This is a genomic window from Nocardiopsis deserti (genome assembly GCF_008638355.1).
GTDB lineage: Bacteria > Actinomycetota > Actinomycetes > Streptosporangiales > Streptosporangiaceae > Nocardiopsis > Nocardiopsis alborubida.
On sequence record NZ_VWVS01000004.1, the window covers coordinates 1 to 230686 of the forward strand.

Consider the following 230686-nt stretch of genomic DNA (forward strand, 5'->3'; position numbering starts at 1 on the left):
CCACCACGCCCAGCGTCTCACCGCGGTGCAGGTCGAAGGAGACCCCCTTGACCGCCCAGAAGTCCGTGGCCCTGCCCCACATGCCACCGCGCACCCTGAACCGCTGCGCCACATCCTCCACCCGAAGCAGTGGCTCGCCCCGCTCCTCCTTCGGTTCGGGGGTGAAGGGCCGGAAGACCTCGTCAGGCCCCTTGCGCCCCGCCTCGCCCGCCGCGGCCGACCCCGACCTGCGGCGTTTCTCCTGGTCCTGCCGCTGGCCGCGCTCCGCCCGGTCGCGTGCGCGCCGCTGGGCGCGGGAGACCTCCACGCGCGGCACCGCGTCCAGGAGCCCCCGGGTGTAGGGGTGCCGGGGCGAGGACAGCACCTCGCGCACGTCGCCGCGCTCGACCGCGACGCCGTGGCGCATGACCACGACCTCGTCCACCGACCCGGCCACCACCGCCAGGTCGTGCGAGACCAGGATCAGCGCCATGCCCAGGTCACGGCGCAGCTCGTCCAGCAGGTCCAGGATCTGCGCCTGCACCGTCACGTCCAGGGCCGTCGTCGGCTCGTCGGCCAGCAGCACCTTGGGCTCGCACATCAGCCCCATCGCGATCAGCACGCGCTGGCGCATACCGCCGGAGAACTCGTGCGGGTAGGAGTTGATCCGCCTGGCGGGCTCGGGGATGCCCACCCGCTCCAGCGACTCCACCGCGCGTTCGCGGGCCCGGGACCGCGACACCCCGGACCGGTGCACGCGCAGCGCCTCCACCAGCTGGTTGCCGACGGTGAACTGCGGGTGCAGCGACTGCATGGGGTCCTGGAAGACCATGGCGATGTCGTCGCCGCGCATGCGCCGCAGCCTCTTGTCCGGGGCGCCGACCACGTCGGTGCCCGCCACCTCGACCTCCCCGGTGATCCGCGCCCGGCTGCCCCGGTGCAGGCCCATGAGGGCCAGCGAGGTCACGCTCTTGCCGGAGCCCGACTCGCCCACGATGCCCAGCGCTCCCCCGACGGGCACGGCGAAGGACAGACCGTCCACCGCCCGGACGTCGCCGTCCATGGTCGGGAACACCACCCGCAGGTCCTCCACCCGCACGACCGGTCCCGACACCGCGGACTCGCTCACACGACCCCTCCCTTTCCGTCTCCCGGGCACCGCGGCCCGGATCGTGTTCCGCGCCCGCCCGGCACCGTTATCCGTGGATGCGCACGCGCGGATCGATCAGCGGGTACAGCAGGTCCACCACCAGGTTGCAGAGCACGATGAAGAACGCGCCGAACAACGTCACGCCCAGGATCACCGGCAGGTCGCTCTGCATGATGGCGGTGACCGCGTACCGGCCGATCCCGTTCAGGGAGAAGACCTGCTCGGTCAGGACCGCGCCGCCCAGCACGAGCCCCAGGTCCAGGCCGAAGATGGTCACGATGGGCGTCAGCGTGGGGCGCAGCGCGTGTTTGAGCACCACGCGGCGCTCGCTGAGCCCCTTGGCGCGGGCGGTGCGGATGTAGTCCTCGCCCAGCGTCTCCAGCATGCCCGCGCGCGTCTGGCGCGCGTACATGGCCGCGTGCAGGAAGGCCAGCGTCAGCCACGGCAGCAGCAGTCCCTGCGCCCACCTGGACGGGTCCTCGGTGAGGGGGACGTAGCCCGGCGTGCCGAACAGCCCCCAGGCGTGCACGAGGAAGGCCAGGGACAACAGTCCGGTGAAGAAGATCGGCAGCGACACCCCCGCCAGGGCGACCGCCATCGCCAGCCGGTCGAACAGACTGCCCCTCCACACCGCCGAAACCACGCCGACCAGGATGCCGCCCACCAGCCAGATCACCCCCGCGCCGAGGGCCAGTGATGCCGTGACCGGCAGCCGCGCCACGATCTCGGGGAAGACTTCCTGGTAGGTCTGGAAGGAGTAGCCCAGGCACGGCGCCGCGCACTCGATCGTGTCGTTGCCGAAGCGGTACTCCGCGCCCAGGAAGAGGCCCCGGACGAACTCCCCGAACTGCACGACGACGGGCCGGTCCAGGCCCAGGCGGTCGATGGTGGCCTGGATGGCCTCGGGTGTGGGGGCACGGCCCACGTACATCGTCGCCAGCTGCTCGACGGTGCGCCCCGCCCACCGGGGCACCACGTAGAAGATGGCGAAGGTGACCATGGTGACCACGGCCAGGAGCAGGAGTCCGGCGCCCAGGCGGCGCAGGATGTAGGTCAGCAACGCGCGTGCTCTCTGTCGTCGGGGCCGGGGCGGGGGCGGGACGGGTCCGCGAACGGTACCCGCCCGCAAGCAGACAGTAACTTACTGTGATCACCTGGTCGCGTTCAATCGCCCGGAGGGAGCTGACGCGGTTCTTCACCATCGCCCCGGCCGCCGTCCGGCCCCGGCGATGTTCTCCGGGCGGGGCGAGACGGTCGCTGCCCGCCGAAACCACTGACAGTGACCGTGCGGCGAGCTACTGTCAGTGACAGGACCCCTCACCCCCTGTGGAGGACACCGTGGGACGACACGCCGATCCCGACAAAACCACCGATGGCGGTAGCGGAGGCAGCGCCGCAGGTGACGGCAAGGACCCCAAACGGTGACCACGCCCCCCGGCTCCCGGCTGGCCTGCGCGCTCACCATCGCGGGTCAGGTCATCGACCCCCAGTGGCATCGTGCGATCCTCGCTGTGGACCGTGCCCAGTTCATCCCCGACACCGTGTGGGTCACCTCCACCGACCACCCCGGCTACTACGTACCGATCACACGCGACGACCCCGACCACGCCCGTTGGGCGCATGAGGACTACGCGCTCGCGACCCAGGTAGACGACGGCGACCCCGCCGGGGGCCCGGACGGGGAACCCGACTGGGGCAGGCTGCGTACCTCCAGCATCAGCCAACCCTCGCTCGTGGTCGCGATGCTTCAACAGCTCGGCGCCGTCGATGGGCACCGGGTGTTGGAGATCGGGACGGGCACGGGATACAACACGGCGTTGCTGTGTCACGCGCTCGGGGAGAAGGCGGTGGTGTCCGCGGAGATCGACCGGCAGTTGGCCGGGGTCGCGATCGACAACCTCGCGCGGGCCGGGTACGCGCCGACGGTGTTGGACGCCGATGGGTCAGGCCCCCTGGAAATCGGTGAAGGCACGGGCGTGTTCCACCGGGTGCTCTCCACGGTCGCGGCCCGCGGGCGGATACCCCACGCGTGGGTTCGGCAGGTGTGGCCGGGCGGGGTGATCGTGACCCCGTTCGAGGTGGGGAACCAGCCGGGGGTGCTGGTGCGCCTGGTCGTCCAGGAGGACGGCACCGCGACGGGCCGGATCGTGGACGACGCGCCTTTCATGGTGCTGCGTTCCCAACGCCCCGACCCCCGTCGGATCCGGGAGCTGGTGGACGAGGACGCTCCCGAAGCGCGGAATGGGAGTACCGACGTGAACCCGCGCCTGGTCGCCTACCGCAACCAGGGGTGGCAGTTGGTGTTGGGCCACCTGGCACCGGACCTGCGGTACGCCGTGTACGAGGCCGCCGAGGACCGCCCCGAGTGGGCGGGTGAGGCCAGCGTGTACGTCGCCACCCCGGACGGTTCGTGGGCGCTCGGCGAATACGTCCCAGCGGGTGGCCCCTACATCACGAAGCGGGCCGGGCCCCGGGACCTGTGGGCGGAGATCGGCGCCGCGTGGGAGGAGTGGACGCGGTGGGGGAAGCCGGGCCGGGACCGGCTCGGCGTGACCGTGGACCAGGAGGGAACCCACTTGTGGGCGGACGCCCCGGCAGGGGTCCTTCGGCCTATGGGCGCGGCCGCCGCTGCGGGGTAGCCTCTGCTGGGTGTCAGAACGAAACCGACCCCGCCCAATGCCCCTGAGCGGGGTCGGTTTCGTACGCGGTTACGAGAGGCCACACACCGCCTTGAGCAGGGCACCCCACTCTTGGGCCTGGAACTCAAGGTGCCCGGCGTGCCGGTTCTGCGTGTCCCGAACCAGCGTCTCGACACCCTCACAGACCTCGACACAGTTTTCCGCAGCATTGCTGTATGAGGACTTGTGCCAGTCAGACCTCACAGTTCACCCCTTCGTGACGGCGAGAACAGCTGCCCACTCCAGCGCGGCCACCGTGAGGTGGCCCAACTCCCGGTTCTGAGTGTCACGGATACCGGTGACCGAGCCCTCCGCGACCTCCACGCAGTTCCCACCGTCACCACCGCTGTAGCTGGACTTGTGCCAGTCGTTCATCCCAGTCCTTTCTGAAGTTCTTCGAGGTAGGCCACCGTGTCATCCGGCGACATCGCATCGGCCTGCATCGCGCCGAATCGCACCATCATCTTGGCGACCTCTTCAGGGTTGCTCTCGGTCTGGCCCCCCAGTGCGTGCTCGGCGTACACAACACTCTGCGTGTCAAGCGCCATGACCCGGAAAGGGGGACATATCCCAGGGTGGCGGAGCCGTGTGGGCAACACCTGCACCCGGATCGTACCGTCCTGAGCCAGGCCGATGATCTGGTGGAGTTGGTCGGCCATGATCTTCACGCTACCGACCGCCCGAGTCACCACCACTTCGTCCACGATGAACCAGAGCGCGGGCCGCCTTTCCTTGATGACCGTCAAACGCTGAACGCGCGAATCGACGATCTCACGAACCTCGTCGTCGCTAGCCTGGGGCTGCCATGACCGCACCAGCACTTCGGCATACTCGGCTGTTTGCAGGAGGCCAGGCACAAGGATCGGGTGATACTCCTCGATCCTCCGTGACTTGCGTTCCATCAGCAACACATCTTGAAACCAGTGCGGAACGGTCCTGTTCCTGGTGATCTCAGACCACAAACGGAGTAGCTCGCCATCTGTAGCGAACGCCACTTCCATTTTGTCCACTTGTGCCCTGGTTGCCGACCTAACCGCACGCTCTATGTGGCCGACCATTCCCGCACTGATCTGGAGCTTGACGCCTAGGGCGGCCTGCGAGAAACCCGCCTCATTGCGGAGACGGCGAACCTCATTGCCGAATGGAACCCACTGCTGTTGGACCTTAGGAGGCATGCCTACATTTAACTACTCAGGCACGACTCGTGACTACATCAGATTCCAAAGAACGACGGTAGCTCGGTAGCTATAGGAACGTTGCCGCTGGTCGTGCATAGTCGTGCACAGACCACAAACCGGTGCCCCGGCTCAAAAATTTGGGTTGGGCACATGGCCATGCAGGACTCAGAGCCACACAAACGAACCTGGGTACAAAAAACCTCGGCGACCGAAGTAGAGAGCAGCCGCCGAGGCAGAGTGCTCCACCCCGAGACAGCCGAGGTGAAACATGCAAAAGTCTACCGTTCCGCCCATCCCGCTTCCACGCCGATTGTGCGGAACCGCCACCAAATCAGGCATTCTGCTCGGCCCCGACCTGGGCCATGTGAAGATCGCCCGTCGCTGGGCCGCCCAAGCAACTCGCTCCCGTCCCAGTCTGGCCGAACCCGTCGGCGTCGCCGTGTCGGAGCTGGTCACGAACGGCCTGCGCCATTCCGCGTCCGGCCTGGATGGCGGCACCATCCGCGTGGAAGTGGAACGCACTCCGCGTCACCTCGAACTCCGGGTGACTGACAACGGGCCCAAACCAGGGATGGCCGCGACGTTCCCGCGCGTTCCCGCCCCGGAACCCCTGCGCCCCAGCGGCAACGGGCTGCGCCTGGTCGAGGCGCTGTGCTCCTACTGGGACTGGAAACAGCACTCCTGCGGCGCGATCACCGTCCGCGCCGTCTTCCCCTGGTGATCCGCTTCCCCTGCTGAGCCAGTTCCTCCAGGCTCCGCACCGCCTCCCTCGTGGCGGCGCGGACCGGGGCCGGTCTCCTCCGTACTGGCCCCGGGCCCCGCCCTCTCCTTCCCCGGGAGGGCGGGGCCACCGACCACTCACACAACAGCGGACCCCTGAGACACGGAAAGCCCCTCATGCCCGACTACCGCTACCTCCTCGACGGCCGCCCCGACGTCCTCACCCCCGGCGAAGTCGCGGAGCTGTTCAACATCCGCCCCCGCAGCCTCCACCGAGGCGAATGGGACAACGTCCTCCAACCCTTCCGCACCCCCGGCGGAGCACGCCGCTACCCCAAAGAACACATCGCCGCACTCCTCAACCAGCCGGACCCCCCGACCTCCCCCTGAGCTGGCACGGAGACGAAGGGCACCCACCCCGGCGCGGTCTGCTACTCCCGCGTGGTTCCCAGCGCCATGTAGTCGTACATGGAGTAGCCCGAGTGGTAGTACGCGTTGGTCAGGTTCGGCGGCCGGTAGAGCACCGTGCGCTCGAACACCGCGGGCAGGATCGCCGCCTGCTCCATCGCCCGCCGGTCGATCCGGGTGTAGATCGAGGCGCGCTCCTCGGGGTCCTCCAGCGTGACGACCTCGTCGAACCAGGCGTTGATCTGGTCGTCGTCCAGCTCCGAGATGTTGGCGTTGCCCGCGTCCTGGATGGCGTCGCCGTCCAGGATCTTACTCATGAACCCGTAGCCGCTCGCCCAGTCCGGGGCCCACCCGTACACGGTCAGGCCCAGGTCGTTGTCCTCCACGAAGGACGGCGACCCGGCCTGGGTGTTGGTGTAGGTGTCCGAGGGGTACTGCTTGATCCGCGTCTCGATGCCCACCCGGGCCAGGGCCTGCTGGAGCGCCTCGGCGGTGCTCACCTCGGAGGGCCGGTCGGCCCGGACGCCGATGGAGGTGGAGAACCCGTCGGGCTGGCCGCACTCCTCCAGCTTCTGCCGGGCCGCGTCCAGGTCGCCCTGGTTGCCCTGGGAGGGGTACAGGTCGATGCCGGGATCGGCGCCCGGCAGCGACGCGGGCATGATCTGGGTGGCGATGTCGCCGCCGGTGTCGCCGCCCCAGGCCCGCTGGAGGGCGTCGCGGTCGGCGGCGTACATGATCGCCTGGCGGCAGGCCAGGTCGTCCAGGGGTTCCAGGACGGTGCTGATGTTGACGTAGCGCAGCGTGTTGCTCTGCGGGTTGTCGACGCTGTTCCTGCGCGCCTCGTCGGTGATCAGGGTGCCCCTCATGGCGGGCCCCACCCCGGCCCCGGCCAGGTCCACGTCCAGCTCCCCGGTGGTCAGGCGCTGGTCGATCTCGTTCTGGTCCACCCCCAGCTGCACCTCGATCCGGTCCGGCAGCGCCTCGCGGGTCGGGTCGGTGGCGGGGTCCCACTGGTCGTTGCGCACCAGGTTCAGGGAGACGCCGGGCCGGTACTCGCCGTCGAACTTGTAGGGGCCGGAGGAGACGACGCGGCTCTGGTACTGCTCACCTCGGTCGGCCTCGGGCGGGACCGGCGCGGTCTGCGGCTGGATGAGCAGGTACGGGAACTCGGCGAAGGGGTCCTTGAGGTGGAAGACCAGGGTGTGGTCGTCGGGGGTCTCGATCCCGCCGAACCCGGCCAGCGGGTCGTCCTCGTTGGCGTAGGGGCCCTCGTAGTCCTCGCTGTCGGCCAGCAGGTCCTGGAAGTACTTGGGGCCGTTGGGCAGGGCCTGGGCGCCGAAGTTGCCGCGCGCGATGGCGTACTCGATGTCGGGCGCGGTGATCTCGGAGCCGTCCTCGTAGCGCAGCCCCTGTTTGATGGGCACCGTCCACTCGGTGAGGTCCTCGTTGGGCTCGGGCATCGCCGCAGCCAGGTCGGGCTGGAGTTCGGTGCCCTCCTCGCCGGGCGCCCCGACGTAGGTGAGCAGGGTGCGCGCGTAGTAGCGGCTGAAGTTCCAGCTGAACGCGTAGTAGGTGTTGCCGGGGTCGGGCGAGTCGAAGTCCGAGGAGATGGCGTAGCGCAGGGTGCCGCCGGTCTGGTCGGAGGGGTTGACCACCTCGGTCTCGCCCTGGTTGAACTCGGCGTCGACCGGACCGCCTCCGCCCCCTCCGCCGCCAGCGCCTCCGCAGGCGGCCAGCAGCAGCGCCGCGGCCGTGCCAGCGGCCAGGGACGCGCTCGCCCGGCGGCGTCCGCGTCGCCGCGAGGGCGCCGCGCCTGTGTGGTGGTCGGTGGTCAAACTTGCCTCCTGGTCGGATCGGCTGGCGGGGGCCGGTGCCCGGCCCGGAACACGCGACGGATGCGGCCCGTCAGTCGGAGGAGCGGGGGTCGAAGGCGTCGCGCAGCCCGTCGCCGAAGAGGTTGAAGGCCAGGACGGTGACGAAGATGGCCAGCCCCGGGATCAGCACGAAGTGCGGTGCGATGGTGTAGAAGCGCAGGGCGTTGTCGAGCATGCCGCCCCAGGTGGCCATGGGCGGGTTGATGCCCACGCCCAGGAAGCTCAGGGCCGCCTCGAACAGGATGTTGGTGGGGATGAGCAGCGTGGAGTAGACCAGGATCGGCGTGACGAGGTTGGGCAGGATCTCGCGGAAGACGATGTGGGCGCTGCCCGCACCGAGGCTGCGGGAGGCCTCCACGAACTCGCGCTCCCTGAGGGTCAGGGTCTGCCCGCGCACGATGCGGCCGATGTAGGGCCAGTTGAAGAACCCGATGATGAAGACCAGCACGCCGATGCGCAGGCCGTTGCCGCTCAGGCCGAAGGAGCCGTCGGGGATGACGCCGACCAGGGCGATGGCGAAGAGCAGCAGCGGGAAGGCCAGGAAGATGTCCATGGCCCGGCTGATGACGGTGTCGACCCAGCCGCCGAAGTACCCGGCGACCATGCCGAGGACGGTGCCGATGACCACGCAGACCAGGGTGGCGACCGTGGCGACCAGCAGGGAGGTGCGGGCGCCGTGGACGATGCGGCTGAACAGGTCGCGCCCGTTGACGGGCTCCACGCCGAGCAGGTGGTCGGTGCTGATCCCGCCCCAGGGGTCGAGCCCCAGGGAGGGGTCGGCGGGATCGCGCAGGACGCCGCCGGTGAGCGGGTCGATCAGCTCCTGGTTGAACTGGTTGGGCGGGTAGCCGAACCAGGAGGTGAGCAGGGGCGCGAAGACCGCGACCAGGATGAGCAGGATGACGACGACGCCCCCGGCCATGCCGAGGCGGTCCCTGCGGAAGCGCTGCCAGGCGATCTGGCGCAGGGACCTGTTCGCCGACCCGCGCCCTCCGGAGGCCGCCGCCTCGGGGTCGGCGTGCTGGGAGGACTCGGGCGCGTCCATCGGCACGGACATGTGCACCCCTGCCAGTTGACATGACTTTTCGCAGCTGTGGAAACACGAAGAGTTTGCACGAGCGGCGCGGGGGTTTCCAGCCTCCGCGCCGGTGTCCCCGCACGGTGTCGGGCGCGGCCGTGACTGGAACGGTCGGAGGGGCTGGCGGGGCCCGGTGGTGTCCTCCCCGCCGGCCACGCCCCGGGAGGGCTACCCGGGTCCGGCCGTGTCCTGTCCGGCCACGGCTCCGTCGGCCAGCCGCAGCTCCGACCAGGCCCAGTTGCGGCGCAGCCACCGGTCGTGCGAGGCCACCACCACGGCGCCGGGCGCGGTGCCCAGCGCCTCCTCCAGCTCCTCGGCCAGTGCCAGGGACAGGTGGTTGGTCGGCTCGTCCAGCAGCAGCACGTCCGGGGCGTGTCCCACCAGCATCGCCAGTGCCAGGCGTCGCCGCTGCCCCACGCTGAGCCTGCCCACCGGCCGGTCCAGGTCGCGCGGTGCGACCAGGCCCAGGTCGGTCAGGCGGGGAGCGCCGGGCAGGGCGCCGTTGAGCCCGTCGTAGAGCGAACGCGGGGTCCGCTCGGGGTCGGGGAAGACCACGTCCTGTTCCAGCAGGGCGACCGTGGCCCCGCGCCGCCACAGCACCTGGCCCGACGCCGGGCGCAGCCGGTGCCCCAGGGCGTACAGCAGCGTGGACTTTCCCGCGCCGTTGGGCCCGGTGACCAGCAGGCGCCCGTCCGAGGGCACGTCCAGGCGGTCCAGGCGCAACCGGCCCGGCACGACCAGGTCGCGCACGGCGATCGCGTGGCCGTCGGCCGTGCCCGGGTCGCGGGTCAGCGAGGCGCTGAACTCCAGCGGCCTGGGCGGTTTGCGCACCTGGTCGCGCTCCAGTTCCTCCAGCCTGTTCCGGGCGTTGCGCACCCGGCGCGAGACCTGCTTGTCCACGCGCCCGCCCAGGAAGTCGTAGCCCATCTTGTCGTTGTCCCTCGGGGCGCGGTTGTGCGAGACCTGCCGGGAGGTGGTGCGCACCGACTCGCGCAGGCCCTTGAGGGTGTCCTGCTCGTCGCGGTAGCGCTGCTCCCAGCGTTCGCGTTCCAGTTGCTTCTCCCCCAGGTAGAAGGAGTAGGCGCCTCCGTAGTGGACGGGACCGTCCACGGCCGGGTCCAGGTCGAGCAGGCCGGTGCACACCGCGTCCAGGAACACCCGGTCGTGGCTGGCCAGCACCACCACTCCCGGCAGGCCGCGCAGGTACCCCTCCAGGAACTCCAGCGCCTGGTCGTCGAGGTGGTTGGTGGGCTCGTCCAGCAGCAGGGCGCGCGGGCGGCGGATGAGCAGGGCCGCCAGGCCCAGGCGTCCGCGCTGGCCGCCCGACATCCGACCCACCGGCCGGTCCGGGCCGATGCCGTCCAGGCCCAGTCCCGCGACCACCAGTTCGGCCCGGCGCTCGGCGTCCCACACCTCCAGCAGTTCGGCCTCGGCCAGGGCATCGGAGTACTCCCGCAGGGCTTCGGCGTCCTCGGGTGAGCCGTCCAGCGCGGCCGCGCTCGCGGTCAGTCGCCGCTCCACCCGCCGTGCCGGTTCGAGGGCCTCGGTGACCACCCGTGCCAGGGTCGTGTCCGGGGCGTGGGGCAGTTCCTGGTACAGGAACCCGGTGTCGGCGGGGCGCTCCACCCGCCCGGCGTCGGGTTCCTCCTCCCCGGCCAGCAGCCGCAGGAGGGTGGACTTGCCCGAGCCGTTCTCCCCCACCAGGCCGAGCCGTTGGCCGGGGGCGGCGTCGACGTCCACGCCGTCGAACACCACGTGGGCACCGTAGGACCTGGCGAGGTCGCGGGCGCGCAGCAGGGGCGGGCCGGTCGGGGCCGTGTGCGGTGCGGACGCGGAGGCGGCGCCGGTCGTGTTGCCAAGGGTCATGGGGTGGACCACCCTTCGTTTCGGGGTGGGCCTCGATGCGCGGGACCGGTCTCGCCTGCGCGGCGCGGTCCGGGGACGACACAGGAGTCGTCGACATCGAGACCGCACCAGGGATAGTGGCACTACGCGCCGAGCGGGGATCCGGCTCCAGCCACGGTGGGCGAGCCCCGCGCGCTCGGCGGTCGTCGGTCTCGATGTCACATACGCATGTTGCGCCCAGGCTAACCCGCCGGGGCGGCGGGGGCAACGGAATTACGCGGGTGTCCGGCCGCGTGCGCGCGGACCGGCCCCGCCGCGCGGCACCGTGCGTCCGGAGGGCCCCTCCCCCTTCCCCGTAGCCCCTGTCCACCGGGGGCTTTGGCCGTTGCGCGGACCGGCCCCGCCACCCGCCGGGGGCGCAGGGCCTTCCGGAACGCGGGGCCTCCCGGAACGAAGGAGCGCACCCGGGGGCGGTGTGCCCGGCGTGCCCCGCCGGTCACACCGCCGCTCCCGTGGTCAGTCCCTGCCGCGCATGGAGCGGTAGCGCCGCACCAGGGAGGTGGTGGAGGCGTCCAGGCCGGACACGTCGGCGCCCTCGGTGAGGGCGGGCTCGACCCGCTTGGCCAGCACCTTGCCCAGCTGCACGCCCCACTGGTCGAAGGAGTTGACGTTCCACACCGCGCCCTGGACGAACACCTTGTGCTCGTAGAGGGCGACCAGCTGCCCGAGCACCGACGGGCTGAGCCGGTCGGCGAGGATGGTCGTCGTGGGACGGTTGCCCTCGAAGGTCCGGTGCGGGACCAGGTCGGCGGACACGCCCTCGGCGGCGACCTCCTCCGCACTCCGGCCGAAGGCCAGTGCCTGCCCCTGGGCGAACAGGTTGGCCATGAGCAGGTCGTGCTGGGGCACCAGGTGCTCGGGCAGGTCGGGGGCCGGGTTGGCGAAGCCGAGGAGGTCGGCGGGCACGAACCGGGTGCCCTGGTGCAGCAGCTGGAAGTAGGCGTGCTGGCCGTTGGTGCCCGGCGTGCCCCACACCACCGGGCCGGTCTGCCAGTGGACGGGGCGCCCGTCGCGCTGCACCGACTTGCCGTTGGACTCCATGTCGAGCTGCTGGAGGTAGGCGGTGAACTTGGACATGTGGTGGCTGTAGGGCAGCACCGCGTGGGTCTGGGCGTCGTGGAAGTTGCCGTACCACACGCCGAGCAGGCCCAGCAGGAAGGGCAGGTTGCGCTCGACGGGGGCGGTCGCGAAGTGGGTGTCCATCAGGTGGAACCCGGCGAGCATCTCCCGGAACCGCTCGGGGCCCACCGCCACCATCAGGGACAGGCCGATGGCGGAGTCGTAGGAGTAGCGGCCGCCCACCCAGTCCCAGAAGCCGAACATGTTGCGGGTGTCGATGCCGAACTTCGCCACCTCCTCGCCGTTGGTGGAGACGGCGGCGAAGTGCCTGGCGATGGCGCCGTCGTCGCTGTCACTCCTGAGGCCCAGCCCGTCCAGCAGCCAGGTGCGGGCCTCGGTGGCGTTGGTGATGGTCTCGATCGTGGTGAAGGTCTTGGAGGCGACCACGAACAGCGTCGTGGCCGGATCGGCGTCCACGAGCGCCTCGTGCAGGTCGGTGCCGTCCACGTTGGAGACGAACCGGAACTCCAGCCCCCGGTCGGTGTAGGGGCGCAGCGCCTCGTAGGCCATGGCGGGTCCCAGGTCGGAGCCGCCGATGCCGATGTTGACGATCCGGCGCACCGGTTGGCCGGTGTGGCCGAGCCACTTCCGGGCGCGGACCCGGTCGGCGAACTCCGCCATCCGGTCCAGGACCTCCTGGACCTCGGGGACGACGTCGCGGCCGTCGGTACTGACCACCTGCCCGCGCGGCGCGCGCAGGGCGGTGTGCAGGACGGCCCGGTCCTCGGTGAGGTTGACGTGCTCGCCGCCCAGCATGGCGTCGCGCAGGTCGGCGACCCGGGCGGCCCCGGCCAGGTCGGCGAGCAGGCGCAGGGTCTCGTCGGTGACGAGGTTCTTGGAGTAGTCCACGTGCAGGTCGCCGACGTCGAGCGTGTACCGTTCGGCCCGGCCGGGGTCGTCGGCGAACAGCTCGCGAAGGCCGGTGGAGCCCCACCGCCCGTGGTGCTCGCGCAGCGCGGTCCACTCGTCCCGCTGGTCCAGGGGAACGCCCGGGCGGGCGCGTTCTCCGGTGTCCTCAGCGCGCGGGAGAGGTGTACTGGCAGACATCCGGCGGCTCCTCGTCGGTCGGTGCTCCGGCGGCACGACGCGGGTGCTCGGTCCGCGCGCCGCCCGCGGTGCGCGGCTGTGCTTCCAACCACAAGCCTCCCACGAAAACCGGACCCGCGGCGGTTGTCCACAGGCCCGGGCGCGGACTTTCGCGCGCGGCGCGGCGCGGCACCGGTTCCGGCACGCCGCTCAGCGCAGGCCGCTGCCCTCCTGCTCACGCTCCCGCCGCAGCACGGCCACCTCCGCGCGCAGCGCCCGCAGCTCGGCCAGGATCACGGCTTGTCCCCCGCCGGGGCCGCCGTCGTCGGGGCCCCCGTCCGTCCGGTCCGCGGAGCCGCCTCCCCCGCCACCGCCGCCGCTCCCCTCGTCGTCCTTCTCCAGGGCCTCCACGGCCACGGCGATGAACAGGTTGAGCGCCACCAGCGTGGACACCAGCACGAAGACCACGAAGAACACCCACGCCATCGGCTTGTGCTCCATCACGTCCTTGGCGATGGTGCCCCAGCCGTCCGCGGTGGCGATCTGGAACAGGGTGAACAGCGACGAGGGCAGGTCGCCGAAGTACTGCGGCGAGACGCCGGCGAAGAGCTCGGTGGCCATGACCCCCGACACGTACAGCAGCAGCATCACCAGGAACAGGATGGACATCATGCCGGGCAGGGCCCGGAACAGGCCCGTGACGACGTGGCGCAGGGTCGGTATCACCGACAGCAGGCGCAGGACCCGCAGCACGCGCAGGACACGCAGGACAGAGAAGGGGCCGGAGGCCGGAAGCAGCGCGATCCCGACGATCACCAGGTCGAACCAGCTCCAGGGGTCGCGGAAGAACGCCCGCCGGTGGGCGTACATCCGCATCACCAGTTCCAGGACGAACAGGGCGAGGATGGTCAGGTCGACGGCGCGGAGGAGGTCGCCGTAGGAGCCCGTCACCCGGGGTGAGGTCTCCGCGCCGAGGATGACGGCGTTGACGAGGATGAGGGTGATGACGCAGGCCTGGAACCAGGGGGCGTCGACGATGGCTCGAACGCGCTCGCGCACGACAGAGGGGGCTCCGTTCACATATCGGACAGCGCGGCAGAAGCCTACCGTGCGTTACCTTGTCCGGTTCCGCTCCCGCCGCTCCCCGCGGGAGCCCCTGGCGCCCTCCGGCCGGAGCGGGCATGATCGAGGTGAGGGACCGAGCGTGAGGGGGACGCCGGTGACAGAGTCAACCGAGGGCTTCGACGAGTTCGGGGCGCGATCGCGGGATTCCGGATACGACGACGACGTGGACGCGGACACGGACGTGGGGGCCGCGGACCAGGACTCCGCGGTGGCCGACTTCCTGAGGTACTTCCCGGAGGGCCACCGGATCGAGGAGATCGAGGACCACGACGTCCTGGGCATCGACGCGGAGCTGGGCCAGGAGCTTCCCGAGCAGGCGCCCGAGAGCGGCGGGGAGCGCCCGCCGACCGCCCGGCGCGAGGAGCTGGCGCGCCTGCTGCGGGCCGAGGAGTTCGCCGACAGGGTCCGCGACCGCGGCCGGTGACCCGGCGAAGCGGTGACGCGGTGACGCTCAGTCGGCCAGGTCCGCGCTGAGCCAGCGCTCCACGCGCAGGACGTGCACGGTCGCGGCGGCCCGGGCGGCGTCGGGGTCGCGCGCCACGAGGGCCTCGTGGATGCGCAGGTGGTCCTCGTGCAGCTTGGCGGTGAGCCCGGCCTCCCGGTGCCCCGCCCACACGCGGGCGTGGAAGGTGCGCGAGGACAGGCCGTCGTTGACCGCGGCCAGGGTGGCGTTGCCGGTGCTGGCCACGATGGCCTGGTGGAAGCCCAGGTCGGCGGTGACGGTGTCGGCGCGGAAGGTGTCGTCCCCGCCCTCGATCCGCTCCAGCAGGGTGCCGATGCGGTCGAGGTCCTCGGCGCTGGCGCGAGCGGCGGCCAGGGCGGTGGCGGCGGGTTCGAGCATGCGCCGCACCTGGAGGACCTCCAGGAGGGTGTGCCCCTGGGAGACCTCGGCCAGGACGGAGAAGGTCTCCAGCAGGTCGGCGGGGCGCAGCGCGGTGACGTAGACGCCCGCGCCGTGGCGGGACTCCAGGACGCCGAGCGTGGTCAGGGAGCGGATGGCCTCGCGCATGGAACTGCGGGACACCCCGAGCTGCGCGGACAGGTCGCGTTCGGTGGGCAGGCGCTCCCCCGGTCCGACCTGCCCGTCGGCGATCATCGCCTTGATCCGGTCGGCGGCGCGCCGGGTGACGGTGGTGCGCCCGACGTCGGGGTCGCTCACGGGACTCCTCCAGTCTGTGCGGTGGTCCGATGGTCCGGCTCGTCCGTCGGCCCGACGGAGCGGGGACGGGGCGCTCGCGTGACTCACGCCACCACTGGCCCCCAAGAGATCATACCAATTCGCCACCGCCTCACCCCACATCGCCACTTTCGCCCTCCTTCTTGCCCAGATACTTGCCGTTGTGCGAAAGTGGTCCGACCACCCCAGACTCGTGGCGAGCAGTTCCGCCATGGCAGCGCACCCCGCACGCCGACCCGGCGGGTCCGCACGCGCGCGCCGGTCGGCGGGGCACGAAGGAGGCACATGCGGATCGCGCTGTTCATCACCTGCGTCAACGACACACTCTTCCCCGACACCGGGCGGGCGGTCGTGCGCCTCCTGGAACGGCTGGGGCACGAGGTGGTCTTCCCCGAGGGCCAGACCTGCTGCGGGCAGATGCACTACAACACCGGCTACCGGCGCTCGGCGAGCCGTCTGGCCGTGCGCTTCGTGCGCACCTTCGAGGGCGCCGACGCCGTCGTGGTCCCCTCCGCCTCCTGCGCGGCCATGGTCCGCGACAACTACCCGCGGCTGGGCGCCAGCGGAAGCCGCCTGTCGCGCAAGGTGGCCGACCTCGCCCCGCGCGTGTACGACCTCACCGAGTTCCTGGTGGACGTGCTCGGCGTGACGGACGTGGGCGCCTACTACCCGCACAAGGTGGCCTACCACCCCACCTGCCACGGGCTGCGCATGCTCGGCCTGGGCGACCGCCCCTACCAGCTGCTGCGCGCCGTGCGCGGCCTGGAGCTGGTGGAGCTGCCCGGGGCCACCGAGTGCTGCGGTTTCGGCGGCACGTTCGCGGTCAAGAACGGCGACGTGTCCTCGGCCATGGGCGCGGACAAGGCCCGCCACGCCGTGGAGACCGGCGCCGAGGTGCTGTGCGCGGTCGACAACTCCTGCCTGATGCACATCGGCGGCACCCTGTCCCGGCAGAGGTCGGGGATGAGGGTGGCGCACCTGGCCGAGATCCTGGCCAGTACCGAGAAGGAGGGCGCCCACGGGGTTCTGGAGGGGCCGGAGGCGGGCTCGTGAGGAACGAGCGAACCCGCCGTAGGCACCGAAGGTTCCCGTACTCCGGGCGCCCGAACAAGGAAAACACCGCGCCGCAGACGTCCGTTGAGGGCGGTAGCCCGTCCCGACGCGCAGCGTCCCCAACGGGCGATGGCGGGCGACGGGAGGGCCGAAGCGAAGCGGAGGCCCAAAGAGACAAGGAGGGCGCCCACGGGGTTCTGGAGGGGTCGGAGGCGGGCTCGTGAGGAACGAGCGAACCCGCCGTAGACACCGAAGGTTCCCGTACTCCGGGCGCCCGAACACGGGCCGAAGCGAAGCGGAGGCCCAAAGAGACAAGGAGGGCGCATCCCGATGAGCGCGACGTTCCTGGGCATCCCGCCCTTTCCCGAGGCCGCCGCGGGCGCGGTCAACGACGCCCGGCTGCGGCACAACCTGCGCAGGGCCACCCACACCATCCGCGACAAGCGCGCCGCCGTCGTCGACGAACTGCACGAGGACTGGCAGCGCCTGCGCGCGGAGGGCGCCGCGGTCAAGGAGCACACCCTGCGCCACCTGGACCGCTACCTGGAACAGCTGGAGGAGTCCGTCCAACGGGCGGGCGGACGGGTGCACTGGGCCTCCGACGCCGCCGAGGCCAACGAGATCGTCACCCGGCTGGTCCGGGACACCGGCGAGACCGACGTGGTCAAGGTCAAGTCGATGGCCACCCAGGAGATCGAGCTCAACGAAGCCCTCGCCGCCGCCGGGATCACCGCCTACGAGACCGACCTGGCCGAACTGATCGTGCAGCTGGGCGAGGACCTGCCCTCGCACATCCTGGTGCCCGCCATCCACCTGGGCCGCGCCCAGATCCGCGAGATCTTCCTGGAGCAGATGGCCGAGTGGGGCGTGCCCGCGCCCCGGGGCCTGACCGACGACCCCCGGGCGCTGGCCGAGGCGGCCCGCGTGCACCTGCGCGAACGCTTCCTGCGCACCCGCACGGCCATCTCGGGGGCCAACTTCGCGGTGGCCGACAGCGGCACGCTCGTGGTGCTGGAGTCGGAGGGCAACGGGCGCATGTGCCTGACCCTGCCCCAGACGCTGATCTCCGTGGTCGGCATCGAGAAGATCGTGCCGACCTGGTCGGACCTGGAGGTGTTCCTCCAACTGCTGCCGCGCTCCTCCACCGGCGAGCGGATGAACCCCTACACCTCCACCTGGACCGGGGTGACGCCGGGCGACGGCCCCCAGGAGTTCCACCTGGTGCTGCTGGACAACGGCCGCACCGACGTGCTGGCCGACACCGTGGGCCGCCAGGCGCTGCGCTGCATCCGCTGCTCGGCGTGCCTGAACACCTGCCCGGTCTACGAGCGCACCGGCGGGCACTCCTACGGTTCGGTCTACCCGGGCCCGATCGGCGCGATCCTCACCCCGCAGCTGCGCGGGATGTCCTCGCCGGTGGACGAGGCGCTGCCCTACGCGTCGTCGCTGTGCGGGGCCTGCTACGAGGTGTGCCCGGTGGCCATCGACATCCCCGAGGTGCTGGTGCACCTGCGCGAGGAGGTCGCGGAGCGCTCCGGGCACGCGGGCGAGAGGGCCCTCATGGCGGGCGCCGAGGCGGTGCTGTCCTCCCCGCGGACGCTGGGCGCGGTCCAGCGCGCGGCGGGGCTGGGGCGCCGCGCGGTCCCGCGCCACCTGCCGGGCCTGGCGGGGGCCTGGACCGACACCCGGGACGTGCCCGACGTCCCGGCCGAGTCCTTCCGCCAGTGGTGGGACAGGCGCGGAGGGGAGGGCCGATGAGCAGCCGCGAGCGGATCCTGGCCAGGGTCAGGAGGGCACTGGCCGACGTGCCCGCCGACGAGTCGCCGGTGCGGGAGGCCGGGCGCGGCTACGCCGACAGCCACGGCGTGGGACCCGCGCTGGAGGTGCTGGAGGACCGGCTGCTGGACTACCGCGCGCTGGTGCGCCGGATCGGCGCCGACCGCGTGGCCGCCGAGGTGGCCGCCGCACTGGAGCGCCGCGGGGCGCGGCGGGTGGTCGTCCCGGCGGACGCCCCGCCGGAGTGGTTCGCGCACGCCTCCGCCGAGCGGCTGCCCGACTCCCGTGAGGAACCGCTGGCGGTCGCCGACCTCACCGGTGTGGACGGCGTGGTCACCGGATGCTCGGTGGCCGTCGCCGAGACCGGCACGATCGTCCTGGACGGCGGGCCGGGCCAGGGGCGCCGGGCCGTCACCCTGGTGCCGGACTACCACCTGTGCGTGGTGCGCGCCGACCAGGTGGTGGACGGGGTGCCGCAGGCGGTCCGGCTCCTGGACCCGTCGCGCCCGCTCACCTGGATCAGCGGTCCTTCGGCGACCAGCGACATCGAGCTGAACCGGGTGGAGGGGGTGCACGGCCCGCGCACCCTGGAGGTGCTGCTGGTGGAACCGGCGGTTTGAACCCGTTGACGGTGGCCGCCCCGTGGGCGGAGGCGCGGTCCGGCGGAAGCGGGCCCCGAGCCCGGTGGGCCGCGGCCGGGCAACGGGCGAGGGCGGACAACGGGCGGGTCCGTCGCCCGGCGGGACTGGCGCCCCGAACCCGCTGGTGGAGGCCTTCGGGGTAGGGCTGTCCCCACCCCCCTCCTCCGGGGCATCCCCGGGGAAGGGGGGTGGCCGCCCCGATGGCGCCGCGCGGGCAGCCCTTCCTAGCGTGGGCGGTGACCACGACGGCACCGAACGACGGGACACCATGCCCCCCACACCAGACCCATCACCCGCCACCTCCGTCCGCGCCCTCCGGGCCGGTACCGCCCTCGCCGCGGCCGCCGCGCTGGCGCTGCCGGTCTCCCTGGCCGCCGCCGGAACGGCCGCGGCCGACACCGGACCCTCCGGCACCGCGCCCGCCGACGCCCCCCGGGCCGCCCTGCCCGAGCCCACCGGGGACCACCCGGTGGGCCGGACGACCCTGCACCTGGTGGACGGGGAGCGCGAGGACGTGTGGGTGGGCGGGCCCCGCCAGCTGATGGTCACCCTGTGGTACCCGGCGCGGGCGGACGCGGGCCGACCCGCGCCGTACATGACCGAGGCCGAGTCCGCGGCCATGATCGCGGGGCTGGGACTGGACCTGCCCGCCGACCTCATGCACAGCGGGGTGCGCACCTCCTCCCGCCTGGACGTGCCGCCCGCGCGCACCCGCGACGGGTTCCCGCTGGTGGTGCTGTCCCCCGGTGCGGGGCACAACCGGATCGAGCTGTCCTCGCTGGCCGAGGAGCTGGCCAGCCACGGCTTCGTGGTGGCCGGGGTGGACCACGCCCACGAGGCCGCGCCCGTGGAGTTCCCCGACGGGCTGATCACCGAGTGCACCGGGTGCCAGAGCGGCGAGTGGGCCCTGGGGTCGGTCAACCGGGCCGAGGACGTCTCCTTCCTCCTGGACCGGCTCACCGGCCCCGATCCCGCGTGGCGGTGGTCACGGGTGATCGACGCGTCCCGGGTCGGGATGGCGGGGCACTCCTGGGGCGGCACGGCCACCGCCGAGACGCTGCGCTCGGAGGAGCGGGTGGACGCCGGGATCAACCTGGACGGCCCCTACTACCCGCCCGTGGTGGAGGAGGGGCTGGACAAGCCGCTGGCGCTGATCGAGAACGGCCAGGGCAACTCCTGGGACGGCGTCGAGCAGATGTGGCCGCGCCTGGAGGGGTGGCGGCAGTGGATCCGCATGGAGGGTTCGGGGCACTCCAACGGCATCGACCGGGGCGTGCTGGTGGAGCAGCTCGGTCTGTCCGGGCTCTTCACGCCCGAGCAGTGGCGGAACCTGTACGGCGACATCGGGGTCGGGCACGGCCTGGAGCTGGTGCGCACCTACGGCCTGGCGTTCTTCGACCACCACCTGCGCGGCGGGGAGCAGCCCCTGCTGGAGGACCCCGAGGCCTTCCATCCCGAGCTGGTCGTGGTCGACCCTGACGAGGGGTAGCCGCCGACTCCCGCCCGGGTCCGCCCGGCCGGGAGTCGGCGCGTCGCGTCCTCCGGCGCGCTGGAAACCGGCGTGCCGGAGGACGCGACACCCCAGGTCGGCCGCCGCGTCCCCTGGGGCGAGGGGGGACGCCGGGTGTCGGTCCCAAGGGCCGGGGTAGTCGCCTCCCATGGTTCTCGTGTCGGTTCTCGGTCTACTGCTCGCCGTACTGATCGTCTGCGACGCCGCCGTCACCGTCCTGCACCCTGACTCGGAGGGGTTGCTGGCCGGGTGGATCCGCAAGGCGGTGTGGCGTTCGACGGTGCTGGCGAGCACGCGTCTGCCGCGCACCAGGGGATGGCTGGTCAGCCTGGCCGGACCGCTGATCCTGCTGGCGACCTTCGCCGCCTGGGTCGCGCTGCTCACCCTCGGCCTGGCGCTGGCCGTGTGGCCGATGCTGGAGGAGGGGTTCAGCGCCCAGCCCGGCCTGGCCCCCCTCGGCTTCCTCGACGCGCTGTACTTCGCGGGCGGTACCGTCCCGGTCCTGGGTTACGGAGACATCACTCCGCTGTCGACCGGGGCCAAGCTGGTCTCGCTGTTCGGCGCGGCGGTCGGCTTCGCCCTGTTCACGGGCATGGCCACCTACGCCATCCAGGTCACCAGCGGTGTGTCCAAGCGCAACCAGTTCACGTTGTCGATCCACGACGAGGCACGCGGCCGGGGCGGCGTCACCATGTTTGCCGAGTCCCTGGCCCAGGAGGGCGTCGACGAGGCCCGTACGCGCTGCCGGAGCTGGACGGAGAGCCTGCGCGAGGTCGCCGAGACGGTGCACCGGTACCCGCTGGTGGCGTTCACCTACCGGTCGCGCCACGACGAGTACGATCCCGAACCCGCTCTGCACCACGTCGCCGAGGCGACGGTGGCGGCCCTCGTGGCGAGCGGGCGCGAACCCTCGCTCCGGGCGTCGGCCGAGACACTGCGCCTGGCGCTGACCCGCCTCCAGCAGACGATCGCCGCCACCTACCTGGACGACGACCTCACCCGGCGGCTGGAGGATCCCCGGCCGAACGAGCACGACCGGCAGGCCGTGCACACGGTCGAGCGCCTCCTGCGGGCCCGCCTCCACGGCCACGGATCCGGTACCGAACCCGACCCGGGGCCCGGGGAGGGCAGCCGCGCGGTGGCCGAGACGGTCTACCGCTGCCGGGTCTTCCTCGACGGCCTGCACGCGTGGGCGCGCGTCGAGACTCCCCCGCGCGAGTGGGACGCCCGCTGACCGCGGGCCCGCCGTCAGTCCCACTGCTGCCAAGCGGCGAGCAGCCGCTCCAGGGCGTCGGGCTCGGGCTCGGCGCGCTCGCGCGCGAACGGCGCCTGGTAGCGGGCCCCGGCGCCGCGCGGAACCCGGCGGGGCCGCGGGGCGGGAGCGGTCACGGACCGCTCCTCCCGTGCCCGTTCGCCGTCCTCCCCCGACAGGGGCGCCTGGTAGCGCGCCCCGCGCGGGGCGGGACCCCGTTTCCTGCGCAGACGCCGGAGCACCGGGACCGGGGCGCGCTCGCGCACCGGCTCTTCGGGCCCGACCCGCTCCCCGGTGGCGGTGAACCACACCGGCAGCTCCTCCAGGCCGTGCACGGCCAGGGACGCGCGCCAGCGCAGGGCCTCGGGCTCCACGGCCAGGACCATGCCGCGCAACCGGTCCACGGCGGTGTCGATGGCGGTGCGCGCCAGCTCGCGGGTGAGGCCGGTGGCGGGACAGCGGTGGGCGCCCGCGCCCCACGCCAGGTGGGAGCGGTCGCCCGCCAGGGCCATCGCGTCGTCGCCGCGGGACACCGAAGGGTCGGTGTGCGCGGAGGCGAACCCCAGCAGCAGCGGCTCGCCCCTGCGGACACGGACCCCGGAGAAGCGCAGGTCGGCGACCGGGTAACGCCCGGAGAGCATCCGGATCGGAGAGTCGGTCCACATCACGTAGTCGACGAAGTCCTCGGGGGTGAGGGTGCCGCCCAGGTAGGCGGTCCACACGCCCGGGTCCTCCAGCAGCCGGAGCAGGGCGTTGCCGACGAGGTGGGTGGTGGGCTCGTGCCCGGACTCCCACAACAGCGTGAGCGCCCCGACCGCCTCGTCGTCGGTGAGCCCGGAGGGGTGGGCGAGCAGCCAGCTGGCCATGTCCTGCCCCGGGGCGGCACGCTTGCGCGCGACCAGGCCCGCGAAGTAGGAGCGGACCGCGGTGGCGGCGGGACCGGCCCGGCCGGGTTCGCCGCTCCACAGCCGCGGGGCCAGGTCGGCCAGCAGGCGGCCGTAGGCGTCGGGCAGGCCGAAGAGCTCGTTGAGGACCAGGGCGGGCAGCGGGGCGGCGAACCCGCCGATGAGGTCGGCGGCGCCGTCGGCCGCGACCCGGCCGAGCAGGTGCACGGCGGCGCGTTCGACGACGGGGACCAGCCGGGGCGTGTCCACCCTGGCCAGGGTGTCGACGACGGCCGCGCGCAGCCGCCGGTGCTCCTCGCCGTCGCGGGCCAGGGCGGCGCTGCGGGCGGGCGCGGCGCCCTCGGCGCCCCACGGGCGCGGGTCGGCGGAGAAGAGGGTCTGGTCGCGCAGCGCCTGGAGGTTCTCCCGGTAGCCGAGCAGGAGCCACCCGGGCACACCCGGGCCCACCTCGACCGGGACCAGGCCGCCGTGGCGGTCGCGCAGCGCGTCCCAGGGCGTGTCGGCGCCGGTGCTGCCGTGCAGGGGGAGGGTGACCGGGCAGCGGGCACCGTCCGCCCCGGCTGACGGGGGGTCCTCGCGGCCGTCGGCCCCGGTTCCCTGGCGCATGGAGACTCCTCAGTGGCTGCGGATGCGAGGCGACGGTACGCGTCCCGTGTTTCCGCCGTGCTTCGGACAGGAAAGCTCCGCCTTTCCGGACGGGGCACCCGGTGCCACGGAGGGCCAAGACGGGATTACCCGTCACGGCGCCCAGAGGAGCCGGTGTCGCCGCACCGGTGACGTTCGTGCGCCTTCCTCCCTCCGGCCGGGGGTGTCCCCCGCCACCGCCCTTCCGGGACTCACGCCCGCCCGCCGCGGATCCGCCGGTCGGTAGGATGGCCTGCTGGTCTCGCACCACCACCGAACGGAGGACCACGTGGGGAAGAAGGGTCGCGGCCGACAGCGCGGCGGCGGTCGCCAGGCGGCCGGGCGGGGCGCCGAGTCCTGGGCCGGTCCCGCGCCCGGGGACTCCCCCGAACGGGTGGTCTCGGAGGCGGTCGACGCGCTGGTGCTCGGCCGGGAGGGCGGCGGCGTCGACCTGGCCGCCGCGCGGCTGGCCGACTCCGAGGACCCGGCGTGGGCCGGGGCGGCGGACCGCGCCGTCCGCGACGCCCTGCTGGCGGGGGTGGCCTCGGCGTGGGCGCGCGGGTGGCAGCCCGCCGAGACGGTCCGCCAGGCGGGACGCGCGCTGGACCCGGTGGCGGCCGCGGTGTGCGCCGACGCGGTGGCGGCCGACCTGGACCGCCACTCCCCCGCCGAGGTGGATCCGCGCTGGACCGCGCAGGTGCGCGAACTGGGGGCCTCCCCGTCCTGGGGCGGCACCGGGGCCTACCTGGCGCACGTGGGCGCCGAGCACGGACTGCTGCGCTTCGAGGCGGTGGAGACGGCGCTGCGGCTGCTGGCCGCGCTGCGCGTGCTGCCGCCGGTGCACCGGCTGTGCCCGCCGCCGGGGACGTTCCGTCCGCGGCCGGAGGGGGCCGCACGGACCGCGGAGGCGGTGGACCAGGGCAAGCTCGCCCGCGTGCGCGCGCTGCTGGCCAAGGCCGAGTCCACGGAGTTCCCCAGTGAGGCGGAGGCGCTGAGCGCCCGCGCGCAGGAGCTGATGGCCCGGCACAGCATCGACCGCGCCCTGCTGGCCGAGGAGCCCGGGCAGGCGTCGGAGGCGGCCTCGGGACGGCGGCTGCCGGTGGACGCCCCCTACGACGAGCACAAGGCGGTGCTGCTGCACGAGGTCGCCGAGGCCAACCACTGCCGGGCCGTGTGGGACCGGGAGCTGGGGCTGTGCACGGTGATGGGCTTCCCCGGGGACGTGGAGGCGGTGGACCTGATGTTCACGTCGCTGCTGGTGCAGGCCGAGACGGCGATGCGGGCCAGCGGTTCGGTGCGCGACCGGTCCGGCAGGGCGGCGGACAAGGCCTTCCGCGCCTCGTTCATGTCCGCGTTCGCGGTGCGGGTGGGTGAGCGGCTGGTGGAGTCGGCGCGCGCCGCCGAGGAGGCCGCCGTGGCCGAGACGGGGACGGACCTGGTTCCGGTGTTCGCCGCGCGCGAGCGCGAGGTGGAGGCGGCCGTGGCCGAGGCCTTCGGCGAGCTGACCTACTCGCGGGTGCGCGGACCCGCCAGCGAGGACGGCTGGCACGAGGGACTGGCGGCGGCCGACGCCGCGTCGCTGGGCGCGCACCGCCGCGTCGCGGACCGCTGAGCCCCACCGGGATACTGAGCCCCACCGGGATACTGGGCCCGCCGGGATGCTGAGCCCACCGGGACACCGCCGGAAGACCGCTCTCCCCTCGGGGCGGCCTCGGTGGAGCAGCCGATGCGGCGGAGCGGCGGGTAGGGCGGGGCGGCGGGTAGGGGCGGCCGACGCGGTCGGAGGGCTGACGCGACCGGGCGGTCAGCGCGGCAGGGCGCATGGTGCGGACCGACGCCTGAGACGGCGAAAACCAGTGGCCGCGCGACCGGACGAACCGGTACAACCGTGGCCATGCGCAAGTACCCGCGGACGCGGCACATCCAGGGCTCCCGCCTCCAGACGGGCGACCACGACCTGGCGGCCGTGCCCTTCTCCGCGCTGGCCGGGCGGCACCTGGTGGTGGAGGAGAAGCTGGACGGCGCCAACGCCGGGATCAGCTTCGGCCCCGGCGGTGAGCTGCGCCTCCAGAGCCGGGGCCACTACCTCACCGGCGGGCCCCGCGAGCGGCACTTCGCCCCGTTCAAGGCCTGGGCGGCGACCGTGGCGCCGCTGCTGCGGCCGCGCCTGGGCGCGCGGTACGTGCTGTACGGGGAGTGGCTGTACGCCAAGCACACCGTGTTCTACGACGCGCTGCCGCACCTGTTCTGCGAGTTCGACGTCCTGGACACCCGCGAGGACGCGTTCCTGTCCACGCCGCGCCGCCGGGAACTGCTGGAGGGCGCCCCTGTGGTGTCGGTGCCCGTGCTCCACACCGGCCCTCTGGAGCGGTTGGCGGACCTGACCCGCCTGGTGGGCTCCTCCACCTGCCGTACCCCCGGCTGGCGCGGGGCCCTGACCGAGGCGGCGGTGGCGGCGGGAGCCGACCCCGGCCGCGCCCTGGCCGAGAGCGACGGCTCCGACCTCATGGAGGGGCTCTACGTCAAGGTCGAGGAGGACGACCGCACGGTGGACCGGTACAAGTGGGTGCGCCCGGGGTTCGCCTCCGCCGTCCTGGACTCGGGCACGCACTGGCTGGACCGGCCGCTGATCGCGAACGGGCTGGCCGATCCGGAGGTGCTCTATGCGGGTGTTCGCTGAACTGTGCCCGGCGCCGCCGCGCTGGGAGCTGGACTGGGCGCGGGTGCGGGAGGCCCTCCCGTGGGTGCGCGACCTGGCCGGGGTGGAGCAGGACCCGGTGCACCACGCCGAGGGGGACGTGGAGACGCACACCCGGATGGCGTGCGAGGCACTGGCCGGGTTGCCCGCGTGGCGGTCCCGCCCCGCCGCGGAGCGGGAGCGACTGTTCGCCGCCGTACTGCTGCACGACGTCGCCAAACCGCTGTGCACCCGCCGTGAGGAGGACGGCCGGGTCACCGCGCACGGCCACTCGCGGCGCGGGGACCTCCTGGCGCGGCGGCTGCTGTGGGAGGCCGCGGCCGCGCCCGGGGCCGCCGCCTCGCCGCTGGAGGCGGTGCGGTGGCGCGAGCACGTGGCGGCCCTGGTGCGCCACCACCAGGTGCCGTTCTGGGCGCTGGAGCGCCCGGATCTGCGCCGCATCGCGTTCCGGGTGAGCCTGGTGGCGCGCAACGACGACCTGGTGCTCCTGGCCACCGCCGACATCCTGGGCCGCCGCTGCGGCGACACCGCGGAGGTCCTGGAGAACGTCGGGCTGTACGGCGAGTACTGCCAGGAGCAGCGGTGCCTGGACCGGCCGAGGAAGTTCCCCTCCGACCACGCCCGGTTCTGGTTCTTCCGCAAACCCGACCGCGACCCGGACTACGCCGCCCACGACGACACCCGGATGACGGTGACCGTCATGTCGGGGCTGCCGGGTGCGGGCAAGGACACCTGGATCGCGCGTGAGCGGCCGGGCGTGCCGGTGGTGAGCCTGGACGCGCTGCGCGCCGAGCTGGGCGTGCGCCCGACCGCCGACCAGCGCCCGGTGGCGGCGGCCGCGTACGCGCGCGCACGCGAGCACCTGCGCGCGGGGCGGTCGTTCGTGTGGAACGCCACCAACGTCTCGCGGTCGCTGCGCGACCAGTGCGTGGATCTGGCGGCCGCCTACCGGGCGCGCGTGGAGATCGTCTCCGTCGAGGCCCCGCCCCGGGTGCTGCGGGACCGCCTGGACCGCAGGCGGGCGCCGGTCCCGGCCGCCGCCGTGGAGCGCCTGGTGCGGCGCTGGGAGTGCCCGGACCCGACCGAGGCGCACCGGCTCGTCCGGTGGACCAGCGCCTGAACGCCCGGCTACGCCTCCGCCGGGCCGGATGCCGGGCCCCGCGGATCCGAGAGGCCGCGGGTCCGTGCTTCCGCACGCGGAGACGGTCTCCTCCTGGGACGGGAGCGATTTCGGCGTTTTCCCTCGCGGGCCCGCACGCCGCGGCTAGCCTGATGCCGTTTCAGCGACTCGCGGCACTTTGGGTGGTGTGGCAATGACTGAGCGCGTCTACTCCGCCGTGCGCGCGTGTCTGGACTGGGCCGGGACGGTCGAACCACGTCCCGTCCTGGACACCGACAGCCTGCTCTTCCTGCTGACCGCCCACCTGGACGCCGGCGCGCCCGACCCCGGGGACTGGTCCACCGCCGACGTCCACGACATCGCCCGTACCGTCCGGGGCTGGGACCGGGTGCCCGACAACCTCAGGGACACCTGGCTGACCTGGTGCGACTTCCTGGTCGACCAGGGTCGGCTGCTGTCCGCGGAGAGCCCGCGCCGCCTGCGCGCCGCCATCGCCACGGTCGACCTCGCCCCCGGCGGTCCGCCGACGCCCGAGGACCGGGCCGAGGGGGCCGTCCTGCTGCTCCTGGACCGGCTCGGCGTCGGCGCGGACGGCGGGCCCGAGGCGCTGCCGACGGTCGTCCCGGCGGAACCGGCCGACCTGGACGCGGCGGCGCGCCGGTGCCGCCCCCTGTCCGACGCCGCGCGGCTGGCGGCATGGGCGGGCGGGGGCAGGCCCCTGCGCGCCGGGGGAGGCGACGCCTTCACCCCGGACGACGCCGCCGGGGCGGCCGCCGACCTGGGGGTCGCTCCCGGGAGGATACCCGCGCTGTTCGCCGTGGCCAGGGACGCGGGGCTGCTGCGCACCACCTACACCCGGGTGCTGCCGGGCCGGGCGGCGCGGAACTGGTGGGACGGTGTGCCGGGGACGGCCGCCAACGCCTGGGCCGACGCCCTGCTGACCATGACCGACCTGCGCGGGGTCACGGCGTTCCTGCTGCTCACCGATCTGTTCGCGCACGGGGACTCACGCACGCCCGAGCAGCTGGTGGCCGTGTACGGGCCCGGGATCGCCCTGCGCGGGGAGGACCCCGTGGAACACGTGCGCCAGGTGCTGGAGGCCCTGGACGGCCTCGGCGCGGTCCGCGGGGTCGGCGGCGGCCGGTTCCGCGTCACCGGTCTGGGCGACCACTTCATGGTGCGCCAGCTGCGCCAGTCGGGCGCCGACGTCGCGGTGGCCCCGCCCGTGTCCGGGATGGACGCCGAGCGGGTGCTCGCCCTGGTGGAGCGGGGCCGCCCGGTGGACGCCGAGGGCCTGCTGGAGCGGTGGGTGGCCGCCCGCGGCACCGAGAGCGCGGTGTGCGGCCTGTTGGAGGCCTGCGACGCCCCCGGTTCCTGGCGCCTGCGGGAGCGGGTGGCCCGGGTGCTCGCCGGGCTGGACGAGGACCTGGGTCCGGTGCTGGGGCTGTACGTGCACCACCCCGTCCTGGGCGGGTGGGCCCGGCGGCTGCGCGGCGGGGTCGCCGGGACGGCCACGTCCCACCAGGAGGTCTGGGCGGTGCTGGACGACTACGCGATCCTGCTGGAGGGCGGCGGGCCCCTTCCCCGCCGGGACCGGGACAGGTACGCCGGGTGCGCGGAGGGGTTCGTCCGCGCCGTGTGGCTGACGGGCCACCCGGCCTCGGACACCGTGCTGGACCTGCTGGCGGAGGGGGCGCTGGGCGCGCCCCTGGCCGAGGCCGCGCGGCGGGTGCGCCCCGCCCCGGTCACCCCCTGAGCGGTCTTCCCCGCCCCGCCCCCGCCCCTGCCCGGGGCGGGAGAGCGGGCGTGCGCGGCCTCAGGCCTTGACGACCAGTTGGTAGGCGAGCATCTCGACGCCGGGCACCGGAGCCCAGTCGCGCTCGGGCACCCGCTCGAAACCGCGGGCGCGGTAGACGTACTGGGCCGCGATCATCTCGGGCAGCGTGGACAACAGCAGCCGGGACACCCCCTCCTCGCGGGCTCGGTCGACGAGCGCGTTGACCAGGTCGCGCCCCACGCCGCGCCCCCGCGCCTCGGGAGCGACGGCGAAGGCACGGATCTCGGCCTCGTCGGCGTTGCGGGCGACCTCGCTCTCCGGCGACCAGGGCTCGAACATGGCCGTCCCCAGGAGCCGGTCCTCGTCGGCGGCGACCAGGATCTCGCCGCGGCCGTCCGTCCCCAGGAGCCGGAGCGTCTCGACGTAGGCCGGGTTCACATCCAGGAGGCCATCGGCCGTGTAGGCCGTCACGCGCAGCTCACTGACGGCGTTCATCTCATCGGGAAGTACTCGACGCACGATCATGGACGTCATTCAACATGATGGGAGGGCTCCCCACCGTTGATCGCCGCACCACCCGGAGCGTCGAAAACGTCACCGTGAGTGACTCTTTACGGAGGTTTATCCCCCGCCCGGGACACGCCGAACGTCCTGGACGGAGTTGTCCACAGCCCTCCGGCGGCGCGGCCGCGATCGTGCCACCCTTCTGGTGAGGGGAGGCGCTCATGCCCGACCACACCGCCGGGGAACCCGTTCCGATACCGACCGTCCGCGTCTTCAGCGACTCCGCGGCGCTGGCCGCGGGAGGATGTCCGGCGCACCGCCGGATCAGCGCCGACCTGTCCCTCGGTGCGGATCCGCCGTCGCACGACACACCCGGGGCGCTTCTGGACGCCGTCCTGGACCTGGTCGAGCACGCGGGCATGGCGCTGGAGGAGGCCTGCGCGCGCCTGCCCGCGTTGGGAGGGCCGGGCCGCGTCCTCCCCGGCGGGCGGCTCGCGCCGCCGCACGCGGGGCTGCTGGTCTGGGTCCGGCACGCCGCGCGGTGCTACCTGGAGGCCCTGGCCGGGGACGGCGGACGCGGCGGCCTCCGCCGAGCGCCGGTGTTCGACTTCTGGGTCCGCCAGTACCTGCCCGTACCCGGGTCCCCGAACTCCCGCCCCTACGAGGTGTGCGCCCGGGGCCGCAGGTACACCTACGCGCGGGGACCGGACCGGGTACGGGAGCTGCGCATCCCCGTCACGGGCGCGGCCGGGGAGGGGGCCCGCTCCCGGGCGGAGGTGGCGGTGGCCGCGTACGTGCTCGCCACCGGGACGCCGGTGGACCGCGACGCCTGCGCGGCGCGTCCCGAACGGTACCGGAGCGGTACCCCCTATCCGATGCGCGGGCACCGCGGCGGCGCCGACGCCCGGCCGCCGGACCGGGTGCGCGTGGTGGAGGCCTCCTGCCTGGACTCCTCCACCGCCGTCCTCTACGACGGTCCGGCCGCCGAGGCCGGGGAGGCCTTCGCCTCGGCGGGCCGTGAGGGGCTGCGCTCGGCCCTGGTGGGCGGGGCCCGCTCCCCCGGCGGGGACTGCCTGGCCTGCGCGGGGCGCTGCGGCTGCGGTCGGCTGCCGCGCGCGCCGGGGCTGCTCGGCCCGCACGGCGGTCCGCGGCCCCGGCGGTCCTGGTCGGTCTCCCTGGGGCTGCGCCACCGGAGCTGTCCCGCCCGGGCGCACTTCCACGCCCTGGGCCTGCCCGCGGATCCCGGTGCCGAACCGGCGCCGCTGCGGCGCGACCGCGCCGTGCGCGCCTGGCTGGAGCGGCTGCACCGGCGCCTGCCCCGACGGCCCTGCACGACCGGGGACCTGCCCGGGGACCGCTCGTCCTGGTCCGCCGGAGGGCGGCGGCTGGAGGGTGGGCAGGCCCGTCGGGGAGCCGCCATGATCGCCGCGCACGTCGGGGTCTGCCCGCTGCGCGGGCTGGCCTCGGGCAGCCACGTGCGGGTGGGCCACACACTGGCCGCCGACGACACGCTGGCCGACGTCCTGGTCCTGGCCAGGGCCGAGGTGCTCCACCACCGGGGCCGGTCCTGGGTCTACCGCACCGTCACCACGACCGACGACGCGCCGACCCCGGCAGGGGGCAGGCCCGTTCCGGCGGAGGGCCCGCCCTCCCCAGGCGAGGAACCGCCGTCCCGGGGCGACGGCACGCCCGATCCGGGCGGGGGTGCTGCGCCCGCTTCAGGCCGGGGCGCGCCCTTGCCGGACGGGGGCTGGCCCGCCCCGGGCAGGGACGCGCTCTCCGGAGACGAGGAGGCCCTGCTCGCCGCGGAGCCCCGGCTGGCCCTGGCGGTGGGGCTCTTCGCCTGCGGCGCCCTGCCCGCGGGCCCGGACTCGGCGGTGGAACTGGAGGTCCTCAGCCGCCGGGGCGCGTCTGTACTGTCGCTGGATCCCGGGTCGGCACGGGTTCGGACCGCGGCCAGGCGGGTGGTGCACGAACTCGCCGGACCCTGGTACGGCGACGCCTCCCACCCGCCGACACCGGGCGAGGCCTGCCGGGACTGCCCCTACCGGCGCTGGTGCCCGGCGACCGACGCCCTCGGCGTCCTCCACGACCCGGGCGTACGGTCCCTGGACCGGCACGGCGGCCCCGGGACCGGGCCCGTACGCGACCCTCCCTCAGACCAGGCCGCCGGTTCGCCCTCCTCGGCGAAGCGGTAGGCGCTGGCCTGGAGGTCCCGCGGCTCCCGGTACAGCCCGTCGGCGGCCAGCAGTTCGGCGTGGTCGCCCCGCTCCGCCACCCGGCCCCGGTCGAGCACGACGATGTGGAAGGAGAAGCAGGCGTGCTCGGCGCGCGTCCAGGGCTGTCTACCCCTGCTGAGCATCCGTCCGGGTCAGACGACACCCCTACCTCCGGGCACGTTCGGCACGATGCCGGTCGGTCGGGTAGCCCGAGGAGACCTCAGCCCAGGGCTCCGCGACCGTCAGGTTTGGCCAAAGGCGCGCCGGTAGGCGCCGGGTGTGGTGCCGAGATGTGCCCGGAAGCGGCGGCGCAGGTTGACTGCCGAGGTGAGTCCGACGCGGGTGGCGACAGCTTCAACCGGCAGGTCGGTCTGTTCCAGCAGTGCCCGTGCCGCGTTGATGCGTTGGCCGAGCAGCCACTGTCCCGGGCTGGTCCCGAGTTGGTCGGCGAACCGCCGGGCGAGGGTCCGGCTGGAGAGCCCGGCGCGTTCGGAGAGTCGGTCGAGGGTCAGTCGGGCGTCGAGCCGGGAGGTGGCCCATTCCAGCAGGGGCGCCAACGACTCGTCCGACTTAGGCGGTACGGGTCGTGCGGACTGTGTGGCGTACTGGAGCTGGCTGCCTTCCCGGTGCGGCGGCAGGACCATGTTTCTGGCGATCTGCGCGGCGTATGCCGCACCGTGGTCGGAACGTACCAAGTGCAGGCACAGGTCGATGCCCGCGCCGGTTCCGGCGCTCGTGGCCACGTCGCCGTGGTCCACGAAGAGCACGTCCTGGTCTAGCTGTACCTCGGGGAAGGCAGCAGCGAGTCGGGCGGTGTCGCGCCAGTGGGTGGTGGCGCGGCGTCCGTCGAGCAGTCCGGCCTGGGCGAGGACGAACGCTCCCGTGCAGATGGCGACGATCCTCGCCCCGCGCCGGTGGGCGGCCCGCAACGCCGCGGTGACGGCTGGTGGCGTGGGAGTGCCGGGAGGCTGCCAGCCGGGGACGATCACGGTGTCCGCCTGCTTCAGGGCCTCAAGGCCGGCCTCGACGACCATCGGGTAACCGGCGGTGGTCTGCAGAGGGCCGGGGTGCTCGGCGCAGATCCGGAAGCTGTATCGGGGCGGCTCGCCGTGCGGGGCAGTGCCGAAGACCTCGGTGGCGCAGGAGAGTTCGAAGGGCGATTGGGGCGGATGGAGCAGGGCCACCACCCGGTGAGGACGCATGGCAGGATTGTACCCTCAGGTGTCTTTCTGGACTCTCAGCCGAACGACCCGCACGGGACACGATGGGCTCATGAGCGAAACCACCAGAACGACAGTGCTGAGAACCGCAGTCCAGGTCGACGGCGAACCGGCGAGCTACTTGACCGCGGGACGGCATGACGCCCCGCCCGTGCTGATGCTGCACGGCACGTACTGGAGCCGTGTCTGGCTCCCCGTGCTCGACCACCTCGCCGACGCGGGGCTGCGGCCCCTCGCGGTCGACCTCCCCGGCCTGGGGCGCTCGGGGGGCCGACTCACCCCGGAAACGGCCACGGTTCCGGCCCTCGCCGACTGGGTGACGCGATTCGCCTCCGCGCTGAACCTCTCCGGCCCCGTCGCCCTGGCAGGTCACGACATCGGCGGCGCCGTCGCCCAGCACATCCTTGCCCACAACCGGCTCGACGTGTCCCGGCTGGCCTTGGTCAACTCGGTGCTTTACGACTCCTGGCCCGCGCCCCACGTGGCCCGGTTCCGGGACGGGGACACGGGCGAGGGCGTGCTCGCCGCCCGTCGGCAGGCGGTTACGAGGGTGTTGGCCGGTGCCGCCACCGAGTCGTTGATCGCGGACTACGTGGACCCGTGGACCGGTGAGGGGGTGCGCCGCTCCTGGATGGCCCTGGCGGGCGCGGCCGACAACCGCTACACCCTCGACCTCGTTCCCGCGCTGCAGCGGTCCACGACGCCCAAACTGCTGGTCTGGGGCGAAGACGACCTCCACGAGACGGTGGAATACGCCGAACGGTTCGCCTCGGAGATGCCCCGCACCACGCTCATCCGCATCCCGAACGCGGATCACATCCCCACGGAGAATGCTCCCGACCAGATCGGCCGCGCGCTCACCGATTTCTTCACGGCGTAGAGGTATCACGACCGCTCGCCCTTGGTCGGCCTGGCTGTGACGGTGTGGTTCACACCGTCACAGCCAGGCTGGAGACGACACCGCCACCTCCAGGCGCGTTGGTCACGGTCCTGCTCTACAGGCGCATCGGCTCACGACGCCGGTCGACGCGACGAGTGTCCGTCACCGAGCGGGCGAGGGGATTCACAGTCGTCGGACGCGCAGCACGCTGGTCAGCAGCGGGAGGGTGAACTCGCCGTGGGCGGTCTCCGGCCGGCTCGCGAGGAACGCGCGGATACGGTCCAGCGTGGCCGCTCGTTCCTGTTCCGGCATGACCAGCATCCCCGCGCGCGTCGCGAGGGTCGCGAGGGTCGCGACCAGGGAGTCGGCGGTGCGGCGCTGACCGTGCGGGAACCCGGCCTGCTCCGGTGAGCCGAACCGGGCTGCCCCGCCGGTCTCCGGAAGGTGCATGTCGGCCGTTTCCGCGCGCCAGCTGGTGGGCGTGTCACGCGGGCCGATGGCCGCGCTCCCGCTGATCCGTGCGAGCCCGGCCACCCACTCGACGTGGTCGTCCATGACGTTCCACAGGCCGGCCAGGACGCCGCCGGGTGCGAGGACCCTGGCGATCTCGGGTCCCGCGACGGCCATGTCGAACCAGTGCATGGCGTTGCCGGCCAGCACGGCGTCGACGGAGGCGTCCGGCAGCGGTATCGCCTCGGCGCTACCCGACAGGGCGCGGACGGCCGGCAGCGAGCGGCGCAGCTCGGCCAGCATGGCCGGGTCGGGCTCGACCGCGATGACGTCGGCCCCCAGCGCGACCAGTGTGGCGGTCAGCTTGCCGGTACCGGCGCCGAGGTCGAGTACGCGCGGCCCGGATGCGGGTTCGAGCGCCCAGTCCGCCGCGGCGTGCGCGTAGTCCGGGCGGTGTTCGGCGTATGCGGCGGCCGCGGCGCCGAACGACGAGGAGTGGAGCAGCCGTTCGTCCTGGTCCATCTGTTCCCTATCCGTGTCGATGGCCGAGCCGGTGGAGCTGTCGCTGCACGACCAGGCCAGGGGGCGGATCCACCAGCGCGGAACCTGCCAGAGCAAGGGCAGGGCCGGGACGGAGCCCCGTCCCGGCCCACTGTAGGGCCCAGGGGCACCGGCGGGCTGGTACGTCACCTGCCGCTCGCAGCCCAGGGCGCCAAGGTCGACGATGCGGCGGTCAACCTGCCGCGTGGCGGGAACGCCCGGCACAGTGTGCGGGCGGTCGGCGAAGGACAGCGGCACGGACACGCGCCGACAGCGGTTCCGCCCCGGCCGCGAACACCACGGGGGCCACGACACCGGACGGCCGCGCCGGGGCCCGAGGGCTCCGGCGCGGCCGTCCGCATGGCTGTCGTGGTGGTCGGTGCACGGGCTACCCGGCCGGTCGCGCCTCGACCTCGTCGAGCCAGGCCCGCACAGCGTCGTTGTGCTCGCCCAGGGCGGGCGGCGGCAGGTGGCCCGCCCCCGGGGGCTGCGGCGCCTCCTCTGCCACGGGGTCGAAGCGCAGCGCGGACCCCGGCAGCTCGATCGGACCGAGCACCGGGTGCTCCACCTCCAGCAGCAGCCCCTGGGAGCGCGTCTGCTCCCACTCGTAGACCTGGTCGATGGTGCGCACCGCCCCGCAGGGCACCCCCACCTCACCGATCCGGCGCAGCCACTCGTCGCGCGTGCCCTGGCCCAGCACCGCCTCCACCTCGGCGATCAGCTCCTCGCGGTGCTCCACCCGGGAGGCGTTGTCGCCGAACCTGGGGTCGCGGGGGTCCAGGCCGAGCAGTCCGGCGAAGCGCTCCCACTGCGCCTCGCCGCCCACCGCCACCTGGAGCATGCCGTCCATGCAGGCGAAGGCTCCGTAGGGGGCGATGGAGGGGTGCTGGTTGCCCAGGGCGGCGGGCACCTCGCGCCCGACCGTCCACCGGGTCCCCTGGAAGGCGTGCACGCCCACGATCGAGGACAGCAGCGAGGTGCGCACCACCCGGCCGCGCCCGGTGCGCTCCCGCTCCAGGAGTGCGGCGAGCACGCCCTGGGCGCCGTTCATCCCCGCCAGCAGGTCGCCGATGGCCACGCCCGTCTTGGTCGGTTCCTTGGGCGAGGGACCGGTCAGGCTCATCAGACCGGCCTCGCCCTGGGCGATCTGGTCGTAGCCCGCCCGTCCGCCCTCGGGGCCGTCGTGGCCGAACCCGCTGATGGAGCAGACCACCAGGCGGGGGTTGAGCTCCTCCAGGCGGCTGGCGGGGAACCCGAGCCGGTCCAGGACTCCGGGGCGGAAGTTCTCCACCAGGACGTCGGCGGCGCGCACGAGCCGGGTCAGCTGCTCCACGCCGTCGTCGGACTTCAGGTCCAGTTCGATGGACTCCTTGTTGCGGTTGCAGGACAGGAAGTAGGTGCTGATGCGCTCCTCCTCCGGTCCGACGAACGGCGGGCCCCACCCGCGCGTCTCGTCTCCCCTGCCGGGCTGCTCGACCTTGATCACCCGCGCGCCGAGGTCTCCCAGCAGCATGGCCGCGTGCGGTCCGGCCAGCGCCCGTGACAGATCGATGACCACGATCCCCTTGAGCGGCCCTTGCGAGCGGTCCACGTTCCCTACCTCCTGGTGCTTGGTACTGATCTGGTGTTGGTGATCCGGGTGGTGCGCGCTCAGCCCGCGGCGCACAGGCGGCGGTAGCGCGCGGCGCGTCCGGCGGGCGGTTCGGCGGCCCCGTGCGGCTGTACCGCCGCGAGTTCGCGGGCGATCGCCTCGCCCATGCGCGCGCAGAACGCGTCGTCCTCGTCGGCCGCGTCGCCGAGCTCGGGGACCACACGGTCCACGAGTCCGCGGGCGCGCAGGTCGGCGGAGCCGATGCCCTGGGTCTCGGCCAGCTCCCCGGCGCGATCGGGGGTGCGGTGGACGATCGCGCTGGCCCCCTCGGGCGGCAGCGGGGCGAGCCAGGCGTGTTGGGCGCACAGGACGCGGTCGGCGGGCAGGAGGGCGATCGCGCCTCCGCCGGTGCCCTCCCCCAGCAGGACCGAGACCGTGGGGGCGGCCAGGGAGGTCATCTCGGCCAGGCAGCGGGCGATCTGACCGGCCGTCCCCCGCTCCTCGGCCTCCGCGGAGAGCGCGGCGCCGGGGGTGTCGATGACGGTGACCAGGGGCAGCCGCAGTTCGGCGGCCAGGCGCATGCCCCGGCGGGCCTCGCGCAGCGCGTCCGGCCCCATGGGCTGTTCGGCGCTCTGGCGGGAGCGGTCCTGGCCGACCAGGACGCAGGGCCTGCCGCCGAACCGGGCCAGCGCGGTGACCAGGGCGGGAGAGGCCTCGCCCTCGCCGCTGCCGCGGAGGCGCACCACGTGGCTGGCCGCGTGGCGGAGCAGTTCGCGCACACCCGGGCGCTCCTTGCGGCGGGAGCGGGTCACCGAGTCCCAGACGGGGGTGCGGGAGTCGGGTTCGGCGAACGGCGGCGGGGGCGTGGCGGCGGCCGGGCGGTCGAGCAGGACGTCGAGGGCGAGTCCTGCGGCGTCCCTGACCTGATCGGGGGCCAGGACGGCGTCGACGAGGCCGTGCCGCTGGAGGTTCTCCGCGCGCTGGACGCCCTCGGGGAACGGTGTGCCGTGCAGCGCCTCGTAGACGCGGGGGCCCAGGAAGCCGACGAGCGCTCCGGGCTCGGCGGCGGTGAGGTGGCCGAGCGATCCCCACGAGGCCAGGACGCCCCCGGTGGTGGGGTGGCGCAGGTAGACGAGGTAGGGCAGTCCGGCGGCCTTGTGCGCGGTGACGGCGGCGGTGATCGCCGCCATGGCCACGAAGGCGGGGGTGCCCTCCTGCATGCGGGTGCCGCCCGAGGCCGGGGCGGCGAGCAGGGGGAGCCGCTCGGCGGTGGCGCGTTCGACGGCGGCGACGATGCGCCCGGCTGCGGCGAGCCCCACGGACCCGGCGAGGAAGCCGAACTCGCTGACCACGACGGCGACGCGGTGGCCGTGCAGCCGCCCCTCCCCCGTCAGGACCGCCTCGTCGCACCCGGTGGCGGCCCGCGCCCGGGCGAGCGCGTCGGCGTAGGCGGGGTCGGGGTCCACGTCCAGGGGCGCCTCGTCCCAGGAGACGTGGGATCCCGCGTCGAGTGTGCGGTCCACAAGCTCCCGGGCGGTGTCGCGGATCTCCACAGCAACCTCCAAATGGTTCAGTGGCTAGGCCACTAGGCCTCACGTCAGGGTGGCACGAAACCACACGTTTTGTGAAGTCCCCGTCGCACCCGACCGCGGAGACGTCCACCGAGCCGGCCCCGAGAGCCCGTCGGCCGGATGCTCTAGCCTGGAAGTCCCTCACCGCAGTCAGATCCGAGGATCAGGAGCCAGCGAGCGTGCCTACCAAGCCCCGACCCCGGCCCCCGGCGCGCCCGCGCCTGTACGAGCAGCTCGTGGAGCGCCTCGTGGAACACATGCGGGACGCCGGTCTGGGCGTGGGCGACCGGCTCCCGCCCGAGCGCGAGCTGGCCGTCGCGCTGGAGGTGAGCCGGGCCTCGGTGAGCCAGGCGCTGGTGGCGCTGGAGGTGCAGGGGGTCATCGAGGTGCGGCACGGGGACGGCGCGATCATCCGCCAGACCGTCTCCGAGCAGGGGGTCCTCGCCCTTCTGCGCGACCGGGCCAACCGGCGCGCGGAGATCATCGAGGCCCGGCAGGCGCTGGAGGTCAAGCTGACGGAGCTGGCCGCCGCGCGCCGCACACCCGAGGACCTGGCCGCGATCGACGCCGCCCTGGACCTGATGCGCCAGGAGGTGGCCAACGGCGACCGCGGGGTCACCGGCGACGAGCGCTTCCACGCGGCGATCACCACCGCCGCGCGCTCGCGCCTGCTGGCGCGGATGATGAACGAGATCGCCCCGATGATCCGGGAGACCCGCCTGGAGTCGCTGTCGCAGCCGGACCGTCCCCGGGCCTCGCTCGACGGGCACGAGCGCATCGCCTCGGCCATCCGCTCGGGCGACCCCAAGGCGGCGGCCGACGCGATGCGCGACCACCTCGTGCTGGTCTCCGCCGTCAACGGGGACGCCCCGGTCACTCCCTGAACTGGCCCAGTGGGTCACAGGTCAGGCCTTCGAACCGGCCAAGTGCCCTGCCCCGGCTGTTGGGCCGGGGCAGGGCGACGGGAACGGGTGTCGGTACGCGCGGAGGGGCCCGAAGGCCGGGCCCCTCACACCCGCGGGTTCACGGGCGCCCCCCAGCGGCCCCGACTGTCCCCCGCAAGGCACTGTCGTCCCAAAGGCACTGCCGTCCCAAAGGCACTGCCGTCACAGCAGTCCCGGCACCACCAGCACACCCCAGGCGACCAGTGGTCCCACGACCACCACGATGCCGCTGTAGACGAGCATCTGGCGGTAGAAGCGGGCCGGGTCCACCCCGGTCGCGTTGGCCAGCACCAGGGCGCCGTTGGTGGAGAAGGGGCTGACGTCGACGATGGTGGAGGAGATCGCGAGGGCCACGATCACTCCGGTCGCACTGATGTCGCCCATGAGCAGGAACGGGATGGCCAGCGGGATGGTCGCGCCCAGGATCGCGGTCGAGGAGGCGAAGGCCGAGACGACGGCGCCGATGTAGCACAGCAGCAGCGCCACCAGGAGCGGGGCGCCCAGACTGGCCGCCCCGTCGCCGACGTACTCGATGGTCCCCGCGCTCTCCATGATGCCGACGAAGGTGAGCATGCCGGTGATCAGCAGGACCGTGGACCAGCTGATCTGGGAGAGCACGTCCTTCTGCGACTGCGGCGCGATCAGCGCCAGCGCCACGCTGACGGTCAGGGCGACGAAGCCGACGTCGAGGCCCACGCCCAGGGCCAGGACGCCCAGCGCGACGATGCCCACGAGGGTGGCGATCTGCTCGAACCGGACCGGCGTGCGCTCGAAGGCGGCCTCGCCGCTTGCGCCCGTCCCGCTCCCGGCCGCCCCGCTCCCGGCGGAGGCGTCGGCGGGGCCGCCCGTGGCCAGCGCGACCGATCCGGTTCCCGACCCGCCGGAGGTGCGGGCGGCCTCGGTGGCGGCCTCGGCCTCGTGCGCGCGCACGCCGAAGAGCCGGTTGCCGCCCAGGGAGACGAAGAGGATCAACGCGATGCACAGGTTGAAGACCAGGCTGCCGAGGAACAGCGTGATGGGGGATACGGAGAGCCCGCTGTCGGCGACGATCCCGTTCACCGTCACGCCGTAGACGCTGACCGGGGAGAACCCGCCGCCCTGGGCGCCGTGGACCACCATCATGCCCATCAGCAGCGGGTTGATCCGGTACCGGGCGGCGAAGCTCAGCGCGATCGGCGCGACGATCGCCACGGCCGCCGGGCCGAGCGCGCCCACACCCGTCAGCACGGCGGAGATGCCGAACATGATCCACGGGATGGCGGCCACCCGGCCGCCGACCATGCGGGTGGCGCCGCGGACGAGCAGGTCGATCGTCCCGTTGTTCTTCGCGATGGCGAAGAGGTAGGTGACGCCCACCAGGGTGAGGAACAGGTCGGCGGGGAACCCGCCGAGGACCGCGTCGGCGTCCATCCCGAGGACCAGGAGTCCGACCATGAAGGCCGCGACGAAGGCCAGCGCGCCGATGTTGATCGGCAGGACGGTGGCGATGACGAACATCGCCAAGAGGACGAGGATGGTGAGAAGCTGAGGGGTCATGACATACCGATCAGAGGGACAGTTGGGGCTGTGATCTGGGCCATAAGGCTAGTGGCCTAGCCAATAGGCCTTTAAGCCTTCTGTCAAGTCCTCCGGTCGTACGATCCCCGGTCCCGGTGCTGCGACGGCCTTCCCGTCAGGTCGGCACGTTCCAGGAGGTGAGCACGGGACGGTCGTGCTCACGGCCCAGCGTGCTCACCGTGGCCGTCTCCAGCCGGAACAGCGCGCCCGCGGCGGGCGGCAGGCCCAGCCAGCGCGCGGTGAGCACCCGCAGGACGTGGCTGTGCGCCACCAGCACCACGTCGGCCCCTCCCCCGTCGTCGAGCAGGGGCGCCAACCTCTCCAGGACCCGGTCGACGCGCTCCCCGACCTCCTCCACGCTCTCCCCGGGATGCCCGGGTCCGCCCGGCACGATCCCGTCGTGCCACAGGTACCAGCCGGGACGCCCGACCTGGATGTCGGCGGTGGTGATTCCCTCGTAGCCGCCGTAGTCCCACTCGGTCAGGTCGGAGTCGGTCTCGCTCACGCGCAGCCCGGCCAGTTCGGCGGTGCGCGCGGCCCGTCGCAGCGGGCTGGTCACCACCCGCCCGACGTCGCGCGCGGCCAGCAGCGGACGCAGTGCCCGCGCCTGCCGTTCCCCCTCCTCGGTCAGGGGGATGTCGGTGAGTCCGGTGTGGCGCCGCGTGCGGCTCCACTCGGTCTGTCCGTGCCTGATCAGCACCATGTCGCCCATGGCCCTGTTCCTGCCCCGGGAGGGGGCGCGAAACTCCTCCGCCCCGGCCGGGGCCGCCCCGGGTGCGGCCTCCCGACCAGGCAGAGCACGCAGAGCACGGCGGGTGACCACCTTTGACAGCCCCACCCGTTTCCAGCACGATGTGCGGATGAGGAAGCCCTCCAGGGCGGTCGCCGCCGTCAGCGCCGCCGTGGGCGCGGTGCTCGCCGTCTCGGGCGGCTGCCTGGTGTACGACGCCCACCAGCGCGCGGACCCGGCCGAGGCGCTGCTGCGGGCGGCGGCCGCGGTCGACGCGAGCCCCGGCCTGGTCGTGCGGGTCACGCGGACCCCTACCGACGACCGCGGCGAGGCGGCCGACGGCACCGCGGACGCCGCCCACCAGGTGTGGCCCGAGGGCGAGACCCGCTTCACCGTGCGCTACGCGGCGGGCAGCGGAGCCCTGAGCATCGAGCCGGAGGACGCTGACCTGGGGTACGGCCTCATCGTCAACGGCGACGGCGCCTTCCTCCACGTCGAGCCGGGCGGCTCCGCGGCCGCCGAGGGACTTCTCGCCGACGCCACACCCCTGGAGCGGGCCGCCCTGTTCCCCGCCGAGGACTACGGACCCGCGCTGTTCTCCGGGCTGCTGACCTCCCTGGCCGCGGACCCGGACCTGACTCGGGCCCTTCCTGGGAGCGCTCCCAGAGGGGACGGGGACACCGGCCCGGTACTGGAGGGCGACCTGGCTGCCTGGGACCTGGACCTGGGCCGCGTCCTGCCCCGGGAGGGCGCCGGCCGCGTGGAGCTGACCGGGGACGGCCTGCCCGCACGCGTGGAGCTCACCGTGCCCGGATCCCGTCTGGAGTTGGAGCTGACCCTGCTGGACCGGCCCGCCGACCTTCCCGTCCCCCGAGTCGCGGACGCTTCCGGACAGGAACCGGGCAGCACGGGCCTGTGGTGGCCAGGCCGCACCGAACAGCTGGTCACGCCCGTCTGCGGCCGGGTGGGCGGGAACGGGGCCGGGTGGTGGGTGGTCCCCGTGTCCTGGACCACGGCGTGCGCGCGGGCCGCGCCCATGGCCTCGACGCTGCTGACGGCGCATCCCCGGCTCACCCCCGGGACCGAGGAGTTCTTCTCCGCGCCGGTCGGGATCGGCGGCATGGTGTGCCGGTGGGCGACCGTCGGCGGCTCCTCCTGGCGCCCGCACGGCTGCGCCGGGCCGGGGTCGGCCGCCTTCGAACTGCGCTCCTGGTGAGCCGGGGCGTGAATCCGGCGGACGCCGGACACGGGGGAGCTTTCGTCGCTACGCTCCTGACCATGACGCAGCACACCGCCACCAGTGACGTGCGGGATCCCCTGCCCGAGGAGATCCCCCAGCCCCGTTTCCACCGGCCCAACGAGGACCTGGCCGCGGCCATGGAGTGCGCGCGCTGCAGGGAGCAGGGCATCAGCGTGCCGCCGGGCGGCGCTCCCGCGCGGCTGTCCAACTCCGAGGCCAAGAAGGCCAAGAAGGCGAGGAAGCGCGCCCTGGAGGAGGCCAGGAGCAGGCCCCAGGAGAAGATCCCGGCCGACCGCAGGCGCGTGCCGCGGATGGGCCCCCACCACGCGGAGTTCTTCCGCGAGCTGTGGGAGCGCGTGGCCTCGGAAAACGCGGGCTCGACCCCCGACAGCCGACTGCTCGCCCTCACCTTCACCCTGCGGGGCGCGCTGAAGGGCTGGGCGAACTTCACCGGCCAGGACCTGCGCATCCTGCGTCTGGAGGACGCCCACTCCGCCCTGAGCGACCTGACCTCCTCGGGGTGGCTGGGCACGACACCGGAGACGGTGATCGAGTCCGACGCCGCGAACCCTGCCCGGTGCGGCCTGCCGAGTCTGGACGGCAACACCTGGAAGCTCGGCAACGGCGTGCGGTCTCGGGCCTCGGGCTGGTTCTCGCGCACCCTCGCCCACAAGAAGATGCGCAAGAAGCCCAACCGGCTCCGCCTCGTGGCGGCCTACCTCGCCCTGTGGGCCGATCCCGACGGCCGGATCCGCGTCCCGGCCGCGGACGTCGTGACGGCCTGCGCCCTGTCCGGCACCGACGAGCTGGCGGAGCTGCTCGCGTGGCTGACGGAGATCTCCTGGGTCGAGGACCTGGGCGTCGACGGCGGCGCCGTGGTGGCCTCCCTCACCGAGGTCACCCTGCCGCTGGCCTACGTGCCCCTCCCGGAGCCGACGCCGCCTGGCACCGCGCCGGCGACCACGCCGCTGGACGTGCCCGTGGCCGACCGCGCCCGGGAGCTGGTCTCGGGCCGCGGGGAGCGGGTGGCCCGCTGGGTGGACGCCTACCGGGACGAGCACGGGCACGGGCCCAGCTGGTCGGCGGTGGCCGGGGCCTTCGGGTGGCCGCCGCGCCAGGCGCCCGACCACGACGTCACCCACGAGGTGTTCCGCCTGCTGGCCGAGGACGGCTGGCTGACCGGTTTCGGCGTGCCCTTCGGGCTGCGCTCGGGGACGGGCGGCCCGGAGGCGGACTGATCCGGCGCGCGGGCGGGGCGCCGGGCGGCGCCCCGCCCCTAACCCGCGGCGTCGGACAGCAGGTCGGGGCAGTTCCCGCCCGGCTCGGTGAGCAGTTCGAAGTGCCACATCTCGTTGGCGTAGACCTGGCACAGCCCGTAGGCCGAGCCGCGGCGGACGAGCCAGTCGGCGGCGTCGGTCGGTCCGATGTCGATCGCGTCCCCGGTCACGTGCCTGGACTCCTCCGGGGTGCTGACCAGCCTTCTGGCCTCCTCGCGTGACCCGTGGTTGAGGACGGCCTCGTCGAGCAGGTGCCGCTGGTACCCCTCACTGCGCCAGCCCGACGTGACGTGGAGGACGGTCCCCTCCTCCAGGGCGTCCCGGGCCGCCTCCTGCACGGCCTCCAACAGCGCACCGTCCAGGCGGGCGATCGAGGGGTACCGCGTGTCGAACGGGGTGACCGACAGGTCGTCCGGAAGGGCGCCGTCCTCAGCCGTGAAGACCGCCTCCTCCCGGTCCGGCACCAGCACGTTCACCGACCAGGCCGCCAGCACGATGACCACCGCGGCGCACAGGGCCGCGGCCAGCCGGTACCGGGGCCGCCACCCGCGGCCGAGCGGGCCGCGGGGACGTCCGTCCGCATCCTCGGCGGGGAGGCCCTCCACCGTCTCCCGCTTCGTCACTGCGCTCATCCTTCACCTCTCGGGCATCGCCTGCGCGATGTGTGGGGTCCTTGTCGCCCCCGAGTGAAGTACGAGCGGTGTTGCACGGACGTGTCGTTTTTCGGCACGGCCGCGATGCGCCTTCAGGAGAAGGCCGCCGGGGCCGTGCCGGGACCGCTCAGGCGTCGGCGTCCTCCAGCAGGGTTCCGGCCGAGGACAGCGGGGCGAACCGGCTGGGGGTGACGCCCAGCAGCCGGGCGGCCAGCTCCTCGTTGCCGGAGAACCCGGCGTCGGCGTCGATCGTCTGGGCGCCGTCCCAGAGCATGAGCATCGCCGAGACGGTGTGCGCGCCCTTGTCGTGGTGCATGTCGTAGTGGGCGGCCATGGGCACGGTGTCGTAGTGCACCCACAGGTCGTGCCCGGTCATGAACATGTCCAGGTCGAAGGTGACCGTCAGCCCCATGAGTTCGGGCTTGTAGCGGTCGTCGATCCCCGCGAAGGCCTCGTCCAGGGCCACCATCCGGGGGCAGGTGGGCGCGGCGGAGGTGTACAGGGCGTTGGCCGCGGCGAACAGCGGCAGGTGGATCGCGGCGGACTTCTCGCCGCCCGACATCTGCTCGTGCTTGTTCCTGGTGAGCTTGACCTCCTCCTGGCCCGGCACGGCCAGGCGCAGCTCGAACCGGTACCAGGTGCGGTAGTCCAGCACCGCCGACAGGACCTGCTTGTAGGTGGCGCGCGGGTGGGCGGCGTGGTGCTCGCGGATCATCTCCCGCAGGACCTCGCGCAACCGTGTCAGCCCCGAGGCGCCCAGTCCGTCGGTGTCGCGCCGGACCAGGCGTGCGGCGGTGGCCTGGTGCTCGGTGACGCGGTCCGAACGGCTCCAGCGGATGCCGATCCGGGTGCCCGAGGACATGGGCCGCGAACGGGTGTCGCCGTCCATGCTGACGACCAGGTCGCGGGCCACCCGCACCCGCTCGTGGATCTGCTGGGCGATCCCGGTGAGCAGTTCGTCCTCCAGCACCCCGCGCTCCTCCTCGCGCAGCAGCGCGCCCTGTTCCTCGACGCGTTCGGCGATGACGCGGGCGAAGGCGGAGACGGGGTTGCGGCCGGTCTCGTCGTTGACGAACACCGTGATGACGCCGCTGACGCCGAGGTCGTGGTCGACCCGGTAGCCCTCGGCGTCGCCGCCCAGGGTGTCCTGGAAGACGCGCAGGGCGTTGGAGAGCCGTGTGGAGACGGACTTGAGGTCGCCGTCGGTGACCGCGGCCCCGGAGCCGACGGCGACGGTGAACGCGTCGAGCAGCTCCGCCGCGTGACCGGGCAGGACGGCGCGTACGGCGGCCTCCGGGTCGCCCGGGACCGAGGCCAGGATTTGCTCGGCGGCCTCGCCGGGGGCGGGCCAGGCGCGCCGGTCCGGCCAGGCGTGCGCGGTGTCCACGCCCAGGGTGGCGCGCAGATCGGGATGGGTGAGGGCGGCGAAGGCGTCGGCCTGCTCGAACAGGACGGTGAGGGAGTCGGTGAGGGCCCGCTGCCCGCCCTCCAGCTTCTCGTCGGCCCGGATCATGGCCTCGTGGGCGGCCGCGGCCTCCTTCTGGGCGCTCTGGTGCTCCTCACGAGCCCGGTGCAGCCCCTCCTTGACCTGTTCGAGCTCGGCCATGAGCTCGCGGACCGGGGCGTCGATGCCCTCCTGCTTGGCGGTCAGCTCGGCCACGGCGCGCTCGTGCTCGCGGGTGCGCTCCTCGTGGCGCCCGCGGTCCTCCTCCAGCCGTCCGCGCAGGCGGGCGAGGGTCTCCTTCCGGCCGTCCAGGTCGGCGGCGAGCCGGTCGACCTCGGTACGGGCGGTGTGCAGCCGGCGCGCGGTCTCCAGGAAGTCGTCCACGGCACGGGCGACGGCGTCCACCGCCTCGGGCTGGGCGGGCATGGCGCGTTCGGCGGCCACCGCGCGCACCTGGTGGCGGTGCGCGTCGGCCTCGGCGACCGCGGCGTCCAGGTCGCGGCGGCGCTCCTCGCTCTCGGCCCGCGCCGAGGCCAGGAGGGTGGACTGCTGGTCGACCCGGCGCACGGCCCGGTCGATCGTGGTGGTCTCGGGCAGGGCGGCGCGGGCCCGGGTGAAGGCCTTGAGCAGTTCGCCCGCCCGGTCGAGCTGCTCGGCGAGCCCCGCGCGCCGTTCGTCGAGCTCGGCGATGCGCGCGTCGCACTCGGCCAGGCGCTCCCGGCGGCGGTGTGCGCGGTTGGTGGCGCCGATGAACTCGGGGGCGGTCTTGGGGCTGACGCCCACCAGCATCCCCTGGGCGAACCGTGCGCCGGTGCTGACGGTGTGCGCCGCAGCTCCCCCAGCACCCGCGCCGCCCCCGGTGTCGGCCGACCCCTCGGAACCGACCGGACCGAGGGGCTGGACGACGTCCGTGGGGTCGGCCGGACTTACCCCGCTGTCGTCGGTCAGGCGCACCGACGCCAGGACACGGGCGATGACGTGCTCGGGAACCAGGTCCTGCTGCTCGGGCACCAGCACGTCGGCCAGGGTGGGGCCCTCTCCGACGGCTGCGCCCCCGGCGGGCAGCAGGTAGGCGTCGGCTCCGCCCGCGGCGAGCGCGGCGCGGGCGGCGTCGGCGTCGGGGGGCAGCACCCAGGCGGTGAGCAGGCCCGCGCCGTGCAGGGCGCCCTCGATCGCGGCGGCCTCGTCGTCGCCGACCGCGTCGGCGAAGCGGACCAGCTGCCACAGCGGGGCGCCGGGGCGCCCCTCGCGGGAGGCGGTGCGCAGCGCGTCGGCGGGTGGGGCGTCGTCGCGTTCGGCGGCGATGTCCTCGCGCTCGCGGGTGAGGCGGTCGATCTCGGCGGCGAGCTGGTCCCGGTCGGTCTCCAGGGTGCGCGTGTGCGCGGCGGCGTCCAGGCGCTGCTGGTCGGTGTGCTCGCCGTAGACCTCCGCCACCGTGGGGGTGCCGGGGCGGCCGACGCCCTCCAGCGCCTCGGCCAGGGCCGCGACGCAGGCGGCGTCGGTGACCGGGGCGGAACCCTCGGCCCAGTGCCCGGACCAGGCGGTGAGGGCGTCGGCGGCGGTGGCGCGGGCCGCGGCCAGGTCCTCGGCCGCGCGGGCGCACTCCGCCTCGCTGCGCCCGAGCCGGTCCTCGGCCTGGGTGCTGGCCCGCTCGGCGGCACCGCGCGCGGTCTCGGCCCGGGCGAGTTCGGCGAGGCGCCCGCGGACCGCGGCCACGTCGGCGCGCCGGGCGGTCGCGCGCGCCTGGGCGGTGGCAGTCAGGTCCTCGCCGGTGTCGGCTGGCCCCTCCCCGTCGTGGTCGAGCCCGGCCTGACCGGCGCTCTCGGCCAGCTCCACGGCCAGTTCACCGGTGCGCGCCCGCCCGTGTTCGAGGTCGGCGGCGACCCGGTCGGCCTCCCGCTGGAGGGCGGCGACCTCCCCGGCCTGTTCGTCCAGCCGGGTCTGCTGCTCGGCCAGGGCGCGGGCGTTCTCGGCGCTGTGCGCGCGTTCGATCTCCAGGGCGGCGTGGCTGCGGAAGGCCTCGTGCGCCTCCAGCCCGCCCTTGCGTGCGGCGAGCCGACGGATCCGGGCGTCGTGCTCCTCGGCCCGGTCGGTGGCGGCCGCGTGCGTGAGCGTGGCCCGCTCACGGGTGTCGCGGGCCTCGGCGATGGCGCGGGCCTGCTCGGCGGTCTGCCCGGTCGCGGTGTGCACGCGGGCGAGGCGGTGGCGGGAGTGGGCGGTGAGGTAGGCGGCGTACTCCCCAACGAAGGCCGTGGTCGCGGCGTGCGCCGTGGTGGCCTGGTCGAAGCGGCGCTGGACGGCGGCCAGGTTGGTGAAGTCGCGGGCCGCCTGGTCGACGAGTTCCTCGTCCAGGGGGCTCAGGCCGCTGGTGAGGGTCTCGGAGACCTTCTCGGGGTCCAGGTCCTTGGCCAGCAGCGGGCGGCGCAGCGCCAGCAGCAGGTCGAGCAGCTGGACGTAGCGCTCGCCCAGGCCGAACAGGCGGGCGTCCACGGCGCGGCGGTAGTCGGCGGCGGTGGAGCGGAAGGCGTCCTCGCCGAGCACCCCCTTGAGCTGCCTCTCGGTGAGCGGACGGCCGTCGGAGGCGAGCAGGCCGAAGTCCACGCCCAGGCGCTGGTCGGTGACGAAGAAGGAGGGGGTCACGCCGTCGCGGTGGCGGTGCGCGCGCAGGCCGATGACCAGGGTGACCGTCTCGGTCCCCTCCCGCTCCTGCGGCTCGGTGCGGGCGAACTCCATCCACACGTACCCGTACTCGGAGTCCTGGCCGCGGTAGAGCAGGTTGGACTTCATGGTGCGGTTCTGGCCGCTGAAGGGGTCCAGGCGGCGGGCGTCGGTGTACCCGTCCAGGATGAACGGGAAGAGCACCTCCAGCGCCTTGGTCTTGCCCGAGCCGTTGTGTCCGCGCAGGACGAGGCGCCCGTCGGCGAACACGAACTCCTCGTCGACGTAGTCCCAGACGTTGATCACACCGGCGCGGCTGGGCCGGAATCGGTCGCTCCTGGGGGACATCACTTTCCTTCCGCAGAGGTGGAGGCGGCAGCGGGGGCCGTGTCGGGCGAGGCGTCGGAGGAGGCGTCGTCCGCGGCGCCGGCTGCCCCGGAGCCGTGGTCCGCGAGGCCGGGTCCCGCGGGCGCGGCGGGCTCCCCGCCGCCGGTCGGGCCCCGCTCCCCCGGCGGGGGACCGGTCAGCCCCAGGGGCAGCTGTCCCCCGTCGGCGCGCTCGGGCAGCGCGCCCTGGATGTTGCGGTAGCGGGAGGCGGCGGGGAGCACCAGGGCGCCGCCGGGGACCGGCCGGATGAGGGAGAGCTCGGCGAGCAGGGTCAGGGCGGCGTCCAGCAGGCCGTAGGGGTCCTGCTGCCAGGCTCCGCCGAAGGAGGAGGCGCCGAACTCCGCGTAGAGCTCGTGGATCATGGTCTCCCAGCGGCCGCGCTCGACCAGGGGGACCTCCAGCAGCGCCGCGGCCTCCTCCCGCTCCCCCGCGGGCTCCCCGGTCCAGGCCAGGTCGGCCACGACGCCGTCGCGGGGCAGACCGGCGTCCACGAGCCGGACGAGTTCGGCCTGGTCGTCGGCGTGCGGGGGCACCTGGAGCCGGACCAGCGCGGCCAGGGAGGTCTCCAGCAGGTCGGCCACCTTGGCCAGCAGCAGTCCGGCGGTGCGGTTGACCGCCCCGCCCCGGCCGGGGAAGGGCCGGTCGGTGAAGGTGCCCGCCGGGTCGGCCAGCAGGACGCCCTCGGCGCGGCGCTCGACGCTGAGCCCGGTGGCGCGGGCCAGGTCCTCGGCCACGCCCCGGCCGCGCAGGACGGCGGCCACCGCAGGTTCGACGTCGGCGTAGTACACGACCGGCCGCTCCACCAGGAGCCGCCGCGCCCGCCGGGCCGCCTGCTCGCGCGGCGAGGCCTCGGTGAGCGGGTCGGCGAGCAGGCCGGCGACGCTGCCCAGGTGCTGGACCGGGCGCGCCGGACGGAACAGCAGCTCGCACACCTCGTGGTCGATGTCGAACAGGGCGTCGCCCTGTTCACCGCCCGCCGCCCACGCCTCCAGAGACCCGTCGGACAGGTGGAGCGCCCCGCGGTCCACCAGCCAGTGGGCGACGTCGACCAGCGCGGCCTTGTGGGCGCCGTCGGTGGGGTCGTAGCCCAGCCCGCCGACGGCGTTGGCCGCGGGGGTGAACCGGCCGACCAGGTCGGCGAGGCTGATCTCGGTCTGGGAGCGCTGGAAGGCGGCCAGCACCAGGCACAGGTAGGCGAGTCTGCGCCGGTCGAAGGGCTTGCCCCGGCGCGAGAAGGTCTGGCGCTGGGTGGGGTCCAGGGCGTCGAGCTCGCGGACCAGGCGCACGTGGTCGGTGGTGGCGACCAGGGTGTAGCCGAAGAGCCGCTCCAGGTCGGAGGCGAGTTCGTCGGCCCAGCGCAGCACCTGGTCCAGGACGCCGGGGCGCGGGCGCGCGGCGGTGATGAGGTCGCAGGTGAGGACGCGGCGCATGGCCTGCTGGTAGGAGCCCAGGTCGGCGGGGGCGACCGTGCGGGCGAAGAGTCGGGGCATCAGGTGTTCTTCGTTCGGGGCCGGTGGCCGGTGGCCTCCAGGCGCAGACCCGGCAGGTGGAGCCGGCCCTGGCTGGTGTGGACGGTGCTGCCCGCCGGGTCGGGGACCAGGCGGACCATGGTGCCGTCGCCCTCGCCGCTGGCCGAGGACAGGCGTCCGGCGACGACGCTGCGCGACTCCAGGGCACGGGTGACCAGGCGCAGCAGGACGCGGGTGTCGGTCTCGTCCAGGACCCGGCCGTGGGCGCCCAGGTCGACGAGGCGGGCCGCGGCCTCGCGTTCGGCGGCCCGGCCGGCGGCCTGCTGTCCGCGCAGGCGCGCCTGGGCGCCGGGGTTGCGCCGTACCGGCTTGGGCACGCCCGCGTTGGGGGCGGTGCCGCTGCGGAACAGGGTGACCGACACCTCCACGCCGGGGGCGTCCCACCAGGTCGTGTTGGGCGGGATCTGTTCCTCGTCGTCGTGGGCCGCGCCCAGGTGGCGTGCGGAGCGGACGTTGAAGGCGGCGCCCATCAGGGCGTGCGCGGCGCCGTCGTCGGGGGTGTGGAACACCCACTCGGCGAGGTGGCGCAGCTGGGTGGAGCGGTTGACCCCGCCGCGCTGGGCCTCGGTGATCTGGCGCAGCAGGGTGATGACGCCGGAGACGGCCGACCGGGTGGCCGAGTGGAGTTCGGCGGCCCGCGCGGGGATGGCGTCGTCGGAGGCGAACCAGGCGCGCAGGGCCCGCCAGCGGCGCCGCCAGTCGGCGAGGCGCTCGTCGCGCTCCATGAACAGGCGCTCGTCGGAGTCGGCGGCGCGGGAGAGCAGCGTGGCCAGCCCGGTCTCCTCCACCTCGCGCACGGCGCGGTCCAGGCGGGGCAGGTAGCGGTCGAGTTCGGCCATGAAGTCGCTCATGTGCACCAGCAGGGCGTTCTTGTGGCGCAGGAAGATGTCCGGGGAGGTGTCGGTGGAGCGCAGGATCTCACCGAGGGTGACGTGGAACTGGGCGGAGCGGCGCCCCATGTCCTCCATGACCGCGTCCAGGCGCGAGAGCCTGCGGTAGACCTGTTCGGCCCGGCCGGTGCGGTTGGCCTCGGCCAGGGCGCGCAGGTCCTCCAGGACCTCGGAGAAGACCAGCCGGGACAGGTTGACGTCCTCGATGCGGGCTCCCAGCAGGTTCTCGACCGCCTGGTAGGCCCGGTAGCCGAGCTCGCTGAACTGGTAGACCGACTGGCGGTTGCGGTAGCGCGCCAGGTTGCCGGCGCGCGAGGCGTCGTCGAAGCGGTGCACGACGCGGTCGGCGTGCAGCTCGTCCAGGCGGTCGCGCAGGCTCCGGTCGGGCACGGGCACCCCGTCGTGGGACCGGGCGAGCTCGCGCAGGGCGTCGGCGACGTCGTCGGGGGCCGCCTGGACCTGGTGGACCTCGCGCAGGCGGTCCATGGCCCGCAGGATCCACAGGTAGGTGACGTGGTCGTCGCGCCGGGTGAAGTTGAACAGACGGAAGCGGTCGCTGACCGCGAGCGAGTCCATGTCGAGGGCTCTGCGTTCGACCACGGGCCGCCCCTTCGGTTGGTGTGCGCTGCCGGGGCGGACCTCGGGCCGGTCCCGCCTCCACGACTAACGCTAGGTGACCGAAGGGACGCTACACCCGTTTTCCACAGGCCCGGTTCCGGGAGGACGCTCGGCGCCCCGGCGAGGAGCGGCCCGGGGCCGCGCCCGCGCCGCGGCACCGGAGCACCGGACAGGCCCTGACCGCTGAGCCCCGCGCCCCGCTCCGCCGGGGCCGGGCCAGCGGGCGCCCCGGCGTCAGGACACCGTCTCGGCCTCCTCGGCCTCCCGTTCGGGCACGGCGGCACCGCGCGACCGGCGCCGGAGCACGAACAGGCCCGTGACCAGGCTGGCCGCCAGGACCACGGCCATGATCGCCAGGAAGCCCACCGCCCCCACCTGCGGGCTGATGATCAGCGGGATGGCGGCGGCGGTGACCAGGCCGCCCCCGAAGAACGGCTCGAAGATCAACTGCTTGTAGCCGAACGCCGGATAGGCGGGCGACTTCATCTCCGGGTCGACGACGCGCATCAGCACCAGGCCCGTGGCCGTGACGCCGAGCGACTGGCCGAACTCGCCGATGCCCCGTTCGAACCAGTGACTGGGCATCATCCGCGGCGCCAGGAACAGGAAGCCGCACAGCGACCACAGGACGCCCGCCACGGCGAGGATCACGAAGGCGGCGAGGTTGTCGGCGATGGCCTGGAGCGACAGGGTGGCCATCGCGGCGATGATGAGCACGTCCAGCGACAGGCCCTGGATCCGCTCGACGGTCCCGTGGTCCACCACGTCGTTGCGGTCGAACCGGTCGATGAACACCTGGAGGACGATGCCGCCGATCATGGCCAGCGGGAACAGCGGCACGTAGGCCATGATCTCGATGGTGTCGGCCCACAGCATCCGCTCCAGCCACTGCAACCCCATGAGGATGAGCTGACCGATCAGCACGGCGAGGGCGACCAGCCCGAAGTGGAGCGTCAGCGGGTCCATGGACGAGGGGTGGACGGTCATGGTCGAGCCCGCCGAGCGCTTGCCGGGCTCGACCAGCCCGGCCTGCTCGGTGTCGCTGCCGCGGGTGTCGGCGCTGATCACGTTGGACTTGCCGCGGCGCACGCCCCAGTTGATGAGGACGATGCCGACGATGATCCCGGACAGCAGCCCGACGGTGGCCATGCCCAGGGCGAGGTCCTGCCCCTCGGCCCAGCCCGCCTGGTCGAAGGTGTCGCCCAGGCCAGCCGCGGTCCCGTGTCCGCCGAGGAAGCCGATCTCGATCAGGGCCCCGGAGATGACCGGCACGCCGAACAGGGGGGCGAGCACCAGCAGGGCGAGCACCAGGCCGATCACGTACTGGCCGCTGGCCATGGTGACGCCGAAGGCGAGGTTGGGTCCCGCCAGGGACGCGGCTTCACGGAAGCGGGGCAGGGGCTTGCCGAGGAAGAGGCTGGCGAAGACCGCCGAGATCAGCAGACCGGGCAGGGCGGACCAGACCGCCATCACGTCGGCGCCGAAGAGCCCGCCCTCGGCCGCGCGCTCGGCGAAGCCCCCGCCGACGCCCCGGTCGGCCAACCAGCCCATGAGGCGCCCGAACACGTCGGGGCCCAGGAGCAGCGCGACACCGCCGCCGATGATCGATCCGGGCAGGTAGAGCCTCTGTGTCAGCTTCCACCTGACCCGTACCAGCTTCGCTACCAGCAGCAGCACTCCCAGCAGCAGGAGCGCGAGGCCGACGGTCTCAGGGCTCATCCTCTACCTCTCGTGTGTCGGTTCGGCGAGCGCGTACGCACCCGGACACGAGTGGGTCGGGGGCGGCACGCCTCGGCTCGGCGCCGTGGCGGGGAGGTAGGGGGGAGTGCGCCACGGCTCGGGTGACCGTGTCGTCACGATCACCCGCGGCATCCTACACACGCCCTAGTGGTGTCGAACACGGACTCAGCGTGACCGGAGCGGACGCGACACACGGCCCCGGTCACACTGCGCGACCCGCGACGACCGCGACCGCCAGCGCTCCCACCTGCGCCAAGGCCCGAACACGGCTCCACGGACCGCTTCACGGCGACCGACGGAGCGGGAGCCCGCCACCGGGGGGCCGCGGGCCCTACCCGAGCCGGTCCGCCCGGCCGCCCGTCTGCGGGATGGGAAGTGTCACCCGGAGCGCACGGGCGCCCGGCTCCTGTCCGGGGCCTCCTCCTCCGGCACCCCCCATCTTTCCATTGACAAGTTCTAGCGGCAGGGGGAATATTACCAGTGGAAAGATTGCTGGACAGGAGAGCGAACCGGAAGGAAGCACCATGGAACCCCTCATCGCCCTCGTCGGCGTCACTGTGCTGCTGCTCGTCCTCGGCGCCGCGGGCGTGCGCCCGCTGCGCTCCTGGCCGCTGGCCCTGCGGGGCGGGATCGCGGCCATGTTCACCCTGACCGGGGCGTCGCACTTCGTGGGCATGCGCGAGGAGCTGATCGCGATGGTCCCGCCCGCGCTGCCCGCTCCCGCCCTGCTGGTCACCGTCACCGGCGTCCTCGAACTGGCCGGGGCCGCGGGGATCCTGTGGGCGCGCACCTCGCCCTGGGCCGCGGCCGGGCTCAGCGCCCTGCTGGTGGTCATGTTCCCGGCCAACGTCCACGCGATCACCGCCGGGGCGGTCGCCGGGATGACCGAGAGCCTGCCCGTGCGCACCGCCGTGCAGGCGGTGTTCCTGGCCGCGACGCTCGCCGTACTGGTCCACCACCTGCGCGTCCGGCGGCGCGCGGCGCCGGACTCCCCCGCGCGGACGCCCCGCGCCGGAGCCGCCGCGTGAGCCGCCCGGCGGCGGCACGGCACAGGTCGGCCCTCGCGTGCCCTCCCTGCACCCCGGGGCGCACGCGAGGGCCTTCACGCGTGCCTGTGTAGGGTGGCCGCGGACCGGAGCCGACACGGGGAGACGGTGGGATGGGCCTGTTCGCCATCAGCGACCTGCACGTACGGCACGGTGACAACCGCGCCTTCACCGAGGGGCTGCGACCGGAGTCCGACGACGACTGGCTCCTGGTGGCCGGGGACGTCGCCGAGACCAGCGACGACGTCCTCTGGGCGATGGAGCTGCTGGCCGACCGGTTCGCCACCGTGGTCTGGGTGCCCGGCAACCACGACCTGTGGACCACACCCAAGGACCCCGTCCAGCTACGCGGGGAGGCACGCTACCGGCACCTGGTCGAGGGCCTGCGCGGCCTGGGCGTGCACACCCCCGAGGACCCCTACCCGGTGTGGCCGGGGCCCGGGGGCCCGGTCGCGGTGGCTCCCCTGTTCGTCCTGTACGACCACACCTTCCGGCCCGAGGGCACGCACACCAAGGAGGAGGCGCTGGCGGTCGCCCACGAGGCGGGCGTGGTGTGCACCGACGAGTACCTGCTGCACCCCGACCCCCACCCCGGGCGCGACGCCTGGTGCCGCGCCCGCCTGGAGTACACGCGCGGGCGGCTGGACGCGCTGGACGCGGACCTGCCCACCGTGCTGGTCAACCACTTCCCGCTCGTGCGCGAACCCACCCGGATCCTGCGCTACCCCGAGTTCGCCCAGTGGTGCGGGACGGAGGCCACCGCGGACTGGCACGTGCGCTACCGGGCGCGCGCGGTGGCCTACGGGCACCTGCACATCCCGCGCACGATCGTGGTCGACGGCGTGCCCCACGTGGAGGTCTCTCTGGGCTACCCCCGGGAGTGGAGCGCCCGTCCGCACCCGCCCGAGGGGCCGCGCCGCATCCTGTCCTAGCGGTACTGACCGCGAAGGCCCGCCGCGCCCCGCCCTGTCAGCCGTGATCTTGTACTCATAGCGCGTCTCGACGGTCCAACCTCGCTACAAGTACAAGATCATCGCAGGTCAGAACCCATGCGTCACACCAGCGACGGTTCCGGCCGGTCCATGAGCGGCCGGAGGCGCTACCAGCCCGCGTCGGGGGCCAGCTCGCGCACCGCGGGCAGCGCGGCGTCGAACACGGTCGTGAACCAGGCCGAGAGCGGGTGCTCCCCGCGCAGCCGCGCCAGCCCGGCCGGGTCGACGAACGCGGTCTCGGCGATCTCCCCGGGATCGGGACGCAGCCCGTCGCGCACCAGGCCCACGAAGAGGTGGTTGTACTCCTGCTCCACCAGCCCGGAGACCGGGTCGGGGTGGTTGTAGCGCACGGTTCCGGCCTCCCGCATCAGCGCGGGCGCCACGCCCAGCTCCTCGCCGGTGCGCCGGGCCGCGGCCGCGAAGGGCGGCTCACCTGGGTGGGGGTGGCCACAGCAGGTGTTGGACCACACGCCGGGAGAGTGGTACTTGCCCAGGGCGCGGCGCTGGAGCAGCAGGTGGCCCCGCCCGTCCAGCAGGAAGACCGAGAAGGCCCGGTGCAGCCGTCCGGGGGGCAGGTGGGCGGAGAGCTTCTCCGCGGTGCCGACCGTCGCCCCGTCCTCGTCGACCAGTTCGAGCATGACCGGCTGTGCGGCGCGGTCGTCCGGGGCGGCGGCGGAGCGGTGGTCGGCGTCCGTTCTGGCGGTCATCGGTGTCCTTCGTGTTCGACGGCGGGGTGCGGGTGTTCAGCGGGACGCGGCTGCTCCGCGGGGCGGCGCGGCCGGGGTCCGCGCCGCCCCGGGAGGTTCAGACGCGGTCGGCCGCGATGAGCAGGTAGTGGAAGCTGTTCTCCTTGTAGGCGGTGAGGAAGGGGTCCTCGATGCCGGTGGCCACGGAGGACTGCGCGCGCAGCTCCCAGTACGGGATCGTGGCCTCGGTGAGGTCGACGACCTCGATCGGGACGAGGCCGTTGGCGGCCATCGCCCGGAAGTACTCGCTCCGGGGGTGGATGTTGCAGGTGTAGTGCTCGTCGATGCGGCTGACCGCCTTGGAGCGGCCGCCGGTGACGTCGTTGTAGCAGCCGGTGATGGTGACGTAGCGGCCACCGTACTCCAGCAGGCGGGCGTGCTCGCGGAAGAGCTCGAACAGGTCCACGTACATGGTGGACTCGTTGTTCCAGCTGGCGCGCAGGGAGCCCGTCTCGAAACCGGTGTCGAGCATGTTGCGGAAGTGGAAGCGCACGCGGTCGGCCACGCCCCGCTCCTCGGCCTGGCCGTTGGCGAAGGCGACCTGCTGCTCGGAGATGCTGATCCCGTCCACGTGGCAGCCGAAGCGCTGGTTGGCCATGAAGCTGGTGCCGCCGCGCCCGGAGCCGGTGTCCATGATCCGGTCGTCGGGCCCGACCGCGCCCAGGTGGTCCAGCAGCAGGTGGGCCTGCGCGGTCTCCAGGCGGTGCATCTCCTGGATGATGCGCTCGTCGCGGGTCTGCTCCGGGCCCTCCAGCACGGACGGGTCGTAGTCGCCGATCCCGTAGTGGTGGTGGTAGAGGCCGTCGACCTCGCCGAGGCGGATGTTGACGGGATCCTTCTCGGCGTTCCAGTACGCCGCCACGGACTCCTGGTAGGCGGTGCGCAGGACGTTCGCCGATCGGCTGATGGTCTCGGTCATCGCGAGAGAACTCCTTGTCGTGGTGTGTGTCGGTCGGGAGCGGCCCGGGTTCGGGACCGGGCCGCGGAGGAGGGACGGGCCGCGCCGGGCGCGTCCCGTTCAGTCGGTGCCCGCCCCGTGGTAGCGGGGGCTGCGGGCGTGCCATTCGCGGCTGCCGCCGAGCCAGGCCCACAGGCCCCACAGGAAGCGGCGCAGCTCCGGCGAGCCGCTGAGCGCCAGGGCGGCGGCCTCGGCCTCGAAGGCGTGCATCAGCTCGTCGTGGATGTCGACGGTGCGCCGGACGGCCTCACCCAGCGAGCACCCGTCCTCGGTGGCGATCAGCCGGGGCAGGCTGAGGTCGGTGACGTCCTCCTTGCCCATGGAGTACAGGTCGTTGACGATCACGCTCGCGCTGCCCGCCAGGGTGAACACGCGGCGCACGCTCGGCTCGGAGAACTCCTGGTGCGGCAGCTCGTACCCGGCGACCGCGTCGATGAGCGCCATGCACGGCACGAAGCTGTTCTCGTGCCGGTGCATGAGGAACTCCCAGACCGGCGGCCGGTGTCCGGTCGCCAGCCAGACGCCCTCCTGGTTGTAGGCCACGAACATGATCGCCAGCTCGTGGCGGAGCCTGCGCACCTGCGACGCCGTGGCGTAGGTGCCGAGGTTGTCCAGGCTGGAGCGCAGGGCCCGCATCACGGGGTCCTCGCGCACGACCTCCTCCAGCTGGGGCGCGTAGCGCAGCGGCAGGTGCGCCTGGTCGATGACCGAGTGGGCGATCGCCAGGCGCTGGCCGAGCAGCTCCGGGTGCGCCTCCTCGGCCTCGCCGTCGACGTAGTGGTCGTCCACGGACCACTCGGCCAGGGCGCACTTGGCCGCCGCCAGCAGGCGGTCGGGGTCGTCGGTCTCGGGGTGGGCGAGCATGATCAGGCGTCCGAACCCGGCCGCGCGGACGCGGTCGAGCTGGCCGGGGTAGACCCCCACCTCCTCGGCCCACGCCACCAGCCGGTCGTCGACCTCGTCGCCCAGGGCGGGGTCGTCGCGGACGGCGGGCGGGCAGTACAGCGCCGGGATCCGCTCCCCGTCGACCTCGGGCCCCTCGGGTCCGGAGACGGGAGTCGGCCCCCCAGACCGGGAGGCGCCGGTCCCCGGGCGCTCCCTCGCCGGGGCGGTGACGCCCGAGGCACCCAGGCCCAGCCCGCCGGGGTGGCCGGGGGCGCGGAGTCCGGTGCGCGCGGCGAGGGCGCCGGGACTCTGGTCGGCGACGTGGGAGTCGGGCAGCCGGAGCCGCAGCGCCGACGTGCCGACCTCGCGGGACCCCACGGGCAGCCGGGGTGCGGGAGGCGTCCGCGGGGCGGCCGCGGACACCAGCAGGTCCGGCCTCCCGGGGCGCCGCGGGTCGCGGAGCAGGTCGTCCACCAGGGCCGCCGCCTCCGGGGAGGCGACGGAGGCGGACATCCTGGGCAGCGATGGCACCGTCTAGACCTCCTTCCCTGACGGTGTCGGGTGTTCAGCCACGCGGGTGGACCTCGGCGTTCTCCAGGACCCCGATGGCGTCGGGGACGAGCACCGCGGCGGAGTAGTAGGTGCTGACGAGGTAGGAGATGACGGCCTTGTCGTCGATGCCCATGAAGCGCGCGTTGAGGCCGGGCTCGACCTCGTCGGGCAGGCCGGTCTGGTACAGGCCGATGACGCCCTCGTTGTCCTCGCCGGTGCGGACCGCGATGATCGAGGAGGTCTGGTGCTCGGTGACCGGGATCTTGCCGCAGGGCAGGAGCGGCACGCCCCGCCATGCGGGAAGCTGGTGGCCGTTGACCTCGACCGTGCCGATGTTGAGCCCCCGGCTGTTGCACTCCTTGCCGAAGGCGGCGATGGCGCGGGGATGGGCGAACATGTACTGGGTGTTGCGGCGCATGCTCAGCAGGTCGTCCAGGTCGTCGGGGGTGGGCGGCCCCGAGTGGGTCTGGATGCGCTGCTTGAACTCGGCGTTGTGGAGCAGACCGAACTCGCGGTTGTTGACCAGCTCGTACTCCTGGCGCTCGCGCAGGGCCTGGATGGTCAGCCGCAGCTGCTGCTCGGTCTGGTTCATCGGCTTGTTGTAGAGGTCGGCGACCCGGCTGTGGACCCGCAGCACGGTCTGGGCCACGCTCAGCTCGTACTCGCGCGGCCTGAGCTCGTAGTCGACGAAGGTGCTGGGCAGCTCGGCCTCGCCGATGTGGCCCGAGGACAGGGCGATCTCGGCTTCGCCGTGCTTGTTCTGCCGCTCCCCGGGCAGGGACAGGTACTGCTGGACGTGGGCCTGGAGGGCGGGCGAGTCGTCCAGGATCGCGATGAACTCGCGCCGGGGCAGCTTCAGCAGCGTGCCCGCCGTCGCGGCCTTGACGGTGCACTCCCACACCGGTTCGGCGTCGAGCAGGTGCTGGTCGCCGAACCTGTCGCCGTCGGCCAGCACGCCGAGCCGGACCGCCTCGCCGTAGGGGCCGGTGCCGGTCCTGTGCACGCGGCCGTGCGCCAGCAGGTACAGGTTGTCGACCGGGGTGCCCTCCTCCGCCAGGACCTGGCCGGGCTCGAAGTCGCTCTGGACGAAGCGGTTGGCCAGGGCCGTCAGCACCTCCTCGTCGTCGAAGCCGCGCAGCAGGGCGAGCTCGCCGAGCTCGTGGGGGATGACCCGGACCTGGGCTCCGGACTGCTCGAACTCGATCCTCCCGTCGCCGACGGTGTAGGTCAGCCGCCGGTTGACCCGGTAGGCGCCGCCGTCGGTGTGCACCCACGGGAGCATCCGGGTCAGCCACCGGGAGCTGATCCCCTGCATCTGCGGCGTGGACTTGGTGGTGGTCGCCAGGTTCCGCGCGGCCGCGGTCCCCAGGCTCTGCTGCTTGCTGCTCCGTACCTCAGGAGCCGAGTCGATCGACATCCGCCGTGTCTCTCCTCATGCTGGTCGCGCGCCCGGTCCCGCGGGGCCGGGGGAGGTGGCCCCGCGGGACGGGCGCGGGTAAGGGAAAGGGTTGCGCGTACTCGGATACGTGGCGTGACCTGGGCGGTTGACGCACGGGCCAGCTTTCTCCGTAAACCGCTGATTACCCTAGGAGCGGCCATTCGGGCTCCGCAAGGAAATCAGAATTTTTCTCGGCGACACCGCGGGGATCCCTGTCCCATATCCGCGTCGCTCCCACTGACTCCGAGGGCACACACCCCACCGAAAGGCACTTCATGACCACACCACAAGCCCACGAACAGGGCATATGATCCCAAAATCCCCCGCAGTCCTCATGCGTGAGTACGAACCAAACTACGAACAGAAACTACGAATTCGGGACATTTCATGATGCGAATTTCTCATGAGGAAAGACCGGGTACGCCGCTTCCCGGTCACCGACGAGAGGAATTACGGCCAGCCGATGCCACGCCCGCGCCGCGACTCCGGAACGACCCCGCGAGAGGCCCCTGGACCGCGCGTGGCACGGATCACACCGACCCGGTCGCGCAGCCCCGCGACCAACCCCCGCACCGCCTCCGCGCAGCCTCCGCGGCGCCCCCGCGCCCCGAGTCCGCCGACGCCCCGATGTGAATCCGTGTGCCCGGATCTGACATCATCCCAACTTGTACGTACACTCTGTACGGACAACATGTGTACCGGCCTCCGACCTCCACGGGCCGCCCGCCGGGCCACCCCTGCGAACGGATACTTCATGCGCGACGACCACGGGTCCCTGGTGCCCCTCTACCACTGGATGAACAAGATCCCCGGCGGGGCGATGCTGATCCCCCTGGTCCTGGGATCGGTCATCGGAACCTTCGCCCCCGGGGCGCTGGACATCGGCAGCTTCACCACCGCGCTGTTCAAGGACAGCGCGATGCCCCTGATCGCCCTGCTGATCTTCGCCACCGGAACCCAGGTCACGCTCCGCACGAGCGGACCCGTCCTGGCCACCACCGGTGTCGTGCTCCTGGGCAAGAGCGTCGTGCCCGGCCTGCTGATCATCGCGCTCGCCGTGGCCACCGGCCCCGAAGGCGTCCTGGGCGTGTCGATCCTGGCGATGATCGCCGCCGCCACCAACGCCAACGGCGGGCTGTGGCTGGCCATCACCGGCCAGTACGGACGCGCCCGCGACCGCGGCGCCTACATCGCCGGAGCGGTCAACGACGGCCCCTTCTTCGCCCTGCTGTTCATCGGGGCCTCGGGGCTGGGCCAGATCCCGCTGACGACCCTGCTCGCCGCGATCATCCCGTTCGTGCTCGGCGTGGTCGTGGGCAACGTGGACGCGCAGTGGCGCGAGGTGCTCAGGCCCGTGCCCGCCATCGTCATCCCGTTCTTCGCCTTCGCCCTCGGCACGGGGATCAACCTGGCCGACGTGGCCCGGGGCGGACTGACCGGCGTCCTGATGGGCGTGGTCATCACCCTGGTCACCGGCGGGTTCGTCTACCTCGGCTACAGGTTCCTGCTGCGGCGCGGCGGGGAGTCCGGCGTCGGCTTCGCCGCCGGCACCACCTCCGGCAACGCCGTGGCCACCCCTGCCATCGTCGCCGCGGCCGACCCGTCGTTCGCCGCCTACGTGGGCACCGCGACCTCCCAGGTCGCCGCGAGCGTCCTGGTCACCGCCCTGCTGGCCCCGCTGGTGACCACGTGGGTCCTGCGCCGGGCCGGGGCCTCGCCCGGCGAGGCGGAGAAGGAGGAACAGGACCGCGCCACCGCGTCGGCGGGGTCCGTCGAGGCCGGGGAGGAGAACCCGTGAGCACACCCGCAGAGCCCCGCGTGGCCGTGGTCGCCGACGACCTGACCGGCGCGGGCGACACCGCCGTGCAGTTCCTGCGCGCGGGGTGGAGCACCGAGCTCCAGCTCTCCCCCGCCCCCTCCACCGCCGAGGTGGTCGCGGTCAGCACCGACTCGCGGGCCCTGCCCGCCGAGCAGGCGGCCCGGGCCGCCGCCGAGGCCGTCCGGCGCCTGCGCGGGGCGGGCGCGGCCCGCCTGTACAAGAAGGTCGACTCCACCCTGCGCGGTCCCATCCGCGCGGAGATCGACGCGGCGCTCTCGGCCTGGTCGCCCGACGCGGTCGCCGTGGTCTGCCCGGCCTTCCCGGCCACGGGGCGCACGGTCCGCGACGGGGTGCTCCTGGTCGACGGGGTCGAGGTGCACCGCACCGCGGTCGGCCGTGACCCGGTGACCCCGGTGACCGAGAGCCGGATCGCGGTCCTGCTGGGCGCCGGGCACGTCCGGCTCACCGGCCGGGATCCCCGCTCCGACGCCGAGCTGCTGCGCGCCGGCGGTCCGGTCGTGGTCGTGGACGCCGAGACCGAGGAGGACCTCGACCGCCTGGCGGCGGCCGTCACCGCCCTGGGCCCGGACGCCGTGCCCGTGGGCTCGGCCGGGCTCGCCTCCCGGCTGGCCGGCTCCTGGGCCGCGCGGGAGGCCCCGGCGCCCGCGCTCGTGGTCGTCACCTCGCTGCACCAGACCGCCCGCGGCCAGGTGGAGGAGCTGCTGGCCGACCCGCGCACCCGCATCGAGCGGCCCGCGCCGGGTGACCTCGCCGACGACGAGGCGTGGCGCTCCTGGACCCATGAGGCGCTGGAGCGCTTCGACCCCTCGACGGCCCACACGGCGCTGGTGGCCCCCGAGGACCGCGACGGCGAGCTCGATCCGGCCGCCGTGGCCCGCCGCATGGGCGAGTTCGCCGCCGCCCTGGCCGGACGGCACGAGCTGTCCGGGTTCGTCGTCACCGGCGGAGACGGGGCCCGCGCCCTGACCCGGGCGCTGGAGGCCCGCGCCATCGCCCTGACCGGCGAGGTCGCGCCCGGCATCCCGATCGGCACGCTGTCCGGCGGGCCCCGGCACGGCCGCGCCATCGTCACCAAGGCCGGGGGATTCGGATCCCCCACCGCACTACTGGAGGCCGCCGAGGCGGTCCGCCACCCGAAAGGCAGGAACGCATGAGCCGTCCCACACTGGCAGTCACCCTCGGCGACGTGGCGGGGATCGGCCCCGAGATCACGGCCAAGGCGCTGCTGCACCACCCCGAGGTCCGCGAGTACGCCAGGCCCGTCGTGGTCGGTGACGCCGACGCGCTGCGGGGCGCCGTCACCGCGGTCGGCGGGGACCCGGAGGCGGTCAACACCGTCGCCTCCCCGGCCGAGGCCGCCGACGAGCCCGGCGTGATCGACATCGTGCAGACCGGCCCCTCGCTGGGCCACGTCCCCCCGGGCGAGCTGAGCGCGGAGGCGGGCGACGGGGCGGCACGGTTCGTCATCGCCGCCGTGGACCTGGCCAGGCGCGGCCTGGTGGAGGGCATCGTCACCCCGCCGCTGAACAAGGCCGCGATGCACCTGGGCGGCCACGCCTGGCCCGGGCACACCGAGCTGCTCGCGCACGAGTTCGGCGTGAAGGACTACAGCCTGGTGCTGTCGGCGGACGAGCTGTCCTTCTTCCACCTGACGACGCACGTGTCGCTGCGCCGGGCCATCGAGGGCGTCACCCAGGAGCGGACCCTCCAGGTGCTGCGCCTGATGAGCGCCTTCGCCCGCGCCCAGGGCAGCCCGGACGAGCCCATCGGGATGGCGGGCCTGAACCCGCACGCGGGTGAGAACCGCCTGTTCGGCGACGAGGACGCCGACGTCCTGGCCCCCGCGATCGCCCGCGCCCGCGAGGAGGGCATCAACGCCCACGGCCCGCTCCCGGCCGACGCCCTGATCCCGGCGGCGGTCAAGGGCAAGTGGAAGCTGGTCGCGGTCTGCTACCACGACCAGGGACACGCGCCCTTCAAGGCGGTCTACGGCGACGACGGGGTCAACATCACCGCGGGCCTGCCGGTGGTGCGGGTCTCGGTCGACCACGGCACGGCCTTCGACATCGCGGGCCGGGGCATCGCCCGCGAGGCCAGCCTCGTCCTGGCGATCCGCCGCGCGGCCGAGCTGGCCCCCGGTTGGGGCCACGTCTGGCAGGCCACCCGCACCGAGGGGTAGTCGCACGGGGTGTGCGCGCCCGTGCGCACACCCCGGCCCCCGTGGTACGCGGGAACGCCCGCGCACCACGGGGGCCCCGGGACCGACCGGCCTCCCCCGGGGAACAGGGGCCGCGTCCCGCGCACCACCGCGTTCCCCCGACCGGCCCGCCTGTCGTGGGCGCCCCGCCCGTCCTGCGGGGCGCCCGCCAGAGGCGGGCCCGTCACACCGCACTCCCCGCCCCGGCCAGCGCGTCCGCCTCGCGTTCCGGCGGCCGGACGCGGGCTGTCACACGAGGCTCCCCCGCACCGGGGCGGCCGGCCCGGGAGCAGGGACGACCCTAGAATGTTGCGCATGCCCGTGGACCGCACCGACCCCCGACCGCTGCACGCGCAGATCGCCGGAGTGCTGCGCGCGGAGATCCGCGACCGCTCGATCGCCCCCGGCGACACCCTGCCCAGCGAGGCGTCCCTGCGCGAGCGGTTCGGGGTCTCCCGAAGCGTCGTGCGCCAGGCGCTGGCCACGCTGGAGGACGAGGGAGCGGTCCGCCGCACGCGGGGGCGCGCGGCGGTCGCGGCCGTGCCCACCGAGCACCACCGGTTCGTGCAGCGCGTGACCGGGCTGTTCGACCAGTTCTCCGCCGACGGCCTGCGCCTGTCCACCGCCGTGCTGTCCCTGGAGGCCACCCGTTCGGGCGTGCCCTCCGCGACGCGCCACCTGGGCACGCGCGAGCTGCTGCGCCTGGAGCGGATGCGCTCCCTGGACGGCGACCCCCTGTCCTACGTGCGCACCTGGCTGCCCGCCGAGCGCTTCGCCGCACTGGACTCCGCGATGCTGCGCGACGCCTCCCTGCACCGGTTGATGGAGGAGCGCTTCGCGGCGGTGCCCACGAGCGGGCGCAGGCAGATCCGCGCCGTGCCCGCCGACCCGCGCATCGCCCGGGAGCTGGGAGTGGCCGCCGACGCGCCGCTGCTGCTGCTGGAGGGCGGCACCTTCGACCAGCAGGGCGCGCCCCTGGAGTGGTTCGAGAGCTGGCACCGCTCCGACCGGGTGGTCTTCGACATCGAGGCCGAGGGCGCCGCCGACCAGGTGCGCATCGCCCCGGGCCCGTCGCTGACCACTTCCCGGCCCGAGGCCCCGGTCGGCGCGGCCCGCGAACCTCGGCTGGACCGCGCCGTGGAGCTGGCCGAGGAGCTGCGCGCCGAGCTGGCACGCCTGCGCGACGCGGACTGAGCGCACGCGGGACCCCCCGCACCTACCCGAGCGGGCGAAGCCGTACAAGGGCCGTCCGTCGTGTGTACGCCGCCCTTCGGACATGCGGGCGGTCAGGGCGCAGAACCAGCAGGTGGCGGGGGCGGGCCTGTCCGCAACCGGTCAGCGGGCTTTCAGCCGGACCAGAGCGGGGTATCTCCCCCTCCCGCGCTCCGGGCGGCGGGAGGAACCGGGGACCGGCGGGGCTCCCCCGCCCCGGCGGCCGTGGCCCCTCCCCCGCCGCCTCCGGCGCACCGGCCGCGACCTGACGCGCGGGCACGACAGCCGCCCCTGCCCCCTGCCCCCTGCCCCCTGCCCCCACGGAACGACACCCCCCACAGCGAATCGCGAAGGCCCTCCCCGAGAACTCCAGCGGAGGCCAGGAGAGGAGAACACCATGCCCCACACCCTCAAGCGGGCGGCGGCGACCCTGGTGATAGCCGCCGGGCTCACCGCCGGGACCGCGGGCGTCGCCGCGGCCGCCGTCAGCTACGTCGGCGGCGGGACGTGGTACCACGGGCTCACCTCCTCGGTCGTGTACTCCGACTACTTCCACGGGTCGCGCTGCCACGGCTCCACTGCGGTGGGCAGGTACACCGTCACGTCCGCGGCGTACCTGCCGGGGTACACCTCCCGGGCGTCGGCTCCCCGTGCCCTGTACAACAACGAGAGCTACTGGAGGCACTGCGGGTAGCCGACCGCGACAGACCCGCTGACCTCCTCCGTCGGCGGGTCGCCCCCGTGTCCGCGACCGCGCCAGGAGACCATGCCCAACCGGACCATCGCCTTCGCCCACACCGCGTTCCTGCTGCTCGCCGCGCTCATCGCCGCGCTGCTGCTGGCCACGTGGGAGCTGACGATCCCCACGGCGCAGCACTCGGCGGTGGTGTGGATCGTCGAGGACGACGGCACCTCCGACAGCGGACGGGTCGCGGAGACCGTCGAACGCGTCGCCGCCGAACAGGGCGTCGCCATCGGCTTCACCGCCCCGGACGTGCGCACCCCCGAGTCGCTGTCGCACCTGTACCTGGCCGTGGGCGACCCCGGCTCCCGATACGCCGACTGGCTCACCGAGGGCTACCCGTCCTTCAACCCCGCCACGGAACTGCGCGTCCATCCCATCGACGCGCTCGCCGAACGCAGCCCGCGCGGCTACTACCTGGTCTTCGGTCCGCCCGAGAACGCGCGGGTGCTCACCGACGCGCTCGCCGAGCACGGCCTGAGCCCGGACGTGGGCGGCAGCCAGGCCCGGCTGTGGCAGTCCTTCCTCGGCGGCCCGCTGTTCAACGTCCTGGCGCTGGCGCTGCTGGTGGGTGTCACCGCGATCAGCGCCGGGGTGCTGCTCGGTTCCCGGGACTACGCCGTCCAGCGGCTGCTGGGGCGCTCCTACGGGCGGATCCTGCTGCGCGACCTGGGCCAGGTCCTCCGGCTGTGGGGCGCGGCCCTGCCCGCCGTCGCCCTGGTCACCCTGGTCTGCCTCGGCCTCTACAACGGCTGGAACCAGCTCGGCTTCTTCACCCTGATCGCCCTGGTGTTCGCAGGGGTCCTCGCCGCCGTGGCCCTGACCGTGCACGCCGCGGTGCTCGGGCTGGTGCACACCACCGCGATCCTGCCCGCGCTCAAGGGCCGCATCCCCGTCCGCACCGCCCAGGCGGGCGCCTACCTGGTGCGCGTGCCCGTCCTGCTCCTGGTGCTCACCGTCCTGGCGTCGGTCGTCCACCTGGCGCAGACCACGCGGGAGCAACGGGCCTCGCTGGAGACCTTCGCCCAGACCGGCCGGACCTCGCACATCACCCTCAACGGCAGCGTCGGCATGGAGGGCCCCGAGACCGCCGACTCCCTCCTCGGCCCCTGGCTGCGCCGGGCCGACCGGGAGGGCCAGGTCGTCATCGCCGACCAGCACGCGCCCGAGTCCGTCGTGCCGGTCGGGTCCGGGCGCCCCGACTTCGACGTGCTCGTGGTCAACGACACCTACCTCGCGGAGCAGGAGATCGTTTCCCCCTCGGGCGAGCGCTACGGCCCCGCCGCCTCCGAGGACCGGGTCCGGGTCCTGCTGCCGCAGTCGCACGCCTCCCACCGCGAGGACATCGAAGGGGCGATGCCGGACTGGCTGCGCCTCCAGAACGGCGGCGAGGAGTCCGGGGCCGACGTCGAGGTCCTGCCCGCGGCCGACGGCCAGACGGTGTTCACCTACGGGTCGAGCGCCCCCTTCGCCCAGCGGGAACTCCCCTTCCTGCGCGACCCGGTGGTCATCGCCCTGCCCAACGGCGCCGTGCTCTCCGACAGCGCCTACGTCACCTACATGACCCATGAGGCCGTGCTGTTCCCCGATCCGGGCGTGGTGGAGCGGGCGCGGGAGGCCGACCCGCGGATGGCCGAGTACGTCAACGCGGTCCAGCCGATCCTGAACAAGGCGGCCGGAGCCTACGCCGCCGACCTGGCCCTGCTGCGGATCGAGGCGTTCAACCTGGTCGCCGGTACCGCCCTGCTGCTGCTGACCGGTATCGCCTCGTGCGTCATCCACGCGCGCACCCGGGCCCAGACCGTCTTCGCCCGGCACATCAGCGGGTGGGGCTTCCTCGCCGCGCACCGGCGGTTCCTGGCCGTCGAGGCGGGGATCTCGCTGGGCTTCGCGGGCTGGGCCGCGTGGGACTCGCTCACCACGTTGCGGGCGCTGCGCGACCCCGGCAGGATGCTACCGCCCGAACTGGTGCCGACCACCGGCCTCGAACCCCTCTACGCCGTGGCCATCGCGGCGACCGGCCTCGCCCTGACCCTGGGCGCGCTCGCCTTCTTCCACCGCCGTATCGTCCGCGAAGGCTCCTCGCAGGCCTGAACTCCCGGGAAGCACCATGATCACCGTCGAGAAGCTCACCAAGTCCTTCGGACCGCGCGTGCTGTGGCAGGACCTGGACCTGACCGTGGAGGCCGGGCGGATGCTGGCCCTGGTCGGCGCCAGCGGGTCGGGCAAGACCACCCTGCTCAACTGCATGGGGCTGCTGGAGAGGCCCAGCGCGGGACGGATCCTCTTCGAGGGCACCGACGTCACCCGCCTGGGCCCGGGCGGGCAGCGGCGCTTCCGCGGCGACAAGCTCGGCTACCTGTTCCAGAACTACGCCCTGGTCGAGAGCGCCACCGTCCAGGCCAACCTCGACATCGTCAAGCGGTACGGCACCAGGTCGCGCCACGCCGCGGCGCTGGAGCGGGTGGGACTGGCGGGACGGGAGCGGGAGAAGGTGCACCGGTTGTCCGGCGGCGAGCAGCAGCGCGTGGCCCTGGCCCGCCTGCTGGTCAAGCAGCCCTCCCTGGTGCTGGCCGACGAGCCCACCGGCGCGCTGGACCACGACAACGGCGCGATGGTCGTGGAGGTGCTGCGCCAGATGAGCCGGGAGGGCTGCGCGGTGGTGGTCGCCACGCACAACGACGCCGTCCGGGACGCGTGCGACGACGCCTTCGACGTGGGCGCGGGGCGGGAGGCGGGCGCGACCGACGGCCGGTAGCGGCGGGGCCGGGGGCCGCTGCCGTCGGCCCTCCCCCCCACGCGTCCGGTCTCAGGACGACCTCTGGACCCTGGCGCGCGCCGCGGCGATCCGGTCGCGCAGGCGCCGGAGCCACGCCGCGCTCACCAGCGGCACCACCGCCAGTACCACCGCGTTGTACACGGTCCGCCCGCCCCAGTCGTCCACGACCACGGCGTGCACCAGGACCGCGGCGAGCAGGCCCGCGACCACCGAGGCGATCACGACCGCGAACACCCGGAAGCGGGAGAGCAGCCCCACACAGCCGTGTGCGGCCTCGGACTCGGTGAGGGCGCCCGCGCGCAGGCGCTCTCCGATCCCCCTCATCCTCGCCTCGTTCCGAAAGCCCATGACGAGGGTGGCCACCCCGGCGACCATGCCGACGGCGGAGAAGAGCGCGTGGAACAACGTGGGTCTCCCCGGAGCCCGCGGCTCCCGGTGACGGGGTCCGCCCGCACCGGGGGGACCGTGGACGGTGACGGACCAGGAGCCCTTCCCCCGACCGGGCGAACCATGCCCGTCCTCGCGGCTGTGGGAGTGTTCGCGTCCGGTCCTCCCCCTCGCGCGGACCCTGCCGGGACGGGGTACACGGTGTGGAACGGGCGGGGTGACGGGCTAGAGTGCCGTCCATGCTCCACGACCGAACCTCCTCCTCCGCCTCCGACCGCCACGACCCGCAGGAGGGGCGGTCGGGCCGCGCCGTCCTGGTCACCGGAGCCGCCCGGGGCATCGGCCGGGCCGTGGCCACCGCGTTCGCGGAACTGGGCGACCGGGTCGCCGTGCACTACGCGACCCGCCGCGCCGAGGCCGAGACCACCCTGGCCGGGCTCCCCGGCGAGGGGCACGTCCTCCTCCGGGCCGACATCGCCGACCCCGACGCGGCCGCCGACCTGGTCGAGCGGGCGACCACCCACCTGGGCGGGCTCGACGTGCTGGTCAACAACGCCGCGGTCAACACCGCCCACCCCCTCGCCACGACCTCCTACGAGCAGTGGCAGCGGGCCTGGCGGGCCACCATGGACGTGAACGTGTTCGGCGCCGCCAACACCAGCTACCTGGCCGCCCGGCACATGATCGACCACGGGGTGCGCGGCCGCATCGTCAACGTCGGATCGCGGGGCGCCTACCGGGGCGAGCCCGACCACCCGGCCTACGGCGCGAGCAAGGCCGCCCTGCACTCCCTGGGCCAGTCGCTGGCCGTCGCCCTGGCCCCGCACGGCATCACCGTCGCCTCGGTGGCGCCCGGGTTCGTGGACACCGAGCGCGTGGCCGAACGCCTCACCGACCGGGTGCGCGCCGACAGCCCCTTCGGCCGCGTGGCCGCGCCCGAGGAGGTCGCCGCCGCCGTACGCTACCTCGCCTCGCCCGAGGCCGTGTGGTCCTCCGGCGCCGTCCTGGACGTCAACGGCGCCTCGTACCTGCGCTGACCGGCACGGTCCAGCGTGCCGCGCCTCGTGGGGTCCGCTGGCACGGGCGTCCGTCCGGACGGACGCCCGTGCCAGCGGTCGGGGTCAGAGGCCACCCGGCCGGACGGACCTGTGGTCCGCGCCCAGGAGTTCGCGGTCGGGGGCCGGGGCCGGGGTCGACGCGACAATCGGAATCGGCGGTCGGCGGTCGGCGGTCGGCGGTCGGCCAACGGATTTCGCGAAACCCCTGACCGGGAAGCAGAAAAGGTCTAGTGTGCTGCGTGCCAGCCGCACGACCCGCTTCCGCGGCACGCTTCCCGGACCGCCCCCAGGTGAGGCCATGCCCGAACACACCGAACCCCGCACCTTCGACGCCGTGCTCCAGGAGTTCCAGCGGAGGAACCCCGGCTGGACCCTGCGCTACAACCCCGGCGCCGTCCCCGGCCGCCGCTGGGCGGCGGACAGCATCGAGCTGCTGACCGCCGAGGAGATCAACTGGGGTTTCAGGAACACCGTCCTCGGCCCCGAGATCGCCACGGTGCAAAAGCGCCTCACCCGGGAGCGGGAGGCCCTGAAGCGGTGGGAGCGGGCCCGGCAGGAGGAGTGGAACGACTGGGAGGACTGAGGGGCCGGGGAGGACTGAGGGGCCGGAAAGGCCGCCCCCGCGCCCGGTGACGCGCGTCCCGGGGAGACCTTCCTCGACTCGCCGCCCTCGTCCGGTGAACGCGCCTCCCGAGAGGGCCGTCCTCAGCTCCCCGCCCCGCGCGGCCTGAACGTCAGTCGCAGCAACAGCAGTCGCAACAGTTACAGCAGTTGCAGCACTCACAGGCGTCGCACCACGAGCTCCTCGGCTTGCCCGACCACGGCCCGGGGTGGGGATCGCGGCAGCAGAACTGACAGGTGCCGCACATGAACAGCGCCGCCGCGCAACCCGCCAGAACGCCCCGCTGCTTGGGCGGGTGCCGGAGTTCGGGGGTCTCGCACGAGCAGGAGGCGCAGCAGCCGCTCCTGTCCCGGCTCCCACCGGAACCGGGACCGGGACCCTCCCCACCCGAGCCGGAACCGCCCCCGTGCCCGCCCGCGTGGGGGGTGCCGTGGTGGGCGCCGTGGGCCCCGCTCCCGCTCCCTCCCCACTGGTGGGGCGGCTGCCGGTGATGGGGGTGGTGGTTCTGGTGCTGTCCCTGGTGCGGATACCCGCCGCGGGCGAAGACGCGGTCGACGGCACGGTGTAGTTCCCCCACCAGAAGCGCGCGGACCAGGCGGTCGTCGACGAAATCGGCCTCCTCCAACGCCAGCCGCACGCCCAGGACGGCGTCGTCGCACAGCTCACGGGCCCGGTCGAGCCCGGTGCCGGTGACCGTGAGCGGGTTCCAGGCGCCCTTCTCCCGGTCCTCCTCCCGGTCCTCCACCGCGTCCAGCAGGTGGGCGACGCGGCCGAACAGGCGTCCCGCCTCGCGCAGGGGTTCGGCGTTGGCGGGCCGTCCCGCCAGGACGGCGGTGTGCGCGAACGCCTCGCCGGTGGCCTCCTCGGTCGGCCGGGTCACGGCCAGGACGTCGCTGCCCGGTCCCGCCGAGGACTCGGCCTCCCGCTGGCGGTCGACCACCGCGACCAGTCCGGCGCCGTCGAACCCGAGCCCGGCACCCGCCTCACGCGCGTCGCGCCGCCAGCGCTCGGCCACACGTCCGGCGAGCGCGCGCACGCCGCGGCGGGCGTAGGGACCGTCGCCGTCCTCGATGTGGTCGGCGATCTTGGCCGAGGCCAGCATCAGCGACACCGCCGCCGCCAGGCGCGCGCCGGAGCCGTCGGCGACATCGGCTCCGCGCATGCCGCGCAGGGGGCAGCGGCCCGCCCGGCGCGTACCCGCGCACTCCTCGGACTGCGCAGCGGCCAGGACCGACACCACCAGACCGTCGTAGTTGGTGGCGATCCGGGACGCCTGGCCGTGGTCGTCGCGCAGCGCCAGGCACAGCCCGCACATGTGCGACATCCACTCCTCGGCCAGTCCGTCGGACAACGTGTGCCGACAGGGACGCAGGATTCCGAACACGGGCTGGCACCTCTTCTTCCGACGCCGCAGCGGTGGCGGGCTGTGCTGAACACCGGGGTTCGATGCCCGTGCCGCCCGGGAGGTTCCGACCGTTCGAACTCCTTCCGCCCGGCTTCGGGGACACGGTGGCGTTCACACGGCCGGGCCCGCCCGCCGGGGCTCGTGCCAGTTCAGAGGGGCGATCCGAGAGGAACCGGCGGCACTGTCTCTCACATCGGCCATAAGTGGAGGGTGGCGTCCGTTTACGGCGTAGCGTGCATGGCAAGGACCCCGCACGGACCCGACGTGCGGCGGCTGACGAAGGGGACCACGACAGTGAGTCAGATGCGCGCGGCGCTGTACGACCGGTACGGCGGCCCGGAGGTGCTCTACGAGGGCACGGTCGCCAAGCCCGGCACCGGCCCGGGAGAGGTGCTGGTGCGCGTGCACGCCGCCAGCGTGAACGGCGGCGAGCTGCTGGGCCGTGCGGGCGGGGTGCGCCTGGTGACGGGGCTGGTCGAAAGGGGCTTTCCCAAGCGGACCGGGCTCGACTTCGCGGGCGAGGTGGTCGAGACGGGGGCCGAGGTCTCCGAGTTCGCGCCGGGGGACCGGGTGTGGGGCGGGCTGCCCCGGACGTTCGGCAGCGCGGCCGAGTTCGTGGCCGTCGCGCCCCGGCAGCTGTCCCTCGCACCGGCCGGTACCGACCTGGTCGAGGCCGCGGCCCTGCCCGGAGTCGGCACGACGGCCATCACCGCGCTGCGGGACAAGGCACGCCTCGCCCCGGGCGAGCGGCTGCTGGTGCGGGGTGCGAGCGGCGGGGTGGGCAGCGTCGCCGTCCAGCTCGGCCGGGCCTACGGCGCCCACGTCACCGCGCTGGCCGGGGCCAGGCACCTCGACTTCGTGCGGGAGCTGGGCGCCGACGAGGCCTTCGACTACGCCAGCACCGGCGCCGCCGACCTGCCGCCGTTCGACGTCGTCCTGGACACGGTGGGAACCGGGATGCGCGCCTACCGCGGGCGGCTGACCGGGAACGGGCGCATGGTCACCATCACCTTCGACACGGAGCACATGCTCGCGTCGCTCTCCTACCTCGCCGCCTCGGCCGTCTTCGGTCCGCGCCGCATCCGCGCGTTCAGCGGCAACCCCGGGCACGAGCTGTTCACCGAGCTGACCCGCCTCACCGAGTCCGGAGCCATCCGCCCCGTCGTGGACAGGGTCCTGCCCCTGGCCGAGATCGCCGAGGCCCACCGGGCGCTGGAGGCCGGGGGGATCCGGGGCAAGGTGGTGGTGCGCGTGGTCGAACCGGAGGCCTGAGGCGAACGGCCGCGACCGGTTCCGGCGTCCGGAGCGTGCCGTCCGCACGGGCGGCACGCTCCCCCCCCGTCTGCGCCGGACCACCGCGGCACCGGGCGTCACCGGGGACGGTGTGGCGGTGGCGGTGGCGGTGGCGGTGGCGGTGGCGGTGGCGGTGGCGGTGGGACGGTCAGGCACTCGGGAGGCGCTATCGTCCGGTGGGGCTGGAATCGTCCCGGCACGCCGCGGGAGCCCCGTCGCGCGGCCGCACACAGTGAGGAAGAACCGGCTTGCACACGAGCACCAGACCATCCGGGCCCGCGCGCCCCGACCGCGGCGGCGGCATGCCGCGCTGGCTCCCCCGGGCCATGCTGCTGGCCCTGTGGATGGTCACCGCGTTCGGTCTCACCCTGTGGCTGTTCGTCCGGCTGCAGAGCCTCCTCATGCTGCTGCTGATCTCGCTGTTCCTCGCGCTGGCGCTGGAGCCCGCGGTCAACTGGCTCCACCGGCACCGCTGGCCGCGCGGGCCCGCCACCGGACTGGTGATGCTCCTGGTACTGGCGCTGACCGTGGTGTTCTTCAGCCTGCTCGGGTCGATGCTGGTCGGCCAGATCCTGGCCTTCGCCTCCGAGGTGCCCGCGATGGTCCGCGCCGCGCTGGACTGGGTCAACACCACGTTCGACACCTCCTACTCCCCCACGACGCTGCTCAACGAGATCTCCAGCGTCAGCGGGCTGGTCGAGCAGTACGCCTCCGGCATCGCCAACAACGTCTGGGGCGCCGGGACGACCGTCCTGGCGTTGCTGTTCAACACGCTGACGATCGGGCTCTTCACCTTCTACCTGTGCGCCGACGGCCCGCGCTTCCGCCGCGTGATCTGCTCGGTCCTGCCGCCGCGCACCCAGCGCGAGGTGCTGCGGGCCTGGGAGATCGCGATCACCAAGACGGGCGGTTTCCTCTACTCCCGGGCGCTGCTGGCCCTGGTCTGCGCGGGCGCGCACTACGTGGTGCTGGTGGCGCTGGACATCCCCTTCGCGTTCGCCCTGGCGCTGTGGGTGGGCGTGCTCTCACAGTTCATCCCCACGGTCGGCACCTACATCGGCGGACTCGTCCCCGTACTCGTGGCGCTGGTGGAGGGCCTCTGGCCCGCCGTGTGGGTGCTGGTGTTCATCGTCGTCTACCAGCAGTTCGAGAACTACCTGCTCCAGCCGCGCATCACCGCCAGGACCCTGGACATGCACCCCGCGGTGGCCTTCGGCTCGGTCCTCGCGGGCGTGGCCATCCTGGGGGCGCCCGGCGCGCTGCTCGCGCTGCCGATGGGCGCGAGCATGCAGGCGTTCCTGGGGACCTACATCCGGCGCTACGAGGTCGCCGAGCACCCCCTGCTCTCCGACGCCGAGGAGGGCGGGAAAGCCGAGGAAGGCGGAGAGGAAGAGCAACCGGGCCAGGCACCGGCGGTCTCAGCCCCGGCGTCCGGCGGGGACGGCAGAGCCGGGGCCGAGCAGGAGACCGGGCCCGGCCCGCAAAAGCCCGACGGGCAGCAGGAGCCGTGAGGGGCGGCCCCGCCACGCACCGCACCGTCCCCCGCCCGTGCAGGAGGCCCCGGGCGGACGAAGGCGGCGGACTCACGGGCAGACGTAGGCTCGGTCCGATAAGCCGACGAGTCCGGTCGGCGTCCGTGACGTCATGGCCCCCGTGGATCGGAGACCGCCCGTGGCAACCGCCTCCCCCAGCACCTTCGCGCGGATACGCCGCGCCGGATTCGCCCGCCACTCCAACCCGTGGAGCGCGTGGACCCGGTGGGCCACCACGCCCTTGGTCTTCCTGCCCGTATGGACGCGCGACTGGCGACATGCCGTCGCGGTCGGCGCGTGGATGGCGCTCAACCCCGTGATCTTCCCCAAGCCCGCCGACGACGACAACTGGGCCACCCGGGCCATCCTGGGCGAGGAGCGGTGGATCACCGAACGCCCGCGCGACGCCGCGATGGCGGTGCAGGTCGTGGTCTCCCTGGCCGGGTGCGTGGCCGTCGTGTCCGCCCACCGGCGAAGGGCCGTGCCGACGGCCGCCGCCACGGCGACCATGATGGCGCTGACCATGGTCTACTGGGAGCAGATGGCCCGCTACCACGACCGCGGCCAACAGGCGGACCGAAGGTAGGGGGTCGGTTCCACCCCCCTTCTCACCCGCGAGGCCCCGCCCTGCGGTCCGGCAGGCGACGCGGCCACAGCGTCGCCGTATGGCTCCCCGAACAGCGCCCGCCACCGGGCACACCGCCCCCGACCGCCTTCCTTCCGACCGCACCCGCACCGGCCTCCCCACGGGGACGGAGGGCCCCGGCGGGCGGCTGCGCGCCCTGCACCTGCGGGACGCTCTCCTGCCGCCTGCCCGGTGTCCGGCGCGGAGGGGCTCACACGCCGCACGCCGGGTGGAAGCCGTCCAGGCCGAGCGGCGGTGGGAGGTGGCCCTCCGGCTCTGAGTCCGCTACGTCCACGTAAGAGTGCCCGACCTGGGGGGACAACCCCTCTCCCCGTCCGCCCTGGTGCCCCTGCACCACGTAGCTCCCGTCCCCGTCGTACTGGTAGAACGCCAGGTCGGGACGGTCGTTGCCGTCGTAGTCCACCACGCGCAGAGCCGTCACCCGCTCCTCGGGGAATCCGTGTGCCTCCTGGTCCCTGCCCCGTTCGGAGATGGGGCCCGTCCGCAGTCCGTTCACCGCGGAGGGGACCGGGTCGTCGCCTCCGACCCTTTCGGACGCTGTGATCACCAGGTCGAGCCACCCGTCGCCGTCGAAGTCGGCCACCGCCGCGCGGACGTGGTCCTCATCCCGGTCCATGAAGCCGACCAGGCCGCGGGGGGGGTACGCGGTTCCGTACCGCCTGACGAGACGACGGACACGTCCGTTTCGGCACCAGAAGCGACTCGTGGGATCGAGTACCGTTTTTGTGCGGGCCCGTATGAGGGAAAGAGCGGTCGACATGGACATCCTGCGCAGGAACAACGTCACGGTCACCGGGGCGGCCGACGGGCCGACGGTCGTGCTGGCCCACGGATTCGGCTGTGACCAGAACATGTGGCGTCTGGTCGTCCCGGCCCTGACCGACCGGTACCGGGTGGTGCTGTTCGACTACGTCGGTTCCGGAGGGGCGGACCCGTCCGCCTGGAGCGAGGAGAGGTACTCCTCCCTGGAGGGCTACGCCCAGGACGTGGTGGAGGTCTGCCAGGAGCTGGACCTGGAGCGGGCGGTGTTCGTGGGGCACTCGGTCAGCGCCATGGTCGGCGTCCTGGCCGCGCGGACGGCACCGGAGCGGATCGGCGCGCTGGTGATGGTGGCCCCCTCGCCCCGCTACATCGACGACGAGGGCTACCGCGGCGGCTTCACCGCGGCCGACATCGACGAACTGCTCGCCTCGCTGGAGTCGAACTACCTGGGCTGGTCGTCGGCGATGGCGCCGGTGATCATGGGCACCCCCGAGCGGCCCGAGCTGGAGCAGGAGCTGACCAACAGCTTCTGCGCCACCGACCCCGACATGGCCCGGGTCTTCGCCCGCACCACCTTCCTGTCCGACAGCCGCGAGGACCTGGAAGGGGTGCGGGTCCCCACCCTGGTCCTGGAGTGCTCCCAGGACGCCATCGCCCCGCCCGAGGTGGGCGCCTTCGTCCACGCCGCGATCCCCTCCTCCAGGCTGGTCACCCTGGACGCCACCGGCCACTGCCCGCAGCTGAGCGCACCGCGGGCCACAGCGGCGGCGCTGCTGGAGTTCCTGGAGTCCCTCCGGGACGCCGGATGAGCGGGGAGACCGGGCCACCCGGGACCGGCAACGGCTCCGCCACCGACGCGGCCCTCAGCGCGCTGTTGGAGGACAGCGCCGAGGAACTCTACGAGTCCGCGCCGTGCGGCTACCTGTCCACGCTCATGGACGGCACGGTCGCCAGGATCAACACCACACTGCTGAGGTGGCTCGGTCTGGAGCGCGCCGCCGTGGTGGGCCGCATGCGCTTCACCGACCTGCTCACCGTGGGCGGCAGGCTCTACCACGAAACGCACTTCGCGCCCCTGCTGCACCTGCGGGGCGAGGTCAGCGGCATCGCCCTGGAGATGCGGGCGTCCGACGGCAGCCGCCTTCCCGTGCTGGTCTCCTCCTCCGTCAAACACGACGGCGGGGGGCAGCCGCTGCTGGTCCGCACCACCGTCTTCGACGCCACCGACCGCCGCTCCTACGAGGAGGAGCTGCTGCGCCGCCGCCGTGAGGCGGAGCAGGCCCGCACCGAGGCCGAACGGGCCCGCGAGGAGGCGGAGGAGGCGCACCGGCGGGCCGAGTCGGACCGGGCGCGTCTGGGGGAGGCGCTCGTCATCCTCCAGAAGGCCCTGCTGCCCGACACCCTGCCCGACGTTCCGGGCATGGAGGCCGCCGCCTACTACCACACCGCCTCCCCCTACCGGATGGGCGGCGACTTCTACGACCTCTTCCCGCTCGGTGACGGGCGCTGGGCGCTCTTCCTCGGCGACGTGAGCGGCAAGGGGCCCGAGGCCGCGACCCTGACCTCCCAGGCCCGTTACGTCCTGCGCACCACCGCCCTGCACTCCTCCGAGCCCGCGGACGCCCTGGGCACACTGAACACCGCCCTCCTGGAGCGCTACGCCGACAACGGCGACCCCCGCTACTGCACCGCCGTCTTCGGCGTCCTCGAACCCGACGGCGACGCCGGGCACGTCCGTGTCCGCCTGGCCTTCGGCGGCCACCCCCCGGCCCTGGCCCTGCGCGGGGACGGGCGGGCCGAGTTCCTGTTCGCCTCCGGCGGGATGCTCGTCGGCGTGCTGCCCGACGCCCGCTTCGCCACCGTCGAGACCACCCTCGCCCCCGGCGACGCCTTCGTGCTCTACACCGACGGCCTGACCGAGGCCCGCACCGGGTCCGGGCCGGACACGATGTACGGCGAGGAGGCCCTGCTCTCCTTCGCCGCGCGGCACGCCCCCTCCACGGCCCACGGCGTCGTCAGCGCGCTGACCGAACTGCTGGAGGGTTTCGGCGAGGGCCTGGAGGACGACACCGCCATCCTCGCGCTCGGCGTCCCGTCCGGAACCGGACACCACACCATGAGCGGACCACGATGAGCACCCTGACCGTCACCCGCCGGGACAGCGCGACGGGTCCCGTCCTGGACGTGGCCGGTTCGCTGGACTACGACCACGCCGCGACCCTGCGCCGCGAGGTCGGGCTCCTGTTCCTGGACTCCGGCCAGTGCCTGTCCATCGACCTGTCCGGCCTGGACTTCTGCGACTCCAGCGGTATCAGCGCCCTCCTGGCCGCCCGTCAGCACGCCCTGGCCGCCGGGGCCGACATGGTCCTGCTCTCCGTCCCCGCCAACACCCTGCGCATCATGACCATGGTCGGTCTGAACCGGGTCTTCACCATCCACCCCGGCACCACCTGACCCGCGGCGGGCCCTGCGGCCAGCAGGGTTCTGCTGGTGCCGTCCCGTCGCTTCGGCAGCGACCGAAACGACGCGGCCCTAGCGTCGCCGTATGACTTCCCGAACAGCACCCGGCAGCGGATCCGCCGACCACGACCGCCCGCCTCCGCGCTCCGGCGCCGACCTCCCGAAAGAACCGGAGATCCCCGGCGAGCGGTTCCGTGCCCTGCACCTGCGGGGCGCTCCCCTGCTGCTGCCCAACGCCTGGGACCACGCGTCGGCCGCCGCCCTGGCCGCCGCGGGGTTCCGCGCCGTGGGGACCACCAGCCTGGGTGTGGCCGCGGCGGCCGGGCTGCCCGACGCCCGGGGGCTCGCGCGCGAGGAGACGCTACGGCTCGCCCGCGGCCTGTCCCGGCTGGACGTGCCGGTCAGCGTGGACGTCGAGGGCGGCTTCGGCGCGTCACCGGCACGGGTCGCCGCGCTGGCCGCCGAACTGGAGCGGACGGGGATCGCCGGAATCAACCTGGAGGACGGCCTTGCGGACGGCGGGCTCGCCGACACCGGGCACCAGCGGGCGGTGATCCGCGCGGTCAGGGAGGCGGCTCCGACGCTGTTCCTCAACGCACGCACCGACACCCACTGGCTGCCCGGACACACGGAACAGACCGCTGACCGGACCGCCGCCTACGAGGAGGCCGGTGCCGACGGGGTGTTCGTGCCCGGTCTGCGCGACGAGGAGGAGATCGCCGCCCTGGCCGCCGCCCTGCACGTCCCGCTCAACATCCTCCACTCCCCAGGCGGTCCGCCGCTGCGGGTCCTCGCCGCGCTGGGTGTGCGGCGCGTGAGCTGCGGTTCGCTGCTCTTCCGCGCCGCCCTGCACGGGGCCCTCGCCGCGGCCGAGGCGGTGGCGTCGGGCCTTCCCCTCCCCGAGGGCGTCCCCGACTACGGAGCGGTCCAGGGCCTCGCGCGACGGTTCGCCCGGGGCTCCGCGGACGGATGAGGCGCAGAGGGCCGCGTTCCGCACGGTGGGTCAGGTGGCACGTCCGAAGGCGGATGCTCGAGGACGGGAGCCCCACGGTCAGGGACGTGATGGAGGGCTCAGCTGTCGCCGGTGTCCAGCAACCGCTCGAAGCGGCCCGCGGGGTGCGCGCGCGTGGGCATGGCCTCCACGAACGGCAGCAGCTCCCGCTCGGCCACCCCGTGGATCCGGCGCAGCTCGGCCACCGGGTCGGGGTGCTCGTCCACCCTCAGGTCCAGGTAGGGGTAGGGGTGGCCGGTGTGCATGTACAGCGCGGCGCTCTGCCTGCCGCGCCTGTCGCCACCGGCCGCCTGCCCCGCCTCCAGGGCGCCCAGCAGCCGCCGGTCCATCCGCTCCCCGGCACCGGCCTCGAACCGCTCGGCCATCGCGTCAAGCGTGTCGGCGCCGGTCAGGATGTTTCCCGCCACCGCGTACCCGTCCCCCACCCTGTGGCCGCACCACGGGTGCGCCTGCGCGCCGGTGTGCGCGGCGGCGCGTCCCTCGCGGTCGACCACGGCGACCTGTCGCGAGTCGGCGTCGGGGTCGGTGTCCAGGACCCGGCGCAGCGCCTCCTCTGCGGAGTGGGACCGCAGCAGCTCCAGGGCGTCCGCGCCCAGCAGCGGGTTGATCAGTGCCTGTGTGGCGACCGCCCCCGCCTCCGCGTGCGCGAACACCGACAGCGCGCCGATCGCCGGGAAGCGGCTGCTGACCGCGACACCGCACGTTCCGGTGGCGACGTCGTGGGCGACGATGGAGAAGGTACCTGCGTACAACCGGTCTCACTCTCGGGTGTCCGGGCGCCCGGCCGTCCGTTCGGAACACGCCCGGGTCAGTGCGGTGGAGCGTCCGGGCCGGGGCCGGAGGGCTCGTGCGGGCCACGGGAAGGGTACCGGGCGTGCGGGCGGTGTGTTCGCCTGGGGTCCACGGCCTGGGGTCCACTCCCGAGGAGGTGCTGGCCGTCTTCGAGCGGGCCCGCGCACGGCTGGTGGAGCACCCCCGCTACGACCAGCAGCCGGGCGAGTCGGAACCGTGGGTCTACACGGCGGACTACTTCGACGAGGACGTCGGCTACGCGGCGCGGTTCCAGGACCAGTGGGGCCAGTGGACCACCACCCTCTGGTACATCGTCAACGACCTGCCCCGCCCCGATGTCGAGTGGCCCGAGGAACCCGAGTGGCCCGAGGAGCCCGAGTGGCCCGACCCCGGGATCGAGTACGACAACGTCTCCCTGATGATGGCGGTGCTCTGCGAGGCCGAGTGGCCCACGCGCCTGTCGGACTACCACGCGGGCGTCCGGGACGTCCGTGAGCGCAGCCCGTACGGCGTCGGGGCGATATGGCACGTGCCCCAGCCCTGCACCTTCGCCTCGCGCACACCCGACCCGCTGGTGGAACTGGAGCGCGACGGCTACCCGCGCGGCCTGGTCATCGGGGCCGAGTACGACGCCAACACCGTCTACGAGGGGGCCGAGCTCATGGCCGACAAGCTGGACAACTCCCTTATCACCGTCACCGACGAGGGGAACCACACCTTGTCCTGTCGGCGCTGGAACGCCTGCACGGGCAGGGCGGTGCCGGTTCCCCGACCCCGGCACCGCCTGCCCACGGAAACGGGCCCCTGCTCGCCCTCCTGGGCCGCGGAAGCGCGGGGAGCACCACCGCAGGTGGGAGCCGCACCAGTTGGTCGAGGAACCATTGCCGCGTGCGCGGGGAGCACCGCGTCCCGCACCGATGCGCTCGGCACCGGCGGTGAGGCACCCCGACGGTGCGCACTGTCTCGGACCGGCGCGGTGGCAGGGGGCGCTTCAGGCCGGCTCTCCTCACAGGAGCCGTTGGTGGTGCCGTCTCGGCGCAGGGAAACCGGGAGTGGCACGGCGTGAGCGCTTCGCCTCGCGTACACGCGGGCTCTGACGCGCTACGAAATCCTCGTGTCCCCACGGCTCCAGGCGTCACGGCGTGGGTTCGCCTCTCCGTCGAAGGGCCCGTACTCGGCGTCGTAGGCCCTCCTCAGCCGGTGCGCGTTGCGCTTGTGCTTGCGCGCCCACGGCCAGGCGACAGCGAACACCACAACGACGAACAGCGCCACGAACAGCTGGAAGGTGTCCCCTGTGCCGTTCGCGAACCGGATCCCCGTGAACACCAGGTAGGGCACCCCTCCCATCAGACCGAACAGCGCGAAGGCCCTGTTGGAGTTGGCGCGTTCGGACTGGGGCGCCAGGTACCGGGCGAGCCGGTCCAGCTGGGGGTCACCGCTGAGTTCGCCCCGGCGCAGGTGGCGCTGTGCGGCGCGCAGGGTGTCCGGATCAACGTCGTGGGGAACCTTGGCCTGCTTGGTGGTCCACCGCAGCATCAGCACGCCCATGCCTGCGCCCAGGGCCGCGCAGGCGGCCACGCCCGCCAGAACACCCAGCATCCACGGCCACACCCGGGACAACGGTGCGTCACCGAATAAGGCCATCGGCACGAAGCAGAGGGCGAGCATGGCCGCACCGTACACAGTCACGAGCAGCGTGACTCTCAGCATGTACTTCCAAGGGTGGTTCTGCCCGTAGCGCTGAAGCAGCATGAACTGCCGGATGGGATTGAACCGACCCATGCGGGGAGTATGTGTTTTTTCCGTCATATCCAACCCATTGCCTTAGCGGAGTCGGGTAAACAAACGCGGCCTCCTGCCGCCTCTCCCGCCCTTCGACAAGACCGCACCGACCGCCTCTTCCCGAACTTGGTTTTCCCCCTCGCCAATAGAAGCACAGCACTCACTTCAGCAACATGGTTCACAACAGTGACAGGTGTCCCCGTTTCCGCAAGTGACCACCCACAAGCGGACCACAGGAACAGCAAAAAACCAAAACACGACCACGCCCGCCAAAACAAATCAAGAATGATACGAACCCCCGGTCCAACTCCTTGGGGAGTTTTCCGCGCCTCAAATCCGGCCTTTCCCGAACTCCGGCTTCACAAGCCCTGTGGCACCCACGAACGAACGGCTCCGGCATGCACCAGGGCCGTTCCGACCGGCCCAGATCACCCCCTCCGCCTGGGACCCGCCCAACGGGACCGCCGCAGCCGGTGCGCCCTTCCTCGCGCGCTCGGGAACGGACACCACCCGGCACCCGGCCTGCCCGGACCACCTGCCACACGAGAAGTGCCTCCGCACACGACACGCCGTCGGCCCGCAGAACGCGGCGGCGGCAGACCAGCGCGGGGTCTGCGGTGAACTCGGCGAATGCCGCTTCCCTCTGCTCGGGATCCGCACTGCGGCGCAGTGCGGATCCCGAGCCTTGTCACCGCGCGCGGGGCCTGTTACCTGTGACAACGCTGTGCCACTGCCGCGAAGGCGGCCTTGGATTCCCGTTCCATGTCCGGGCAGGTCCGTCCCCGCCCCCTTCGAGGAGCTTGACGATGCCCGGCCCGGCACGGTCCGGGTCGCCCCTGGGATCGCCGTCCGGGCGGTGCGGGTAGCCAGCCGGGCAGGGCCAGACCGACCAGGCCGGTGCGGTCCTCCGGGGCCGCGGACACCACTCGGCGGCCCGAGCGGGCGGGAGGGGTCTGCACGCTCATCCGCGGCCCCGCCACGGTGACCGTCGCTCCGTCCTCCGACTGGCGCAGGTCTTGGGCCGGGGTCAGATGGCGGTGGGCCGCCAGGCGGGCTGACGGGGTCGCTCCGGCCAGCCCCGCGGGACTTGCCGATTTCAGTCGTAACTACTATTGTTACGATTGAAATCGGGGAGCGAGGGAGGCGGAGTCCGACGTGAGCGCCAACAGCAGACTGACCATCGCGGCGCACGCCCTGACATGGATCGGGCTGTACCAGCGGCGCGGCCACGAGGTCGCCACCTCCGAGCAGATCGCGACGAGCGTCAACACCAACCCGGTGGTGATCCGCCGCCTGCTGGCCGAGCTGCGCAAGGCCGGGCTGGCCGATTCGCGGCGGGGGGCGGGCGCGGGCTGGATGCTCGCGCGGGACCTGGCGGCGATCACCCTGCTCGACGTCTACCAGGCGATCGAGCCGGGGCCGGTCTTCGCCCTGCACCGCGCGGCACCGGACCCCGAGTGCGTCGTGGGCCACGGCATCGGACCGGCGATGACCGCCGTGTACGACGACGTGGAGGCCGCCCTGCGCGGGGAGCTGGCCAAGACCACGCTGGAGGACGTGCTGCGGGACGTCCTGGCAACCGCCTGACCCCGGACCGCCGTCTCCCCCCGGTCGAGGGGGGTCGCATCCCATTCCCAACGATGTAACCAAAAGGGTTACATCAGGGAATCGGAGGGTCTCATGGGACAGCTGGACGACGGGATCGCCCTCGTCACCGGCGCCTCCAGCAGGATCTCCCGTGCCGGGGCCGAGGCCCGACAGGCGCACCTCATACGAACGAGAAGACAAGGACAAGGACGATGGCAACAGACACCCAGACCTCGCGGACCGTGGCCGAGAAGTTCGTGGAGCGCCTCGGCAGGCAGGACCCCGACGGCATCCAGGAACTGTTCGCCGACGAGATCGACTGGTACGTCCCCGGCAGTGACGCGCTCTCCTGGGCCGGGCGCCGTACCCGCCGGGAGGAGGTCGCGCCGTACTTCACCACGATGTGGCCGCACTTCGCGCACGGCAGGAGCAAGGTCGTGCTGGAGCGCGCCGTCGTCGACGGCGGTGACGTCGTACTACTGGCGGTCTGGACGCACACCGTCGTGGCCACCGGGAAGGAGTTCACCACACCGGTGGCCATGCACCTGGGGGTCGAGGACGGCCGGATCGTCCGCATGCACCTGTACGAGGACACGCTGGCCGTCGAGAAGGCGTTCGTCGCCGACTGAGTGGAGAGTGCTCAGGGGCGACCACGGCCACCTCCGAGCATCTGGTGTGGGCCGTCAGAGGAGCCACAGGGTGACCGCGAGCGACCCGAGGAAGACGACACCGGCGAGGACCTGCTTCGTCCAGTGGGCGTCGTACAACTGCGGGGCGGTGCGTGTCGAGAGCAGCAGGTACCCGTCGGAGGAACTCGCGATGAGGGTGTCCTCGTTCCACTCGTACGCGGTCCCGTTGACCAGCAGACGGGTCCGGGGCGCGACGGCCCACTCCCGGTAGGAGCGGCCGGTGCTCGAATGCGCGTGCTCGGGTTCGAGTTCCCGCCTCGTCTCCGTCCTGCCGAAGGCGCCCTCCGACAGGGGGTCGACCACGAAGGAGTCATGGGTGAGGGCGGTCTTGTCCGTGACGGCTCCACGGGGGTAGCACCACGCGCTCCCCGTCCTGTCCTCAAGCAGGAAGGGCGCCTCGCTCTGCTCCACGTGGACCAGGGTCGCACGGAGGCGTTCGTGATTGGTGCCCTCGCCCGGGCGGTGGTCCCACACCTCGGTCCGGTACCACACGCACCTGGTCCCGGAGTAGGGGGCGACCAGTGGCCCCGAGGGCCCCGGTACGGCGTTCCCGTCGACCAGGACCGAGGTACCGGAGCGGGGCAGATCCCTCAGCGGAGGTGTCCGGGCGCTGCGTATCCTCCGGAACCGTGTGCGCGTGCGCAGCACCCGGGAGAGCAGGAGTGCGCTGAGCACGGTGGCCAGCAGAGCCAGGAGCTGGAACGCGGTCCGCGATCCACCGACGAACATGTCATCCATAGTCGCCACCTCTTCGCGCCGGCGGCCGTGGTGCCAGGCCACCGGCACGAAGCATGATCAGCCTTCCTCCGAGCGGTCCGTGTCTGCCTCAGCGAGGGCGTCGTGCCGGGTGGCGGGGGAAAGGGGTGTTCCCGCCAGGTATCCCGCCCGGGCCAGGGCGTTGCCGCCGACCGCCGCGGTGGCCAGTTGCACGAGCAGCGCCAGGCCGATCTTGAGCGCGTTCTCCACCGAGGGAAACCACAGCAACAGACCGAGCAGGAGCAGGGCCGTCCCCAGACCGGCCGAGACCGACACCCCGTGCAGACGTGCGTAGAAGTCGCGCAGACGCACGAGGCCGAGGGCTCCCGTCGCGAACACGAACGCTCCGGCGATCACACAGGCCACGGCAAGCGTCTCGAGCGGGGTCATCGTTTGCCTCCGGAGATCAGTCGGGCCAGGGACAGGGCGGAGAGGAAGCCCACGAGAGCGCACACGAGGACGATGTCGACCACCAGGACGGAGTCGACGCGAAGGCCGAGGACGACCACGAGGCCGACGAAGCCGAAGAGGACCACGTCGGCTCCGGCCGCCCTGTCCCCCCTGGAGGGGCCCGCGAGGATGCGGTAGGCCGCCAGGGCCATGGACGCCCCGAGCAGCAGCAGTGCGATGTCGACGGGGTTCATCAGGTGTCCTCCTCGCGGGGCGCGGCCTTCGCCCGTCCCGTGCGCGTCAGGCTCAGCAGGTAGTCCTCCATCTGGCGGATGTCGTCGAGGAAGGCCTGCTCGTCAGTGGTGTACATGCCGTGCACCCACAGGGCGGGCGGGTTGGTGCGGGTGGCCACGGTCACCGTTCCGGGGGTCAGGGAGACCATGTTGGCGACGGCCGTGATCTCCAGGTCGGTGCGGCAGCGCAACGGGACCTCGATCAGGGCGGGCACGGACGCGCTGCCCGGGGTGAGGACGTCCCAGGCGACCCGAAGCGTGGAGGTCACCACCCGGGAGCCGTAGAAGAACGGGAACCACGCGATCCGCAGGGACCTGCGCAGGAGAGGGGTCATCGGTTCGTCACCGCCTCGACGTAGGTGGAGGTGTCCAGCAGATGGGCTGCGGCCTGGGCGCTCAGGTCGAGCAGGACCTGGGCGCCCAGGCCGACGCACAGGGTGACGCCGGTCAACGCCACCGCGGGCAGCACCAGGCCCGCGCGGATCCTCGTGGCGGCCGGGGCCGCGGTGACCGTCACGCCCCCGGCCGCCGACCGTCCGCCCTCGGGTCCACGGCCGGACCCCGGTTCGGGGCTCCAGAACACCGAGCCCCAGATCTTGAGCATCGACATCAGGGTGATGAGGCTGACGGTGACGGCGATCGCGGCGACCACCCACTGGCCGTCGTCGAAGGCGGCGGCGACCAGGGTGAGCTTGGCGACGAACCCGGAGAAGGGCGGCAGTCCGGCCAGGGACAGGGCCGCGCCCAGGAAGGCCAGCGCCAGCAGCGGTTCCCGGCGGGCCAGGCCCCCCAGCCGGTCGAGTCTGCCGGTGCCGTGGACGTGCTCGATCGCGCCGGTGGACAGGAACAGGGACGCCTTCACCACCATGTGGTGGACGAGGTAGAAGATCCCCGCCATCAGTCCCAGTTCGGTGAACAGGGCCACGCCGAGGAGGATGTAACCGATCTGGCTGACCATGTGGAAGACCAGGATCGAGCGGGTGGTGTCCTCCCCCACCGCGCCCAGGACCCCGATCAGCATGGTCGCGCCGAACAGCACCAGGCCCACCCACAGCAGCGAGGACTCGCCGCCGAAGACCACCGCGTAGAGGCGGTAGATCGCGTAGATGGCGACCTTGGTGTGCAGGCCGGAGAACAGGGCGGTCACCGCTGGGGAGGGCGCGGTGTAGGTGCGCGCCAGCCAGCCGTGCACCGGCACGACGGCGGCCTTGACCGACATCGCCAGCAGCACCACTCCCATGGCGACCGCGACCACGGGCGACTCCTGGGCGGCGCCCGCGAGTTCGCCGAGCTGCACGGTTCCGGCGGCGCCGTAGACCAGGGCGACACCGGCCAGGAACACGGTCGAGGTCAGCAGGTTGACCGCGACGTAGGTCCGTCCGCCCCGCAGGCCCCGCAGGGTCCCGGCGATGGCCATGAGCCCGTAGGAGGGCAGCAGCATCACCTCGACGAACACGAAGAGGTTGAACAGGTCTCCCGTGAGCAGCGCCCCGTACACCCCGGCGGACAGCACCAGCACCAAGGACGGGAAGAAGCGCCGACCGGCCTCGCCGGTGGCCACGGCGAAGGCCGAGCACACCAGCACCAACAGGGCGGTGGTGGTGATCATCAGCGCGCTGAAGGTGTCGGCGGCGAAGGGAATGGCCACCCCGGCGGGCCACAGGCCCACCTGGTGGGCGTGCACCTGTCCCTCCCGGGTGCACCAGACCAGTGCGGCACCGGCGGCGAGCGCGAAGGCGCTGGTTCCCAGGAACAGGGTGCGGGCCACCGGACGCGCGAGGGGAAGGACCAGCAGCGCGGCGCCCAGGAGGGGAACCGCGACCAGCATGGGCAGGAGAACGGGGATCATGAGGCGTCCTCGGTGTCGTCGCTCTCACCGGTCGCGGCGAGGGCGAGCATGTAGATGGTGATGGAGAAGGCGATGACGATCGCCGTGAGCACGAACGCCTGGGGCAGGGGGTCGGCCATGGCGGCTCCGGTGCCCCGCCCCAGCAGGGGTTCGCCTCGGCGGAAGGCGCCGCCCGCCGACATCAGCAGGAGGTTGACCCCGTGGCTGAGCAGGACGAAGCCCAGGACGACGCGGACCATGCCGCGTTGCAGGATCAGGTAGACGGCTCCGGCGACCAGGACGCCGATCGTGATGGCCAGGGTCATCGGTTACCTCCGGTGGCCGGACCGTGCCGGACGGGGTCGGGTGTGTGGTGCGCGTCGGGCTCCGGGGGGCTCTTGCGGCCGGTCCGGGGCAGCCCCAGCTGGTTGAGCGCGGTCAGCAGTACGCCGACCACGGCCAGGTAGACACCCACGTCGAAGACGAGCGCGCTGGTGAAGTGGTAGTAACCGCCCCAGGGCAGGGGGATCTCGGCGTGCAGGGGCCGCAGGAAGGACCCGTCGGCGTAGCCGAGCAGCCCGGTGACCGCGGCGGTGAGGACGCCCGCGGCGATGAAGGCCGGGTAGGCCAGGCGGATGCGGGCCGCCGAGGCGCTGCGCGCGGTGAGGTAGGCCAGGGCGAAGGCCGAACCGCCGACCAGTCCGGCGATGAAGCCCCCGCCCGGGGCGTTGTGGCCCCGCACCAGGAGGTAGAGCGACCACAGCACCAGCAGCGGGATCAGCCAGCGCGACACGGTGCGCATGATCACGGTGTTGTCGTCGGCGTCCCAGAGCGGGTTGGTTCTGGCCACGTGGGAGGGGACCTCGCCGTTCGCGATGAGACCGGACGATCGCAGGACGGCGATGATGATCAGGCCGGCCACTCCCAGGACGGTGAGCTCGCCCAGCGTGTCCAGGGCCCGGTAGTCGACCAGGATCGTGTTGACCACGTTGGTGCCGCCGGTGTCCTCGGGCGCGTGGGAGAGCAGGTAGTCGCTGACCCCCGAGAGCTCCCTGCGGCCGGTGAGCAGGTAGGCGCCCAGGCCCGCCACGGCTCCCGCGGTCAAAGCGACCGCCGCGGTGAGGGCGGTGCGTGAACGGCGGACCCGGTGGAACTCGCGGGGGAGCCGGCGCAGCACCAGCACCGCCACGACCACCGTCAGGGTCTCCACCAGCAACTGGGTCAGCGCCACGTCGATGGCGCCGAGGAAGACGAACCACAGCGCGGTGGTGAACCCGGCGACCCCGACCAGGGCCAGGGCGGCCATCCGCGAGCGGGTCACCACCGCGGTGAGCACCGCGACCGCCACCAACGCCACCAGGAGCCAGTCCAACGCGCGTGAGGTGGGTGCGGGCGGCAGCCCGTAGTCCAGTCCGAGGGCGGAGACCACGGCGGCGAGCGCGATGAGCATGACGAACGGCATGGCCAGGTGGCGGGCGGGGGCGTCGGTACGGGTCAGGTCGCCCACGCGTGTGCCCAGGGTGATGACCGCCGCGTGTGTGCGTTCGAAGACGCCAGTGCCCTGGACGGGGAGGAGCCTGCGCCCGGCGAGCTTCTCCCCACAGCGGGAGGCCCGGGTCAGGAGGGCGCCGAGGAGCAGGGCTGCGGCCGACATCCCCAGGGCGGGGTTGAGTCCGTGCCACAACGCCAGGTGGGAGTCCGCGGGGGCGAGGGCCGCGTCTCCGGCCGCCCAGGAGATGGCCGGGTTGAGCGCCGTGGCTCCCAGCCCCAGGGCCAGGCCCGCGGCCGCGGTGATCACGGGGGCGGACAACAGGAGCGCGCCCGCCTCCCGGGGCGGTTCCCGGTCGGGACGGCGCCTGCTGCTCCCGCCGAAGGCCATGTACACGAAGCGGAAGGCGTAGGCGAAGGTCAACGACGCCGCGGCGACCGCGACGACCCCGGCGACCGGACCGCTCCAGGCGGGCCCCGGTGCCTGCGTCAGCGCCTCGAAGAGGTTCTCCTTGCTGACGAATCCCAGCAGAGGGGGAACCCCGGCCATGGACAGCGCGGCGAGCGCGCTCACCGTCGCGGTGACGGGCATCGTCCGGCGCAGACCACCCAGTTCACGCAGGTCCCGCGTTCCCGTCTGGTGGTCGATCACGCCCACCGACATGAACAGCGCCGACTTGAACAGGGCGTGGGCCACGGTGTGCACGGCGGCGGCGATGAGCGCCTGCGGGGTTCCCACACCGATGACGGCGACGAGGAAGCCGAGCTGGCTGACCGTGGAGTAGGCGGTGAGTTCCTTCAGGTCGTGCCGTTGCAGGGCCAGCACGGCGCCGATCACGGCGGTGGTCAGACCGACGACGATGAGGGTGGTGCCCCACAGCGGCGTGTCGGTGAAGGCCGGGGAGAAGCGCATCGCCAGGTAGACGCCGGCCTTGACCATCGCCGCCGCGTGCAGGTAGGCGCTCACCGGGGTGCTCGCGGCCATGGCGTCGGGCAGCCAGTAGTGGAAGGGGAACTGGGCCGACTTGGTGAACACCGCGATGACGACCAGCACCGCCACGGTGCTGGTGAAGGCGGTGTCCTGGGTCCAGGACAGGTCGCCCAGGATCGCGCTGAGGCGGGTGGTGCCGGTGCGCACCCACAGCAGCACCACCGCGGTCAGCAGTGCCAGGCCGCCCAGGGCGGTGAGCAGGAACGTGCGCACCGCTGGTCGTGAGGCGCCTGGCCCGGAGAGGCCGATCAGGTAGAAGGAGCAGATCGTGGTCAGTTCCCAGAAAACGAAGAGCAGGACCACGTCGTCGGCCAGGACCAGACCGGTCATGGACAGGGCGAAGGCACTCATCAGGACGTAGAAGCCGGTCCTGCGCCCGGGTGGGAAGTAGCGGGTGGAGTAGGCCATGACCAGCGCGCCCACGCCGAGCACGAGTACGCAGAACAGCCAGGCCAGGCCGTCCATGCGCAGGTTCAGCCCCACGCCGAGGGCGGGCATCCAGGGTAGGGACGCCTCCAGGGTCTGGTCGTGCTTCCACAGTGAGGGTCCCTGGACCCCGACCCACAGGGCCGCCAGGGCCAGCACCAGGGCGATGGGCCACCCCGCGGCGCGGCCCATCGGGCGTTCCAGCAGTGGGACGAGCAGGGTGGTGACGGTGAGTACGGCAAGGAGGAGCAGCAGCACGCCGCTGTCCTTTCACGGTTGCGCGCCGGTTCCCGGGCATGCGGACGCACGCCGGGAACGGCCGTGGCGCACAGGGGCGCAGCACGGTCGGCGTTCAGCGAACAAAGAGAGAAAAGGGCACGTGGAAGGTGCCTCACGCAGGACGGAGCCCGGGACGGCCCGCGGGCGCTGATGTCAGATACCGGTGCCTTGGGCAGGTCGGAATCCGGTGCCTTGGGCAGGCCGGAATCCGACGGCGCGCGGACACGGGGCGACCGTCATGCGGAAAGGAGAAGACGCCTCGACCGAGGCGGAAGGGTCAGCTGCGTCCGGGCGGGCAGGAGCTGAGCTCACCGTGGGCGTTGGTACCCCACGAGGTGGAGTAGCCGTTGGTGCCGCGGGGAAGGGGGTTGCGCACGGGCAGCTTGTGCCGCTCGGCGAAACGCAGACGTCCTACACGTTCGTAGACGTGCAGGGTGCGGAAGAACGCGCCCTCCACGAGGGCGGAGGAGCGATGACGTGCTGAGGGGATCGTGGTCACCATCCGGGACATCACGACACCTCCTCATACATCTCGGCACATCGCAGCAGTCCTCACCGTACCAGCCGCCGCTTCACGCACGCCAGCAGGGGGTCGTGTGTCGGGTGTGCCGGAGGCCTCGGCGCGCGCCGGAGTCCTGACCCGGCGCTCCTGGGCTTCGGAAGTCGACGCAGACCGTGTCGGGGCACGTCGGCGGCATGACGCGGTCCGACCGGCTGCGTCGACGCCGACCGTGCCCGTCATCGACCGCCCCCGCACGGGGTTGGACGCCGCCTTCCACCGCTTCCACCACGGGCAGGCCCTGGCCGCCGTGCCCTGGGACGGCTGGACCGCGACGTGCGGGCCCGTTCGCGCCGGCGGTCCACCCGCCGTGGTCGCGGCGGCGCCCCAGCCCTAGACTGCCCGGGCCAACCGTAGGACCGGACAGGAACAGGGCGTGGAACCGGTGGGACGACGTGTCGGGGACGTGCTCGGCTGGAGCGGGGTCGCGGCCTGCCCGGGGAGGGCGAGGGGGCACGACAGGGATGGACACGGGTCCTCCTGGACGATGCCGGGGCCGTGGAGGACACGGACGACCTGATGGACGGTGGCGGGTACGGCACCCTCCCGGTCCCCGGCGCGGTGGTCTCCCGCGCCGGGAACCTGTACGGCCTGGTTCCCTGACACTCGACCGTCGCGGCCAGCGTTCCGTGCCTCAGACGCGGGATGAAGGCGGCCCGGACGACCGGATGGGAGCCGGGAGCCACGTCGGGTCCGTCTCTGTGCGGGACGCACCCACCTCAGGCGGAAGCGCGAACGCCCCGGGCGGTGAACGCCGCCTCCCTGGCACGGGCCCGGGTGACCACACCGCGCAGAGCGGGGTCGGTGAGCAGCACCACGGGAGCGATGCGGTTCGGCGCGGTGGGGTACCACCCGGGCAGCGCCTCCTCGATCACGGCCCAGGCCTCGTCCCGGGCACCCCGCGCCGCCAGTCCCCGGGCGGTCTCCAGCGCCTCCTCGAACTCCGGGGGCTCGGGCACCCGGTGCTCGTCCAGCCACGCGTTCCAGACGGAGCCCTCCGCCTCCTCGGGCAACCCCGGCAGCACCTCACGCAGAGACTCCAGCAGGGGGCCCACGTTACCGATGGAGTCGAGGGAGAGGCCGTACAGCGCGAGCGGGACCGCCTCGGCCCGGATCTGTTCCGCACCGATCTCGTCCACCACCCGGGACGACAGGGCCCTGCGCAGGTCGTGGTGGACCCACCGCGGCTCCAGGAAGGCGGACAGAACGATCTTGAGGTAGACGGCCGCGGCCGACCCCTGGGTCTCGGCCCGGTCGAAGGCCGTGAGCGCGGGGTCCACGTTCCCGGCCATCGCCTCACGGCGTCCCAGCTCCAGCAGTTCCTCGGCGTCGTCGGAGCGCACGGGGTGCCCGTCGCCACCACTGAGTTCCTCGAAGGAGACGCGCTCGGCGTGGACGAGCGAGGCGAAGGAGCGGTGCCGATCGCCCAGGCCGGGGTACCAACTCGCCCAGATGTAGGCCGCCCACTCCCCGTCGGGGGAGGCGTCGCCCGCGTCCAGGATCCAGTACTGGGCGTCGGTGTCGGAGGACACCAGCAGCAGGGGCCCGACGACCCCCTCGTCCTCCATGTCCTCCTCGTCCAGACCGAGCATGTTGGCCAGACCGGACCACTCGAGTTCGGCGATGGAGCTCATCTCGTAGACGAAGGTCCCCATCCTCCCCCAGCCGTCGGACGCGGCGAGGAAGGAGCGGTAGCTCGGCGGCAGCCGACGGCCCAGGCGCTCCTCCAGGGCCGCGATCCGCTCCTCCGGGGCGCCCTCGTTGCCGAGCCAGGACGAGGTCCGCTCCTCCTCGTCGACCTCCTCCCCCTCCGCCTCGGCGACACGCAGCATGTCGGCGCTGTACTCGGTGAGGTAGGCCCGCCACTCCTCGACGGTTGCCGGGAGCGCGGGCACGCCCTCGTCCTCCGGGGCGACCGCCAGGCCCAGGAACGCTTCCGGTCCGCTCCGCGCCGTGTGGCGCAACCCGTGGAAGGCCTCGTAGGCGCGGTCCTCGGCGAAGAACCGCACCCGGTTGAGCTGGGTCTCCCCCGCACCCGCGTTGCGGGTGACCTCCAGGCGCAGGTACCGCCAGGGCGTGTGCGCACCGGGACCGCTGACGGTGAAGTCGCGCGCCAGGTGGCGGGCGGGGAAGAACTCGTCGGACCGGGCGTCGAGGAGGGTCCACTCCCGGCCGTCCGAGGACCCCAGCAGGGACCAGTCCGCGGGGTCGCGGTCGGGGAGGTCGTTGGCGGAGTCCAGCACGTAGCGCCGCACGGTGACGGGCTCGGACATGGTGAAGTCCAGTCGGTCGGTGCGGCGCCGTGACAGCCACTTCCCGGCCGTGGGGTCGAGCAGGTTGAGGGCCACCTCGCCCGCCTCGACGTACTCGTCACCCGCGCGCACCGAGCGCACCATGCGGGTGAGGCCCTCCTCGCTGGGGCCCTCGACCGACTCCAGTTCGACGGCGCGCAGCAGAACCGTCCCCCCTCCGCCCTCGCGGTCGGCCCAGTCGACCCGCGTGAGCGGAGGCCCTCCGTCCTCGACGAGCAGACGCAGCTCCTGGTCGCCGCCCCGGATCCGGAACCGGTGGCCGGGACGTTCGGGGGGTTCGTCCAGGCGGATCCCCCGCCACTCGTACTGGACCCCGTCGGAGGTCACGCGTGTGCCGGTGAACCCGTCCATACGGGGATCGAACACGGCCACGGCCTCGCCGCCCTCGCAGTCGCGCCAGCCGATCCGGGCTGGTCTGACCGGCTCTCCCGGTTCGATGAGGACGTTGAGCCGCGGGGTCTGCGTCCACTCCTGCGCGCCGACGCGTCGGCGCTCGGTGGAGAAGGCGAGGGGGGTCGTGTGCTCTGTCATGGGGTTCCCAGCGGTGAGGGGGTGGGGATCGGTCGGAGGGGAGGCGGGCGTCGCCGCCCACACGTCCGCAAGGAGGGTACGCGTGCGCACCGACGTTCCGGTCCCCGGCCGAACCCCGGGCGTCGTGACGACGCCCGGGGCCGGGGAGCCGACTCACTACTGGCGCTTCGGCGGCATCGTCACCGCCCTGCTCGTCCTGTTCCACCGCGGACACGACCACGCAGGAACCGGTCGTGCACGGCCGCGAAGGGCCGCGCGGAACGGCTCACTCCGTCTGGTGCTGACGGGGCGGCCCGGGAGCAGGCGTCGACGAGGAGCGTCCCGGTACACCGCCCAGGTAGGTCACGACCGGCGCTCCCGTGTGCGGAGAGGTGTCGACGACGGCTTCGACCGCGTAGACGGAACGGATGAGCTCGGGTGTCAGCACGGCGGCGGGCGGCCCCGATGCCGCGACCCGACCGGCGTGCAGGACCGCGACCCGGTCGCAGTAGCGTGCGGCCAGGTTGAGGTCGTGAAGGGCGGTCACCACCGTCATGTCGAGCGAGAGGAGCAGGGTGAGGACGTCGAGCTGGTAGCGGATGTCGAGGTGGTTGGTCGGCTCGTCCAGCACGATCACCTCCGGCCGCTGCGCGAGCGCGCGGGCGAGCTGGGCGCGCTGCTGTTCACCGCCGGAGAGCGTCCGCCACGACCGCGACCGGTACGCGCGCATCCCGGTGAGGGCGAGCGCCTGTTCGATCGCGGCACGATCCTCGCCGTCCAGTCCGGCGAAGGTGCTGCGGTACGGCGTTCTGCCGAGCGCCACGGCCTCGTCGACGGTGATGTCGGTGTGCACCTCGGGCGACTGTTCGACGATCGCCACCCGCCGGGCGACCGCGCGCCGGGGCAACGAGCGAACCGGCTCCCCGCCCAGGAGCACCGTTCCGGCATCCGGCCGCCGAAGCCCCGCCAGAACGCGCAGCAGCGAGGACTTGCCGGCGCCGTTCGGCCCGAGCACGGCGAGCACCTCGTTCGAGCGCGCCTCGATCGAGACCCCGTCGAGGATGCGTGTCCTGTCGACCGACCACGTGATGTCGTTCGCCGTAAGTGCCGTCACTGTCGAGCCGCCTTGCTCAGAACGATCGCGAACACCGGCGCGCCGAGCAGCGCCGTGATCACCCCCACCGGAATCTCATGCGGCGAGAACGCCGAGCGGGCGAAGGTGTCGACCCACACCAGGAAGATCGCGCCCCCGAGCCCCGTGAGGGGGAGCAGCAGGCGGTGCGTGGGCCCGGCCAGCAGGCGCACGATGTGCGGCACGAGCAGCCCGATGAACCCGATCGCTCCGGATGCCGCGACGGCCGCCGCCGTGACGAGCGCGGTGAGGACCATGAGCGCCACCCGTGCCAGGGTCACGTTGATCCCGAGCGAGGAGGCGGTGTCCCAGCCGAAGGTGAACGCGTCCAGAGCCGACGCGAAGAACAGGCAGCCGACGGCTCCGAGCACGATGACGGCGGATGCCACGATCAGCGGCTCCCAGCGCGCGCCTCCGAGTGAGCCGAGCAGCCAGTAGGTGAAGCCCCGGGTGGCGTCCGCGTCGCCGTCGAGCATCAGCACGAGCGAGGTGATCGCCGAGAAGAACTGCGACACGAGTACGCCGGTGAGCACCACGCGAGCGGGGTTCGAGACCCGTCCGCCCCCGATGAGGGACAGCACGATCGCGAAGGCGACCAGCGCGCCGGCGAAGGCGCCCGCCGAGAGGGTCACCGCGCCCGAGCCGAGCCCGAGGATCATGATCGAGACCGCCCCGGTGGACGCCCCGGAGGAGACCCCGAGCAGGTACGGTTCGGCGAGCGGGTTACGGGTGATGGACTGCAGCACCGCACCCGAGACCGAGAGTCCGAGCCCGACCACGGCTGCGAGGAGCACACGCGGCAGACGCGACTCCCAGATGAGGGCGTCGATGAGCGGCGGCGCCGACGGAACCGGGGCGAGGGCGCCCAGCCCGATGTTGCGCAGGATGATCCCGAGCACGTCGAGCGCCCCGATGTTCGCTGTGCCGACGAAGGTCGCGACGATGATCGACACGCACAGCGCGACGACGAACGTGCCGACGATGAGGGACGAGCGCAGCCTGCCCGGTACGCGTGTCGGAGGGACCGCGGCACCACCTGCCGTTGCCTGCGCCGCCAGGGGGTCGGCGCCGGAGAGCGCGTCCGTGTCACGCGGGCCGGCCTGCGAGGAGTCGGTGAGTCTGGTCATCTTCGCGCGAACACCACGACATCGTCGTAGTACCGCCAGATGACACCGGTTTCGGCGAATCCGGCGGTGCTGAGCGCTTGCAGGTGCAGATCGAGCGGTGCGTGCGGTGTGGGCGGGCGGTCGGCGAAGCGGTGCTCGCGCTCGGCGTGGTGCTGTCCGAACGCGTCGTCCGCGACGGCGTCCGCCCACCACTCGTCCCAGGTCCGCACACCCTGCGCGTGCGCGTCATGCTGGGTGCGTTCGTCGTCGGCGGCCGCCGCCTCGGTGAGAAACGGCTGTGAGCGCGGGTCGTAGCGCAGGTGGTCGGCGTTCATGAAGACACCGTCGGCGGGGAGCAGGGCGCCCAGGGTGTCGTAGACGGCGACGAGCTGTGCCGGCTCCAGCCAGTGCAGCGCGGTCGAGGAGACGGCGACGTGCACCGGCCCGTCGGGCAGCTGAGCCCTCCAACCCGGCGTCGCGAGGTCGACGTCGACAGGCGTGAAGCGTGCACCGTGGCGCTGGCCGAGCCAGGAGCCCGCGATCGCGAGCAGCACCGGGTCGTAGTCGACCCCGATCACCCGAGCACCCGGGAAGCGGTCGAGGACGCGCTGCGAGAGGCTGCCGGGGCCGCACGCCAGATCGAGAACGGTCATGCCGGTTCCGTCGGCCTCGAACTCGTCCGAGGAGGCGCACATCCGCGTGATGACGTCGAGCATGATCTCGAACCTCTGCTCGCGGTGGGTGATGTACGCCGCCTGCTGGGCGTCCCAGTCGCGGATGAGCCGTTCGAGGGCGTTCGTGGTCGTCATTACTTCGTCTCCATGTCGATGAGGCCCTGCGCGACGGTCGGGACGGCCTGCACGCTGTGGACCGACGGGTCCATGTGCTGCCCGGGCACGACGATGAAGCGGTCGTTGACGACGGCGTCCATGGTCGAGGTCAGCGGGTCGTTCTTGAGGAACTCGATCTTCTCCTCGGCCGTGTCGCCGGGGTATCCGCGGCTCAGGTCGGCGATCACGAGCACGTCGGGGTTGCGCGCGGCGACCTCGTCCCAGCTGACCTCCGGCCACTTGGTCGAGGCGTCGCTGAAGGCGTTCTCGGCGCCGAGCATCTCGGTCACGGTCTGCGGGAGCCCGCCGGGTCCCGCGACCGACGGGGTGGAGGAGGAGGACGCGGTCGAGTAGAACCAGACCAGACTCGGCGTGCCCTCGATCTGTTCGGCGATCTCGAGTCCCTCGTCGACCACGGCCTGTTGCTCGGCGACGAGCTCCTCACCGGCGTCGGGCACGTCGAAGACCTCGGCGATCGTCTCGATCTCGTCGAAGAGCATCTCGAAGGTCGCGCCGCCCTCGACGGCCTCGTGGTAGGTGCAGTCGAACTCGCTCAGGTAGGTCGGGACGCCGAGCTCGTGCAGTTCGGCGCGCTCACCGGCGTTCTCGGCGGTGAGGAACGAGGCGAAGGACGAGTAGACGAAGTCGGGCTGCGCTTCGAGCAGCGTCTCGTGCTTGAGCAGGCCGTCCGTGAGCAGGGGGATGCTCTCGTAGGCGTCGGCGATGTCGCTCGGGACGGGATCGGTCTCGTACGAGGTGCCCGCCATGCGGTCGGCGAGGCCGAGCCGGATCATGATCTCGGTGGCCGACTGGTTCAGCGAGACCGCGCGCTCGGGAGCCTGCTCGACGGTCACCTCGGCGTCGCAGTTCTGGATGCTGAGGGGGTAGGAACCCGTGCCCTCGCCCGCTGCCGCCGCGGAGTCGGTTTCGGAGGCGGGTGCCGTCGCGCACCCGGCCAGGGCGAGAGTCGATGCGACTCCCACGGTTCTGATAATGATTTTCAATGTCACGCCCGTAGACTACAGCGCCCCTGTCACCAGGCCGTACTCCACTGTGGCCCCTGAGTCCGGGAACACGGCTCCGGGAGACGCGGGACACACCGGCCCCGCCGCCGGAGCGGTGGCGGGGTCGTCAGGCGGAACGGCGGCGGACCACGATCACGTCGTCCGTGACGCGGGCCGTCGTGCCGTCGGGTCCAGCGCGCCGGTCGCTTCCGCCGTTCGTGGTGCCGAGGCCGGGATCGCCGCCCCCTGGGGGGACGCGGGGCGGCCCCGGGACGTCCGACCGGGTCAGCCACCCGTTCCCCGCACGGTGTACGGGATCTCGGCCACGTCGACGACGCGTTCGAGGCGGGCGAGGGTCTCGGCCCGGTGCGACGCCATGAGAACGGTGCCGTCGAACTCGGCGATGACGTCGGAGATCACCCGTTCGGTCGCCGGGTCGAGGCTGGCGGTGACCTCGTCCACGAGGAGGACGCGCGGTCGGCGGGCGAGGGCGCGGGCAAGGCAGAGGCGTGCCCTCTGCCCGCCGGACAGCCGCACACCCGCCTCCCCGAGTTCGTCGTCGAGACCGATCCAGGCTGCGGCTCCGACGCGTTCGAGCAGGGCTGCCAGGTCGCCGTCGGACCGCGGCCCGCCACCGCGCAGCAGGTTGTCGCGGACGGTGCCGTGGAAGAGCATCGCGTCCTGGTCGACCAGGGAGACGGCCTCCCGTAGTGCCGCGTCGTCGAGACCGGCGACGGGTACGCCTCCGCCGTCCGCCGTGACGAGTTCGACGGTGCCCGCCGAAGGGTCCCAGAGGCGTGCCGCGAGGGCTATGACGGTGCTCTTACCCGAGCCGGAGGGGCCGACCAGCCCGACGTGCTCGCCGGGGGCGAGTTCGGTGGACCAGGACGTGAGCGTCGGCTGCCGGCCCTCGTAGGAGAAGGACACGTCCCGGAACCGGAGGCCGAGCGGACCGGCGGGCAGCTGTCGTGGCGCTTCGGGGACGGCGACGACCGGGGGGCGGTTGATTCCGGCGGCGACGCGCTCGGCAGCGGAGGCGAGCGGATGGAGCCGGGTGAGGGTGTCGGTGGCGTCGACGATCGCGGCGATCCCGGCCAGGGCCAGGGCGACCAGCGCGGGCAGCTCCGCGGGGGCCAACCGTACCGGGGCCCCTTCTGAGAGCACGCCCGCGGCGGTGGCGCTGGTGGCGATGACACCGATGATCACGGCGGTGAGGATGAGTTCCCGGATGGCGGTGACCAGGCGCGAGAGCAGTTCGCGCCGTCGCGCGATCGCGGCGGCGCGCGCGGTGGCGGCACTGGTCTCGGCGACGATCCGGGGGGCGAGTCCGTAGGCGAGTACTTCGCGCAGGGCGCCCAGCGCGTCCACGATGTGCTCGGACAGGTCCGAGCGCTCACGCTGTTCCCGCTCGCCCAGCCGCCGGGCGGCACGTGCCCCGTACAGTGCGCTGCTCGCCACGACGGCGGCGCCGAGGAGCATGACGAGCGCGGCTTCGGGCAGCAGGACGAACGCGGTGGCGAAGGAGGCGGCGAACAGGGTGAGCGAGGCGCCGAGCTGGGCGACCGTGTGGGCGTAGAAGAACTCGAGCTTTTCGATGTCGTCCATCGCGACGGCCGCCGCGCGTCCGGAGTGCTCGCGGCGCCGGCCGGGAACGCTGCGCGCGTAGGCGTCGAACAGCGCCATCCTCAGCCGGGCCAGCACGCGGTAGGCCAGGGCGTGGGAGACGTCCATCTCCCGCCAGGTCAAAACCACGCGCAGCAGCACGAGCCCGAGGACCAGGGTCCACCACACGGGTCCGGGCGGTGTCCGCTCCACGACGGCGTGGCCGACCGCCCACGCCGTGAGGACGGCCAGACCGGCCAGGCCGAGCGCGCTCGCGGTGCCGACCAGGTAGGTCCAGAGCATCCCCCGCCATTCGGGCCGCAGGACGGGCAGCAGTTCACGGAAGGCCAGGAACGCGGAGGAGGTGTTCACGGGGCGCTCCTGTACAGGTGTCCGGAGTCGAGGCTGAGCACGTCGGGAACCTCGGTGAGGGTCTCGGAGCGGTGGCTGATCATGATGACGACGCGGTCGCGGGCGACACGGTGCAGGGTCTGGATGACGTCCGCTGAGCGGTCGGCGTCCAACGCGCTCGTCGGCTCGTCCACCAGGAGGACCGGGCGCCGTGCCAGCAGTGCGCGGGCCAGGGCGAGGCGTTGGCGCTGTCCGCCCGACAGGCTGGTACCGGCTTCGGTGACCTCGGTGTCGAGCCCGCGCGGGAAGCGCTGGATCTCGTCGAGGATCCCGGCGTCGCGGCAGGCCGCCACGAGGTCGGCTTCCGCGGTGGCACCGGTGACCGCGAGGTTGTCGCGGATGGTCCCGGCGAAGAGCACCGGCCGCTGGGAGACCACGGCGATGTCGGAGGTGCGGAGCGGCCGACCGTCGAGGTCGATGCTTCCCGCGCGCGGAACGAGGAAACCGAGGAGGAGGTCGAAGAGGGTGGACTTCCCCGCCCCGGAGGCTCCGACGATCGCGGTGAGGGAGCCCCTCCGGGCCGTCAGGTCGAGGTCGTGGACGACGTCGACGGGGGCGTCGGGGTAGCGAAAGCTCAGACCGCTCACACGCAGCGCGTCCGCCGGTCGGTCCTCGACCGTCGGGCCGTCCCCGGGGTCGGACGCGGTGCGGGCGGAGGCGGCGTCGCGCTGTTCGGCGAAGGCCCCGATCCGCCTGAGGCCGGGGATCGCGGTGAGGCCGAGGAATCCGGCGTGCCAGTGCCGTGAGAGGTCCCGGACGGGGCGGAACGCCTCGGAGGAGAGCAGGAGGATCAGGTAGACCTCGACGGCGGGGGCCTGCCCGGTGACCGCGTGGGCGATGGCGACGGCGACGGCGACGACCGTTCCCCCCTGGACGGCCGCGTCGGTGACGGCCGTCTCCCCCAGGGAGCCGCGCATCACCCGTTCGGTGGCCCTGCGCAGCGCCTCGGAGCGGTGGTCGAGGCGCTCGCGGGTGCCGGACACATCGCCGAGCGCGCGCAGGGTGGCCATGCCGCGCAGGGACTCCAGCAGGTCGGCGCTGAGCGCCTCGTAGCTGTCCCAGTGTTCGAGTCCGCGCCGGGCCACCATCCGTTTCCACGCCATGGGACCCGCCAGTGCGAGCACGACCCCGGCGGCCACGCACAGTCCCGCCCACGGTGAGAGCCAGAACAGGGCGGCCACGGCGATCGGACAGGTGAGGAGCAGTTGCACGATGGCGGGCACGTACTTGGAGACGTAGGCGTCGATGCCCTCGACGCCGTCGCCGAGGCTGGCGCGCATCGAACCGTCCCGGGCCGCCGTGTCGTGCAGCCTCTCGGGCACGAGCGCGGCCCGCATCGCGCGGCGGCGGACCGCCTGCCTGACCCGGCCGCCCAGACGTGCGGAGGCCGACGCCTGGGCCAGGGAGAGCACCAGGCGCGCCAGCGCGATCCCGAGGAGCAGCGACAGCGCGACGAGCACGTCCCGGGCCTGCCCGTGCAGCACCGCCGACATCGCCCAGGCGATCGCCACGGCCTGCCCGGCGTAGGTGAGGAAGACGAGGACCAGCAGGGCCGCGCTCCGTGCCAGGAGCGCGGGGAACCGGGCCGCCTCCCGCCACAGCGGGGGGACGATCATCATGCGGCTGACTCCTCGATCTCGGCGATCTCGGCGACGATCCGGTAGTCCACAGGCCATTCCTTCTCAAGGCATGACGCATCGGTCACGTGCGCCGATTCGTGTTCGCGGGGGACGAACGAGGCGCACTTTACTTGAAAACGATTATCGTTTACAATCGCTCTGCCCCATGGGCCCCAGAACCTCCCCGTGGCCGACTGTCGTGCGGGCCGCGCGTACACCGTCGCCGACGGCACGGGGCCCACCGGGCGGACACCGGTTCACCGGTGATCGAGCCCGAGGGGCACATCCCGCGCATGGCTCCCTCCCCGCACGGGCGCACCGTCTGGCGTCCAACGCGCCGAACGCGCGGACGAGAACGCCGCGCTGGGGCTGGTCGACACCGCCACCGGTTCAGCACAGACCGCTCCACCGACGACCTGAGAGAGCCCCCGCGACAGATGCCACGAGCAACCAACGGAAGCCGCCTGTCGACTTCCCCCCGACGCCTTCTGGCCAACGCGCGCCCCGGAGGGACACCTCCCGGAGGCGCTCCGACCCCGGCCGCCCCCGCGGCGCACACCCGGCGACGCGGCGCGCTCGCCTCCCGGACACTCGTTCCGGTCCTGGCTCTGGCGCTGCTGGCGGTGATGCTGGTGTCGACGAGCGTCGGCACGATCGACGTGCCCCCGGCGGACGCCCTGCGCATCGTCATCGGCCATCTGGTGCCCGGGATGCCGTGGATGTCCGACGGGTCGCTGACGACGGTGCAGGACAACGTCGTCTGGCAGTTCCGGTTGCCCCGCGCGCTCCTGGCCGCGACCGCCGGTGCCGCGCTCGCCCTGGCCGGTGCGCTGATGCAGGCCGTGGTCCACAACTCCCTGGCCGAGCCCTACATCCTCGGCGTCTCCGCCGGCGCCGGGGTCGGCGCGGTGTCGTTCATCGTCCTGGGCGTCGGCACCAGCTCCCTCGGGATCGGGGGCTCGGCCTTCCTCGGCGCGCTCCTGGCCACCGCGGCCGTCTACACCCTGGCCCGCAAGAACGGGCGCATCGCACCCCAGCGCCTCATCCTCGCGGGCGTGGCCCTCGGCTCCCTCTTCAGCGCCGTGACCAGCTACCTGACCATCACCACCGACGCCCAGAACGTCTTCGGCATCATGTTCTTCCTGCTGGGTTCGGTCTCCGCCGCCACGATGGGCCACCTCGCCCTGCCGGCGGCGGCGCTGCTCATCGTGACGCTCTACGCCGCGTTCCGCGCGCGGGCACTCAACGCCCTCCTCGTCGGCGACGACGCGGCCGCGTCCCTGGGCGTCAACGTCAACCGGCTGCGCAGCGGCACCCTCATCGCCGCGGCCCTGCTGACCGGATCGGTCGTCGCGGTCTCCGGAGGCATCGGCTTCGTCGGACTGATCATCCCCCACATCGCGCGCATCATCGTCGGTTCCGACCACCGCAGGATGCTCCCCGTCGCCCTGCTCGGCGGAGCGGTGTTCCTCGCCACCTGCGACTTCCTGGCCCGGACCCTGGCCGACCCCTCGGAGATCCCCCTGGGTGTGCTCACCGCGATGGTCGGAGCACCGTTCTTCCTGTGGCTGCTGCGGCGCGACCGCGCCGAAAGCGTGGGGGTGGGCCGATGAGAGTGGACATCGAGAACCTCTCCGCCCACCGCGGCGGGCGGCCCGTCGTCACCGACGTGAGCGTCTCGGTGCCCTCGGGCACCGTGCTCGGGCTGCTCGGACCCAACGGGAGCGGCAAGTCCACACTGCTGCGCGCCGTGTCGGGGCTCGCATCCCCCGCGGCCGGACGCGTGCTCTTCGACGGCGCCGACATCACCGCGCTGAACCGCAAGGAGCTGGCCCGCCAGGTGGCGGTGATGGCACAGGAGCACAGCGAGGAGTTCGAGATCCCCGTCCTCGACATGGTCCTGCTCGGGCGCATCCCGCACGGACGCGGGTACGGACGCGACTCCGACCGCGACATCGCCCTCGCGCAGGAGGCCCTCACCCGCGTCGGCGCCGCGCACCTGGAGGCCCGCTCGTTCTCGGCCCTCTCCGGTGGCGAGCGCCAACGCGTGCTCTTCGCCCGCGCGCTCGCCCAGGACACACCCGTGCTCGTCCTCGACGAGCCCACGAACCACCTCGACATCGCCCATCAGCTCGAACTCCTCGATCTGGTCAGGGCCACCGAGCGCACCGTGATGGTCGCCCTGCACGACCTGAACCTGGCCGCGCGCTCCTGCGACGCGATCGGCGTCCTGGCCGAGGGGCGCCTGCTCTCCCTCGGCGCCCCGGACGAGGTGCTTCACACCGACCTGCTCCGCTCGGTCTTCGGCGTCGAGTCCACGGCCGTCGCCCATCCGCGTTCCGGACGGCGGCACCTGCTCTTCGACGCCCGCAGCCCGCTGAAGCCGAACGACCACGGTGACACGGACCCATCCGCCCCCACCCAGGAAGAAACCACCACCCCATGACAGGCAACACGCCCCGGGCCGGGTTCCGGCGCCGTTCCCTCAACCTCTCGACCGCGTGCGCCGCACTCGCCGTGGTACCGCTGGCGCTGACCGCCTGCGGCACCGGCGTCACCAGCGACCCGGCGGCCACCGAGTCCTCCGGGCCGACCGTGACGGTCACGAACTGCGGACGGGAGCTGTCCTTCGACACCGCTCCCGAAAGCGTCGTCGGGTTGATGCCCTCGCAGACCGAACTGCTCATCCGCCTCGGTGTGCGGGACTCCATCGTCGGCCAGGCCCAGACAGGGGTCTCGGCGCTGCCGGAGGACATCGCCGACCAGGCCGCCGACATCCCGGTGGTCAGCGCGGACGCGCCGCCGACCCGCGAGGACCTGCTCGCTGTCGCCCCCGACTTCGTGGCCTCCCCCACGGAGTACGAGTTCACAGCCGAACAGGGCTTCGCCAGCATCGAGCAGCTGAACGAGAACGGCGCCCAGGCCTACGTCGCGACCGGTGGCTGCGCCGACCGCCGCAACACCGCGGAGGTCACCGACGTGCTGACGGACATCGCCGACCTCGGCGCCATCCTGCGCGTCCCCGACGCGGCCGAGGAGCTCGCGCAGGACACCGAGGAACGGCTGGCCGCCGTGGAGGCCGCGATCAGCGGCTCTCCGCGACCCGCCGTCGCGCAGGTCTACGTCGAGGGCAACTCGCTGTCGGCCATCGGCGCGGGCATCGAGGCGGACATCATCAGGGCCGCCGGCGGCGACAACGTCTTCGACCCCGACGCCCCCGAGTTCGCCGACTTCTTCGCCGCCCAGATCAACCCCGAGGAGATCATCAGCCGCGCCCCCGAAGCCATGGTGTTCGGTGTGAGCGGACCCCAGCACGAAGAGCAGACCCGCGAGTACCTCCGCAGCACGTTCCCCGACGTCCCGGCCGTGGAGGACGACGTCCTCATCGCCGTTCCCGCGAGTGACCTCTACCCCGGCTCGCTGGGGAACATCGACGCCGTGGAGACGATCGCCCGGGAGCTCTACCCGGACGCGTTCTAGCGTGTCGTTCGACCCCGACCCGTGGCCTGGACACCGCTCCGGCCGCGGGTCGGGGCGTTCCCCGGACACCACGCTGAGGTGCCCCGGGGTCGGGGTCGGCGCGAAGCCCACACCACCGTCGCGCGCGTCCAGAACGGCCGGGTCCTCCATGTACGACAGGCCCACCCCGGTCCGGGTGTCCGGGCGGTCCCGGCGCGCCCTTGGACGGGCCGTCCGCCGACGGCTCCCTCTCCTGCAGGCCGGTGAAACCCTCCCAGTGAAACGTTCTTATTACGTCCACGCCTCCTCCCGATCGCGCCGCACACGCCGAAAGCCCTGTCCAACGGAGTCCGGCGGTGGCGGGGCAAGGTTTTTCCCGTACAGCCATTGACCACCGGAGGGATCTGTTGGAGACTTCGCTGAAACGTTTTAAAGCCTGTTCCCCGACCGGTTCCGCGTGTGCGCGCACGACTTCCCCCGTCCCCCTCGGCGCCCTGCTCCGGCGAGCGCAGGAAGGAATCCCCCATGTCCCACACACCACCGCCCACGGAACGCCCGTGCTCCGGTTTCACCCCCACACGCCGCCTGTTCCTGGGGCTGAGCGCCTCCGTGGGCACGGCCGCGGCCCTGTCGACCACCCTCGGCGCACCCGCGGCCGTGGCGGCCCCGCAGTCCTTCACCCGGGGCTTCGAAGCTCCCGCTGCCACGGCCCGGGCCAAGTTCCGCTGGTGGTGGCCGCATGGCCTGGTGGACCCGCAGGAGGTGGCCCGCGAGATCGACCAGGCCGCCGACGCCGGGTTCGGCGGCATGGAGGTGGCCGACGTCCACCACAGCTCCTCGGAGCCGCTCGACCCCGAGGGGCACGGCTGGGGCACCGGACCCTGGCGCGAGGCCGTGGAGGCGGCGCTGTCCCGGGCCGAGGAGCGCGGGATCGTCGTCGACATGACCATCGGCCCGTCCTGGCCCGCCGCGGTGCCCGGCCTGACCCCGCAGGACAGGGCCGCCGTGCGCGAACTCGCCCACGGCGTGCGCTACCTCGCCTCCGGCGAGGAGGTCTCGGGCGCCCTGCCCGAGCCCGTGGCGGAGCCGGGGCACGGGGTGGAGTCGCGCGAGCTCTTCGCGGTGCAGGCGGTGCGCCTGGCCGAGGGCGCCTCGCCCGAGGACGAGCGCACCGCCTTGGAGGCCGACACCCTTCAGGACCTGACCGCGTCGGTACGGGACGAGGAGCTGACCTGGACCGCCCCTGGTGAGGGGGACGGATCCACCTGGGCCCTCATCGCCTACTGGGAGCGCGGTTCGGGCCAGCGCCCCGAGGGCGGACCGCACACCGAGCCGGTCTCCTACGTGGTCGACCACTTCAGCGGCATCGGCGCCCAGGCGGTCATCGACTTCTGGGAGGAGGAGGTCCTCACCTCCGGGATCCGCGCCCTCCTCCGGGGACCCGCGGGCGGTGCGATCTTCGAGGACTCCATCGAGATGGAGACCGAGGCGACCCTGTGGACACACGATCTGCCCTCCGCCTTCGAAGGCCACCACGGCTACGACCCGCTGCCCTACCTGCCGGTGCTCGTGCGCGTGGACGAGGACCAGGTCTTCTCCTTCGACCCCGACACCGACCGCCGGGCACTGGACGACTTCAACGACCTGCTCTCACAGCTCTACATCGACCATCACATCGCCCCCCTCCAGGAGTGGGCGCACGGGCTCGGCATGGGCTACCGGATCCAGCCCTACGGCCTGCAGACCGACGCCGTGGCCAAGGCCGCCATCGTCGACACCGCCGAGGGCGAGTCGCTGGGCTTCAAGAACCTCGACGACTTCCGCTCCCTGGCCGGCGGGCGCGACCTGGGCGGCAAGAAGGTGCTCAGCAGCGAGGCGGGCGCGGTCTACGGCGGCTCCTACAGCACCACGTGGCAGCAGACCGTGCGCACCATCGCGCGCGAGTACTCCGCGGGCGTGAACATGGCGGTCCTGCACGGGTTCTCCTACGCCGACGCGCCGGGAGCGCGGTGGCCGGGGTTCGCCGCCTTCACCCCCTACAGCGGCGGAGTCGGCTACAGCGAGTCCTGGGGGCCGCGCCACCCCACCTGGCAGCACGTGTCCGACGTCTCCGGCTTCTTCGCGCGGGCCCAGCACACCCTCCAGTCGGGCACCTCGACGGTCGACGTGGCCTTCCTGCGCCAGAAGGGCTACGCCGGATCGGGCTTCGGCGCCGCCTACTTCAGCCAGGAGGGGGTGCGCCAGGGCTGGACACACCAGTTCGTCAGCCCCCGCCTGCTCCGCGTCACCGAACCCCGGGTGGAGGGGGGCCGTCTGGCCCCAGAGGGACCCGCCTACAGCCTGCTGGTCTTCGAGGGGGACGCGTTCAACGGACGGCTCCCCACCATGGAGCTGGACACCGCCCGGCGGATGGTGGAGTACGCCCGGTCGGGACTGAGGATCCTCGTCGTCGGGGACTGGAGCGCCCCGCAGGAGCCGGGGACCGACCAGAGTTCGGCCGAGGAGCTGCTCCGGACCATGGAGGAGCTGCTCGCCGAGCCCGGCGTGCACCGGGTCGACTCCCGCGAGGACATCCCCGCCGGGCTCGCGGCACTGGACGCGCGGCCCGCCGTCTCCTACGCCCAGGGGTCCCCCCTGCTGCACGCGCGGCGACGGGACGACGATCTGGAGCTGTACTACTTCACCAACGGCTCCGACAGCGAGACCGTCGACCACCAGGTCACCCTCCCCGCGGACACCGACCACGCCTATCCCTTCGCGCTGGACCTGTGGAGCGGACGGATCACCCCCCTGCCCGAGCACACGCGCGGCGACGGAACGGTCGACGTCGGCGTGCGCCTGGCGCCGGGGGCGTCGACGGTCATCGCCCTGGCCCCGCCCTCGTGGACGGCCAGCCACGGCGATCCGGGACAGAAGATGCCGCCGGGGCAGCTGAAGAAGCTGCGCGTGGACAGCACCGACGCCGACGAGGTACGGGTGGAGGACGGGAAGGCCGTGGTCCGGGCCTCCTCGGCGGGCGCCTACACCACCGCCCTCTCCGACGGGAGCACCGTCTCCACCGCCATCGACTCCGTCGGCGACCCCGTCGACCTGGCCTCCTGGGAACTGGAGGTGGAGGACTGGCGGCCGGGAGGGTCGACCACCGACACCGAGGTGGTCCTGCACGAGCACTCGCTGTCCTCCCTCGTCCCCTGGCGGGAGATCGAAGGGCTGGCCGACACCTCCGGTATCGGTCGCTACACCACCACCGTCGACCTGGGCGAGGGATGGACCGGGGGTCACGGCGCCCGTCTGGACCTGGGCCGGGTGAGCGACACCTTCCGCGTCACGGTCAACGGCACGGACCTGCCGCCCTGCGACCAGCAGGACACCGTGGTCGACATCGGCCCCTGGCTGCGCGGCGGCTCCAACACGATCCAGGTGGAGGTGGCCACCACCCTGATCAACCGCATGCGGGCCTTTCGCCCCGACGTCTACGGCGACGTGTCCCGACAGGACTACGGACTGCTGGGCCCGGTGCGGCTGCTGCCCTACGGCCAGGCCGAACTGTGACCGCCGCCCGTCCGGGCGGCGCCCCGCGCGCCGCCCGGACGGGCACGGCGGCCTGCTGGAGCGGGGACAGGGGCGGATCACCCGTGTGACGGGGCAAGCGCCCCAGGGCCCCGAAGAATGACAGAACGGGCATCACACGCGGCTCTGGGGCCAAGCAAGCAGGGTGAACGCCAAGCTAGCGGAGGGTGGTCAGGGCGAGGTGGGCCGCGGCCGCGTCGACCGGTCTGGTGACGTCGAGCCCGGTGGCCTCGGCGAAGCGGCGCATGCGGTTGATCACCGTGTTGCGGTGGCAGAACATCGCCTGCGCGACCTCGGTCACCGAGCCGGTCCGGTAGTAGGCCTGGACCGTCTCGACCTGCAGGTCGACCTCGCGTTCGGTGAACCCCCCGAGCGCCTCCCGCACATCCCGGGCGAAGGCCTCGGCGGCCGGGCCCAGGCGCGCGCCCGCCAGCCGGGTCCAGTGGTTCTCGACCGTGGCCGCCGCGCCGGGCCGGGCCCACTCCGCCAACTCGCGGGCGAGCCGCCACATCGGGGCGATCTCCCCGATGCCGTGGGCGCTCGGGGATATCCCGACGGGTTCGCTCAGCAGCGCCTCCCGGGCGGCGCCCGCGGCGTCCCCGGCGGGGACGATGGCGAACTCCACCCCGTCCAGGCGGAGCAGGACCGCCCCGGGAAGCGCCTCGCCGACCCAGCCCCGGAAGTCGCGCGCGTGGTTGCCGTTGGCCACCAGGACGAGGTGGACGCCGTCGGCTCGCAGTCCCAGGGCCCGCGCAGCCTGCTCGTTCAGGCGCGTGTCCTCGCCGGAGCCGCTCAGCAGGTGCCGGAGGAGGAAGGCGTGCTCCAGCTCCAGTTCCGCGCGCATCCGCGCGATCTCGTCGGTGTAGCCGGTCTGCACGTGCGTGGTGTGCACCTCCACCGCCTCCCAGATCGAGATGACCTCCTCGGAGAAGTCGCGGAAGTCGGCCTCGGTGACGTGGGCGCGCATCGCCTCCCACAGGAAGCGGAAGTCCATGCGCACGGCCCGCAGCAGCGACTCCAGGGGGATGCCGCGGCGGGCACGTGAGCGTCCGACACCGATCGAGTGGGCGCGCAGCTCGCCGTGGCGGTCCTGCCCCCGCAGGAGTTCCAGGAGGAGTTCGAGCGTGGCCCGGGCCGTGCCGTACAGCTCGGCGTCGTCGATGACGGTCTCGGCGTACCCGGTCAGCTCGCGGACCCTGCGGACGTAGGCCCAGGCGATGGACTCCAGCTCCTCCAGGCACGCCTGCGCGGCGCGGGGGATGACGTCCGACGGCGCTGTTTTGTGCATGTGCACATTCTAGGCGGTGTTCTCGTTGGACTTTGCGCTTGTGGAAGTGCGTTTTTTCCAAGACGATGATCGGCATCACACCTGGTCGTCGACGTCCCGTCCGACCGGTGCACATCTCCCGGAGGATCACATGCCACAGCCCGACCCGGCCCCGGCCGGAGCGAGAGCGCCGAAGGTCAACGCGGCCGACGCCAGGCGCATCGCCTTCGCGGCCTTCGTCGGAACAGCCCTGGAGTGGTACGACTACTTCCTGTTCGGCACGGCCGCCGCGCTGGTCTTCAACCGCCTGTTCTTCACCGAACTCGACCCGGGCGCGGGCCTCATGGCGGCGCTGGCGACCTTCGGCGTGGGCTTCGCCGCCAGGCCCATCGGGTCCCTGATCTTCGGCACCATCGGGGACCGCTACGGACGGCGCCCCGCGCTGCTGGTGACCATCGTCATGATCGGCTGCGCGACCGGGCTCATCGGCGTGATCCCCGACTACATGGCGATCGGGATCGCCGCGCCGCTCCTGCTCGCGGTCCTGCGGCTCCTGCAGGGGCTGGCCGTGGGCGGCGAATGGGGCGGCGCCATCGCCATCGAGCACGCCCCCGAGCGCCAGCGCGCCCGGTACGCCGCCCTGGTCCAGATCGGCTCCCCGGTGGGCACGCTCATCTCCTCGGCCGCCTTCGCCGCGGTGCTGACGCTGCCCGCGGCCGACTTCGACGCCTGGGGGTGGCGCCTGCCCTTCCTCGCCGCGTTCCCGCTGCTGGGCATCGCCCTCTACATCCGCTTCAAGGTGGAGGAGTCCCCCGTCTTCCAGGAGCTGGTGCAGATGGAGGACCGCGCCAAGGTGCCCGCCCTGGCCCTGTTCCGCGAGGCCGGGGGCCGCCTGCTCGTGGCGGTCGCCGCGGCGCTGCTGGGGGTCGGCGGCTTCTACGTGATGACGACCTTCGTGGTCTCCTACGCCTCCACCGTCCTGGATGTCGACCGCCAGGCGGTCGTGAACGCCACGCTCGTCGCCGCCCTCTTCCAGATCGCCACGACCCTGGTCGCCGGGCGCGCGGCCGAGCGCTTCGGCCCCGGCCGGATGACGGTGATCGGCGCCCTGGCCACCGCCGCGGCCGCGTTCCCCCTGTTCTGGCTCATCGACACCGCCGACCCCTGGGCGATCACCGCCGCGGTGACCATCGGCATCTGCCTCATCACCCTGGCCTACGCCGTCACCGGCACCCTGCTGGCCGACCTCTTCCCGCCCCGGCTGCGCTACAGCGGCGTGTCCCTGGGCTACAACCTCGCCGGAACCCTCAGCGGGTTCCTCCCGCTCATCGCCACCGCGCTCCTGGCCGTGGACGACGGCGCGTCCTGGCCGGCGGTGCTGGTCCTCATCGGCATCTGCGCCGTCACCGCGCTCGGCGGCCTGGCCGGCGAGCGGATCAGGGCCGCGGACACCCGCGCCGCCGCCGACACCCGGGCCGCGGCGTGAACCGCCCGCAGCCCCACCACAGGAGAACAACATGAACCTCGCATCCGACGTCGTCGCGCGCATCGAAGCGGCGGTCGACGACGCCTTCGACGCCCAGCTGGCCTTCACCCAGGAGCTCGTGCGCCACCCCTCCCTGCGCACCCGGGAGTCCTCGGCACAGGACCTGATGCACGAGGCCATGGAGCGGCGGGGGCTGGCCGTGGACCGGTGGGAACTGGACCCGGAGGAGATCTCCACCCACCCCGGCGCCGGGAGGATCACGGTCTCCTACGAGGGCGTCGAGAACGTGGTGGGCACCTACACCCCCACCCGGGGCGGAGGCCGCTCGCTGATCCTCAACGGCCACATCGACGTGGTCCCCGAGGGCCCCGCCGGGGAGTGGTCCCGCTCCCCGTGGGACGCCCCCGTCATCGACGGCTGGCTCCACGGCCGGGGCAGCGGCGACATGAAGGCGGGGCTGGCGGCCAACCTGTTCGCCTACGACGCCGTGCGCACGGCCGGGTTCGCCCCCGCCGGACGCATCCACTTCCAGTCCGTGGCGGAGGAGGAGTGCACCGGCAACGGCGCGCTGGCGACGGTCCAGCGCGGGTACACCGCCGACGCCGTCCTGATCCCCGAGCCCGAGGAGGACATGCTGGTCCGCGCCAACGTCGGCGTCGTCTGGTTCACCGTGCGGGTCGCGGGCCACCCCACCCACCCGAGGGAGATGGCGTCGGGGTTCAACGCGATCGACGCGGCGCACCACGTGATGGGGCGGCTGCGCGTCCTCGAACAGCGCTGGAACGACGAGAGGGGCGGCCACCCCCACTTCGAGGACCTGGACCACCCCATCAACTTCAACCTCGGCGGCATCAGCGGCGGCGACTGGCCGTCGAGCGTCCCCGCCTGGTGCGAGCTCCAGGTCCGGGCGGCGGTCTATCCGGGGGTGAGCGCCGACGACGCCTGGGAGCAGATCCAGGAGGTGCTGCGGGAGACCACCACCGACGACGCGGGCAACCCCATCGAGGCCGTGGGAGAGCGGACCGGCTTCTACGCCGAGGGCTACGTCCTGCCCGAGGGCACGGACGCCGAGAACGTGCTGCGCGAGGCGCACCGGACCGTCTTCAAGGACGAGCTGCGGACCTTCACCACCCCCGGCTACCTCGACGGCCGCGTCTACGCCCTGTACCAGGGGATCCCCGCGCTGGTCTACGGGCCGGTCTCGGAGGCCATCCACGGGTACGACGAGCGCGTCGACGTGGAGTCCGTGCGGCGGATCACCAAGTCCATCGCCCTGTTCATCGCGCAGTGGTGCGGCCTGGAGGAGGCCGCCTGACGCCGGGCCCGTCCGGGGACGGGCGCCCGGGGCGCTCCGAGCACCCGTGACGCGCACCAGGCGCGGACCGGGGCGGGGGCGGACCGGGGCGGTGCCGCCCGCGCGCGTGCGCGGGCGGCACCGTCGTCAGATCACCGACAGCTCGCGGAGCTTGGCCTCGACCCGCGCGTTGTCCGGCTCGACGTGGTGGGTCCCGTCCGGGTAGACGACCACCGGGATGTTCGTGCGCCCCGAGATCTCCCGAGCCCGCTCCGTGGCCGCCGGGTCGTGCTCGACATCGACGTACTCGAAGGGCACCGCCAGCTCGGTCAGCTGCCTCTTCGTGCGTCGGCAGTCCCGGCACCAGTCGGCCCCGTAGACGCGGATCGCCGCCTCGTTCATCCGTCCTCCCCTGGGGTGGTCACCAGGCCAGTGTGCCCGACGGTCCCGGAGCCTGGTCGTTGGGAGAGCACTCCGACCAGCCGTCAGCGGCCACGCGGAGGGACCATAACGGCCCAGCCCCGGAAGGTCGCCGGCGAACAGGCGCGCCGAACGCGTTCACCAGGGGTGGATTTCCCGCTTCACTTGAAACGCACACCGGAACGGGTATCCCGCACCAAAGCCGCGGCTTGGCGCATAAAAGGGTTCACATCCCGCTCCACACCAACCGTGCTGTCTCGACCGTGCCCAGTCAGCAGAACTGTCGCATCATCTTTTGTCAGCACTTTTTCCCGGAGGGACCTGAGGGTCTGCTGTCGGCTTCCGCCCGGCATATCGGTGCGGCCGATGCTTCCAGCATACAACACATCCCCCACCAGGCAATAGGAAGCGCCATCCGTGCCCCTGGGCAGATTGAAGATGACAGATCCAGGCGTGTGTCCTGGCGCGTGTTCAACAATCAATTCCAGCCCAGCCAGGTTCAACTCTTCCTCGTCCTTCAGATACAGGACATCGTTCGGTGGCTCCCAGCGCCACTCCGGCCCCAGAATCCTCCTGAACTGCGGAGAGAACTCTGGACCGAGGCCCGCGTGGGGGTCCGCCAACATCTTCGAGTCACCAGGGTGGATGTACGCGGGTATGCCGTAGGTGGCGCACACGGCAGCGGCCGAGCACGTGTGGTCCAGATGTCCGTGGGTAAGCAGGACCGCGCGCGGAGACAGCCCGTACGCCTCCACTTTCTCTTTCAATCCCCCGACGACACCGATGCCCGGATCAACGACGACGCAATCTCCGCCGCGCTGCTTCGCCAGCAGACGGCATTTAGTTCCGAAAGCATCAGAGACCACCTCCTCAAGGAACACGGGTGTCCTCCTTCACTCGTATGCTGATCGCCGACCGCACCCGCACCTCTAGTTCATCGAGTTCCGCCTCGGTATCGGCATCGACAAGGAAGCTCACCGCCCGGTCATCAGACGAGGCCAGATCACCCAGCAGGGTTCCCCGTTCCTTGAAGACCAGCACTCCCCGCAGAGCAGGCGCGTCACCGGGCACGCCCGGACGGAGACGGGGCCACAGGTCGGCCCTCCCCAGCCAGGTGACCCGGGTGCCGGGCCAATCCAGGGTCACGTCCTCCAGGACTCCGTGCGGATGCTCCAGGTACACCTGGCGCGCCACACGCCGGGGGCGCGGATAGGAGGCCGTCTCCCCTAGCGCGATGCGGACGATCGGTGCTTCCATGGGCTTGCCGCAGGCCAGCTCATACAGTGCCGTGATCCCGTCTCCGGGCGTGCGGGCGGCGACCTCCATGAGGCGGGGCTGGCCACTCCCGTCGATACGCCATTCCGAATGGGTCACACCGTTCTCGAAGGACAGATCGTCCAGAAGTGAAGCGTTGGCCTGGAGGATCTTTTTCGACAGGGATGTGTCTGGGGCAGCGCCCGGTACCGTATGTGACAGCTCGACGAACCCGCTCCCGCCGCCCGTGGTCTCCTTCCGGGTCAGCGAGGAGAACACGGTCCGGCCTTCCTGGACCAGGGACTCCACCGAGTACTCCTGCCCGTTCACCCGTTCCTCCACCAGGAGGGTCTCGTGGTCCGGGTAGGAGGTCATCACGGACGCCGCTTCCTCGGGTGTGTCGCAGGAAACCACACCGGAACTGGCGTGTCTGGTGGCCGGTTTGACCACCACCGGGTACTGGAGGACACCGAGGTCGCCGCTTCCCCTACCTCCCGGAGGCACGGTCAGGGTCCGGGGCCCCAGGGCTTCGAGGTAAGCCCGCTGGAGATACTTACTGCGGCAGACCCTGCCCGCACGCAGTCCCACTCCGGGCAGGCCGAGCGCATCGCACACCATGCCCGTGGGCTCGACGAGGGTCTCCTCCATCGCGAAGACGCCCCTGACGCGGTACTGGTCCCGCCATCGCTGGAGGACCGCGAACACGCCAGGGGTGAAGGACGACTCCCGGTCCAGCGATCCGGACACGTAGGCGATCTCCGAGATCCAGAAGGCGGGGTTGTCCGGGTCGGCCATGGCCTTCCCTGCCTGGTCACGGCAGGAGTCAAGGGAAATCACCAACACGGCCAGGCCTCTGTCCGCGAGCTCCTGAAGATAACGGGAGTTGCGACAGATGACACGAAAGGCCCCGGTCAGGATAAAAGCCTCTCGGGAAGCGTGCGGCACAGGCGTGTTCTGTGTCATGTCTTCTCCTCTTCTCTCGGAGAGGAGGATTCCTCCTCCGCCAACTGCTCCGGCATGGTGCGGAGTCGCGCGACAGGGGAGAGCGCGATCCACAGGGCTGACAGGAGGAACCCGGCAGCGGTGACGAACAACGCCTCTCGGATTCCGATAATCGAGCCGAGCGCTCCGCCCAGTAGAGCACCGAGGGGCATACTCCCCCAGGTCACCGTTCGCATCCCTGCGACCACCTTGGCCAGACGTCGCTTGGGAATGAGCATCTGCTGGAACGTCGCGACATTCGTGTTTCCGATAGTCATGAAGAGACCACCGAAGAAGAACATCACCACCATGATTCCCAAGGCCACGGCAGGCGGCCCCATGGCCAGGGGAAGCATGATCTGGAAGAGCGAAGACGCACCGTAGGCGACCGCGATGACCCGACCGGGGCCGAACCAGTCCGCCATCCGCTTGGCGAGGGCGGCTCCGACGAGCGCACCGACCGCTCCCATTCCCAACACCAAACCCAGGGCCGAACTGCTCAGGCCCAGCACCTGAAGCACGAAGAGCGGCAGCACGGTGTTGCGTGCCAGAAAGAACAGGTTGTTGACCCCGGAGCGGAGCGTGAGGAAGCGCAGGTACTTGTCCTGAGCGATGAAGCGGATCGAGGAGCGGATCTCCGCGAAGGTGTTTCCACGCTGTGTGGAGGGCTTGGGCTGCTCTTCGCTGCTGGACACGGACAGCAGGGCCAACACCGACATGAGACTGGCGAAGGCCCCGATCAACAGTGTGAACGGAGCGGTCATCACCTGCACGAGCACGCCGGCGGCCGCTGGGCCCCCTGACTGGGAGACGACGATACTGGCCTGGAGCTTGCTGTTTCCGTCCAGGAGCTGGTCCCTGTCCACCAGGGAGGGCAGGTAGGCGGTTCCTGCGACATCGAACAGCACAGCGAAGGTGCCCAGGGTGAAGGCGATGAGGTACAGGTGGTGGATTTCCAGGAAACCGGCCAGAGCGAGAAGTGGAATCGCCGCCAAGGTCAGGAACCTTCCCAGGTCAGCGGCGATGAGGACCGTACGTTTACGGCGACGGTCGATCCACACACCGGCCAGGAGCGTCACCACGAGGTAGGGGGCGAAAGCAGCGGCGTTGAGGAGGCCGAGCTGTCCCGCTGTCGCCTCGAAGACTTCTATAGCGGCCAGGGGGAGAGCAAGCGTGGCGAGTTGGGCACCGAAGCGGGAAACACTCTGGCCCGCCCAGTACTTAAGGAAGTCGAAATGGCGCCACAGGCTCGCGGCCCCTTCTCGTTCCCGTCCCGTGGTGTTCTCCGGCACGGTACTCATTCGTTTCTCCTGCCCTGAGCGGAGGGGGTATGCCGTCCTGCTTCGGCGGCCGTCCGCACCACCAGGGCGGCCTGGTCCGCGTTCAGCCGGGGATCACAGGCGGATGTGTAACGCTCCAGCCGCGAACACAGGTCGCCTGCCGTGTTCACGCATTCCATTATCGAGTCGGGTGAGGCCTCCAGATGGAGGCCCGCCAGACGCAGTCCATACTCACGGAGCACAGACGCACACTCGCGCGCCTCGTACAAGATGTCCGACATCAGCCTGGTCTTCTGCCCGTAATGGTTGGATCGGGTGTTTCCGTGCATCGGGTCGCACACCCACAGGACCGTGTTAGCGGCTTCTCCCAGCTCCGACAGAAGACGAGGCAGTTCTTCTGTGACACGCTTTCCCATTCTGATGATCAGGCTCAGCCTTCCCGGAGGCCGCCCTTCGGCGAGGAGGCGGATCAGAGCAGTGATATCTGGTCCGTCCGCGTCCGGCCCCACCTTGACTCCGACGGGGTTGCTGATCCGCGAGGCGAAGGCGATGTGCGCACCGTCCGCCGCGCGAGTGCGCTCACCCACCCACAGGAAGTGGGCTGATGAACCGTAGACCTCGTCGCCCCTGTCAGGACGGACCAGGGCCTCCTCGTAATCCAACAGCAGGGCTTCGTGGCTGGTGAAGGTCAAGGAGAAGGAGGCGTCGGCCGTTGCTGGCAGAAGAACGTCCTTCGGTACGAGTCTGCTCAGTGCCAGGGCCGTATGGTCATAAGCGGCGACCAGTCGGCGGGCGTCGTGGAGGCGGGCACGGGCCGTCCGCTCCGGCGAGTTGACGGCGTCTCCTCTGTAGACGGGGATAGGGGGTCCGTCAGCGACTTCCTCCACAGGATTGGACCGGGGTTTGGCGTACTGCCCCGCGAATCGGCCGACACGCACAACAGGGACACCGGTGGTCTCCTCCATCAGGTCGGCGAGGTCGGCCAGGAGCTCCGCCTTCTCCATCACCCGGTCGGGCGAGGAGTCCGCGAAGCGCTCGGCGCAGTCACCGGCCTGGAGCACGAGAGCCTCTCCGGCGGCTACCCGGGACAGCGCGCGCAGAAGGGAACGACAGGCTCCGGGGCTGACCAGCCCGGGTCTCGAAAGGAGCGTGGCGACGACGCCGCCGATGTCTGTGGAGGGCTCCCAGACAGGTTGCTGGGGCGTGCGGGGGCGGGCGGCTGCGAGACTCTGCGGCATCAGTTCTTCCGCTCGTCGGGCAGGGGCGGAGTGACGTGACCGGCCGGGGCCCGAAACAGGGCCTCCGGCTGGGACGCGAGAGACGCCGCTTCTGAGGCCATGGGACGGTCAGCGGGCTGGTCGGCGTCCCCTACCAGGTCATCCCGCGGGGCTCCGCGCACCGCCGGAACGGTGCCAGCGGACACGACGTGGTCGGCGGCCAAGAGCAGGTCCAGACGCACTTTGCCCGTCATGCTCCGGGGAATCCTCCGGACCCGGTGTACACCGCGGGGCTGCGGGGCGTCCGGCAGCGCGGCAGCCACGCCCTTGCGTACCTCTGCCTCTCCGACCGTCGAGCCGACGTAGTAGAGGTCGTAGTGCTCAGCCCGGATGGCGTCACTCCTGGGCACGCACACCACATCGAGACGGGGCATCTTCTTTCGCAGGGCGGTTTCTATCTGGCTCAGGTACAGTCTCCTGCCATTGACCTTGACAAGGCTGGTCGAGCGCCCCACCAGTGAGAAGCCGCCGCCCTCCAAGGGGCGCACGACGTCGTCGAGCGCGATCGCCTCGGGTGCACACGCCTGGCCACGAGGGCGCGCCAGCCGGGGGCTGCTCACAACGAGAGGCTGTTCTCCGCCGGGGACGGGCGCTCCTTTGAGGTCAACGTCGGGAAAGGGCGTCCAGCGCTCCGGGTCGGCCGGACGGGGGGCAAGGGGACGGTAGGCGACGGCGCCTGTCTCCGTGGCCCCCAGGAGTTCCGTGGCCTGGAAACCGCTGCTCTCCAGTACACGTGCGGTCCTGCCGGTCTCCTCTGTCACTGGGCCGGCACCGTGGAACGCGAAGACACCGGGCAGGGAGCGCAGCCGACCGGAGAACCTGCGCACCACCGCCCAACTGGAGGGAAGGCACGCCAACAGCACGCGTTTCCCGCTGGTCAGGTCAGGTGGGGTGAACGGGTCCTCCCACAGGTGTTGGACGGGTACGTCGAGGATCGCCGGCAGGACCTTCCCCATGAGGTAGCCGTACAGGTGCCTGGGCGGGGCGTAGTTGACCACCGTGTCCACGGCTCCGGGCAGGAGGGCGGCGAGCAGCAGCCCTTCCGCGCACAGCTGTTCTCCCGTCCTGGCCCATACGGCGGGCTCTCCGGTGTGACCGGAGGTCGAGAAGAGGACCTCCTCCTCCGGGGCGGGGAGAGCTGCGCTCATCGCCCGTGCTCCAGCAGGGCACGGTCCTCCTGCTCATCGCGGATGAAACGGGCCATCCTCTCCACCGTGGAGAACCAGTACCGAACGTCATGCGCGACGAAGTCGACCTCGATGTCGAAGGCGGCCTCGATGGCGGTGATGCACTCCATCGCGGTCATGCTGTCGTAGCGCTCACCGAGGACCTGAGCCAGGTCCTCCTCCGCTCCGACGGTCATGACCTCTTCGCCCACACGGGCACTGAGCACGCTTCTGATGCGCTCCTGGAGGTCAGTGGGTACGGTGCTCATACTCGTTCATCTCCTTGGCCGTGCAGGGCGGTGCCGTCAGCCCGGCGCAGCTCACCCTGGTGGGACGTGTAGGTGTAGACGTGGCCCGGTGCGGTGGTACGGAACTCGATGTAGAGGAACGGTGTGTCCGGTTCCAGACCGAGGGCTTCGGCGATCTCCTCGGCCAGTCCGTCCCGGAACCCCTCATCCCGGTCAGGGCCCACATGGCACACGACGGAGGCGTGTTGGAGGACGCCCCTGCCCCGGGGCAGCGCTTCCAGGGGAAAGCCGCCACTGAAGACCGTGGAGTCGGGGGCGTCGGCGAAGCGGACGACGGCGTGGGAGGGTGCGACACCGTGTCGGGAGAGCCAGCGGGTAACACGGACAGCCACGGCTCTGCGGGTCGCGGGTCGTGGAAGGGGGGTCGTGATGGTGATGGTCGGCACGAGAACCTCAGGAGAGAGTGAGCGCGGGCAGGCGAAACGAAGGGTCCTCGGCCCGTATGCGCAACAGACCGTGCAGGCATACGGCGAGAGGGTCCTCCGTGGCCGGGGCCAATGGGGACCATGCCGCTCCCGCGGGGGACGCCGTGCGATCGAGGTAGGCGGTCAGGTGCGCGGGCTCCACGTCCAGTCTGTGGAGGTCAGCGGTGACCACCGCTTCGTAGGTGGAGAGCAGGTCGGGCACCCGATTGCCCTCGTTGGCCCATCCGCCTCCGCGGACACGGTGCCGAGCCAGGAGGGCGTCAGCGGTGAAGGGGTCCGCCCGGTCCAGAGCGTTGAGGATCCGGAGGGCGTGCAGACCGGGGCGGAGGGCGGGTCGTGCCCGTGGAACGTTGGCGTAACCGTCACCAGAGGCGCACTGGTCGACGAAAGCGGCCAGTGCGGACGAGGAGAAGGGGGTAGGACCGTCGGCCCCGGCGAGCCGGTGTATCTCCACCGCCGCAGCGGAGGAGACCAGATCAGAGCCGCGCCCATGCCAGTAGCCGAACCCGCCATCGGGGTTCTGGAGTTCCGAAAGCCAGCGCAGTATGCGTGACAGATCCCGTGGGCTGTCTCGAAAGGCTCCCGCGGCCAGGGCCCAAGCCGTGCAGCGGATCTCCGCACCACGCCCGGGCATGTACATCACGCCGCCCTCGTTGGGCAGCAGACAGCCCTCCAGCCAGCGACGCAGTCGGGAGGTCAGGGGGTCCTCGTCTCGTGCCACGAGCGCGGCCGCGGCCGTGGACAAGGCGTCGGCCGCATACCTGGGCTCCCGGTAGGTGAATCCGCCCTCCGGGCACGCCATGGCAGCCAGTCCCTTGTCGACCGCGTCCGCCACGGGTTCGATCGGCGCGTCGAGTGCCTTCAGCGCGCCCACCGCGCAGAAGGAGGCCCACACATCAGCCACCGCGTACCCCGGCCAGCGCAAGAAGGCTCCCGAGGAATCGCGCTGGGCCAGAATCCATTCCGAGCACGGCCGAGCGGGTTCCTCTCCCAAGGCGGCCAAAGCTCCCACAGCACGGTAGGTGGCCCACATACAGGGCACGTCCGCGCCCGGGGAGAACCGGAACCCTCCACTGGTGTCCTGTCGTTCCCTCAGCCAGGCCACCAGGGCCGGCACATCCCAGGGAGGTTCGGTGGAGGCCAGGCGGCACAGGGCACGCCATGCGGCTACCCCGTAGTAGCAGGCGCGCACATCGGCCTCCCCCGCCCGGGCGTGGCCGATGGACCAGGCCAATCCGCCGTCCCTCGTCTGGAGGCGGCCGAGCCATTCGAGCAGCCTTTGACGATCGGGCACGTCGGCGCCACAGATCTCGACGGCGGTCCGGGTGGAGAAGTGGGTCGCCCACACCTCGGCCTCCTGCCCGGGCGTCATCGCGTAGGCGTCGCCCGTCCAAGTGGTGCGCAGCCAGTCGAGCGTACGGTCCGGGTCGGGGAGTCGGTGCCCCAGATCTGTGAGGGCGGAAGCGCTGTAGAAGGTGGCCCACGCGTCGGAGGGCATGCCCCGGCTCCACGCGAAACCCCCGTCGGGGTTGCCGCGGCTCAGAACATAGTCGGCGGTGGCGTCAGCGCCCACGACACCGTCAGCCCTGCCGAGCCAGGTCATGGTGCGTACAGCCGCGTAGGTGCACCACAGGTCCGGCCCGCCCTGGGCGGGGACGTCCGGCAGTAGTCCGAAGTCGCTCACCGCGCCTCCACCACACGGATGTTGGAGCGCTTCCAGCTCTTCTGGGATCCGCCGCTCTTGGTGTTGGTCGGCAGGGAATTGACGAAGGCCACCTGGTCCCACGTGAGACCGCTCCGCTCCCGGGAGAGCGCTTGCACGGCATGCGTGTACCGGAGCTCCTCGGACCGGTCGGCACCGGGAAGGCGTTCGAGCAGCAGCCGTGCCCAGCTCCCCTCCTCGGCGGTCTCCAGCAGATAGCCGGTGACGGGGGCGGCCTCGTAGACGATCTCCTCCACCGCTCGCGGTGACAGCACGGTGCCGTGCACGCTTATGGTGTCGGTGGCCCTGCCGAGGACGCGCAGCACGGGTGTCGCCCTGCCGCAGGAGCATCCCCGCTCGACTTCGACCTGGTCGCCCGTGTCGTAGCGCAGCAGAGGCCTGGCGTACAGGTTGAGGGGTGTGACCACGAGGCGGCCCCTGGAACCGGGAGCAAGCGGTTCCACCGCTCCCTCCGTCGCCACCTCGGCGTAGTTCGCGGCGGTGAGCATGTGCAGTCGGTCCCTGCCGCAGGCAGCGGCCAGGGTGCCGGTCTCGGTACTGCCGTAGCTGGCGTCGTAGGCGGTGGCGCCCCACCAGTCACCGAGGCGGCGGCGCATGGCGGGCACACTGACCTCCCCCAGCAGCATGAGGGAGCGCACCGACGCCCTCAGCTCCTCCAACAAGCCGCGTTGCTTGAGAAGGCGCGTCAGTTGCAGGGCCACCCCGGGGGCGACGAGAAGGACCGTCGGCCGCAGTTCCCTCCACAGACCGATGATGCGGTCCCAGCCGGTGATACCAGTCGTGAAGGGATAGGCCCGGGTGTACGGCAGGTCGAGGTACTCGCAGACCGAGGCGACCAGGTCGCCGACGGGGACGATGTCGGAGGGCAGGAGGTTGAGCACTCGATCACCGTGTTCGAGCACGTCGCCCCAAGCGTGTGCGACTGAGACGGTGTTCCATACGACGTCCTCCGCCGTACGGGGTGTCGGGGTCGCGCCGCCGGTGGTCCCGGTGGTCTCGTGGTACCGGATACAGGCGCCCAGCGGCACCGCGGTGAAGTTCCACGGTTCGGACTTGAGGCGTTCCTTGGGGGTGACGGGCAGGGAGTCGAACGCTTCCGGGGAGTATCCCTCGATCCCCTGGTAGGCGGGTGAGGCCAGAGCACGCCGCCAAGCCGCGGCGATCTTTTCCTCGTAGAAGCCGGTGGTAGGAACGGCGCTCTGGAACTCGCTGAACTCGTTGCGCGCTTCGAGAAGTACTTCCAAGCGTTCTTTGGAATGGATGAACATCAGGTAGAACTTTCATGGAGGGTGGCGAGTGAGGGATCCGCGGCATGAAAGACACAGCCGACCCGGGAGCCGTCTCCCAGGAAGCGGATGTCCTGCTCCTGGTCGAGCAGTCCCTTGACAAACCCCCCGCTGAGGCCGGCCTTCGTGACGAACAGTCCCCAGTGGAGGAAGCACGTGGAGGCGGGCTCCGGTCCGCCCGGCGGAAAGAAGCGCTCGGCGACCGAGGGCGCCCGGCTCTGGACGATGAAGTCACCCCCGAGGGCCTCCCGCACCAGGCCCCGCCACTCCTCGTTCGAACACATCCAACCGGCGCGCACTCCCTGGCCGGCGTGTCCGACGCTGGGTTTGAGCACCAGGTCCCCACGATGGGCGAGGACGTGTTCCAACAGACTCCCCTGCCCCTCCTCACGTGTGCGGGCGTCCCGCAGGGAGCGGGTCCAAGGCAGCAACCGTTCCACCGCGCCCCGTTCGTCCGGGGGGAGGAGTTGACGACCGGCCGGTTCGCTGAGCATCGCCATAGCGGCCTTCGTGCCGTACAAGTCGGCGTTGAGCGGGGAGAAGAGGCCTACAGCGTCGTCTCGGACCGCTGCGATCAGAGGGGCCAGGAGGTCGAGAGCCGCTGGGTCCGCAGCGACGGTCTTGAGCAGGAACGTACGGTAGACGACGTCGACCTTCGTGCCGTGCGCGGTGAGTCCCCCGGCGCCGTATTCCAGGTCGGCGACGGTACAGTTCACCAAGCGGAAACCCAGCTCCGTGAAGAGGTCCGAGAAGAGTGAGGCGTCGACGGCGACTGGAGAGGTCGTCCAGTGCACGAGGGCGACCGTAGGGCGGTCCCCGCGCCCGGCTCCCGCGGTGGCCAGGAGGGTATCGGCCATACAGGCGAGAGGATCGACATAATACAACCCCTCCTCCTCGGCGAATTTCCGGAAGTGGGGGTCGGCCAGGACTGCTCGGCACAGTTCCCCGAACTCGAAGGAACCGAGGGAACTGGAGGTGTTGAACTCGACCATGCGGAATCCGCCGGGGCTGCGTACCAAGTCGGCCCGGCCGAGAGGGATGGTGGGCCCCGACAGGGCTGCCAGGAGCGGGGGTACCGCAGGCTGTATCCAGCCCAGAGCCCGTGTGAACGCCTTCTCGTCCCCGTCGAAGAGCCTGCTGGGCAGAGAGTGCAGAGCGCGTAGGACCAGCGGTAGGTCCCGGTCCAGACTTCGGGTCTGTTCAGCGTCGAGAATGGCCGGACGGGACAGCAGGGTTCGGGGAAACCAGGAACGGAAGCGGTCATGGGCGGGGGTGTCCGGGTCCAAGGCCCGGTGAGAGGACCTCGCGGAGGCCAGGAAGGCACGAGTCGGCCTGTTCTCGTGAACGGGGACAGGGGCGGTCACGTGTTCACCCCTTCCCTCGTGAGGGAGAGCCCGGCCTCGCGGCGCACCAGCGGCAGGACCTTGTCGCTACTGGGGCTGCGCTCGACGTCCTCCACCCGGAGGAACCTCAGGGCTTCGGGCGTGTGCCGGTTCAAGATGCCCATCCCGTCGATCCGCGAGGCCATTTCCGCCCTGACCGCCTCCTCGTCGGCGGGGCCGGTGAAGCGCAGTTCCATCAGGAGGGCCGCGGCAGGCGCTTCCCGCTCGTGGTGCAGTACCACCTGGGCCTCGCCGATGTCCTTGACCTGCTCCGCCTGTCGCAGGACATCGCTCGCGCGCAGCATGCTGCCGTAGAGCTTGAAGCTGTCGTCGGCGCGGCCCAGGACGGTGAAGCCGTCAGGTGATCCGCAAGCGCATGCGGCCGGACCGATCCGGTCCCCCAGGCGGAAACGCACAGCCGGGACCGGCCAGCCCTCACCGACCCGGGTGAGCAGAGCACCGTCGTGGTCGGTTTCGAGGAGCTGTCCCGGCAGAAGGTGCAAGGTGCCCGGTTCGCACAAGGGGTTACTCACACCGATGACGAAAGTCTCGATGGAGCCGTAGTTGCCCCACAGTCCTGCTTGGGGGAAGACCTGCGTGATGGCCGTGTGCCTGGCCGGGGTCATGGGTTCCCCGGTCCAGATCACGGTGCGTACGGGGAGCCGGATTCCCGCGGTGTGCAGGGCCGTGCCGAAGCGGGCCAGGAGGTTGGGGGTCCCGCAGAGCGCGTTGACTCCCATACCGACGATGGTGTCGGCCCACTCCTCAGCGTCTTCGGGCGTGAGCCCCCCGATGGGCGCGACGGTGCTTCGGGAGTGGAGGGCCAGGGCGTTGTAGAAGTACTGCGCTCCCCACATCCGTCCGGTGGAGAACATGTTGAGCAGCACGTCCCCCTCACCGAGGGGACTCCAGTGGGGCAGGATCCGGGGCAGGCCCATGTCAGGTGAGATCACCGTCAATTTCGGCGTACCGGTGGTTCCACCGCTGGAGACGACCAGTCCTCCCTTGGAGGCCGCCAGGGTTCGGGCAGCGGACCGTATCCGCGCATGGGCCCAAGGGGTCAGGTCGTCCAGGCTTTGGAGAGAGAGCGCCTCGTCGGCACCCATACCGAAGGCCCACTTCCTGGCCTCCTCCAGAACCGACTCCGTGTCGATGTGGCCGATACTCACAACCCTTCCCTTCGTCGCAGGTGGGCATCGTGGCGGCGCCCGTAGGCTCGGAAACGTGCACCGACCACTCGTTCGACGGTCGCGGGCTCCTCGAACAGGGCCGAGACCGCACCGTCCAGTTCGATTTCGGAGAACCACATGCGTCCGTCGGCGGTGCGCAACAGATCGACGCACACGTAGGGCAGGTCGAAGCGTTCCTGGACCAGGGCGAGGAGGTCGAGCACGTCGGCATCGACTCGTGTGCGGCCAACGGTGGAGCCACCGCGGCTGACGTTGGCGACATGGGCTCCCTGATCGGGAATGCGGTCATAAGCCGCGACGACCTCCCCCTCCACGGCGACCACACGCGTGTCCGCGACGACCTCTCCCACCGAGGGTTGGACGAGCATGGCGGCGCCGCTGCCCGAGGCAAGCCCCAGAACGGCATCGAGCGTGGGCCTGTCCGGGCAGAGCACGCAGCCCAAGCCTCTGCCCCAGGAAGCGGGTTTGACGAAAAGGGGAAACCAGTCGTCCGGCACCAGGCCCTGGTAACCGAGCCTGTGTACGTCACGGCCCGCTGTCAGGCGCAACGACGGAATGAGTGGTAGGGGCGAGCCCACCAGCGCCTTTGCGGTGGCGTACTTGTCGTTGAAGACGACGGCCGCGGACAAAGGAATAGCAAGCCAGAAACCAGCCGCCTCCAGAGAGGAGACCGCAGTCATGTTCTGCCAGATGTCAACGGCATGAGTCGGACCCGAGCGTATATCGTAGACAATAATATCACGCTCGGGCAGGAGCTGTTCATTCTTCCAACGAACGCAGTCGTCTTCGAAAATTATGTGCTCGGGATCGATCACCCCGAAGTCCATGCCCACAGCCTCGGCAGCCTTGGCGTACTGGGGCCAGAAGACACCGGACTCCCACTCGGAGTCCGTTTTTGAGCCACGATCGGGAAATAAGTAAGTTACCCTCTTCCGCGCATGCGGAATAGGCGATTTCGATTTCACTCAAAAACCCTCAGAGCTACTCGCCTCCGGGCCGCACCAAGATCAGCGGCCCAGGAGGGATCCGCCGTTGACACCGAGCACCTGCCCCGTGATCCACGACGCCTCCGATGAGGCAAGGAAATGGACTATGGAAGCGATGTCACCGGGAACACCCGCTCGCTTGACGAGCGACTCCGCCACCAGACGGTCATGTCGGGCCGAACGGCCCTGCTCGTTGAAGAACTCCGTGTCCTGGACATAGCCCGGGCTGACGGTGTTGACGGTGATCCCGTCAGGTCCGCCTTGGCCAGCGAGTCCGAAACCCCATCCCACCAGCCCGGCCTTGGCCGCGCCGTAGGCGCCTCCTCCCCGGTGAGCGGCGATGGAGCTGATATTGACCACCCGCCCTCCGGGTCGGGAGATGCTCTTCCACAGGGCTTCGGTGATCATCATCGCCGACAGGAGATTGGCGTCGATCGTGCGGCGGTAGGTTTCGAAGACGCCCTCCAGACCGGTCGTCCCGTTCTTCACGATCCCGCCCGCGTTATTGACCAGGACGTCCACGGGATCGTCGGCGATCTCCTCGGCTGCACGCAGTACCTCGTCGGGTCGGGTCAGATCACAGGCCACCGCCCGGATCTGGCGTTCGCGGTTTTCCTCGACCACACGATCCAGGACATCCTTACGGCGCCCCAGGATGAACACCGAACTCCCGTCCTCGGCGAACCTCTCCGCGATCGCCCTGCCAATACCGGTGCCCCCACCGGTCACAACCACCCTGCGCACAGCTCTCCAGACATAAAAAAATGGAACAAAAATAGGAATTACTTCCGAACGCACACCACATGGACATCACAACCCCATGGGCGCCACAGCCGGAACAACCGCAGACATTACTATCAGCCGCACACAGGGCACGCAAGAGCATAGATAATCATTCACTCACGGAAAGTAACCAGGATAGTGCTTCCGAGAGAACCGGCGTTAACACACTTCTGTTCAGATAAGCAGGTTCCAACTGGCCAGGCACGTGGGGCGCGAAGGGCCATCCGAAACACCGGGGGCGCCGGAGGCGCGCACTGCCACAGAGGGTGAAGGCTGGCCACATTAGGCCATTGAGTCAATACATGGGGTCAGAGGACCATTGGATATATGCGAAAGGGCATTAGGCCCGACGCGGGTAAGCCCCTGCCATCGACAGCGTGGGCAGAACCGCGCTCTCAAGTCAGAGGGTGTTGGCGGCGGTTCTGGCCAGCGGCATCCGGAGCGACTTGGCCGCGTTGCCCGCGCACAGGGGTTCACGACGACCGAGGGGCGCGAGCGGGCCAGCATCAGCGCGCCGTCCAGGCCCGTGTCGCGACGGGCGGTATTGCGCGGCGGGCAGCGGGCCGGGCCACCTTCTTGCTCGCTAAGCAAGAAGCTGTGCGTCAGGGGCATGGCGGGTCTACGGTGACACCATGACCACACCGAAGACGCCCGCAGAACACGAAGCCTGGTGCCGGAGCCGGTGGGAGGAGATCGCCGGAGCCGACAGCAAGGCCAAGGTCGTCGTCACCGCCAGGATCACCGGCCCGGGTCCCCACGCGATCCCCGGCCTCCCAGGCCAATGGCGCACCACCGCGGCGGGAGCCCTGACCGTGACGGCCGAGGCCGCCGACGGTGTGCGGGTAGCCGACAGCCCGGTCGACGGGACGAGCCCCGTCCCCTCCGGCAGCTCCCTGCGGTTCCCCGACGACCGGGTCGGCTTCGCCAGCGGATCGGACGGCTCCTACGGCCTGGTCGTCATGGATCAAGGCCGCGTCGAGCGCACCGGACTCACCGGCATCGACGCCTTTCCCCACGACCCCGCCTGGGTCCTCACGGGCCGGTACCGGGCAGCTCCCGAAGGGCGCCGGATCGAGGTGCCCCGATTGACCAGCCCGCGCAGCACCGAAGCCATCCTGGCACCCGTCGACCTGGCCGTGACCATCGACGGCACCGAACACGTCCTGGCCGTCCTCCAGGACTTCCCCGGGCAACGGCTGGTCATCTTCACCGACGAGACCAACGGCGATTCGACGCCGACGATCGGTCGCTGGCTGGTGCTGCCGCTGCTGGAGCCCGGCAGCACCCTGACGGTCGACTTCAACAAGGCGACGCTCTCGTACCACCACCTGAACCCGGACGTGTTCGTCTGTCCGCTCTCACCACCCGGCAACCACCTGCCGATGCGCGTCGAGTCCGGCGAGCGCGCCCTGGTCCACGCCGCCACCGGCCAGAACTGACACGTCCCATCCCCGCCAGGACCCGTCGACCCACTCACACCGAAGGAAGACCCGTATGAGCCAGGACCTGAAGGACAGGGCCATCAGGTACCTCCGCGCGCTGGAGAACCGCGACTGGAAGAGCGCCCGAGCCCTGTGCACCGGGACGGCCACCGTCTGGCACAACGACGGCAAGGGCGAGCAGTCCATCGAGGAGAACATCGCCGGGATGGAGGGACAGATCGCGTCCATCGAGTCGATGCGCTACGACGTCCTGCGCCAACTCTCCCAGCCGGGCGAGGTCCTCCAGCAGCACGTGGTCCACGTCGCCACCACCAGCGGCATGCGCGGCGAGGTCCACGCCGCGGTCTACTTCGGCTTCGACGACGCCGGGAAGATCAGGCGCATCGAGGAGTACGCCAACTTCGTCCCGGTCGGCGGCCAGGACAGCTGACGGCAACGGTCAGCACACGCCCCTCAGCGCCACGGCGCACAGTGCGCGGCGCGGCGTTGAGGGGCGCCGTCATCCACCGTCGTCGCTGAGGGCGGCAACCGGGTGGAACCATCCCCGCGTGCGCGGGGCTCACTCGGGCGGAGTCTCGACCACGCTCAGCTGTGTCGGTCCATCCCCGCGTGCGGGGCTCACTCAGGCCTTCCTCGCCTCGGGAACGCCGGGGGCCGCGGGCTCCTTCCAGCGGCCGGTCGAGAGGAAGTCCTCCAGCACCTTGGTGTACGGCTTCAGGTCCAGCTTGAGCTCCTTCTCGACCCACCTGTCGTCGTAGTAGTTGTGCATGTACCGCTCGCCCTGGTCGCACATGAGCATGACGACACTGCCCTTCTCCCCGTCGGAGAGCATCTCGGCGACGATCCGCAGCGCGCCCCACAGGTTGGTCCCGGTCGAGGGCCCCGCGCGGTGGCGCAACCGGGAGAGGAGCAGGCGCATGGCCGCGATCGACGCGGCGTCGGGCACCGAGACCATCCGGTCCACGACAGCGGGCAGGAACGAGGGCTCCACCGTCGGACGCCCGATCCCCTCGATGTGGGAGGGCCTTCCCTTGATCCAGGTCGAGGGGTCCTTGGGCCACTGGCTCTTGGGACGGCCCTCGTTGGTCGTCCAGTTGGGGAAGAACGCCGAGTTCTGCGGGTCGACGACGCACACCCGGGTGTCGCGGCGGCTGAAGCGGATGTGGCGGCCGATGGTCGCGCCCGTGCCCCCGGTGCCCGCTCCCACCACGATCCACTTGGGGTCGGGGTGGCGCTCCTCGGCGATCTGCCGGAAGATCGTCGCCGCCACGTTGTGGTCGTCGCGGTAGTCGTAGGCGCGCTCGGCGTAGGTGAACTGGTCCATGAAGTGGCCCTTGGGGGACTCCGCGGCCAGGCGGGCGGCCTCCTTCTCGATGTCACCGTCGGGTCCGGGGTTCCTGACCTCCCCGTCGTAGGCCTTGATGAGGTCCACCTTCTCCTGGCTGGTGCTCTTGGGCACCACGGCCGTGAACCTCAGCCCCAGGAGCTTGGCGAAGTAGGCCTCGGAGACCGCCGTGGAACCACTCGACGCCTCGAACACGTGCGTGCCGGGCTCGATCCACCCGGTGCACAGCGCGTGCAGGAACAGCGCGCGTGCCATGCGGTGCTTCAGGCTGCCGGAGGGGTGGACGGACTCGTCCTTGACGTAGAGGTCGATGCCCCACTCCACGGGAAGCGGGAACTGGAAGACGTGCGTGTCCGCCGAGCGCGTGGCGTCGGCGTGCAGCAGCCGGACCGCCTCCTTCACCCAGGCCCGTTTGCGTCCGTCGTAGTGGTCGACGATGCGCGTGGTGACGGCGGCGGTGTCCTGCTGGTTCTGTGTCGTGGTCATGAGCCGGAGCTACCCCCGCCTCGGTCACGGGGACCGGACAGGGGAGAAATCGCTGCTCAGGCTTCCGGTTCCGTCCCGTTTCGAAGCCTTGGTCCGCGTCAACGCGAGCGGTTTCGGCTCTTCCGCTTCGAGCAATCGGGAAGGGCCGCCACCACGGCAGTACAGGCCGTCGCCGCCCTGATCGCGTGAGCGACGATCGTGTTCGCCCACCGTCGGCGGGAGACCAGGCGGGGTATGGCCGGAAAAGGCCACGCCCCGCCCGAGCTGGCGCGATGGATGTACAGAGCGGGCTCGGAACGCGCTGCGGGCCCGTTCGTCACCGGGCCCGTGCATGATCAGGCCATGGAACGCTGTGACTTCTGCGAACTCCCCGTCGGCGGCGGCTGCGCGTGCTCGCTCGTGCGCGAGAGCCGGAACGCATCCGGGCAGGGCGGCGGCCCCTCCCTTGGCGACGCGCACTTCCCGGGTGGCACCATCCTCATCTCGCCTCGCGGCGTGGCCCACCGCCCGGGCTGCCTGCACCAGTCCGACTCCGAGATCAAGGCGCCGCTCTGGGGCTGGATCCCCGAGCCCGACCCGCAGCTGTGGCGCCGCCTCGGCGGAGGCTCCCCGCCCGCGCCACACACGGCAACACCGAGCGGGTCGCCACACGGCGCTGCCAGAGCTGTGACAGCTGAGAAGGAAACGCCCGTGACCGCCCGCCATCAGCGTCCGCCCGTCCTGCCCCGGCCGGTGGACGCGGTCGGGAAGAAGGGGTCAGCAAGGGGTCAGAGGGGCGGCCAGTTGCGCAGGGCGGCGTCGGCCATCCGCTGGAGTTCGTCCCGGTCGGCGCCGCTGGTGGCCTGGACGGCGATGCCGTTCGCCATGGTCATGAGGTAGCGGGCGAGTACTTCCGGATCGGCGTTCGGGGGCAGGTCGCCTTCGTCGACGGCCTGCCGGAACCGGTCGCGCAGGCGTGAGAGGTTCTCGACGCGCCAGGCGCTCAGCGTGTCGCGGGCGGGTTGGCCGAGATGGCTGGCGGCCAGGAAACCCTGGATGCCCAGGCACCCGGCGGGGCAGTCCGACCGGGTGGACACCGCGATCGAGCCGTTGAGGTAGGCCGTGGCCACCTCCCGGGCGGTCGGCTCCTCCAGCGCCTGGGTGCCGTAGGAGGCCGGGCCCTCGGCGTAGCGCTCCAGGGCCCTGCGGAACAGCTCCTCCTTGTTGCCGAAAGCCGCGTACATGCTCGTCTTCGTGATGCCCATGGCGCGGGTGAGGTCGGTGAGGCTGACACCGGCGTAACCGTGCTCCCAGAACATGGCCATGGCCCGTTCCAGGGCCTCTTCGGCGTCGAATCCCCTCGGTCGGCCCACCGGCGCTCTCCTGATGTCCTCCACACGCAGCAGCCTACCACTTCTGTACCGATCGGATCGGAAGTGCTGTAGCCTCATTCTGTCCCGATCGGAACAGAATTTAGCGGAGGCCAGACCATGCAGAGACTGCAAGACAAGACCGCCGTCGTCACCGGCGGAGGCACGCGGGGAATCGGTCGGGCCACCGCCGCGCGGCTGGCGGCCGAGGGCGCGCACGTGTTCATCACCGGGCGGCGCGAGGCCGAACTGGACGAGGCCGCCGAGGTCATCGGTTCCGCGGTCACCGCGGTACCGGGCGACATCACCGATCCGGCCGACCTGGACCGGCTCTACGCCATGGTGCGCGAGCGCGGCCGGGGCCTGGACGTGCTGTTCGCCAACGCGGCCACCGCCTCGTTCGCGACGCTGGAACAGACCACCGAGGAGGAGTACGACCGCATCTTCGACGTCAACGTCAAGGGCACGCTCCGCACCGTGCAGAAAGCGCTGCCGCTGCTCAACGACGGCGCCTCGGTAATCCTCAACGCCTCCACCACCGTCGACCGCGGCACAGCGGCCTTCGGCGCGTACGCGGCCTCCAAGGCCGCGATCCGCTCCTTCGCGCGGACCTGGGCCAACGAGCTGAAGGACCGGGGGATCCGGGTCAACGCGATCTCACCGGGGCCGATCGACACCTCCGGCATCACCGAACTCGCCGGCGAGCAGAACGCCGCGGCCTTCCGGGAGGGCCTGGTCGCCGACGTGCCGATCGGCCGGATGGGCCGCCCCGAGGAGGTCGCCGCCACCGTGGCCTTCCTCGCCTCCGCGGACAGCAGCTTCCTCCTGGGCGCCAACCTGTACGTCGACGGCGGCGAGAACCAGATCTGACACCGCAGTGCGGCGGTGTGACGGCTCGCACCGGCCTGCGGCTCCCCTGGTGCGAGTCGTGGCGAGCTTGACGCAAACACGTGGCCAGAGCCCGGTACCGCTTACGGCGGTTCATCAACCGCTCCACCCTGTTGCGTCGGCGGTGGACCCCCCGATCGAAGTCGGGTGGTCTACCGCCAGCCGATCCCGGGTTGCGACGGTTGGTCTTTTGGCCCTCGCACCCGGAAATGGTGGATGGTGCACCAGGTACGTGCGGTGTGCAGGATCTGTCTGCTGGCCTTGGAGCTGTAGGCCTTGACCAGGGCCAGGCCGTCCGGCGGGTGCGGGGCATCCGGGTCCAGCCCTTCCATCCCGCCGATGCCCAGAACTCCGCCGACTTCCCAGAGGCCTCGTCTGACTGAACCAATCGGTCCGTCAAGGCTGGACGGCCACAAAGTGGGAAACCTCCCGCAGCCATCGCAGGTACCAGTCCGCGAAGCCCAGGGGCGCACTGCCCTTCCCCGTGAGCGGCTGTAGGTCATCGCCGTCGACACGGCCGTCATTCCACATACGTCCAGCTTCAGGACCGGACACGACCAACCGCTGCCGTAGCGCGCGCCAGACGGCACAGGCAGAGCGCCCCAGCTGTCCGGTCCTCGGCCCACAGGATCTCTTCCACCCGCTCGTTCCATGCCCCGTACGCCGTATCGAACTCCTCGATGTCCCTGAAGTCCTCCTCAACGGGCTCCTGGGATCGCAGAGCCGCCAGGGACCCCGGATCGGCTTCAGTGGCCGGCAACGGCTGCACCAACCGCTCCGGCACAGTCAGGCCAGCGCCGTCGCCGTGCCATTCCATGGCCGCATCGCAGGGACCGACGGAGACAGCGCGGAGGCAGGCAGCCCCTGAGAAACCGGAGCAGTCCGTCAGCTCTACCTCGGTCCCTCCTCACTGTGGCGCCTTTCTCAGAGCTACCGCCTTGGCCAGATGTGGACACACGTAAGCACGCCCCTTCCCACCAGGTTCTTCGCCAGCACGGCTCCGCCGACGCCTGTGGGCTCTTAGTTCACAGGCGAACACTGGTGAATACATACTTCACAATGTCGGACATGAAGGCATTTGTCGGCGTCACTGACAAGGCCTGGGCCGACTTCCTCGCCCAGCGCCCCCACTTGGACGAGATCAACTTCTGGCGCCCCTCCGGGAAGAGCTTCCACAAGCTCGCGCCCGGAGACCCGTTCCTGTTCAAGACCAAGAAACCGCACGACCGGATCGTGGGGGGCGCCGCCTTCAGCGGGTTCGCGCTCGTCCCTCTGTCCGAGGCCTGGGCGGCCTTCGAGGAAGGCAACGGAAGGAAGGACCTCACCGAGGTACGCGAGGCGATCAACGGGTACCGCGCGAAGAACAAGATTCCCCGTATCGGTCCCGGAGAGGACCCTCTGATCGGCTGCGTCATGCTGCGCGACCCGGTGTTCCTCCCCGAGGAGGAGACCTTCGGTCCTCCCCCTGGATGGGCCTACAGCCTCGTTCAGGGCAGAAGCTACGAGGACATCACCGACCCCGAGCACGCCGACTACTTCGCGCCCATCGTCAAGCGCGTACTCGGCCAGAAACCCGAGGAGGCCCTCGCCGAGGACGAGCACGCCGTGGCGGCCACCTGGGAACACCACGGCCCGATGTTCGGCGAGGCCCGGCCCACCCGTCGCCGCATGGGGCAGGAGGCTTTCAAGCTCGCGCTCTTGGACGCCTACGAGGGCCGGTGCGCCATCACCGGCCAGCGCGTGCGCCCGGTGCTGGAGGCCGCCCACATCCACCCGGTGGCCTCGGGCGGCCTGCACCGGCTCGACAACGGCCTGCTGCTTCGCGCTGACGTGCACAGGCTCTTCGACCTGGGCTACCTGTCGGTGTCACCGAGCCTGGAGCTCCGGGTCAGCCCCCGCCTGCACGAGGACTTCCCTGACGCCGAGGAGTACACCGCGTTGGAGGGCGAACCGGTGACCGTTCCCCGGCACAAGGCCGACCGTCCGTCCTTGGACGCCCTGGAGTGGCACATGAGCAAGGTCTTCAAGACCGGGTGATCTCCGTTCACAACGGAGCCACCCTCCTCAGGCCTTCCTGACCCGCATGTGCAGGAAACGCAACGCCCTGAGCCCCTAACCGTCCCTACCGGGGTCCACCCCCACATGTGCGGGGAGTATCTCGCGGTGGCCCAGCGGAATCCGAGTTGTCGGGTCCATGCCGACACGGAGCTGGGGCGGGCCCGAAGGCCCGCCCCGATGCTGCACGTCAGCTGGCCGAGATGAGGGTACCGAACGCGGAGAGCGCTCCGAGAAGGGAACCCCCAGCGATAAGGAGGGCCAGAGGCCAGCTCTTCTTGGCTTCGCGGGCGAGTAGAAGGGTGATGCAGAAGGTACCGAAGGAGGCCCCGCACACCAGGGCGATGGTCGTGGACACGCAAGCTCCCATTCCGTCTCTTGGGCAGGATGCACCGGCTGTGCAAATTCCGACAAGAGCCCAAGGACTGACTAGGGAAGGGGCTACGTGAGTCAACTCATATGCTCCACACTTCTCTCTTCGGCATCCACGACCTTTACAGGTTTGCAGAACTTCTACTTCCGTGCAACTGATTTCACCCTCGACCAACCATGCTCGGAGGAACCTCTGCTGGTCACCGAATGAGACGCCTCTCCTTGAAGGCCCACATTCCTGCGACCTCGGTGCCTCCGAGTACCCGTCCCTTTCCAGCCAGCCAGGAACGGTACTCGGTGTGCTGGGAGAAGCTGTCGTTGCTGACCACGACCCCGTCCTTCTTCCTAGCGATGTCCAGGAGGTACACGTCAGCTCCACCAACCGTCCCCGCGGGGACGCGGTGCAGACGCCCTTCGGCGACCTCCCGGTCCACCTGGGTCCTCTCCTCCTCGGGCACCACGTGCCGGAAGTTGGCGTCGACGAAGACGATGAGCTCCGTTCCCGGGTGCTGCTCCCGCAGCTCCTCCAACGCCGAGTGCAACCTGGCCAGAGTGGGTTGTCCGCCCATGCTCCGGTTCTGGGACCCCCAGGCGAGGTTGGAACCGTCAACCACCAAGGTGCGCCGGGCCGAAGCGTCACCCTCCACCACTTGGGCGACCATGACCGGAGAGGGATGGGGCTCCGCTCTCCTCGATGTCTCGGCAGGCATGTCCGTGGGCTCTGCCGGACGGAAGGCGGGACCGGGCAGGCGCGGCCGTGTCTCCAGGAACTCGTGCAGGCTGGCGGCGCTGACTCCGACACCGGTCGTGGCCAGGCCGAAAGCGTTGATCTCCCGGTCGACGAGCACCTCCTGTGTGCGGTCCAAGACAGCCCGGACCTCCAGGAGTCCGTTGATGTCGTAGGTGTAGGTGAGGGTGAAGGAGGCCTCGTCCGGATTCTCGAAGGGAGGCAGGTCGATCTTGAGCTCGGTCAGGCAGATGTTGGAGCCGTTGTCGGCGCCAACGTCCCTGACAACCGGGTCCGCGGGATCCCCCTCCCAGATCTCCACACTGAGCCGCTTCTGGCCCCTGTGGTTGGGCCGGTAGTTCTTCTCCTGTGACCGGGGAAGGGTGGCGTTGCGCGGGATTATCTGGCTGAACGACCGAATCTCGGTGCCATCACCCACCCTGGTGGACGCCGTGCCCAGCGCGTGGGTCGTGCCGACCGCCAGGTCGATGTCCAGATCGCCGTTGTTGATGGCCGCGACGACGGCAGCTCCCTGGGCGACGGCGGTCATGGGGTCGCACAGTTCGGAGGACACCAACCGGTCTCCCATGATGTCGCCGACCATCCGACGCACGAGGGGGATCTGGCTGCTGCCTCCGATCATCAGTACCGAGTCGATGTCCTCGGGGACCAGGTCGAGGTCGGCGAGGCAACGACGGAGGGGGTCGATGGCCCTCTCCACGACGGGGCGGATCACGTTCTCGAACTCCTCCCGTGTGATCTCGACACTGCCCCCTCCACCAGGTGTGGGAACAGGCACGACGGTTTCGGTGGAAAGACGGATCTTGGCCAGTTCGATGTCACGTGTGAACGCAGCCTTCTCAGCTGTCCCTTGTGGCCTGCGCCTGGCCTTGGCCATAACAAGGCGTTCCAGGCTCGCGTCGAGTTCGAGGCCACCCAGTTGGGGCACGCCTCTGGCCGCGCGTTCCTCGAAGAGCCCGTCCTGTGCCTCCATCACAGTGACATCGATGGTTCCGCCACCCCAGTCGAAGGTGACGACGTTTTCCAGTTCGTCACCACCGAGCTGCTGCCTGTAGTACAGGGCGGCGGCAGTGGGCTCGTTGATGAGCGAATCCACCCGGATTCCGGCTTCCCTCGCAGCGGCCCGAGTGCGAAAACGCGCGGCACCGGCGGAGTTGGCGGGAACTGTGACCACGGCACCGTCCACATCCAGGAGCTGCTCGTCGCTTGCCCGGTTCCGGATGGTCCGGAAGATCCCGGCTGCCACGGTCGACGCGGGCCATGACCTGTGTCCGACCAGTATCTCGGTGTCACCGGCGAGCAGGCGTTTGGCCGCGGGAACGATCTGCTCGGAACGAAGCTTGGCCTCCCAGCCGAAGAGAACTCTCTCCCGAACCGAACTCACGCCGCTCATCGACGGGAAGAGCGATGAGAAGCCCGGATAGTTCCAGTCGTCGAGGTTGGTCGTGTCGAGGGCGAGGACCTCGGCGTCCTCACCGTTCCAGTGGGCGAGAACCGAGTTGGTCGTCCCGAAGTCGATGCCGAAGCTCATGCCCACCCGTCCTTCCTCTTACCGCTTTTTCTCGCGCGCGGCACGTCACTGAACCTGATCTCTCCGGCGATGACCAACTGCCCGCTGATCTCGTCCACGAAGGCGGGTTTGAGGACTGTGACGTGTTTCCCCGTCTCAGGGTTTCCTGAGACAACGCGGTACAGGGAGAGGTCCTCCGTATCGGAGATCCTCCTCAGGCCGGTGGTCCGGCAGAAGTCGTCGATCTTCCGGCCCAGGATGGCGTGGTCGCCGCCCTCGTCCACGGCATCCGCGTGCTGAACGAGTTGGGCAAGCTGGGACAGGTGCGTACGCCGGGCTTGCATGTTCTCGACCAGAGCCCGGCGCACGGCCTCCTTCACGTCGGCCTTGGTAAATTCGTGTTGCGTGCTTTCCCTGACCGCCTCGGAGACTCGCTCGGTCAGCGGACCGATGAGCACCTTTGGTTCCATCCCGGTCACAACCAGGCTGAACAATCGCTCCCTCTGCTCCGTGGGCAGGTTGAGAAGGAGCTCTTCCAGCTCCTCGTCCATGTCCCGTTCACGGTCTCCGTAGCCGTTCATGGTGTCCTCTCCGAAGCAGCAAGTTTCATGATCGACACGACGGCCTCCCGGCGTATGTTCGCGGTGTCTTCGGGCGCGGACGGTCGCGTTCGGCGTTCCAGAGGCCGCGCGTCGGGGACGAGCTGTCGGGGGACGCACGAGGACGGGAACAATCTGTCCCGATGCACCGGAAGCACGTACTGGGGGTTGGCGTCCAGCCCTCCGCCAGCCTCGATGTCTCGGAGGAGGTCACGGGCCTGATTGACGTCGGAGAGCTCCTCGGTCCTTCCTCTCAACTCCTTGCGCAGGATCCGCCAGGCCTCCTTCCACTCCTCGACCGGAGCACCGTGGGGGACACCGAGCTCCAGGTAGGGGTTGAAGAGCGGGCCCCGGTTGTTGCGATCCGTTTCCAGGTGGCGGCGCGCCCAGGCGATGTTGTCGCGGATCACGGGGTGATCGGAGTCCAGCGCCGACAGCCTTCGCAGAGCGTCGCGCAGCGACTGGGAGTCACCGGGGTCGGCGAAACGCAGATCGAGGTAGACCTCCGCGGCTGTGGCCTCCTCACGCACCCAGGCGATTTCGGACTCCAGATGCGGCGCCACTGTTCTGTAGGCTGCCGCGCTCACCTTCATCAGACCGTGGTGAGCGGCACGAAGATCCCGCCATGCGGCGAAGTCCCCCAACGGTGCCTTCGCGGCCTCGATCGGAATGTCGAGACAGAGCCTCTCCAGCACCGGCCACAACGCTGGGTCGGCGAGCAGGACCTTGGGCCACCTGACAGGGTAGGAACGATTGGCGAGAAGCTGTTGGACGAGGAGCCGGGGCTTGCCTCTCAAGTACCCGACCAGCTGCTCCAGTGCCTGGGAGTCGCCCGTGGCCACTCCACCGAGGAGACGGGCGAGTTCCGGGGCGTCCTCGGGAACCTCGTGGTGGGGATCGGACTGGAGACGTCGCCGCCACACTTCCTCGTGCCAGTCGAGTTCCTCCAGGTCCTGGCCCGAAAGCGAGGAAGGATCCCTGCGAGCTCGGAGATAGAGGTTCTCAGCCTGGTCGTCCCGTTCCTCTCCTGACAGGGGAACCGCGGGATTCCGGTCCAGGAGGTCGTCGACGAGCGAAAGCGGCGCCTGTTCGAGAAAGCGCTCCAGGCTGCGTACCTTCTCCCCGAGGGCCAGAAGCTCGACGTCACGCCACAGGTTCAGTGCGGGACTGAGGTAGGGGAGCCCGCGGAGCACCCGTGCGTGGGGCTCAGCCTCACCGGCGAGCATGGCGGCAGCCTGACCGAACCTGGCCACCTGAGGAACTCTGAGTGCGTGCAACCGGGCCACGTGCAGGATGCCGGTCTCAGGCGGCAGGTTCCCCAGCAGTTCGAGTAGCGCTCTGGGGGCCTCTGGACAGAGTTTGTCATCGATCAGGGCGGACAGCTTCTCGGCCGCATCCCCGCCAGAGGGTCCCGCCTCCAGGATCACGGCCTCGACCACGTCCCTCAGGCCGGGTATCCGTTCGGACGTCACCCGGAATTCCTGCCAGATGCTGTCCCGGCGCCCCTGTTCCCTCTCCCGCTGGACTCTGGCCAGGCGTTGTCGCTCGGCGGCCAGCGCGGCGGCCTTCCGTTCTCGGGCGTCGCTGATTCCCACGTTGACGAGCTCTATCCACATGCAGTTTTCGAAATGGCCTGGCCCGAGAGGATGACAGTCCATACGGGGTCGGAGTTCCACGAGCCTGCCAGGATCCTACCGACATCGGCTCTCAACTGGGAAGAGGCCCGGCAGAACCAGAACACCTTGACAGTGGACACCCATGTCAACACGTAGGGCCGTTTCTCCTACGGGTGTCCGGACGTCGGACTACTCTGGTCCTTCTCGCAACACCGGAGATTCCACTCTGAGAGCCCGCTGACCAGCGCGCTCCGTTTCCATGAACGGAAAACCCCATGACCACGCCTCGCACCGAGCCCGTGCTTCCAGCCGGATTCCTCTGCGGCATAATCCGTGATCACCCCGCCGACTCCCCACAGGTCCACGTCGCGGCGCAATGGGTGCGCTCTGCACCGAGAACACCGGGGAGTGAGGAGTTGATCGGTCAGCTGTTGACGGGACCATACGCGAAGGAGGCTCCGGTTTGGCTGATCGAGGCCGCGGCCGACTGTGACCCGAACACGATGGTGAGGGTCTCCGAAGACCGTTATTTGATGAGCCTGCCGGTCATCGCCCTTGACCATTCGTCCTGTTCAGAGGGGCTGCGAGCGAAGGTGCTCCGGCGATGCGATGATGGGGAACTGGCTCTCTTCGGTGGCGAGCGTGTCAGCGACCGGCTCGCGCAGGCTACGGCCGACGAGTTGAAGCGTCGCTGCGGCGACGCGCCCGCGATGGTCCCGGAGATGCGAAAGAACCCGAGCCCAGCTCACTCGGTACTCAGAACAGCCCGCCTACACGATGTCGTTTTCTCGTCGGCGCTGGACCTTCTTCCCGTCTGGTTCCCCAGGAAGAGGGACGAAAACGAGGACCGCGAGCAGTGGCGTGACTGGTTCTCCGCAGCGAGTGACGCCTGGGAGCACATGTGGCGGGATGTTCTGAGGGCTCATGAGGACCGCCACCGGCAGATCCTGGAATGGTCGGTCTCATCCGATCCCGCCGAGTCCCAGATCCGCCACCAGCTTCTCAGCAGCATCCCCTGGTCAGTGGACCCGAAACTCCTGCTCGAACTCGCCGAGCATGATCTCCACAGGTTCTCCGAGGCTCTCTCGTGGGCGCGGATCGCCCACCAGGTATCGCTGGGGGTGCCAGCCGATGAGGTGGAGAAACAGTTCCGTGAGGAGCTGCCATACCTGCGTGAACGTAGGCGGTGGCCGCTGGACCGTGTGCTCAGTGGCGAGGAGATCTGGGTGGAGTCCGCACTCGAAGATCCGGTGGACACGGCCAAAACATATGCCTCGGACACCTGGAAGTACATCCTCGAAACGGCTGATCTCCCCGAAGAACGCCACGTCCCGCACTCCTGGAGCGCTCCGCCCGAGACACTGGCGAAGCTGCGCGGGATGTTCGCCGAGGCCGCGGTTCACGTCATCCCCTGGTGGAGAAACGATCCGCATGAGCAGCGCTTCGGCACGAAGGACGTGCGGTGGTTGCGCGTGATCCTGACCCATCTACCTGAGATCACTCCGGGCCTCAAGGAGTCAGTCCGGCCAATCATCCGGGCGGGCGAGAGCTACCTCCGTCGGCACGGCTCCTCGTATCGCAGTCACCAGCTCTACCAGGACATGCAGCGCCTCCATGAGGACCTGAACATCCTCCGGAGACTGGTGGACTCCCCCTTCGTCCCCGCTACCTCGGGAGTACGCGAGTTCGGCTCTCCGGACAAAGTGGAGGTGCGGGAGCTCGCCGATCTGGGAGCCGACGACCTTGAACGCTACCTGGACGCGTACCGGGGCCATGACACCCTCGTCGAGAAAGCCCTACTCTCCCTAGCGTTTAAGCGCTCCCCCGCTGGAAAATCCTTCGCCGAACTCCTGGCCCGTCACTCTCAGCCGGATGCGGCACTCCTGCGGCTGACGAGGGAGCTACGTGCCCGTTTGGGCGGCAATCCTCCGCTCCGGCAGGCCTGGACCGTACTGGTTCTCTCCCTGCCGGAGGTACACCCTGAGGTGGTGCGGGCGCTTCCGTTGTGGTCAGCAGTGCGTTGCCTGCAAGGGCAACCAGCCGTGGTATCGGCTGTCTCCCAGACTCTCGGCGCGGATGAGCGGGCGTGGGAGCGGTTCGCTGCCAACCCCGCGACGAGCACAGGCGAGCATGCCTGGCTCCGGCTCGGCGACGTCCTGGACGCGTCCGCGTCCGGCGAGCCATGGCCAGCGGCGCCGCCAAGGTACTACCCCGGGCAGCGGAACCAGCCCTGAATCCGCTTCTGTACCGGGCACCATGAGAACCGAAAACCCCGAGCAAACGCTCGGCCCCAGAAAGCCAACGCAGACTGGACATGTCTCACCGGCTGGCAAGTAGGACAGACCGATCGGAAATCTCTGAGAATGGCCAAACACTGTTTCGCCGTGTACCGAATCCAGGTGTCCAGGAGGTGGCACCCGGACCAAGTTATGCCCGTGGACGACCTGGACGGAGGAGGACTCGACCTACTGGACCTCTTCGAGGACTCGTTGAAGACCCTGGAGCACACTCCGAGGAGGGATGAACGACGCCAGTATCACCTGTCCGTGCCCCACCATCGGCGCACAGACGACCGGGAGATCGAGGTACGCCTGGACTACGGCAAGTTCGGCAGCCGGGGCATGGTCAAGAACGTCCACAACCACGAGGACAGGTACCGCATCGGGTATGACGAGGCCGCCACGACCTTTCTGCGTAATCTCGTTGTGGTACCTTCCCGCGGTTCCTTCGCGCTACTGCTCACGGAACGCTATCAGCGCAACGGTGCGGGTACTGCCTTCCTGGAGCACCTGAAGGAGACAACCGCACCCGCGTTGAAGCAGAGGGGGCTGGTTCTGAAGCACGAAGCCCTGGCTGACTCGGAGGCCTTTCGGAGGTTCCTGGAGAGAGCCCGATTGACCAAGGTCGAGGTCAGGGAGAACTTCAGAGGGACCGACCTGTTCAACCAGGAAGAACTGCGTCCCAGCGGAACCTTCTGCCACACGTACAAGCCCAAACGGAAGGACCAGGCTTTTCTCTCACTCTTTCGTGATCAGGTGCTCGCACGCAATGCTGACATGGCCGGGCTCTTCCATCTGCGCACCGCTGAACACATCGTCGAAACACGCGTCACCCTGGACGACGACATCCAGGAAAGAACCATCATCCTCGACGAGGAGGAGACAGCGTCTCCCCTGACCTACCTCCTGGCGGAGGACGACGCTTCACGACCGTCTGACCGAGAGGCTTTCACCGTCATGCGCAGAACCTCGACCGAGACATGTCAGCACCTCACGATAGATTCGGACTAAAGTTCGATCACCTCGGCTCGCGGGGCAGGCACGATCAAGGGAGGGACGCCGTGGACGCGAAGTGGTCCGTGCTTGGCGTCATCACCGACCACTTGGGCACCCTGGTAAACCGGCGCACCAGGAGCTGGATGCTACGTGACTATGCGGCGTTCTTCGCCTTTCCCGTTGGTGCAGGAATAGGCGTATTCCTGTTGGAGGTTCAGATCGCTAACGCGCAGAACCTGATCGCGGGTGTCTCGGTCTTCACGGCCCTGCTGTTCGGGCTGTTGGTCCACGTCTTCGGTCTGGGTCTGCGCGTCTCCACGGAGCGTTCAGGGGAAGGCGCGAGCCGGACCACCACGATGGTGGACCAGCTGCACGCCAACGTCGCCTACGCGACGCTGGTCAGCCTGGTTATGACCGCTGGTCTCATGGCGCTGATCGTGGTCTATGACCAGGAGGAGGTGCCTGGGTGGGCCTCAGCCGTGGTGGTCACCGTGCTCGCGCACCTGTTCATGACGCTGTTGATGGTGCTCAAACGCATGCGGTCGATGTACGCGCAGCTACGCAGGTTCGCTCCCTTCACCGACAAAGGTTGAGAACGCGGTGCCTGTGTCTCACACGGCAGAAGTGGGATCGTGCGCCTTGTACAACCGCGCCTGAAGGGTGTAGACGGCCCTGGTGCCGAGGTCGACGCCGTTGCGTTCACACCAGTGGACGATCATCCGGCCGGCGGTGACGGTGCGCCTGCTCACTGCCTCCTCGCTCAGACCGCTTCCGTCACCGGCCGCCGCCCTGACGAGGATGTCGGCCACCTCCTCGAACCTGGACGCGTCCTCCAGAACACAGGAGATCCACGCACCGACCGCCTCCAGAGCCAGATCGTCGTCCCCTCGGCCAAGAACCGCTCCCCACATGTCCGCGACGTGATCCGTGGCCCTGGCGAGGTCCGGGCGGGTCCTCGACCAGAGGAGCCTCTCGGGCACACCTTCCGTGGACGCGGACAGAGCACGGACGAGAAAACGAAACGCGACCTCCCTACGTCTGGGGGAGACTCCTTCATGGCACCACCCGTTCAGGACAGCGCCGACGACATCGAACCACCGCTCTCCGTCCTCGGCCAACTCTTCCAAGGCGTCGAGTGCGGCCTGACGGACCTTTTCCGATTCGGCTTGGGCGAGCCACTTGAGACGGGTCAGTGCGGACGCGGGGTTGGTGCGGCCATAGGTGACACACGCGCTGGCGACCGCCACCGCCTGGTGGTGGTCGGATGAGGGGTTCCTCGCGATGTCGTAGAGGCGTTTACGTATCTCCTTCCCCAGGTCCGGCGAGGAGGCGGCCTCGGCCGCGAAGTCCGCCGCGGCCTGTCTGGTCTTCCCGCTTTTCGCCCAGCTGTCGAAGAAATCAACCGTCAGAGGCTGGTCCTTGCGCGACAGCGCCAGACGCACGCAGGCTTCGCGTACCGGGGTGACGAGTGGCGGGTTCTCCGCCACCAGTTCACTCATCCATGCGATCAGGTACTTCCGTAGTCGCGGGAGCTGTTCCCACACGTACTCCAGCACCGCGTCCGCGTATTCGGGCCTGGTGAAGCACACGCCGTCGCCCGGAACGCGCTTCGCGCCCACGGCCTCCAGGGTGAGGTCCACGCCCGGGCCGAAGATCCCTCCCACGCCCCTGGGTCGCTCTCCCAGCGCCCGTGCCAGATCGTCAGCGGCGTCGAACACCTCCAACGCCTGCCGCCCCTCCAACACCGCGACGGCGATCAGGGCGATCCGGTCCCAGACGGCGGTGTCCCCGCTGTGTTCCGTGAACCAGCCGTTCAGCTCGCCCTTCCAGTCGCCGTACGCGTCAAGCGCTCCACGGATCCACGTCTCGGTACAGGTTCTGTCGTCCGTCGGCCGGGACTGGTAGGCGATCCGGGCCAAGCGCACGGCGTCCGATGGCACGGCGTCCCGAACCTTGTCCTGGACGCCCTGCCAGGTGGTCCACACCTTCTGGGAGTTCTCCCCGATCAGGTACTTCAGGTGTTCGGAGAGCACAGCTACGCCCGGCGGCCGACGGACACGGAACACGGGCATCTCGTGCAGTTCACCGGTGAGCTGTCCGGGCCGGGTGAGGATGGTCAGCGCCGCCTCGTTCTCGGCCACGCGCGCCCGGAGGGCGCGTAGTTCCATGACGGTCGACCCGTCGATCCGCGTCAGAGCGGAGAGGTCGACCAGGTATCCGTTTCCCGGCATGGGAAGGGTCCGGGCCAGGCGCTTCCCTGGTTGCTCGTCCAGGGAGATCGAATGAACGCGCATCCCGCACCAGGTGTGCAGGGCGATGGCCGCGGTTTCCCTTCCGTTGCCGGGCTCTCCTGAGAGGATGGCCCATCTCTGCTGCTCGAACCCTTTTCTGAAATGCCGATAGAGCTCCGGTTCGGCTGGGGAAAAGGTGGCGGCGAGATATCGCTGGTATTCCTCCAGTACCGCTTCGGTCTCCGTGTGCACCATGTCGCCGAGGTGGAACGAGATGTTCCCGTACAAGTTCCCGACCTGTACCAGCTTGAGGATCTGCCCCAGGTTGATGGAGGTGTTGTTCACCGTGCCAGCAGGGTTCTCCGCCATTCCCCTCCCGAACCTCCACGCCGAAGCGAGAACCAGAGCAACCACCAGTTCTACACCAGGAGAAGACGCCGGTGACCGGCTCTGTTTCCTTTTCCGTGGCCGGATTCGGCCACCGCAGTCCTGGCGTGCCCGGTAGTCGTCACCCGCCACCAGGCGGCGGGTGACGCCGCGCAGGTGACAGTCGCCCGCAGAACGCCGCGTGAGAGGGCCCATGAGAGGGCGTCCGTGCTCCCTGCACAGCCACGATGATCTGACAGCCGGACGATTCTGCCGAGGGTGCCCGAAGCGCACGACACACCTCGGTATGACGCCACTCCAGGTTTCAGGACCAGACGAACATCGCTTCTTGCGCGAGCTGGTTTCCCCCGAAGACATGAGCCCTACGCGGGTCGAACCGGAAGACGAAGGAGCGGGACCGGTTCGCGAACTCCTCAGCAGGACCACTGAGACCGTGCTCGGTGAGGACCATGAGCCTCCTGCCCTCGACGGAGGCGTCCGCGTAGAGCTTCTTCAGGTCGGGCAGGCCGAGCGGCCGTGAACGCCGCCACCAGACGATGTGGAACTCCTCCGACACCAGCTCCGCACCGTCCTCGGACGAGCGCACATCACCGAAACCGAACGCGTTCAGTTGGGCCGCCACCACACCACACGGCCGGTCCGGATCGACGGGCACAGTAGCCGCTCCCGGCGGCAGCATCCGGTCCGCCATTCCAGCCGAGGTGTCCTCTCCTGGGTCGAGGACGGCCATCGGCGGTTCGGCGTTCTCCAACTCCTTGAGGATGGTCACCAGGATGTCCGCCAGAACAGCGGTATCCACTCGATCAGCTGGCAGCCCCGGAGCCGTTCCGGGTTCCTGGAGGATGAACTCACCGAGGTCGACGCGCCACACGCGCCGACGCGACTCGTCGTGGACGTCCACCAGCCAACCGAGGCCGGGGCGGAGGAAGACCCACACCCGCTTGCCCGGGGTGCGTACGAGCAGGACTTCTCCCTGTCCCGGGTGGCGGGGAAACTCGTACCCGTTCCTCCCGAACACGACCCTGTAACGGTTCTCGGCCATCGCGTACTCGACAACCACTCCCCGGGCCTCCAGAGCGTCCGCGAGACGGGTGATGGGGGTCTCCTGGGCCTCATCCCAGCGCCAGGGACTCGCTTGGGGGCGTCCTTCGGTCTCGGCCAGGGCTCGCTCGTACATAGCCGTCGCGAGAACCTCCGGTGGTGTCTGGATGTCCCAGAGCCTCCCCAGAGCGTCCTGACCGTACACCGTGAGGAACCAGCACGGCATTGACGTCCCCGACAGATCGACCCGGGTACGGCACAGCCACACCTCGATGTCGCCAACGCTCAGGGTCAGACGGGCGGGAGCCGTCTCCTCACTCATTCCCCTGCGGACCACCTGCCTGGCCAGTTCGGGATACCGTTTCTGAAAAGCAGTCCTGACCCATTCGAAGGCGAAGTATTCGCCCATGGTCACGCGCATGTCCCAATTCGCGAAGATGACTCCACAACCTTTCCATCCCGGTTGGCGTCTCCCGGGCGTCGCATCGCCAGGACAGTCAACCAGAACGGACCGACGAAGGCTCCTTGGTCTCCGGAGGAACATGAGCGGAGCTTCCTCGCCGTTATTCCACCGCCGTCTGGGCAAGGCGCGCGTCGATTTTCTCCGTCAGGTCCCGAAAGTCGCGGTAGCAGGTCTGCACGAACGTCTGGGTACTGCCGAGGGCACCATCGGCGGCCCGCAGGTCGAACATGGGTTTACGGGCGTCATGGGCAAGCGGCATGAGGCTGCGGTAGTTGCGGATGGTGGCGATCTCGTGCTCGGCTTCCGCTGACGGCGTCATCTGATCCAGGACGAAGCGGTCGTAGACGACCGGGATCCGGTCCAACCAGCGCTGGTAGGCATGGACAGGCCGGTCCAGACGTATACCGGGCTGCATGATGACGTAGCCGAGCGGCAACATGCGCCCATTGGGCATCTCCAACCCCTTCGGTGCCCGGGGAAGCACGGTCTCCTGCCAGTCGCTGCGCCAATCCCGCAGCGTCGGACCGAGATTGCGCAGACCTCGGAGTGAGAACAGGTCGGCGGCCAAGGGCATGAGGACGGTGTCGGAGGAGAGCAGGGCCGCCCTGTTGATCGCTCCCAGGTTGGGCCCCACGTCGATCAGCGTGATGTCCGGTTCAATGCGTCTGCGCGCCGCTTGGATGACGCGGTAGAAGGCCGTGGTTGCGCGAAGGGCCTTCTCGCTCCCCTTGAACCCTGGCGCCCAGCTGTTGGACAGGTCATCCTCGAAACGGCTCAGTTCCAGGTCTCCCGGGATGAGCCACAGGTTGTCGGTCACCTCCACCGGATCGACCTCCTGGATGTCCCCCGTCCCTCTGACGATCGGGTCGACCGCCTGTGCGATGGTCCGGATGCGCTCCAGCTCGAAGCGGGAGAAGAGTGCCTCCTGACGCTCGGGGAACGTCGGTTCGGGTTCGTCCCAGAGGAAGGCGAGGTCCTCCTCGTCCAGGAAGGACGAGGTGAGGTTGGACTGCGGGTCCAGGTCGACGGCCAGGACCCGCTTGCCCTGCCGCTGGTACATGTGCGCGAGGTGGTAGACCAGCGTCGTCTTGCCGACTCCGCCCTTGTTGTTGAACAGCGCGACGGACGTCATCAGCCTCTCCTCAGCACGACGGACCAGTGCGATTCTCCGACCTCGAATTCCGGTGGCGGGTTGCCGTTGCGCTTCAGGGCCTCCCGAATCCTGTTGATGCCCCGGCCGAAGCGGTTCACGTAGCCGAGGTTCTTGAGCGCACCGGCCAGCGAGGGGTTTCGGTAGTCGTTGGCCCTGTCGTAGTTGTCCTCCCGAACCGCACCGAAGGGACCGCCCGGGTTACTGACCTCCACCCGGTCGCTGAACCACAGGATGCGGATGGGCGCGTTGGACGACTCGTAGTTGCGGTGCATGACCGCGTTCATGATGGCCTCGCGGAGCGCGGCGAGCGGATAGTCCGGACGGCTCTCCTCCCGGAACCCGCCGGCCTCCACGAGCCGGGTGTGGATGTGCCCGCGCAACAGCGCGTCCAGTCGTTCTGTGGTGTCGACGACGTTGGCTCGCAACTCCTGGTCGTCCACGACCGCACTGTCCATGTGATCGCCCTCGTAGCGGACGAACTGGGTGTAGGCGCCGGGGAGGAAGGCGGACGGATCCAGACCGATCAGGAGAACACCGAGGACGGTCGCCTGCCGCGAGTCGGGATCGAGGAGACGCAGCGATGCCAACTGCTGCTCCTCGGGGCGGTGGTTCTCCTCCAGGACCTCTTCGGAGACCGCGTTGGGCAGGTAGGTGCCCCGAAAGAGCTGTAGGTCCAGATCGGCCGCGGTGCAGCCGGGCCAGGCATGACTGTCGAAGGGCAGGGACTTGTGTCGCCTGCGCTCGGTGAGGATCCGCTCGTCGTCGGAGGTCGCCTTCCTCGTCGTCGGGCCGGGACGCACCCAGGCGATGCCGTCGAGCCGTACAGGAGGCGCCGGTGACGCCTCGACGTGGATGTGGATGACGGGTTCGCCGTTGAAGCGGGCTTGTTCGACCGTGAAGGAGGGGCGGTCCAGGATCTTGCCGTCGTCCCGGAGGTTGGCGAGGTTCAGAAGGGCTTTGTCGGAGGTGTCGAGATCGGGCTCGATCGTGCCGTCGTCGCGGACCCCGATGAGGACGTCGCCGCCACCCTTGCCGGTCAGGTCGTTGGCCATCGCGCAGACGGCCTTGCGGATGACGTCGAGGTTCCTGACCACTCGCTTGAACTCCAGGACGCAGGTCTCCTGGGTACCCAGCTCGGAGGCGAGTTCGCGTTGCATCGTGTCCGTTTCCATGTGTTCCGCGCACCGGTCGCGGTGTGGTGGAGAAGCGTGAGCAGGCAGCCCCGGTATGACCGTACAGCCGAGCATCCTATGCAGGTGCGACGGTGGCCGCCTCGTCTCTGGAGGCAGCCACCGTCAGGGTGTCGTGGGCGATGCTCAGGTGTGGGTGAGGGCGGGCGCCGGGTCCAGGAGGCGGGTGAGGGTTCCGATGTCGGGAACCTCGGTCAGGCCGGTGGGCGAGGCCACCCAGTAGGACATGGTGCTCTCCCCGAACCAGATGACCAGGTGCGGGTTGCGCCGCTGGAGCGCGGCGGCGGAGGTGTGCTCGCGGACGAACTCGGAGCGATGGCCGCCCAGGCGGGGCAGGCGCGCGGCCCGACGCCGACGGCACGAGGGGTGCTCACAGGCCGGGCAGAACGGGCCGACCAGCGGGTGTCGCCGGGGCAGCGGCGGGACAGGGCGGTGCAGCGGGTCGCTGGAGGGCCGGGGTACGGGGATAGGATGCGTCACTGATCCTGCTTTCTTACATCTGCCGGTGTGGATTCAGGGTTGTTGTGGGCCCGGGAAGCGTTGCCGCGCTTTCCTGGGCCCTTCTGCGTGCGTGCAGCGGTGTGGACGGCTACGCGGTGGTGTTCCAGAGGCTGTCGGTCAGGTCGTAGGCCAGGAAGAACCAGACCTGGCGGTAGTTCGGGACTCCGTTGTCGCCCCAGGAGGAGGCGAAAGCGTCGATCATGGCCAGCCCGCGCCCGGATTCGGCGGCCGAGTCCAGCCCGTTGGGGTCGGGAGCCAGGTACGAGCGCTGCCCGAGAATGGTCTTCCTTCCGTCGCGGGAACCCTGGTCGCGGCAGGCGAGGCGCAGGCCGGTGCGGGTGCGCTGGCAGGTCAGGGCGTAGACGCCGAAGGGCTGACCCGAGTGGGAGTGGCGCAGGGCGTTGTTGGCGAGTTCGCTGCCCAGCAGGGTGAACAGGTAGCGGTAGTCGTGGTCGCGTTCGGCGGCGCAGGTACTCAGGAACGCGCGCACCAGCGGCATGTACTGGACCGAGCCGCCGAAGTCGTAGCGGCGCGTCTTGTAGTGGGCGCGGTCGGAACGGCCGGTGAAGTAGTGGCGACACCGGGGCGGAACCAGCTCAGCGAGGGGCACGGTCACCTCGGGCAGCGCGGGCATGGGCGCGGTTGCGGGCATGACGAACAGACTCCTTGCACGTGTGGAGCGACAACAGGGGTTCGGTGTGCCCGCAGGAGTAGAACCTTCGCGTCTCCCAGTACAGGAAAGGGGCACGGCGTAGCCTGACCAGCAGAGACTCTGCGCGAACTCTCGATCACTGACTACACACTCATAGTGACTCGCGCATCCACGGATGTCAACGAGAAAAAGTGGTTTCCACAAAAAATTCCAGCTAGGCTACCCATATGCCAACGCCCTACAGCCCCAGCATCCGACGGCGTCGCCTGTCGTCCGAGCTTCGGCGGCTTCGCACCGAAGCAGGTTTCACCTTGGCCGAAGCCGCCAAGCAGGCTGGCCTGGGACGATCAAACCTCGGCAAGATGGAACAGGCTGAGTCCAAGACCGTCCCTGCAGCGGCTCTGGACAAGCTGCTGGACCTCTACAACGTGCGCGAACCGCAAACGCGAGACGCCATGCACGCGCTCGCCCAAGACGCCAAGCAGCGTGGCTGGTGGTCGAAGTACAAGGGACTGTTCGACGACGACCGTGCGCTTCCTGACTTCGAAGCGGAGGCCTCCACTATCCGGACCTTCGAGGCTCTGTGCATCCCGGGTCTACTACAGACACCCGAGTACGCTCATGCGCTGTTCGAAGGTGGGCGGTACACCTCTCTGCCCGAGATCGAACGGAGAGTCGCCTTCCGGATGGCTCGAAGGGAGATCCTGAACCGAGTACGACCTGCGCACTTCCGTGCCGTACTCGATGAGGCAGCTCTGCGACGGGTCATCGGCGGACCGGATGTCATGCATGCGCAACTCATGCACCTGTTGCACATGGCAGAGATGCCACACGTCGACGTGCAGGTCATTCCGTTCCAAGATGGCTCCCACGCAGGCCTCACGGCCCCATTCGCAATCCTGGACTTCCCAGATCCACGAGACAGCTCCATCGTCTACGTTGGGACGATCGCCGGTTCTGTCTTCTTCGAGCAAGAAGATGAAGTAGAGCGCTATAACGTGACCTACGGGGACCTACAGGGGTCCGCATTGAGCACCAAACAGTCTGCCGCTCTCATCAAAACGGCAGCGGACTCACTGAGAGAGTGACCATTGACTTACCTGAAGTTCCGGAAGAGCAGCTACAGCGGCCACGATCAGAACTGTGTAGAGGTTGCCCACATCCCCACAGGCTTCCGGAAGAGCAGCTACAGCGGTGTCAACGGCAACTGCGTCGAGGTCGCCGACCTACCCTGCGGCGCGGCTGTCCGGGACTCGAAGAACCCCGCCAAGGGCCACCTCCCCTTCCCCGCCGCCGAGTGGGACGCCTTCCTCACCATCGCCCGCAGCTGACGGCTGACCCCGCGAAGACACGTGGGCCCCGGTACCTGGTAAGAATCCAGGTACCGGGGCCCACTCACATCCCGCTCCCCCTACAGCAGCGCGCCCGGGGGTTTGAACAGGCCCCCGTCCTCGAAAGCGTCGCCCTCGGGCTTCTCCGCCCTCTCCGCCTTCTCGGCCTCGGCGGCCAGCTCCGCCGCGTTCGGGGGTAGGAACCGGCTCGGCTCCCCGTGCCAGGACACCACCAACGAGTCCCGGGCCCTTGTAGCCGCCACGAACAGCAGTGAACGCGCCTGCTGCATCTCCTTGCGGTAGCGCGGCCCGTCGCTGTCCCTGTAGCGCTCAAGGTAGGCCCCGGGCACCAACCCCTCGGTGATACCGGCGACGAGCACGTGCTGGTACTCCAGCCCCTTGTACCGGTGCAGGGTGCCCACGTGCACCGACTCCTCCTTGCCGGGCGGCGGCCCCTCCCGTCCCAGGGAGGCGGCGCTGATCCCGGCCCGGACCAGTTCCCGCTCCATCTCACTGACCATCTCCCCTGTGGGCACGGCCACCGCGATGGAGGGCACCTTGCCCTCGGCCTCCGAGCGCTCCCGGATCGCCCGGATTCGGCCCACGAGGGCCCGCATCTCGGCCTCCCAGGTGTCGGCTCCGCGGAAGGCGGGCCGGGGACCGCGCAGCACCGACCGGTAGCCCCGCAGGGTGTCGGTGCCCTCGTCCAGGTCGTCCCAGGTCTCCTCCCCCAACAGCCCCAGCGCCGAGCCCAGGATCTCCCGGGTGGTGCGGTAGCTGAGGGTCAGGCGGGAGGCACGGCCCACGATGTTGATGCCCAGGCTGCCCAGGGACACCTGGTTGCCGTAGATGCGCTGGTGGGTGTCGCCCACCAGAAAGATGTCGTCGTCCTTGTGGTCGACCATCGCACGCAGCAGCGTCCAGTGGGCGGGGTTGAGGTCCTGGGCCTCGTCCACGACCACGTGCTCGTAGCGGAACCGCAGGCTGGCGAAGGACTGGTCCTGGTGGTGCAGCATCGGACCGCCGTGCCTGGCCTCGCGCTCGCGGTTGGCGCGGATCTTGGCGGCCCGGTCCCCCTCCACCCTGGCGGCGGCCTCGGCGACCTGGCGGAAGGTCCACACGCCCCTCTCCTCCAGGCGCATGGTGAAGCGCTCCACGAGCTGCCAGATCTCGGCGCGCTGGGCTCGGCTGACGCGCTGCCCGCGCCCGGCCCGGCGGGCCCGGAAGTACTCGGAACGGCTGCGCACGCTCTGGCCCAGGATCACCTGGCTCCACTCGGCGTTGAGGAAGTCGGCGTCCCAGTTCTGCTCGCCGAGTTCGACGAGCATGTCCTCCCACTCGCGGGCGGCCTGCTGGTCGTTGACGGTGCGGCGGCGCTGCCTGCCCTGACCGCTCTCGCTGACGATCCTGGAGGCGAGCTGGTCGATGTTGACGATGTCGACCCGGTCCAGGAGCTCCTGCCCGCCCAGGTCCAGCATGCGGCGGCGCAGGTCTGCGGCGAGGTTCTTGTTGAAGGTGGTCAACAGTACGGGCTTGGTGAAGCCCTTGGGCAGCCGCTCGACCAGGTACTTGACCCGGTGCAGGGCGACGATGGTCTTGCCCGTGCCGGGGCCGCCGCTCACGCGCGCCGGACCCTTGTACACGCGGTTGACGAGCTTGCGCTGGGTGGGGTGCAGGAACACCTTCCACGCGGCGAAGTCGTCCTCCAGCACCTGCTGGAGCTCGGTGTCGGAGGTGGTGACCCGGGTGGCGGGACGCGCCAGGGCCGCGGCGTAGTCGGTGGTGTCGACGGGCTCGGGGGCGACGACCGGGCGGGTGACCTCCTCCATCACCTCGTCGAAGTCGCGCCCGTCGGCGAGGGCGAGCAGGACCTCCTCGGTGTGCCGGGGAGCGTACTCGACCAGGCCGAGCAGCCTGCTCTCGGAGGTGATCGTCAGCGCGAGGGAGATGAGTCCGTCGGCCACACCCAACTCGCGCAGCTGCTCCTCGCTGTAGTCGGCCAGGAGGGGGCGGGGCCCTGTGTCGGCCGGTTTGGCCGCCTCGCTCAGCTCGACCGGCTCGGCGGGGGCCGCCGGTTCCGGTGCCGGTGGCGCCGGGGCCTCCTGGGCGGGGACGGGAGCCGGTTCCTCCTCCGGGGCGCTCGCCTCGGCCGAGGCGACCACGTCGAAGATCTCCAGGGCGCCGGTCACCGCGTTGATCTCGAAGCGGAACCGGTCCAGGTGCTCGTAGACCTCCCCGCGCGGGCGCAGGGCGACGAGGATGTAGTCCTGGTTGCCGACGTGGAACAGGATCACCCGGTAGTCCTGGATGAGCCTGGCGGAGAAGAGCCGGTCGTGTCCCTTGAGCGCCTTGAAGTGCAGCCCCGGGGCCGTGGGGTTCTCCCGGAACTTGTACTGGAAGTCGTAGAGCGCCCCCTTGACGTTGCGGGGGAGCTTGCGGATCTCCTTGTCGGCCTTGTCCAGCAGCCTCAGCGTGGCCTTGTCCTGCACGCTCATCCCTTCACCGTCGTCGTGTCGTCGTCGCCCCTGCCGGAGCCCGCGCCAGCGTCACCGTCGTCGTCACCGGTCAGTATCCGCGCCAGCTCCGACACATCCCACTGGTTCGCCTCCCGCACGTGCCAGCCCGCCCGGGCGTAGGCCTCCCCGCCGCGGGCGCGGTCCTCGGCGTTGCCGATCAGTTCGGCGGACAGCAGCACGGCCACCTTCTGCTCGGGCCAGGCCAGTTCGGCGGGCCACAGCCCCGGGCCTTCGAGTTCGTAGCCCGCCTCCGGGGCGGGGACGCCCCGCCGGGCCAGTTCTCCCGCGAGGGTGACCAGGCCGGGTTCGTCGGGCTCCATCAGCTCCCTGACCTGGTCCCAGCCGGGGTCGACGGTGATCTCCACGGTGTGGGCACCGTCGGCGGACACCTCCGGCCCGGGTTCGGTGGCGGAGGGGACCGCGGTCGACTCGGCCGTGGTGGCGGCCAGAGTGGCCAGCCCCAGCTCCAGACCGCTCTCCTGGAACCGGGTGCTGACGAGGGTGTCGCCGAACAGCTCCTCGGCCTCGGCCGGGTCCAGGGGCTGGCGGGCGAGGCTGTCGTCAAGCCCGTCGCCACCCACGGCCGAGAGCACGGCGGCGTCGAGGGCGTCCAGGGTGCTGATCGCGAACTGCCCGGCGTCGCCGCCCTCGCGGGTGAGGAACTGCACGAGGTTGCCCCAGTACAGCCAGGCCTTCCAGCGGCGCCGGTGCGCGTCGGGGTCGGCGGTCAACGCCTCGTCGCGGTCGTCGAGGACCGTGAAGGCGCTGATGGTCTCCTTGGCCTTGTTGGCGACCAGGACCACCCGGCATCCGGCGTCGTCGGTGGCCCGGATGAGGACGCAGCCCTGGCCCGGGGTCCGCTTGGGCAGGGGGCCGCCGCGCAGGGCCGGGACCACGTGCGGGGTGAGCTCGACCGCCCCGCCACCGGCGTGCTCCACCCCGGTGGTGCGCATGGTCCCGGTGACGGCGGCCGTGGCCCGCTGGGCCCAGGCCTTGGGGTCGGGGTCGCCGAGGTAGGAGAACAGCATCCGGGCGGGGCTGTCCCAGACCGTCTCGTCGAGGTTCCTGGGGTCGCCTCCCTGCGCGCGGTAGCTCCCTTGGGCCTGCATGCGTGCGTTGGGCCCGTAGGGCTCCCAGGCCGGGTGCGGGACCTTCTTGCCGTCCAGGTGGTCCAGGTCGTCCCAGTTGAGCTGGAAGACCGTGATGCCGTGGGCGCGCAGGCGGGCGCGCTTGTCGGCGTCGTCGGCGATCCGGTTGTGCTCGGGCGAGGCGTGGTAGGTGTAGCCGTCCAGGTAGAGGGCGACCTGGTCGCCACCGGTGTCCAGGCGGCGGAAGACCACGTCGGGGCGGGTGCCCTTGATGGTGTTCTGGAACAGCACCTCCCAGCCGATGACGCCGCCGCCGGGGCCGATCAGGCGCAGGACCGCGCTGCGGCGGCCGTTGACCCTGCCGCCCAGCTCGAAGGAGCGCCCCGCGTCGGGGGCCTTGGCCCAGCGCTGGAGCGCCTGGAGGAAGCGGGCCTCCAACTCGCTCTCGACCTGGTCCCACAGGGAGATGTCGTCGGTGCGGGCGATGCTGTCGGTCTGCCAGTCCTCCAGCAGGTCCTCCAGCATCTCCTGGGCGAGCAGCCGGTCGGCGTGCGGGAACTCGCGGTCGCTGACGTGGGCGAGCAGGCAGCGGTGGCAGGCGGCCCGGCCCTCCTGGTCCTTGCAGGAGCAGTCGGCGACGACCTGGTGGGCCGCGGTGAGGACCTCGCGGATGCCCTCGTCCCCGGAGCGGGGGTTGAGGTAGCCGCTGCCGCCGGGCAGGGTGTCGTGGATGACGAGGTAGCGGCGCCGGTGGCCGGTCTGCTCGTCGGGCATGGTGGCCACGGTCGCGGCCAGGTGGTCCAGGGCTCCGCCGTAGACGCGGGCGAACCCGGCCATGAGCGCGGCCTTGAAGCTGACGATGCGCTCGGCGGTGTGCACGGTGGCCACCGGCAGCAGGATGCGCAGCGCCTCGGTGCGCAGCGTGTGCGCGAGGATGATCCGCTCGTGCTCGACCTCGTCGCCGCGCCGCTGCGGGCACCAGGGGCGGTGGTAGCCGGGCCTGGCGTCGTAGGAGCTGCCGAGCAGGCTGCTGGTGGCGTTCACGGCCTCGTCGGCGGTGGCGCCGCCGCAGGCGCGGCAGACCTGGAACGGGGTCGGGGTGACCTCGCTTCCGGCGAAGGTGACCGTGGCGGGCCGGTTCATGCGCAGCGCGCCGAGGTTGAAGCGGCGGATGACCGCCTCGCGGGTGAACTCCACGCCGAACACCCGCCCGGAGTGGCGCCAGGCCCCGGGCGCGATCGCGTCCTCGGGGATGTCCACGGCCGTGGCGGTCTCGTAGAAGACGCGCTGGCGCTCGTCGTGTTCGTCGCGGATCAGGGCGTCCTCGCGGCGGTCGCGGGCGTAGACCCGGGTGGGCTCCAGAACCCGGTAGAGGCTGCTGCGGTCGGCGATGACGGTGTTGTCGCAGCGGGGACAGGGGGAGGTGTCCGCGGCGGCGTTGTCGGTGCGCACGTACCCGCAGCCCGGGCAGACCCGCCAGTCCCGCCAGGCCGGGCGGGTCATGGAGCCGATGTCGAGCCCGTCCACGGTGTGCCGGTAACCGCGCACGTAGTAGTGGTTGCCGGGGGCGAACTCGGTGAGGGCGCGCGCGGCGGGGCGCTTGTACTCGCGCACCTCGGTGCGGAAGTCGCGGTCGCCCTCGGCGCTGCGCTCCTCCCAGGTGAGGGTGGCCTCCAGTTCGGTCGCGCCGTCCACGAGGGAGTAGTTGGGCAGCACGCCCAGGTCGACCAAGGCGCCGTGGGCGCTGGTGCGGCCGATCTCGCCGATGCGCTTGCGCACGGCGGTGCGCTCGGCCTGGAGGGCTCGCTTGCGGCGCTTCTGCTCCTTGTCGGAGTCGAGCAGGGCGTCGATGGAGCGGGTGACGGTCTCCACGCGTTCGCGCAGGTCGTTCAGGCGCGCGGCCCAGACCTCCTCGGCCCGGGCGACGGTCTCCTTCAGGCCGACGGTGGCGTAGTGGCGCAGCTGGTCGGCGGCGTCGGTGTCCACCTCGGCTCCGGCTCCGTCGAACAGGCCGAGGAAGCCCGTGACGAGTCGGTCCCCGGAGGCCAGGGCGCTCTCGGTGAAGCCGCGCAGCCAGCCCAGGTCGCCGAACAGGTCGGCGGCGCGGCCGGGCAGCGCGGGGACGCCGGTCAGGTCGCCGCGCGCGGCCAGGTCGAGCAGGTGGGCGGCGTACTGGCGGCGCAGGATCTCCACCGCAGAGGGGAAGCTGCCGGGAGGGGCGATCTGCCCGGCGATCATGTCCAGGGGCTCCTCCAGGTAGTACCGCTCGCGGGCGCGGCGGCCGACCAGGGTGAGCAGGAAGGCGTTGCCCGAGCGGCGTCCGGCCCGTCCGGCGCGCTGGACGTAGTTGGCCGGTCCGGTGGGCAGCGAGCCCAGCAGGACGGCGGACAGGGCGCCGATGTCGATGCCCAGTTCCAGGGTGGGGGTGGCCGACAGGACGTTGGGGTCGGTGTAGCGGGTGCCGCGCTTGAAGGAGTCCTCCACGCGCTCGCGCTGGGCGCGGGTGAGCTGGCCGGTGTGCTCGGCGGTGGTGATCCGGAAGGGCTGGGCCTCCCGGTAGAGGCGGCGGTAGTAGTCGTCGCTGAAGCGGCGGTCCTCGTCGACGGTGAGGCGGCCGGTGCACCGGTAGCGGGGGCAGGCCGCGGCCTCCCAGTCGGCGCTGTGGTCGGGGTGGACGGTCTGGCGCCAGTTGCAGACGTGGCAGCGCAGGCCGCCGGTGACGACGGCCTCTCCATCGGTCAGTGCCCGGACCTGGACGTGCCCGGGGGTGAGGCCGTAGATCCGGGTGGAGCCGTCGGCGGCGGCGGTGCGGGTGAGGAGGCCCTCGTCGTGCAGCACGTCCAGGAGCCGGCCCAGGTAGCGGGGCACGGTGTCGGCCTTGACCTGGAGGCAGCGCACGGTCCAGTCCTGGTACCAGGTGCCGCTTCCGGCGACGGAGTCGAACTCGCTGCGCTCCTTGCGCTGGTCGGTGAGGAAGCGCGGAGCGGGCAGTCCGGAGCCGCCCCGGGGCTTGGGGAAGGCGGGCATGCCGTCGGGGCGCTGGCCCCAGATGGTGCCGAAGCGCCTGGTGCCCGCGTTGTGGACCCAGGGGTCGAGCCAGTGGTGTCCGATGCCGCCCCGGGTGCGCACGCGCTCCAGCAGGCCGCGCACGTACCCCCGGAAGACGGACAGGTCGAGGCGCTCGCCGAGCTGGTCGCCGCTGTGCTGGAGGATGTCGCGGGCCAGCGCGGCGATGCGGTCGGGCTCGTCCAGGCGGACCTGGGCGGCCGCGGTGCGGGTCAGCTCCAGGGTGCGGCCCTGCCGGGAGCGCAGCCCGAACTCCAGCACGGCGGTGAAGGCCAGGCGCTCGCCGACCAGGTCCCACTCACGGGTGCCGCCGCCGCTCTCCCCCGCCAACAGCCGGTCGATGCCGGGCAGGTCGTGCATGTCCGGCGGGACCACGCACGCCAGGTAGGAGGGGTCCTCGGCGTGCTCGACGGTGTCGGCGATGAGGTCGTTGAGGTCGATGGGCGAACCGTCGGCGGGCAGGCGCGAGGCCAGCAGGGCGCGCGCGGAGAAGGTGTAGGAGCGGTTGGAGACGAACCCGGCCCGGTGGGCGGCGTCCTGCACCGAGTCGCTGAACATCAGCGTCTTGGGGACCTCGCCGTCGTGGGCGAGCTGCCCGCCGGTGAACAGCTCGGTGACGGCCACCGAGGCGAGCGCGGCCAGGCCCGAACCCAGGAAGCGGGTGCCCTGGTCGGCGTCGCAGGCCGGGCAGCGGTCGTTCTCGGCGGCCCGGAAGGACTCCTTGGTGTGGCCGAGGTCGGCGAGGACGAACACCCCGTCGAGCTGCCCGGTCTCGTGCTTGGTGATGTCGGCGGCGTCCACGGGGCGCAGGTGCGTGCCCGAGGAGTTGAGCACCAGGGTCCCGGCCGGGCGCTCCTTGGCCTCTGCGCGGCTGGCCCGGATGAGGGAGCGCACGTACTTCTTGCTGGAGATCGCGCCCCGGTAGACCTTGTCGGGGTCGGTGACCAGGTCCGAGGGCGAGGATTCCGGGGAAACGGCGGCCCAGCCGGAGCGCCCGCAGTGGCGGCAGTACACGGCGGGCAGGTTGGTGCGGCCGAGGTCGGCGCCGGTGGTCTCCGCGCCCAGGGCTGGCAGGGTCTCACCGTGCCAGGCGAAGGAGGGCCTGTCGGCGACGGCGCGCAGCAGGCGCGAGACCGAGCGGACCCACAGGTGGGTCTCGACGGTGACCAGGGGGCGGTCGGGCCCGTCCTCGGGGGCGTCGGGGTCGCGGGCGGTGGAGAGCAGGGCGACGTAGCGGGCCAGGGCCTCGGCGGCGAGTTCGGGGGCGCTGCTCAGCGCGCGGCCCCAGGCGTAGGCACCGCGGTCGGGGATCTCCTCCAGGACCCTGTCCATGGGCGCGACCGTGCCGTCGAGGATGTGCAGGACGGCCTTGGTGAGGATGTGTGTGCGCAGGACGGCGCCGAGTTCGCGCGGGGTGAGATCGTCGCGACTCGTGAAGGCGGCCATGATGCGGCCCATGGCGGTCTCGTCGCTGTGCGGGTCCTTGATGCGCGCGACCACGACCGGGTCGGGTACCGGCAGCTCGTATTCGAGTTTGGGGATGAACTCGTCGACGGACAGGCGGTCCTCGCCCACCACGGAGTCGGGCCCGAACTCGGTGGCGAAGACGGTCGCGGCGACCTCGCGGATGCGGTCAGCCGGGGTGGGGATGTCGCTGCCGGGGGCGCCGGGGTTGTGGGCTCCCGTGTTGCTGGCGGTGCTGGCGCCGTCCTTGCCGTCCTGGCCGAGGGTGGCGCTGGTGGCGACCGGGCAGATGGCGCCCAGCGGGCGGCCCGGCCGGGCGTTGCCGGTGGCGGCGGACAGGCGGCGCAGCAGCATGGCCACGTCGGTGCCCTGGGCGCCGTCGTAGGTGTGGAACTCGTCCACGACGACGTAGGTGAGGGCGGAGTCCTTCCAGAGGGGAAGGTCCTGCTCGCGCTGGAGGAGCAGGTCGAGCATCTTGTAGTTGGTGATGAGGATGTCGGGGCGCTGGCGGCGGATCTGCGCGCGGGCGGTGGTCACGCGCGGGTAGCCGGTCTCGGGGGTGTCGCCGATGTAGAGGCCTGCGGTGACCTGGGCCAGGGCCGGGTCGGAGAGGTACTCGTTGAGGCGCTGGGCCTGGTCGGTGGCCAGGGCGTTCATCGGGTAGAGCAGAACGGCCTTGATGCCGGTGTTGCCCAAGGCGCGCTCGCGACGGCAGTGGTCCAGGAGGGGGATGAGGAAGGACTCGGTCTTGCCGGAGCCGGTGCCGGTGGTGATGAGGGTGGGCTCGGCGGGGCCGTGGAGGGTGGATAGGCGCTGGAAGGCCTTGGCCTGGTGGAGGAAGGGCCTGAACCCGGCCGGACGCCATTCCAGGTGCTCGTGCCAGGAGTCGTCGGAGTGGCGGAAGGGCGTCCGGACGCGGAGGTAGGGGCCCCGGAAGATGCCCTGGCGGGGATCGTTGAAGAAGGCCTCTAGACCCTCGCGGACGGGTTCGTCAGCGAGCGCGAAGGTCGTGGAGAGGTACTGGGTGATGTTGCGCTTGACCTCGGCGGCGGCGAGCGTGGGCTGCACGGTCAGACCTCCCCGTCCCAGGTGCCGTCGCGCTTGGCACGCTCGACGATTTCCGTGAAGTGGGCGTGTGCCTCGCGGTACTCGCGTTCCCGGTCAGCCTTGTAGAAGGGCGCGGCGTAGCCCTCGGGGACATCAGCAGGATCTCTGGTCTCCAGATAATTCTGCAACTGAAGGAAGTCTTCCTTCGTCTGCCCGTAGCCGTAGGTGTGATAGCTACCTGCAATCTTGCGACCATTGGCATCGAAGTGGATGCCTGCTTCATAGTCATACAGGACCGGGTAACGGGACTTGTAAATAGCAACCAACTCATCAGCACTGATACCAAGCCAGACAGAAACCAGAGCATCGAGTTCAACGAGTGCAGCACGGCGCTCATGCTCGGTTCGCAGTGGTGAGGCATATCCCCAATCAGGACCGACCTCACCAAGGAGGGCGAGGCCTAGCCAGTCCACTGCCCAAGATTCCTGCCTCCAGGAATCGCTATAAAGATCGCTCCAGAGTGACGCGTAAGCGCCGGTAAGGCAATTTAGACGCATGGCGCGAATCAATAGTGCAGCTTCGAGAGGGTGACCAAAAGTAGGCGCAGGCATCTTATGCGCCTCCGCCACTTGGAGATGAGAACGACCAGTGATGCGCAACAGGTAGTCCAAGGGAAGAGAAGCCCAGAACCCAGCATTCAGAACCGTAGTTCGATTATCACGAACCCACATTGAATAAACCGCGTTCACATGCACAGGCCCCGGAGGAATAAGCGCAGCAAAAAGGCTTCGCTCGTTCGGCAAAGGAACCATTGCACGCCACGCCAAGCGGAAATATTCGGTGTAGCGCCTACCATCCCATACGTCTTGGGCAGCCAAATAATCACTCACACCACAAACACGCACATAGTTGGATACTGGAATCGCATTTTCAGGCAAATTATTTAGATCCCAAGCAGACCAATCTTTATTGCTTTTACAAGGAATGTTCGGATTTTTGGTGAACATGTTTCCCTGCGAAAAATGAGGGCCCTGAAGGACGACATCACTGAGGCTTGATGGATGCATTGTGCCCCATTCAATCAGACCATCCCTCTTAGAGTTAGCCTCATTATATCCAGACGAAATAAATGGGCGACCGTCGCCCAAACGGGACTTAATCCTAGACAGGACCTCGATAGCCCCAGCCTCAGCATTACTTACTGGATACAACAAAGGAGTAGCGCTTGAGTCATCCCCAACTGTTAACTTGTCCCAGCGACTCAACATCGCCTCGTCAACACGAATCAGCCGCTCACGGTGCGGACGGGTATCCCAAGACCCTCCATGCTTCACCCCGGGCGACTCCCCTCCCCCGTCATGCACAAGAGATCGCAAGAAAACTTCAGCTTCATAAAGAAAGCTGCAAGCAATGAAATCAACTTCAGAGGAAGAAGTATAGATATTTACAGCAAAGTAGGACTTGTTGTTCACATCAGAGAAAAGATTCTTTTCGTTAGAAAAATGCAGGTGAAACTTAATCCTCTGATAAGCGGCAGACCTCAGAGAAGACTCTCTTGTTCCAGACATATGAGATACAGGATGAACAAGGCCAGCGACGCCAACGGGGTTCATATTTGACCAAGCGGTGCACATAAATGCTCGATAGAGATCCGGGCGAGTTCCCACCAGAAGGCGATAAGTCGACACGTCAGCCAGGAAATCACTCAGGCCAGCCACTGAAGCGAGCTCATCAAGAAAGTACCTTGCATTGTGTTTTGATTTAAGCGCCACGCCTTCCCTGGCTTTCCTAAAGCCAGCAGAAGAATGCTCAAATAGCTTAAACCAGGGGTCAAACTCAGCGAGAACAGAATCTTTATCCCAGTTAGGCCGCACCCACGGGGGATTTCCGACCTGGATGTCGAAACCGCCTCGGCTCTTGAAGAGGTGAGCGAACTGGATTTCCCAGTGGAAGAAGCCATGCCGTTCGGTGAGGTTCTCAACCTCGTGAAGCCAGGGAAAGCTTTCTCCCAGACGGAACTCGTCCTTCATCGCCATGAGCGGAGCAAGAGATTCCTCAGCAGCGTCGAGATCAGCCAAGGTCTCGATCTCACTGAACAGGGTCCCCTCCGGGATGTCCTGGGAGCCCAACAGGGCCTCGGCGAACTTGAGCCACTTCTCCAGGTCCGCCAGGTCCAAGCTTTCCCGGGCTGAACCGAAGAGCGAGTCGTTACCGCCAGCGCTGCTCAACTCCAAGGTGTGCCCGAGCCGCTGGTACACCTCATCGCTGCCGTCCAGCAGCCCGGCCTTCTGCACCGGCCAGAACCACAGCGCGCACCAGGCGTCCATCAGCGTCTTGAGCCGCCAGTACGGGGTGCCCTTCTCCGTGAGGTTCGCGAGCACCTCCTCCCTCGGGATGGCGTGCTCGGGCTGGTCGATCCAGTCCGCCCCGTACACGTCAACCCGCCGACTGATCTCCCGCTCGGACAGCTCCAGCCGCCGGATCACCAGCCCCCACAGGAACTCAGCTCGCCGCGACAGCGCCTGCAAGCGCCGGAACTGCGAGTTCTTCCCCGTCGTCTTGGGTTTGCGGCGCATCGCGCGCCGCCACGCACCCAGCTTCGCGGTGTCCTCCGGAGCGAGAGCCTTGGCCTCCTTCTCGGCGGCCACACTCCCCCACCCCTGCGCGGGCAGCAGGAAGTGGTGGATGTACCCCTCCGAGATGTCCCCGTCCCGGAACGGCTGGTCCACCGGCGCGCTCTTGAGCCACTCGCCCTTCTTCACCGTCTCCGGGTCGTACAGCCGCCGCCCCGCCCCGATCAACGAGTTACCGCGTCGCAGGTGCAGACCGAACCACGGGGCCTGCAACCCCGGGTACATCACGTTCAGCCACAGCGACACCTCCGCCAGCTCCACGGCCGTGCCGTTGAGGTCCACCCCGTACGCCCGGTGCAGGGCGATGTAGGCCTTGACCTTCTGGAGCTCCACCGCGTAGCGCTCGGGGTCCAGCTCCTCGCCGCGCTCGGCCTGCGCGCGCTTGAGGTACTCGGCCGCCACCTGGTTGATGGCCTCGTTCAGGAACGCGCCCGACCCCAGCGCGGGCTCGCAGATGGTCCACTCCAGCAGTTCCCTCGCCGGGGTGGTCGTCCCGTCCTGGTCCAACCTCTCCCTCAGCGTGAGCTGCACGGTCAGCTGGGTCAGCGACTCGGGGGTGTAGTACGACGCGCTGGTCTCCCGGTCCCGCCCGGCCAGGCGGTACACGAACGATCCCGGCTTGTAGACCACCATGGGGCTGTCCTTGGTGGACTTGCCGTTCTCGTCCTTGACGCGCACCCACACGTCGTCGCTGTAGTCATCGACCTTCGAGTGCGGCACCATCCACGACCCGCCGGACGGGTCGCCGTTCTTGGCCGCCTCGTACAGCTCCTCCTTGGCGATGAACCCGGTGTAGGACATCAGCCCCTCGTACACCGCGCCGAGCTGGTTGATGCCGAGCTGGGCGTAGGAGATGAACCCGCCGCGCCCCCTCCTGTTACCGCGGGAGATCATCAGCCTGCGCAGCACCTGGTGCAGGGCCTCGTTGCGCAGCCGGGTGTCCAGCGGCTCCATGGTCGGCTCGTCGGGGTCGTCGTCCGGGTGCGGTAGCCGCCTACCGATCAGCCGCGTGCGCTCGGGGTCGAACAGGTCGGCCCTCAGCGGTTCGAAGCGCAGCCCGTCGCCCTCCGACAGCCCCTCGGCCTCCTCCTGGTCCAGGACGTGCCCGCGCGGGTTGTGGCCCTCGTTGACCATGCGGAACAGCAGGTCCAGCGACTGGTACAGGTGCGTGCTGCCCCGCGCCTCCTCCCCCACCAGGTCGTTGACGACCAGGTCGCCCAGACGCGCCATGCTGTACCCGCGCACGTACGCCTCGTCCTTGGCGGGCACCACGCCCAGCTCGGGGCGGGCCTCGGCGTAGAGCAGGAACAGGATCCGGTAGAGGTAGCGCAGCGACTGGCGGGCCAGTTCGTCGGCGAAGGTGCGGCTGGTACGGGTGTCGATCCGCTCGGGATCCACTTTCTGGTCGCGCAGCCGGGCCAGGACCTCGTTGGCGATGATCTCGACCGAGCGCTGCAGGCCCTCGCGCAGCTCCTTGGACACGCCCACGGCGTGCTGGCGGGAGGCGTCGACGAGGGTGGCGATGGCCTCGGCTCCGCCGTCCTCCGAGGGCAGGAGCGCCTGGGCGCCGAAGAGCGCGGCGATGGTGCCGAGTTCGTCGTTGTCACCCCGGCCCAGGGCGGTGTCCAGGCTGACGGCCAGGTAGCGGCCCTCGCCCCACACCGAGCGGTCGGCGAGGACGACCACGCCGCCCGCGAGGACGAGGACGTAGCGCAGGTTCTCGTCGCGGGCGAAGAGCCAGGACACCAGCTTGGTACCCAGGGTGATCCGCTCGCGGCCGCCGAGGTCCACCGGGTCCAGGAGCCATCCGGCGCCGTCGGGGTCCATGGCGGCGTCGGTGTCGGGGGCCCAGCCGCACTCGACGGCGGCCACGGTGGTCTCGTGCAGGGCCAGGCGGACGGGGACGGGCTGGTCGCCGTGCTCGAAGAGGCTCTCGGCGGGTGCGTCCTTGGGGGTGAAGCCGAGCGCGGTGAGCACGTCGCGGTGCAGGGCGTGCAGGCGTTCGGTCTGGGCGGCGACCGCGGCGGGGCCCGGCGTGCCCTCGCCCTCGCGCAGCCGTTCGGTGAAGTCGGCGAGGGCCTGGCGGTCGGCGAAGTAGCGCCCCTTGAGCTGGCGCAGCCCCTGGCGCGGGGTCACCGGCCCGGGCGAGCGCTCCTCCCTGGGCAGCTTGTTCTCGGCGCTCTCGCGCTCGGCCCACTCCTTGAAGGGGCCGTCCTTGCCCTTGAGGTGCTTGGGCAGCACCTCGGCCAGGTAGTGGGCGGAGAAGTACTCTCCCCGGTTGACCAGCGAGTCGTAGCCCATGCTCAGTTCTCCCCCTTCACCACGGCCAGCACGCGCAGCAGCGGCTCGCCCGACGTGCGCATCCTGCGCATCAGCCGCTCCTGTTCGGCGACGGTGTCGTGCACCCGTCCCCGTTCCTTCTGTCGGCCCTCGCCCAGGCCGTCCAGACTGAGCTGCTGCCATTCCTTCAGCCGCTGCTCGGGTGCGGCCAGGTCCTGCTCGATGCGGGCGTCGTAGGCGGCGCTGCGCTCGGCCAGGTGGGTGCGGGCGGCCCGGACCGCGTCGGGCACCAGTTCCTGGAGGGCGGACAGGTCCTCGGCCCGGCCGGTGTTGACCATGCCCGACCCGACGCCCGTGCGCTGGAGGGCCTCGAACATGTCCTCCACGCGCGGGGCTCCGGGCAGGCCGGTGACGGCCATCCACTCCACGACGGTGGGCTGTCCCAGTTCGTTGGAGTAGGTGCCCTGGACCAGGAAGACGGGTTCGACGGCCCTGGGCGCCCGGATGACCCAGGCCTGGTTGCGCTGGGTGCGCACCTGTACCTTGTCCACCAGCCACTCCACCAGCGGGTGCAGGTCGCTGACATAGCCGGTGTCGGGCCAGGTGGTCTTGGTGGCGCGGGCCTCGTCGAGGCGCTTCAGGGCGTGCTCGCGGTCGAAGGTGACACGCAGGCGCTCCTTCACCCTGAGCTTGCGCAGGTAGTCGGTGGGCAGTGCGCTGAGGCGGTCGGCCAGGTCGCGGGGCGGTTCGAAGGCGAGGATGCGCCCGTCGTCGTCGACGGCCACGTCACTGGCGACGGTGTCCAGAGCGGCGCGGACGAACTGCTCGGTGGAGTCGAAGAGCTGGGGTTCGGGGGCGCGCTCGGGGGCGGCGGCCTCGTCGGGCACGCCCACGTCGCCGAAGAGGATGTCGCCGATCCAGCCGCCGTCGTCGCCGTCCTGCGCGGAGGTCGCGTCGATGGACTCGTCCACGGTGCGCCCCTGGAGCAGGTCCTGGACGAGGCGGTCCTCCTCCTTCTTGGCGTTGTGTAGACCGGTGACCGTCTCGGCGGTGCCCATGGCGCGGTGGGCCTCGGCCTCCCTGTGCAGCAGCTTCTCGGCCACCGAGGTGTCGTCCATCGCGCCCTCGGTCGCCGACTGCAGGATGAGCGCGCGGAACTGGGGTTCGTGCTTCTGGCCGAAGCGGTCGATGCGGCCGTTGCGCTGCTCGATACGGATGAGCGACCAGGGCAGGTCGTAGTGGAGGAGGTGGTGGCACTGGCGGTGCAGGTTGACGCCCTCGGAGGCCACATCACCGGTGACGAAGACCCGGACCCTGCTGTCCTCCAAGGCGAAGTCGCTGATCAGGCGCTGCTGTTCGGTGTCGGACAGGCCGCCGTGCATCAGGGCCACCTGGTCCTCCTTCAGGCCCAGTGCCTCGGGCAGGGCGCCGTGCAGCCACTCCAGGGTGGGCACGGACTCGGAGAAGACCACGGCGCGGGTGTCGCTGCCCCTGCCGACCCCGATCTCCTTGAGCTGCTGGACGAGGGTGGTGAACTTGGCCGAGCCGGAGCCGTCGATCTTTCCGGCCAGGTCGCCCAGGGTGCGCAGGGCCGCGTGCTCGCGCTCGTCCTCGCCGTCCTTGAGGCGGCCGGTGTGCCTGTCGGTGATCGTTTTGAGCCGGTTGGCGACCGTGGCGGACAGGGCCACGTGCGAGGACAGGAAGGCCTTGAGCAGGGTGTAGGGGAACAGGCGGCGTTCCTTTCGCACCACCGGTCCGCCCTCGCGGGCGTCGCCCGCCATCCACACCTGAGCGAGTTCGGCGAAGACGGCCTCCTCGGCGGGGGTGGCGGCGCAGCGCACCGACACCGAGGGGCCGCGCTCGGGCCAGTCGTCGCCCATCTCCGCGCGCACCTCGGGGTGGATCTTGGTGCGGCGGATGTAGAGGTGTTCGATCTCCTCGGCGCCGTAGTCGTCGGGGTCGGCGATGGCGGCCGGGTCGAGCAGGCGGATGAGTTCGGCGAAGGACCTGGAGTCGCCGTTGTGCGGGGTGGCCGAGGCCAACAGCAGGGCGTCGGTCTGGGCGGCGAGCAGCCGGGCGAGCTGGTTGCGCAGGTTGCCCTCGTTGATGAGGTTGTGCGACTCGTCGATGACGACCGCGTCCCAGTGCATGCTGCGCAGGTGCTGGCCGTACTTGCCCTGGTTCTTGAGGGTGTCGACGGAGATGATGGCGCGCTTGAAGTACAGGAAGGGGTTGCGTCCGGCGGGGATGTCGCGCTGGATGCGTTCCAGGCCCACCGAGTCCAGACGCACCAGCGGGATGGCGAAGCGGGTCCACAGCTCCTGCTGGAACTGTTCGAGGACCTGCTGCGGGGTGACGACGAGGATGCGCTCGCCGCGTCCGCGCCGGATGAGCTCGGCCAGGGTCAGGCCGATCTCCAGGGTCTTGCCCAGGCCCACCACGTCGGCGACGAGCACGCGCGGGCGCAGGGCCCGCAGGGCGAGTTCGGCGGGGCGCTGCTGGTAGACGAGGTCCTTGAGCAGGAACTTGCCGGGCATGGCCAGGCGGCGCTCGGACTGGGGCAGCGGGGTGCGGCGCAGCACCGACTCCAGGTACAGGCGGCTCTGCGCGTAGCCGGAGGAGCCATCGTGGACCAGGCGGGTCTGTTCGGGGTCCAGGGGGTCAACGCTTTCGATGCCGGTGAAGAACACCGCGTCCTCGCCCCGGACGAACTCCGAGACACCGACCGCGCGGACCATGTACCCGTCCGCCGGGGAGGCCGCGGGGGTGCAGGTGCGCACCATCCACTCGGCGTCGCGCACCTCCACGCGCGCCCCGGGGGCGAAGGGGCTGGTGCGCGCGGTGTCTGCTTCTGCGGTCAAGGGGAAACCCTCACTGTCCACTGCGGTGTTGTCGTTGCTTCCGGTTACACGCGCCGCCGCCGGTGGCGGTTGGCGTCGTTCTCAGATGGTGACCGGCCCGGCGGCGGTCCGGCGGGCCGCTCAGGCGGCGGGGCGTGCGTAGGCCTTACGCAACCGGGCGGCCGTGCGGGCCGCGAGCCTGGCACCTGTCCCGGTTCCGGTTTCGGTAGGCAGCGGAACCGTGACGGGCCGGGTGACGGCCGCGGGGCGGGTGGCGGCCGGGACGGTGTCGGCGATCCCGGTGCCCTCAACGTGGGTGCGCTCGGCCAGTCGGGCTCGGGCAGCGCCCGGGGAGAGCCCCGCGGCCGCGAGGAACTCGGTCAGCCGGGCGCGCACGTCGGCCAGCGTTGGTCGGCTTGCGGGGTCGATCGCCATCAACTCGGTGACCAGCGGGAGCAGCGCGTCCGGGACCTTCGCCAGGTCGGGGTGGACGTCGGGGCTGACCGCCGCCATGCCCAGGGCCTCGGGGGTGGCTCCGTTGTAGGGATAGCGCCCGGAGGTGGCGTAGGCCAGAATCACGCCCAGGGCGTAGACGTCGGCGGCCGCGGTCACCCCGGTGGGGTCGGTGAACTGCTCGGGCGCCATGAAGCGGGGTGTGCCCAGCCGCATGTTGGTCATCGTCAGGTCGCCGCCCGCCCCGCCGATGGCCACCAGGCCGAAGTCGACGACGCGGGGGCCGTCGGGGCCGAGCATGACGTTGGCGGGTTTGAGGTCGCGGTGCAGCAGGCCGGCGGTGTGGATCTCGGTCAGGGCCGAGGCAAGGACCAGGCCCAGGGCCGCGCCGTCGACCTCGTCCAGGAGGTCGTTGCGCTCCAGGTAGGTGGCCAGGTCCAGACCGGGAACGTACTCCATGGCCAGCCAGGGCGTCTCGTCGCCGCGCTCGGAGACCGCCACGAGCGCGGCGACGCCGGGCCCCTGGACCATGCCCAGGGCGGTGGACTCGCGGTCGAAGCGTTCGCGCAGGTCGTCGCGGTCCAGGTGCGCGGCGTGCAGGGTCTTGACCGCGACCGGGGCGTCCTCGGCGGTGCGGCCGACGTAGACCACGCCCATGCCGCCCTGGCCGAGCCTGCCGAGGAGCTCGATGCCGCCGAGGGCACGGGGGTCTGAGGGGGTCAGGGGTTTCACTGCGGACCTGCCAATGCCACCGGGGGCCGCGCGCGGTGGAGCGGGGGAACGCGCGGTCTGCGGACACAGGCTATCGCCGCTGACCTGCGTGCAGACCCGGGACCAAAGTCCCTTTCGGGACTCTGTCCACATTCGGCCACACCAGCCTCGGAAGCCCTCCCGCCGCGGCTCATGCGAGCCGAGCACGGCCGACCAGATGGCACATGCGTCGATGACATGGGCGGCGGCGGTGGTGGCGCGCGCTCACACACTCTATGCTGGGAACTGTAGCTAGCTTGGCTATCTGAGTTTAGGGGAGTTTTCGACATGCCCGAGATCATGTTCCGCGTAGACATCACGACAACCGTGCCGTCCACCACCCCGTCCACATCCCACCAGAAAAGGGGACCCGGCGTATCGGTTCCGGACCGCGCCAGGGTCGTGTCGGTGTCCTCATCCGTCGTACGGCACACCCCGCCAAAGCCGGAACATCCGCAAGCACTCCGGGGTCAAGCCCTGATAAGGGCCCTGTACGCACACGGGCTCCTCCGCCCTGGAGACGCACTGGTCTGGAACCGGCCCATGGCCGGAACCTCCCACAAGGCCGTGCTGACCTCGGACTGCCGTCTTCGCTTGGAGGGGCATGCCAGGGAGTTCTCGCCTTCCGGCGCCGCACTGGCACTGACGGGCGGATCGCACGACGGGCTGAAGGTGTGGCGCACGGCCGACGGCGGAGTCTCCCTCAAAGAACTACGGGAGCGGCTCTCCCGCTCCACGGCCTGACCCGCTCTCCTCTTGGTTTCACCAGGAGACCTCAGCGTGATCAAGTCAGTTACAGTTCGAGAGCAAACGGAGAGGGGAAACAGCCGATGTCCCAGGTCATCCGCGTCGATGACGAAGTCTACGCCGCCCTCCAGGAGCAGGCACAGCCTTTCGTCGACACCCCGAACGACGTACTGCGCCGTGTTCTGGGCCTGACCTCCACGACCGTGGACGCACTGTCGAGCGACCGTTCCGAGAACGACCGGGGCGCGCTGGCGGGCATGATCGACAGCGGCGCCCTCTCCGCCGGGGAGAAGCTCGTCTGGGAACGTTCACGGATAGGCACCACACACACGGCCACCGTCACGGCGGGGGGACGCGTCCGGCTCGACGAGGGCGACGCACCGCCGTTCAAGACCCCCTCCGGAGCCGCCCGCGCCCTGTGCGGGCACGAGATCAACGGATGGCGGCAGTGGCGACGCGCGAGCGACGGCACCTTGCTTCAAGACCTGCGCTGAGACATCGCCGCACCGCTCGAAGGTCGAAGGGTCGCCCAGCACTCGTACATCGGAGACCTTCTAGGGCCGCTGGCACACACCACGTGCCCAGCGGCTCCCTTCCTTCTCAGCGCCCCTGCACGGGCACGGTCACCGACCTACCCGGCGCGGCTGTCCGGGACTCCAAGAACCCCGCCAAGGCCCCCCTTCCCCGTCGCCGAGTGGGACGTCTTCCTCCACTCCTCACACGAACAGCGCTGATACAACAACTCCTCTGAACCGGGGCCGGGGTACGTGTGCAGACAGGCACCTCCCCCGCCCCAGCAGCACCTCAGGGCGAATCTCTCGATTGTCCTGAAATGACCTTGTGACCTCTGGTTGACTGATCCCATCCCCGAGCCTCTCTCAGAGGCGCACCCCCATGGACAGGGCAGTCCGCCAACCATGCGTTCAACAGAACTATCCCTGCCTGAAGGCAGCCGCCCTCAGGGCCTGCTCCCCACGCAGCTGAAGGCACTCGCCGCACCGATCGCCAAGCACAGCAACTCGGTCATCGAGGACCTGAAACTGCTGGACGTGGCCATGGCGGTCTTCCGCGTCTACACCACCGGATCGCCGAAGAGCGGCGGCTTCACCCGGGGCGAACTTCGGGAGGCCTGCGCCGGGGTAGCCGAGGTTCAGGTCTTCGAGCAGCGCTTCAACACCTTTCTCTCCCTGGGGATGCTGCTCCCCGCCAGTTCGCGGCCCCGCGAGGACCGGTACATCCTCGAACCCACCAGCATGGCCCTGTTGCTGTTCCTGGAGCGCATCAACCGCCACGGCGGGATCGGTGAGCTCCTGGCCCTCCTGGACAGCACACGCTCCGCCATCGAGCGGGACCAGGCCAGCAGGGCAGACGTCCACAATGCCCTGCTACGCACCCGGCAGACGCTGATCGTCTTCACCGATCACCTGCTTTCGATGCTGCGGACACGCCCCCTGAAAGAGCTCATCACCGAGCAACACCGCTACCGCGACCCGGGGCTCGTGAAGCGGGTCGAGGAGCTCCAGAAACTGGTGATCGCACACTTTCGGGACCTGGAGCGCCCGGCACGGGAGGCTCTGGAATGCGCTCAGGCCTATGCCGCTGCCACGTCGGACCTCATCGATCGGCTCATCAAAGCCGGAGCCCTCAACCGGAACTTCAGCCTCTTCCACCCTGAGCAGTACAAGGACGCGGCGAAGACGAGCAGCCTGAAAGAACTGGCGGCCGTCTTCTCCCACGTGGTCGTGGGCCCGCCCGACCTCGGGATCTCTCCCACCGCGCTCATCGAGACGATCGAGGAGCTCAGCCCCAGGCGCCCGGCCCCAGGAGTCCCGCCGCCGCGACCCGACCGGGATGCTCCCCGGGACAATCCGCTCCACGACATCGCCCGCAAGGAGCAGGGACGCCACCGCCACATGCTGGAACAGGCCGAACTACTCCTCGGCGGGCACGACGGTATCGACCTCACCGACCGTGTGCGGGCCCTCGGCTGGCCGGAAGGCATGCGGCTCCTGGTCGACCTGGTCAGGGTGTCCGGGCCGGGCACCCCCTACGAGGTCGAGATGACGGACGGGTTCTTCGTCCACCCGGCGGAGGAGATGACCTACCTGTCCCAAGTGAGGCTGCACCGCAACCCCAAGTGGGATCCCGACACCTTCGAGTACCACCCGCAGCACGAGCCGGACGAGAGGAACGGCACTCCGTGACCGAGACCAGGACCGTCTCCGACCCCGGGCCTCTTGCCCTGGCCCGCATGCGCGCCCTGGGCGCCGCGCCGATCCGTGCCGACCTCCCTGATGCGGTCATCGCCGACGAAGCCCTCAAGGCGGGCCGCTCCATTCTGGATGTCGTCCGATGGGACGAACCCGCGCGGATCCTGGGGTGGGTGGAGGGCCATGAACCCTCCCACGAGGAGAAGACCGGGCTGGACCACCCGCAACACAGCCGCACCGACTTGGAAGTCTTCGCCGCATGCCTCGGTTGCTGCTGGCGTGATCGCCATGCGGAGCCCTGGCCCGGGGTTCCGTGTGAGCAGCAGGAAGTGCTGGACGCCCTGGCCTGGGTGAAGGAGGACGACAGCTCGCGGGCTCTCGGGCGCTCCCGCAGAGCGCTCGCGCGGCTGGACCGTTCCCTGTGGGTCGAGCTCTCGGGCGCCGGGGTCAGGCTGGGGCCGCGCGTCGCGACCTGGTCCCGCAGCCAGACCGTGGACCTGCGTGAGGTGTTCGATCTCCTTCCCCGGCACATCGAGAACTCTCCCCTGGAGTAGCCCCCGTGACCGAATCCGCGATGGGCGAGGGGTGGCCCCAACTGAACGACCTCACCCCCGAACAGCGGACCGAGGTGCTGGACGCCATCGCGGCCCTCGAGTCCTCCCGTTCCCCGGTCCTCGCCGCCCACTTCCAGGCTCTCCTCGATCCTGGTCTGCGCAACTGCGTCAAGAGATGTCTCAGCAAGCTGGGACGGGTCCTGCTCCAGGCCGGACACGGATACACCGCCGGCTACGCCGACCACATCACGGACGCGCTGGTGGCGGAGGGCTCCGGGGTCCTGCCGACCGAGGAACGGGCGGTGCTCGCCCTGGTCCTGCTGCACTGTGTGGCGATCCCCCAGGCCGAGGGCAGAGTTCAGGGGGACACATGGCTGGACGCCGTTCCCGTGCGCCGAGACCTGCTGGAGGAGTCCATGGTCCCGAAGGGGGTCGTGCGTGAGTCCCTGCGGCGCCTGGCGGCGCGAGGGCTGGTCTGCTTCACCGGCCACGGGGGCGGCATGGTCAAACCCGGACCACAGCTCAATCGGCTCACGGAAGCCGCCTCCCAACGTGTGCGAGAGCAGATCGCCCTGGTCACCACCACCGACGAAGGCCTTGCCGAAAAGCTCCGCCAGTCACACCAGCGCGCTCTGGCCTCGATGAACACCACTCCTCGGCCGCTGACCCCGAGTGAAGACGCGGGCTCCCTTGCCGCCACCCGCGGCAGCCACACGGAACCAGAAGAGGGCGCATCATGAGCCTCCTGCCCGAGCAGACGACCGAGCACCTCCAGGACACCGGCAGCACGGGGTTGGTCGAGGCGCGCAAGCTGGTCGCGGTGCAGACCTTCGATATCGGCCGCCTCACCACCCACCCGGTGCCGATCGTCCCGTCGTCCTTCGTCGCCGTCTCCGGGGAAGGGCCGAAAGGCGACTCCAACGGATCCGGCAAGACCACCTTCCTCAGCGCGGTCTCCCTCCTCCTCGCAGACCCGCAGTGGCGCCTCAAACGCGACGGCCAGTTCGCCAAGGGGCTGCTGTTCAGCCCGGAGTCCGCGGGCTCGGGGGAGAGCGGCGGAGCCCGACGCGGCTACATCGTGGGCGTGTTCTCCGACGAGGACGGCACGAACCTCCTGACGGTGTGGCTACGCATCTCCCACCAGCCGCAGTACCTACAGATGCGGTGGGTCAGGGACCTGCACGTGGCTGTGGCCGACACCGACCAGGAGCGCTCTGACCAAGCCGACGCGCTGTGGGAACAACTGCCCGCGAAACTGGGCAGGGGCGCCCAGAACATGGGTGAGTTCCTGTACGGGGACGCCCCTCGCTGTCTGGCCTATCTGGACACCTCGATGAGGCCGATGGTCGCCTCCCTCCTGTCCCAGCAGATGACCTCGATGGCCCCTGACGCCATCGGCGACGCGCTCATCGCCCTGACCGGTCAGTCCCGTTTGCTGACCAAGGAACAGGAAGGCCGTGTCAGGTACGACGAGGCGGCCCAGGAACTGCAGGTCCAGGAAGTCAACGACCGCAACCGGCGCATCCTCGAATCCGCACAGCTGGCAGCCATCGACCGCCGGGAACTGGCGCGGCAGGCACTGAAGACCGCGACCCGATCGTGGGAGCTCCACCTGGCCGTCGGCCTCGTGGAGAGGGAGGAGGAACTCAAGGCGGCGGCAAGGGAACGCGACCAGGCTCAGGAGGATGTGGACCTGGCCAAGGAATGCACGCTCGTAGCCACCAGACACCTGGAGCGCCTGCGCAAGAACACCGGCTTGCGGGAAGCCGCCCAAGAAGCTGGGAACGAGCGCGAACGCGTCAGCCGTGCGAGGACACGACAGACCGAGCGCGTCGGGGAACTCCACACCGGTGTGAAACAGCTGACCGAGGAACGCAGGCAACTGCTCCTCGTGACCGATCGTTTCGACGGGATCGGCGTGGTCCAGCGCCGGGCCGAGGTCGAGCAGACGCAGGAGCAGTTGGACTCCGCCCTGATAGTGCACGGGCGGTCCGTGGACCGGCGCAAGGACGCTGAGCACCGCCTGGAACGGGTCCGTTCCGGCGAGGACGGCACCGCGGGCGGGGCCGTGCGGAGGCTCAATGAACTGGGTGTCCGCGCCAGGGGTGTCCTGGACGCCGTCATGCTCGACCAGAGCGCACGCCCGGAGTGGGAGGCACACCTGTGGCGTTTCCGGAACTCCGTCGCGGTGGCGGCAGAGGACGTGGAGTTCGCACTCGGTTCGCTCCGGGACTTCCCAGGAGTGTCGATCATCCGCGTGAACGGTTCCCCAGACGGGGAAGCCACCGTCCTGCTGGACGGGGTGACCGCTCCCCCGGCTTTCGGCACCTTCCTGGAAGCGGCCCGCTCCCGGTACGGGTTCGCCGGAGAACCGGACCGCTCGCACGACGCCGACCTGGGCGAATGGATGTTGTCCGGGTTCCCCGAACCGGCCACGGGACGCCAAACCCGGATCACCGTCGCCGAGTCGGAGTTGAGGGCCGCGCTACGGATTGAAGAGGAAACCTCACAGACGCTGGAGAACGCGCGACGTGCTCTCCAACGCCAACATGAACTCCTGGAGATCGCGACAGCGGCTGAACGGCTGAAAGCCTGCCGGGAGGAGCTGCGAACCGCCGAAACCGAGCACGCCGAGGCAGTCTCGGCGGCAGACGTGCTCCGGACACGCTGGACGCGAGCGGACCAGCGGTACACGGAGGCGCAGATCGCGTTGAGCAACCACGAGCTTCTCGTCGAATCTGCTCAGCGGGAACTACGGAGCGCGGAGGACAAGCTCGGTCAGCTTCGCCGGGAGCTTCAGAGCGCTCACGAGAAGGTGGAAAGGGCCGAGCACGACAAGTGGCGCCTGGCCTGGGGTCGTGGCTCGGACTCCGCGAAGAGACACATCGCCCAGATCAGGGACCGTACCCAGCGCAAGCACACGGCCCAGGATTGGTGGAACCACGCCTCGAGCTCCTTCCTGGAGTCGCTGGCGGTGGTTCGCCAGGACCGGGACACCTTTCCCAGTGCCCTGGTCGACCTCATCGACACCGCCGCGCAGAGTGTCCCCGAACCCGGCCAGACCAGGGAGGCGTTCGACACCGCCCTACAGCCGATCGCCGAGCTGTTGGATGAGTGCGAGGTACAGGACTCACTCAACCGGACGCTCATCGCCAACGAACAGGAGGAGCGCGGTCGCAACCTCGCTGCCGCCCAGGAGGAGGTGGACCAGCAGATCGGGTCGTTGGAGATCATCCGTGCGGCCGTGGCCAGGTCCATCAAACTGATCCTGGCCAGGATCAGTGGCCAGTTCGACGAGCTGGACAAGGACAGGGACGGCGGTTACGGTGCCCGCCTTGACTACGAGGTACTGGACCCCTCCTCGACCGGCTCCAAGTGGAAGGTCAACGTCGTTCCCCGGTGGCTACGCTCTCCGCAAGGGACCTACGTCTCCTACCAGAAGATCGCGAACGGGGCTCAGGTCAAGGTGTTCGCGATCCAGCTGGTGTTGGCCGCGCTCTTGGCCGACAGCGATGTGCCCGGCCGAGTTCTTGTGCTGGACGAACTCGGCAACAGCCTGGGCGACGAGAATCGGCGTGACGTGTTGCGGGAACTGCAGAAGGTCGCGGTCTCACAACAGGTGACCATCCTCGGCACCTGCCAGGACAGTGTCATCCACGACGCCGTGCGGCAATGCGGTCAGGTCCTGTGGTTCAACCACGTGTCCAACAGTGAGGTCTACAACCGCCCCACCCGGTCGTGGGGATCCGACGAAAACGGTCGGCACGTCGAGCGGCTGGCCTTCTGGCTACGCTCCGGACGGGCCCCGGAGTGAGTCCAGCACCCCGACGAGCAGGTCGGCCAGACCCGGCAACACCTCGCTGTGCTGAGCCTCCTGCTCCACCCCCAGCCCGGCCAACTCCGGGTGGTCGGCGATGAGCGCGGCCACGGGGCGCAGCGCGTCAGGGGCCAGGTCGAGAAGCCCCGCCGCCTTCTTCGTGTCCTGGTCACGACGTTCCGGAGGTTGCGGCCGGTGCGGCCCCCGGAGCCAGGCCTCCTCGGTCATCGCGACCGGGTACACGTCCCGCCCTACCCGGTCGCGCAGGTTGGCGATGATCGCGATGCCGTGCGCGTCGAGGTCTCCCCACACCGCGATCGGCAAGGGAGCCAGCATCTTCAGGAACTCGACGAGTCCGTCACTCGCATACCCTGCTCCCCAGACACAGACCCAGCCCTCGGTAATGGCGGAGATCTGGCAGGAGCGGTAGAAGGTGTCCTGGTTCTCCAGAACGAGAACACCGCGAATCCCCTCGACCCGCTCCAGAGAACCGCTCTCGCGCACACCGTTGGAAGGCAGGCCAGCCCAGGGGGCGGCTGTGACGGCGTCCACTGCCAGGTCGTCGTCCTTGTACCAACGCAGGGGCCCCTTGACCCGAATCTCATGGTCGGGGAAGTCGAACGCTTCGGAGATGTACTTCTTCAGCAGGTTCTCCACCGCGTGGATGCGGGCGTCGGTCCAGCGTGTCTTCGTACCGGCGGTGTGCGCATGCGAGCGGGAGGACACCTCACGCCGGGTGGGGTGCTGCTCGTCCCTGTGTCGGTACCACCGGCACGCGACACGCACCGCGAAATCGTAGGTGTCCCAATGCCCCGCCCTGGTCGCGGAGCCCACGGGGACCGCACCGGGCTCGGACTTCAGCAGCAGACCGTGCTCGGTTTCGAGTTCACCGATGCCTCTCATCAGGTCGAGGAGTTCCGTACGCGCCAGACCCGGATCGACCCGGCCGAGGAGGTTCCATCGTCGCTCGTCGGCCCGTTCCGACCACAACGGGGTCCGGATGATCTGGACCAACCGCTTGATCCGCAGATCCCTCATGTTGACGCGGGCCTTCACCATGACCGCGCCACAGCGAATCAGCTCATCGAGTACGTGGTTCGCCCGGTCTCCCCAGCGATCCTGAAAAGTCTTCACCTTGCGCGAGGTTTTCTCCAGTACCCAGGCCAGGTCCTTGGCCTTAAGACCTTCCGGGGTGAGAAATTCATCCGGAGGGTTCTCGGAGATCAGGAACACCGTGGAAACGTCCAGGACCCCATGTTTCATGGGCGGTTCCCCACCCTCGGGATAGCGGACCACGACACGGACCCCTTCAGGCAGGGGGCTGTTGACGAGGTCCTTCACCTCGACCATGTGCTCTTCGTCAAGCATGCCCGGGATAGCCCTCCAGGTCTTCGATTCCGTGCACCCTGTCGGCAGGAAAAGGGCAGTCGGTATCTTCCCGGAGTTCCTGCAATGCCCTGTCCGGGTCGTTGGTGAAGAGCACCACCGCGAGCGAACGAGTCGCGCGAGAGCAACTGACATAGAAGAGACGGCGTGTGCGTTCCGGCGTATGGTCCTTTTCAGCCCGGATGTTGCTGATGTCAGAAGTACTCAGGTCCTTGAGGCCGAGCAGTTTCTCGTAGGAGTACTGGTTCCAATTGCTGCGGTCGTCCTCCAGCAGCACCAGGACCCGCTCGAACTCGGCGCCCTTGACCCCGTGCTGGGTCTGGTACGGCAACCGTCCCGAAACATAGTCGTGGTAGATCCGTATCTGCGCCGCGGGGCAGGCCAGGTAGGCGGTCATGGCCTTCTGAAGGATCTTCTGCTCTTCCTGGCGTGTTTCCTCGAGCTGCTCTCCTGTGTCTTCCGCGGCCTCGCCTTGCTCCACCGGCAGCCGCTCCACGAAAGAGAAGCCCTCGTGCTTGAGAAGCTGTGCCTTCAAGCGAGGGTCCAGTCGGATGAGTTCCGAGTGGAGAGCGTGTCGCAGCACGTCCGCGACCGAATCCGTGCTGTCCCTGGCGAGGATCCTGGCCAGGTGATCACCATCGGCCTTCAACCGCGGAAGTAGTTCCGCGGTGGCCTGACCATCACGGAAGGAACCGAGCCGTGGGGAGAGCCTGCGCAGCATCCCCAGGGCTGTGATCCCGTCCTTCTGCTCGATCGCCTCCACGAGCGGGATGATGCGGTCGAGAAGGGGCCGCAGACTCCAGTGCGTTCCTGCGATGTACTCCTCCCTCAACTGCCTGGCATATCGGCGCCCAGATTGGTGGAAGGCGCTGTCCACGTCCATGAAGCCCAGGCGTCGGGCCGCCAATCGATGCTCCAGCACCAGGATCTTGAGGTTCTTCCCCTCCACTCCCTGACTCCACAACAGGTCGTTCTGCCGGACCGACAGGTGGTCGCGTACCCGGTCCAACCAGATGTCGCTGTCGTCTTCCGACGAGAGCACGAAGAGGTCCGCGTCACCTGTGTTCGGTTCTTCCTCCCCCTCGCGTTCGCCCCGGACCTGAGTCAGGTCTCCGTCGTGTGGTGACATCCTCCTGATTTTGTTGATGACATCGAGCACCCGCTCAGGGCAACGCCAGTTCTCCTTCTTACGGATGGTTGTCCAACTCGTGTCCGCTTCGATGAGACCGGCTCCGGTCGGGAAGATCCGCTGCATCGGGTCCCCGAAAAATCCCAAACAGAATTCTTCGCGTTCCTGTTCTTCGACAGCCTGTAGTGCTTCGACTACCTTCGGATCCGTGTCCTGGCTCTCGTCCACCATAACGTAGGGAAAACGCTGGGCAATGATAGTGGCAAGGCGCTTTTCCCTCTTTATCAGCTCGGGAACCATACGCAGGACATCGTCGTGACCGAGGAACCCTTTTTGGTAGTTTCGACCGGACTGGTAGTTGAAGCGCAGAGCCGGGTCGTTCAGGCACTCGAGCGCCTCGACGTACTTCGCACCCCTGGTTTCGTCACGCTCCGCGATAAGACGATGAATGTCCGCGCGCACCCATTCACGGATCATGTACTGGAAGGGTTGAACCACACTCCAGAGGAAGCTGTGGATCGTGGAGATATGAAAAAGCGGGTTGGCGGCGAGCCGCTCCTTGATCTCCTCCACCGCGACATTCGTATATGTGATGCAGGCGACCTGGCGCCGCTGGCCCAGCAGGGTCGGGCCCTCGGTTCGACCGATGTGTCGCAGAGCCTTCACCAGCGATGTCGTCTTACCTGACCCCGCCCCGGCGATCACGACAAAACCCTGCTTCTTAGTGGCTTCGAGGACCTCCCGGATCTGCTCGTCCGCCTCGGTCGACTCGCGCACAGACACAGAGCTCACAATTCCACTTCCCGGTCAAGCTCACCGTTAAGCCAGACCAGCCCCTCCTGGATGTAATACGGGGTCTTCCAGGGTTTCTCATCATACAGATCGAAAAGGGTCAGCGCGAGGTTGGTCTTCCCACCCGGCGGCCGGGTAACGAACTCGAAAACCTCCCGCTCGACCTGCTCAGCAGAGATGTCATCACCCAACTGAAACCCGATCTTTTCTCCGCAGTCACGCAGCCATGCTAGGTTGTCGAGGATCATGGCTTCTTCGAATGTACGCCCAGCCGCTTCGTGATGTTGGTTATTCCACTCGATCACCCGTCGGCCCTGGTAAGCAACACGCACCTTTGCTGGATCGACACCGCCCTCGTGATTTCCGATTTTCTCTCCCACCGGAGTGTCCAGCAGCTCCTTGATCCCTACTTTTCTCGGCAGCCAGGTCTTGAGCGTCGAATTAGCGCTTCGTGCATTCGGAGTGGAGGCCGGAACCGCAGCGTCCTTCTTCTTTCCTTCGACCGGACCGACACTGTCAATATCCGCGATGATCAGTGTGGGGAGCCCGAGGAAGCTCACCAGCGGCCTGAATCGATGGGCATGTGATCCACCCACCTCGAGAAGTGAGATGTGCGAGCTAGCCAGCTGGGACAGCCTGCTCGGCTCCTTATCGATCATCAACGGCAACAGGATGCGCTCGGCATCTCCTTCAACGATGATTACCGCGTCCGCGAAGAAGAGGTGACAGTTAGTGATCTTGAGAAACCTACGCAGAAACTTGGAGTCGACTGTCTGGAGCTTGGACAGATCCCTGACCTCACAGACCGGAGCACCGTCCGAGGCAGTCCGGCGCCGGAAGTACCTGATCGGATCGAAAGAGGTGTCATAGATGATGTGGGGAGAGTGCGTGGTCACCATGAGTTGGGTGTGGAAGACCTCGGACTCGTCCTCGTCGACGAACTGACGCACGATCTTCAGGAATGCCTGCTGGAGTTGAGGATGCATGTGGGCCTCGGGCTCCTCGATCACCACGAGATGGATGAGCGGCCGTATTCCCACACCCGAGGCCCACCGGCGGTGCATCTCGTGGATCTCGATGAGCATGAAGAGGAAGTTCTTGTAACCGAGGCCGTTGTAACGTTCGGGAAGCTGCCTCTTCGTGTCCTCCTCCCCCGGAGCGAACTGGTAGTACACCCATGCGCTCTCAGCGAGCAGGGAATCGCCGCTCTGGCGACTCCTGACGCTCAGCCTCGGATTGCGGATCCCTGGTCCGGCGACTTTGTTCAGTCGGGCAAAGGTTTCGGCGAACTTGTCCGACAGATAGGACTGCGCCTGCTTTTCCGAAGCCTTCACAGCCTGATGAGCGGCGTGGTCGATATCATCCGAAGCAGAGTAGTCGAGGAACCTACGGACATGACGGGACAGATCCCGCCCCTTGGATGTCTCATCATCAGAGAGAAATCGCTGAGCATCGACCATGTCCACATGGATGAGACTGTCAACGAACTCCTTGGCGGCAGCCGGAGAGTCAGCCATCCTTCCAGCGACATCTGCCCCTTCGCATCCCGCACCTTCCCGATCGAACGTGTCGGGCCCGAGCACGTAATAGCGGAACCCGTAAGCAGAGTTAAGCTCACGATCCAGGTAGTCGCGCAGGTCCTCCGGCCAGGGGGCGAAGACCCTCCTCTCTTCTTCGGTTTGCTGTTCCTTGGCCTGTCTCGCCTTCTTCCGAGCCGCCATGAAACGCTCGGCGAGATCCTCCCTGGGCGCGAACTCCAGTCGCAGCGCCACCCGTCCGATGTCTTCGGAAAGATCGTGGAAGGACATCAACTCGACGACCCGGTACCAGTCCTCCCTACGGACCTCCAAGAGAAGGTCGAGGCGTATCTTCGGCAGCTTCTCAGCTTCGTCCTGGGTCAGTTCCGTCACCCCCTGAAACTGATCCCAGCAACCGGAGTTGAAGTCGTAGAACGTGAAGTCGCTCTTCCGTCGCTTGAAGAAGAATCGAAAAACGTGGGTCATTGATGTTTTCCCACTGTTGTTCGCCCCGACGAAGACCGTCGAGTTGGGGTCAAGGTCCACCTTGACCGAACGCAGCCTCCGGAAATTTTCTACGCGAACTGACTTGATTCGCATGCACACCTCTTGACAGGAAACACGAAGACACGTACGGCAGGCAGCACAGCCGCGCGAGCGGGAAACGAGGAGAGACGACCGAAGAGCCATCAGCAAGGATGGTACCCCGACCCTCATCATCACACGACCACTTTCAACGACCCCGAACCCAGGATTTCGCAGAACCCCCAGTAAACCAATGGGATACCCAAAGCGTCGACTCGAAGCGAATGCTGGCCCATTATGGAGGCCACCACTCGAGCGACCGGCAGGCTCGGGGAGCAGCAGGTCAGAACTTCCATGCCGATCTGGTCGCTGAAACGCGCTCTTTGGGCCACGGCGGCATCTGTGCTGTGGCTCGCACAGCAGGGGTGAGCGAGGTAGCCGTCTCGGGTTGGTACGTGAACTCGCCGAGCATCCCAGTGACGCACCGTCGGTCCCGATACCGTGGCCTCGCTACTCAAACGGGAAGGTCCAGCCTTCAGGGACTGAACCTTCCCTCGGAGAAGAACTAGAGAAGACACAGCCCCAGGAAGGGCCACACCGTGACCGTCACCACCCAGGTACGCACCTACACCGTCAAAGAGGGCCTACTCGACGAGTGGGTCCGGCGCTGGAGGGAGGAGATCGTCCCCCTGCGCCTGGAGTTCGGCTTCTCCCTCGGCGGAGCCTGGATCGACAGGGAGCACAGCCACTTCATCTGGGAGATCTCCTACAACGGCCCCGAGAGCTTCGCCGAACGCAACCGCCAGTACTGGGACTCCCCCAAACGCGAAGCAATGGCCCTGAACCCCAAGGACTACCTGGCCTCCACCGAAACCCGCGAGGTTACCCGGGTCTACTGACCCAGCCCCTCCTCCTCGCCGACCGCGAGCAGGTGCGCGCGGCGCTCCTCCGGGGTCAGGGCCCGGAAGGTGCGCCGCCGCGCCACGCGCGTCAGCTCCTCCAGGGGCATGTCTGCGTCCCACACCCGCACGGTGCCGTCGGCCGATCCCGAGGCGACCAGCCGGGAACCCCCGCTCCAGGTGACACTCAGGGCGCGGTCGCGGTGGACGCCCACCGTCAGGGGATCGTCCCCGCCCCGCGCATCCCAGACGCGCACGGTGCGATCGTGGGAAGCAGTGGCGATCCTGGCTCCGTCGGGCGACCAGGCCACCGCGGGCACCCGGCCGCCGTGCCCGGTAAGCACCCGTTCGGCCTGCCCCGTGGCCAGGTTCCACACCCGTACCGTCCAGTCGGCGGAGGAGGTGACCAGGTACGTCTCGTCGGGTGACCAGGTGACAGCGTCCACCCAGTTCTCGTGTCCGGTGAGCACGACGCGCTCGCGGCCGGTGGTCAGGTCCCACACCCGGGCGGTGCGGTCGTCGGAGCAGGAGGCGATCATCCGCCCGCTCGGCGACCAGGCCAGGGCCACGACCCAGTCCTGGTGGCCGCGCAGCACGGTCAGCAGGGAGCCGTCGCGGGCGTCCCACACGCGGATGCTCCGGTCCTGGGTACCGGTGGCGACGCGGTCGCCGTCGGGTGACCAGGCCACCGACTCCACGATGGCGCCCTCGTGGTCCAGTTCGGTCAGGGCCTCGCCCGTCTCCAGGTTCCACAGCAGGGCGCGCCGGTCGATCCCGCCCGAGAGGAGGACCTTGCCGTCCGGGGACAGGGCGGCGTCGCGCACCGTACCGGTGTGGCCGCGCAGGTACACGGGCCAGTCGGCGTCCGGTTCCCACACGCGGACGGTCCCGTCCTCTCCCGCCGCCGCGATGGTGCCGTCCCGGGTGGTCACGGCGTTGACCGCCGTGCCCTGCGCGCTGTGGACGGCGTGCTCGACGCTCCTGGGCTCCATCTCCCACAGGCGTGCGGTGGCGTCCTCGGATCCCGTGGCCAGGCGGGTGCCGTCGGGCGACCAGGCCACGCCCCAGACGGCGTCGGTGTGACCGCGCAGGACGACGCGCTCCTCGGCGTCGTCGGCGGTGAAGACGCGGGCGGTGCGGTCGGCCGACGCGGTGGCCAGGAGGCGGCCGTCGGGTGACCACTCCACGTTCCACACGCGGTCGCGATGGCCGCGTAGCAGGAGGACCTGCTCGCCCGTGTCGGCGTTCCAGACGCGGACGGTGTGGTCTCCCGAGGCCGTGGCGATCCGAGTTCCGTCGGGGTGCCAGGACACGCCCTCGACGAAGTCGCGGTGGCCCACGAGGGTGACGGCCTGGCGGGCGTCGGCGACGTCCCAGACGATGATGGTCCGGTCGTGGGAGGCGGTGGCCAGGCGGGTGCCGTCGGGTGACCAGCGGATGCCTAGGACGTTGTCGGTGTGCCCGGTCAGCTGTGCACACAGGCGTCCGGTGTCGGCCTCCCAGATCCGCACGACGCGGTCACGTGAGGCCGCGGCGACATGGCACCCGTCGGGGCTCCAGGACACACCGCGCACCACGTCGGTGGCGTCGGTGAGGCGCATGAGGGTCTGGCCGGTGTCGGCGTCCCACACCCGCACGGTGTTGTCCCGGGATGCGGTGGCCAGGCGCCGGGAGTCCGGTGCCCAGGACGCCATCTCCACCATGCCCATGTGGCCGCGCAGTTCCCGGAGCAGCCCGCCGTGGGTGTCCCACAGGCGTGCGGTGCCGTCGCGGGACGCTGTGGCGATCCGTGTTCCGTCAGGTGACCAGGCCAGATTGCGGACGGTGTCGGTGTGGCCGGTCAGAATGGCGGAGCAGTGGCTGTGGGCAAGCGCGGACAGTAGGGCGCCGCGCACGACGGGAACCGGTTCGCACTCCTCCAGGGCGGCCAGGGTGAGCAGGACGGCCAGCTCGGGATGCTCCTCGACACCGGCCAGGACGTACTCGGCGATCGAGAGCGACACGCGACGCAGGAAGCGGTGGTCGCGGCGCCGGGAGGCGTCAACGAAGGCGGTGAGCGCGGGGGTGTCCTGGCCGTTCTCGCGGAGGGCTTCCAGCCAGCGTTCGGCGGTGGTCAGACGGGCTCCGCTGAGCAGGTAGTCGGGGTGGTGCCCCGAACTCTCCCAGTCGCCCGCCCAGCGCTCCAGTTCGGCGCGCTGGCGCAGGCGTTCGGTGTGCGCCTCCACCTGTTGGCGCAGCGGGGCCCACTGACGAAAGAGCGCCTCATGCGCAACCTGAGCGACGGGGCCGCCGTCGTGGACGTCACTGACCAGCAGGCGTGCGTCGACGAAAGCGTCCACGACGTGGCGGTCTCGCTCGTCGAGTTCGGCCAGGCGCACCCGGCGGCGGGTGGCGTCACCGCTGGTGACGGTGACGAAGTGCAGCAGAACCCTGAGGATGCGATCGAGGTCGGCCTCGGCGCGCAGTTCGGCGGTGACCTGATCAGCGTGGCGGGTCAGCGCACCCTCCACTCCGCCGAGCGCCCGGTAGTCGGCCTCGGTGGCGGTTCCGCGGGCGCCGGCGCGGATGTGGAGTTCCTGGAGGAGATAGGCGAGCAGGGGCAGGGCGTCCCCGCTTCCGGTGTCGGCCGTGATGTGCTCGACCAGGCCGTCCTCGAAGCGGAAACCCGTCGCCTCGGCGGGGCGCTGGATGATCTCGACAAGGTCCTGGCGGCTCAGAGCGCCCAGGGCCAAGGGGTTGGTGAACAGTTCGGCGGCCTCGCCGTTGAGGAGGTCGCTGAGGAACTCCACACGCAGGGTGGTCACCACCCGCAGGTGGCGGTCGCCGTGCAGGGCTTCGCGCAGGGTGCTCAGGAACAGGGCGCGGTCACGATCACCGCTGAGGGTGACCAGCTCCTCCAGCTGGTCGACGACCAGGACGGTGCGGCGGGTTCCTCCGCTCTCGCGGCGGATCTTGCGCACCAGGGTGAGAAGTTCACCGCTGTCCCGCCGGAGGCGACGGGCGTAGGCGTCGGCCTGCGCGTGGTCGGTGGTGGCCGCGGCCAGGGCTTTGGCCAGGGCCCCGACGGGGTCGGCTCCGGGCACCATCACGGGCAGCACGTTCCAGCGCTGCGCCCGCAGGCGGGGCAGGATTCCGGCCTGGACGAGGGAGGACTTGCCGCTGCCGGAGGCGCCGATGACGGCCAGGAAGCGCTCGTGGGGGTCAGCGCCGACCCCGTTGAGGCGGCGCATGGCCTCAGTGGTCTGGGCGGCGCGTCCGAAGAAGACTGCGGCCTCGTCCTCGTGGAAGGCGGCCAGGCCGGGGTAGGGGGAGCGTCCCGGCTCCCAGTCGAACTCGGGAGGGGTCGGGTTCTCCAGGCGGTAGGCCACGAAGTGGCCGACGAGCAGAACCACGAGGATGAGGACAAGACCCGGCACAGCGGCCTGCTCCAGCAACCGGAGGAGGAGAGATGTCTGGCGCCCATCGGTCGCGAAGTTGGTGACCACTCCCAGCAGCCCAGCGGCCAGCACGAGGAGCAGTTGCAGCATCAGGGCGAGTCGTTGGCGTCGCCGCACGTCGTCTCCGAGGGGGTCGCGTATTCCCGAGTCCGTGGGGCGCCCGCGCCCCCGGTGAGCCTACGGTGACGGGTAGTCGGGGTAAACCTGCTGTCCCCTTCCGGCCAACCGGAAACCCCTACAGCGCGGGCCTTGCGCGTCCCCGCGCCACCACCCGGGTTGACCGAGGGGCTTCCACCTACCGGGTTCGGACCCGGTGCCCGGATCCTGGTCGCGTTCGCCCCGCTCGCCGTCCTCGGCCCGGGGCCGCGGTCCGCGGCCCCGGTGCTCTGGGGGTGCGGGGCGCTCATCACAAGACCGCGAAGACGACGCCGACCACCGCGGTCAACGTGGTCATGGTGGCGAGCATCGTGGTGAAGGACGCACGCAGCGCGGCCGACCACGGCTTCTTCTCCTCCCGGGCGATCACGAAGGCACCCAGAGCGCACAGCAGAGCGATGCAGGTGGCGATGACTATGGAAACGAGGACAGCGGAGAGCTTGATGGGCATGTTTCGGTGACCTCTGTTCACGCATGGATTACGGAGAGCGACGAACTGGGGGTGTGGTACGGCGCACCTGGGTGGGCCACAGCACAGGTCGGTTTCTACGGTTACTACGGTAGCAAGCCATTGCAGCACGCACAACTATTTACCGCACTCAACAAGTGGATTATGCTGTACGAGGTCGGACGGATGCCTCCCTCGGCACTCGGAGACCCGATCTGACTAGGCACGGCGCAGGACGAGGAGACGGGACGCATGAACAAGACCTTGCTACTGGGACCACTCCAACGTCTGGTGGGCACCGTCCGGGAAGGTCTTCAACCCGCTCCCACCGCCGTTGGGGCAACGGAGCGGGACGCCGAACACGCTGCCGTCCTGTGGGTGCTCACCACCGCCTTCATCACTTTCTGTGAGGACACCGGGCTCGTGGAGCACACGTCCCTGACTCGGACGGACGTGCCGACCGACCTCCCGGGAACCGATCCACTACAGGTCATCGAGCAGGCCATGAGCGAGGTGGTCGAAGCGCACCCCGTTCTCGGCGAGGTCTTTCACCACAGCGCGGGGGCGTGGCGGGAGCATCGACCAAACGAGTCCGCGGCCCGGCACCTGGTGGACTTCTGGCGCGACGGGAGACGCGCGCCCCTGGGAGTCGCGATCGACCCCTCACTCACCGGCGCGGGACCGGACACCACCCTCTTCGAGGGTCTCTATCAGGACCTTTCCGAGGACTCGCGCAAGGCCTACGCCCTGCTGAGCACCCCCGGCTTCGTCATCGACCTGGTTCTCGACCGTTCCCTTGGGCGGGCGTTCGACGATGTCGGGAAGGTGACCGAGCACGGGTTCCGCTACATCGATCCGGCCTGCGGCTCCGGGGGGTTCCTCCTGGGTGCGTTCCGTCGGGTGCTGCGAAGGATCCACGCGGAAGAGCCGGACCTGCCCGGGGACGAGGCGGTCACCCTGGCCCTGTCCTGTGTCCACGGCTCCGACCTCAGCCCGATCGCCGTCATGGTCAGCCGCTTCCGACTCGCGATCGAAGCGCTCGGACGGACCGGTACCGCCTCCGCCACGACAGAGCGGGAGTGGCGGATCCTCGTCGCCGAGGCGGACTCGCTGTTGGAGGGGACCGGCGCGCCCGTGGTCTGGGGTGCGCCTCCGGCCGGAGGCGGCGACCTCCCCCTCCTGAACATGGTCACGGGCGCGGACGTCCTGCGACGTTCCAGCTACGACGCGGTGGTCACCAATCCTCCCTACATCACTCCGAAGGACAAGGAAGCAGCGAAGGCCTACCGTGAGGGCTACCAGAGCGCGCGATCAGGCGCCTACGCGCTGACGGCGCCCTTCACCGAATGCGCCTTCGCACTGGCCCGCCCAGGAGGCTGCGTGGGCCTGCTGACGGCGAACTCCTTCATGAAGCGGGAGTTCGGCAAACCCCTGGTCGAGTCCTTCCTCCCCACCGTGGAGATCGACGACATCATCGACACCTCCGGTGCCTACATCCCCGGCCACGGAACGCCCACGCTCATCCTCACCGGGCGCAACCGGACGCCGTCCCCGAACGCGCGTGTCACCGTCATCAGCGGTACGCGCGGTGAGCCCTTCACCCCGGACGATCCGGTTGAGGGCAAGGTGTGGACCTCCATCAGGGACCGTCTCGCCGAGGTCCCCAGCAAGGACGGTTGGACGGCTTCCCAGCACCTTCCACTGAGAGACTTCCACACCCATCCCTGGCAGCTCAGCGCCTCGGAGACCGACGCCGTGTTCCGGTCGCTGCGTTCGGATTCCCGGCTGAGCGATCGTGTCCACCGCATCGGCTACATCGCCAGCACCGGAGCCGATGACCTGTTCTCGGCACCCCCCGCGTCGATGCGCCGGTGGGGAGTGGAGACCGAGGCCACCATCGACCTGGTCACCGGTTCGGAGGTGCGTGACTGGCAGGTCCGCAGTGACCTCGAGGCCTTCTTCCCCCGCAGGTGGGAGGACCGCACGAAACTCATCGACCTACGGGGCCTCCCCGGTCACCGCAGACGGCTGTGGCCCTACCAGAGCGTGCTCGCCAACCGCTCCAGGATCAGCCCGGAGAAGTGGTACGACTGGCACCAGCTGACGGCCAACCGGGACGTGTCCTCGTGGTCGATCATCTTCCCCTGGGTGGCGACCCACACCCACTTCGCCATGAACCGGGACGTGAACGCTCCGCTGAACTCCGCCCCGGTCGTCGAACTGCCCTCCTCGGTCACCGAAAACGAGGCCTTTGGCCTGCTCGGGGTACTCAACAGTTCCACCGCCTGCTTCTGGATGAAGCAGGTCAGTGCCGCCAAGGGCAATCCCAGGGGTGACCAGCTCAGGGCGGGGGACAGCTGGGAGACGATCTACGAATTCACCTCAACGCGTATGCGTGACCTGCCCCTGCCCGCTCTCACCGAGACGGAACTACCCCGGGAACTCGACTCCCTGGCGCAGGAGCTCCTCTCTCTGCGCACCGAGGTCGAGAACCCTGAAACACCCCCGACCGGAGAGCGCATCGCGGTGCTGGGCGAGAAGTGGTACGCCACCCTTCGGCGCATGTTCCTGCTCCAGGAGGAACTCGACTGGCGCGTCTACGAGTCCTACGGGCTCGTTCCCACGGGAGGCATTCCCCGCGTTCCCCTCGACTCGCTGCCCGAAGGGATCGCTCTCGGACAACGAGCGTTCGAGATCGCCCTGACCCGGGCGGGAAGCGAGGACTCCGGGTCCGGCGACTGGTTCGAGAGGAACGCCATCGAGCGTTTCACGGACCTGCCGGACCACTGGCCCGCGGACTACCGCCATGCCGTGGACGAACGCATCGACGCACTTCGCCGCAATCCGAACCTGCGTGTGCTGGAACGACCGGACTTCAAACACCGATGGACCACTCCCCCGTGGGACTCCGTGTGGTGCCCCGCCGTCGCCGCCTGGCTCCTGCAGCGGTGCGAGAGGCGGGAGCTCTGGTACACGCGGGGAACGGACGGGGGCGACCGGCCGACCGTGCGCACTCTCTCCGAGTTGATCGGTGCGGTGGAGAACGATCCGGACGTGATCGCCGCCGTCGAGGCGCACAGCCCCGGGTCCACCGTCAGGAGGCTGCTCACCGAGCTTCTTCAGGAGGAACACGTTCCTTTTCTGGCCGCGCTCAGGTTCCGCCCCTCAGGCCTACGTAAACATCGGGAGTGGACACTGCTGTGGGATCTGCGGTGGAAACGGGAGAACCCTCCTCACGAGGACACCGTCAAAGCCGACTCATCGGACGAGCCGTCACCACCCAGGTTCACCGCGGCCGACTTCCTCAGGAAGTCGTACTGGGCCAACAGGGGCAAGTTCGACATGCCCAACGAACGGTTCACCTCCTACTCGCCCGGCCCCTCCCCCGGCCTGTCCGCCACCAGCATGCTCGGGTGGGCCGGATGGGACGCACGTGACCGTGCCTGGGCGTTGGTGGACATCGTCGAACGGAATCTGGCACCACCCCAGGCCCCCACGGAGACCGTGGTTCCGCTGCTCGCGGGCCTGGCCGAGGTACTGCCGTGGGTCGACCGTGTGGGAGCGGGAATCGGCCCGCGCCGTGCGCACGGAGACGGCGTCGAGCTGAGGAGAAGGTTCACGGACTACCTGGACCGGCTGGAGCTCACCGAGGAACAGGTCGCCGAATGGGCTCCGCCTCCCCCGCGCCGCGGGCGTCCGCCCAAGCGGACCGGGAGTTGATCGTCCCTGTGCGCTCGCCGGTCCGGTAGCGGCATACCCGGAAACAGCAGTCCTGGCCGGGCTGGACCGGCTGGGGCTGCCATCCGCCCCTTCCCCGGCCATCCCGGTCCCTATGCAGGCTTGGCTCTGGCACGTGCCAGACGGGGGCAAGCTCTACGATGCCGGAGAACCGGAACCGGCGGGAGGGGACCCGATGCGGGAGACGCGTCTGCTGGGCGAAGACTGGCACGAGGCACGCCTTCAAATGGTCGGGGACACCTTGCTGGTCGTTATGGATGACGATTCCGACCCCGGCCTCCCACACGACAGCTTCCTCTCGGCCGCCTTCGACCTGAGGAGCCGCCGCCCCCTGGGCCCCGCGCTCTCCTTCGGCTCCCCGGTCCACCTGGTCGGCCTTCCCAGGCTCGGGCCCGAACCGGTCCTGGCGTTCACCACGTCCAAGGACCTGGTGATCGCCGACGTGCGTGACGGGTCCGCCCTGGAGACCTTCCCCCTACCTGGGACACGGACGGGGGAACGCCTCTACGACGAATGCGACCTGGCCCTGGGCCACTACGGAGGCCGCGACCTGCTCTTCCTCCATGAAGGCGGCTACGGGACTTACGATCACTGGGTGACGGCGGTGGACCTGGCCACCGGCGAGCCGGTCTCCGGGATGACCTACAGGCACTACCGATACCGGAAGATCAGCGAGCGGCTCACCCTACGGCACGGCTACCTGGCATGGCCCAGCACCGAGGAGGTCGTCGAGGTCCATCCCGACGACCTCAGTGTCACCGATGAGCCCTTCGTCTACGTAAGGCGAGCGGATGACGGCTCCTGGGTGGGAAAGGTCCACCTTCACGGTTGGGTCCCCGAAGGCCGGGGCGTCGAGATCGCTCACGCGGCCGGGCGTACCTACCTCGCCGAGTCCGGGAACATCGTCACCCTGCCCGATCTGGAGCCGGTGTGCCCGGAGGATCCGTGGGTGCTGGTGTCGCGGGTGACAGAGTGGGCCGGCCGTCCGGTCGCCGTCCTCGTCCAGGAGCGGCGCTACCCGCAGGAGCCTCCAGGACGGTTGTGTCATCTGTTCCTGGACACGGACACCCCGGAGAAGGTCGTCCTCCCCTGGTCGGTGCCGCCACAGGTACACGACCTCCTGGCCACCCCCGACGGCGCGATCGTGGTCTCCTCAGCCGAGGGCGTCCACGTGCTCGACGTCGACCCCGCGCCGTGACGGGACCGTACACACCTCGTATGCGCATCCGCCATAGGTTACCCGCAAACAGGGAATTCAGGGACCAAAGTCCCTTGTGCCCCTCTCGCACCATGACCGGATGCGGACAAAACACATTCCACCTCAGCAAAATTTGCGAAACATCCCGACCGCCACACCACAAGACAAAACATCACCCTTGGCACCACACATCCCATGACCTGCCCTTCATGTGACACGACACAATGAGAACGGTTCAACAAAAACACGGGCAACACAGCAAGGAGAGGCGGTCGTGTCTGTGGGCGATACGACCATCACCCGGAAAATATGTTCCTCCGTGTTATTTTGGTTAGGCGCGCCCACCCCCCCGAACGGTGCACGGAAGGACTCGATATGACACACCCCTGGGAGGCGGACCCCAGCACGAACATGCTGCGCAGACTGGGCAGGTCGCCGGAGGAGCTGGACACCACCAACCACGTCAAGGGGTGCCCCGACATCTGGGAACTCTCCAATGGTGACATCGCGGTGATCGGCCGTGACCTGACTCGGAGCTACGCCCATCGGCTCCCCGAAGGAGCGTCGATCGCTGCCAACGAACGGCTCGTCGTTATCCCACGGATCACGCTGATCTCGGCGAAGGCGGACATTCCCGATGCTTGACACCATCGCCGCCCTTCCCGGTGACCGCCTCACTCTCGACGAGTACTCCGAGGACTTCGACATCCGTTTCAGCTCGCTCAGGAACACCGACGTCTGGAAGCTCGAACGGCAGCAGGAGTTCGACCAGCCGGAGGAGGAGAGCTGGTTGGCGTTCGCCAACGGCAGGAGGGGTGAGGCCCTGCGCATGATGGAGGAGGAGCGCGCTTCCCTGCGTGCGGAATTCAACCGTCTCGCTGGGCTGGGGTGCCGAATCCGCAGGGTGCGGGTCGTGGAGAAGCCGATCCCCCTCTACCTGCTCTGGGAACTGCACTCCCTGCGGATACGTGCCCAGTGCGGCGAGGACGTCCGTGTCGTCTCCGCCAAGCCGGTCGCGCCGTTCGAACGGGAGCGGCCGGTTCCGGAGATCGTCACCCTCGGCGACGCCGTGACCTACAGGATCCGCTACGACGACAGGGGGGTCCTCGACGGCGCCGTCAGGTACACCGACCCGGGCGTCACCACACGGTGCCGTTCTGAGATCGCGACCCTGCACGAGAGCGCCGAGGCCATGGAGGAGTTCTTCATCCGCGAGGTGGGTGGGGCGGAAGTCGCCTGTGTCTGACAGCAGACAGCACCGACCGGACGAAACGCCCGGTGACGGAGCGGACGACGATGTCCGGTCACGTATGTCCGACGTCTCCGGCCGTGCGGTGCAGGCGCGGGACGTTCGGGGCGGGGTTCACTTCCACGGGCACGAGCCCGCTCCCTCCCGTGCTCCGGTGCCCCGGCAGCTCCCCGCGGACGTACGCGGGTTCGTCAACCGCGTGGGTGAACTGGAGGTGCTCAGCACACACCTGCACCGCACCGGCGAGGAAGGGCACGGGTATGCGGAGTCCACGCTCCACGTCATCGCCGGTACCGCCGGGGTGGGCAAGACGGCCCTCGCCCTGCACTGGGCGCACCTGGTCCGGGAGCACTTTCCCGACGGACAGCTCTACGTCGACCTGCACGGCTACGGCCCCGGGCTCCCCATAGCCCCGGAACAGGTGCTCGACAGGTTCCTGCGGGCGTTCGGGGTGTCGGCTGACTCGATACCCGCCGACCTCGACAGCCGGGCCGCCCTCTACCGCTCCCTCCTGGCGGACCGACGCGTCCTGGTCCTCCTCGACAACGCGTCGACCACCGCGCAGGTGCGTCCCCTGCTTCCCGGCTCCTCGGGATGCGTGGTCCTGGTCACCAGCAGGGACCGGTTCTCCGGCCTGGTCGCCAGGAACGGGGCGCGGCGCCTGACCGTGCACACCCTTGCCCCCGACGAGGCCGTGGAACTCCTGGAGCACGTCACCGGCCACCACAGGCCCAAGGACGACCCGCGGGAGGTGACCGAGCTGGCCCGGCTGTGCGGACGGCTCCCTCTCGCCCTGCGCATCGCCGCCGAGCGGGCGGCCAGCCGCCCGTACATGCCTCTGGACGACCTCATCCAGGACCTGCGCGACGAGTCGGCCCTCTGGGACGCGCTGGCCACAGACGACGCGGAGGAGGCCGACGCGGTCCGCTCCGTCTTCGCCTGGTCCTACCGGGCTCTGCCCGAGGAGGCCGCACGTCTGTTCCGGCTGCTCGGCCTGCATCCCGGCCAGGACTTCGACGCGGGCGCCGCGGCGGTCCTGGCCGAGCTCCCGGTCCGCCGTGTCCGGCGCACCCTGGACGCCCTCGTGGGCGCCCACCTGCTGGAGCAGACCGGCACCGACCGCTACCGCTTCCACGACCTGCTCCGCTCCTACGCCACCGACCAGGTACGCCACGAGGAGGAGAAGGGCGTCCGAGAGCGTGCCCTGCGACGACTCCTGACCTGGTATCTGCGTGCGGCGGACGCCGCGGCCGGAGCCGTGGGCTCACACCTGAGGCACCTCGGAGCGCCCGAGGAGGAGGCCGAAGAGCTCCGTGAGTTCGCGGACAGCGCGGAGGCGGTCCGGTGGTTCGAGCTGGAGAGCAGGAACCTGACCGCCGCTGTGGAGGCGGCCGTCCCCGCGGGCATGGACGGCGTCGCGTGGCGGCTCGCCTCCGCCCTGAGGCACTTCCACACCTTCCACTCCTTCGACTCCGCATGGCTCACGACCGCCCGCCTCGGGCTGGAGGCGGCACGGCGGGAGGGCTGCGCCTCGGCCGAGGCGGACCTGGAGGAGAGCCTGGGTATGGCCTGTGTGCAGGCCAACCGCCCCGAGGAGGGCCTGGCCCACCACCGGCGTGCGCTCGAACTGAGGCGGGACGCGGACGACGGGTTCGGTGTCGCCATGTCGCTGAACGCCATCGGTCTGGCCCGCCTTCGCGCACACGGGCTCGGTGAGGCCCGTGAGCACTTCGAGCGTTCCCTCGAACTGGTGAGGCGTGCCGGTGAGCGCCTGTGGGAGGGGATCGTCCTCGGCAACCTCGCCCAGTGCGTGCTCGAACTGGGCGAACCGGAGGAGGCCACGGTCCTGGGCGAACGGGCCATCGGCATCCACCGGGAGACCGGTGACCGGATGAGCGAGTTCGCCTGTCTGGCCTCTCTGAGCGCGGCCTGGCGGGAGTTGGGCCGCACCGACCGCGGACTGTCCTGTGTACGGCGGGCACTGGAGGTCGCCCGCGAACTCGACGACGTCGTCCTGGAGGGGTTCGCGTACCTGGAGCTCGGCAGGGACCAGGTGCGGATCGGGGAGCTGGAGGAGGCCCTGTTCTCGTTCCATGAGGCGGCGGGCCTGCACCGCCGGACGGCCGACCACGTGCGCGAGGCCGAGGCCTTCGAGGGGGTGGGCGGGGTGTACACGGCTCTCGACCGCCCCGACGAGGCCGCCAAGTTCTACCGGCAGGCGGTCAGCACGTACCGCAGGTACCAGGATCGGTGGAGGCTGGCGGTGTGCCTGGACCGCCTGGCCTCGGCGCTGGCCGCCTCCGGGGAGGCGGAGACGGCCAGAGGGCACTGGCGCGAGGCGCTGGAGGCCCTGGAGGGGTTCACCGATCCCAGGGCCGCGCGCCTGCGCGAGGAGATCGGCGGCGGGTTGCGGGAGACGGGGTGAGCGACGGCTCTCCCCTGCGTGCGATCACAGGGAGGTCCTTTGGGCTTCCGACCCGCGGCTGCGGACCTGGTGAGGGGTCGCCACCGCCCCGGCGTGTCGTTGTGAGGCTTCCTTGCGCGCACTGCGCACGGGTTCCCTCGAAGTCCTGGGGCTCCCCCGCGACGCCGATCACGGTGACGGTCTTCGTTCACTGCGAGGCGGCTCCCGGGGCCGGAACGCCATCCTCGCCGCGCCACGTGTCCGTCTCCCGCCAGATCACCGACACCCCCAGGGCGCCGAGCAGCGCCGGGACCGACCACGCCTCCTCGGGGGGAGCGGGCAGGACGAGGCACACCCGGTCGGCGTCCGCTCCCCGGGCCCAGCGGGCCTCCAACGCCTCCAGGGCCGCCCGGCGCAGCCTCCCGTAACCGGTGTCCTCCTCGGGCAGGACCCGGTACAGCACCGACAGGCCGGAGAGTTCGCAGAGCACGTCGCCGCTCTCCTGGTCCTCCGGCCGGCTCCCCGCCCGGTACAGGTCGGCGATGAGGCTGTGGCGCAGGAAGCCGTACACGCTCTGGTCCTGGGTCTCCTCCCGCTGTTCGAGCCCGGCCAGGAACAGGCGCAGGTGCTCGGCCGCGGTGGGGTCCTGGGGCCCGGCCTGCGGCGGAACCGGTGGTGTGGGTGCGCTCATCGGCTGTTCCTCGGTCCGCTCGGTCGTGGTGTCACTGTGCCTTGTGGTGGTGTCACGGTGCCCGGTGAAGGCGCGCTGGGAGACCCGGGAGCTGATCCCCGCCCTGTGCTGGGCCCAGCTGCGTTCGGCGTGCACGGTCTGGTAGTCGACCACCGACGCGGCGGGCCGGTCCAGGACCAGCCGGTAGCCGTCGCGCTCCAGGTGCCATCGACCGTCCGTGCGCCGGGCCTGGCGACCCTCGGCCAGGAAATCACCGAGCATGGCGCGGATCTCCGCCTCGGCCTCCCTGGCCGTGGCCCTGTGGCGGACCGCGAAGCGGGCGCGCGCCGCGGCGCTGACCGTGATCGCGGAAGCCCGCACGGAGGGCTCCAGCCGGGCTCCGGTGTCCAACCCGGCGGGCGAACCCAGTACGGTCGGCTGGTCCTGCGGGCGCCGGGCCCGTCTGGTGCGGTAACCGTCGCACCCGGGCTGTCGGCACCAGCCGTCCGGGGAGCTCGTGCGGTTGCGGCACCGCTGACCGTCGGCGTGGTGACGGGTGCAGGCCCTCTCCTGTGCTGGCACGGGGACGGACGGATCGACCAGGGTGTCGGGCAGAGGCTCGGTGTGCAGGACGGTCAGGGTCTGGGTGCACCGGGTCAGCGCGACGTAGAGCCGTCCGTGGCCTCCGGGGCCGGAGTCGCAGATCTGGCGTGGTTCCACCAGGACGACGTGGTCGAACTCCAGTCCGCTGACGTCGGAGGCAGCCAGGGCCCGGACGGCGCCGTTGACGGGCTCGGGGCCTGCCGCCAGGGCGTCCGCGATCGACTTCAGATGCGGGGAGGCGTCGTCGGCGATGACCGCCACGGAGCGCTCACCCCCCTTGGCCAGCAGCTCGGTCACGCGCTCACGGACACCGTCGACCAGTTCTCCAGGGGCGAGACGGGCCATGGTCAGCTCCCCGTCCCGGGGCGCGCGGAGCGTTTCGGGGAAGGTGGTCAGCTCGGAGGCGGCCACGGCGGCGGGGACGGCCGTGTGCATCACCTGGCTGGGGATGCGGTACCCGAGGGTGAGTTCCTGGAGTTCCCAGCCGTCGGGCAGTTCCAGGTGGTCGGTCAGGGCCGCCCAGTCGGTGTGGCTGTGCGCCCCCGTGGACTGGGCGAGGTCACCCAGGATGGTGAGGGAACCGCTCGGGCAGCGGCGGGCCAGGGCGCGCAGCTGCATGGGAGTGAGGTTCTGGGCCTCGTCCACCACGATGTGCCGGTAGCGGTCGGGGACGTCTCCGTTGAGGAGGATCCGCAGTTCCTCCAGACAGAGCAGGTCGGCGCTGGTCCAGGACTCCTGGTTCGCCTGTCCGGCCGCGGGGCGGTGCAGGGCGGACCGTTCCTCGGCGGTGAGGACGCCCTCGGACGCCTGTTCCAGAACCTGGGGGTCGTCGAGAAGTCTGCGGTACAGGCGGTTCTCGGAGATCCTGGGCCAGGTGGCGTTGACGGGACCGGCCAGCGCGGAGGTGATGCGGCGGCGCAGTGCCTGGCCCTGGCGGCGCTGCCGGTAGGAGGTCTGGTTGATCATGTGGTCCACCAGCAGATCGGTGAAGCGCTGGCGGCCGACGTTCAGGGAGACGTCCAGCTCCAGGACCTCGTCGAAGATCCGCTCGATGTCGGCCCCGTCCACCGTCAGGGTCTCCTCGTCGACCCGGATTCTGAGCCGCCCGTGGTTGAGGAACTTCGACCAGGCTCCCCGACGCACCGTGCCACGGACGGCTTCGCGCAGGACCTCGGCCATCCGGGCGTCGGACTTGGTCCTGTGCTGCTCGGCGGTGTCGTGGCCCCTGGCCTGCCCCGGGCACAGGTCGTCGACGCGCAGCGAGGTCACGCCGCGTGTGCCCAGTGAGGGCAGTACCTCGCTGACGTAGTCGAGGAAGTACCGGCTGGGGCCGACGACGAGGATCTGCCCCGGGGTGAAGCGGTCGTTGTCCAGCAGCCAGGTGACACGGTGCAGGCCGATCGCGGTCTTGCCGGTCCCCGGTCCGCCCTGGACCACCAGCGCCCCCGGCCGGTCGTGGCAGACCAGGTCGAGCTGGTCGCGGTGGATCGTCTCGACGATGTCGCGCATGAGCCCGTCGCGGGAGCGGTCCAGTTCCTGGGGGAGGAACGGGTCCTGGGCCGCGCCCGCCTCCTGCTCCTTCCGGGCCCGGACCACGGCCGCCACCCGGGTCGGGGAGACCTGGTCCGGAGAGGGGCCGTCGGCCTTCCGGACGAGTTCGTCGTGGTAGTCCACCACGCGTTCGCCGCGGCAGCGCAGGCGTCGGCGGAGCGTCACCGTGCCCTTCTCGGTTCCCCGCTCACGGCGCCAGCGGACCGCCGCCGGGTTGGTCCACTTGATGACGAAGACGTTCCCGTTCTCGTCCCGGATGCTTCTGCGGCCCACGTAGAAGGTCTCGTCGCCGCTCTCCTCCGCAAGGTCCACGCGTTGGACGACGAGCTGCTGTCCGCCGAGCTCGTACTCCGCGACCCAGCGCGCGTACTCCTCGTGCTGGGCCACGCTGTCCTTGGCACTGGCGGCGGCGTCGGCCGTGGCCAGCCACCGGGTCCGGTCGCGCTGCCGCTCCAGACAGCGGTGGGCCCGGTCCACCGCGGCCTGTTCCTGCTCGATGATCCGTTGGCGGGTGTTGCTCCCCATCTCCTCGCCTCCCTCACGGAGAAAGGTGCGGTGGGCGGCGCCGCGGGGGCGGTGACGTCACCCTGGTCGAACCGGTCACGGAACAGTCAGCACGCGGGGCTGGGGGTTCATGTTCGTGAATCGGTCCGTTTTCTGGCTCTGTGTGCACTCACGGAAGCAGTAAGTTCATGACAGCATAGTTTGCCTTGTGAATATTGCCAACCATAATAACGAAGAAGTTCTTCGCTGCCGGTGACCAGGTGCGGCCACGCCATGGAGGCGCCCTGTCCCAGGCCCTCACACCGACACGGCCTTCCCGGCGGTGACGGCGCAGGACGGCACCAGCAAGGCTGAGGACACCGCTTCGGCCCACACGTGGGTGGACCCACGGGCGCCCGTGTCAGCGCCCGTGGGTCCAACGCGGCCGGAGTCATTCCTGCGGCCATCGCACCCTGAGACGTTCGATCAGGTCGCGGCGCTCGAAAGCCTCAAGGATCTCGGTCAGACGCCGCAGCATCGAGGTTCGCTCGTGGTTCTCCAGGTCGGACAGGAAGGCGTCCAGCACCGGAGCGCCCTCGCCCTCCCGTATCCCCCTGAGGCCCTCGTTCTCCTCCTCCGGTGTGGCCATCAGGTCGAGGGCCGCACCGGCGTGCTCGACCTCGTGGAGGCGATCCGGATTCTGCTCGAACCACCACACGCGTGCCACGAGGGGATCGCTGAGGACGTCGCGACGCAGTTCACGCACCCGGCGCATGCGCACCTGGTGGAGGGCCGCACGGATCTCCTCCTGGGTACCCACGCGCTCACGCTCTCGTTCCAGGGCCATGTCATCCGGGTCCACGGCCAGGACCGCTGTCACCGCCAGGTCGCGCACCTCCTCCTGTTGGAGGAACCGTCCATCCGCCAGCGCGCAGGCGATGTCCGCTTCGGCCGTTCCCCTGTCCCCCAGGTGGAACTGGGCGCTCCGCTCCGAAGCAAGCCGGATGACCTCGCGCTGGATGTGTGCCAGGGCCCTCGCACGGGCGGAGGCGCTGGAACCGTTCCACGCGACCGTCGCCTCGAAATCGGCCTCGAACCACATCCCCTCCGAACGACTGGGCACGCGGGCCTGGAACGCGTGTCTCGTCCGGGGCACGGAAGGCGATGCTCCAGATGGGTACGTCGCCCCGCGCACGGGGCCGCTTGTCGGTCACCGGTCCTCCTCGTCCTTGCTCAGTGCGCGGTGCAGTGCCTCGAGCACCGGCGCCCTCCGTGTGTGGGCATGCCTCCAACGCCTCAGGTTGCGTTTCAGGGCGAGGAGGAATCGCTCGTTGACCATGGCCGCGCGCAGCAGCATTCGGGAGGTTTCGGAGTCGGTCCGTCTCTGGGACAACACGTCGAACCAGGACCACAGGGCGCGACCAGCCTCGGTCCCACCGGCACTCGCCCCGGCCCAGGCAGCGGCCACGACGCCTGCGTCGACCTCCCCCAGCATCTCCCCGCGGGTGCGGAAGGCCAGGGGAACACAGGAGCCGTCGATCCTGACGGAGACCACCTTGGCGCGGCCGTTCAGCATGAGGTGCACCCCTCCGCCGACCTCGCCCTGCCGTAGGAGCGCCTCACCCCGGGCGAACCTCCGTGTCATCGCCGACGCGGTCAACCGCTCCCACTGTTCGTCGGTGACCAGTCCTCCGGATCCGTGCCTGTCCACGCTCGCGACTCTCCTCTTCCCCGGGGCTGTAAACGGCAGGACGATTCTCACCGGTCGTGTCCGCCCGGGCACGGTGGTGGCCGGGTCCGGCCACCACCGGTACGGATGCTGCCGACGGGCCCCCGAGGCGGAACGCGGAGAACGCACGCTCTTTCAGGCGACGGCCACGGCGACGGCGAGCTGGGCGACCGCGGCGATCCCGGACACGATGGTGGCGGCGGAGACGACGGCGGGAAGGGCCCTCTTCCAGCTGGCGAAGACCTTGGCTCGGAGCTCTCCCCAACCGCCCGTGCGCACCATCAGTTTCGCCGTCTGCCACCGGTGCTGCTCGATGTGGCACCCCGGAAGCAGACCCGGGGAGTTGTTGCGGCACCGCGTCTTCTCTCCCCGGTTCCAGGCGCCGCACGGCAGCGGCATCTGGAAGAAGACGTAGAGGACCGAGACCGCGGAGGCGACCGCGATCCACATCGGCCCCACTTCAGGGAGAAACCATCCGAAAAGTGCGAAAATGATGACCGCCACACCCCAGTAGCGCCAGGGGCTACGCGTTTTATTCTTGGCCATACCGACAATCCTTGACTGGCCACACCGATGGCAACAAGAGGCGGATATCCCAGAAAGTGGCCGACACAGGACATGAAACCGACGCATGAAACAAAAAAGGGGAGGGAAAGCCATGGCGACAGATAGACATATTATTTCCCAATATGACAATTCGGAATTTTCGTCTGTTTGGTGGATACGCTAACCCTGTCCCCACCCCTCGACAGCCCCGTTTGAAGAGCGGACCAGCAGTCCCGGCACGGACCTGGGCCGCAACTCCGGTTCCCACCACGCGAACGCCTCACAAAAAACACTGGCCACAGCATGCGCACATTCGGTGGCCTCAACCGGCCATGTGGGATTCGGTGAACGAACTTCGGGCAGAAAGCAGGCGAACGCCGACGCGGAACCACGAGGTGAAGCGGTGCCCCGTTCCCCCAGGCCGTCCCCATCCGTCAGTCACGCCCCACCCGATCCCCTCGCCGCCGTACGCGGCCGGATCCTGCTGCATGTCAAGGGCACGGCCAACGCACCGCTGGACAGGGTTTCCGCCGGATTCGGAGGCGTGGTGTTCTCCGGAGGGCGCGCACAGGAAAAGGCGAAGGAATTCGCCAGAAGAACGGGTCCTGTCTGCCCCGTGGTCCTGGATCCCTCGGCATACGAGGACCTCTACGCGACCCCCGGGGAACCCTTCACGCTCGAACGGCAGCTCCGCATCGACACCCGCCGAACCGGCGTCGGAGCGACCCTGGAACAGTTGGCGTCGAACCCCGTCGACCTGGTCCTGACCCCCACCCGGTACCTGCGGTGTGACGACGCGGGAGGGCGGGCCCTGGACGAGGCCGTCAGACAGGTGAACGAAACGGACATGCGGGGCGCGGTCTTCGCGGTGCCCGTCGACGCGCGGTGGCTCACCGACCGCCGCGAGCACCTGATCACCTCCCTGCGGCGTGTGCGTGCGCCCAAGGCACTGATCCTCGGGGACCGGGGGAACCCGGTGGGCTCGGGAGCAAGGGCGAAGGCACTGCGGGAGGTCCTCCGCACCTGTCCGGAGACCGCACTGCTCAGAACCGATCTGACCGCACTGGACGCGATGGCGCACGGGGCGGCGTTCGCCTCCATCGGCGACACCGCCTCGGTCCGCCACGCGGTTCCCCCGGGGAAGCAGGGCGGCGGACCGGGTCCGAAGTCCAGTCCCGACGTCATCATGCCCGCCCTGATGGGCTACTTCCACGGCTCCACCCTCGCCGAACGGCTGCGGGGATCCCGACCATGTGACTGCCTGCCCTGCGTCGAATGGGGCGAGGCACGCGACAACGGTGAGGTGGGCAGGCCCCTCACCGACTTCCAGGACACCTCCGACACGGAAGGGGCCCACGCCCACAACATGGCGCTCTGGTCCCGGTGGTGGAGGGAACTGCGTTCCGAGCACTCCCCCGAGGGCATGAGGGCGCGGTGGCGGGGAATGTGTCAACGCGCCCATCTCGAATACGAGTGGCACAACAGGGCGATCTCCCCCAGGCAGGACACGTTCACGGCCTCGGACGCGCTGGGCTACTGGGCGGGGAACAGGGACGAGGGGTTTCGCTCCTCCACGGCCCGGTGAACGCGCTCGGCGAGGCGCCAGTGGAGCGCTGCGGCGGACTCGGGAACCTCCGTGCGGGGCTTCACCAGAACCCTCACCCCATCGCCGTCGAGCTCCGCCAGCCCAACCCCGTAGAAGTCCGCCTCCCAGCACGCCCGCTCCCGGTCCTCACCGAGCGGTGGACACACGGCCGTGCGTGGCGCGACGGGGCCGAGCACGCAGGCCCGGTCGAGTGCGTCGAGCCGTCCCTCCCCCCGGGTGACGAGCAGGTCCAGCCGCACGGGGGTGTCCGCGATCCGAAGAACCCGCCCGCTCCTGCGTGATCGCGTCCACGCGGGAAGTGCGGGGAGGATGCGCTGTTCGCGTTCGGTCAAGGCGTCGACCGGAACCCACTCCCCCAGGGGAAGCGCCTGAAGCACCTGGTAGAGCCCCAGACGCGAACCGAGCACCCTGCCGCCCGCACGTAGTCTGCCCTGTTCCGCGACGGGACGGTACACGGCCGTGACCGCACCGCCGCGCACGCACAGCTCCACGGCCCGCGCCTCCGCGGAGCCGACGAGCGCACGAACGTGGTGAGACCGGAGTTCCATCCCACCGATGGTGGCAGAGAACCCGTGCCCTGTCCGTGGTTGTCCACAGGCCTGGTCGGTCGTCAAGCGCGGCGGGAGCGCACACCGGTCGCCGGAGCGGCGAATCCGAGGGGATCCCAGAGACGGCGCGTGCCACTGTGGGCTCCACGTCACCGCCACCGGGGGCTGTCCCCTGTTCCGGGGATCAGTATCGGCGTCGAAGGTGGCGCGGGTCACCGGTTGGATGGTGACCCGCAGCACTTCTTGTACTTGCGCCCCGATCCGCACCAGCAGGGCTCGTTGCGACCGGGCGGCCACGACCGCAGCCTCGGGTCGTCCGCACTGAGCTCCAGCTCCACCCAGTCAAGAGCGGTGTCGCTGCTCACCGGATCCTGGCCGGAGCGTTCGGCGAACTCCGCGACCTCCTCCACACCGTGCAGCACCACGCTCCGCGGCGTTCCGGGGTGTTCTCGGTCCCGCTCCCGCAGGCTCCGTTCGGCGGCGCGGTAGTAGGCGTCGGCGTCGTGCTCGGCGGCCTCCCCCGAGAGCAGTCCCCGGGCACGGGCCGCGTCGAAGGCCTCGCGGGAGTAGAGCGTCTCCACCTCCCGGCCCGGCCCCTCCTCCTCCGGCCAGCCCTCCTCTTCGTAGGGCAGTCCCAGCGCGCCCTCCGCCTGCCGTTGGGCCACGACCAGGGCCACCTCGTCGTGGCCGTCGTGCGGCAGGCCCAGCTTCATCCGCGCCAGCAGGCGGTTGACGAGCGGGGACAGGGAGAGGTCGTCCGCCCCCGCGAGTTCCTCCGGCGGCTCGGCGAGCAGTCGCCGGGCGGCGATGTTGAAGCAGTGCAGCGCCTCCTCCCAGCGTTCCAGCTCCCGTAGGTCCTCACCGAGCAGGTCGGCGGGCCCCTCTCCCAGGTGTCCGGGGCGCAGCAGCTCGGAGGTGATCCGGTCCGCCTCGGCCCTGTCCCGCGGATCCTGGCTCTTTCGCAGGAGGTCGGCCAGTTCGACGGAGGCGTACTGGCCGACCTCCGATGCGGGAGGGTGCTCGCACACGGTCTCCAGCAGGCGGCGGGCCTGGTCGTCGCGCCCCGCACGGCGCAGTTCCACGGCGGAGTCCATGAGGACCTCGCCGGTGTCGTCGGGGTGGGCGGCCAGCTCCTTCAGGACGCGATCGGGCAGGTCCAGTTCCCGGAGCGCGGCCGTCAGGGATCCGTCGTCACCGGCTGGAGAGGTGGAGGAGACGTGCTCGTTCATGTCCACCAGGCTAGAAGCCGCTGGAACAACAGGCGGCCCGTCTCCCGAACCGGTGACCTCCGGCCACCCGGCCAGTGGGGACCTTGGCCCCTGCCGGTTGTCGGTGGGGGAAAGCATCATGTGCCCCATGGACACTCCACCGTTCGGCCCGAACGCCATCCTGGTCTCGCCGACCCGCATGGCCCACCGCCCCGGTTGCGGCCACAACGACGAGCCCCGCATTCGCTCCGGAGAGCACTCCGGCTGGGGGTGGATATCCGAGGCCGCCGCCGAGGAGTGGCTGCGGATCAGTGCGGATCACCCCCTACAGGCCACCGAGGGCGACGTCTCGCTGCTCGCCTCGAAGCGGTGCAGGGACTGCTCTGATCGCTGACTCCCCTGTGGGGGGGCGGTCAGTGGTGCACGTGGCCGCGGGGGTCCAGCAAGGTCACCAGGGTCTGGGCCGTGCCGACGGGGGGGTGACCGCGTGGGGCACGGACGCGGCCACGCGCGCCCTCCCTCCCGGTTCCAGCTCGTGGCTCCGGCCCTCGGCGTCGAACCGGACACGTCCCTCGACGACCCGCACGAGGATCGGTGAGGGGGAGGTGCGCTCCCTGAGCGGGGCGCCCCGCACGGAGTTCCCGCCGGGAGCCGCCAGAGCCGCCCTCACTCCGCCTCGTCGTCCAACTCCTGCCAGCGCACGGACGAGACCTCCGGTTCCAGGCTGAGCCTCCTGACCAGCTGCTCCACGGCCTCGTCCTGGTGTCCGGCCGCGAAGATGTCGGCGTACACGGACACCAGGTCCTCGTCCTCGTCAAGGTGGCGGCAGTCCAGGGAGCGCAGTGTGAACTCGGTCTCGGACAGCGCCTGGAGCAGCAGGGCCCGTACGTGGGGGTCGTGGGCGTCCGTGCACACGACCCGGACCCGGTAGACGGTCTCGCTGTCCTTGGAGTTGACGGGAGAGCTCTTCTGCAACCGCCGGGCCACCGGGCGCAGCAGGACGTTGGCGGCCACCACCGCCACCGCGCCCATCGCCGCGACCAGGTAGACGCCGCTTCCGGCCAGGACGCCCACGGCGGCGGCGCACCAGATCGTCGCGGCCGTGTTGATGCCGCGGATGTTGATGCCGTCGCGCAGGATGACGCCCGCGCCGAGGAAGCCGATGCCCGACACCACCTGGGCCGCGACACGCGTGGGGCTGACCTCGTCGACGGCGTAGGCGGCCAGCAGGACGAACAGCGCCGACCCCACGGCGACGAGCGCGTTGGTGCGCAGGCCCGCCATGCGGGCCCGCCACTGGCGTTCGACGCCGACCAGCGCGCCCAGTCCGAACGCGCAGCCGAGCCGGAGTGCGGCCTCCCACCATTCCAGCATCCGCCCACTTCCCCCACAGGTCGCCCGTCCGGTCCGCTTCGGAGGCTTCGCGGCGCCAGAACGCCGACACGCTCGGGACATCGCGCCCATCCCACCGGATACTGGACACGGCTACCCGCTCCTCCCCCGCGTACACCCCTTCTTCTGTGAAGGCGCCCAACCACCACGGACCACCAGACCAGAAGCCCACGAACAGGGTTTTCACCAGGCGCGTGTGTATAGTCGTGACCGGTCTGCTGTCGTCCCGAACGGGTGGGGAAGCCATGGGCACCGGTGAGGTGGAGGTGAGCTCGGCCGACATCGCCAGGATCGCGGGCGTGAAGCCGACGGCGGTGAGCAACTGGCGGCGCCGCCACGACGACTTCCCCAGGCCGGTGGGGGGCACCGACCGCAGCCCCCGGTTCGACCTGGGGCAGGTGGAGGAGTGGCTGTCCACCCACCGCCAGGTCCCGAGCATCGACCCCGACCAGCGCCTGTGGCAGGCGCTCGACTCCCTGCGCGCCTCCGTCCCCGTCGACGCGGTGCTCGTCCAGGCCGGGGTGCTGCTGTGGCACCTGAGCCGCGACCCCGGTTCCGGGGGACGCGACACCGGGGAGCCCGGTATCGGGGAGCGCGGCTCCGGGGAAGTCGGGGAACAGGTCGGATCCGCGCTGGCGGGGCGCGCGTGGCGGAACTTCGAGGATCTCCTGGAAGGCGCGGGTCTGACCGGTCTGGTCGAGCGGCGCCCCGAACCCGTTCCGGGCGCCCAGCTGGCGCCGCTGGCCGACGCGGCGGTGCGCGCCGCGCGGGAGAGCGATCCGCGAACCGCCTTCGAACACCTGCTCAGCCGCCTGGACCAGCGCTCCCCCTCCGGCTCGCACACGGTCCCGCCCGAGTTGGCCGACCTCATGGTGGGTCTGGCCGGAGTCGGAGTCGGGAACGCCGGAACCGACCCCGAAGACAGCGGGGGCGAGCGAGCCGGGGCTACCGGGGACGCCGGAACCGGTTCCGAGGACACCGCGGCCGCGGAGGGGGACAGTGCCGGGAACGGGGACGGCCTCACCGGCACCGTGGCCGACCCCGCGTGCGGGCGGGGCGGGCTGCTGCTCGCCGCCGCGCGCGGCGGTCGGCGCGCCCTTCTGGGACAGGACCGGGACGCCGCCTCGGTGTGGCTGGCCGCCCTTCGGCTGGCCTTCGCCGGGGCCCTGACCGGAGGCACGGACCTGCGGGCGGCCGACGCGCTGCGCCTCCCCGCGTTCGCCCCGACCGCACCGGACGGCGCGGACGGCGCCGACGCGGTCGTGTGCGCGCCGCCGTTCGGTGAGCGCAACTGGGGCCATGAGGAACTCGGGGAGGACCCCCGGTGGACCCACGGGGTCCCCCCGCGCCTGGAGTCCGACCTGGCCTGGGTCCAGCACTGCCTGTCCCTGGTACGTCCGGGCGGCTCAGCGGTCGTGCTGATGCCCCCGGGCGCCGCCCAGCGACCCTCGGGTCGGCGCATCCGCCGGTCGCTGCTGCGCGCGGGCGCCTTCCGCGCGGTGGTCTCGCTCCCGCCCGGGTTCGCGGCCCACTACGCCGTCCCCCTCCAGCTGTGGGTGCTGCGCCGCCCGGAACGGGACGCGGTCCCCGCTCCCGTGCTGCTCGTGGACACCGCCCCGCACGAGCCCGGGCAGGCCTCCGCGCCGGGCGAGGTCCTCGGTCGGATCGACCGGCTCTGGCGGGAGTACCTGGCCGACCCGGAGGGTTTCGCCGAGCATCCGGGGGTGGCGCGGACGCTGGAGGTGGTCGACCTGCTGGACGAGGACGTGGACCTGACCCCCCGCACGCGCCTTCCGGTTCCGCGCGCCGCGGCGGGGGACCTGGACCTGTTCGCCGAGCGGCGCACGCGCCTGGAGGGCGCGCTGCGCACACTGCGCACGCTCCTGCCCGAGGCGCCTGGGGATGAGCCCGGCGGCGAGGCGGTCGGGGTGGTCACGCTGGGCGAGCTGGCCCGGGCCGGGTCGGTGACGATCCGGCGGCCCCTCCCCCGGCGTTCGGCGGAGGAGGCGGGCCCGCGCACCAGCGCCAGGGTGGTCACCGGTGAGGACGTGGCACGGGGGGCGGGGGCCTCGCGCACCGAGGAGGTGGACGCCGACCCGATGCGCAATCCCCCGATCCAGGAGGGCGACGTCCTCATCCCGGCGTTGGCGCCGAGGCCCGCCGCGCGGGTGGCGACCGGGGACGACGCGGGCGCCTACCCGGGCGGCGGCCTGTACGTGGTGCGCACGAACCCGGGCGCGGTCGACCCGTGGTTCCTGGCGGGGTTCGTCAGCAGCTCCGGGGAGAGCCAGAACATCACCCGGGTGAGCAGCAGCATGCGGGGGCATCTGAGGATCGATCCGTCCCGGATGCGGCTTCCGGTGCTGCCCGTGGAGGAGCAGAGGCGGTACGGGGAGCTCTTCCAGAAGGTGGCGCGGTTCCGGGAGGCCCTGCTGGAGTTCCAGGGGTGGGGCGAGGAGCTGGCCGACCAGGCCGTCGACCTGGTCGCCGGGCGGTGGGAGACCTCCTCCTAGCGGCCGCGGGGAGCACCGGCCCGCTCCTTTGCACAGGGGCATCGCAACAGGTCCTGGAAACCACCCGAGGTCCACCGGTCCGACATGAGCAGGCGGGGCGCGGACGGCCGGGTCCCGCGCCGGGCCGACGGCAAGGTGCTCGAAGGCCCCGGACACCGGCCGCCGGTCCTCGACGACGTCGTCGAATGACCGACTGCCGGGACTCACGTCGTGGACGCGCCACCCGCCGCGCGGCGCAACCTCGTCGCGAGGCGGTCGAACGCCGCCGCGAGCTCGTCTCCGTCGATCACCTCGATGTCGACGTCGAGCTGTGTCATCCACAGCGCGAGCCGGTCCGGGTCGTCGGAACCCAGCTCGACACGGCACGTGGACTCGTCGACCACCTCGATATCGACCGGGACGGGGATCTTCGCGGCGACCTCGGCGGCGGGAGCGTGCACGAACACCCGGGCGCGGTACTTCCAGGTCGCCTTGCTGACGCGTCCGACGACGTACTCGACGGCATCGTCCCCCGGGATCACGCGCGGCTGGAAGCGCGCACCCGTCGGTGCGTGCGAGACCATGCGGTCGACGCGGAAGATCCGCCAGTCGTCACGGTCGAGATCCCACGCGAGCAGGTACCAGAGCGGTCCCCAGCTCACCAGCCGTCGCGGTTCGGTGTGGCGGGTCCCTTCGCTGCCTCCGGGTTTGGTGTATCCGAACCGGAGCCGTTCGTGTCCGCGGATCGCGGCAGCGACCGCGCCGAGAACCGAGAGGTCGAGCGGCGGTTCAGCCCCTGGAACGACGCTCGTCGCCTCGCGTACCGCCTCGACGCGCCGACGCAGGCGCGAGGGCAGCACCTGCTCCAGCTTCGCGAGCGCGGTGAGCGACGTCTCCTCGACGCCGAGCCTCTGGGTAGCGACCGTACCCAGTCCGACCGCGACGGCGACGGCCTCGTCGTCGTCGAGCAGCAGCGGGGGCATCGCCGTCCCGGCGGCCAGCCGGTACCCGCCCGCGACACCGGGGCGCGCGTCCACGGGATAGCCGAGCGACCGCAGTCTGCCGATGTCGGTGCGCACGGTCCTCGTGCTCACACCGAGCCGGCCGGCGAGCTCGGAGCTCGTCCAGTCGCGCCTGAGCTGGAGCAATGACAGCAGTTCGAGCAGGCGGGCCGAGGTCTCCAACATGTTCCCCATCATTTCGGCAATCGCGGAAGCTCATCTGCCGCATTGCCTGAAAACGTCGGTGTCATGGACGAGAACAACGCACTCACACCGTTTCGCATCGACATCCCGCAGGCCGACATCGACGACCTGCGTAACCGGCTGGCACACACGCGCTGGCCGGTCCCCGTGCCTGGCCGGAACGATCGCACCGACTTCAGCCGCGGCATCCCGCTGGTGTACCTGAAGGAGCTCGCCGAGTACTGGCGCGACGGGTTCGACTGGCGTGCGCAGGAGGAGAGGCTCAACGAGTACGAACAGTTCACGACGGTCGTCAACGGCCAGACGTTCCACGTCGTCCACGCGCGATCGACGAACCCGGGGGCCACCCCGCTGGTCCTGAACCACGGCTGGCCGGGCTCGTTCGTCGAGTACCAGAGACTCGTTCCGCTGCTGACCGACGAGTTCCACGTGGTCATCCCGTCGCTGCCCGGCTTCGGGTTCTCCACCCCGCTGTCAGGGACCGGCTGGGAGCTGGCGCGGACGACGGAGGCCTACGCCGAGATCATGACGCGTCTCGGTTACGAGAGGTTCGCGGCCCACGGCACCGACATCGGTGCGGGCACCACCGGCCGCCTCGCGGCGCTCCACCCGGAGCGCGTCATCGGCACGCACATCGGCAGCGATCCCCGGTGGCTCGGGTTGCTCGGCGACAAGTTCCCCTACCCCGACGGTCTGTCCGATGACGAGACGGCCCAGATCGAGGCGGTGCGCACCGAGGCCGCGGCCGAGCGCGGGTACCTGGCGATGCAGGACCACCGCCCCGACACGATCGGCGCGGCGCTCACCGACTCGCCGGTCGGTCAGCTCGCGTGGATCGCCGAGAAGTTCAAGACCAGGACCGACGGCGCCTACCGGACGCCGGACGAGACGGTCGACCGCGACCAGCTCCTCACGAACATCAGCCTGTACTGGTTCACCCGCAGCGGCGCGTCGAGCGCGCAGTTCTACTACGAGTCCGAGCACTCCGGAATCGACCTGGTCATGGCCTCCGGCGTGCCGTCCGGATGGGCCGTGTTCGACACCCACCCGCTCATGCGCCGCGCGGTGGACCCGTGGAAGGCGATCGGCCACTGGAGCGAGTTCACCGAGGGCGGTCACTTCCCCGCGATGGAGGAGGCGGAGCTGCTCGCGGACGACATCCGCACCTTCTTCCGCGGCGTTTCCTGACTCCGTGTCAGGGCCCGCCGGCCAGGTAGGCCGGGCCTGCCCTCGGGTCTCGAACAGGAACGAGCCGCCGGGCCGGAGCGCTCCCCCGACCGCCGCGAGCGCCGCGGCCCCGTAGGCGCGGCGGATCCGGAGCGTCGAACCGCGCTGGCAGCCGTCCGCGGCCCAGCCCCTCTGCTGTTCCCCAGGCCGTAGTCGGGAGACACACCCGCCGTCCAGCAGGCGCGTGCGGTGGGAACGGCGGGTCAGGAGCCGTCGGTGACGCGCCTGCCGTCCCCGTCCTTGACGATGGTGAAGGAGTCCACGACCCGGCCTTCGGCTGTGCGGGACCGGTACTCCAGGGTGTCGCCGTCCACCGAGACCGTCTGGAAGGTCTGGGTGTCGGTGCGCTGCACGCGCACCTCGGCGCCGTTGTCGGTCCAGTTGTCCTCGGCCGCGTCGTAGGTCTTGGGTCCGGTCACCGCGACCACGTGGACCGGGCCGGTGTGCGTGTCGGGGTCGCCGGTCCGGTGCTCGGTCATGTTGCCGCGGGTGTAGGAGTGGTCGTGTCCCTGGAGGACCAGGTCCACGTCGTACTCCTCCAGCACCGGCAGCCACGCCTCGCGCAGCGGCTCGTTGTCGCGGTCGGGGTCGGCGGAGAAGACCGGGTGGTGGAAGGTGACCACGGTCCATTCGTGGGGGTTGTCGGCCAGCACCCGCTCCAGCCACCGCCGCTGCGTGTCCAGCCACCGCCCGGCCTCGTCCCGGGGCACCTCGCGGTAGTTGGAGTTGAGCACCACGAACCGCACGCCCTGGTAGTCGGTGTGGTAGGCCGTCTCGGCCAGGTCGGCGCCCTGGTCGGGACCGTTGCCCGCACCGGGGAACTGCGGGACCCAGTGTTCGCTCAGCCCGTCGTCGTACTCGTGGTTGCCGGGCGTGGCCACGTGGTTCATGCTCCCGGTGGCCGGGCCGAAGGCGGCGAACCACTCGTCCCACTCGGAGCCGCTGTTGGCCGAGTCGACCAGGTCGCCGGAGTGCACGGCCAGCTCGGCGTCGGGTGCGGCCTCCAGTCCGGCCCTGATGACGGGGGCGGCCTCGGCGGTGATGTCGTTCTGGATGTCGCCGAAGTACAGGAAGCCGAAGGGCTCTGCCCCCTCGGCGGCGGTGGTGAAGGTGCGCCAGTCGCTCACCGCTCCTCCTGTGTCGCTGCCCTCACCGCCCTCGCCACCGTCGCCGCCTCCGCTGGCATCGCCGTCTCCGACACCCGCGACGATCCGGTAGCGGTAGGCGGTGTCCGGTTCCAAGACGGTGGCCGTGGCCGCGAAGGTGGAGCCGGGCTCCTCTCCTCCCGTGGCCTGTCCCCGGACCCGGGTGGGTTCCGCGGAGCCGTCCTCGGGACCGATCTCCAGGAAGGCCTCCTCTGCCCCGGCGGCGCGCCAGGTCACGGTCTGGGAGGTGCTGGGATCGGTGGTGGGTGAGAGGAGGACCCGGTCGACGGGCTGCTCGGGCGGGGTCTCGGGGGCCTCGGGGGCGCAGGCGCACAGCCCGACCGCGAGGACCGCGCCGCTGAGGGCCGCGAGCACGCGGGACGGAGCGTCGGGCATGAGGGGACCTGTCCTTTCTGGCGGCGGAGCGACGCCTCGGGCGCGGAGGGGCGTCGGGGGAGCCGCCGACGCGGCGGCTCCCCCGGTCTGCCTGTCCAGCTACCCGGCCAGGGAGTTGAGCATGGGCCCGAACTCCTCGTCGGAGGTCAACAGCGAGACCGACCTGTTCTCGTGGTCGATCCTGGCCCCCACGGGACGCAGGTCGGGCGGCGTGCCCTGCTCGCGCGAGCGCGAACCGGGGTGCCACCAGTAGAGCTGGGCGCTGACGGGCTTGTCGCCGTCGGCGGTGAACCGCTCGGCGATCTGCTGCATGTGGTCCATCGCCGCGATCGGGTGGCCCTGCCCCAGGGGGTGGGCGAGGAGCACCTCGGGGACGGGGAAGGCCACGAGGGCGCCGTGCGGCAGGTCGCCGAGGTAGCGGTCGAGGGCGTGCACGTGCGCCGCCACGTAGGGGTGCTGGCCGCCGATGTGCACGATGTGCGCCCCGTTGACCTCGTGTTCGCTGACCTCGACGGTCTCGGCAACGGAGGCGGCCACGGCCTCGGCGAAGACCTCGCCGTCGGGGCGGCCGGAGCGCTCGTGCACCTGCCGGGGCAGCGGCCGCAGCGAGTCGGGGGCGTCCACGACGACGGTCTGCCACAGCCCGGGGGCGATCTCGCGGGTCAGGAGGGAGTCCAGCACCCCCTCGGGAAACGCGGAGGCGGGGTAGAGGCGCGCCCGCAGCCGGCCGTCGGTGTCGCCGCCGCCCTGCCCGGTGGCCTGGCTCAGCTGTTCGACGGACGTGCGCGCGAACTGGGCGGTGTTGTGCGCGATCTGCTCGGAGGTGGCCCCGTTCAGGGCGTCGCGCAGTCCGCTGATGTCGGCGCTGGCGTGGTTGCCGTCGGGCAGTGTCACGACGAGCGTGTCGGCGCCCTGGAAGGCGGCGCTCACCCCGGCCTCGGCGAAGGCCGCGGCCAGGGAGGAGGCCACCGTGTCGGCGGGGTCCGCCGGGGAGGGGGCGCCGACCGGGTCGGCTGCCGGGGCGCCGTCGGCGGGGCCCGCGTTGGGCGCACCGGCGGCCTGTTCCCGCTCCCGCGCGGCGCGGGCCACGAAGCCCGCGAAGTGGGCGGCCAGGTCGGTCCGCTGCTCGTCCGTGGCGATGGCGGCCTGGTCGAAGGTGTCCCTCATGTCGGCCTCCATGAGGACCGTGCCCCCGGAGCCGAACACGCGCAGGCCGGTCGGCGGCAGGAAGTCGGCGCGCAGCCCCTCCCGCTCGCACGCCCGCACCAGGGCCGCGCCGAACTCCTCGCGTATCCGCTCGGGCTCCAGTTCGCGCGCCTGCTCCAGCCGGGCGCCGAGCCAGTCGGGGATCCGGTCGTGCGAGCGAGGGAAGCGCTCCAACTCCTGGGCGTAGACGAGCGGGCTCGTGCCGGGCGGCAGGTCGGGCTCGGTGTCGTGGTTGTACTCGACGTTGAACTGGTGCGAGTGGTGGACCGAGAGGATCACGGAGAGCCAGGTGCCCCCGCCCTCCTGGAACCCGGAGCGCTTGAGCGCGTCAACCAGGTCGCCGACACCCTCGGGCACCTCCAGCTGCCGGACCTGGCCGTCCGCCTCCTGGACGGCGAGCATGTCGCTGCGGTGGGCGCCGATCACCCTGGCCAGATAGGTGAGCTGCTGCCAGCCCTGCGGGACGACCGCGACCAGTCGCCCGGCGAGGTCCTGGAGGATCTCGCCCTGTTCCAGGGGGCCGGGAGGTTGGGGAGTCATGTGGGGCTCCGTGTCCGTGTGGGTGCGTTCGGTCGGTTGCGCGCTCCCTTCCTATCGTGTCGGGGGGACAGAGTGTGACCTCGCCCGCACCTCACGCTGTTCGCCGTGCACCACACCGTCCGGAGCGCCCTCAGTCCGCGAGCGCGTCGAGGTAGACCCAGGCGCCCTCGTGGCGGACGAAGCGGCTGTTCTCGACGAGCGCCTCCTCACGGGCGCCCTCGCGGTACGACGCGCGGAAGGCGACCGTGCCCTCGTTGTGGAACGGGGTGCCCCCGGTGGTGGACAGGATCTCCAGGCGCACCCACTCGGTGCCGGGGTCCAGGTCCAGGCGCCGCGGCCTGGTGCTCGGGTGCCAGGTCCGCAGGAGGTGGTCGCGGTCGCCGACGGCGAAGGCGCTGTAGCGCGAGCGCATGAGCTGTTCTGCGGTGGACGCCGCGGCCCGGCCGCTGTGCAGGCGGCCGCAGCAGTCCCGGTAGGCCGCGGGGCCGCCGCAGGGGCAGGGCGCCTCGGGGTCGGTCGCGGGGCCTGGCGGGGACGTGCGGTGGCGGGTTCTGCGCTGCGACATGCCTTCCATTGTGGCCTCCGGCGTCCCCATGCGGTGACGTGCCCGGATTCCGTCCGGAGGAGGCTCCGGACATCGCCCTGCGAGCCGCCCGAACTCCCGAGCCGCCCGAGCCGGACACGCGCACCGTGCCCCTCCCCTGGGGGGGAACGGGCTCCGGGCTCAGGCGCGGCCCGAACCGTCGGAGCCGTCGGAGCCGTGGGAGAGGGACCGCGTCAGCCCGGTCGGCGGCACCCCTGCCCGGACGTCCTGGCCGGTGAGGGCGGAGTGCACCTCGGCCGCCACGGACTCGACGGTGTCCACCCCGTAGCGCATTCCGTCGTTGTCGTCGGTCAGGACCACGACGTCGTAGTCGCCGACCGGGGTGTTACGGAAGCCGCCGACGCTGTGCACCCGCCAGAGGTTCGTGTCGGTGTGGGGCAGCCAGCCGTTCTTGAGGTACACCTCGGCGTCGGCGGGCGCGCCCGAGGACACGCCCCAGCGCTGTTCCCCGGTCACGTCGCCCATGAGGCCGCGCGCGAAGTCGCGCTCCTCCTGGCCGAGCACGTCGTTGTCCGTGCGCAGCAGGCGGAGCAGGGTGAGCTGGTCGGAGACGGTGATCCCCATCAGGCCGACGTAGCCCTCGGGGTCCGGTTCCGTGGCGTCCATGCCCGCCAGGTCGAGGAAGCGCTGGACGCGCTCGGGGCCGATCCGGTCGCGCAGCTCCGTGGCCGCGTCGTTGTCGGAGACGGTGATCATGTCGGTCGCCAGGTCCTTCTCCTCGGCGGTGAGCTCCCGGTCCTCGTCCATGGCGGTGCGCAGCAGCGCGCCGAGGACGACGACCTTGCCGACGCTGGCCGCGTCGAACTCCGCGTCGGGGGCGAGCCCGCAGGTGAGGTCGCCGCCGTACGCGAAGACCCCCACGGAGATCGTCCCCTCCCTTTCCCCTGCCCGTTGACGGATCCGTTCGTCGAGCCGTCGCGCGACGTCGGGGTGCGACGCGGAGGCGCAGACCGGCTCCTGCGCGAAGGCGGCCGTCGGCGGCGCGGCGGCGGTCGACCCGGCGGCGAACGCCGCGGCGAGGACCACGGCGGCGGACCGTGCCGGGCGTCGGCGCCCGGCGGGCGTGCGGTCGGCAGGCATGGAAGGGGTTCTCCCTCGTTCGGCGGAGCGGGGCTGTAGAGCGGGCCGCGGACAGGGCCGGCCATCACCCCGGATGACCACTCGGACGCACGGGGCGACCACCCGGCGCCCTTCGATTCTCGGTGCCCGCGCTCCGCCACGCGTGAGCGACACGGGCTCCGTTCCCGCCCCTCCGCGCCCACCCCTCCGGAGCAGCGCGCCGGTACCGGTCGCCGCGCCCGGCGCACGTGTCTCCGGTCCGGGACGCGACCTCCGGTACCTGTCACCGGCCCCGGGTTGCGAAAGCGCGGGATCCGGGGCCTCCCGTCCGAGAGATACGGAACAAGGGGCCGCGCACCGGGCTGGTCACCGCTTGGCGGCGGTTTCCGCCAACCGCCCACATCCGGTGTGGCGGTGTGCTTGCATGTGACCCCGCGCTCTGCTCCTCCCCCGTACAGCACAGCCGCCAGGAGGCCCCGTGACAGGACCGGACCGACACCGCACCGGTCGGGTGGCCTCTGCCCCCGGCCCGTCCGACGGTCCTCGCGACGTGTCCGCCCCGGGCGGACGGAGCGGGCGGACGACGGAGGCCGTGTGATGTCCGGCCCGACGTCCGGCTTCTGCTGGCGCGCCCGCCTGTCCGTCATGGTGGAGAGGGACGGAGAGGAGGTCGAGGCGCCGTTGGGCGCGGCGTTCCTCGTCGGCTCCCGCCACGTGGTCACCTGTGCCCACAACCTGGAGGGGCTCGGCGAGGAGACGGACGTGCACGTGTGCTTCCCCCTCCCCGGCAGGAACGGCGTCCACCGGTTCGCCCGGATCGCGGTGCGCGCGAACTGGCGCGGCGGGGAGCCCGACGTCGCCGTCCTGGAGCTGGACGAGGACACCGGCATCCGCCCCGCCCTCCTGGCCTCTCCCCACGCGCTCCTGCCCCCCGGCGTCGGGCCCGCCGCCGGGGCCACCGGCACCGGGCACGGCAGGATCGAGGTGGCCGCTCTGGGTTTTCCCACGTCGGCGGCCGGGGGGACGTCCCCGGACGGCCCGTCTCCGGAACCGGTCTTCAACGACCACGACGGGGCCGTGCTGGACCTGTTCACCAGGCAGGACAGGCACCTCACCCAGGACAGGTGGCAGGTCACACTCGCCCCCGACGATCCGGGGACGATCAGCCACGGGTACAGCGGCGCGGGCGCCTACCTCACCGGAGCGTGGTGGCGGGGCTGGGAGGAGGACGACCGGCACGTCGTCGGCATGATCAGCACCGGGGACCGGCGTGTCAGGGGCCGCAGCGGCACGATGATCCCCCTGTCGGCGATCGGCCGCGTGTGGGAGGAGATCGACGACCACATCGACCTGGGCTGGTTCACCCCGGACGCCCGCAGGAGACTGCGCCGGATCGTCACCGGGCTCGGCGACGAGGTCGACTTCCGCGGGGTCCACGGACTCTGCTTCCCCCGCTTCCAGCACGACCCCGCCGACGTCGCGCCCGCCACGCCCTGGCAGTGGGTCCGCCACACCGCCGAGAAGGGCATGTCCGGCGACCGCGAAGGCGATCTGGGCACGTTCCTGCGGCGGGTCCACGCCAGTCTCGCGCCCGACCGCGGAGACGGGCTGCGCACGTGGCTGGAGGAGTACTGCGGCGCGGGGTCCGCCGACCCCGAAGCCCCCTCCTACGTCACCGTGACCGCGCACAGGCTGCTGTACGACGACACCTACACCGTCACCCTGCGGCGCGAGGACGAGGGCGTGCCCGGCACGTCCCTGGAGCTGGCCGAGGTGCCCGAGGACGAGTTGCGGGGCTCGGTCGAGCCTCGCCTGAACGCGCTGCTCCTGGGCTACGACAGGCACGACGCGAACACGCTCTTCGAGTTCGTGGTCCCGGTCCCGCTGTTCCACACCGGATTCGAACTGTGGAACCTCACCTCCTTCCAGCAGATCACCGACCGCTACCCGGTGGTGGTCTCGGCCTCGGAACTGCACATGACCCTGTTCCAGGGGGCGCAGCCCTCCTCCGACGACGCCGGGAACGCCTTCCACAGGAACGCTGCCCTCAGGGAACGGTGGAACGTCCTCCAGGCCCGGGGCAAGGCCGGTGCGCAGGTCCTCGCCTGCGTCGGGACCACCGACCGCGTGACGACCAAGCGCAGGCTCAACGCCCGCGCCGACAAGCAGGCACTGGTCCACTCCACCCTCGCCCGGATCCCGCAGATCGAGGGCGCCCTGGACGCCGGTGTGCCGATCATGCTCCTGCCGCGCCGGGCCTGCGACCACGACGACCACGACGACTGCTCCGGCGCGCGCCGGGCGGGGCAGCTCAGGCACCTGGTCGAGGGGACACCGTTCGACAAGCTCGCGGACAGGGTCCGGCACGTGCGCAGGCAGGCACTGGGCGAGGAGGGCGAGGACCACTGCGGTCACGAGCTCTCCCTGGTCGTGAACGACCCCGGCCGTATCGGCCGCAACACCGAACCGCCCATGTACATGGGAAGCGAGGACCCGACGTGACGGACTGGAGAATCTTCCGGGGCACCCGGAAACCCCACGAGTTCAGGGGGCTTCCGGACCCTCCCCCGTGGCGCGCCTTCGACGGGGGCCCGCCCCTGCCCCACCCCGAGCGCGAGGACGAACCCCACGCGGCGGTCTCCTACCTCGCCTCGGAGGAGGCCGTCGAACAGGTCAACACCGCCCTCTACCTGCGCCGCCCCCTGCTGGTCACCGGCCCGCCCGGGGCGGGCAAGTCGGCCCTGGCCGAGGCGGTCGCCCACGAGCTCCGGCTCGGGCCTCTGCTGTACTGGCCCATCACGAGCCGGGTGACCCTGCGCGACGGCCTGTACCGCTACGACCCCCTCGGCCGCCTGTACTCGGCGAGCCGTGCGGGCGGGGCCCGGGAGGGGAGCGGCGGCCATGCGCCGGAGGAGGACGTCGGGGACCACATCCGCCTGGGCCCGCTGGGAACGGCGCTGCTGCCCTTCGAGAAGCCGCGGGTGCTTCTCATCGACGAGATCGACAAGAGCGACATCGACCTGCCCAACGACCTGCTCACCGTCTTCGAGAGGGGTTCCTACGAGATCCCCGAGCTGATGCGCGTGCGCGCCTCCGGCACGGGGGCGCCCGCGAAGGGGGCGAAGGGCGGGCGGGGACAGGGTCAGGGCACACGGGACTCCGGAGGGAGCGGCCGAAGGTCCGCGGAGGCGGACGGCCCCGGCTCACGGTCCGCCCCCGGCGTCGAGGTGCTGACCGCCGACGGCTCCGCGTCCGCGACCATCCGCTCCGGCCGGGTCCAGTGCCGCGCCTTCCCCCTGGTCGTCATGACCAGCAACGGCGAACGCGCGTTCCCCCCGGCCTTCCTGCGCCGCTGCGTCAAGCTGGAACTGCGCCTTCCCGAGGAACCCGGGGAACTCGCCGCCATCGTGCACCAGCACCTCCAGGGCCTCCCCCCGCACCTGCACGACCAGATCGACGCGCTCGCCGAGGACTTCCTCGCCGCGCACCGGGGCGGTGGTGTGCTGGCCACCGACCAGCTCCTCAACGCCGCCTACATGCGCTGGCACACGGTCGGGGACCCCTCCATGCCGAGGGAGGCGCTGGCCAGGAAGCTGATGCGGCCCCTCAACGGCCAGGACTGAGCCCGGTGCACCACGACCGACTCCTGTACTCGCTGCTGCACGAGGCGCCGCCCTCCGAACTCGGCGGACCCACACCCCTGGAGATCGCCGAGGTGCTGTGGCTGGGTGCCCACACCGGCCGACCAGCCCTCGCCCCCGCCGGCCCGGAGGAGTCCGCCCCGGCACCGCCCCTCCGACCGCCCCCGGAGGTCGCGCCCCGCGAGAGGCACGAGCGACCAGAGCGACCGGACCGAACCGGCGCCTCCGCGCCCGCGTCGCGGCCGAACGCGCGCGACCTGCCTCCTGTGGAGGCGGGGAGGCCCCCGGGGACGGCGGAGGACCACGACGCTTCCCGGGCCCAGGAGGCGCCCGGCGCCCTCCCCCACGACGACGGGATCGCCGACACAGCCGAACGCCTCCTGGCCCTGCACTTCCCGCCCGCCCCCGGAGCGGGGAGGGGCTCCGCCGCCACCGGCACGCGGGTGCCCGTCCCGCCCATGATCGACAGACCCCTGGCCTTGCAGCGTGCGCTGCGCCCGCTCAACCTGCGGGTCCCCACGGCCGCAGCCGAGGTCCTGGACGAGGAGGCCACCGCCCACCGCGTCGCCGACCGGCGTCCGGCGGACCCCTGCCCGTGGGCGCCCGTGCTGGTGCCCGGGCAGGAGCGCTGGCTGAACCTGCTCCTCATCGTGGACACCGGGCCGAGCATGGGACTGTGGCGCCCCCTGGCCGAGGAGCTCCACACCCTGCTGCACGGCATGGGGGTGTTCCGCGACGTGCGCATGGGCTACCTCGTACGCGGTTCCGCGTCCTCGGGCACGGAACTGGGTGTGGCGCCGACACCGCACGACCCGCCCCGGGACGCGGCCACCGCGGTCGACCCCTCCGCCCGCCGGGCCGTCCTGGTCCTGAGCGACTGCTCCGGACCGCACTGGTGGTCCGGGCTGGCGGGAGCCGTGCTGCACCTGCTGGCGCGGCACGGTCCCACCGCCGTCGTGCAGCCCCTGGCTGAGGCGCAGTGGCGGCGCACCGGCGCTCCGGTCCTGCCCTCCCTGGCCACGGGCGCGCGGCCGGGGGCGCCCAACACCGAACTGCGGCTGGCCCTCGCCCCCGGGGCCCCCGGACCCGCGTCCGACAGCGTGCCCGTCCCCGTCCTGCGCTGCGCGCCGCGCTGGTTCGGTGACTGGGCCGAACTCGTGGGCTCGGGAAACCGCGCGGTCCCGGCAGCGGTGACGTATGTGAGCGAGCGGGCTCCGCGCACGGCCCCCGCCCCGGTCTCCTACGAGCAGCCGCTGACGGTGCGCCAGCGGGTCCACAGGTTCCAGAGCGCCGCCTCCCCCGGTGCCGTCGCGCTGGCGGCGCATACGGCGCTGTCCACCCCGGCCCTGCCCGTCATGCGGATGATCCAGCACGAGGTCCTGCGCGACGCGGACTCCGGGGTGCTGGCCGAGGTGCTGCTCAGCGGTCTCCTGCGTCCGGTGGACCACGAGCAGGGCCTGTACGCCTTCGTGGAGGGCGCCGCGGAGGCGCTCAGGTCCGTGCTGCCCCGCTCCACCGCCCAGAGGACCGCACGGCTGCTCGACGCGTTGTCGGACGGTGTGCGCAGGCAGGCGGACGCAAACGGCGCGCGCTTCCCCGCCTACCTCGTCGGCGGGGGCGGGGACCGCTTCACCGACCCGGAGAGCGCACCGTTCGCGTGGGTCAACCCCGACACCCTGCGCCTGCTGGACCCGAGGGCGGCCAGGTCGGTGGCGGCCACGGAGCGGGGGGCGCCCGTCGTCCCTGTTCCGTCGAAGGAGTCGGGCCGGGTGCCGTCCGCGCGCCGGGGAGAACCGTCGGGGAGCAGCACACGACCGGACTGGGACATGCTGGTGGGGTTGAAGGTTGGGCCCCTGAAGCTGCTGGACTACCGCCTCACCCGCTCGAAGCAGCCCGCGTCCGGGCCCCGGGAATCGGTCGTTCTCGGAGAGATACCACCCAAACCCAGGCGTTTCATCCCGCGCCCGGACCTCAGAGGCCGCCTGGACTCGCTGGCGGAGGGCCACACCCTGCTCCTGGCAGGCGAGGGGGGAACGGGAAAGACCCTGCTCGCCGCCGACCACGCCACCAGAGCGGTGGAAGAGGGAAGAGCCGACCTGGTGCTGTGGGTGGACGGCTCGCACATCGACACCGTCCTGGACGCCTGCGCCCGGGCCGCGTCGTCCCTTGCCGACCCGTCCTCCTCGCACGGCGGGAGACCGCTCCCGGCGACTCCCGGCGCAACCCGTGCCCTGGCCCTCGAGTTCTTCGACTGGCTCGCGGAGACGCCCCGGCCGTGGCTGCTCGTCCTCGACGGTCTGGAGCACCCGGGCGACCTCCTCGGCTTCCTCCCGCTGAGAAGCCGCCGCGGACGGGTCCTGGCCACCAGCCGACGCCGCGACGTCCTCGGCGGGGCGGTCCCGAAGCACGCCGTGGTCGAGGTGGGCGGGTTCGCCCGGGAGGAGGCCGTCGAGTACCTCTCGCAGCGCTTCTTCGGCACCCCCGCCTTCAGCTCCTCCGCGGGGATCGGGATACTGGCCGACTACTTCGGCCACCACCCGCTCGCCCTGTCCCTGGCGGCGTCCACCGTCGTCGCGGAGGGGCTGGCCCCCCTGGAATACCTCCAGGGGAAGGGGGACAGCACCGCCGCCCCCGTCCAGGAAGCGGTCCACCTGTCCCTGGTCAGGAACAGCCGGGTGCCCTACCTCAGCTCGATGCCCCTGCTCCTCATGATCCGGCTCTTCGGGCACACCGACGTCCCCCTGCGTCTGCTCACCACGTCCACCGTCCGAAGGCACCTGGACAGGCAGCTGCCCCGAACGGCGAGGGCGGCGAAGGGCATCGGAGGCATCCTGCGCAACCTGGAGGGCCTGTCGCTGATCCGGATCGAGGACAGCCCCGACGGTCTCGACAGCACGGTCTGGATCCACGACAGCGTCCGCCCGCCCGTCCACGACCTCCCGGTGTTCCTCACCGCGTCGAACACCGCGGTCGCGGCCGTGGACTCCCTGTTGGAGGCCTGGCAGGCGGCCGGCGACCGCCCCGAGTGGGCCGGACGTCTGCGCCGGAGCGCCATCGCCCTGCGCCGCAGCAGCGAGGAGGTCTTCCCTCCCGGGAAGACCCTCCCGGGCGCGGTCCCCCGCAGGAGGGAGGCCGGGCAGTTCTACGCGCGGCTGGTCCGCGCCCTGGAACGGATCCTGGGGCCCGACCACGAGGAGACCCGCCTGGCCCGTACCACCGAACGGTTCTGGTGGTGATCGGACGGAACCGACAGATTCCCTCCGATGACGGATCACACGTTTCTTCCGCACCACAACACTTCAAAAAGCTCAAAAATCACAAATAGAACAAGAAGCATAAAATAGACGTTCCCTCTCCGCGTTCCCCGTTTCCTTCCTAAGCTGGGAACGTGACCTCCGAAGAACACGCGCAGCAGGCCTCCCCCGCCCCCCTCACCGACAGCAGGGCGGCCGCCGAACACCTGTGTCGGAGGAGATCCGCGTACGAGGACGCCGCGGTGGACGAGGGCCTCCGGGACGACCTGGACGCACTCGTGGCCCAGGTCGCGGAACGGGGCCGCCTCTCCCACAGGGCCCTCCGGGCCCTGGAGGACCGGTTGGGGCCGCTGCTGGACCCCGGTGACGCCTTCTTCCGCAACGCGTTCGTCGGTCCGGGCCCGGGCCGCGACCCCCAGGAGCCGGTGGGCGGCCTGCCCGGGGTGGGCCCCGGCCCCGCGCCCGCCGTCCGCGAGGTGTGCCCCCTGGCCGCCCCCTGCTCCCGCATCAGGGGCGCCGGGGAGCCGGGCGCGGCGGGCGGCCACTGCGCCGTCGCGGACAGGCCCCTGCGACTGCGCACGAAGGGGACCTGACCGGTGAACCCCCTGCTGGTCGAGATCGGCAAGAGGGCAGCCGAGCACTGGTGGACGCACCTGGCCCTGCCCGGTGTGCTCTTCCTCGCCGCGTTCGCCGCCAGCGCGCTGCTGGCCCCGGCGGACCTGGTCGACCCCGCGCGCCTGGCGGAGCTGGCCGCCGACGCCCGGTCGCTGCTGGGCACGCCTACCGTGGCCGTCACCGTGGTCCTGCTCGCGGCGGTCCTGCTCCTGGGCCTCCTCCCGGGACTGGTCGTCCAACTGCTCGGCGCCTGGTGCGGGCGCTGGTGGCTGGGTGAGAGCGTGCTGTCCCCGCTCGTCTTCTGGAACCCCCGGTGGCGCAGGCGCCGCTGGCACGCGGCCAGGCGCAGGGCCGGAACGGAGAGGGCGCGCGAGGCGGCCGCGGCCGGCGGGCGGGACCCGGACCGCAGCCACCGCGTCTCGCTCACCGAACCCACGCGGCGCACCTGGATGGCCGACAGGATGGCCTCGCTGACAGTCAGGGTGCGCGATGCGCACGGGCTGGACGTGTACTGGACCTGGCCCCGCCTGCTCCTGCTCCTGCCCGAGGGCGCCCGGGAGGACGTCGGACGGGCACAGGACTCCTTCGCCCAAGCCCGTGCCCTGGGCGGCTGGGGCGCGCTCTACCTCGCCGCGGCGGGCGTGTGCGCGCTGCACCTGGTCGCCGTGGCCTGGGGCGCGGGGCCCCTGTCCCGGCTCCCCGAACCGCCCTGGGACCCCTGGCTGCTCCTGCTGCTCGCAGCGGCCGGGGCCGTGACCGGCGCGGTCGCCCACCAGCGGGCGCGGACCGCGATCGCCTCGCTGGCCGACCTCGTCGAGTCCTGCTACGACCTGCACGCACGCGAGTTGGCCGCGGCTGTGGGGGTCGTCGACCCCGAGCAGACCAACAGCCGGGGCAGGGCCCTCTCCCCTGACCTGGGTGAGCAGGTCACCTATCTGCTGAGGAAGTCCGGCCCCTCCTGACGCCCGACCCCTCCTGACGCCCGACCCCTCCTGACGCCCGACCCCTCCTGACGCGCGGCCCACCACCGCCGATAAGGACAAAAGTCCTCAAAGATCTCAGGGGAGATTTCCTCCCCCTCAAGACACAAACCTCGCACAGCAACACACGCTTTCGCAAAACCCCCAGGAAGCATCCCGAACTCCGTCCGAGAGAAGTGGAAACACCACCGCGCGTAGCCGAGGTCAACGGACGTTCAAGAATCCGTTGAAGCACCTTCCGAAAAGCAGTACAGTAAGCCCTCCGTCCGCTTTTCGGACAATGGTCGGATGGTGTGCGCAAACGCACCCGCGCACTCTTTTTCCGAAAACAACAAGACACAGGAAGGGCCAGGTGGCGTGGCACTGACCCCATGCGCGACGACGGCGTGGAAGCGAGCGGCCCTCGCCTCGGCCTGTCTCCTCTTCCTCCTGCCGCCCGTCCCGGCCTCGGCCGCGGCGTCCCCGCCCCGGGCCGCGGAGGAGACGGACCAGCCCGAGACGGAGCCCCGGTCCGGGGCGGACGCGGCCACGACCGCCTCCCCCCTCGACATCGTGATCCTGGTGGACGAGTCCGGCTCCCTGAGCGAGGACGACGTCGAACAGGAGACCAGGGCGGCCTCCACCATCGCGCAGAGCGTCCTGGACCCCGGCTCCCGGGTGACGGTGGTCGGTTTCGGCAGCAACAACGGGCAGGCCGACCAGATCGCGGCCCGGGAGGTGTGCCGCCCCACCCTGGTGGACGAGGGGTCGGGACGCCAGTACCTGGCCGACTGCGTCTCGGACCTGCACCGGCGGGACTCCTCCGAGGGCGACGACACCGACCACGCCGAGGCTCTGGGCACGGCCCTGCACTACCTGGAGGGACCCGAGGCACCGCAGGACGCGACCGGGATCGTCTTCCTGCTCACCGACGGCGAACTGGACGTGCGCGACAGCCCCCACTGGGGCGCGCGCCCCGAGGACCGCGACGACAACGCCGCGGCCAGGATCGACGAGCACCTGGAGACCGCGCGTGAGGACGGCGTGCAGGTCTGGCCGCTGGGCTTCGGCAGCTCCATCGACCGCGACCAGCTCGACGCGTTCGCCGAGGGCGGCTCCCAGGAGACGTGCAACGACCTGGAGGTGGCCACGCCCACCGCGCGCGTGGTCGACGACTCCGCCGACGTGGTGCGCTCCCTGCGCGAGGCCCTGGCCGCCGCCTCCTGCTCCGTGGCGGGCGGGCTCGACAGCGACACCCTCTCCGGCGGCGGCAGCACCACCCTGTCGGCCTCGATCCCGGTCATCGCCACCGACGGCGCGCTCGTGGTCACCAAGAACAACCCGGCGATCAGCGTCGAGTACACCGACCCCGAGGGGGACCCGGTCGACCCCGACGGCGGCGACCACAAGGGCTCCCGGATCAGTCTCAGCGGCGCGAACGGCCCGGTGGAGGTGCTCCACGTCGTCGACCCCCTGCCCGGCACCTGGCAGGTGCGGCTCACCTCCCCCGACGGCACCCCCGAGGAACTGGTGACGGCCACCGTCCAGTGGCAGGGCCGCGTCAACACCTTCCTCACCGTCGAACCCGCCGACCACTCCGGGCAGGAACTCGTGGTCAGGGTGGACATCCGCACCCGCCGCGGCCCCGTCACCGACCCCGAGGCGCTCGCCGAACTCGACTTCTCGGCCGAGGTCGCCACCCCGGACGAGACCGCCGAGTCCATCGAACTGAACGACGGGGGCGAGGGCCCCGACGCCACCCCCCAGGACGGCCAGTACGCGGGCACGGTCGCCGTCCCCGAGGGGGCGGACACCCTGCTCTTCACCAGCCGCGTCCAGGGGCCCGGCGTCCCCGACGACGTGCGCGAACTGCGCTACACCATCGACCCCGGCGGGGCGGCCCTGCAACCCGGCGTGCGCTTCGACGACCCGCCCGACGAGGTCTGGGCCGGCAGCCACATCGACGGCACCCTCGACGTCGACAACCAGGACTCGCAGGAGGGACAGGTGGAACTGCTCCTCCAGGCCCCCGAAGGGGTCCTGGCCACCATCGAGCAGGACACCACCGCCTTCAGCCCCGGTACCAGCAGGGCCGACTTCACCGTGCGCTTCGAACAGGGCTCCGCCCTGGGCCGCGCGGTCCTGCACGTGCAGGCCGTGGACGCCGAGGGCGCGGTCCTGACCACCTCCGCGCCGCTCACGGTGACCGTGCGCACCCCGCCGGGAGTCCTCGAACGCTACTGGTGGGCCTGGCTCGCGCTGCTCCTGGCCCTGGTCGCCGCCGCGCTCCAGGCGTGGCTGGTGTGGCACAGGAGGCGGGCCGCCAGCAACGTGCAGGGCCTGGTCGTCGAACTCCACCGGAACGCGCTCTCCCTCCAACAGGAACTGCGCGCCCCCAGCAGGTGGAGCACCTCCTTCGCCTTCACCGTCCGCGACCCCCAGGGATCGGCGCCGCGCCTCGAACACGGCGGGGCCTCCGACGCGGGACCGGTCTACCGGGCCTCCCGCGACCCCAGGGGCGGTGTGCGCCTGCGCACGCCCCACGGCGCCGAGACCCTGCGCCTCGGCAGTCACAGCCAACCCCTGACCGACGGCCTGACCGTCTCCTTCCGCGACGAGCAGCGCCCCCGCAGGAGCCCCCGCCAGAACCCGGACCCGGCACAGGCCGCGCCCGGACCGGGCACGCGCGAGGAGGGCCCCCCGCTCTCCGGGATCCGGCTCGACTGAACGGCTCCCCGCCCCCGCCCCCATCCCGCAGAAGAACGACCAGCCTGAAGGGCCTTCGACACCCCATGACGATGAAGCTCTACCAGCCGCTGCTCTACGTCGGCCTCGGCGGTACCGGCTGCCGTATCGGCGCCGAGCTCGAACGCCGCATGCGCGAGGAGCTGTGCGGACCCGACGGGACCGAGTTCCAGCAGCTGCGCCCCGGTGCGAACCTCCTGCCCTACCAGCTCCCCGCCTGCGTGCAGTTCGTCTACGCCGACGTCAACCGGGGAGAGCTGGACAGCCTGCCCGAGCGGGTGGTGCCCGGACGCCACCACCACGCCGCCGCCGAGCGCACCGCCCACTACGTCCGCGACCTGGTCCCGGAGGTGCACACCTACCCCGAGGCCGCGCGCAGCCTGCGCCTGAGCGCCAGCGAGTCGGTGGACCACTGGCTACCGCCCGCGGTCGGCGAGCCCCGGGTGGCCCCGCTGGACAAGGGCGCCGGGCAGTTCCCCACCGTGGGGCGGGCGGCGCTGTTCGAGACCTTCCGCACCGGGACCGGCCCGGCGGTGGCCCCGCTGCACGAGGCCATCAACCGCATCGCCACCTCGGCGGGCGACCTGGCCGCGCTGGGCGGCACACTGCCCAGGTCCTGCGACGTCTTCGTCTCCTTCTCCGTGGCCGGGGGCACCGGGACCGGGATCTTCTACGACTACCTGCACCTGATCGCGCACACCTTCCAGCGCTCGGGGCTGCGCGTGAAGATCTACCCGCTGGTCCTGATGCCCTCGGCCTTCGACGAGGGCTTCGGCGGCGGACGCAACGCCAAGCTCAACGCCGGACGCGCCCTGCTGGACATGTTCCGCCTGGTCGACGACCAGAACGGCCGCGAGGCCTCCCTGGAACTGGTCAACGAGGTCCGGCCCGGGCCCCGCCGCAGGGACGACACGGCCGTCTACTACCCGGTGGAGGGCCGCGTCCAGATCATGCCCTCGACCGTGCAGACGGCCTTCCTGTTCAGCCGCCCCACCGGGACCGACCGCGACGACCTGCACCGGTCTGTGGTCTCCCTGATGCTCTCGCTGGCCAGCACCGACATGGACCGGCGCGCCGAGGCCGAGTCCGCCAAGCAGGAGAACCACCAGTCCTTCGCGGACAGCTTCATCAACACCCAGGCCGACCGCGAGTCCTCCGCCGAGACGGGGATCGGCAACCGCGGGGTGTCCACCGCGCTGGTCGCGTCCATGACCGTCCCGGTGGACGAACTCTCCGACATCATCGGCTCCCGCCTGCTGCGCTCGGCGGTCGAGGACATGCAGGCCCCGTTGCACACCAGCGCCGAACAGACCGGGAGCCTGGTCCACGACTTCTTCTCCGCGGCCAACATCCACCCGGTCCTGGCCCGGGCGGGCACCGACTTCGCCGAGCCGCAGCCGGTCACGGGCGCCGACGCGATCGCCGCCGCGCTCTACGACCGCAGCGACTCGATGAAGCGCAGCCTCCACGCCCTGCGTACCAGGCTCGGCCAGGAGATCCCCCAGATGGCCCAGAACTTCGACCACCGGGCGGGCGTGCGCGCGCTGCTGGGCAGAGTGGACCCCTTCCACGCCCTGCGCGTCATCGAGGGCGACCCCCACGACAACGACAGGGTGGGGCGGCTGGGCGTCCTGGGCATCCTCCAGCAGCGCCGCAACGCCCCCGCTCCCCCCGAGGGGCTGACCGCGCCGCCGCCCATACCGCAGATGCGGGACCGCCTGGGCGGCGTGGTCAAGGTCAGGTACACCGACCCGGTGCCCGCCCAGGCACGCCAGGACCAGGAGCGGTGGTACGACTGGCAGACCGGAGTGGTCTGGAGCGAGTCCTGGGCTCCGACGGTCCCGCGCTGGAACCGGACCTCGACCCAGTTGCGCAACGACCTGGCCGTGTTCACCCAGCAGTTGGACGAGCACGCCCGCACCGACCGCGCCCGCTTCGAGCGGCTGTCCCGGCAGCTCTACCGCCCGCGCACGGGCATCTCCTACCTCCTGCCCCCTTCGGGCGGGGACCTCGAACCCTTCTTCGTCCGGGTCCGCGACCACCTGGCGCGCTCCCTGCACGAGGCCGGACGCCTGCACGTGTCCCCCACCGACGCCGAACTGGTCCAGGCGGTCGTCGGCGGCCAGGGCTGGCGCACGGCCTACGACGTCTGCCTGGACCGCGGCCCGGCCGAGGCGGTGGGCTTCCTCAGGGAGACCCTCAAGTCCGCGATCAAGCGCTTCCTGCGGGAGACGGGCCCGGCCCAGTCCCCGCTGCTGCCCCGCCTGGCGGACCTGCTCTCCCAGGCCGCCGAGCAGGGCGGCGGCAGCGTCGCCGACGAGGACCTGTCCCAGTTCCGCGCCCAGGTGGCCGCGCTGCTGCCGGTCGGCTACGTGCCCCAGGG

Annotated in this window: 176 protein-coding genes (1 of these 176 cut by a window edge); 78 read left to right on the forward strand and 98 right to left on the reverse strand. The window is 70.9% G+C overall.

Annotation, left to right across the window (positions count from 1 at the left end; all coding sequences use genetic code 11):
- On the reverse strand, nt 1-1042 hold a 1042-nt coding region (locus FYW99_RS12870), incomplete at its 3' end, for an ATP-binding cassette domain-containing protein (protein ID WP_223839039.1).
- A 133-nt stretch (nt 1043-1175) separates the two neighbouring features.
- Complete coding sequence (locus FYW99_RS12875; protein WP_150252283.1) at nt 1176-2189, reverse strand: ABC transporter permease; 1014 nt, start codon at nt 2187-2189, stop codon at nt 1176-1178.
- A gap of 361 nt (nt 2190-2550) precedes the next feature.
- Between FYW99_RS12875 and FYW99_RS12880 the strand changes: the two genes are divergently transcribed.
- Nucleotides 2551-3768 (forward strand): methyltransferase domain-containing protein, encoded by a 1218-nt coding sequence (locus FYW99_RS12880; protein ID WP_190394641.1) that lies wholly within the window; start codon nt 2551-2553, stop codon nt 3766-3768.
- Between the two features lie 69 nt (nt 3769-3837).
- Here FYW99_RS12880 and FYW99_RS12885 read toward each other — a convergent pair whose 3' ends face one another.
- Genes FYW99_RS12885 through FYW99_RS12895 form a run of 3 tightly spaced genes read right to left on the reverse strand, consistent with a single transcriptional unit; the run spans nt 3838 to nt 4982 of the window.
- The gene (locus FYW99_RS12885; protein WP_150252284.1) at nt 3838-4011 is read right to left on the reverse strand and encodes a DUF397 domain-containing protein; all 174 of its coding nucleotides are present in this window, start codon (nt 4009-4011) and stop codon (nt 3838-3840) included.
- A gap of 3 nt (nt 4012-4014) precedes the next feature.
- On the reverse strand, nt 4015-4182 hold the full coding sequence (locus tag FYW99_RS12890) for a DUF397 domain-containing protein (RefSeq protein WP_150252285.1): 168 nt from the start codon (nt 4180-4182) through the stop codon (nt 4015-4017).
- On the reverse strand, nt 4179-4982 hold the full coding sequence (locus FYW99_RS12895; RefSeq protein WP_150252286.1) for a helix-turn-helix domain-containing protein: 804 nt from the start codon (nt 4980-4982) through the stop codon (nt 4179-4181). Before FYW99_RS12895 ends, FYW99_RS12890 begins: the two co-directional genes overlap by 4 nt.
- A 271-nt stretch (nt 4983-5253) precedes the next feature.
- On the opposite strand from FYW99_RS12895, the gene FYW99_RS12900 reads away from it, so the two are divergent.
- Both FYW99_RS12900 and FYW99_RS12905 read left to right on the forward strand, forming a co-directional pair.
- The gene (locus FYW99_RS12900) at nt 5254-5706 is read left to right on the forward strand and encodes an ATP-binding protein (protein ID WP_150252287.1); all 453 of its coding nucleotides are present in this window, start codon (nt 5254-5256) and stop codon (nt 5704-5706) included.
- Between the two features lie 176 nt (nt 5707-5882).
- Nucleotides 5883-6095, forward strand: a complete 213-nt coding sequence (locus FYW99_RS12905; protein WP_150252288.1) for a helix-turn-helix domain-containing protein — start codon at nt 5883-5885, stop codon at nt 6093-6095.
- 41 nt (nt 6096-6136) lie between these two features.
- On the opposite strand, the gene FYW99_RS12910 is transcribed toward FYW99_RS12905, so the two are convergent.
- The 5 genes from FYW99_RS12910 to FYW99_RS12930 form a co-directional block, all read right to left on the reverse strand.
- Nucleotides 6137-7948 carry an ABC transporter substrate-binding protein gene (locus FYW99_RS12910; RefSeq protein ID WP_150252289.1) on the reverse strand — a complete coding sequence of 604 codons (1812 nt, stop codon included), beginning with the start codon at nt 7946-7948 and terminating at the stop codon, nt 6137-6139.
- A gap of 70 nt (nt 7949-8018) precedes the next feature.
- Nucleotides 8019-9044 carry an ABC transporter permease gene (locus FYW99_RS12915; protein WP_150252290.1) on the reverse strand — a complete coding sequence of 342 codons (1026 nt, stop codon included), beginning with the start codon at nt 9042-9044 and terminating at the stop codon, nt 8019-8021.
- Between the two features lie 189 nt (nt 9045-9233).
- Nucleotides 9234-10931, reverse strand: coding sequence for an ABC-F family ATP-binding cassette domain-containing protein (locus tag FYW99_RS12920; RefSeq protein ID WP_150252291.1), 1698 nt, complete (start codon nt 10929-10931; stop codon nt 9234-9236).
- A 495-nt stretch (nt 10932-11426) separates the two neighbouring features.
- Nucleotides 11427-13136, reverse strand: a complete 1710-nt coding sequence (gene pgi / locus FYW99_RS12925) for a glucose-6-phosphate isomerase (RefSeq protein ID WP_150252292.1) — start codon at nt 13134-13136, stop codon at nt 11427-11429.
- A 189-nt stretch (nt 13137-13325) separates the two neighbouring features.
- Entirely contained in the window at nt 13326-14174 is an 849-nt protein-coding gene (locus FYW99_RS12930) for an ion transporter (protein ID WP_150252293.1), read from the reverse strand.
- A 160-nt stretch (nt 14175-14334) separates the two neighbouring features.
- On the opposite strand from FYW99_RS12930, the gene FYW99_RS12935 reads away from it, so the two are divergent.
- Nucleotides 14335-14664, forward strand: coding sequence for a hypothetical protein (locus FYW99_RS12935; protein ID WP_150252294.1), 330 nt, complete (start codon nt 14335-14337; stop codon nt 14662-14664).
- A 27-nt stretch (nt 14665-14691) separates the two neighbouring features.
- Here the strand turns inward: FYW99_RS12935 and FYW99_RS12940 are convergent, their stop codons facing one another.
- Nucleotides 14692-15399 carry a FadR/GntR family transcriptional regulator gene (locus FYW99_RS12940; protein WP_150252295.1) on the reverse strand — a complete coding sequence of 236 codons (708 nt, stop codon included), beginning with the start codon at nt 15397-15399 and terminating at the stop codon, nt 14692-14694.
- 303 nt (nt 15400-15702) lie between these two features.
- Here FYW99_RS12940 and FYW99_RS12945 point away from each other — a divergent pair, with 303 nt between their 5' ends.
- From FYW99_RS12945 to FYW99_RS12965, 5 genes are all read left to right on the forward strand, one after another.
- Nucleotides 15703-16470: a (Fe-S)-binding protein gene (locus FYW99_RS12945; RefSeq protein ID WP_150252296.1), complete on the forward strand. Its 768-nt coding sequence runs from the start codon at nt 15703-15705 to the stop codon at nt 16468-16470.
- 330 nt (nt 16471-16800) lie between these two features.
- A complete protein-coding gene (locus FYW99_RS12950; protein WP_150252297.1) occupies nt 16801-18228 on the forward strand; it encodes a lactate utilization protein B in 1428 nt (475 codons plus the stop codon).
- Nucleotides 18225-18866, forward strand: a complete 642-nt coding sequence (locus FYW99_RS12955; RefSeq protein WP_150252298.1) for a LutC/YkgG family protein — start codon at nt 18225-18227, stop codon at nt 18864-18866. The genes FYW99_RS12950 and FYW99_RS12955 overlap by 4 nt, the downstream gene beginning before the upstream one ends.
- Nucleotides 18867-19155: 289 nt before the next feature.
- Nucleotides 19156-20376 carry an alpha/beta hydrolase family protein gene (locus FYW99_RS12960; RefSeq protein ID WP_223838970.1) on the forward strand — a complete coding sequence of 407 codons (1221 nt, stop codon included), beginning with the start codon at nt 19156-19158 and terminating at the stop codon, nt 20374-20376.
- A 169-nt stretch (nt 20377-20545) separates the two neighbouring features.
- Nucleotides 20546-21631, forward strand: coding sequence for a potassium channel family protein (locus FYW99_RS12965; protein WP_150252300.1), 1086 nt, complete (start codon nt 20546-20548; stop codon nt 21629-21631).
- Between the two features lie 14 nt (nt 21632-21645).
- Here the strand turns inward: FYW99_RS12965 and FYW99_RS12970 are convergent, their stop codons facing one another.
- Complete coding sequence (locus FYW99_RS12970) at nt 21646-23160, reverse strand: cytochrome P450 family protein (RefSeq protein ID WP_150252301.1); 1515 nt, start codon at nt 23158-23160, stop codon at nt 21646-21648.
- Between the two features lie 307 nt (nt 23161-23467).
- Here FYW99_RS12970 and FYW99_RS12975 point away from each other — a divergent pair, with 307 nt between their 5' ends.
- The 4 genes from FYW99_RS12975 to FYW99_RS12990 all read left to right on the forward strand — a co-directional run bounded on the left by FYW99_RS12975 (nt 23468) and on the right by FYW99_RS12990 (nt 28752).
- Complete coding sequence (locus FYW99_RS12975; protein ID WP_150252302.1) at nt 23468-24790, forward strand: DUF2786 domain-containing protein; 1323 nt, start codon at nt 23468-23470, stop codon at nt 24788-24790.
- A gap of 282 nt (nt 24791-25072) precedes the next feature.
- On the forward strand, nt 25073-25858 hold the full coding sequence (locus FYW99_RS12980; protein ID WP_150252303.1) for an RNA ligase family protein: 786 nt from the start codon (nt 25073-25075) through the stop codon (nt 25856-25858).
- Entirely contained in the window at nt 25842-26996 is a 1155-nt protein-coding gene (locus tag FYW99_RS12985) for an AAA family ATPase (RefSeq protein ID WP_150252304.1), read from the forward strand. The genes FYW99_RS12980 and FYW99_RS12985 overlap by 17 nt, the downstream gene beginning before the upstream one ends.
- Before the next feature lie 193 nt (nt 26997-27189).
- The gene (locus tag FYW99_RS12990; RefSeq protein WP_150252305.1) at nt 27190-28752 is read left to right on the forward strand and encodes a hypothetical protein; all 1563 of its coding nucleotides are present in this window, start codon (nt 27190-27192) and stop codon (nt 28750-28752) included.
- A 60-nt stretch (nt 28753-28812) separates the two neighbouring features.
- Here the strand turns inward: FYW99_RS12990 and FYW99_RS12995 are convergent, their stop codons facing one another.
- On the reverse strand, nt 28813-29298 hold the full coding sequence (locus FYW99_RS12995) for a GNAT family N-acetyltransferase (RefSeq protein ID WP_150252306.1): 486 nt from the start codon (nt 29296-29298) through the stop codon (nt 28813-28815).
- Nucleotides 29299-29498: 200 nt separating this feature from the next.
- On the opposite strand from FYW99_RS12995, the gene FYW99_RS13000 reads away from it, so the two are divergent.
- Nucleotides 29499-31475 carry a hypothetical protein gene (locus FYW99_RS13000; RefSeq protein WP_150252307.1) on the forward strand — a complete coding sequence of 659 codons (1977 nt, stop codon included), beginning with the start codon at nt 29499-29501 and terminating at the stop codon, nt 31473-31475.
- A 263-nt stretch (nt 31476-31738) separates the two neighbouring features.
- On the opposite strand, the gene FYW99_RS13005 is transcribed toward FYW99_RS13000, so the two are convergent.
- Nucleotides 31739-32698: a GlxA family transcriptional regulator gene (locus FYW99_RS13005; protein WP_150252308.1), complete on the reverse strand. Its 960-nt coding sequence runs from the start codon at nt 32696-32698 to the stop codon at nt 31739-31741.
- 70 nt (nt 32699-32768) lie between these two features.
- Between FYW99_RS13005 and FYW99_RS13010 the strand changes: the two genes are divergently transcribed.
- The gene (locus FYW99_RS13010) at nt 32769-33596 is read left to right on the forward strand and encodes an alpha/beta fold hydrolase (protein WP_150252309.1); all 828 of its coding nucleotides are present in this window, start codon (nt 32769-32771) and stop codon (nt 33594-33596) included.
- A gap of 183 nt (nt 33597-33779) precedes the next feature.
- Here the strand turns inward: FYW99_RS13010 and FYW99_RS13015 are convergent, their stop codons facing one another.
- The 3 genes from FYW99_RS13015 to FYW99_RS13025 all read right to left on the reverse strand — a co-directional run bounded on the left by FYW99_RS13015 (nt 33780) and on the right by FYW99_RS13025 (nt 37730).
- A complete protein-coding gene (locus tag FYW99_RS13015) occupies nt 33780-34850 on the reverse strand; it encodes a class I SAM-dependent methyltransferase (RefSeq protein ID WP_223838972.1) in 1071 nt (356 codons plus the stop codon).
- Nucleotides 34851-34974: 124 nt separating this feature from the next.
- Complete coding sequence (locus FYW99_RS13020; RefSeq protein ID WP_150252310.1) at nt 34975-36177, reverse strand: CaiB/BaiF CoA transferase family protein; 1203 nt, start codon at nt 36175-36177, stop codon at nt 34975-34977.
- A gap of 59 nt (nt 36178-36236) precedes the next feature.
- Nucleotides 36237-37730, reverse strand: a complete 1494-nt coding sequence (locus FYW99_RS13025) for a carboxyl transferase domain-containing protein (RefSeq protein ID WP_150252311.1) — start codon at nt 37728-37730, stop codon at nt 36237-36239.
- 197 nt (nt 37731-37927) lie between these two features.
- Here FYW99_RS13025 and FYW99_RS13030 point away from each other — a divergent pair, with 197 nt between their 5' ends.
- Nucleotides 37928-38632 carry a FadR/GntR family transcriptional regulator gene (locus FYW99_RS13030; protein ID WP_061081638.1) on the forward strand — a complete coding sequence of 235 codons (705 nt, stop codon included), beginning with the start codon at nt 37928-37930 and terminating at the stop codon, nt 38630-38632.
- Nucleotides 38633-38854: 222 nt separating this feature from the next.
- On the opposite strand, the gene FYW99_RS13035 is transcribed toward FYW99_RS13030, so the two are convergent.
- Nucleotides 38855-40228: an SLC13 family permease gene (locus FYW99_RS13035; protein WP_150252312.1), complete on the reverse strand. Its 1374-nt coding sequence runs from the start codon at nt 40226-40228 to the stop codon at nt 38855-38857.
- 136 nt (nt 40229-40364) lie between these two features.
- Nucleotides 40365-40961, reverse strand: a complete 597-nt coding sequence (locus tag FYW99_RS13040) for a histidine phosphatase family protein (protein WP_150252313.1) — start codon at nt 40959-40961, stop codon at nt 40365-40367.
- A gap of 148 nt (nt 40962-41109) precedes the next feature.
- Here FYW99_RS13040 and FYW99_RS13045 point away from each other — a divergent pair, with 148 nt between their 5' ends.
- Both FYW99_RS13045 and FYW99_RS13050 read left to right on the forward strand, forming a co-directional pair.
- A complete protein-coding gene (locus FYW99_RS13045; protein WP_150252314.1) occupies nt 41110-42195 on the forward strand; it encodes a hypothetical protein in 1086 nt (361 codons plus the stop codon).
- A 62-nt stretch (nt 42196-42257) separates the two neighbouring features.
- The gene (locus FYW99_RS13050) at nt 42258-43457 is read left to right on the forward strand and encodes a hypothetical protein (RefSeq protein WP_150252315.1); all 1200 of its coding nucleotides are present in this window, start codon (nt 42258-42260) and stop codon (nt 43455-43457) included.
- Between the two features lie 38 nt (nt 43458-43495).
- Here FYW99_RS13050 and FYW99_RS13055 read toward each other — a convergent pair whose 3' ends face one another.
- The 5 genes from FYW99_RS13055 to FYW99_RS13075 form a co-directional block, all read right to left on the reverse strand.
- Nucleotides 43496-44128, reverse strand: coding sequence for a M15 family metallopeptidase (locus tag FYW99_RS13055; protein ID WP_150252316.1), 633 nt, complete (start codon nt 44126-44128; stop codon nt 43496-43498).
- Between the two features lie 148 nt (nt 44129-44276).
- Nucleotides 44277-48599: an SbcC/MukB-like Walker B domain-containing protein gene (locus FYW99_RS13060; RefSeq protein WP_150252317.1), complete on the reverse strand. Its 4323-nt coding sequence runs from the start codon at nt 48597-48599 to the stop codon at nt 44277-44279.
- Nucleotides 48599-50128, reverse strand: a complete 1530-nt coding sequence (locus tag FYW99_RS13065; RefSeq protein ID WP_150252318.1) for a DUF2398 family protein — start codon at nt 50126-50128, stop codon at nt 48599-48601. The genes FYW99_RS13060 and FYW99_RS13065 overlap by 1 nt, the downstream gene beginning before the upstream one ends.
- Nucleotides 50128-51657, reverse strand: coding sequence for a TIGR02677 family protein (locus FYW99_RS13070; RefSeq protein WP_150252319.1), 1530 nt, complete (start codon nt 51655-51657; stop codon nt 50128-50130). Before FYW99_RS13070 ends, FYW99_RS13065 begins: the two co-directional genes overlap by 1 nt.
- 252 nt (nt 51658-51909) lie before the next feature.
- Entirely contained in the window at nt 51910-53394 is a 1485-nt protein-coding gene (locus tag FYW99_RS13075; RefSeq protein WP_150252320.1) for a sodium/glutamate symporter, read from the reverse strand.
- 545 nt (nt 53395-53939) lie between these two features.
- Between FYW99_RS13075 and FYW99_RS13080 the strand changes: the two genes are divergently transcribed.
- Together FYW99_RS13080 and FYW99_RS13085 are read left to right on the forward strand one after the other, a co-directional pair.
- The gene (locus FYW99_RS13080; protein WP_150252321.1) at nt 53940-54443 is read left to right on the forward strand and encodes a DoxX family protein; all 504 of its coding nucleotides are present in this window, start codon (nt 53940-53942) and stop codon (nt 54441-54443) included.
- A 131-nt stretch (nt 54444-54574) separates the two neighbouring features.
- The gene (locus FYW99_RS13085; RefSeq protein WP_150252322.1) at nt 54575-55393 is read left to right on the forward strand and encodes a metallophosphoesterase family protein; all 819 of its coding nucleotides are present in this window, start codon (nt 54575-54577) and stop codon (nt 55391-55393) included.
- 167 nt (nt 55394-55560) lie between these two features.
- Here FYW99_RS13085 and idi read toward each other — a convergent pair whose 3' ends face one another.
- The 4 genes from idi to FYW99_RS13105 form a co-directional block, all read right to left on the reverse strand.
- Entirely contained in the window at nt 55561-56160 is a 600-nt protein-coding gene (idi, locus tag FYW99_RS13090) for an isopentenyl-diphosphate Delta-isomerase (RefSeq protein WP_150252323.1), read from the reverse strand.
- Nucleotides 56161-56257: 97 nt separating this feature from the next.
- The gene (locus FYW99_RS13095; RefSeq protein ID WP_150252324.1) at nt 56258-57118 is read right to left on the reverse strand and encodes a geranyl diphosphate 2-C-methyltransferase; all 861 of its coding nucleotides are present in this window, start codon (nt 57116-57118) and stop codon (nt 56258-56260) included.
- Nucleotides 57119-57217: 99 nt separating this feature from the next.
- Nucleotides 57218-58555 (reverse strand): family 2 encapsulin nanocompartment cargo protein terpene cyclase, encoded by a 1338-nt coding sequence (locus FYW99_RS13100; protein WP_150252668.1) that lies wholly within the window; start codon nt 58553-58555, stop codon nt 57218-57220.
- A gap of 52 nt (nt 58556-58607) precedes the next feature.
- A complete protein-coding gene (locus FYW99_RS13105; protein ID WP_150252325.1) occupies nt 58608-60011 on the reverse strand; it encodes a family 2B encapsulin nanocompartment shell protein in 1404 nt (467 codons plus the stop codon).
- Nucleotides 60012-60786: 775 nt separating this feature from the next.
- Here FYW99_RS13105 and FYW99_RS13110 point away from each other — a divergent pair.
- The 7 genes from FYW99_RS13110 to FYW99_RS13140 all read left to right on the forward strand — a co-directional run bounded on the left by FYW99_RS13110 (nt 60787) and on the right by FYW99_RS13140 (nt 68781).
- The gene (locus FYW99_RS13110) at nt 60787-61830 is read left to right on the forward strand and encodes a 2-keto-3-deoxygluconate permease (RefSeq protein WP_150252326.1); all 1044 of its coding nucleotides are present in this window, start codon (nt 60787-60789) and stop codon (nt 61828-61830) included.
- Nucleotides 61827-63026, forward strand: coding sequence for a four-carbon acid sugar kinase family protein (locus tag FYW99_RS13115; RefSeq protein WP_150252327.1), 1200 nt, complete (start codon nt 61827-61829; stop codon nt 63024-63026). The genes FYW99_RS13110 and FYW99_RS13115 overlap by 4 nt, the downstream gene beginning before the upstream one ends.
- On the forward strand, nt 63023-64051 hold the full coding sequence (gene pdxA / locus FYW99_RS13120; RefSeq protein WP_150252328.1) for a 4-hydroxythreonine-4-phosphate dehydrogenase PdxA: 1029 nt from the start codon (nt 63023-63025) through the stop codon (nt 64049-64051). Before FYW99_RS13115 ends, pdxA begins: the two co-directional genes overlap by 4 nt.
- 324 nt (nt 64052-64375) lie before the next feature.
- Entirely contained in the window at nt 64376-65263 is an 888-nt protein-coding gene (locus FYW99_RS13125) for a GntR family transcriptional regulator (RefSeq protein ID WP_150252329.1), read from the forward strand.
- Between the two features lie 415 nt (nt 65264-65678).
- Complete coding sequence (locus tag FYW99_RS13130; RefSeq protein ID WP_150252330.1) at nt 65679-65975, forward strand: lactococcin 972 family bacteriocin; 297 nt, start codon at nt 65679-65681, stop codon at nt 65973-65975.
- A gap of 72 nt (nt 65976-66047) precedes the next feature.
- Nucleotides 66048-68117 carry a hypothetical protein gene (locus FYW99_RS13135; protein ID WP_150252331.1) on the forward strand — a complete coding sequence of 690 codons (2070 nt, stop codon included), beginning with the start codon at nt 66048-66050 and terminating at the stop codon, nt 68115-68117.
- Nucleotides 68118-68133: 16 nt separating this feature from the next.
- Nucleotides 68134-68781, forward strand: a complete 648-nt coding sequence (locus tag FYW99_RS13140) for an ABC transporter ATP-binding protein (RefSeq protein ID WP_150252332.1) — start codon at nt 68134-68136, stop codon at nt 68779-68781.
- Between the two features lie 51 nt (nt 68782-68832).
- Here the strand turns inward: FYW99_RS13140 and FYW99_RS13145 are convergent, their stop codons facing one another.
- The gene (locus FYW99_RS13145) at nt 68833-69207 is read right to left on the reverse strand and encodes a hypothetical protein (protein WP_150252333.1); all 375 of its coding nucleotides are present in this window, start codon (nt 69205-69207) and stop codon (nt 68833-68835) included.
- Nucleotides 69208-69428: 221 nt separating this feature from the next.
- Between FYW99_RS13145 and FYW99_RS13150 the strand changes: the two genes are divergently transcribed.
- Nucleotides 69429-70226, forward strand: a complete 798-nt coding sequence (locus FYW99_RS13150) for an SDR family NAD(P)-dependent oxidoreductase (protein ID WP_223838974.1) — start codon at nt 69429-69431, stop codon at nt 70224-70226.
- A gap of 319 nt (nt 70227-70545) precedes the next feature.
- Entirely contained in the window at nt 70546-70830 is a 285-nt protein-coding gene (locus tag FYW99_RS13155) for a hypothetical protein (protein WP_150252334.1), read from the forward strand.
- Nucleotides 70831-70981: 151 nt separating this feature from the next.
- Here FYW99_RS13155 and FYW99_RS13160 read toward each other — a convergent pair whose 3' ends face one another.
- The gene (locus tag FYW99_RS13160; protein WP_150252335.1) at nt 70982-72253 is read right to left on the reverse strand and encodes a DUF5685 family protein; all 1272 of its coding nucleotides are present in this window, start codon (nt 72251-72253) and stop codon (nt 70982-70984) included.
- A gap of 324 nt (nt 72254-72577) precedes the next feature.
- Between FYW99_RS13160 and FYW99_RS13165 the strand changes: the two genes are divergently transcribed.
- The 3 genes from FYW99_RS13165 (at nt 72578) to FYW99_RS13175 (ending at nt 75685) form a co-directional block, all read left to right on the forward strand.
- Entirely contained in the window at nt 72578-73546 is a 969-nt protein-coding gene (locus FYW99_RS13165; RefSeq protein WP_150252336.1) for an NAD(P)-dependent alcohol dehydrogenase, read from the forward strand.
- A gap of 323 nt (nt 73547-73869) precedes the next feature.
- Entirely contained in the window at nt 73870-75078 is a 1209-nt protein-coding gene (locus FYW99_RS13170; RefSeq protein WP_150252670.1) for an AI-2E family transporter, read from the forward strand.
- A 160-nt stretch (nt 75079-75238) separates the two neighbouring features.
- Nucleotides 75239-75685: a DUF6653 family protein gene (locus tag FYW99_RS13175; RefSeq protein WP_223838976.1), complete on the forward strand. Its 447-nt coding sequence runs from the start codon at nt 75239-75241 to the stop codon at nt 75683-75685.
- A 250-nt stretch (nt 75686-75935) separates the two neighbouring features.
- On the opposite strand, the gene FYW99_RS13180 is transcribed toward FYW99_RS13175, so the two are convergent.
- Nucleotides 75936-76361, reverse strand: coding sequence for a hypothetical protein (locus FYW99_RS13180; RefSeq protein ID WP_223838978.1), 426 nt, complete (start codon nt 76359-76361; stop codon nt 75936-75938).
- A 142-nt stretch (nt 76362-76503) separates the two neighbouring features.
- Between FYW99_RS13180 and FYW99_RS13185 the strand changes: the two genes are divergently transcribed.
- From FYW99_RS13185 to FYW99_RS13200, 4 genes are all read left to right on the forward strand, one after another.
- Nucleotides 76504-77316: an alpha/beta fold hydrolase gene (locus FYW99_RS13185; protein WP_150252338.1), complete on the forward strand. Its 813-nt coding sequence runs from the start codon at nt 76504-76506 to the stop codon at nt 77314-77316.
- A complete protein-coding gene (locus FYW99_RS13190; RefSeq protein ID WP_150252339.1) occupies nt 77313-78641 on the forward strand; it encodes a PP2C family protein-serine/threonine phosphatase in 1329 nt (442 codons plus the stop codon). The genes FYW99_RS13185 and FYW99_RS13190 overlap by 4 nt, the downstream gene beginning before the upstream one ends.
- Nucleotides 78638-78961 (forward strand): STAS domain-containing protein, encoded by a 324-nt coding sequence (locus FYW99_RS13195; RefSeq protein ID WP_150252340.1) that lies wholly within the window; start codon nt 78638-78640, stop codon nt 78959-78961. The genes FYW99_RS13190 and FYW99_RS13195 overlap by 4 nt, the downstream gene beginning before the upstream one ends.
- A 91-nt stretch (nt 78962-79052) precedes the next feature.
- Nucleotides 79053-79940 carry an isocitrate lyase/PEP mutase family protein gene (locus tag FYW99_RS13200; RefSeq protein ID WP_150252341.1) on the forward strand — a complete coding sequence of 296 codons (888 nt, stop codon included), beginning with the start codon at nt 79053-79055 and terminating at the stop codon, nt 79938-79940.
- Nucleotides 79941-80038: 98 nt separating this feature from the next.
- Here the strand turns inward: FYW99_RS13200 and FYW99_RS13205 are convergent, their stop codons facing one another.
- Nucleotides 80039-80731 carry a DUF1028 domain-containing protein gene (locus tag FYW99_RS13205; RefSeq protein ID WP_150252342.1) on the reverse strand — a complete coding sequence of 231 codons (693 nt, stop codon included), beginning with the start codon at nt 80729-80731 and terminating at the stop codon, nt 80039-80041.
- Nucleotides 80732-80853: 122 nt separating this feature from the next.
- Here FYW99_RS13205 and FYW99_RS32310 point away from each other — a divergent pair, with 122 nt between their 5' ends.
- Complete coding sequence (locus FYW99_RS32310) at nt 80854-81837, forward strand: alpha/beta hydrolase (RefSeq protein ID WP_223838980.1); 984 nt, start codon at nt 80854-80856, stop codon at nt 81835-81837.
- 35 nt (nt 81838-81872) lie between these two features.
- On the opposite strand, the gene FYW99_RS13215 is transcribed toward FYW99_RS32310, so the two are convergent.
- The gene (locus FYW99_RS13215) at nt 81873-82553 is read right to left on the reverse strand and encodes a hypothetical protein (protein WP_150252343.1); all 681 of its coding nucleotides are present in this window, start codon (nt 82551-82553) and stop codon (nt 81873-81875) included.
- Nucleotides 82554-83708: 1155 nt separating this feature from the next.
- On the opposite strand from FYW99_RS13215, the gene FYW99_RS13225 reads away from it, so the two are divergent.
- Both FYW99_RS13225 and FYW99_RS13230 read left to right on the forward strand, forming a co-directional pair.
- Nucleotides 83709-84140, forward strand: coding sequence for an Rrf2 family transcriptional regulator (locus FYW99_RS13225; RefSeq protein ID WP_150252345.1), 432 nt, complete (start codon nt 83709-83711; stop codon nt 84138-84140).
- Between the two features lie 212 nt (nt 84141-84352).
- Nucleotides 84353-84769 carry a nuclear transport factor 2 family protein gene (locus tag FYW99_RS13230; protein WP_150252346.1) on the forward strand — a complete coding sequence of 139 codons (417 nt, stop codon included), beginning with the start codon at nt 84353-84355 and terminating at the stop codon, nt 84767-84769.
- Nucleotides 84770-84823: 54 nt separating this feature from the next.
- Here FYW99_RS13230 and FYW99_RS13235 read toward each other — a convergent pair whose 3' ends face one another.
- The 8 genes from FYW99_RS13235 to FYW99_RS13270 form a co-directional block, all read right to left on the reverse strand.
- Nucleotides 84824-85558, reverse strand: a complete 735-nt coding sequence (locus FYW99_RS13235; RefSeq protein ID WP_223838981.1) for an E3 ubiquitin ligase family protein — start codon at nt 85556-85558, stop codon at nt 84824-84826.
- Between the two features lie 66 nt (nt 85559-85624).
- Nucleotides 85625-85975, reverse strand: coding sequence for a monovalent cation/H(+) antiporter subunit G (gene mnhG / locus FYW99_RS13240; protein ID WP_150252348.1), 351 nt, complete (start codon nt 85973-85975; stop codon nt 85625-85627).
- The gene (locus FYW99_RS13245; protein WP_150252349.1) at nt 85972-86229 is read right to left on the reverse strand and encodes an MrpF/PhaF family protein; all 258 of its coding nucleotides are present in this window, start codon (nt 86227-86229) and stop codon (nt 85972-85974) included. The genes mnhG and FYW99_RS13245 overlap by 4 nt, the downstream gene beginning before the upstream one ends.
- Nucleotides 86229-86603, reverse strand: coding sequence for a Na+/H+ antiporter subunit E (locus tag FYW99_RS13250; RefSeq protein ID WP_150252350.1), 375 nt, complete (start codon nt 86601-86603; stop codon nt 86229-86231). Before FYW99_RS13250 ends, FYW99_RS13245 begins: the two co-directional genes overlap by 1 nt.
- Nucleotides 86600-88117, reverse strand: a complete 1518-nt coding sequence (locus tag FYW99_RS13255) for a monovalent cation/H+ antiporter subunit D family protein (RefSeq protein ID WP_150252351.1) — start codon at nt 88115-88117, stop codon at nt 86600-86602. Before FYW99_RS13255 ends, FYW99_RS13250 begins: the two co-directional genes overlap by 4 nt.
- Nucleotides 88114-88422, reverse strand: coding sequence for a sodium:proton antiporter (locus FYW99_RS13260; protein ID WP_150252352.1), 309 nt, complete (start codon nt 88420-88422; stop codon nt 88114-88116). The genes FYW99_RS13255 and FYW99_RS13260 overlap by 4 nt, the downstream gene beginning before the upstream one ends.
- Nucleotides 88419-91259 carry a DUF4040 family protein gene (locus FYW99_RS13265; RefSeq protein ID WP_150252353.1) on the reverse strand — a complete coding sequence of 947 codons (2841 nt, stop codon included), beginning with the start codon at nt 91257-91259 and terminating at the stop codon, nt 88419-88421. Before FYW99_RS13265 ends, FYW99_RS13260 begins: the two co-directional genes overlap by 4 nt.
- Before the next feature lie 298 nt (nt 91260-91557).
- Entirely contained in the window at nt 91558-91791 is a 234-nt protein-coding gene (locus FYW99_RS13270) for a hypothetical protein (protein ID WP_150252354.1), read from the reverse strand.
- A 220-nt stretch (nt 91792-92011) separates the two neighbouring features.
- On the opposite strand from FYW99_RS13270, the gene FYW99_RS31750 reads away from it, so the two are divergent.
- Nucleotides 92012-92176 carry a hypothetical protein gene (locus FYW99_RS31750; RefSeq protein WP_190394643.1) on the forward strand — a complete coding sequence of 55 codons (165 nt, stop codon included), beginning with the start codon at nt 92012-92014 and terminating at the stop codon, nt 92174-92176.
- 382 nt (nt 92177-92558) lie between these two features.
- Here FYW99_RS31750 and FYW99_RS13275 read toward each other — a convergent pair whose 3' ends face one another.
- The 7 genes from FYW99_RS13275 to FYW99_RS13305 all read right to left on the reverse strand — a co-directional run bounded on the left by FYW99_RS13275 (nt 92559) and on the right by FYW99_RS13305 (nt 102365).
- Nucleotides 92559-94682 carry an SMI1/KNR4 family protein gene (locus FYW99_RS13275; RefSeq protein ID WP_150252355.1) on the reverse strand — a complete coding sequence of 708 codons (2124 nt, stop codon included), beginning with the start codon at nt 94680-94682 and terminating at the stop codon, nt 92559-92561.
- A 265-nt stretch (nt 94683-94947) separates the two neighbouring features.
- Nucleotides 94948-95775, reverse strand: a complete 828-nt coding sequence (locus FYW99_RS13280; RefSeq protein WP_150252356.1) for an ABC transporter ATP-binding protein — start codon at nt 95773-95775, stop codon at nt 94948-94950.
- Nucleotides 95772-96920 carry a FecCD family ABC transporter permease gene (locus FYW99_RS13285; RefSeq protein ID WP_150252357.1) on the reverse strand — a complete coding sequence of 383 codons (1149 nt, stop codon included), beginning with the start codon at nt 96918-96920 and terminating at the stop codon, nt 95772-95774. Before FYW99_RS13285 ends, FYW99_RS13280 begins: the two co-directional genes overlap by 4 nt.
- Complete coding sequence (locus FYW99_RS13290) at nt 96917-97708, reverse strand: class I SAM-dependent methyltransferase (protein ID WP_150252358.1); 792 nt, start codon at nt 97706-97708, stop codon at nt 96917-96919. Before FYW99_RS13290 ends, FYW99_RS13285 begins: the two co-directional genes overlap by 4 nt.
- Nucleotides 97708-98712: an ABC transporter substrate-binding protein gene (locus tag FYW99_RS13295; protein WP_223838982.1), complete on the reverse strand. Its 1005-nt coding sequence runs from the start codon at nt 98710-98712 to the stop codon at nt 97708-97710. Before FYW99_RS13295 ends, FYW99_RS13290 begins: the two co-directional genes overlap by 1 nt.
- A gap of 306 nt (nt 98713-99018) precedes the next feature.
- Nucleotides 99019-100707, reverse strand: coding sequence for an ABC transporter ATP-binding protein (locus FYW99_RS13300; RefSeq protein WP_150252360.1), 1689 nt, complete (start codon nt 100705-100707; stop codon nt 99019-99021).
- The gene (locus FYW99_RS13305) at nt 100704-102365 is read right to left on the reverse strand and encodes an ABC transporter ATP-binding protein/permease (protein WP_150252361.1); all 1662 of its coding nucleotides are present in this window, start codon (nt 102363-102365) and stop codon (nt 100704-100706) included. The genes FYW99_RS13300 and FYW99_RS13305 overlap by 4 nt, the downstream gene beginning before the upstream one ends.
- A gap of 437 nt (nt 102366-102802) precedes the next feature.
- Here FYW99_RS13305 and FYW99_RS13310 point away from each other — a divergent pair, with 437 nt between their 5' ends.
- The 4 genes from FYW99_RS13310 (at nt 102803) to FYW99_RS13325 (ending at nt 109376) form a co-directional block, all read left to right on the forward strand.
- Entirely contained in the window at nt 102803-103978 is a 1176-nt protein-coding gene (locus FYW99_RS13310; protein ID WP_150252362.1) for a FecCD family ABC transporter permease, read from the forward strand.
- Nucleotides 103975-104811 carry an ABC transporter ATP-binding protein gene (locus tag FYW99_RS13315; RefSeq protein ID WP_150252363.1) on the forward strand — a complete coding sequence of 279 codons (837 nt, stop codon included), beginning with the start codon at nt 103975-103977 and terminating at the stop codon, nt 104809-104811. Before FYW99_RS13310 ends, FYW99_RS13315 begins: the two co-directional genes overlap by 4 nt.
- Nucleotides 104808-105845 (forward strand): ABC transporter substrate-binding protein, encoded by a 1038-nt coding sequence (locus tag FYW99_RS13320; protein ID WP_150252364.1) that lies wholly within the window; start codon nt 104808-104810, stop codon nt 105843-105845. The genes FYW99_RS13315 and FYW99_RS13320 overlap by 4 nt, the downstream gene beginning before the upstream one ends.
- 504 nt (nt 105846-106349) lie before the next feature.
- Nucleotides 106350-109376, forward strand: a complete 3027-nt coding sequence (locus FYW99_RS13325; protein ID WP_150252365.1) for a glycosyl hydrolase — start codon at nt 106350-106352, stop codon at nt 109374-109376.
- A 175-nt stretch (nt 109377-109551) separates the two neighbouring features.
- Here FYW99_RS13325 and FYW99_RS13330 read toward each other — a convergent pair whose 3' ends face one another.
- Entirely contained in the window at nt 109552-110682 is a 1131-nt protein-coding gene (locus tag FYW99_RS13330; RefSeq protein ID WP_190394644.1) for a PucR family transcriptional regulator, read from the reverse strand.
- A 130-nt stretch (nt 110683-110812) separates the two neighbouring features.
- Here FYW99_RS13330 and FYW99_RS13335 point away from each other — a divergent pair, with 130 nt between their 5' ends.
- Together FYW99_RS13335 and FYW99_RS13340 are read left to right on the forward strand one after the other, a co-directional pair.
- Complete coding sequence (locus FYW99_RS13335; RefSeq protein WP_150252367.1) at nt 110813-112147, forward strand: MFS transporter; 1335 nt, start codon at nt 110813-110815, stop codon at nt 112145-112147.
- Nucleotides 112148-112178: 31 nt separating this feature from the next.
- On the forward strand, nt 112179-113462 hold the full coding sequence (locus FYW99_RS13340) for an ArgE/DapE family deacylase (RefSeq protein ID WP_150252368.1): 1284 nt from the start codon (nt 112179-112181) through the stop codon (nt 113460-113462).
- Nucleotides 113463-113588: 126 nt separating this feature from the next.
- Here FYW99_RS13340 and FYW99_RS13345 read toward each other — a convergent pair whose 3' ends face one another.
- The 14 genes from FYW99_RS13345 to FYW99_RS13410 form a co-directional block, all read right to left on the reverse strand.
- A complete protein-coding gene (locus FYW99_RS13345; protein ID WP_150252369.1) occupies nt 113589-113843 on the reverse strand; it encodes a glutaredoxin family protein in 255 nt (84 codons plus the stop codon).
- 179 nt (nt 113844-114022) lie between these two features.
- On the reverse strand, nt 114023-114742 hold the full coding sequence (locus FYW99_RS13350; RefSeq protein WP_150252370.1) for an MBL fold metallo-hydrolase: 720 nt from the start codon (nt 114740-114742) through the stop codon (nt 114023-114025).
- Nucleotides 114732-115910 (reverse strand): ATP-grasp domain-containing protein, encoded by a 1179-nt coding sequence (locus tag FYW99_RS13355; protein ID WP_223838984.1) that lies wholly within the window; start codon nt 115908-115910, stop codon nt 114732-114734. Before FYW99_RS13355 ends, FYW99_RS13350 begins: the two co-directional genes overlap by 11 nt.
- A 164-nt stretch (nt 115911-116074) precedes the next feature.
- Nucleotides 116075-117397 carry an MFS transporter gene (locus FYW99_RS13360; protein WP_150252372.1) on the reverse strand — a complete coding sequence of 441 codons (1323 nt, stop codon included), beginning with the start codon at nt 117395-117397 and terminating at the stop codon, nt 116075-116077.
- Nucleotides 117394-118614: a 3-deoxy-7-phosphoheptulonate synthase gene (locus tag FYW99_RS13365; RefSeq protein ID WP_150252373.1), complete on the reverse strand. Its 1221-nt coding sequence runs from the start codon at nt 118612-118614 to the stop codon at nt 117394-117396. Before FYW99_RS13365 ends, FYW99_RS13360 begins: the two co-directional genes overlap by 4 nt.
- Nucleotides 118614-119801: a class I adenylate-forming enzyme family protein gene (locus tag FYW99_RS13370; RefSeq protein ID WP_150252374.1), complete on the reverse strand. Its 1188-nt coding sequence runs from the start codon at nt 119799-119801 to the stop codon at nt 118614-118616. The genes FYW99_RS13365 and FYW99_RS13370 overlap by 1 nt, the downstream gene beginning before the upstream one ends.
- The gene (locus FYW99_RS13375) at nt 119798-120088 is read right to left on the reverse strand and encodes an acyl carrier protein (RefSeq protein WP_150252375.1); all 291 of its coding nucleotides are present in this window, start codon (nt 120086-120088) and stop codon (nt 119798-119800) included. Before FYW99_RS13375 ends, FYW99_RS13370 begins: the two co-directional genes overlap by 4 nt.
- Complete coding sequence (locus FYW99_RS13380; RefSeq protein ID WP_223838986.1) at nt 120085-120459, reverse strand: hypothetical protein; 375 nt, start codon at nt 120457-120459, stop codon at nt 120085-120087. The genes FYW99_RS13375 and FYW99_RS13380 overlap by 4 nt, the downstream gene beginning before the upstream one ends.
- A gap of 61 nt (nt 120460-120520) precedes the next feature.
- On the reverse strand, nt 120521-122236 hold the full coding sequence (locus tag FYW99_RS13385; RefSeq protein ID WP_223838988.1) for a prenyltransferase/squalene oxidase repeat-containing protein: 1716 nt from the start codon (nt 122234-122236) through the stop codon (nt 120521-120523).
- On the reverse strand, nt 122233-123519 hold the full coding sequence (locus FYW99_RS13390; RefSeq protein WP_223838990.1) for a phenylacetate--CoA ligase family protein: 1287 nt from the start codon (nt 123517-123519) through the stop codon (nt 122233-122235). Before FYW99_RS13390 ends, FYW99_RS13385 begins: the two co-directional genes overlap by 4 nt.
- A gap of 23 nt (nt 123520-123542) precedes the next feature.
- On the reverse strand, nt 123543-124553 hold the full coding sequence (locus tag FYW99_RS13395; RefSeq protein WP_150252378.1) for a circularly permuted type 2 ATP-grasp protein: 1011 nt from the start codon (nt 124551-124553) through the stop codon (nt 123543-123545).
- A 368-nt stretch (nt 124554-124921) separates the two neighbouring features.
- Nucleotides 124922-126112, reverse strand: a complete 1191-nt coding sequence (locus tag FYW99_RS13400; protein ID WP_150252379.1) for an AMP-binding protein — start codon at nt 126110-126112, stop codon at nt 124922-124924.
- Nucleotides 126109-126960, reverse strand: a complete 852-nt coding sequence (locus FYW99_RS13405) for an ATP-grasp domain-containing protein (protein WP_150252380.1) — start codon at nt 126958-126960, stop codon at nt 126109-126111. The genes FYW99_RS13400 and FYW99_RS13405 overlap by 4 nt, the downstream gene beginning before the upstream one ends.
- 180 nt (nt 126961-127140) lie before the next feature.
- Nucleotides 127141-127863, reverse strand: a complete 723-nt coding sequence (locus tag FYW99_RS13410) for an SDR family NAD(P)-dependent oxidoreductase (RefSeq protein ID WP_150252381.1) — start codon at nt 127861-127863, stop codon at nt 127141-127143.
- Between the two features lie 671 nt (nt 127864-128534).
- On the opposite strand from FYW99_RS13410, the gene FYW99_RS13415 reads away from it, so the two are divergent.
- Together FYW99_RS13415 and FYW99_RS13420 are read left to right on the forward strand one after the other, a co-directional pair.
- Nucleotides 128535-129341, forward strand: coding sequence for a DUF1684 domain-containing protein (locus FYW99_RS13415; RefSeq protein WP_150252382.1), 807 nt, complete (start codon nt 128535-128537; stop codon nt 129339-129341).
- 55 nt (nt 129342-129396) lie between these two features.
- Nucleotides 129397-129774 (forward strand): nuclear transport factor 2 family protein, encoded by a 378-nt coding sequence (locus FYW99_RS13420; RefSeq protein ID WP_150252383.1) that lies wholly within the window; start codon nt 129397-129399, stop codon nt 129772-129774.
- 192 nt (nt 129775-129966) lie between these two features.
- On the opposite strand, the gene FYW99_RS13425 is transcribed toward FYW99_RS13420, so the two are convergent.
- Together FYW99_RS13425 and FYW99_RS13435 are read right to left on the reverse strand one after the other, a co-directional pair.
- Entirely contained in the window at nt 129967-131175 is a 1209-nt protein-coding gene (locus FYW99_RS13425; RefSeq protein WP_150252384.1) for a PLP-dependent cysteine synthase family protein, read from the reverse strand.
- Between the two features lie 767 nt (nt 131176-131942).
- Nucleotides 131943-132527: a TetR/AcrR family transcriptional regulator gene (locus FYW99_RS13435; RefSeq protein WP_223838992.1), complete on the reverse strand. Its 585-nt coding sequence runs from the start codon at nt 132525-132527 to the stop codon at nt 131943-131945.
- 117 nt (nt 132528-132644) lie between these two features.
- Here FYW99_RS13435 and FYW99_RS13440 point away from each other — a divergent pair, with 117 nt between their 5' ends.
- The gene (locus tag FYW99_RS13440; RefSeq protein WP_150252385.1) at nt 132645-133394 is read left to right on the forward strand and encodes an SDR family NAD(P)-dependent oxidoreductase; all 750 of its coding nucleotides are present in this window, start codon (nt 132645-132647) and stop codon (nt 133392-133394) included.
- A 559-nt stretch (nt 133395-133953) separates the two neighbouring features.
- Here FYW99_RS13440 and FYW99_RS13445 read toward each other — a convergent pair.
- Entirely contained in the window at nt 133954-134229 is a 276-nt protein-coding gene (locus tag FYW99_RS13445; protein WP_150252386.1) for a hypothetical protein, read from the reverse strand.
- 251 nt (nt 134230-134480) lie between these two features.
- Here FYW99_RS13445 and FYW99_RS13450 point away from each other — a divergent pair, with 251 nt between their 5' ends.
- On the forward strand, nt 134481-135449 hold the full coding sequence (locus tag FYW99_RS13450; RefSeq protein ID WP_150252387.1) for an HNH endonuclease: 969 nt from the start codon (nt 134481-134483) through the stop codon (nt 135447-135449).
- Nucleotides 135450-135657: 208 nt separating this feature from the next.
- Here the strand turns inward: FYW99_RS13450 and FYW99_RS13455 are convergent, their stop codons facing one another.
- The 4 genes from FYW99_RS13455 to FYW99_RS13470 form a co-directional block, all read right to left on the reverse strand.
- Nucleotides 135658-135825 carry a hypothetical protein gene (locus tag FYW99_RS13455; protein ID WP_223838994.1) on the reverse strand — a complete coding sequence of 56 codons (168 nt, stop codon included), beginning with the start codon at nt 135823-135825 and terminating at the stop codon, nt 135658-135660.
- Between the two features lie 214 nt (nt 135826-136039).
- Nucleotides 136040-138118 carry an Hsp70 family protein gene (locus FYW99_RS13460; protein WP_150252389.1) on the reverse strand — a complete coding sequence of 693 codons (2079 nt, stop codon included), beginning with the start codon at nt 138116-138118 and terminating at the stop codon, nt 136040-136042.
- On the reverse strand, nt 138115-138678 hold the full coding sequence (locus tag FYW99_RS13465; protein WP_150252390.1) for a hypothetical protein: 564 nt from the start codon (nt 138676-138678) through the stop codon (nt 138115-138117). Before FYW99_RS13465 ends, FYW99_RS13460 begins: the two co-directional genes overlap by 4 nt.
- A complete protein-coding gene (locus FYW99_RS13470; protein WP_150252391.1) occupies nt 138675-140312 on the reverse strand; it encodes a hypothetical protein in 1638 nt (545 codons plus the stop codon). Before FYW99_RS13470 ends, FYW99_RS13465 begins: the two co-directional genes overlap by 4 nt.
- A gap of 275 nt (nt 140313-140587) precedes the next feature.
- Between FYW99_RS13470 and FYW99_RS13475 the strand changes: the two genes are divergently transcribed.
- The 3 genes from FYW99_RS13475 to FYW99_RS13485 all read left to right on the forward strand — a co-directional run bounded on the left by FYW99_RS13475 (nt 140588) and on the right by FYW99_RS13485 (nt 144180).
- Nucleotides 140588-142546 (forward strand): hypothetical protein, encoded by a 1959-nt coding sequence (locus tag FYW99_RS13475; protein WP_150252392.1) that lies wholly within the window; start codon nt 140588-140590, stop codon nt 142544-142546.
- A 201-nt stretch (nt 142547-142747) separates the two neighbouring features.
- The gene (locus tag FYW99_RS13480) at nt 142748-143602 is read left to right on the forward strand and encodes a hypothetical protein (protein ID WP_150252393.1); all 855 of its coding nucleotides are present in this window, start codon (nt 142748-142750) and stop codon (nt 143600-143602) included.
- A 50-nt stretch (nt 143603-143652) separates the two neighbouring features.
- The gene (locus FYW99_RS13485; RefSeq protein ID WP_150252394.1) at nt 143653-144180 is read left to right on the forward strand and encodes a hypothetical protein; all 528 of its coding nucleotides are present in this window, start codon (nt 143653-143655) and stop codon (nt 144178-144180) included.
- An 18-nt stretch (nt 144181-144198) separates the two neighbouring features.
- Here FYW99_RS13485 and FYW99_RS13490 read toward each other — a convergent pair whose 3' ends face one another.
- From FYW99_RS13490 to FYW99_RS13515, 6 genes are all read right to left on the reverse strand, one after another.
- On the reverse strand, nt 144199-146232 hold the full coding sequence (locus FYW99_RS13490) for a hypothetical protein (RefSeq protein WP_150252395.1): 2034 nt from the start codon (nt 146230-146232) through the stop codon (nt 144199-144201).
- A 277-nt stretch (nt 146233-146509) separates the two neighbouring features.
- The gene (locus tag FYW99_RS13495; RefSeq protein ID WP_150252396.1) at nt 146510-147568 is read right to left on the reverse strand and encodes a hypothetical protein; all 1059 of its coding nucleotides are present in this window, start codon (nt 147566-147568) and stop codon (nt 146510-146512) included.
- Between the two features lie 241 nt (nt 147569-147809).
- Nucleotides 147810-148841, reverse strand: a complete 1032-nt coding sequence (locus tag FYW99_RS13500; RefSeq protein WP_150252397.1) for a ParA family protein — start codon at nt 148839-148841, stop codon at nt 147810-147812.
- Nucleotides 148841-150019 carry an ATP-binding protein gene (locus tag FYW99_RS13505; RefSeq protein WP_150252398.1) on the reverse strand — a complete coding sequence of 393 codons (1179 nt, stop codon included), beginning with the start codon at nt 150017-150019 and terminating at the stop codon, nt 148841-148843. Before FYW99_RS13505 ends, FYW99_RS13500 begins: the two co-directional genes overlap by 1 nt.
- 159 nt (nt 150020-150178) lie before the next feature.
- Nucleotides 150179-150532 carry a hypothetical protein gene (locus tag FYW99_RS13510; RefSeq protein ID WP_150252399.1) on the reverse strand — a complete coding sequence of 118 codons (354 nt, stop codon included), beginning with the start codon at nt 150530-150532 and terminating at the stop codon, nt 150179-150181.
- Between the two features lie 109 nt (nt 150533-150641).
- Nucleotides 150642-151205 carry an ATP-binding protein gene (locus FYW99_RS13515; protein ID WP_150252400.1) on the reverse strand — a complete coding sequence of 188 codons (564 nt, stop codon included), beginning with the start codon at nt 151203-151205 and terminating at the stop codon, nt 150642-150644.
- 227 nt (nt 151206-151432) lie between these two features.
- On the opposite strand from FYW99_RS13515, the gene FYW99_RS13520 reads away from it, so the two are divergent.
- Both FYW99_RS13520 and FYW99_RS13525 read left to right on the forward strand, forming a co-directional pair.
- Complete coding sequence (locus FYW99_RS13520) at nt 151433-152293, forward strand: helix-turn-helix domain-containing protein (protein ID WP_150252401.1); 861 nt, start codon at nt 151433-151435, stop codon at nt 152291-152293.
- 3 nt (nt 152294-152296) lie between these two features.
- Nucleotides 152297-152536 carry a DUF397 domain-containing protein gene (locus FYW99_RS13525; protein ID WP_150252402.1) on the forward strand — a complete coding sequence of 80 codons (240 nt, stop codon included), beginning with the start codon at nt 152297-152299 and terminating at the stop codon, nt 152534-152536.
- An 80-nt stretch (nt 152537-152616) separates the two neighbouring features.
- Here the strand turns inward: FYW99_RS13525 and FYW99_RS13530 are convergent, their stop codons facing one another.
- The 5 genes from FYW99_RS13530 to FYW99_RS13545 all read right to left on the reverse strand — a co-directional run bounded on the left by FYW99_RS13530 (nt 152617) and on the right by FYW99_RS13545 (nt 170655).
- Nucleotides 152617-155031 (reverse strand): UvrD-helicase domain-containing protein, encoded by a 2415-nt coding sequence (locus FYW99_RS13530; protein ID WP_150252403.1) that lies wholly within the window; start codon nt 155029-155031, stop codon nt 152617-152619.
- The gene (locus FYW99_RS13535; protein WP_190394647.1) at nt 155028-161738 is read right to left on the reverse strand and encodes a DEAD/DEAH box helicase; all 6711 of its coding nucleotides are present in this window, start codon (nt 161736-161738) and stop codon (nt 155028-155030) included. Before FYW99_RS13535 ends, FYW99_RS13530 begins: the two co-directional genes overlap by 4 nt.
- A gap of 2 nt (nt 161739-161740) precedes the next feature.
- Complete coding sequence (locus FYW99_RS31755; protein ID WP_190394648.1) at nt 161741-166651, reverse strand: Eco57I restriction-modification methylase domain-containing protein; 4911 nt, start codon at nt 166649-166651, stop codon at nt 161741-161743.
- A 2-nt stretch (nt 166652-166653) separates the two neighbouring features.
- Complete coding sequence (locus tag FYW99_RS13540; RefSeq protein ID WP_223838997.1) at nt 166654-169491, reverse strand: DEAD/DEAH box helicase; 2838 nt, start codon at nt 169489-169491, stop codon at nt 166654-166656.
- Nucleotides 169492-169611: 120 nt separating this feature from the next.
- A complete protein-coding gene (locus FYW99_RS13545) occupies nt 169612-170655 on the reverse strand; it encodes a serine/threonine-protein kinase (RefSeq protein WP_190394649.1) in 1044 nt (347 codons plus the stop codon).
- A 318-nt stretch (nt 170656-170973) separates the two neighbouring features.
- Here FYW99_RS13545 and FYW99_RS31760 point away from each other — a divergent pair, with 318 nt between their 5' ends.
- From FYW99_RS31760 to FYW99_RS13575, 6 genes are all read left to right on the forward strand, one after another.
- On the forward strand, nt 170974-171417 hold the full coding sequence (locus tag FYW99_RS31760) for a restriction system modified-DNA reader domain-containing protein (RefSeq protein ID WP_223839043.1): 444 nt from the start codon (nt 170974-170976) through the stop codon (nt 171415-171417).
- Nucleotides 171418-171503: 86 nt separating this feature from the next.
- Nucleotides 171504-171914 carry a restriction system modified-DNA reader domain-containing protein gene (locus FYW99_RS13555; protein ID WP_150252408.1) on the forward strand — a complete coding sequence of 137 codons (411 nt, stop codon included), beginning with the start codon at nt 171504-171506 and terminating at the stop codon, nt 171912-171914.
- Between the two features lie 423 nt (nt 171915-172337).
- The gene (locus FYW99_RS13560) at nt 172338-173624 is read left to right on the forward strand and encodes a hypothetical protein (RefSeq protein WP_150252409.1); all 1287 of its coding nucleotides are present in this window, start codon (nt 172338-172340) and stop codon (nt 173622-173624) included.
- On the forward strand, nt 173621-174184 hold the full coding sequence (locus FYW99_RS13565) for a hypothetical protein (protein WP_150252410.1): 564 nt from the start codon (nt 173621-173623) through the stop codon (nt 174182-174184). The genes FYW99_RS13560 and FYW99_RS13565 overlap by 4 nt, the downstream gene beginning before the upstream one ends.
- Before the next feature lie 5 nt (nt 174185-174189).
- Nucleotides 174190-174924: a hypothetical protein gene (locus FYW99_RS13570; RefSeq protein ID WP_150252411.1), complete on the forward strand. Its 735-nt coding sequence runs from the start codon at nt 174190-174192 to the stop codon at nt 174922-174924.
- On the forward strand, nt 174921-177998 hold the full coding sequence (locus tag FYW99_RS13575) for an SMC family protein (protein ID WP_150252412.1): 3078 nt from the start codon (nt 174921-174923) through the stop codon (nt 177996-177998). The genes FYW99_RS13570 and FYW99_RS13575 overlap by 4 nt, the downstream gene beginning before the upstream one ends.
- Here FYW99_RS13575 and FYW99_RS13580 read toward each other — a convergent pair.
- The 3 genes from FYW99_RS13580 to FYW99_RS13590 are packed head-to-tail and all read right to left on the reverse strand — an operon-like array spanning nt 177972 to nt 183425.
- On the reverse strand, nt 177972-179369 hold the full coding sequence (locus FYW99_RS13580) for a Wadjet anti-phage system protein JetD domain-containing protein (protein WP_150252413.1): 1398 nt from the start codon (nt 179367-179369) through the stop codon (nt 177972-177974). The genes FYW99_RS13575 and FYW99_RS13580 overlap by 27 nt on opposite strands.
- A complete protein-coding gene (locus FYW99_RS13585) occupies nt 179362-181299 on the reverse strand; it encodes a UvrD-helicase domain-containing protein (RefSeq protein ID WP_190394651.1) in 1938 nt (645 codons plus the stop codon). Before FYW99_RS13585 ends, FYW99_RS13580 begins: the two co-directional genes overlap by 8 nt.
- A gap of 5 nt (nt 181300-181304) precedes the next feature.
- Nucleotides 181305-183425 carry an ATP-dependent nuclease gene (locus tag FYW99_RS13590; protein ID WP_190394652.1) on the reverse strand — a complete coding sequence of 707 codons (2121 nt, stop codon included), beginning with the start codon at nt 183423-183425 and terminating at the stop codon, nt 181305-181307.
- Nucleotides 183426-183949: 524 nt separating this feature from the next.
- On the opposite strand from FYW99_RS13590, the gene FYW99_RS13595 reads away from it, so the two are divergent.
- Nucleotides 183950-184249 carry an NIPSNAP family protein gene (locus tag FYW99_RS13595; protein ID WP_150252416.1) on the forward strand — a complete coding sequence of 100 codons (300 nt, stop codon included), beginning with the start codon at nt 183950-183952 and terminating at the stop codon, nt 184247-184249.
- Here the strand turns inward: FYW99_RS13595 and FYW99_RS13600 are convergent.
- Together FYW99_RS13600 and FYW99_RS13605 are read right to left on the reverse strand one after the other, a co-directional pair.
- Nucleotides 184243-187803 (reverse strand): WD40 repeat domain-containing protein, encoded by a 3561-nt coding sequence (locus FYW99_RS13600; RefSeq protein ID WP_223838998.1) that lies wholly within the window; start codon nt 187801-187803, stop codon nt 184243-184245. The genes FYW99_RS13595 and FYW99_RS13600 overlap by 7 nt on opposite strands.
- Before the next feature lie 289 nt (nt 187804-188092).
- Nucleotides 188093-188293: a hypothetical protein gene (locus FYW99_RS13605; RefSeq protein ID WP_150252417.1), complete on the reverse strand. Its 201-nt coding sequence runs from the start codon at nt 188291-188293 to the stop codon at nt 188093-188095.
- 249 nt (nt 188294-188542) lie between these two features.
- Between FYW99_RS13605 and pglX the strand changes: the two genes are divergently transcribed.
- The 5 genes from pglX to FYW99_RS13630 all read left to right on the forward strand — a co-directional run bounded on the left by pglX (nt 188543) and on the right by FYW99_RS13630 (nt 196900).
- Nucleotides 188543-192010, forward strand: coding sequence for a BREX-2 system adenine-specific DNA-methyltransferase PglX (gene pglX / locus FYW99_RS13610; protein ID WP_150252418.1), 3468 nt, complete (start codon nt 188543-188545; stop codon nt 192008-192010).
- A 193-nt stretch (nt 192011-192203) separates the two neighbouring features.
- On the forward strand, nt 192204-193226 hold the full coding sequence (locus FYW99_RS13615) for a hypothetical protein (protein ID WP_190394653.1): 1023 nt from the start codon (nt 192204-192206) through the stop codon (nt 193224-193226).
- A gap of 375 nt (nt 193227-193601) precedes the next feature.
- Nucleotides 193602-193871, forward strand: a complete 270-nt coding sequence (locus tag FYW99_RS13620) for a hypothetical protein (protein ID WP_150252420.1) — start codon at nt 193602-193604, stop codon at nt 193869-193871.
- A complete protein-coding gene (locus FYW99_RS13625; protein ID WP_150252421.1) occupies nt 193864-194472 on the forward strand; it encodes a DUF6879 family protein in 609 nt (202 codons plus the stop codon). The genes FYW99_RS13620 and FYW99_RS13625 overlap by 8 nt, the downstream gene beginning before the upstream one ends.
- A 64-nt stretch (nt 194473-194536) precedes the next feature.
- Nucleotides 194537-196900: an ATP-binding protein gene (locus FYW99_RS13630; protein ID WP_150252422.1), complete on the forward strand. Its 2364-nt coding sequence runs from the start codon at nt 194537-194539 to the stop codon at nt 196898-196900.
- A gap of 187 nt (nt 196901-197087) precedes the next feature.
- Here the strand turns inward: FYW99_RS13630 and FYW99_RS13635 are convergent, their stop codons facing one another.
- From FYW99_RS13635 to FYW99_RS13650, 4 genes are all read right to left on the reverse strand, one after another.
- Nucleotides 197088-200228 carry a HelD family protein gene (locus FYW99_RS13635; RefSeq protein ID WP_150252423.1) on the reverse strand — a complete coding sequence of 1047 codons (3141 nt, stop codon included), beginning with the start codon at nt 200226-200228 and terminating at the stop codon, nt 197088-197090.
- Nucleotides 200229-200637: 409 nt separating this feature from the next.
- A complete protein-coding gene (locus FYW99_RS13640) occupies nt 200638-201342 on the reverse strand; it encodes a hypothetical protein (RefSeq protein WP_150252424.1) in 705 nt (234 codons plus the stop codon).
- A 54-nt stretch (nt 201343-201396) separates the two neighbouring features.
- Nucleotides 201397-201897 (reverse strand): cyclic nucleotide-binding domain-containing protein, encoded by a 501-nt coding sequence (locus FYW99_RS32325; protein WP_223839000.1) that lies wholly within the window; start codon nt 201895-201897, stop codon nt 201397-201399.
- Between the two features lie 153 nt (nt 201898-202050).
- On the reverse strand, nt 202051-202365 hold the full coding sequence (locus FYW99_RS13650) for a hypothetical protein (RefSeq protein ID WP_223839002.1): 315 nt from the start codon (nt 202363-202365) through the stop codon (nt 202051-202053).
- A gap of 712 nt (nt 202366-203077) precedes the next feature.
- On the opposite strand from FYW99_RS13650, the gene FYW99_RS13655 reads away from it, so the two are divergent.
- Complete coding sequence (locus FYW99_RS13655) at nt 203078-204046, forward strand: hypothetical protein (RefSeq protein WP_150252426.1); 969 nt, start codon at nt 203078-203080, stop codon at nt 204044-204046.
- On the opposite strand, the gene FYW99_RS13660 is transcribed toward FYW99_RS13655, so the two are convergent.
- The gene (locus tag FYW99_RS13660) at nt 203995-204615 is read right to left on the reverse strand and encodes a hypothetical protein (protein WP_150252427.1); all 621 of its coding nucleotides are present in this window, start codon (nt 204613-204615) and stop codon (nt 203995-203997) included. The genes FYW99_RS13655 and FYW99_RS13660 overlap by 52 nt on opposite strands.
- A 212-nt stretch (nt 204616-204827) precedes the next feature.
- The gene (locus FYW99_RS13665; protein WP_150252428.1) at nt 204828-205844 is read right to left on the reverse strand and encodes an SEC-C metal-binding domain-containing protein; all 1017 of its coding nucleotides are present in this window, start codon (nt 205842-205844) and stop codon (nt 204828-204830) included.
- Between the two features lie 127 nt (nt 205845-205971).
- Here FYW99_RS13665 and FYW99_RS13670 point away from each other — a divergent pair, with 127 nt between their 5' ends.
- Nucleotides 205972-206217: a hypothetical protein gene (locus FYW99_RS13670; RefSeq protein WP_150252429.1), complete on the forward strand. Its 246-nt coding sequence runs from the start codon at nt 205972-205974 to the stop codon at nt 206215-206217.
- A gap of 272 nt (nt 206218-206489) precedes the next feature.
- Here the strand turns inward: FYW99_RS13670 and FYW99_RS13680 are convergent, their stop codons facing one another.
- Nucleotides 206490-207197, reverse strand: a complete 708-nt coding sequence (locus tag FYW99_RS13680; protein WP_150252430.1) for an MgtC/SapB family protein — start codon at nt 207195-207197, stop codon at nt 206490-206492.
- A gap of 263 nt (nt 207198-207460) precedes the next feature.
- Between FYW99_RS13680 and FYW99_RS13685 the strand changes: the two genes are divergently transcribed.
- On the forward strand, nt 207461-209728 hold the full coding sequence (locus FYW99_RS13685; RefSeq protein ID WP_150252431.1) for an N-6 DNA methylase: 2268 nt from the start codon (nt 207461-207463) through the stop codon (nt 209726-209728).
- A gap of 203 nt (nt 209729-209931) precedes the next feature.
- On the opposite strand, the gene FYW99_RS13690 is transcribed toward FYW99_RS13685, so the two are convergent.
- A complete protein-coding gene (locus FYW99_RS13690; protein WP_150252432.1) occupies nt 209932-210894 on the reverse strand; it encodes a helix-turn-helix transcriptional regulator in 963 nt (320 codons plus the stop codon).
- A gap of 63 nt (nt 210895-210957) precedes the next feature.
- Here FYW99_RS13690 and FYW99_RS13695 point away from each other — a divergent pair, with 63 nt between their 5' ends.
- Complete coding sequence (locus FYW99_RS13695; RefSeq protein ID WP_150252433.1) at nt 210958-212100, forward strand: epoxide hydrolase family protein; 1143 nt, start codon at nt 210958-210960, stop codon at nt 212098-212100.
- Between the two features lie 242 nt (nt 212101-212342).
- On the opposite strand, the gene FYW99_RS13700 is transcribed toward FYW99_RS13695, so the two are convergent.
- The 4 genes from FYW99_RS13700 to FYW99_RS13715 form a co-directional block, all read right to left on the reverse strand.
- Entirely contained in the window at nt 212343-213680 is a 1338-nt protein-coding gene (locus FYW99_RS13700; RefSeq protein WP_150252434.1) for a purple acid phosphatase family protein, read from the reverse strand.
- A 99-nt stretch (nt 213681-213779) separates the two neighbouring features.
- Entirely contained in the window at nt 213780-215426 is a 1647-nt protein-coding gene (locus tag FYW99_RS13705; RefSeq protein ID WP_150252435.1) for a hypothetical protein, read from the reverse strand.
- Nucleotides 215427-215556: 130 nt separating this feature from the next.
- Nucleotides 215557-215991, reverse strand: coding sequence for a YchJ family protein (locus FYW99_RS13710; protein WP_150252436.1), 435 nt, complete (start codon nt 215989-215991; stop codon nt 215557-215559).
- Between the two features lie 159 nt (nt 215992-216150).
- Nucleotides 216151-217110 (reverse strand): serine hydrolase, encoded by a 960-nt coding sequence (locus FYW99_RS13715; RefSeq protein WP_150252437.1) that lies wholly within the window; start codon nt 217108-217110, stop codon nt 216151-216153.
- A 576-nt stretch (nt 217111-217686) separates the two neighbouring features.
- Between FYW99_RS13715 and FYW99_RS13720 the strand changes: the two genes are divergently transcribed.
- From FYW99_RS13720 to FYW99_RS13750, 7 genes are all read left to right on the forward strand, one after another.
- Nucleotides 217687-219591: a VMAP-C domain-containing protein gene (locus tag FYW99_RS13720; RefSeq protein WP_150252438.1), complete on the forward strand. Its 1905-nt coding sequence runs from the start codon at nt 217687-217689 to the stop codon at nt 219589-219591.
- Nucleotides 219588-220712, forward strand: a complete 1125-nt coding sequence (locus FYW99_RS13725; protein WP_150252439.1) for an AAA family ATPase — start codon at nt 219588-219590, stop codon at nt 220710-220712. The genes FYW99_RS13720 and FYW99_RS13725 overlap by 4 nt, the downstream gene beginning before the upstream one ends.
- A gap of 5 nt (nt 220713-220717) precedes the next feature.
- Complete coding sequence (locus FYW99_RS13730; RefSeq protein ID WP_150252440.1) at nt 220718-223966, forward strand: SAV_2336 N-terminal domain-related protein; 3249 nt, start codon at nt 220718-220720, stop codon at nt 223964-223966.
- 152 nt (nt 223967-224118) lie between these two features.
- Complete coding sequence (locus FYW99_RS31765; RefSeq protein WP_190394654.1) at nt 224119-224577, forward strand: hypothetical protein; 459 nt, start codon at nt 224119-224121, stop codon at nt 224575-224577.
- A gap of 3 nt (nt 224578-224580) precedes the next feature.
- Complete coding sequence (locus FYW99_RS13740) at nt 224581-225561, forward strand: hypothetical protein (RefSeq protein ID WP_150252442.1); 981 nt, start codon at nt 224581-224583, stop codon at nt 225559-225561.
- Between the two features lie 375 nt (nt 225562-225936).
- Nucleotides 225937-228285, forward strand: a complete 2349-nt coding sequence (locus tag FYW99_RS13745; RefSeq protein WP_190394655.1) for a vWA domain-containing protein — start codon at nt 225937-225939, stop codon at nt 228283-228285.
- A 65-nt stretch (nt 228286-228350) separates the two neighbouring features.
- Nucleotides 228351-230686 carry the 5' portion of a tubulin-like doman-containing protein gene (locus FYW99_RS13750; RefSeq protein ID WP_150252444.1) on the forward strand. 835 nt of this gene lie beyond the right edge of the window, so 2336 of the gene's 3171 nt are visible here — the first part of the coding sequence; the start codon lies at nt 228351-228353; the stop codon falls past the right edge of the window.

What these genes read in the sequence shown, in the direction of transcription:
- FYW99_RS12890 (WP_150252285.1), bottom strand. Translation starts at nt 4,182, where the DNA reads ATGAACGACTGGCACAAGTCCAGCTACAGCGGTGGTGACGGTGGGAAC.
- FYW99_RS12895 (WP_150252286.1), bottom strand. Translation starts at nt 4,982, where the DNA reads ATGCCTCCTAAGGTCCAACAGCAGTGGGTTCCATTCGGCAATGAGGTT.
- FYW99_RS12900 (WP_150252287.1), top strand. Translation starts at nt 5,254, where the DNA reads ATGCAAAAGTCTACCGTTCCGCCCATCCCGCTTCCACGCCGATTGTGC.
- FYW99_RS12905 (WP_150252288.1), top strand. Translation starts at nt 5,883, where the DNA reads ATGCCCGACTACCGCTACCTCCTCGACGGCCGCCCCGACGTCCTCACC.
- FYW99_RS12915 (WP_150252290.1), bottom strand. Translation starts at nt 9,044, where the DNA reads ATGTCCGTGCCGATGGACGCGCCCGAGTCCTCCCAGCACGCCGACCCC.
- FYW99_RS12920 (WP_150252291.1), bottom strand. Translation starts at nt 10,931, where the DNA reads ATGACCCTTGGCAACACGACCGGCGCCGCCTCCGCGTCCGCACCGCAC.
- pgi (WP_150252292.1), bottom strand. Translation starts at nt 13,136, where the DNA reads ATGTCTGCCAGTACACCTCTCCCGCGCGCTGAGGACACCGGAGAACGC.
- FYW99_RS12945 (WP_150252296.1), top strand. Translation starts at nt 15,703, where the DNA reads ATGCGGATCGCGCTGTTCATCACCTGCGTCAACGACACACTCTTCCCC.
- FYW99_RS12950 (WP_150252297.1), top strand. Translation starts at nt 16,801, where the DNA reads ATGAGCGCGACGTTCCTGGGCATCCCGCCCTTTCCCGAGGCCGCCGCG.
- FYW99_RS12955 (WP_150252298.1), top strand. Translation starts at nt 18,225, where the DNA reads ATGAGCAGCCGCGAGCGGATCCTGGCCAGGGTCAGGAGGGCACTGGCC.
- FYW99_RS12960 (WP_223838970.1), top strand. Translation starts at nt 19,156, where the DNA reads ATGCCCCCCACACCAGACCCATCACCCGCCACCTCCGTCCGCGCCCTC.
- FYW99_RS12965 (WP_150252300.1), top strand. Translation starts at nt 20,546, where the DNA reads ATGGTTCTCGTGTCGGTTCTCGGTCTACTGCTCGCCGTACTGATCGTC.
- FYW99_RS12970 (WP_150252301.1), bottom strand. Translation starts at nt 23,160, where the DNA reads ATGCGCCAGGGAACCGGGGCCGACGGCCGCGAGGACCCCCCGTCAGCC.
- FYW99_RS12980 (WP_150252303.1), top strand. Translation starts at nt 25,073, where the DNA reads ATGCGCAAGTACCCGCGGACGCGGCACATCCAGGGCTCCCGCCTCCAG.
- FYW99_RS12985 (WP_150252304.1), top strand. Translation starts at nt 25,842, where the DNA reads ATGCGGGTGTTCGCTGAACTGTGCCCGGCGCCGCCGCGCTGGGAGCTG.
- FYW99_RS12990 (WP_150252305.1), top strand. Translation starts at nt 27,190, where the DNA reads ATGACTGAGCGCGTCTACTCCGCCGTGCGCGCGTGTCTGGACTGGGCC.
- FYW99_RS12995 (WP_150252306.1), bottom strand. Translation starts at nt 29,298, where the DNA reads ATGATCGTGCGTCGAGTACTTCCCGATGAGATGAACGCCGTCAGTGAG.
- FYW99_RS13000 (WP_150252307.1), top strand. Translation starts at nt 29,499, where the DNA reads ATGCCCGACCACACCGCCGGGGAACCCGTTCCGATACCGACCGTCCGC.
- FYW99_RS13005 (WP_150252308.1), bottom strand. Translation starts at nt 32,698, where the DNA reads ATGCGTCCTCACCGGGTGGTGGCCCTGCTCCATCCGCCCCAATCGCCC.
- FYW99_RS13010 (WP_150252309.1), top strand. Translation starts at nt 32,769, where the DNA reads ATGAGCGAAACCACCAGAACGACAGTGCTGAGAACCGCAGTCCAGGTC.
- FYW99_RS13035 (WP_150252312.1), bottom strand. Translation starts at nt 40,228, where the DNA reads ATGACCCCTCAGCTTCTCACCATCCTCGTCCTCTTGGCGATGTTCGTC.
- FYW99_RS13040 (WP_150252313.1), bottom strand. Translation starts at nt 40,961, where the DNA reads ATGGGCGACATGGTGCTGATCAGGCACGGACAGACCGAGTGGAGCCGC.
- FYW99_RS13045 (WP_150252314.1), top strand. Translation starts at nt 41,110, where the DNA reads ATGAGGAAGCCCTCCAGGGCGGTCGCCGCCGTCAGCGCCGCCGTGGGC.
- FYW99_RS13050 (WP_150252315.1), top strand. Translation starts at nt 42,258, where the DNA reads ATGACGCAGCACACCGCCACCAGTGACGTGCGGGATCCCCTGCCCGAG.
- FYW99_RS13055 (WP_150252316.1), bottom strand. Translation starts at nt 44,128, where the DNA reads ATGAGCGCAGTGACGAAGCGGGAGACGGTGGAGGGCCTCCCCGCCGAG.
- FYW99_RS13060 (WP_150252317.1), bottom strand. Translation starts at nt 48,599, where the DNA reads ATGTCCCCCAGGAGCGACCGATTCCGGCCCAGCCGCGCCGGTGTGATC.
- FYW99_RS13065 (WP_150252318.1), bottom strand. Translation starts at nt 50,128, where the DNA reads ATGCCCCGACTCTTCGCCCGCACGGTCGCCCCCGCCGACCTGGGCTCC.
- FYW99_RS13075 (WP_150252320.1), bottom strand. Translation starts at nt 53,394, where the DNA reads ATGAGCCCTGAGACCGTCGGCCTCGCGCTCCTGCTGCTGGGAGTGCTG.
- FYW99_RS13080 (WP_150252321.1), top strand. Translation starts at nt 53,940, where the DNA reads ATGGAACCCCTCATCGCCCTCGTCGGCGTCACTGTGCTGCTGCTCGTC.
- FYW99_RS13085 (WP_150252322.1), top strand. Translation starts at nt 54,575, where the DNA reads ATGGGCCTGTTCGCCATCAGCGACCTGCACGTACGGCACGGTGACAAC.
- idi (WP_150252323.1), bottom strand. Translation starts at nt 56,160, where the DNA reads ATGACCGCCAGAACGGACGCCGACCACCGCTCCGCCGCCGCCCCGGAC.
- FYW99_RS13095 (WP_150252324.1), bottom strand. Translation starts at nt 57,118, where the DNA reads ATGACCGAGACCATCAGCCGATCGGCGAACGTCCTGCGCACCGCCTAC.
- FYW99_RS13100 (WP_150252668.1), bottom strand. Translation starts at nt 58,555, where the DNA reads ATGTCCGCCTCCGTCGCCTCCCCGGAGGCGGCGGCCCTGGTGGACGAC.
- FYW99_RS13105 (WP_150252325.1), bottom strand. Translation starts at nt 60,011, where the DNA reads ATGTCGATCGACTCGGCTCCTGAGGTACGGAGCAGCAAGCAGCAGAGC.
- FYW99_RS13110 (WP_150252326.1), top strand. Translation starts at nt 60,787, where the DNA reads ATGCGCGACGACCACGGGTCCCTGGTGCCCCTCTACCACTGGATGAAC.
- pdxA (WP_150252328.1), top strand. Translation starts at nt 63,023, where the DNA reads ATGAGCCGTCCCACACTGGCAGTCACCCTCGGCGACGTGGCGGGGATC.
- FYW99_RS13125 (WP_150252329.1), top strand. Translation starts at nt 64,376, where the DNA reads ATGTTGCGCATGCCCGTGGACCGCACCGACCCCCGACCGCTGCACGCG.
- FYW99_RS13130 (WP_150252330.1), top strand. Translation starts at nt 65,679, where the DNA reads ATGCCCCACACCCTCAAGCGGGCGGCGGCGACCCTGGTGATAGCCGCC.
- FYW99_RS13135 (WP_150252331.1), top strand. Translation starts at nt 66,048, where the DNA reads ATGCCCAACCGGACCATCGCCTTCGCCCACACCGCGTTCCTGCTGCTC.
- FYW99_RS13140 (WP_150252332.1), top strand. Translation starts at nt 68,134, where the DNA reads ATGATCACCGTCGAGAAGCTCACCAAGTCCTTCGGACCGCGCGTGCTG.
- FYW99_RS13150 (WP_223838974.1), top strand. Translation starts at nt 69,429, where the DNA reads ATGCTCCACGACCGAACCTCCTCCTCCGCCTCCGACCGCCACGACCCG.
- FYW99_RS13155 (WP_150252334.1), top strand. Translation starts at nt 70,546, where the DNA reads ATGCCCGAACACACCGAACCCCGCACCTTCGACGCCGTGCTCCAGGAG.
- FYW99_RS13165 (WP_150252336.1), top strand. Translation starts at nt 72,578, where the DNA reads ATGCGCGCGGCGCTGTACGACCGGTACGGCGGCCCGGAGGTGCTCTAC.
- FYW99_RS13170 (WP_150252670.1), top strand. Translation starts at nt 73,870, where the DNA reads ATGCCGCGCTGGCTCCCCCGGGCCATGCTGCTGGCCCTGTGGATGGTC.
- FYW99_RS13180 (WP_223838978.1), bottom strand. Translation starts at nt 76,361, where the DNA reads ATGGACCGGGATGAGGACCACGTCCGCGCGGCGGTGGCCGACTTCGAC.
- FYW99_RS13185 (WP_150252338.1), top strand. Translation starts at nt 76,504, where the DNA reads ATGGACATCCTGCGCAGGAACAACGTCACGGTCACCGGGGCGGCCGAC.
- FYW99_RS13190 (WP_150252339.1), top strand. Translation starts at nt 77,313, where the DNA reads ATGAGCGGGGAGACCGGGCCACCCGGGACCGGCAACGGCTCCGCCACC.
- FYW99_RS13195 (WP_150252340.1), top strand. Translation starts at nt 78,638, where the DNA reads ATGAGCACCCTGACCGTCACCCGCCGGGACAGCGCGACGGGTCCCGTC.
- FYW99_RS13200 (WP_150252341.1), top strand. Translation starts at nt 79,053, where the DNA reads ATGACTTCCCGAACAGCACCCGGCAGCGGATCCGCCGACCACGACCGC.
- FYW99_RS13215 (WP_150252343.1), bottom strand. Translation starts at nt 82,553, where the DNA reads ATGGGTCGGTTCAATCCCATCCGGCAGTTCATGCTGCTTCAGCGCTAC.
- FYW99_RS13230 (WP_150252346.1), top strand. Translation starts at nt 84,353, where the DNA reads ATGGCAACAGACACCCAGACCTCGCGGACCGTGGCCGAGAAGTTCGTG.
- FYW99_RS13235 (WP_223838981.1), bottom strand. Translation starts at nt 85,558, where the DNA reads ATGTTCGTCGGTGGATCGCGGACCGCGTTCCAGCTCCTGGCTCTGCTG.
- mnhG (WP_150252348.1), bottom strand. Translation starts at nt 85,975, where the DNA reads ATGACCCCGCTCGAGACGCTTGCCGTGGCCTGTGTGATCGCCGGAGCG.
- FYW99_RS13245 (WP_150252349.1), bottom strand. Translation starts at nt 86,229, where the DNA reads ATGAACCCCGTCGACATCGCACTGCTGCTGCTCGGGGCGTCCATGGCC.
- FYW99_RS13250 (WP_150252350.1), bottom strand. Translation starts at nt 86,603, where the DNA reads ATGACCCCTCTCCTGCGCAGGTCCCTGCGGATCGCGTGGTTCCCGTTC.
- FYW99_RS13255 (WP_150252351.1), bottom strand. Translation starts at nt 88,117, where the DNA reads ATGATCCCCGTTCTCCTGCCCATGCTGGTCGCGGTTCCCCTCCTGGGC.
- FYW99_RS13260 (WP_150252352.1), bottom strand. Translation starts at nt 88,422, where the DNA reads ATGACCCTGGCCATCACGATCGGCGTCCTGGTCGCCGGAGCCGTCTAC.
- FYW99_RS13270 (WP_150252354.1), bottom strand. Translation starts at nt 91,791, where the DNA reads ATGTCCCGGATGGTGACCACGATCCCCTCAGCACGTCATCGCTCCTCC.
- FYW99_RS13275 (WP_150252355.1), bottom strand. Translation starts at nt 94,682, where the DNA reads ATGACAGAGCACACGACCCCCCTCGCCTTCTCCACCGAGCGCCGACGC.
- FYW99_RS13285 (WP_150252357.1), bottom strand. Translation starts at nt 96,920, where the DNA reads ATGACCAGACTCACCGACTCCTCGCAGGCCGGCCCGCGTGACACGGAC.
- FYW99_RS13290 (WP_150252358.1), bottom strand. Translation starts at nt 97,708, where the DNA reads ATGACGACCACGAACGCCCTCGAACGGCTCATCCGCGACTGGGACGCC.
- FYW99_RS13305 (WP_150252361.1), bottom strand. Translation starts at nt 102,365, where the DNA reads ATGATGATCGTCCCCCCGCTGTGGCGGGAGGCGGCCCGGTTCCCCGCG.
- FYW99_RS13310 (WP_150252362.1), top strand. Translation starts at nt 102,803, where the DNA reads ATGCCACGAGCAACCAACGGAAGCCGCCTGTCGACTTCCCCCCGACGC.
- FYW99_RS13315 (WP_150252363.1), top strand. Translation starts at nt 103,975, where the DNA reads ATGAGAGTGGACATCGAGAACCTCTCCGCCCACCGCGGCGGGCGGCCC.
- FYW99_RS13320 (WP_150252364.1), top strand. Translation starts at nt 104,808, where the DNA reads ATGACAGGCAACACGCCCCGGGCCGGGTTCCGGCGCCGTTCCCTCAAC.
- FYW99_RS13325 (WP_150252365.1), top strand. Translation starts at nt 106,350, where the DNA reads ATGTCCCACACACCACCGCCCACGGAACGCCCGTGCTCCGGTTTCACC.
- FYW99_RS13330 (WP_190394644.1), bottom strand. Translation starts at nt 110,682, where the DNA reads ATGCACAAAACAGCGCCGTCGGACGTCATCCCCCGCGCCGCGCAGGCG.
- FYW99_RS13335 (WP_150252367.1), top strand. Translation starts at nt 110,813, where the DNA reads ATGCCACAGCCCGACCCGGCCCCGGCCGGAGCGAGAGCGCCGAAGGTC.
- FYW99_RS13340 (WP_150252368.1), top strand. Translation starts at nt 112,179, where the DNA reads ATGAACCTCGCATCCGACGTCGTCGCGCGCATCGAAGCGGCGGTCGAC.
- FYW99_RS13345 (WP_150252369.1), bottom strand. Translation starts at nt 113,843, where the DNA reads ATGAACGAGGCGGCGATCCGCGTCTACGGGGCCGACTGGTGCCGGGAC.
- FYW99_RS13355 (WP_223838984.1), bottom strand. Translation starts at nt 115,910, where the DNA reads ATGGCCGACCCGGACAACCCCGCCTTCTGGATCTCGGAGATCGCCTAC.
- FYW99_RS13360 (WP_150252372.1), bottom strand. Translation starts at nt 117,397, where the DNA reads ATGAGTACCGTGCCGGAGAACACCACGGGACGGGAACGAGAAGGGGCC.
- FYW99_RS13365 (WP_150252373.1), bottom strand. Translation starts at nt 118,614, where the DNA reads ATGCCGCAGAGTCTCGCAGCCGCCCGCCCCCGCACGCCCCAGCAACCT.
- FYW99_RS13370 (WP_150252374.1), bottom strand. Translation starts at nt 119,801, where the DNA reads ATGAGCGCAGCTCTCCCCGCCCCGGAGGAGGAGGTCCTCTTCTCGACC.
- FYW99_RS13375 (WP_150252375.1), bottom strand. Translation starts at nt 120,088, where the DNA reads ATGAGCACCGTACCCACTGACCTCCAGGAGCGCATCAGAAGCGTGCTC.
- FYW99_RS13395 (WP_150252378.1), bottom strand. Translation starts at nt 124,553, where the DNA reads ATGGTCGAGTTCAACACCTCCAGTTCCCTCGGTTCCTTCGAGTTCGGG.
- FYW99_RS13405 (WP_150252380.1), bottom strand. Translation starts at nt 126,960, where the DNA reads ATGGACTTCGGGGTGATCGATCCCGAGCACATAATTTTCGAAGACGAC.
- FYW99_RS13415 (WP_150252382.1), top strand. Translation starts at nt 128,535, where the DNA reads ATGACCACACCGAAGACGCCCGCAGAACACGAAGCCTGGTGCCGGAGC.
- FYW99_RS13420 (WP_150252383.1), top strand. Translation starts at nt 129,397, where the DNA reads ATGAGCCAGGACCTGAAGGACAGGGCCATCAGGTACCTCCGCGCGCTG.
- FYW99_RS13425 (WP_150252384.1), bottom strand. Translation starts at nt 131,175, where the DNA reads ATGACCACGACACAGAACCAGCAGGACACCGCCGCCGTCACCACGCGC.
- FYW99_RS13440 (WP_150252385.1), top strand. Translation starts at nt 132,645, where the DNA reads ATGCAGAGACTGCAAGACAAGACCGCCGTCGTCACCGGCGGAGGCACG.
- FYW99_RS13445 (WP_150252386.1), bottom strand. Translation starts at nt 134,229, where the DNA reads ATGGAATGGCACGGCGACGGCGCTGGCCTGACTGTGCCGGAGCGGTTG.
- FYW99_RS13450 (WP_150252387.1), top strand. Translation starts at nt 134,481, where the DNA reads ATGAAGGCATTTGTCGGCGTCACTGACAAGGCCTGGGCCGACTTCCTC.
- FYW99_RS13460 (WP_150252389.1), bottom strand. Translation starts at nt 138,118, where the DNA reads ATGAGCTTCGGCATCGACTTCGGGACGACCAACTCGGTTCTCGCCCAC.
- FYW99_RS13465 (WP_150252390.1), bottom strand. Translation starts at nt 138,678, where the DNA reads ATGAACGGCTACGGAGACCGTGAACGGGACATGGACGAGGAGCTGGAA.
- FYW99_RS13470 (WP_150252391.1), bottom strand. Translation starts at nt 140,312, where the DNA reads ATGTGGATAGAGCTCGTCAACGTGGGAATCAGCGACGCCCGAGAACGG.
- FYW99_RS13475 (WP_150252392.1), top strand. Translation starts at nt 140,588, where the DNA reads ATGACCACGCCTCGCACCGAGCCCGTGCTTCCAGCCGGATTCCTCTGC.
- FYW99_RS13495 (WP_150252396.1), bottom strand. Translation starts at nt 147,568, where the DNA reads ATGAGTGAGGAGACGGCTCCCGCCCGTCTGACCCTGAGCGTTGGCGAC.
- FYW99_RS13500 (WP_150252397.1), bottom strand. Translation starts at nt 148,841, where the DNA reads ATGACGTCCGTCGCGCTGTTCAACAACAAGGGCGGAGTCGGCAAGACG.
- FYW99_RS13505 (WP_150252398.1), bottom strand. Translation starts at nt 150,019, where the DNA reads ATGCAACGCGAACTCGCCTCCGAGCTGGGTACCCAGGAGACCTGCGTC.
- FYW99_RS13515 (WP_150252400.1), bottom strand. Translation starts at nt 151,205, where the DNA reads ATGCCCGCAACCGCGCCCATGCCCGCGCTGCCCGAGGTGACCGTGCCC.
- FYW99_RS13520 (WP_150252401.1), top strand. Translation starts at nt 151,433, where the DNA reads ATGCCAACGCCCTACAGCCCCAGCATCCGACGGCGTCGCCTGTCGTCC.
- FYW99_RS13530 (WP_150252403.1), bottom strand. Translation starts at nt 155,031, where the DNA reads ATGAGCGTGCAGGACAAGGCCACGCTGAGGCTGCTGGACAAGGCCGAC.
- FYW99_RS31755 (WP_190394648.1), bottom strand. Translation starts at nt 166,651, where the DNA reads ATGGGCTACGACTCGCTGGTCAACCGGGGAGAGTACTTCTCCGCCCAC.
- FYW99_RS31760 (WP_223839043.1), top strand. Translation starts at nt 170,974, where the DNA reads ATGTTCCGCGTAGACATCACGACAACCGTGCCGTCCACCACCCCGTCC.
- FYW99_RS13555 (WP_150252408.1), top strand. Translation starts at nt 171,504, where the DNA reads ATGTCCCAGGTCATCCGCGTCGATGACGAAGTCTACGCCGCCCTCCAG.
- FYW99_RS13560 (WP_150252409.1), top strand. Translation starts at nt 172,338, where the DNA reads ATGCGTTCAACAGAACTATCCCTGCCTGAAGGCAGCCGCCCTCAGGGC.
- FYW99_RS13575 (WP_150252412.1), top strand. Translation starts at nt 174,921, where the DNA reads ATGAGCCTCCTGCCCGAGCAGACGACCGAGCACCTCCAGGACACCGGC.
- FYW99_RS13580 (WP_150252413.1), bottom strand. Translation starts at nt 179,369, where the DNA reads ATGCTTGACGAAGAGCACATGGTCGAGGTGAAGGACCTCGTCAACAGC.
- FYW99_RS13590 (WP_190394652.1), bottom strand. Translation starts at nt 183,425, where the DNA reads ATGCGAATCAAGTCAGTTCGCGTAGAAAATTTCCGGAGGCTGCGTTCG.
- FYW99_RS13605 (WP_150252417.1), bottom strand. Translation starts at nt 188,293, where the DNA reads ATGCCCATCAAGCTCTCCGCTGTCCTCGTTTCCATAGTCATCGCCACC.
- pglX (WP_150252418.1), top strand. Translation starts at nt 188,543, where the DNA reads ATGAACAAGACCTTGCTACTGGGACCACTCCAACGTCTGGTGGGCACC.
- FYW99_RS13615 (WP_190394653.1), top strand. Translation starts at nt 192,204, where the DNA reads ATGCGGGAGACGCGTCTGCTGGGCGAAGACTGGCACGAGGCACGCCTT.
- FYW99_RS13620 (WP_150252420.1), top strand. Translation starts at nt 193,602, where the DNA reads ATGACACACCCCTGGGAGGCGGACCCCAGCACGAACATGCTGCGCAGA.
- FYW99_RS13625 (WP_150252421.1), top strand. Translation starts at nt 193,864, where the DNA reads ATGCTTGACACCATCGCCGCCCTTCCCGGTGACCGCCTCACTCTCGAC.
- FYW99_RS13630 (WP_150252422.1), top strand. Translation starts at nt 194,537, where the DNA reads ATGTCCGACGTCTCCGGCCGTGCGGTGCAGGCGCGGGACGTTCGGGGC.
- FYW99_RS13635 (WP_150252423.1), bottom strand. Translation starts at nt 200,228, where the DNA reads ATGGGGAGCAACACCCGCCAACGGATCATCGAGCAGGAACAGGCCGCG.
- FYW99_RS13650 (WP_223839002.1), bottom strand. Translation starts at nt 202,365, where the DNA reads ATGTGGATCGCGGTCGCCTCCGCGGTCTCGGTCCTCTACGTCTTCTTC.
- FYW99_RS13660 (WP_150252427.1), bottom strand. Translation starts at nt 204,615, where the DNA reads ATGGAACTCCGGTCTCACCACGTTCGTGCGCTCGTCGGCTCCGCGGAG.
- FYW99_RS13665 (WP_150252428.1), bottom strand. Translation starts at nt 205,844, where the DNA reads ATGAACGAGCACGTCTCCTCCACCTCTCCAGCCGGTGACGACGGATCC.
- FYW99_RS13670 (WP_150252429.1), top strand. Translation starts at nt 205,972, where the DNA reads ATGGACACTCCACCGTTCGGCCCGAACGCCATCCTGGTCTCGCCGACC.
- FYW99_RS13680 (WP_150252430.1), bottom strand. Translation starts at nt 207,197, where the DNA reads ATGCTGGAATGGTGGGAGGCCGCACTCCGGCTCGGCTGCGCGTTCGGA.
- FYW99_RS13685 (WP_150252431.1), top strand. Translation starts at nt 207,461, where the DNA reads ATGGGCACCGGTGAGGTGGAGGTGAGCTCGGCCGACATCGCCAGGATC.
- FYW99_RS13690 (WP_150252432.1), bottom strand. Translation starts at nt 210,894, where the DNA reads ATGTTGGAGACCTCGGCCCGCCTGCTCGAACTGCTGTCATTGCTCCAG.
- FYW99_RS13695 (WP_150252433.1), top strand. Translation starts at nt 210,958, where the DNA reads ATGGACGAGAACAACGCACTCACACCGTTTCGCATCGACATCCCGCAG.
- FYW99_RS13700 (WP_150252434.1), bottom strand. Translation starts at nt 213,680, where the DNA reads ATGCCCGACGCTCCGTCCCGCGTGCTCGCGGCCCTCAGCGGCGCGGTC.
- FYW99_RS13705 (WP_150252435.1), bottom strand. Translation starts at nt 215,426, where the DNA reads ATGACTCCCCAACCTCCCGGCCCCCTGGAACAGGGCGAGATCCTCCAG.
- FYW99_RS13710 (WP_150252436.1), bottom strand. Translation starts at nt 215,991, where the DNA reads ATGTCGCAGCGCAGAACCCGCCACCGCACGTCCCCGCCAGGCCCCGCG.
- FYW99_RS13715 (WP_150252437.1), bottom strand. Translation starts at nt 217,110, where the DNA reads ATGCCTGCCGACCGCACGCCCGCCGGGCGCCGACGCCCGGCACGGTCC.
- FYW99_RS13720 (WP_150252438.1), top strand. Translation starts at nt 217,687, where the DNA reads ATGTCCGGCCCGACGTCCGGCTTCTGCTGGCGCGCCCGCCTGTCCGTC.